This is a genomic window from Herbiconiux aconitum (genome assembly GCF_024979235.1).
Taxonomy (GTDB): Bacteria; Actinomycetota; Actinomycetes; order Actinomycetales; family Microbacteriaceae; genus Herbiconiux; species Herbiconiux aconitum.
Genome location: NZ_JANLCM010000001.1, coordinates 55,907 through 286,592, shown reverse-complemented (window position 1 = coordinate 286,592; position 230,686 = coordinate 55,907). Strand labels below are relative to the sequence as shown.

The 230,686-nt window shown below is 68.2% G+C and carries 194 protein-coding genes, 2 tRNA genes, 1 pseudogene and 2 riboswitches (2 of these 199 cut by a window edge); of the genes and pseudogenes, 112 read left to right on the top strand and 85 right to left on the bottom strand.

Going from position 1 to position 230,686, the window contains the following annotated elements:
• The 13 genes from N1027_RS01280 to N1027_RS01220 all read left to right on the top strand — a co-directional run.
• Positions 1-245: the 3' end of a glycosyltransferase gene (locus N1027_RS01280; RefSeq protein ID WP_259504255.1), read on the top strand. The gene continues 697 nt to the left of window position 1, outside the view; 245 of the gene's 942 nt are visible here — the last part of the coding sequence; its start codon lies beyond the left edge, outside the window; it ends in the stop codon at positions 243-245.
• Positions 246-409: 164 nt separating this feature from the next.
• On the top strand, positions 410-1,243 hold the full coding sequence (locus tag N1027_RS01275; protein ID WP_259504254.1) for a glycosyltransferase: 834 nt from the start codon (positions 410-412) through the stop codon (positions 1,241-1,243).
• On the top strand, positions 1,243-2,160 hold the full coding sequence (locus N1027_RS01270; RefSeq protein WP_259504252.1) for a glycosyltransferase family 2 protein: 918 nt from the start codon (positions 1,243-1,245) through the stop codon (positions 2,158-2,160). The genes N1027_RS01275 and N1027_RS01270 overlap by 1 nt, the downstream gene beginning before the upstream one ends.
• 3 nt (positions 2,161-2,163) lie before the next feature.
• A complete protein-coding gene (locus N1027_RS01265; RefSeq protein ID WP_259504249.1) occupies positions 2,164-3,582 on the top strand; it encodes a hypothetical protein in 1,419 nt (472 codons plus the stop codon).
• A 198-nt stretch (positions 3,583-3,780) separates the two neighbouring features.
• Positions 3,781-4,806, top strand: coding sequence for a polysaccharide pyruvyl transferase family protein (locus tag N1027_RS01260; protein ID WP_259504247.1), 1,026 nt, complete (start codon positions 3,781-3,783; stop codon positions 4,804-4,806).
• Positions 4,799-6,037, top strand: coding sequence for a Coenzyme F420 hydrogenase/dehydrogenase, beta subunit C-terminal domain (locus N1027_RS01255; protein WP_308199760.1), 1,239 nt, complete (start codon positions 4,799-4,801; stop codon positions 6,035-6,037). The genes N1027_RS01260 and N1027_RS01255 overlap by 8 nt, the downstream gene beginning before the upstream one ends.
• Positions 6,038-6,126: 89 nt before the next feature.
• A complete protein-coding gene (locus N1027_RS01250; RefSeq protein WP_259504245.1) occupies positions 6,127-7,323 on the top strand; it encodes an MATE family efflux transporter in 1,197 nt (398 codons plus the stop codon).
• A 2-nt stretch (positions 7,324-7,325) separates the two neighbouring features.
• Positions 7,326-7,994 carry a CatB-related O-acetyltransferase gene (locus tag N1027_RS19785; RefSeq protein WP_284438687.1) on the top strand — a complete coding sequence of 223 codons (669 nt, stop codon included), beginning with the start codon at positions 7,326-7,328 and terminating at the stop codon, positions 7,992-7,994.
• Positions 7,991-8,563, top strand: a complete 573-nt coding sequence (locus tag N1027_RS01240; protein WP_259504242.1) for a YdcF family protein — start codon at positions 7,991-7,993, stop codon at positions 8,561-8,563. The genes N1027_RS19785 and N1027_RS01240 overlap by 4 nt, the downstream gene beginning before the upstream one ends.
• A 13-nt stretch (positions 8,564-8,576) precedes the next feature.
• On the top strand, positions 8,577-9,893 hold the full coding sequence (locus tag N1027_RS01235) for a UDP-glucose dehydrogenase family protein (protein WP_259504240.1): 1,317 nt from the start codon (positions 8,577-8,579) through the stop codon (positions 9,891-9,893).
• 65 nt (positions 9,894-9,958) lie between these two features.
• Positions 9,959-11,434: a malate:quinone oxidoreductase gene (locus N1027_RS01230; protein ID WP_259504239.1), complete on the top strand. Its 1,476-nt coding sequence runs from the start codon at positions 9,959-9,961 to the stop codon at positions 11,432-11,434.
• Between the two features lie 316 nt (positions 11,435-11,750).
• Complete coding sequence (locus tag N1027_RS01225; RefSeq protein ID WP_259504231.1) at positions 11,751-13,595, top strand: DUF4012 domain-containing protein; 1,845 nt, start codon at positions 11,751-11,753, stop codon at positions 13,593-13,595.
• A 73-nt stretch (positions 13,596-13,668) separates the two neighbouring features.
• Positions 13,669-15,855, top strand: coding sequence for an acyltransferase family protein (locus N1027_RS01220; RefSeq protein ID WP_259504229.1), 2,187 nt, complete (start codon positions 13,669-13,671; stop codon positions 15,853-15,855).
• Positions 15,856-16,000: 145 nt separating this feature from the next.
• Here the strand turns inward: N1027_RS01220 and N1027_RS01215 are convergent, their stop codons facing one another.
• Positions 16,001-16,432, bottom strand: coding sequence for a VanZ family protein (locus tag N1027_RS01215; protein WP_259504227.1), 432 nt, complete (start codon positions 16,430-16,432; stop codon positions 16,001-16,003).
• A 795-nt stretch (positions 16,433-17,227) separates the two neighbouring features.
• Complete coding sequence (locus N1027_RS01210) at positions 17,228-17,374, bottom strand: YlcI/YnfO family protein (RefSeq protein ID WP_259504224.1); 147 nt, start codon at positions 17,372-17,374, stop codon at positions 17,228-17,230.
• A gap of 71 nt (positions 17,375-17,445) precedes the next feature.
• Here N1027_RS01210 and N1027_RS01205 point away from each other — a divergent pair, with 71 nt between their 5' ends.
• Positions 17,446-17,592: a hypothetical protein gene (locus N1027_RS01205; RefSeq protein WP_259504223.1), complete on the top strand. Its 147-nt coding sequence runs from the start codon at positions 17,446-17,448 to the stop codon at positions 17,590-17,592.
• A gap of 158 nt (positions 17,593-17,750) precedes the next feature.
• On the opposite strand, the gene N1027_RS01200 is transcribed toward N1027_RS01205, so the two are convergent.
• The 3 genes from N1027_RS01200 to N1027_RS20050 form a co-directional block, all read right to left on the bottom strand.
• Positions 17,751-18,392 (bottom strand): TetR family transcriptional regulator, encoded by a 642-nt coding sequence (locus tag N1027_RS01200; RefSeq protein ID WP_259504219.1) that lies wholly within the window; start codon positions 18,390-18,392, stop codon positions 17,751-17,753.
• 84 nt (positions 18,393-18,476) lie between these two features.
• Positions 18,477-19,232 (bottom strand): COG4705 family protein, encoded by a 756-nt coding sequence (locus N1027_RS01195; protein WP_259504216.1) that lies wholly within the window; start codon positions 19,230-19,232, stop codon positions 18,477-18,479.
• Positions 19,233-19,368: 136 nt separating this feature from the next.
• Positions 19,369-23,100 carry a cell wall-binding repeat-containing protein gene (locus N1027_RS20050; RefSeq protein ID WP_259504213.1) on the bottom strand — a complete coding sequence of 1,244 codons (3,732 nt, stop codon included), beginning with the start codon at positions 23,098-23,100 and terminating at the stop codon, positions 19,369-19,371.
• Positions 23,101-23,360: 260 nt separating this feature from the next.
• On the opposite strand from N1027_RS20050, the gene N1027_RS01185 reads away from it, so the two are divergent.
• Entirely contained in the window at positions 23,361-24,578 is a 1,218-nt protein-coding gene (locus N1027_RS01185) for a sensor histidine kinase (protein ID WP_259504212.1), read from the top strand.
• Positions 24,575-25,753, top strand: a complete 1,179-nt coding sequence (locus tag N1027_RS01180) for a hypothetical protein (protein ID WP_259504210.1) — start codon at positions 24,575-24,577, stop codon at positions 25,751-25,753. Before N1027_RS01185 ends, N1027_RS01180 begins: the two co-directional genes overlap by 4 nt.
• Here the strand turns inward: N1027_RS01180 and N1027_RS01175 are convergent.
• Positions 25,732-26,604: a TetR/AcrR family transcriptional regulator gene (locus N1027_RS01175; RefSeq protein ID WP_259504207.1), complete on the bottom strand. Its 873-nt coding sequence runs from the start codon at positions 26,602-26,604 to the stop codon at positions 25,732-25,734. The genes N1027_RS01180 and N1027_RS01175 overlap by 22 nt on opposite strands.
• 192 nt (positions 26,605-26,796) lie before the next feature.
• Here N1027_RS01175 and N1027_RS01170 point away from each other — a divergent pair, with 192 nt between their 5' ends.
• Together N1027_RS01170 and N1027_RS01165 are read left to right on the top strand one after the other, a co-directional pair.
• Positions 26,797-27,600 (top strand): hypothetical protein, encoded by an 804-nt coding sequence (locus tag N1027_RS01170; protein WP_259504201.1) that lies wholly within the window; start codon positions 26,797-26,799, stop codon positions 27,598-27,600.
• A complete protein-coding gene (locus N1027_RS01165; RefSeq protein ID WP_259504199.1) occupies positions 27,597-28,544 on the top strand; it encodes a ThiF family adenylyltransferase in 948 nt (315 codons plus the stop codon). Before N1027_RS01170 ends, N1027_RS01165 begins: the two co-directional genes overlap by 4 nt.
• An 18-nt stretch (positions 28,545-28,562) precedes the next feature.
• Here N1027_RS01165 and N1027_RS01160 read toward each other — a convergent pair whose 3' ends face one another.
• Complete coding sequence (locus N1027_RS01160) at positions 28,563-28,805, bottom strand: hypothetical protein (RefSeq protein ID WP_259504198.1); 243 nt, start codon at positions 28,803-28,805, stop codon at positions 28,563-28,565.
• Positions 28,806-29,090: 285 nt separating this feature from the next.
• Here N1027_RS01160 and N1027_RS01155 point away from each other — a divergent pair, with 285 nt between their 5' ends.
• Complete coding sequence (locus tag N1027_RS01155) at positions 29,091-29,477, top strand: VOC family protein (protein WP_259504197.1); 387 nt, start codon at positions 29,091-29,093, stop codon at positions 29,475-29,477.
• Positions 29,478-29,518: 41 nt separating this feature from the next.
• Here the strand turns inward: N1027_RS01155 and N1027_RS01150 are convergent, their stop codons facing one another.
• Complete coding sequence (locus N1027_RS01150; protein ID WP_259504195.1) at positions 29,519-30,358, bottom strand: class I SAM-dependent methyltransferase; 840 nt, start codon at positions 30,356-30,358, stop codon at positions 29,519-29,521.
• Between the two features lie 77 nt (positions 30,359-30,435).
• On the opposite strand from N1027_RS01150, the gene N1027_RS01145 reads away from it, so the two are divergent.
• The 4 genes from N1027_RS01145 (at position 30,436) to N1027_RS01130 (ending at position 33,248) form a co-directional block, all read left to right on the top strand.
• Positions 30,436-31,494 carry an Rv2578c family radical SAM protein gene (locus tag N1027_RS01145; RefSeq protein WP_259504192.1) on the top strand — a complete coding sequence of 353 codons (1,059 nt, stop codon included), beginning with the start codon at positions 30,436-30,438 and terminating at the stop codon, positions 31,492-31,494.
• 244 nt (positions 31,495-31,738) lie between these two features.
• On the top strand, positions 31,739-32,350 hold the full coding sequence (locus N1027_RS01140) for a thymidine kinase (RefSeq protein ID WP_259504184.1): 612 nt from the start codon (positions 31,739-31,741) through the stop codon (positions 32,348-32,350).
• A 67-nt stretch (positions 32,351-32,417) separates the two neighbouring features.
• The gene (locus tag N1027_RS01135) at positions 32,418-32,846 is read left to right on the top strand and encodes a hypothetical protein (RefSeq protein ID WP_259504182.1); all 429 of its coding nucleotides are present in this window, start codon (positions 32,418-32,420) and stop codon (positions 32,844-32,846) included.
• Between the two features lie 66 nt (positions 32,847-32,912).
• A complete protein-coding gene (locus N1027_RS01130; RefSeq protein WP_259504181.1) occupies positions 32,913-33,248 on the top strand; it encodes a hypothetical protein in 336 nt (111 codons plus the stop codon).
• Positions 33,249-33,314: 66 nt separating this feature from the next.
• On the opposite strand, the gene N1027_RS01125 is transcribed toward N1027_RS01130, so the two are convergent.
• From N1027_RS01125 to N1027_RS01115, 3 genes are all read right to left on the bottom strand, one after another.
• Positions 33,315-33,388 (bottom strand) — tRNA-Pro (locus N1027_RS01125).
• 80 nt (positions 33,389-33,468) lie between these two features.
• On the bottom strand, positions 33,469-34,401 hold the full coding sequence (locus N1027_RS01120; RefSeq protein ID WP_259504179.1) for a metallophosphoesterase: 933 nt from the start codon (positions 34,399-34,401) through the stop codon (positions 33,469-33,471).
• A gap of 1 nt (position 34,402) precedes the next feature.
• Positions 34,403-36,847: a transglycosylase domain-containing protein gene (locus tag N1027_RS01115; protein WP_259504177.1), complete on the bottom strand. Its 2,445-nt coding sequence runs from the start codon at positions 36,845-36,847 to the stop codon at positions 34,403-34,405.
• A gap of 109 nt (positions 36,848-36,956) precedes the next feature.
• On the opposite strand from N1027_RS01115, the gene sp36 reads away from it, so the two are divergent.
• Both sp36 and N1027_RS01105 read left to right on the top strand, forming a co-directional pair.
• The gene (gene sp36 / locus N1027_RS01110; protein ID WP_259504176.1) at positions 36,957-37,121 is read left to right on the top strand and encodes a Sp36 family protein; all 165 of its coding nucleotides are present in this window, start codon (positions 36,957-36,959) and stop codon (positions 37,119-37,121) included.
• Positions 37,122-37,126: 5 nt separating this feature from the next.
• Positions 37,127-37,597, top strand: coding sequence for a RidA family protein (locus N1027_RS01105; protein ID WP_259504175.1), 471 nt, complete (start codon positions 37,127-37,129; stop codon positions 37,595-37,597).
• 84 nt (positions 37,598-37,681) lie between these two features.
• Here the strand turns inward: N1027_RS01105 and acs are convergent, their stop codons facing one another.
• Positions 37,682-39,640, bottom strand: coding sequence for an acetate--CoA ligase (gene acs, locus N1027_RS01100; RefSeq protein ID WP_259504173.1), 1,959 nt, complete (start codon positions 39,638-39,640; stop codon positions 37,682-37,684).
• Positions 39,641-40,038: 398 nt separating this feature from the next.
• On the opposite strand from acs, the gene N1027_RS01095 reads away from it, so the two are divergent.
• The 5 genes from N1027_RS01095 (at position 40,039) to N1027_RS01075 (ending at position 43,335) form a co-directional block, all read left to right on the top strand.
• Positions 40,039-41,058: a TadA family conjugal transfer-associated ATPase gene (locus N1027_RS01095; RefSeq protein ID WP_259504170.1), complete on the top strand. Its 1,020-nt coding sequence runs from the start codon at positions 40,039-40,041 to the stop codon at positions 41,056-41,058.
• Between the two features lie 65 nt (positions 41,059-41,123).
• The gene (locus tag N1027_RS01090) at positions 41,124-42,092 is read left to right on the top strand and encodes a type II secretion system F family protein (protein ID WP_259504168.1); all 969 of its coding nucleotides are present in this window, start codon (positions 41,124-41,126) and stop codon (positions 42,090-42,092) included.
• 181 nt (positions 42,093-42,273) lie between these two features.
• Positions 42,274-42,522: a DUF4244 domain-containing protein gene (locus N1027_RS01085; RefSeq protein ID WP_259504166.1), complete on the top strand. Its 249-nt coding sequence runs from the start codon at positions 42,274-42,276 to the stop codon at positions 42,520-42,522.
• 25 nt (positions 42,523-42,547) lie between these two features.
• A complete protein-coding gene (locus N1027_RS01080) occupies positions 42,548-42,889 on the top strand; it encodes a TadE family type IV pilus minor pilin (RefSeq protein ID WP_259504163.1) in 342 nt (113 codons plus the stop codon).
• A gap of 104 nt (positions 42,890-42,993) precedes the next feature.
• Positions 42,994-43,335 carry an Rv3654c family TadE-like protein gene (locus N1027_RS01075; protein WP_259504161.1) on the top strand — a complete coding sequence of 114 codons (342 nt, stop codon included), beginning with the start codon at positions 42,994-42,996 and terminating at the stop codon, positions 43,333-43,335.
• A 73-nt stretch (positions 43,336-43,408) separates the two neighbouring features.
• Here the strand turns inward: N1027_RS01075 and N1027_RS01070 are convergent, their stop codons facing one another.
• Positions 43,409-43,642, bottom strand: coding sequence for a hypothetical protein (locus N1027_RS01070; RefSeq protein WP_259504154.1), 234 nt, complete (start codon positions 43,640-43,642; stop codon positions 43,409-43,411).
• A gap of 240 nt (positions 43,643-43,882) precedes the next feature.
• On the opposite strand from N1027_RS01070, the gene topA reads away from it, so the two are divergent.
• The 11 genes from topA (at position 43,883) to N1027_RS01020 (ending at position 56,137) form a co-directional block, all read left to right on the top strand.
• Entirely contained in the window at positions 43,883-46,702 is a 2,820-nt protein-coding gene (gene topA / locus N1027_RS01065; protein WP_259504152.1) for a type I DNA topoisomerase, read from the top strand.
• Positions 46,699-47,331: a dTMP kinase gene (gene tmk, locus N1027_RS01060; protein WP_259504150.1), complete on the top strand. Its 633-nt coding sequence runs from the start codon at positions 46,699-46,701 to the stop codon at positions 47,329-47,331. The genes topA and tmk overlap by 4 nt, the downstream gene beginning before the upstream one ends.
• 9 nt (positions 47,332-47,340) lie before the next feature.
• The gene (locus N1027_RS01055) at positions 47,341-48,537 is read left to right on the top strand and encodes a DNA polymerase III subunit delta' (protein ID WP_259504148.1); all 1,197 of its coding nucleotides are present in this window, start codon (positions 47,341-47,343) and stop codon (positions 48,535-48,537) included.
• A 50-nt stretch (positions 48,538-48,587) separates the two neighbouring features.
• Positions 48,588-50,126, top strand: a complete 1,539-nt coding sequence (locus tag N1027_RS01050) for an alpha/beta hydrolase (protein ID WP_259504146.1) — start codon at positions 48,588-48,590, stop codon at positions 50,124-50,126.
• A gap of 81 nt (positions 50,127-50,207) precedes the next feature.
• Positions 50,208-50,873: a TetR family transcriptional regulator gene (locus tag N1027_RS01045; protein WP_259504143.1), complete on the top strand. Its 666-nt coding sequence runs from the start codon at positions 50,208-50,210 to the stop codon at positions 50,871-50,873.
• Positions 50,874-50,947: 74 nt separating this feature from the next.
• Positions 50,948-51,023, top strand: a tRNA-Thr gene (locus N1027_RS01040).
• A gap of 73 nt (positions 51,024-51,096) precedes the next feature.
• Positions 51,097-51,897 carry a Gfo/Idh/MocA family protein gene (locus N1027_RS01035; RefSeq protein ID WP_308199759.1) on the top strand — a complete coding sequence of 267 codons (801 nt, stop codon included), beginning with the start codon at positions 51,097-51,099 and terminating at the stop codon, positions 51,895-51,897.
• Positions 51,894-52,079: a hypothetical protein gene (locus N1027_RS20045; protein WP_308199758.1), complete on the top strand. Its 186-nt coding sequence runs from the start codon at positions 51,894-51,896 to the stop codon at positions 52,077-52,079. The genes N1027_RS01035 and N1027_RS20045 overlap by 4 nt, the downstream gene beginning before the upstream one ends.
• Before the next feature lie 32 nt (positions 52,080-52,111).
• Positions 52,112-53,815, top strand: coding sequence for a D-alanyl-D-alanine carboxypeptidase/D-alanyl-D-alanine endopeptidase (gene dacB, locus N1027_RS01030; RefSeq protein ID WP_259504140.1), 1,704 nt, complete (start codon positions 52,112-52,114; stop codon positions 53,813-53,815).
• Between the two features lie 51 nt (positions 53,816-53,866).
• Complete coding sequence (locus tag N1027_RS01025) at positions 53,867-54,460, top strand: isochorismatase family protein (protein ID WP_259504138.1); 594 nt, start codon at positions 53,867-53,869, stop codon at positions 54,458-54,460.
• Between the two features lie 210 nt (positions 54,461-54,670).
• The gene (locus tag N1027_RS01020) at positions 54,671-56,137 is read left to right on the top strand and encodes an NAD-dependent succinate-semialdehyde dehydrogenase (RefSeq protein ID WP_259504135.1); all 1,467 of its coding nucleotides are present in this window, start codon (positions 54,671-54,673) and stop codon (positions 56,135-56,137) included.
• A 37-nt stretch (positions 56,138-56,174) separates the two neighbouring features.
• Here the strand turns inward: N1027_RS01020 and N1027_RS19775 are convergent, their stop codons facing one another.
• Complete coding sequence (locus tag N1027_RS19775) at positions 56,175-59,597, bottom strand: aminotransferase class III-fold pyridoxal phosphate-dependent enzyme (RefSeq protein ID WP_308199757.1); 3,423 nt, start codon at positions 59,595-59,597, stop codon at positions 56,175-56,177.
• A gap of 88 nt (positions 59,598-59,685) precedes the next feature.
• Here N1027_RS19775 and N1027_RS01005 point away from each other — a divergent pair, with 88 nt between their 5' ends.
• Genes N1027_RS01005 through N1027_RS00995 form a run of 3 tightly spaced genes read left to right on the top strand, consistent with a single transcriptional unit; the run spans position 59,686 to position 61,714 of the window.
• Positions 59,686-60,042: a GntR family transcriptional regulator gene (locus N1027_RS01005; protein ID WP_259504133.1), complete on the top strand. Its 357-nt coding sequence runs from the start codon at positions 59,686-59,688 to the stop codon at positions 60,040-60,042.
• A complete protein-coding gene (locus N1027_RS01000; RefSeq protein ID WP_259504122.1) occupies positions 60,039-60,929 on the top strand; it encodes an ABC transporter ATP-binding protein in 891 nt (296 codons plus the stop codon). The genes N1027_RS01005 and N1027_RS01000 overlap by 4 nt, the downstream gene beginning before the upstream one ends.
• Positions 60,926-61,714 (top strand): hypothetical protein, encoded by a 789-nt coding sequence (locus N1027_RS00995; RefSeq protein WP_259504120.1) that lies wholly within the window; start codon positions 60,926-60,928, stop codon positions 61,712-61,714. The genes N1027_RS01000 and N1027_RS00995 overlap by 4 nt, the downstream gene beginning before the upstream one ends.
• A gap of 18 nt (positions 61,715-61,732) precedes the next feature.
• Here N1027_RS00995 and N1027_RS00990 read toward each other — a convergent pair whose 3' ends face one another.
• The 3 genes from N1027_RS00990 to N1027_RS00980 form a co-directional block, all read right to left on the bottom strand.
• Entirely contained in the window at positions 61,733-63,613 is a 1,881-nt protein-coding gene (locus N1027_RS00990) for an ABC transporter ATP-binding protein (protein ID WP_259504118.1), read from the bottom strand.
• A gap of 44 nt (positions 63,614-63,657) precedes the next feature.
• A complete protein-coding gene (locus tag N1027_RS00985; protein ID WP_259504116.1) occupies positions 63,658-63,873 on the bottom strand; it encodes a hypothetical protein in 216 nt (71 codons plus the stop codon).
• 75 nt (positions 63,874-63,948) lie between these two features.
• The gene (locus tag N1027_RS00980) at positions 63,949-65,346 is read right to left on the bottom strand and encodes an MFS transporter (RefSeq protein ID WP_259504114.1); all 1,398 of its coding nucleotides are present in this window, start codon (positions 65,344-65,346) and stop codon (positions 63,949-63,951) included.
• A 91-nt stretch (positions 65,347-65,437) separates the two neighbouring features.
• Here N1027_RS00980 and N1027_RS00975 point away from each other — a divergent pair, with 91 nt between their 5' ends.
• Positions 65,438-66,250 carry a ribokinase gene (locus tag N1027_RS00975; protein WP_259504105.1) on the top strand — a complete coding sequence of 271 codons (813 nt, stop codon included), beginning with the start codon at positions 65,438-65,440 and terminating at the stop codon, positions 66,248-66,250.
• Between the two features lie 78 nt (positions 66,251-66,328).
• On the opposite strand, the gene ribH is transcribed toward N1027_RS00975, so the two are convergent.
• The 5 genes from ribH to N1027_RS00950 all read right to left on the bottom strand — a co-directional run bounded on the left by ribH (position 66,329) and on the right by N1027_RS00950 (position 70,896).
• Positions 66,329-66,808 (bottom strand): 6,7-dimethyl-8-ribityllumazine synthase, encoded by a 480-nt coding sequence (ribH, locus tag N1027_RS00970; RefSeq protein ID WP_259504103.1) that lies wholly within the window; start codon positions 66,806-66,808, stop codon positions 66,329-66,331.
• 26 nt (positions 66,809-66,834) lie between these two features.
• Entirely contained in the window at positions 66,835-68,208 is a 1,374-nt protein-coding gene (gene ribA / locus N1027_RS00965) for a GTP cyclohydrolase II (RefSeq protein WP_259504101.1), read from the bottom strand.
• Positions 68,205-68,822, bottom strand: coding sequence for a riboflavin synthase (locus tag N1027_RS00960; protein WP_259504098.1), 618 nt, complete (start codon positions 68,820-68,822; stop codon positions 68,205-68,207). The genes ribA and N1027_RS00960 overlap by 4 nt, the downstream gene beginning before the upstream one ends.
• A 4-nt stretch (positions 68,823-68,826) precedes the next feature.
• Positions 68,827-69,864, bottom strand: coding sequence for a bifunctional diaminohydroxyphosphoribosylaminopyrimidine deaminase/5-amino-6-(5-phosphoribosylamino)uracil reductase RibD (gene ribD, locus N1027_RS00955; protein WP_372499644.1), 1,038 nt, complete (start codon positions 69,862-69,864; stop codon positions 68,827-68,829).
• A 73-nt stretch (positions 69,865-69,937) separates the two neighbouring features.
• Positions 69,938-70,100, bottom strand: a riboswitch (FMN riboswitch).
• Between the two features lie 55 nt (positions 70,101-70,155).
• Positions 70,156-70,896 carry a polyprenol monophosphomannose synthase gene (locus N1027_RS00950; protein ID WP_259504093.1) on the bottom strand — a complete coding sequence of 247 codons (741 nt, stop codon included), beginning with the start codon at positions 70,894-70,896 and terminating at the stop codon, positions 70,156-70,158.
• Between the two features lie 172 nt (positions 70,897-71,068).
• Here N1027_RS00950 and N1027_RS00945 point away from each other — a divergent pair, with 172 nt between their 5' ends.
• From N1027_RS00945 to N1027_RS00935, 3 genes are all read left to right on the top strand, one after another.
• Positions 71,069-71,578 (top strand): GtrA family protein, encoded by a 510-nt coding sequence (locus N1027_RS00945; RefSeq protein WP_259504091.1) that lies wholly within the window; start codon positions 71,069-71,071, stop codon positions 71,576-71,578.
• A 57-nt stretch (positions 71,579-71,635) separates the two neighbouring features.
• A riboswitch (glycine riboswitch) is annotated at positions 71,636-71,734 on the top strand.
• Between the two features lie 152 nt (positions 71,735-71,886).
• Positions 71,887-73,350: an L-serine ammonia-lyase gene (locus N1027_RS00940; RefSeq protein WP_259504088.1), complete on the top strand. Its 1,464-nt coding sequence runs from the start codon at positions 71,887-71,889 to the stop codon at positions 73,348-73,350.
• A 43-nt stretch (positions 73,351-73,393) separates the two neighbouring features.
• The gene (locus tag N1027_RS00935) at positions 73,394-74,539 is read left to right on the top strand and encodes an FUSC family protein (protein ID WP_259504086.1); all 1,146 of its coding nucleotides are present in this window, start codon (positions 73,394-73,396) and stop codon (positions 74,537-74,539) included.
• A 128-nt stretch (positions 74,540-74,667) separates the two neighbouring features.
• Here the strand turns inward: N1027_RS00935 and trpS are convergent, their stop codons facing one another.
• From trpS to N1027_RS00890, 9 genes are all read right to left on the bottom strand, one after another.
• Entirely contained in the window at positions 74,668-75,684 is a 1,017-nt protein-coding gene (gene trpS, locus N1027_RS00930) for a tryptophan--tRNA ligase (RefSeq protein WP_259504083.1), read from the bottom strand.
• Positions 75,685-75,748: 64 nt separating this feature from the next.
• Positions 75,749-76,585, bottom strand: coding sequence for an exodeoxyribonuclease III (locus N1027_RS00925; RefSeq protein WP_259504079.1), 837 nt, complete (start codon positions 76,583-76,585; stop codon positions 75,749-75,751).
• A gap of 112 nt (positions 76,586-76,697) precedes the next feature.
• Positions 76,698-77,903 (bottom strand): YhjD/YihY/BrkB family envelope integrity protein, encoded by a 1,206-nt coding sequence (locus N1027_RS00920; protein ID WP_259504078.1) that lies wholly within the window; start codon positions 77,901-77,903, stop codon positions 76,698-76,700.
• A 299-nt stretch (positions 77,904-78,202) separates the two neighbouring features.
• Entirely contained in the window at positions 78,203-79,051 is an 849-nt protein-coding gene (locus N1027_RS00915; RefSeq protein ID WP_259504076.1) for a type IV toxin-antitoxin system AbiEi family antitoxin domain-containing protein, read from the bottom strand.
• A gap of 237 nt (positions 79,052-79,288) precedes the next feature.
• Entirely contained in the window at positions 79,289-80,059 is a 771-nt protein-coding gene (locus N1027_RS00910; RefSeq protein WP_259504074.1) for a succinate dehydrogenase iron-sulfur subunit, read from the bottom strand.
• Positions 80,059-81,876 carry a succinate dehydrogenase flavoprotein subunit gene (gene sdhA / locus N1027_RS00905; RefSeq protein WP_259504066.1) on the bottom strand — a complete coding sequence of 606 codons (1,818 nt, stop codon included), beginning with the start codon at positions 81,874-81,876 and terminating at the stop codon, positions 80,059-80,061. The genes N1027_RS00910 and sdhA overlap by 1 nt, the downstream gene beginning before the upstream one ends.
• 19 nt (positions 81,877-81,895) lie before the next feature.
• Positions 81,896-82,345, bottom strand: coding sequence for a succinate dehydrogenase hydrophobic membrane anchor subunit (locus tag N1027_RS00900; protein WP_259504064.1), 450 nt, complete (start codon positions 82,343-82,345; stop codon positions 81,896-81,898).
• Positions 82,345-82,734, bottom strand: a complete 390-nt coding sequence (gene sdhC, locus N1027_RS00895; protein ID WP_259507844.1) for a succinate dehydrogenase, cytochrome b556 subunit — start codon at positions 82,732-82,734, stop codon at positions 82,345-82,347. The genes N1027_RS00900 and sdhC overlap by 1 nt, the downstream gene beginning before the upstream one ends.
• A 222-nt stretch (positions 82,735-82,956) precedes the next feature.
• A complete protein-coding gene (locus tag N1027_RS00890) occupies positions 82,957-84,108 on the bottom strand; it encodes a glycosyltransferase family 4 protein (RefSeq protein WP_259504062.1) in 1,152 nt (383 codons plus the stop codon).
• A gap of 187 nt (positions 84,109-84,295) precedes the next feature.
• Here N1027_RS00890 and N1027_RS00885 point away from each other — a divergent pair, with 187 nt between their 5' ends.
• The 8 genes from N1027_RS00885 (at position 84,296) to N1027_RS00850 (ending at position 93,920) form a co-directional block, all read left to right on the top strand.
• Positions 84,296-85,417, top strand: coding sequence for a mannose-1-phosphate guanylyltransferase (locus tag N1027_RS00885; RefSeq protein ID WP_259504060.1), 1,122 nt, complete (start codon positions 84,296-84,298; stop codon positions 85,415-85,417).
• Positions 85,418-85,438: 21 nt separating this feature from the next.
• Positions 85,439-86,515, top strand: a complete 1,077-nt coding sequence (locus N1027_RS00880; protein WP_259504058.1) for a BMP family lipoprotein — start codon at positions 85,439-85,441, stop codon at positions 86,513-86,515.
• Between the two features lie 201 nt (positions 86,516-86,716).
• Positions 86,717-87,799: a BMP family lipoprotein gene (locus N1027_RS00875; protein WP_259507843.1), complete on the top strand. Its 1,083-nt coding sequence runs from the start codon at positions 86,717-86,719 to the stop codon at positions 87,797-87,799.
• 90 nt (positions 87,800-87,889) lie between these two features.
• Positions 87,890-89,419 carry an ABC transporter ATP-binding protein gene (locus tag N1027_RS00870; protein WP_259504056.1) on the top strand — a complete coding sequence of 510 codons (1,530 nt, stop codon included), beginning with the start codon at positions 87,890-87,892 and terminating at the stop codon, positions 89,417-89,419.
• Positions 89,416-90,753 (top strand): ABC transporter permease, encoded by a 1,338-nt coding sequence (locus N1027_RS00865; protein ID WP_259504054.1) that lies wholly within the window; start codon positions 89,416-89,418, stop codon positions 90,751-90,753. The genes N1027_RS00870 and N1027_RS00865 overlap by 4 nt, the downstream gene beginning before the upstream one ends.
• Positions 90,750-92,093, top strand: a complete 1,344-nt coding sequence (locus N1027_RS00860) for an ABC transporter permease (RefSeq protein WP_259504052.1) — start codon at positions 90,750-90,752, stop codon at positions 92,091-92,093. The genes N1027_RS00865 and N1027_RS00860 overlap by 4 nt, the downstream gene beginning before the upstream one ends.
• A gap of 10 nt (positions 92,094-92,103) precedes the next feature.
• The gene (locus N1027_RS00855) at positions 92,104-92,538 is read left to right on the top strand and encodes a cytidine deaminase (RefSeq protein WP_259504049.1); all 435 of its coding nucleotides are present in this window, start codon (positions 92,104-92,106) and stop codon (positions 92,536-92,538) included.
• An 89-nt stretch (positions 92,539-92,627) separates the two neighbouring features.
• Positions 92,628-93,920 carry a thymidine phosphorylase gene (locus N1027_RS00850; protein WP_259504047.1) on the top strand — a complete coding sequence of 431 codons (1,293 nt, stop codon included), beginning with the start codon at positions 92,628-92,630 and terminating at the stop codon, positions 93,918-93,920.
• 78 nt (positions 93,921-93,998) lie between these two features.
• On the opposite strand, the gene N1027_RS00845 is transcribed toward N1027_RS00850, so the two are convergent.
• A complete protein-coding gene (locus tag N1027_RS00845; protein ID WP_259504044.1) occupies positions 93,999-94,892 on the bottom strand; it encodes an endonuclease domain-containing protein in 894 nt (297 codons plus the stop codon).
• A 206-nt stretch (positions 94,893-95,098) separates the two neighbouring features.
• Between N1027_RS00845 and N1027_RS00840 the strand changes: the two genes are divergently transcribed.
• A complete protein-coding gene (locus tag N1027_RS00840; protein ID WP_259504043.1) occupies positions 95,099-95,617 on the top strand; it encodes a DinB family protein in 519 nt (172 codons plus the stop codon).
• Between the two features lie 266 nt (positions 95,618-95,883).
• Here the strand turns inward: N1027_RS00840 and uriH are convergent, their stop codons facing one another.
• Positions 95,884-96,822, bottom strand: a complete 939-nt coding sequence (gene uriH / locus N1027_RS00835) for a uridine-preferring nucleoside hydrolase UriH (protein ID WP_259504041.1) — start codon at positions 96,820-96,822, stop codon at positions 95,884-95,886.
• 43 nt (positions 96,823-96,865) lie between these two features.
• Entirely contained in the window at positions 96,866-97,915 is a 1,050-nt protein-coding gene (locus N1027_RS00830) for an Atu2307/SP_0267 family LLM class monooxygenase (protein WP_259504039.1), read from the bottom strand.
• Between the two features lie 79 nt (positions 97,916-97,994).
• Here N1027_RS00830 and N1027_RS00825 point away from each other — a divergent pair, with 79 nt between their 5' ends.
• The 4 genes from N1027_RS00825 (at position 97,995) to N1027_RS00810 (ending at position 101,198) form a co-directional block, all read left to right on the top strand.
• Positions 97,995-98,456 carry a MarR family winged helix-turn-helix transcriptional regulator gene (locus N1027_RS00825; RefSeq protein WP_259504038.1) on the top strand — a complete coding sequence of 154 codons (462 nt, stop codon included), beginning with the start codon at positions 97,995-97,997 and terminating at the stop codon, positions 98,454-98,456.
• Positions 98,453-99,139, top strand: coding sequence for an NADPH-dependent F420 reductase (locus N1027_RS00820; RefSeq protein ID WP_259504036.1), 687 nt, complete (start codon positions 98,453-98,455; stop codon positions 99,137-99,139). The genes N1027_RS00825 and N1027_RS00820 overlap by 4 nt, the downstream gene beginning before the upstream one ends.
• Before the next feature lie 62 nt (positions 99,140-99,201).
• Positions 99,202-100,413 carry an adenosylhomocysteinase gene (locus N1027_RS00815; RefSeq protein ID WP_259504035.1) on the top strand — a complete coding sequence of 404 codons (1,212 nt, stop codon included), beginning with the start codon at positions 99,202-99,204 and terminating at the stop codon, positions 100,411-100,413.
• A 5-nt stretch (positions 100,414-100,418) separates the two neighbouring features.
• Positions 100,419-101,198 (top strand): IclR family transcriptional regulator, encoded by a 780-nt coding sequence (locus tag N1027_RS00810; RefSeq protein WP_259504026.1) that lies wholly within the window; start codon positions 100,419-100,421, stop codon positions 101,196-101,198.
• Between the two features lie 33 nt (positions 101,199-101,231).
• On the opposite strand, the gene N1027_RS00805 is transcribed toward N1027_RS00810, so the two are convergent.
• Entirely contained in the window at positions 101,232-102,371 is a 1,140-nt protein-coding gene (locus tag N1027_RS00805) for a hypothetical protein (protein WP_259504019.1), read from the bottom strand.
• A 177-nt stretch (positions 102,372-102,548) separates the two neighbouring features.
• On the opposite strand from N1027_RS00805, the gene N1027_RS00800 reads away from it, so the two are divergent.
• Complete coding sequence (locus N1027_RS00800) at positions 102,549-103,670, top strand: adenosine deaminase (RefSeq protein ID WP_259504016.1); 1,122 nt, start codon at positions 102,549-102,551, stop codon at positions 103,668-103,670.
• A 79-nt stretch (positions 103,671-103,749) separates the two neighbouring features.
• Here N1027_RS00800 and N1027_RS00795 read toward each other — a convergent pair whose 3' ends face one another.
• The 3 genes from N1027_RS00795 to N1027_RS00785 all read right to left on the bottom strand — a co-directional run bounded on the left by N1027_RS00795 (position 103,750) and on the right by N1027_RS00785 (position 106,296).
• The gene (locus N1027_RS00795; RefSeq protein ID WP_259504013.1) at positions 103,750-104,160 is read right to left on the bottom strand and encodes a glyoxalase superfamily protein; all 411 of its coding nucleotides are present in this window, start codon (positions 104,158-104,160) and stop codon (positions 103,750-103,752) included.
• A gap of 56 nt (positions 104,161-104,216) precedes the next feature.
• Complete coding sequence (locus N1027_RS00790; protein ID WP_259504011.1) at positions 104,217-104,999, bottom strand: ABC transporter permease; 783 nt, start codon at positions 104,997-104,999, stop codon at positions 104,217-104,219.
• A gap of 115 nt (positions 105,000-105,114) precedes the next feature.
• Positions 105,115-106,296 (bottom strand): ABC transporter ATP-binding protein, encoded by a 1,182-nt coding sequence (locus N1027_RS00785; RefSeq protein WP_259504005.1) that lies wholly within the window; start codon positions 106,294-106,296, stop codon positions 105,115-105,117.
• Positions 106,297-106,356: 60 nt separating this feature from the next.
• Here N1027_RS00785 and N1027_RS00780 point away from each other — a divergent pair, with 60 nt between their 5' ends.
• From N1027_RS00780 to N1027_RS00770, 3 genes are read left to right on the top strand one after another with little or no spacing between them, the layout of a single operon-like run.
• Complete coding sequence (locus N1027_RS00780; protein ID WP_259504003.1) at positions 106,357-107,352, top strand: helix-turn-helix transcriptional regulator; 996 nt, start codon at positions 106,357-106,359, stop codon at positions 107,350-107,352.
• Between the two features lie 14 nt (positions 107,353-107,366).
• Complete coding sequence (locus N1027_RS00775; RefSeq protein ID WP_259504000.1) at positions 107,367-107,843, top strand: PTS sugar transporter subunit IIA; 477 nt, start codon at positions 107,367-107,369, stop codon at positions 107,841-107,843.
• Positions 107,844-107,847: 4 nt separating this feature from the next.
• The gene (locus tag N1027_RS00770) at positions 107,848-108,120 is read left to right on the top strand and encodes a PTS sugar transporter subunit IIB (protein ID WP_259503998.1); all 273 of its coding nucleotides are present in this window, start codon (positions 107,848-107,850) and stop codon (positions 108,118-108,120) included.
• 543 nt (positions 108,121-108,663) lie between these two features.
• Here the strand turns inward: N1027_RS00770 and N1027_RS00765 are convergent.
• Positions 108,664-109,452, bottom strand: a complete 789-nt coding sequence (locus N1027_RS00765; protein ID WP_259503996.1) for an IclR family transcriptional regulator — start codon at positions 109,450-109,452, stop codon at positions 108,664-108,666.
• Positions 109,453-109,632: 180 nt separating this feature from the next.
• On the opposite strand from N1027_RS00765, the gene hutH reads away from it, so the two are divergent.
• From hutH to hutI, 5 genes are read left to right on the top strand one after another with little or no spacing between them, the layout of a single operon-like run.
• Positions 109,633-111,189: a histidine ammonia-lyase gene (gene hutH, locus N1027_RS00760; RefSeq protein WP_259503994.1), complete on the top strand. Its 1,557-nt coding sequence runs from the start codon at positions 109,633-109,635 to the stop codon at positions 111,187-111,189.
• Positions 111,190-111,199: 10 nt separating this feature from the next.
• A complete protein-coding gene (gene hutU, locus N1027_RS00755; RefSeq protein WP_259503992.1) occupies positions 111,200-112,864 on the top strand; it encodes a urocanate hydratase in 1,665 nt (554 codons plus the stop codon).
• Positions 112,861-114,048 (top strand): allantoate amidohydrolase, encoded by a 1,188-nt coding sequence (locus tag N1027_RS00750; protein WP_259503989.1) that lies wholly within the window; start codon positions 112,861-112,863, stop codon positions 114,046-114,048. Before hutU ends, N1027_RS00750 begins: the two co-directional genes overlap by 4 nt.
• Positions 114,045-115,739: a formimidoylglutamate deiminase gene (locus N1027_RS00745; RefSeq protein ID WP_259503987.1), complete on the top strand. Its 1,695-nt coding sequence runs from the start codon at positions 114,045-114,047 to the stop codon at positions 115,737-115,739. Before N1027_RS00750 ends, N1027_RS00745 begins: the two co-directional genes overlap by 4 nt.
• Complete coding sequence (gene hutI / locus N1027_RS00740; RefSeq protein ID WP_259503984.1) at positions 115,736-116,899, top strand: imidazolonepropionase; 1,164 nt, start codon at positions 115,736-115,738, stop codon at positions 116,897-116,899. Before N1027_RS00745 ends, hutI begins: the two co-directional genes overlap by 4 nt.
• A gap of 449 nt (positions 116,900-117,348) precedes the next feature.
• Here hutI and poxB read toward each other — a convergent pair whose 3' ends face one another.
• The 3 genes from poxB to N1027_RS00725 form a co-directional block, all read right to left on the bottom strand.
• On the bottom strand, positions 117,349-119,082 hold the full coding sequence (gene poxB / locus N1027_RS00735; RefSeq protein ID WP_259503970.1) for a ubiquinone-dependent pyruvate dehydrogenase: 1,734 nt from the start codon (positions 119,080-119,082) through the stop codon (positions 117,349-117,351).
• Between the two features lie 76 nt (positions 119,083-119,158).
• The gene (locus N1027_RS00730; protein WP_372499642.1) at positions 119,159-120,907 is read right to left on the bottom strand and encodes a phospho-sugar mutase; all 1,749 of its coding nucleotides are present in this window, start codon (positions 120,905-120,907) and stop codon (positions 119,159-119,161) included.
• A 23-nt stretch (positions 120,908-120,930) separates the two neighbouring features.
• The gene (locus N1027_RS00725; RefSeq protein WP_259503968.1) at positions 120,931-121,764 is read right to left on the bottom strand and encodes a purine-nucleoside phosphorylase; all 834 of its coding nucleotides are present in this window, start codon (positions 121,762-121,764) and stop codon (positions 120,931-120,933) included.
• A gap of 100 nt (positions 121,765-121,864) precedes the next feature.
• Between N1027_RS00725 and N1027_RS00720 the strand changes: the two genes are divergently transcribed.
• Entirely contained in the window at positions 121,865-123,304 is a 1,440-nt protein-coding gene (locus N1027_RS00720; protein ID WP_259503966.1) for an NAD(P)H-quinone dehydrogenase, read from the top strand.
• A gap of 527 nt (positions 123,305-123,831) precedes the next feature.
• Here the strand turns inward: N1027_RS00720 and N1027_RS00715 are convergent.
• Complete coding sequence (locus N1027_RS00715; protein ID WP_259503961.1) at positions 123,832-125,625, bottom strand: acetyl/propionyl/methylcrotonyl-CoA carboxylase subunit alpha; 1,794 nt, start codon at positions 125,623-125,625, stop codon at positions 123,832-123,834.
• 275 nt (positions 125,626-125,900) lie between these two features.
• The gene (locus N1027_RS00710; RefSeq protein WP_259503957.1) at positions 125,901-126,575 is read right to left on the bottom strand and encodes a Maf family protein; all 675 of its coding nucleotides are present in this window, start codon (positions 126,573-126,575) and stop codon (positions 125,901-125,903) included.
• 32 nt (positions 126,576-126,607) lie between these two features.
• Here N1027_RS00710 and N1027_RS00705 point away from each other — a divergent pair, with 32 nt between their 5' ends.
• The 4 genes from N1027_RS00705 to N1027_RS00690 all read left to right on the top strand — a co-directional run bounded on the left by N1027_RS00705 (position 126,608) and on the right by N1027_RS00690 (position 131,219).
• Entirely contained in the window at positions 126,608-128,089 is a 1,482-nt protein-coding gene (locus tag N1027_RS00705; RefSeq protein ID WP_259503948.1) for a class I SAM-dependent RNA methyltransferase, read from the top strand.
• A gap of 67 nt (positions 128,090-128,156) precedes the next feature.
• Positions 128,157-128,861 (top strand): response regulator transcription factor, encoded by a 705-nt coding sequence (locus N1027_RS00700; RefSeq protein ID WP_259503947.1) that lies wholly within the window; start codon positions 128,157-128,159, stop codon positions 128,859-128,861.
• Between the two features lie 46 nt (positions 128,862-128,907).
• The gene (locus N1027_RS00695) at positions 128,908-130,158 is read left to right on the top strand and encodes a sensor histidine kinase (RefSeq protein ID WP_259503945.1); all 1,251 of its coding nucleotides are present in this window, start codon (positions 128,908-128,910) and stop codon (positions 130,156-130,158) included.
• Positions 130,155-131,219 carry a DUF8320 family protein gene (locus N1027_RS00690; protein ID WP_259503943.1) on the top strand — a complete coding sequence of 355 codons (1,065 nt, stop codon included), beginning with the start codon at positions 130,155-130,157 and terminating at the stop codon, positions 131,217-131,219. The genes N1027_RS00695 and N1027_RS00690 overlap by 4 nt, the downstream gene beginning before the upstream one ends.
• Before the next feature lie 221 nt (positions 131,220-131,440).
• Here the strand turns inward: N1027_RS00690 and N1027_RS00685 are convergent, their stop codons facing one another.
• A complete protein-coding gene (locus tag N1027_RS00685) occupies positions 131,441-131,686 on the bottom strand; it encodes an acyl-CoA carboxylase subunit epsilon (RefSeq protein WP_259503940.1) in 246 nt (81 codons plus the stop codon).
• 48 nt (positions 131,687-131,734) lie between these two features.
• Here N1027_RS00685 and N1027_RS00680 point away from each other — a divergent pair, with 48 nt between their 5' ends.
• Positions 131,735-134,245, top strand: coding sequence for a phosphatidylglycerol lysyltransferase domain-containing protein (locus tag N1027_RS00680; protein ID WP_259503939.1), 2,511 nt, complete (start codon positions 131,735-131,737; stop codon positions 134,243-134,245).
• A 53-nt stretch (positions 134,246-134,298) separates the two neighbouring features.
• A complete protein-coding gene (galE, locus tag N1027_RS00675; RefSeq protein WP_259503938.1) occupies positions 134,299-135,267 on the top strand; it encodes a UDP-glucose 4-epimerase GalE in 969 nt (322 codons plus the stop codon).
• Between the two features lie 113 nt (positions 135,268-135,380).
• Here galE and N1027_RS00670 read toward each other — a convergent pair whose 3' ends face one another.
• The gene (locus tag N1027_RS00670; RefSeq protein ID WP_259503935.1) at positions 135,381-137,102 is read right to left on the bottom strand and encodes a M1 family metallopeptidase; all 1,722 of its coding nucleotides are present in this window, start codon (positions 137,100-137,102) and stop codon (positions 135,381-135,383) included.
• Positions 137,103-137,291: 189 nt separating this feature from the next.
• Positions 137,292-138,893 (bottom strand): acyl-CoA carboxylase subunit beta, encoded by a 1,602-nt coding sequence (locus N1027_RS00665; RefSeq protein ID WP_259503932.1) that lies wholly within the window; start codon positions 138,891-138,893, stop codon positions 137,292-137,294.
• Positions 138,894-139,000: 107 nt separating this feature from the next.
• On the opposite strand from N1027_RS00665, the gene N1027_RS00660 reads away from it, so the two are divergent.
• The 5 genes from N1027_RS00660 (at position 139,001) to N1027_RS00640 (ending at position 144,277) form a co-directional block, all read left to right on the top strand.
• Positions 139,001-139,882, top strand: coding sequence for a biotin--[acetyl-CoA-carboxylase] ligase (locus N1027_RS00660; RefSeq protein ID WP_259503930.1), 882 nt, complete (start codon positions 139,001-139,003; stop codon positions 139,880-139,882).
• A gap of 11 nt (positions 139,883-139,893) precedes the next feature.
• Positions 139,894-140,625 carry a PH domain-containing protein gene (locus N1027_RS00655; protein WP_259503928.1) on the top strand — a complete coding sequence of 244 codons (732 nt, stop codon included), beginning with the start codon at positions 139,894-139,896 and terminating at the stop codon, positions 140,623-140,625.
• A gap of 627 nt (positions 140,626-141,252) precedes the next feature.
• Positions 141,253-142,389 (top strand): 5-(carboxyamino)imidazole ribonucleotide synthase, encoded by a 1,137-nt coding sequence (locus tag N1027_RS00650; RefSeq protein ID WP_259503917.1) that lies wholly within the window; start codon positions 141,253-141,255, stop codon positions 142,387-142,389.
• A 17-nt stretch (positions 142,390-142,406) separates the two neighbouring features.
• On the top strand, positions 142,407-142,907 hold the full coding sequence (gene purE / locus N1027_RS00645; RefSeq protein WP_259503916.1) for a 5-(carboxyamino)imidazole ribonucleotide mutase: 501 nt from the start codon (positions 142,407-142,409) through the stop codon (positions 142,905-142,907).
• Entirely contained in the window at positions 142,904-144,277 is a 1,374-nt protein-coding gene (locus N1027_RS00640) for an LCP family protein (protein ID WP_259503915.1), read from the top strand. The genes purE and N1027_RS00640 overlap by 4 nt, the downstream gene beginning before the upstream one ends.
• A gap of 477 nt (positions 144,278-144,754) precedes the next feature.
• On the opposite strand, the gene N1027_RS00635 is transcribed toward N1027_RS00640, so the two are convergent.
• The 3 genes from N1027_RS00635 to rfbB are packed head-to-tail and all read right to left on the bottom strand — an operon-like array spanning position 144,755 to position 147,752.
• Entirely contained in the window at positions 144,755-145,894 is a 1,140-nt protein-coding gene (locus N1027_RS00635) for a glycosyltransferase family 4 protein (protein WP_259503913.1), read from the bottom strand.
• A complete protein-coding gene (gene rfbD, locus N1027_RS00630; protein ID WP_259503911.1) occupies positions 145,894-146,751 on the bottom strand; it encodes a dTDP-4-dehydrorhamnose reductase in 858 nt (285 codons plus the stop codon). The genes N1027_RS00635 and rfbD overlap by 1 nt, the downstream gene beginning before the upstream one ends.
• Positions 146,752-146,765: 14 nt before the next feature.
• A complete protein-coding gene (gene rfbB, locus N1027_RS00625; RefSeq protein ID WP_259503909.1) occupies positions 146,766-147,752 on the bottom strand; it encodes a dTDP-glucose 4,6-dehydratase in 987 nt (328 codons plus the stop codon).
• A 233-nt stretch (positions 147,753-147,985) separates the two neighbouring features.
• Between rfbB and N1027_RS00620 the strand changes: the two genes are divergently transcribed.
• The 10 genes from N1027_RS00620 (at position 147,986) to N1027_RS20040 (ending at position 162,862) form a co-directional block, all read left to right on the top strand.
• A complete protein-coding gene (locus tag N1027_RS00620; protein ID WP_259503907.1) occupies positions 147,986-148,552 on the top strand; it encodes a GtrA family protein in 567 nt (188 codons plus the stop codon).
• On the top strand, positions 148,552-149,391 hold the full coding sequence (locus N1027_RS00615; RefSeq protein ID WP_259503906.1) for a glycosyltransferase family 2 protein: 840 nt from the start codon (positions 148,552-148,554) through the stop codon (positions 149,389-149,391). The genes N1027_RS00620 and N1027_RS00615 overlap by 1 nt, the downstream gene beginning before the upstream one ends.
• On the top strand, positions 149,388-151,214 hold the full coding sequence (locus N1027_RS00610; protein ID WP_259503903.1) for a hypothetical protein: 1,827 nt from the start codon (positions 149,388-149,390) through the stop codon (positions 151,212-151,214). The genes N1027_RS00615 and N1027_RS00610 overlap by 4 nt, the downstream gene beginning before the upstream one ends.
• 14 nt (positions 151,215-151,228) lie before the next feature.
• Entirely contained in the window at positions 151,229-152,338 is a 1,110-nt protein-coding gene (locus N1027_RS00605; protein WP_259503902.1) for a glycosyltransferase, read from the top strand.
• Positions 152,328-153,461, top strand: coding sequence for a dTDP-4-amino-4,6-dideoxygalactose transaminase (rffA, locus tag N1027_RS00600; protein ID WP_259503900.1), 1,134 nt, complete (start codon positions 152,328-152,330; stop codon positions 153,459-153,461). The genes N1027_RS00605 and rffA overlap by 11 nt, the downstream gene beginning before the upstream one ends.
• Positions 153,462-153,605: 144 nt before the next feature.
• Positions 153,606-154,676 (top strand): acyltransferase family protein, encoded by a 1,071-nt coding sequence (locus N1027_RS00595; RefSeq protein WP_259503899.1) that lies wholly within the window; start codon positions 153,606-153,608, stop codon positions 154,674-154,676.
• Positions 154,677-154,785: 109 nt separating this feature from the next.
• Complete coding sequence (locus tag N1027_RS00590; protein WP_259503898.1) at positions 154,786-158,919, top strand: glycosyltransferase; 4,134 nt, start codon at positions 154,786-154,788, stop codon at positions 158,917-158,919.
• Between the two features lie 9 nt (positions 158,920-158,928).
• A complete protein-coding gene (locus N1027_RS00585; protein WP_259503896.1) occupies positions 158,929-159,552 on the top strand; it encodes a dTDP-4-dehydrorhamnose 3,5-epimerase family protein in 624 nt (207 codons plus the stop codon).
• Complete coding sequence (gene rfbA / locus N1027_RS00580) at positions 159,552-160,427, top strand: glucose-1-phosphate thymidylyltransferase RfbA (RefSeq protein WP_259503894.1); 876 nt, start codon at positions 159,552-159,554, stop codon at positions 160,425-160,427. Before N1027_RS00585 ends, rfbA begins: the two co-directional genes overlap by 1 nt.
• Positions 160,428-160,477: 50 nt before the next feature.
• Positions 160,478-162,862 (top strand): cell wall-binding repeat-containing protein, encoded by a 2,385-nt coding sequence (locus N1027_RS20040; protein WP_259503892.1) that lies wholly within the window; start codon positions 160,478-160,480, stop codon positions 162,860-162,862.
• Positions 162,863-162,865: 3 nt separating this feature from the next.
• Here the strand turns inward: N1027_RS20040 and N1027_RS00570 are convergent, their stop codons facing one another.
• The 3 genes from N1027_RS00570 to N1027_RS20035 form a co-directional block, all read right to left on the bottom strand.
• The gene (locus N1027_RS00570) at positions 162,866-163,669 is read right to left on the bottom strand and encodes a glycosyltransferase family 2 protein (RefSeq protein ID WP_259503891.1); all 804 of its coding nucleotides are present in this window, start codon (positions 163,667-163,669) and stop codon (positions 162,866-162,868) included.
• 1 nt (position 163,670) lies between these two features.
• On the bottom strand, positions 163,671-164,597 hold the full coding sequence (locus tag N1027_RS00565) for an NAD-dependent epimerase/dehydratase family protein (RefSeq protein ID WP_259503890.1): 927 nt from the start codon (positions 164,595-164,597) through the stop codon (positions 163,671-163,673).
• Positions 164,598-164,679: 82 nt separating this feature from the next.
• Positions 164,680-165,999 (bottom strand): glycosyltransferase family protein, encoded by a 1,320-nt coding sequence (locus N1027_RS20035; protein ID WP_259503889.1) that lies wholly within the window; start codon positions 165,997-165,999, stop codon positions 164,680-164,682.
• A 106-nt stretch (positions 166,000-166,105) separates the two neighbouring features.
• Here N1027_RS20035 and N1027_RS00555 point away from each other — a divergent pair, with 106 nt between their 5' ends.
• On the top strand, positions 166,106-167,122 hold the full coding sequence (locus tag N1027_RS00555; RefSeq protein WP_259503883.1) for a glycosyltransferase family protein: 1,017 nt from the start codon (positions 166,106-166,108) through the stop codon (positions 167,120-167,122).
• Here N1027_RS00555 and N1027_RS00550 read toward each other — a convergent pair.
• From N1027_RS00550 to N1027_RS00525, 6 genes are all read right to left on the bottom strand, one after another.
• Positions 167,119-167,982, bottom strand: a complete 864-nt coding sequence (locus N1027_RS00550) for a glycosyltransferase family 2 protein (protein WP_259503880.1) — start codon at positions 167,980-167,982, stop codon at positions 167,119-167,121. The two genes, N1027_RS00555 and N1027_RS00550, sit on opposite strands and share 4 nt — an antisense overlap.
• Positions 167,979-169,148, bottom strand: coding sequence for a glycosyltransferase family 4 protein (locus N1027_RS00545; protein ID WP_259503878.1), 1,170 nt, complete (start codon positions 169,146-169,148; stop codon positions 167,979-167,981). The genes N1027_RS00550 and N1027_RS00545 overlap by 4 nt, the downstream gene beginning before the upstream one ends.
• Before the next feature lie 58 nt (positions 169,149-169,206).
• Positions 169,207-170,304, bottom strand: coding sequence for a glycosyltransferase (locus tag N1027_RS00540; protein ID WP_259503876.1), 1,098 nt, complete (start codon positions 170,302-170,304; stop codon positions 169,207-169,209).
• Between the two features lies 1 nt (position 170,305).
• Positions 170,306-171,511, bottom strand: coding sequence for an ABC transporter ATP-binding protein (locus N1027_RS00535; RefSeq protein WP_259503871.1), 1,206 nt, complete (start codon positions 171,509-171,511; stop codon positions 170,306-170,308).
• A gap of 3 nt (positions 171,512-171,514) precedes the next feature.
• Positions 171,515-172,426: an ABC transporter permease gene (locus N1027_RS00530; protein ID WP_259503869.1), complete on the bottom strand. Its 912-nt coding sequence runs from the start codon at positions 172,424-172,426 to the stop codon at positions 171,515-171,517.
• Between the two features lie 100 nt (positions 172,427-172,526).
• On the bottom strand, positions 172,527-175,094 hold the full coding sequence (locus tag N1027_RS00525; RefSeq protein ID WP_259503868.1) for a glycosyltransferase: 2,568 nt from the start codon (positions 175,092-175,094) through the stop codon (positions 172,527-172,529).
• Positions 175,095-175,157: 63 nt separating this feature from the next.
• Between N1027_RS00525 and N1027_RS00520 the strand changes: the two genes are divergently transcribed.
• From N1027_RS00520 to N1027_RS00495, 6 genes are all read left to right on the top strand, one after another.
• A complete protein-coding gene (locus N1027_RS00520) occupies positions 175,158-175,676 on the top strand; it encodes a hypothetical protein (protein WP_259503866.1) in 519 nt (172 codons plus the stop codon).
• 81 nt (positions 175,677-175,757) lie between these two features.
• Positions 175,758-176,066: a nucleotide exchange factor GrpE gene (locus N1027_RS00515; RefSeq protein WP_259503864.1), complete on the top strand. Its 309-nt coding sequence runs from the start codon at positions 175,758-175,760 to the stop codon at positions 176,064-176,066.
• Between the two features lie 5 nt (positions 176,067-176,071).
• Positions 176,072-176,881 (top strand): rhamnan synthesis F family protein, encoded by an 810-nt coding sequence (locus N1027_RS00510; protein ID WP_259503862.1) that lies wholly within the window; start codon positions 176,072-176,074, stop codon positions 176,879-176,881.
• A 5-nt stretch (positions 176,882-176,886) separates the two neighbouring features.
• Positions 176,887-178,929, top strand: a complete 2,043-nt coding sequence (locus tag N1027_RS00505) for a glycoside hydrolase family 99-like domain-containing protein (protein WP_259503861.1) — start codon at positions 176,887-176,889, stop codon at positions 178,927-178,929.
• A gap of 81 nt (positions 178,930-179,010) precedes the next feature.
• Positions 179,011-181,680 (top strand): hypothetical protein, encoded by a 2,670-nt coding sequence (locus tag N1027_RS00500; protein ID WP_259503860.1) that lies wholly within the window; start codon positions 179,011-179,013, stop codon positions 181,678-181,680.
• 41 nt (positions 181,681-181,721) lie between these two features.
• Positions 181,722-183,785: an acyltransferase family protein gene (locus N1027_RS00495; RefSeq protein WP_259503858.1), complete on the top strand. Its 2,064-nt coding sequence runs from the start codon at positions 181,722-181,724 to the stop codon at positions 183,783-183,785.
• A 1,587-nt stretch (positions 183,786-185,372) separates the two neighbouring features.
• On the opposite strand, the gene N1027_RS00490 is transcribed toward N1027_RS00495, so the two are convergent.
• The 6 genes from N1027_RS00490 to N1027_RS00465 all read right to left on the bottom strand — a co-directional run bounded on the left by N1027_RS00490 (position 185,373) and on the right by N1027_RS00465 (position 192,950).
• A complete protein-coding gene (locus tag N1027_RS00490) occupies positions 185,373-187,136 on the bottom strand; it encodes a hypothetical protein (RefSeq protein WP_259503855.1) in 1,764 nt (587 codons plus the stop codon).
• A 64-nt stretch (positions 187,137-187,200) separates the two neighbouring features.
• Entirely contained in the window at positions 187,201-188,577 is a 1,377-nt protein-coding gene (locus N1027_RS00485; protein WP_259503853.1) for a hypothetical protein, read from the bottom strand.
• On the bottom strand, positions 188,574-189,914 hold the full coding sequence (locus N1027_RS00480) for a hypothetical protein (protein WP_259503852.1): 1,341 nt from the start codon (positions 189,912-189,914) through the stop codon (positions 188,574-188,576). The genes N1027_RS00485 and N1027_RS00480 overlap by 4 nt, the downstream gene beginning before the upstream one ends.
• Before the next feature lie 13 nt (positions 189,915-189,927).
• On the bottom strand, positions 189,928-190,953 hold the full coding sequence (locus N1027_RS00475) for an NAD-dependent epimerase/dehydratase family protein (RefSeq protein WP_259503851.1): 1,026 nt from the start codon (positions 190,951-190,953) through the stop codon (positions 189,928-189,930).
• 42 nt (positions 190,954-190,995) lie between these two features.
• Positions 190,996-191,748, bottom strand: a complete 753-nt coding sequence (locus N1027_RS00470; RefSeq protein ID WP_259503848.1) for a glycosyltransferase family 2 protein — start codon at positions 191,746-191,748, stop codon at positions 190,996-190,998.
• Positions 191,745-192,950 (bottom strand): nucleotide sugar dehydrogenase, encoded by a 1,206-nt coding sequence (locus N1027_RS00465; RefSeq protein WP_259503839.1) that lies wholly within the window; start codon positions 192,948-192,950, stop codon positions 191,745-191,747. Before N1027_RS00465 ends, N1027_RS00470 begins: the two co-directional genes overlap by 4 nt.
• A 149-nt stretch (positions 192,951-193,099) precedes the next feature.
• Between N1027_RS00465 and N1027_RS00460 the strand changes: the two genes are divergently transcribed.
• Complete coding sequence (locus N1027_RS00460) at positions 193,100-193,681, top strand: GtrA family protein (protein WP_259503830.1); 582 nt, start codon at positions 193,100-193,102, stop codon at positions 193,679-193,681.
• A 64-nt stretch (positions 193,682-193,745) separates the two neighbouring features.
• On the opposite strand, the gene N1027_RS00455 is transcribed toward N1027_RS00460, so the two are convergent.
• From N1027_RS00455 to N1027_RS00430, 6 genes are read right to left on the bottom strand one after another with little or no spacing between them, the layout of a single operon-like run.
• Complete coding sequence (locus tag N1027_RS00455; RefSeq protein WP_259503822.1) at positions 193,746-195,188, bottom strand: ArnT family glycosyltransferase; 1,443 nt, start codon at positions 195,186-195,188, stop codon at positions 193,746-193,748.
• Between the two features lie 30 nt (positions 195,189-195,218).
• Positions 195,219-195,536, bottom strand: coding sequence for a hypothetical protein (locus N1027_RS00450; protein WP_259503820.1), 318 nt, complete (start codon positions 195,534-195,536; stop codon positions 195,219-195,221).
• Positions 195,530-197,161: a DUF2142 domain-containing protein gene (locus N1027_RS00445; protein WP_259503819.1), complete on the bottom strand. Its 1,632-nt coding sequence runs from the start codon at positions 197,159-197,161 to the stop codon at positions 195,530-195,532. The genes N1027_RS00450 and N1027_RS00445 overlap by 7 nt, the downstream gene beginning before the upstream one ends.
• Positions 197,158-197,541 (bottom strand): DUF2304 domain-containing protein, encoded by a 384-nt coding sequence (locus tag N1027_RS00440; protein WP_259503817.1) that lies wholly within the window; start codon positions 197,539-197,541, stop codon positions 197,158-197,160. Before N1027_RS00440 ends, N1027_RS00445 begins: the two co-directional genes overlap by 4 nt.
• Positions 197,538-198,281: a glycosyltransferase family 2 protein gene (locus N1027_RS00435; protein WP_259503815.1), complete on the bottom strand. Its 744-nt coding sequence runs from the start codon at positions 198,279-198,281 to the stop codon at positions 197,538-197,540. The genes N1027_RS00440 and N1027_RS00435 overlap by 4 nt, the downstream gene beginning before the upstream one ends.
• Before the next feature lie 39 nt (positions 198,282-198,320).
• Positions 198,321-199,316, bottom strand: a complete 996-nt coding sequence (locus N1027_RS00430; protein ID WP_259503813.1) for a glycosyltransferase — start codon at positions 199,314-199,316, stop codon at positions 198,321-198,323.
• A gap of 56 nt (positions 199,317-199,372) precedes the next feature.
• Here N1027_RS00430 and N1027_RS00425 point away from each other — a divergent pair, with 56 nt between their 5' ends.
• Positions 199,373-200,710: a polysaccharide biosynthesis protein gene (locus N1027_RS00425; protein WP_259503811.1), complete on the top strand. Its 1,338-nt coding sequence runs from the start codon at positions 199,373-199,375 to the stop codon at positions 200,708-200,710.
• On the top strand, positions 200,707-201,495 hold the full coding sequence (locus N1027_RS00420) for a glycosyltransferase (RefSeq protein ID WP_259503809.1): 789 nt from the start codon (positions 200,707-200,709) through the stop codon (positions 201,493-201,495). The genes N1027_RS00425 and N1027_RS00420 overlap by 4 nt, the downstream gene beginning before the upstream one ends.
• An 80-nt stretch (positions 201,496-201,575) precedes the next feature.
• Here the strand turns inward: N1027_RS00420 and N1027_RS00415 are convergent, their stop codons facing one another.
• The 4 genes from N1027_RS00415 to N1027_RS00400 form a co-directional block, all read right to left on the bottom strand.
• Positions 201,576-202,460: a glycosyltransferase family 2 protein gene (locus tag N1027_RS00415; RefSeq protein WP_259503807.1), complete on the bottom strand. Its 885-nt coding sequence runs from the start codon at positions 202,458-202,460 to the stop codon at positions 201,576-201,578.
• Positions 202,457-203,773 carry an O-antigen ligase family protein gene (locus N1027_RS00410; protein WP_259503799.1) on the bottom strand — a complete coding sequence of 439 codons (1,317 nt, stop codon included), beginning with the start codon at positions 203,771-203,773 and terminating at the stop codon, positions 202,457-202,459. Before N1027_RS00410 ends, N1027_RS00415 begins: the two co-directional genes overlap by 4 nt.
• On the bottom strand, positions 203,770-205,161 hold the full coding sequence (locus N1027_RS00405) for an O-antigen ligase family protein (protein ID WP_259503797.1): 1,392 nt from the start codon (positions 205,159-205,161) through the stop codon (positions 203,770-203,772). The genes N1027_RS00410 and N1027_RS00405 overlap by 4 nt, the downstream gene beginning before the upstream one ends.
• 65 nt (positions 205,162-205,226) lie before the next feature.
• A complete protein-coding gene (locus tag N1027_RS00400; protein ID WP_259503795.1) occupies positions 205,227-206,405 on the bottom strand; it encodes an acyl-CoA dehydrogenase family protein in 1,179 nt (392 codons plus the stop codon).
• A 174-nt stretch (positions 206,406-206,579) separates the two neighbouring features.
• Between N1027_RS00400 and manA the strand changes: the two genes are divergently transcribed.
• Positions 206,580-207,833: a mannose-6-phosphate isomerase, class I gene (manA, locus tag N1027_RS00395; RefSeq protein ID WP_259503792.1), complete on the top strand. Its 1,254-nt coding sequence runs from the start codon at positions 206,580-206,582 to the stop codon at positions 207,831-207,833.
• A 125-nt stretch (positions 207,834-207,958) separates the two neighbouring features.
• Here manA and N1027_RS00390 read toward each other — a convergent pair whose 3' ends face one another.
• Complete coding sequence (locus N1027_RS00390) at positions 207,959-208,915, bottom strand: GlxA family transcriptional regulator (protein WP_259503790.1); 957 nt, start codon at positions 208,913-208,915, stop codon at positions 207,959-207,961.
• Positions 208,916-209,102: 187 nt separating this feature from the next.
• Between N1027_RS00390 and N1027_RS00385 the strand changes: the two genes are divergently transcribed.
• The 3 genes from N1027_RS00385 to N1027_RS00375 all read left to right on the top strand — a co-directional run bounded on the left by N1027_RS00385 (position 209,103) and on the right by N1027_RS00375 (position 214,639).
• Complete coding sequence (locus N1027_RS00385) at positions 209,103-209,423, top strand: WhiB family transcriptional regulator (protein WP_259503784.1); 321 nt, start codon at positions 209,103-209,105, stop codon at positions 209,421-209,423.
• 262 nt (positions 209,424-209,685) lie between these two features.
• The gene (locus N1027_RS00380) at positions 209,686-213,216 is read left to right on the top strand and encodes a glycosyltransferase (RefSeq protein ID WP_259503783.1); all 3,531 of its coding nucleotides are present in this window, start codon (positions 209,686-209,688) and stop codon (positions 213,214-213,216) included.
• On the top strand, positions 213,206-214,639 hold the full coding sequence (locus N1027_RS00375) for a DUF5719 family protein (RefSeq protein WP_259503780.1): 1,434 nt from the start codon (positions 213,206-213,208) through the stop codon (positions 214,637-214,639). The genes N1027_RS00380 and N1027_RS00375 overlap by 11 nt, the downstream gene beginning before the upstream one ends.
• Before the next feature lie 24 nt (positions 214,640-214,663).
• Here N1027_RS00375 and N1027_RS00370 read toward each other — a convergent pair whose 3' ends face one another.
• Positions 214,664-215,104 carry a metallopeptidase family protein gene (locus N1027_RS00370; RefSeq protein ID WP_259503779.1) on the bottom strand — a complete coding sequence of 147 codons (441 nt, stop codon included), beginning with the start codon at positions 215,102-215,104 and terminating at the stop codon, positions 214,664-214,666.
• Between N1027_RS00370 and N1027_RS20030 the strand changes: the two are divergent.
• Positions 215,103-215,315 (top strand): annotated as a pseudogene (locus N1027_RS20030) (DUF3499 family protein); the annotation flags it as partial. The gene N1027_RS00370 and the pseudogene N1027_RS20030 sit on opposite strands and share 2 nt — an antisense overlap.
• Here N1027_RS20030 and N1027_RS00360 read toward each other — a convergent pair.
• Together N1027_RS00360 and N1027_RS00355 are read right to left on the bottom strand one after the other, a co-directional pair.
• Positions 215,259-216,326, bottom strand: coding sequence for a hypothetical protein (locus tag N1027_RS00360; RefSeq protein ID WP_259503778.1), 1,068 nt, complete (start codon positions 216,324-216,326; stop codon positions 215,259-215,261). The pseudogene N1027_RS20030 and the gene N1027_RS00360 overlap by 57 nt on opposite strands.
• Positions 216,323-216,949, bottom strand: coding sequence for a MerR family transcriptional regulator (locus tag N1027_RS00355; protein WP_259503776.1), 627 nt, complete (start codon positions 216,947-216,949; stop codon positions 216,323-216,325). Before N1027_RS00355 ends, N1027_RS00360 begins: the two co-directional genes overlap by 4 nt.
• A 98-nt stretch (positions 216,950-217,047) precedes the next feature.
• Here N1027_RS00355 and ahcY point away from each other — a divergent pair, with 98 nt between their 5' ends.
• The gene (gene ahcY, locus N1027_RS00350; RefSeq protein ID WP_259503775.1) at positions 217,048-218,532 is read left to right on the top strand and encodes an adenosylhomocysteinase; all 1,485 of its coding nucleotides are present in this window, start codon (positions 217,048-217,050) and stop codon (positions 218,530-218,532) included.
• Positions 218,533-218,563: 31 nt separating this feature from the next.
• Here the strand turns inward: ahcY and N1027_RS00345 are convergent, their stop codons facing one another.
• Entirely contained in the window at positions 218,564-219,439 is an 876-nt protein-coding gene (locus tag N1027_RS00345) for an RDD family protein (RefSeq protein ID WP_259503773.1), read from the bottom strand.
• Positions 219,440-219,456: 17 nt separating this feature from the next.
• Here N1027_RS00345 and N1027_RS00340 point away from each other — a divergent pair, with 17 nt between their 5' ends.
• Positions 219,457-220,452 (top strand): stage II sporulation protein M, encoded by a 996-nt coding sequence (locus N1027_RS00340; RefSeq protein ID WP_259503770.1) that lies wholly within the window; start codon positions 219,457-219,459, stop codon positions 220,450-220,452.
• Positions 220,453-220,672: 220 nt separating this feature from the next.
• Here N1027_RS00340 and N1027_RS00335 read toward each other — a convergent pair whose 3' ends face one another.
• The 5 genes from N1027_RS00335 to N1027_RS00315 form a co-directional block, all read right to left on the bottom strand.
• A complete protein-coding gene (locus N1027_RS00335) occupies positions 220,673-221,980 on the bottom strand; it encodes a DUF58 domain-containing protein (RefSeq protein WP_259503765.1) in 1,308 nt (435 codons plus the stop codon).
• Between the two features lie 283 nt (positions 221,981-222,263).
• Complete coding sequence (locus tag N1027_RS00330; protein WP_259503764.1) at positions 222,264-223,304, bottom strand: AAA family ATPase; 1,041 nt, start codon at positions 223,302-223,304, stop codon at positions 222,264-222,266.
• A gap of 79 nt (positions 223,305-223,383) precedes the next feature.
• Positions 223,384-224,610, bottom strand: a complete 1,227-nt coding sequence (locus N1027_RS00325; RefSeq protein WP_259503761.1) for a DUF4350 domain-containing protein — start codon at positions 224,608-224,610, stop codon at positions 223,384-223,386.
• A complete protein-coding gene (locus N1027_RS00320) occupies positions 224,607-225,287 on the bottom strand; it encodes a DUF4129 domain-containing protein (RefSeq protein ID WP_259503758.1) in 681 nt (226 codons plus the stop codon). The genes N1027_RS00325 and N1027_RS00320 overlap by 4 nt, the downstream gene beginning before the upstream one ends.
• Complete coding sequence (locus N1027_RS00315; protein WP_259503756.1) at positions 225,284-226,696, bottom strand: DUF7847 domain-containing protein; 1,413 nt, start codon at positions 226,694-226,696, stop codon at positions 225,284-225,286. Before N1027_RS00315 ends, N1027_RS00320 begins: the two co-directional genes overlap by 4 nt.
• Positions 226,697-226,897: 201 nt before the next feature.
• Between N1027_RS00315 and mtrA the strand changes: the two genes are divergently transcribed.
• The 3 genes in view from mtrA to N1027_RS00300 are tightly spaced (at most 13 nt apart) and all read left to right on the top strand, a layout consistent with a single transcriptional unit that may run on beyond the window.
• Entirely contained in the window at positions 226,898-227,575 is a 678-nt protein-coding gene (gene mtrA, locus N1027_RS00310; RefSeq protein ID WP_259503753.1) for an MtrAB system response regulator MtrA, read from the top strand.
• 13 nt (positions 227,576-227,588) lie between these two features.
• The gene (gene mtrB / locus N1027_RS00305) at positions 227,589-229,337 is read left to right on the top strand and encodes an MtrAB system histidine kinase MtrB (protein ID WP_259503744.1); all 1,749 of its coding nucleotides are present in this window, start codon (positions 227,589-227,591) and stop codon (positions 229,335-229,337) included.
• On the top strand, positions 229,330-230,686 hold the 5' portion of the coding sequence (locus tag N1027_RS00300) for an LpqB family beta-propeller domain-containing protein (RefSeq protein ID WP_259503742.1). 326 nt of this gene lie beyond the right edge of the window; only the first 1,357 of its 1,683 coding nucleotides appear in the window; the start codon lies at positions 229,330-229,332; its stop codon lies off the right edge, out of view. The genes mtrB and N1027_RS00300 overlap by 8 nt, the downstream gene beginning before the upstream one ends.

The window sequence follows — 230,686 nt, the reverse complement described above, 5'->3', positions numbered from 1 at the left end:
TCGTGACCGAAAGTGACCTGGTCATCTCTCATGCCGGAGTCGGCACACTGATGAAGCTCATGGATATGGGCGTTCCGACGTTGGCTGTTCCGCGTCGTGCGGAGCGGGGCGAGCACGTCGACAATCACCAGTTGCAGATCGTCGAAGAACTCCGCCGTCGTGAGTTGGTACCCACCGCAGAGGTAGCTGAGATCGATGCCGGAATGCTGGCTAAGGCGAGCGCGATCCGGGTTGTCCCTGCATGATCGGCCGAACGCCCCGCCGGGCACCGCTCATGCTGAGCTGGATTCGCCGGCATGGTCGTAGCGACGGCATCGCTCGCTTTCTGGGCGCAGAGCTCGTGTACGTTCACTCGACTGCGCCGTCGCTCCCACTGCGATATGTAATCCAGGCATTTCATACCATTCGAGTGCTCGTACGTCTGAGGCCTTCGGTTGTCGTGCTGATGCTTCCACCTGCTGTCGCGGTCTGGGTGGTCGCGCCCCTCGCGGTGATCTTGAAGTTCGCTCTGATCGGCGACCTGCACAGCGGTGTGTTCAATGATCGCCGGTGGGCCTGGGCTGCTCCGTCCACTCTCCGAATCCTGAAAAGGCGCGGCGGAGCGATCGTTACGAACGAGACGCTTGCCCGGATACCGCGGGCTGCGCAGGTGCGCACGCTCGTCATGCACGACTTGATCGACGCATCAGACTTTTCCAAAGCCACTGTTCCCACGGGACCACTGGACGCACTGGTGGGTGAGAAGTACCTACTAGTTCCCGTCACGTATGCCTCGGATGAGCCCATCGCCGAACTCCTGAGAGCGGCCCGCGGGTTGCCGGAGGTGAAGTTCGTACTCACCGGAAGAGCGCCCGAAGAGGTCCGCGCTGCTGCTCCGAAGAACGTCGTGTTCAGTGGGTTCGTGAGCGACGAAGTGTATTCTTGGCTGCTGGTCCAATCCGCCGCGGTGATGGCCTTGACCACTCGGGAGAGCACCATGCAGCGGGCGGGATATGAAGCCCTTGCGGCCGGCAAGCCTCTAGTCACGAGCAATACTGAAGCTCTGCGTGAATACTTCACTAAGGGCGCGGTCTTCGTGGAGCCGACCGTCGATTCACTGGCGTCCGGGATTCTGGACGCGCTGGGCCGCGGTGCCCTGCTAGCTTCGGAGATGAGCGACCTCGCGGTCGACCTCGAAGGGTCGGAACAGCAGTCGTTGATCGAGTTTCGTGGGTGGGTCGATACTTTGATGGGTTCGAACTGATGGCGGAGCCGAAGCGATCGACGAAGGTCGCCATCGTCTGTTACAACTCGAGTGAGCTGGTGGAAGCACTCCTGCAATCGTTGAAGAACGAACCCATCGAGAACATCGTCATCGTGGACAACGCTTCGACCCCGTCTCAGCGAAGCGAGCTTGAACGAGTTGTTGGTGAGCACGAAAACGTGAAAGTCGAGTTCGGTTCCCAGAACCTCGGGTTCGGTGGAGGAGTGAACAAGGCGTTGGCCCTGATCGATCCCGCGGATGACGACGTTGTCTGGGTTTTGAACCCCGACACGTTGGTGTCGCCCGGGTCTACATCGCTGATGGTCGAGGCGCTCTCGACTTTCGACATCGTCTCGCCCACGATCATGATGGGTACGGCCGATGAACCGAAAATCTGGTATCGAGGCGGCACGGTCTCATTGCCGACCGGCACCGTACGACATCTTGGGTTGGGGGCGACCTCAAACCGAACCGAGTCACCGTTCGCCACAGAGTTTGTCACCGGTGCGGCCCCGATGTTCACTGGATCCACATGGCGGAAGACGAGTGGATTTCGATCCGAACTCTTCCTCTATTGGGAAGACGTCGACTGGAGCCTCCGGGCCGGGGGGTTGGGATTGACGCTGGGCGTCGTACCGGCCGCCGTCATCTGGCATCTGGTCGGAGGGTCGGGGGACACGACCGGTGGCAAGAGCGCCACCTACTATTACTACATGCAGCGCAATCGGTTCCTTGTCGTGGCTGACCACGGGTCCCCAACGCTGTCGCTTCTCTTTGGCCGAGGAATGCTAGAAACAGCCCGACTATCTGCGCGGCCGTTGAAAGAAAGCAACGGCAGATTCGTCAAGTTCCGTGCTGGTCTCCGTGGGCTCATCGCCGGCGCACGACGCCGGCGACCTGTCCCATCTGGCGTGTGACGAATGGTTAGCTCACAGAGGTACCGAAGCAGCGGTGGTGCTGGCCTGTCGGCCGGCACCATTCTCCTGTCCGTCACGTCGCTTGGACTCGTCGGATTCTTCATTTGGCTGGCGGCGGGCGACAAGGACGTCGCGTGGGTCATATTCATGGGCTTGGTCGCAATCACGAGCTTCGCCTTCGTGCTGATGGACAAGCCCATCCACCTTGCTGTGCTGCTCTTCACGGCTTCTCTGTTGCAACGGGCTCTTGGCGCCATCTTCGAGAACCCTAATGCTCTCCTATTGGATGACCTCGTTCTGGTGTCCGTCGCACTCTGGGTGGTGAGCCAGTTCCTTCGGAGAAGAAACATCTCGTCACGCACGGTGGTGTTCATCCTCGTCTTTTTCCTGATCATGGCCGTTGCGTTCGTTCAAGCCACCAACACGTCGATCGCGATCTATCAGCTCCGGCAGATCCTCGTGCCGGTGATCCTTGTTCTCTTCGGCATGTGCCTGACGAAGGAACAGGTGCAGAAGCTCACTCCATTCGTGATTTTTCTCGGGGTCATAGGCGCCCTCTACGCGGCGTTCGAACTGTTGGGCGTCTATCCCGTTGACCCAGCTGGCTATTCCGGCTTCCAGTCGACGGGGCCGACCCTGTCGTACGGCCGCGATCTGCCGGGCTTCTACTACTACTACCTGCCGGACGGTGAAGCCCTCATCCGCACCGGCGGGTTGCTGCTGAATCCGCCTTCCTTCGGAATGTACTGTGGTGCGGCCTTCATGTGGGTCTGGCTCGATCCGGGACGCAGATCGATGGCCGCAAACCTCAGCCTCAGCGCCATCCTGCTGTTCGGTGCCATCTCGAGCTTCTCACGAGGTGGATTCGTCATCCTCGCCCTGGCGATACTGCAGCCCTTCCTGACCCGGAAATCTGGTCAACTTGCGTTCATCCTGGTGGCCGCCGTTATCGGTTTCGTTGCTCTACAGGAGTTCTCTGACGATGGCCAGAGCGGACGTCACGTCGACGGGGCGTTCTACGGTTTCCAGTACGCCTTGACGCATCCGATCGGCGGTGGGTTCGGTCGCGTCGGGAACGCGGTCGCCAGCCTGACCGGGGAGTCGACGGATGCCGGCGAAAGTCTGGCAGCCATCTTCTTGGCCGCCGCAGGATGGTTCGGCATCCTCGTTATCGCCTACCTGATTTATCGAGGAGTCAGAGCTGGGCGGACGATGAACGGCGCCGCGCTAACGGCGGCAGTGCTGGTTGCCCTCCTGTCCGAGACAGCGGGCGGACTCGACGCGACTGGAACGCTGTGGATTCTCGCAGGCACCGCGTTGGGCTACGGATCACGGGCGCAGCTACCGGTTGGGGGCGCGGATATTGACGAACCGGACTCCCGGAGTTCTACGCCTATAATCACGACGACCAGACGGCGCTGATGAGACTCCGCACACGAGTTTGCCCGAGGTGAATGAGTACCGGCAGGTGCCCGGATGGTATCGTGGCAGAGCTGTCAGAGGCACCGCTGCCTTGGCATTATTGTGCTGGCAAGTGGAGGGGTAAATTTGGCGCGCGTACTGGTCCTATGGGCCGATAATCATTCGGCGAATCTGGGCGTTCGAGTCTTGGCTCAAGGCATGGCCGAGCTCGCGCGAGCGGCGTGGGGACCCGAGACCGTGGTCGAGTTCCAGAACTTCGGAGCTGGCGACTCGGACATCTCATTCGGCACCCGCACCATTGCTCGTGACTTTGGCCGCCGTAGCGGGCCCATCAAGAGCAAGTTGCGTCAGTATGACGCGATTATCGACTCCGGTGCCGGCGACAGTTTCACCGACATCTACGGCGCGCGACGCCTTCTGACGATGCACTACGTGCACCGTTCAGCGAAGCAAGTCGGGGTGCCGCTCGTGTTCGGTCCGCAGACGATTGGTCCGTTCAACACCCGCTGGGGCCGCACTATCGCCAGACGGTCGCTTCGTGCATCCACCGGCGTGCTGGTGCGCGACAGCATCAGCGAGACCTACACCAAGCGGCTCGGGTTCGTACCGGCAGCGCACGCCACCGATGTGGTCTTCAATCTCGAGGTCCCAGAACGTCGCAAGCGTTTTGAGGTCCTGTTCAATGTTTCCGGTCTCCTCTGGAGCGAGAACTCCCATGTCGACTACGTTCGGTATCAAGCCGCGGTTCGGTCGCTCATCCAAGGTCTACGCGACTCCGGCCGCGAGGTCGCACTGCTTGCCCATGTCCTGGCAAATTCGACCCACGATGACGACACCTCAGTCGTCCGAGAGCTCGCCGCGGAGCTGAACATCCAAGCCTTGGTGCCGGAGGATCTGGACGACGTGCGTTCCATGGTCGCGGACGCTGACCTCGTAATCGGCTCGCGTATGCACGCCTGTTTGAATGCACTGTCTGTGGGAACGCCCGCCATCCCCTTGGCCTACTCTCGCAAGTTTGCCCCGTTGCTTGACGACATCGGATGGAATCACACCATCGACCTCCGTAAATCCGACACGGTCGCTGAAGAAGCCCTGGTGATCGCAGGGCAAGCGGCAGAAGGTCTTCTCGATGCCGATGTCTCATCGCTGCGCACTCGCACTAGCGAGAGGCTGCAGGATGCGGCAGACGCGCTCCGAGTGAGAGTCCCGTCCATAGATGGCTGAGCGCGTGCCGGCCTTGGATCGCTCGGTCGGGCGGGTTCTGGCGAACGACAACTGCTCCGGTTGTGGAGCCTGCGAATTGATTTCGGCACGCATCGGCATGGAACTGTCTCCGGACGGATACCAGAGGCCCCGACTTAGCACTGGGTCCGTGGTTGATCGAGCGTCCGATAGGCGAGAAGCGGCGCTCTTCGACCGAGTCTGCCCTGGCAAGCGGATAATGGCCCCCCGGGTGGAAGGGGCCGAGCACGAGATTTTCGGGCGCTATGTGAGCGTTTGGGAAGGTTACGCCAGAGACGACACAACTCGATTCATGGGTTCAAGTGGCGGCGTGATCACCGCGATGACCGAGTGGATGCTGAAGTCCGAGATTGTCAATCAGATCACGGGAAGTGCGGCAAAACCGACCAGACCGACCACAACGGTGCCCGTGACGATCATGACCCGGGCAGAAGCGTTAGAGTCAGCGGGATCTCGCTATGGACCGGTCGCGAACCTGGCGGGATGGAAAACCGGCGACCCAAGGGTCGGCCTCGTCGGGAAGCCGTGTGAGGTGTCGGCCGCCAGCCAGCTCCAGGATGCGCTGGGAATCGACGCATCCGATCGTCCAGTGCTCCTTTCCTTTTTCTGCGCGGGCACCCCCAGCCAATTCGCCACGGATGCACTCGTTCGTCAGCTGGGAGTCGACCCAGGCGCAGCGGTGTCCATGAAATATCGGGGCGGTGGCTGGCCGGGTACATTCGAGGTGTCCGACGGAGCAACGACCGGCTCCCTGTCGTATGACGAGTCCTGGGGAAAGCATCTCGGACGGCAACTGCAACAACGATGCAAGATCTGCGTGGACGGCACCGGAGCCCATGCCGACATCGCCGTGGGCGACTACTGGATGGCCGATGAGAACGGTTATCCGCTCTTCGAGGAAGGCGCAGGAAACTCGGTGGTGATCGCGCGCACCCAACGGGGACACGAACTGCTGCAACAAGCAGCGCTTGCCGGAGCGATCGCAATCATGCCGTTGGAGTTGGACCGGGTGAGGCCCGTGCAACCGCTGCAAGTCAAGCGCAAACTCACTCTGGTCGGCCGTTTGCTCGGCCGGCGACTGGCGGGGAAGGCCGTTCCAAAGTACGCCGGCTACGGCTTGCTTCGACTCGCTCTGCGCAACCCCGCCAACACGGCTCGAGCCGCATTAGGGACTTTCCGGCGGTCGTTGCGCCGATCCGCGGACAACCGATGAAGCGTGCCTTGAACCTCCTAGTGCGTGCCCTTCGAGCAGAGAGTCCCTCTCTGATCGCGCTGGGAAGAATCTCTGTCTCGTTTTTTGGCTTGATCACGGCCCCGATCGTGGCGAGAGCGATCGGGCCGGATGGGCGCGGCGAAACCGCTGCCGCGATAGGCGTCTTCTTTCTCGTGGGAATCGGGTTGGCTCTCGGCGTTCCGCTCGAGGTGCGGCGTCGGGTGTCCATCGGCACAATGCAGCCGGTCGTGCGAGCCTCGCGCAGGTTGATTGGTTTCATGTTCCTCCCCGCAACGGGAGTCTCCGCGATCTTGTACTTCACCTTGTTCGCAGGGTTCGAGCCACCAGTGCGCCTCGTCGCCGCGATCGGAGTCGTGTTGACTCCGCTGATGTCCAGTTGGCTCACCGACAACAGCGTGCTGCTGGCCAGTGGACGCTATCGCGCGCAGTTGTTGCTGCTGGTCGCTCAGCCCGCGACCTATCTGATCCTTGTCTTGGTGTTCTGGCTCTCGGGAATGGCGAGCACGATGACGGTGCTGATCGCCAACATCGCCGGCAACGCGATCACGTTCCTGATGGGGCAGATACTGGTAAGGGTCTCGATCTTCGGAGAGGCCGACAATTCCTGGCATCTCCTGAAATCTGGAGTCAGGTTCAGCGGCAGTGCCTTGGCGGAGGCGGCGACCAACCGATTGGATCAAGTTCTGGCGCTGCCGCTGCTTGGTGCGTACAACGCCGGTCTCTACTCAGTGGCGGTCACGATCGGTGGAATTCCGATCGCAGTCGGCCAGGCGCTGGGGGCAAGCTACTTTCGTCCAGCGGCTGTAGCCAAAGAGGAGCAACGGCGAGCAATCGTCGGAGAAGGCGCGCGCGCCGGAGCCGCGCTCGCAATTGTCACCTGTGCTGTACTCGCGGCAATCGTTCCATTCGGGGTGCCACTTCTTTTTGGCGCGGAGTTCGCTCCTGCGGTTCCGATCACACTCATCTATCTGATCGGTTCCGTGTTCATGGTGACGGCGTATGTCTACTCGATGCTGCTCGCGGCCCTCGGCCGAGGTGGCGCCATGAGCATCGCCCAGCTAGCCTCGCTCGCGGTGTCGACGATCCTATTGTTCGCGCTGGCACCCTCGCTTGCTGCTCCTGGAGCTGCTCTGGCGTCGACGGCCGGCTACATCACGCTAATCGTGTTCTTGGCGGTCGCGCTCAGGCTGACGTTGATCGAATATCTACCGAAGCCGCGCGACCTAGTCAACGGTCTTCGTTCGCTTCTGAAAGGCAAGGGATGAGAATGCCCGCTCTCGATTCGGCTAAGTTCCCATCGATGCGTCAGTCGGCAATCGGACGTTTCGTCGTCAAGTTCTACAGAAGACTACCGGCGCGACATCGGCTGCTGGCGATAGCGGTCAAGGCGGAAGGTGGTCAGACCACTTCGATTTCGCTCCGTGCTGTGTTGCGGCAGCACTACGGTGTCAGCGCTGGTCCACACAGCTACGGGTCGCTTCTCACCCCAGGGTTCGCCGATCGCGGGACGACGATCGGGCCATACGCGTCGATCGGACCGAATGTTCGCCGAATCGGCGCTGCACATCCGATGCAGGCGCCGAGCCTCCACCCATACTGGTACAACCCCAAGCTCGGCCTGGTGGCCGCCGACAACGATGTTTCGCGTACGCCCTGTGAGATAGGCGCAGACACCTGGATCGGCGCAAACGTGACGATATTGCCAGGATGTCGCCGGATCGGCGTAGGAGCCGTCGTGGGAGCAGGGTCCGTCGTCACCAAAGACGTGGATGATTTCCAGATTGTGGTCGGTAATCCTGCACGATCGATCGGCAGTCGCCTGACTGCCGACGTGCAGAAGGAGTTGATCGCGGGCAAGCCTTGGGAGCTTCCGCCTGCGAAGTACTGGGCGGAGATCTCGCGCCTCTCCGCCCGAAACGGTGAGAACGCTGGATGAAGAACTCGCGGCTCACTCCGAAGCAGCTCCGCCGGGTGATCGTGCAGGTGCTCGCGGGTGTCGTCGCGGCGGCGGCCGCTATCGCTCTGATCGGTCTTCCGTTCTACGTGTTTCCCACTGTCGATCAGCCGGAGCGGGCCGACGCCATCGTCGTGCTTGGGCCGCCGAAGGCAACCCGGATCGCTCTCGCGGAGAAGCTGGTCTCGGAAGGCTACGCCGAAACGATCCTGATCTCGGTGCCACCGACGAGCAGGTTCAGCGCGAGTTCATTGCCGGCCTGCACATATCCGCCGGCAGGCGCCGACGTCACCTGTTTCTTAGCCGATCCCTTCACGACACAGGGCGAGGCCCGGTTCGTGCGGGCTCAAGCCCAAGAGAACGGATGGAACAAGGTCTTGGTCATCACGTCGACGCCTCACGTCTACCGGGCACGGCTGATTTTCGACCGCTGCATCGACGGGGCGTTGTTCGTGGCTGATCCGCGGAATCTGTCACTGGGAGACTGGATCTACCAGTATCTGTACCAAACCGGCGCGATGCTCAAGGCGAGCGTAAACGACGAATGCTGAACAGAGGAGTGCAATGAAGATCTCGGTAATCGGATGCGGCTATCTCGGCGCGGTCCACGCAGCGTCGATGGCGGAACTCGGCCATGAAGTGATCGGAATTGACGTCGACCAGCGCAAGATCGAAGCCCTGGCGGCAGGTAGAGCACCGTTCTTCGAACCAGGTCTGCCGGAGATTCTGCTCTCTGCCAGCGCATCCGGCCGACTGACTTTCTCGACGGAAATGGCGAGTGCGGCGGATGCGCAGGTGCACTTCATCGCTGTCGGGACACCGCAGAGAGTCGGATCGTATAGCGCCGACATGACCTACGTTGACGCTGCCCTCGAGTCTCTTCTCCCGTTCCTCAAAGACGGAGATCTCGTCGTCGGCAAGTCGACGGTTCCGGTCGGAACGGCAGCCAGGCTCGCCGAGCGGGTGCAGGAAGTGGCGCCCGGCGCGAACCTCGCCTGGAACCCCGAGTTCTTGCGTGAAGGTTTCGCCGTGAAGGACACGATCTCTCCTGACCGCTTGGTCTACGGCGTTTCGCCTGAGCCGGAGGCTGCGGCCGCTTCGAAGGCGATTCTCGACGAGGTCTACTCGAAGGCGCTCAGCGAGGAAACCCCTCTCGTCGTGACCGATTACGCGACAGCCGAACTCGTCAAGGTCTCGGCCAATGCCTTCCTGGCCACGAAGATCTCCTTCATCAACGCGATCGCCGAGATCGCCGAGGTGACAGGTGCGAATGTGACCGAGCTCGCCGACGCGATCGGATTTGACGCCCGCATCGGCCGCCGGTTCCTGAACGCGGGCGTCGGGTTTGGTGGTGGCTGCCTCCCGAAGGACATCCGCGCCTTCGGCGCCCGTGCCGAAGAGCTCGGCCGCGGTGAATCGCTGGCCTTCCTCAAAGAGGTCGATGCGATCAACCTCCGTCGTCGTCAGCGCGTCGTGGACCTCGTACTCGAACTTCTTGATGGCCAGGCTTTCGAGAAGCGGGTCGCAGTTCTAGGGCTCGCGTTCAAACCTGACTCGGACGATATCCGCGACTCCCCGGCCCTTGACGTCGCCGTGCAACTCAACGGTCTCGGTGCGATCGTCAGCGCGACCGACCCTGAGGCGATCCCGAACGCCCACGCCAAGCATCCGCAGCTCCATTTCGTCGACGACGTAGCTGACGCGGTCAAAGATGCGGAGGTCGTCGTGCTGCTGACAGAGTGGAAGGAGTACCGTTCGCTCGTTCCGGCTGACATCGAGGGTCTGGTCGCGGGTAGGCGGATCATTGACGGACGCAACGTGCTGGACTCTACATCCTGGCGGGCCGCGGGGTGGGAGTATCGGGCGATGGGCCGTCCGTAAAGAACGGCGCTTATTGCCGAGCGGTGCGGTGCCGACCTTGTATACAAGCAGCGTAAAGTGATCCTGTGAGCAATAAAAGCGTCGACGTCGCCCTGATCGGCGGGGGCATCATGAGTGCCACCCTCGGAACCATGATCAAGCAGCTTCAGCCCGACTGGTCCATCGTGATCTTCGAGCAGCTGAGCGAAGTGGGCCAGGAGAGCTCCAACCCCTGGAACAATGCAGGCACCGGGCACGCAGCGCTCGCCGAGCTGAACTACATGCCCGAGGCGCCCGACGGCACGCTCGAGGCATCGCGGGCCGTGAACATCAACGAGCAGTTCCAGGTGAGCCGACAGTTCTGGTCGTCGCTCGTCGCGCAGGGCGTGCTCCCGCATCCTGGATCGTTCATCAACCCGACCCCCCACATGACGTTCGTGAGGGGCGAAGAGAACGTCGACTACCTTCGGCGGCGCTACGAGCTGCTCAAGACGGAGCCGCTGTTCGAGGGCATCGAGTTCAGCGACGACCCGAAGGTGATCTATCAGTGGGCTCCGCTTCTCGTGCTTCAGCGCGAGAAGGACGAGAAGATTGCAGCCACCCGCGTGAACGCGGGCACCGACGTCGACTTCGGGTCGCTCACCCACCAGCTGATCGACAACCTCGTGCAGAATGGCGCGGTGCTGCGCACCGAGACCGAGGTCAAGAAGCTCAAGAAGCAGAAAAACGGATCTTGGAACATCACGACCCGCGATCGGGTGGGCAACACACCGCACACGATCAACGCGAAGTTCGTCTTCGTGGGCGCGGGCGGGCATGCCCTTCCATTGCTGCAGAAGTCGGGCATTCCCGAGATCAAGGGCTTCGGTGGATTCCCGATCAGTGGTCAATTCTTCCGCACCGACAACCCGGCTGTCGTTGCACAGCACCAAGCCAAGGTTTACGGCAAGGCGTCGGTTGGTGCCCCGCCGATGTCGGTGCCCCACCTCGACACTCGTGTGGTCGACGGTCAATCGTCGCTGCTCTTTGGCCCATACGCCGGCTTTAGCCCGAAGTTCCTGAAGTCGAGTTCGTGGACCGACCTGCCGGCGTCCATCCGCTTCCACAACATCGGCCCGATGCTCGCTGTTGCCCGCGACAACTTCGACCTGATGAAGTACCTGATTGGCGAGCTGCTGGCGAGCAAGAAGAAGAAGTTGGCGGCGCTGCAGGAATTCATGCCAACGGCGAAGGCGGAGGATTGGTACCTCATCACGGCAGGCCAGCGGGTTCAGGTGATGAAAAAGGATGCCAAGCGCGGCGGTGTGCTGCAGTTCGGCACCGAAGTGGTCACGTCGGCCGACGGGTCGATCGCCGGGCTGCTCGGAGCTTCGCCCGGGGCATCTACAGCTGTACCGATCATGGTCGACCTGATTCAGAAGTGCTTCCCGACAGAATATCCGGTGTGGGAGAAGAAGCTGGCGAAGCTTATACCGTCGTTCGGCAAGGAGCTGAACCCGGATAAGAAGGCCAGCGAGAGGACGATCGCAGCAACCGCGAAGGTACTTGAACTCACACGGTGAAGCGCAGTTCTACCGCACCAACAGGTCCCCTCAACGCCTCTTCGCCACGTTTGTAGCGGAGAAGATGATCGGGGAGCCCATGAGCGGGCTGTCCTTTGGTTCGAACGGCGCGCTCCGGTACGGCGACAGCCGCCCTGCATAGCAATGTGACAAGCCGGCCTTATGGTGCAAGGCGGCCCTTGGCCTGATGACCCCGCAGCTGTACGCGTGTCGCCTTGTCGATAGGACGGCGTCACCTTCCACGCCCAACGCCGAGCTTCGAGGCTGCGCGAAGAAGCAAGATAGTTCCCAGGGAGGGGCTCGGTAGGATTGCGTGGTGACCGACGAGATGCCGAGCCGCCGATCCATTAAGGATGATTCCACGAGGGGGGAGAAGCCTCGACAGCGAGCGCGCAGGAGACGCTGGCCGTGGGTCGTTGGTGGCGTCGTCCTTCTGTTGCTCGCGATCGTCGCTGGCGCTGTCTGGGTCGGAACTAAGGCACTGACAGTCAAGGATGAACTCGAGGCCGCACAGCCACTTCTGTCAACGGTGAAACAGAAGGTCCTCGCCGGCGAAGCCTCGAGCGCGCAGGCTGATGCCAATGTCCTTTCGGAACACGCCGCGAAGGCACGCGAGGCTGCCTCCGGCCCAGTATGGTGGCTCGCTGAGCAAGTTCCGGGAGTCGGACCCAACCTGAGCGCCGTCCGCGTGGTTGCGGAGACCGTGTCGGATGTGGTCGATCAGGCAGTGGTTCCTGCTGTAGATCTGGGCGACACTCTCTCACCATCGGTATTCAGGCCGGTGGACGGCGCTGTCGATCTCGCCGCGATCGAGTCGGTGCTGCCCGTGCTCGAGCAATCGAGCATCGTCCTCACGAGCGCCAAGGAGAACGTTGGTGCCATTGACACGTCGACGCTCATCGGCCCGGTGAAGAACGCAGTCGACCAGATCGACAGCATGGTCGGCGAGATAGAGCCGGCGCTAGCCACAGCGAAATCGCTAGCTCCGGTGCTGCCGGGCCTCCTGGGAGCGGACGGGCCGAAGAATTACCTCCTTGTCTTTGAGAACTCCGCCGAGGTGCGGCCCCTCGGCGGAATCGCGGGCGCGCAGATCCTGGTCACCGCCGACCAGGGTAGGGTCACCATCGCGCAGCAGGCATCCGGCCGGGAGTTCGCGTTCGAATCCGAGCAATTCGCTGACAGTCACCTGCCCCGCGAGGCGCGCGATCTGTTCTTGGTTCCATTCGGTGTGCAGAGTCAGAACAACACCCTCACGCCGCGGGTCGACGTTGCAGCCGACCTGACCCGATCCATGTGGCAGAACCAGCGGGGAGTGACGGCAGACACGGTGGTCTTCGTCGACCCAATCGCGCTGTCGTACATACTGGATGCGACCGGTCCGATCACTCTTCCCGACGGATCATTGTTGAATTCTCAGAACTCCACCGACATCCTAATGAATGGCGTCTATCAGATGTATGCCGAGGATGCGGACGCTCAGGACGCTTACTTCGCTGCCGTGGCCGGAACCGCCTTCGGGGCGATCATGAACGGCAAGGTTGACATCCCGAAGTTCATCACTGCCGTACAGAAGGCTGGTGAGGAGCGGAGACTACTCGCCTCGAGCACCGATCAGATAGTCCAAGATCTCGTGGTCGACGCCGGTCTTCAGGGTCGCCTGCCGCAGGAGACCGAGACGTCCCATCAGATCGGCGTATACCTGAGCGACTTCCTGGGTTCGAAGATGGATTACTATCTCCGCACTGCGATCGCCGTCGGTCAGCAGCAATGTACCGACGGTACCCGCAAGGTCCGAGTGCAGGTGACGGCTACGAATATCCTCGATCCAGCCGCGGTCGAGGGGCTCTCCACCTTCATCACGGGGGCAGGGGGAAATGGATTCCGAATCCCTCTTGGCGACCTGCGAGTATTCACCTACGTGTATGCCCCCGAGGGTTCCACGATCGCGAGTATCACGGGCAGCACCAGTCAAGAAGATTCGACCACGGGCACGGATCAGTCGTACCCTGTCGCGCGCGGCGTCATCCAGGCTGCCCCTGGGCAATCGCAAACAGCAACCATTGACATCGACGTAAGCGCCCTTCCGGAGAAACAGGTCGAAACGCTCGTTGGCCCCATGCTGGCCAACCCCGACATGACCGATCTGCAGTTCACCTGTTAGGTCTCCACCTCGGAGGACCGTTAGCAAAGGCGAAACATTGGCGAGCTAGACTGTCGCCACACCTGGGGGGGACATGGCATCAGAACGCAATATTACGAGCCTGGAATCGCGGCGAAGCCGCTCTGGGCCGGCTGCGCCGACGGAAAAGTCTCCTGCAACACATAACATCCGGCGCGATGTGCAGGGGCTCAGGGCATTGGCAGTCGTCGCAGTGATTCTCAATCACATGCTCGGGTGGCCGGCAGGTGGTTTCGTCGGGGTCGATGTCTTCTTTGTGCTGAGCGGCTACTTGATTACCGGGTTGCTGCTTCGTGAACACGACCGGACGAAGACGATCTCCTTCGTAGGTTTCTACAAGCGCCGGGTTAAGCGGATCCTGCCTGCCGCGATACTCGTGTTAGTCGTCACGGTGACTGTGGCGTATTTCCTTACCCCGGGGAGCCGCTTCGTCCGGACGGCAACTGATTCGTTCTGGGCTTTGCTTTTCTCATCGAACTGGAACCTCGCACTTCAGGGAACCGACTATTTTCAGCAGGATCTTCAGCCCAGCCCGGTTCAGCATTACTGGTCTCTAGCGGTTGAAGAACAGTTCTACTTCGTGTGGCCCTGGGTGATGCTGGGGGTTCTCGCTGTCGGAATCAAGATCTTCGCGTGGAGTTCGGGACGACGAAGAGTTGCCGTCGGCACCACCATCGGAGTGCTCTCAGTCGCATCGTTCGTTTACGCCCTATATCTCTCGAAGGCAGACACCAATCTCGCGTACTTCAGCTCCTTCGATCGCGCATGGGAGCTCGGTGTCGGCGCCTTAGTAGCGGTATTCGGCGTGTACTTCACGTCTAAGAGCGTGACGCTGCGCACCGTGATGAGTTGGGTCGGATTCGCCCTGATAGTCGCAGCCTGCTTCGTCGTGGACCCCGCTCAGGGGTTTCCAGCGCCCGCGGCGGCGCTGCCAACACTCGCGACAGCGCTGGTGCTGCTGGCGGGCGAACAGGGGAATCAGCCATACCTTTGGCCCCTGACCAACAGAGCCAGTCGGTACGTAGGAGACATTTCGTACTCTCTCTACCTCTGGCACTTCCCGGTGCTGATCTTGTTGCTGGCGGTAATGCCGGGAGACAACATCTTCTACTACATCGTCGCCTCGGCGATCCTCGTCGCCGTCAGCGTTCTCTCGTACCATTTGGTCGAGGATCCCATCCGCAAATCCACTTGGCTGACTCCGGTCAAGCTGTCGACAAGGGAGCTTCGTCGCCGGAAGAAACGCCGGAGGAACTTCTGGCGGAGGACTACCCCGAGGATTGCCCTGTTCGGTGTCATGGGCGCCGTTGCAATTGCCTTGGTTTACGTCGCCTTCGTTCGCACCAACGACCTGCCGAACACGGCTGCTGCGGAGGTCGGTTTGAATGCGTCACAGGGTGTGGTCGCCGACGAAGGTGTCGGCGACGTCGATGACGCGACTCGATGCCGCGGCGCTGCAGCCATGGACCCCGCGTCAGACTGTTCGGATGTCGACTTGGGGTCAACTCTCACGCCGACAGCCGCGGATGCGCCCGACGATCAGATGAAGGTCGATGGCAAGTCGCTCTGCTGGATTCAAACGACTGGCGATCTGAAGCCATGTCCATATGGCATCCGGAATGCAGATTCGGTTAGGGTGGCGGTCGTCGGCGACAGCCATGCTCAGCATCTCCTACCCGCGGTCTTCGGTGGTGTCACTCAAGGAAATTGGGCGGTCGACGCCTTCACTGGTGATGGCTGTCTGCTCTCCACGAAGCTGACCGACAAGTGCGGCGAGATGATGCCGAAGATCCTTGATCGTGTATCGAGTGGCGAGTACGACATCGTTATCGCGCATTCAGCGCGAACGAAGGGCAACTTCCCGGAAGGTTTTGCGGAAGCCTTTCAGAGAGTTCTGGACTCTGGAACCAAACTTGTAGTCGTGCCCGATGTGCCGGCAGTGTCCGACGAGGCCATGCTTTGTTACCAGCGGGTCGGCTTCGATCCGAAGCAAAACGATTGCGGTACTCCCCTCGACGGGCAGCTCCCCGACCCCTTACTCACGGCGGCCGCCTCGGTCGAAGGTGTGAATCTGGTTGATCTCACCCAGTATTTTTGTCGCGACGGCTTCTGCCCATCTGTCGTGGGCAATGTGCCGGTTTATCGCGATGGCGGCGCCCACCTTACGCAGACCTATGCGAAATCCCTTGCGCCATACCTCGCCGAGGGAATCGATCGGAGTGTTCCTGCGCCCGTTGGGTAATCGGGGGGTTCGGGCGACCCCGCGAGGTGAGCCCCCCACCGACTCTCGGGCGCCGGTTCGCAAAACGGGCACCAGGATTTCCCGATGCGATTCTCGATGAGGACCCAAACGACGCCGTGTGATTCGCATGGCTGCACTGTCGTGATCATCTTGGTTCCTCTTCAACCCAGGAACGACGAAGCCAGGCGATCGCGATAACTGCAGCGATTGCGCCGATTGCTCCGCCCGCGGAATTTGCCAGCACGTCTCGGACGGTCGCATACCGGTACGGCAGGAATTGATACTGGTAGACCTCGATCGAGATCGAAAGGGCTAGGCAAGCCACAATTGTGACCCACCACCAGCGCGGACCGAACAGCAAAGCAATCAGGACGCCGAGTGGCACGAACATTGCGATGTTCGCTGCAAATTCGACGACGTTGTAACTGACGAACTCCGGCAGCCCATGTTGGTGCAAGACGCGAAGGGCACGGAACAACAGCCCGCCTGATCCTGAGTCGACGGGCGTTGGCCAAGCGACCACGACCAATACAGCTATTCCGTACACAATGATTAGCACGGTGGAGACTTGCCGCACTATCGGCGATCTGTACAGGGTGCCTCCCTCTGGCTGAGCTCGATCATATCGAGACCGCGCTTACCCATCTCATCGGCACAGAATGGAGGAATAGGATTTTCACGCGAGGGGCGGAGTATGGGGCGCGCGAAGCGGGCACATTTCAGCGTGTGGGCGAGCTTGATCGCAGCGACGTTGATGTTAGCGTCTTGCGTCCCCGCCACGGGTCCTCCGAAGGCGACAGACTCGTCTACCAGAAGTTACGGGTCAGAAGACAGCGCTACCGCGACACCCGCAGATCAGGACGCAGTGGCGCCTGCACCGGGCGATACTGCGCCATCGACACCGACGACTCCCGACGAATCGGCCTCAGCGTCGACGGTCGATGGGATCAATTGCGACGGATTGGCGGCCTGGTTTGAATCAGACGTGCCCTGGCACGCTGTCACGCCCCCTCCTAAAGTCCGAGCGGTATCCCGTGCGGTGCCGGTCACCTGCATAATTACTGCCACTCCTGGCGTCTCCTGGGTTGCGTTGATCAAGGGGGACACCCAAGCCATCTCTGCTGCGCTTGTCGATGCCGGGTTCGGATTTCTGGACAACGTCAGCTCCTTCGACACTCATGTGAAGGGCGGCTTGGAGGTTTCAGTGATGTTCGATGTATCGACTATCGAGGGCACCGACCCTTCCTTCGTCCAGCTGACTGGGCTGCGTGACCCTGATGAGTACTCGTTGTGGACGATCTCAGCGGGCGCGTCGCAGTAGGCGCTCATCGTGCTGCGAGGGCTGGTCCGCCGCTGGACATAAGGGCGGAAGTCAGTCCGCGTCGATGTAGCGGTGTAGTGCCTCGCGCACGACGTCGGTGAGAGTGCGGCCTTCGCTCTGCGCCTTCGCCAACGCGGCGTCGTAGAGGTCGACAGGGATGCGAAAGCCTTTGACTGGGGTTTTGGGCTGATTGGGCACCATCTAATATTGGCACGAATTAGTTGAGCAAAAGTCTGGTTAGGTGTTGCGTCACCCGATAGAATTGGGCCATGACAGCCACTGAATCAGAGCGGATCGTCGGAGCATCCGACGCCCTCGAAAAGCGAGCTCGTCTTATTGCCGCGGCACGAGGCGAGAACCTGGAATCCATACTCATCACCTACCTACGCGAGTACGTGCGGGGTGAGGCCGCATGAGGGCGCAGCCGACCGTGCGGTTCGTTGCTCGCCTCCGACGGTGCCGCAATTGCGGCATCCGGGTGCGGCGCGAAGACATGGTCTACAACGCTCGCGCCTGTTCTGAGGATTGCGCCGACGAGCTCTGGATACGCTCACGGCACGGGGTCGGGTAGCGGCTACTCCAGCACCGAGCGGGTCGCCGCGAGCGCGCCCTCGGCGTCGGTGGCACCCGCGCCGGCGAGCAGGGCGCGCCACAGCGCGCGCAGCGCCGCCTCGGTGTCGACCGGCTGCACACCGTGGTTCTCGGCCTCGAACAGCCCGAGGCCCGCGGTGAGAATCATCCCGCCCACCGAAGCCGCCGACGACGCGCCGCCGTCAGGCAGCTGCCCGAGCCGCACCGCGTCTTCGACGTCGGCCGTGCTCAGATCGCGCCAGCGGAACGGCGGCTCGGCGATGTCGACACCACTCGACCCGCGCTCGAGCAGCAGACGGATGGCAGCACGCCCCTGCGGGTCGGCACGCGCATCCAACGCCACCGTCAAGATGAAGCTCAGCAGCCGGGGCAACCCCGCCGGCACCGAGCGATCGACCGACGCACGGAACGCCGCCCAGCGCTCATAGTGCTGCGAGACGATCGCGCTCGCGATCTCCTGCTTCGACCGGAACTGGTGGTAGCCGAGCGCCGACTTCGGCTTGCCCATCGCCGCAGCGATGCTCGTGAACGTCGCACCCGCATAGCCGTGCGCCGCGAACTCGGTGGCCGCGGCTGCCATGATCTGCGCGCGGGTCTCCGCCTTCTGTTCCTGACGGATCGACACCACTCCAGCGTACCGCGACCCCCGGACGGGGGCCGTGCACAGAGAAGTGCGGGTGGCACCTGGGGCGCCACTGCCTGCCTGCTCTCAGCGCCACCGGTGACGGACAGGGCTGCGACTCAACGCGATAACACACAGAGTGATGGCAGCGGCGAGCACCAGACTGACGAGCCCCGTGCCGATCCCGACACCGCCGCGCTCTGGTGCCACTCCGAACCAGTCGGCGAAGGATGCTCCCACCGGCCGGGTCAGCACGTAAGCGATCCAAAACGCGACTACTCCGTTCAGGCGGAAGAAGCGATATCCGACGGCCGGCACCGCGATGGCTGCGGTGAACAGCACTCCAGATCCGAAGTAGCCGAGACCGAGCACGGTGGCAGTCAGGTCGCCGGCGGCCGTGCCGAGCGCGAAACTCGTGAGCACGGTGGCCCAGTAGAAGATCTCCCGGCGCGTACTGTCGATCCGATGGATCGACAGTGTTCGCTCCGTCAGGTACCAGGCGCTGAACACGACGGCTAGTGCGGCCGCGAACGCACCGGTCGAGATGGCGTACGGGATGTCGAACTGCACGTGCGCCACATCGGCGGACATCGTGCCGAACACACTGACCATCACCACGGTCAGCCAGTAGACCCACGGAACATACCGGCGGCTTTGGAACTGCAGGGCGAACACTGCCACCAGAGCCACGAACGCGACGGCGACCCCGACTACCGGGTCGATCGTGGTCACGATGAAATCGGATGTGGTCTCACCCATACCCGTCGTCAGGATCTTGGTCGCCCAGAACAACGCCGTGATCTCAGGAACCTTATTCGCGATGATGGCGACCGGTTGGCGCACACGTCCTCCTTCGTGATTCCACGGCGATGGGGCTGACAATATCGTTATGGTTTGAGAAGAACCGGCCAGGGTCAGAAAAGACAAAGTCCCGCCCCACCGCGCGAGCGATGGGGCGGGACAGTTCATGCGACTGGCGTCAAGCGGCCGCGCAAGCGGTGAGTGACTCCACCGCCGTCGACAGCGAGTTCTCGCCACCCAGCAGCGTCACACGGGTTGCCCCGAGCGAAGTGATCTGCGCCAGCGTCTCCGCGGGGATGCAGGTGCCGGGCACCGTGAACAGCGGGCCACCGACCTTCGGCGCCAGAGCAGACCCGGCGAGGGCGTCGGGGAAGTTCGCCCCGGTCGCCAGCAGCACGCGGTCGGCACTGGTGAAGAAGTGCGCGTTGATGGCCTGCGACGCGGCGTAGCGGTCGGCACCTCCGAGTCGCACCGTGGCGGTGATCGCCTCGGCGTCGGCCTGGATGCCGGGCGAGACCGAAGCCTCGCCACCGGCGATCGCGATCTCCTTCACCCCGAGGTCGGTCAGCAGCTTGGTCGTGGCGGCATCGAGACCAGAGGCCTCACCGTCGACCAGGATGACCGGACCCTGGGCACCGATCGCGGCACCCGCCGAGAGCGCATCCGGGAAGTTCCGTCCGGTGGCGAGCACAGCCGTGGTCGCACCCTTCGGGAAGGCCGCCGCAGCCACCGCGAGCGAGGCCGCGAACCGGTCGGCGCCACCGAGGCGGCTGACCGACGCAATCGCACCAAGCTGCTTCTCCACAGCCTTGCTCACGCTGGCCGTGCCACCGACGATCACGATCGACGTCGGCTTGAGCCGCTCGATCTCAGCCTTCACCCCAGCCGGCAGTGTGTCGGCCGTGGTGAGCAGCACCGGCGCATCGGCAACGGCCGCCGCGGGTGCCGCGGAGAGCGCATCCGGGAACACGGCGCCCGAGGCGACGTAGACCGTCTTCGCTCCGTCGGGGAACCCGTCCTTCGACGTGTTCACCGCGACCTCGTAGCGGTCGGCGCCACCGATGCGGTCGACGGCCGGTCCGACGGTCACCGGCGTGGCAGCCGTGAAGCGCGAACCGGCGCCCGTGGCAGTGAAGGTGCTGGTTCCGAACGGGGTGTCGGCCGGAACCGTCACCTCGAACGAGACCGTTCCGTCGGTGCTGACGACCGTTCCCACGGTGGCCGCTCCGAGCGTGAGGGAGACGGATTCGCCGGTGCGGAACCCGCTGCCCGTCACCGTCACCGTGTCGCCGCGGTTGAGCGACGCCGACGACGACGTGAGCGAGCCCGGAGTCGAGAGCGCGAGCGCCTCGGCACAGGCATCGCCCTGCGCACCGACCTCGGGAGCCGAGGGCAGTGAGGTTCCGTCGCGTGCAACCACGCCGTCGTCTTCACGAACGACGATCTTGCCGAACGAGTCACCGATCGTGGCGCCGCCCTGGGTGTCGGACGCGTTCGTGATGAACGACGCCGTCGCGCTGGTCGAGGTGGCCGAGTCGCCCTGCACGGGCACGGTCACCGTCTTGCAGACCTCACCCGGAGCGAACTCCACCTTCTGCATCGCCGACAGCACCTTGCCGCTCGACGACGACGGGATCGCGCTCACGAACACCGTCGCGGCCTCCTCGGCCGGCCGGGACAGAACGACCGGAACGTCGACCGAGCCGACTCCCGCTCCTTCTTCTACCGCGACATCCGGAATCGACACGACCGGACGGGTGGAGATGGTCGGCGTTCCGAGCGTCGGAGCGTTGAACAGGCTCAGGTCGGAGAGCAGCACGCCACCCGCGGCCCGGGGAGCGGTGAACCGCACCTGCTGGATGTCGGTGAGGTCGACGCCCGTGAAGGCGGAGACCGGCACCGCGATCTGCTGCAGCAGCACCTTGCGCAGCGGGTTCGTGGAACCCGGCAGCACGTTCAGTGCGTCACCGAACTGCGAAGCGGTGACGGATGCGCTTCCGCCCGATCCGTCGACGACGGTCACGGTGAGGTCGGTGCTGCCACCGATCGGCACCGAGTCATCCGGCGACACCCGGAACGACAGCGACTCGGAGCCCGAGAAGTCCGCCGCCGCAGCAGGCACCGGCACGCGGAGCTCGCCGGCAGCCGCGGAGGGCGAAGCCGGAGCGGTGTAGGTGAAGTGCAGCGACGGAGCCGAGGGCACCGAGGTGGCGCGGCCGTTGCCGTAGATGGCGCTGGTGAATCCGTAATCCGGAGCCTGCGCGAACTGCAGCGCGGTGACGCAGTACGGCTGGGTCGCCGGCACGTCGAGCGGGCTCATGCTCTCGCAGTTCTGGTAGGTGCCCGCCCCGACGGCCTGGATGGCGGTGTCGGGGGTGTCGAAGTTCGCGATGTCGACGCGGTCGGATGTGGGCAGTGTGGCCGAGACGCGCACGTCGGCACGACCGGCCGAGGCAGGCTCGGCGTCGGAGCCGTCGAACATCGGCATGAACTGCTGGTCGCCACCGAGGGTGAGACGGAAGAAGCCGGCCATGTAGGCGTTGCCGAAGGCGTACTGCTCATCAGCGGTGAGCCGGCTGGGAGCGGATGCGCCACAGGTCGGGTCGGTCTGGTTGCGATCCATGATCGACCAGTCGTCACTGGTGGCGACCGGGTACTTGTCCGGCGTCCACGCGGTGTTGAAGTAGTTGTGGTTGCCGCCCATTACGAGCACGGAGGAACGCAGCACGTCGTCGCCGTAGGCGTGACGCGAGTCGTCGATGTACTTCTGGCCCATCTGGTCTTCGACGTCGCCGTCGCAGTAGGGCAGAACCATCGCCGTGGGAACATCCGGAAGCGTCATGCGCGAGTAGTCGGTGGGAGCCATACCCAGAACGGCCTTGATGCCGAACGGCTCGCCCTGCTGGATGTTGAGCAGAGCGGCGCGCACGACGCCCTCGCCACCACGCGAGTGGCCCATGAGGCCCACGTTGTTCAGGTCGAGTCGGCCCTTCAGCGCTGCGGGGAGGCCGACGGACTGGCCGTCGTTCGCCTCCCGGAGGAGCGTCAGGTGGTCCATCACCAGTTGCGCGCGGGCTGCGGCACCGGTGTCATCGGCGAGCGAGCCGTCGAGGGCGTTGATCGCGTTGGCCGAGATCGACACTACGGCATAGCCCTGCGACGCGAGGATCTGCGCTGCGTCGTTGTAGCCGAGGTAGCTCTCGACATCGACCTGGCCTTCGTAACCGGTCGACTCGTCAGCCGGGTAGCAGGGCCAGGCGCGGGCGACCGCCCCCGACGGGATGGCGCCGGCGCACGAGGTGTGCCGACCGTGCAGGAACACCACGACCGGGCGCTCACCGGGGGCGCCGATCGGCATCCACACGGCGGCGCGGATCTCGCCCTTGCGGCCGAAGTCGCGGATGTCCTCCGCCTCATCGCCCAGGTTGTAGTCGTCGCGCTCGACCTCGTACTGCCCCGGGGTCGAGGGGTCTTCGGCGAGGGTGGGTGCATCCGGCTTCGCCAGCGGCACCTGGTCGGTCAGGGAGTGCAGCTCGGAGCTGTCGACCGGCGCCTCGATCGTGGGGTCGCCTGCGCCCGACCAGCCCTGGTCGACCTCGGTCGCGGTGGCGACCTCAGGGTCGGTGGTGGTGAGGGAGAGGGTGAGGCCGTCGAGCGACTGGGTCGCGATGCCGAGCTCGACGCCGTCGGCCCAGAGGGTGGGGGCGTCGCTCCGGATGTCGATCGGGGCCGCGAGGGTCTTCGTGACCTCGTAGCCGCCGGGAACCTCGACGACCGACCAGTCGTCGCCGGAAGCGACGGGGCCGGATGCGGTGGCCGTGGTGGTGGCACTGGTCGCACCGGCAGCGAAGGCCGGCGCGCTGAGAAAGACGGGAGTTGCTGCGACGAAGAGTGCTGTGGCGACGGCCACATTCCTCCACGCTCTTGCTGATCTGGACAAGATGCTCCTGGTTCGAGAGAAGGACGGTATCGCTCACGGGCGTTTCTCTCGCCGTGCGTCCATCGCACCGGCGGGAGAGCCTGAACCCGCCGGTGGGCCGAGCCCAAGATATAAGGGGAGATGCTCGCGATCGGCCGGGGAAACATGATCGCAACAGACTGTTTACCAGACGAGCGTCTGGGGAGTTTCGGACGCCGTGTCGTGCGAGACTCGGGGGAGATCGTTGGGGGGTGCCGATGACACTGGGGATGCCGCGCGAGGCGAGCGCACGCAGCGTCGTGCTCGCCATCTCGAGCGCGTCGCTGGCGCTCGGATCGAGCGCGCTCGCCATCGCTGCAGTACTGGTGGTGCTGCGCACCATCAACTCGCCGACCCACGAAGCCTGGCTCGCCTTGGTGTTCCTGGTGCCGATCGTGGTCGCCATGGCGGTGCGCCACCGCCGCGACGACCTCCGCGTCACGATCGCCTACCTCGCGGTCGCCGCGGTCAGCATCGGTTTCTACTCGTCGATCCTCATCAACGCGGCACCGGACGCGATCGTCGAATCCCCGTTTATCCTCTCCCTCCCGCAGATCGCGGTGGTCTACACGGTCGCGCCCCGCGTGCTCGGCCTGCAATCGCTCGTGCTGATCTGCACCGCCTACCTCCTCGGCCAGCTCGCGGTGTACGCGGCGGCGATGAACGCCGGCCACCTGCCGTCGTTCGACTACCTCACGGCCGCTTGCACCGCCGTCGTGGTCGTCATCTCGGCCGCCGATCTTCTGCTGCGGCACCGGACGGCGAGCGATCACCGCGCCGTAGCGCGCGCACGGCACGAGGCGGACGCCATGCACTACCAGCAGGAACTCGAATCGCAGGTCGTCGCCCTCTTCCACGACACCGTGCTGAGCGAGCTGACCGTGCTCTCGCACCAACCGCCCGGGCCACTCGGCGACGCGCAGCGCTCGGCGATCCAGCGCGACCTGGCGCTCATCGCCGAAGGCTCGTGGTGGCCCGACGACGCCTCCGCCCCCGGAGCTGCCACCTCGCGAGCGGGTGAACTGCCGGCCGGCCTGGCCGACGTCGTGGCGACGAGCCACGCCGAAGGCCTCGCCGTCGACGTCGACGGCGACATCGCCTCCCTGCATCGCTTCACCCCCGCGGTCGCAGCTGCCCTCGCCCTCGCTCTGCGCCAGACTCTCGTGAACGTTCGGCAGCACTCGGGCGTCGACCGCGCCGAGATCGTGGTCGACGGCGAAGCGGATGCGGTGGTCGTGATGATCGCCGACGCCGGCCGCGGCTTCGACCCGGCCGCGGTGCCGCCCGACCGCTTCGGGGTCTCGCAATCGATCCAGGGCCGCATCCGAGACGCCGGCGGGCAGACCCAGCTCTGGACCTCGCCCGGCAACGGCACCGCCTACATGTTCACGCTGCCGGTGGCACCCGAACACGCGTGGGAGCCGGGATGATCGGCTTCATCGCCTGGCGGGGGGTACCGCAGAGACTCGATCCGATCATCGCCCGGTCGATCTATCCCTTGGTCGGCGCCGCGGCGGTCGGGTCGCTCATCTACGCCATTCTCCGCACGCTCGCCGGAGCCGACGAGATCCGCGACCCCGTCTTCGCCGGTCTGGCGATCGTGTTCGTGGTGATCGCCGCCGTGCTCGTGGTCGTGGAAACCGAACCGGTGCGCACGCCGGTGCGCTTCGCGGGCCTCGTCGTCACCGTGCTGTCGGCGGTGCTCGCGAGCGTGTCGTCGAGCATCAGCACCTGGGGCACGTCGAACGTGATCTGGGACAACTGGGGTCCGCTCGTGACGGGCGTCGTCATCCTCGCGTTCGCGGAGTTCCGGCCGGGTCGCGACCTCGCCCTGGTCACGGCGCTGAGTGCGGTCGTCGTCGGCGCCACCGCAGCTCTCGAGACCCTGGCGATGCCGGCGATCGCCTCTCCGCTCACCTCGGCCGTGATCGCGAGCACGCCGGTGGTGCTGTTCGGGGTGGGCGCCTCGGTGTTCTCCTACCGGGTGAGCCTGCTGCTCTCGCGTGCGGCGGAATCCGCCGTGCGGGAGCAGACCGGACTGAGCCGCCGGGTGCGTATCCGGCTGCGTGAACTGCTGCGCGACTCGGGTCGGCAGGCGCTGTCGGTGGAGGTCGTGCCCTTTCTCGAGAGCGTGCTCGCCCGAGGCGAGGTGACCGAGGCCGACGTGGCAGAGGCGCGTCGCATCTCAGCCGTGCTGCGCTCCGTGATCATCACCGAAATGGGGCTGCCCTGGCTCCGGCGACTCGAGCGCGCGCATCCCGACGACCTTCGCGTCGACGACCCCGACGACCTGGCCGAGGGCTTCGCGATGGAGCAGAAGGTCGCGCTGCGGGCCGTGATCACGGCACTGATCGAGGTGCACACCACGTCGACGCGCTCGCCGGTGGAGGTGCGGCTGCGCGAGGTGGGCACGCATCGGAGCATCCTGTTGCGGGCGCCCTATGCGGGCGGCGAATCAGGCGTACGCATCCGTTTCGGCGCATCCATCACCGTCATGAACGCCGTGTTCGGTCGTTCCACCGTCACGGTCGACGACGGCGAGCTCCGGATGCTCTTCGCCTACGAACCGAGAAGCCCCGCGACTCAGTCGTCGAGGATCTCGTAATCGCGGCTGCGCGGCTGCACCACGGGCATCTCGTCGATGCCGGAGCTCAGTCGTGCGATCGCGGCCTCCGCGTCGTAGGCCGGGTCGGGCACGATGAACGCCATGATGATGGCGTGGTAGGAGATCGCGGCGAGCGACACCTCAGCCGGGCGGCCCTCGTTGTCGACGTTGTAGCGGCCCTCCACCAGGTCGGGGATGGTGGTGCGGGCGATGCCGAGGCCCTCGATGATGGCGGCGGCGGCCACCACGAGAGGGCGGTAGTCGTCGTTCAGGTCGGGGCGGAGGCGGTAGCCGACCGCGGGAACGATGTTGCGGTAGAACACCTCCATCTGGTCGAGGAAGGCGAGTTCGCTGTTGCGGAGCGCCTCGATGATGCGCTCACGCACGCGGGAGTCGGGGTAGGAGAGCGCGGTGGAGGAGAGCGCGACGTAGGTGCGCCACTGGATGGAGGACGTCACCGACTCGAAGTTCTGCTCGGCGGCGAGCCCGGTCACATCCACGAGGATGCGGCGGCGGCCCTCTTCGGTGCGCAGCTCGTCGGCGCGGAAGCCGAGGTACTCCCAGGTGGCCACGAGGGACTCCTCGTCGGCGCGACCGGGCGAGACCTGGTTCGCGACCTCGCTGAGGAGCTCTTCGAAGAACGCCTCCTTCGACTCCCAGATGCGGTAGACGGAGCTGCGGGGAACACCGGCCTCTTTGATCAGATCATCCATGAGCAGATGCTCGAAACCGACGGTGAGCCCGTTGGCCTGGACCAGGGACATCGCGGTGTCGAGAAGCTTCGCGCGCACCTCGTCTTTCGGCACGCGCGTGCGGCCCGCTCCGGACTTCGTCCAGCTGTTCTCAGACATGATTGCCCCTCTCAGCACCATTTTGAGACATAATGTCCCAAGTTGCAAACGACTTGCCGCGCTTCTATGCTCGGGACATCGGCAGCGTGCTTCGCGCGGACACGCCGGGCGGCCACCCACCCCCTGAAGACGGAGGATTCGAAGTGCTCCGGACGACGACTGTCGAGAAGGCGATATCGCGAAAGTTGAGCGGTGTCACGAATTGATCGCTCCGTAAGCAACGCGGCGGTCATTCCGGTCATCGCGGGTTCCCCCGCGTTCATCGTCGAGCCTGAGGCTCGACTGGCCACAGGCATCATCGGCGTCAACGGCGTCGCGCTCCCCGGTTTCGAAGACGTCTATCGGCAGCATTTCGAGTTCCGACGACGAGTCTACGTGGAACAGACGGGTCAGCTCGATCCATCCGACCTCTCCGCCGACGGAACCGACCGCGACGACGACGACGCCCGATCCATCACCTTCGCCGTTCTCGAGAACGCGCCTGAAGGGGTGCGAATCGTCGGAGTCGCCCGCACCATCATCAAAGGAGCCGACGGCGAGAACCGTCCGCTGCCGGTGGAAGACTTCTGCCCCGAGCTGTTCGCCGACGATCCGCTGGCCCTCGGATGCGTCGAGGTCTCCCGGGTGATCGCCCGGCACGAGCGGGTGGCGATGCAGGAGCTCATCCAATGGCATCTGTTCGCCCTGATGTCCGCCTACTTCTCTTCGCACCACGTGGGCCGCACCTTCGCCATCATCGAACCGTGGCTCGAACGCCACCTCGCGGGCGTGCTCGCCATCTCGCGCATCGGTGAGCCCCGCTACATCGAGCACTACCTCGACTACAACCTTCCGGTCGAGTTCGACCTCGCCGGCTCGGCAGCCCGCATCACCGAGCGCAACGCCACCATCCTCGGCACCCTCGCGGCGGCCGACGGCGCGCTGGAGTACTTCGGTCGCGTCTCGCGGGCCCAACGGGCGGCGGCCGTCGTCGACGCCGTGCCCGAAAGCGGATGAAGTCGCTCGACTCGCCCGAGTTCGCGCGGAACTACGGCTTCTGGAGCGAGGCGGAGCAGCAAGCCCTCCTCTCATCACGAGTCGCCATCGCCGGAGTCGGGGGAGTCGGCTTCCAGGTGGGCACCAAGCTCGCCCGGATGGGTGTGGCGAGCTTCAGCATCGCCGACCCCGAAGACTTCGAGCCGCAGAACGCCAACCGGGTGCCCGGCGCGACCACGGCGACCTACGGCCGGTCGAAGGCGGAGGTGTTCCGCGAGCAGGTGCGGGAGATCAACCCGGCCGCGGTGGTGCACGTCTACCGCGACGGCGTGACGATGGAGAACGTGGGGGAGTTCCTCGACGGCGCCGCGCTGGTGTTCGACGAGTCGGAGACCACGCATCCGGAGATCGGAACCACGATCGCCCGCCACGCGCGAAGCCTCGGAATTCCCGACGTGCTGGTGGTGAACGTCGGGTTCGCAGCTCAGGTCACGTCGTTCCACCCGAGCAGCCGCTGGACCTTCGAGCGCTTCATGGGTCTGCCCCAGAACGCGTCGCTCGAGGAGATCGCGGCGTCGAAGGTCGACTACTCGCGGTTCCTGCCGTACATCCCCGCCTACAGCGATCTGCGGGGCCTGGTGGCGATGACGACGGATGCGCCCGACGGCTCGGCCGTGTCGCTCCCGTCGATCGCGCCGGGCGTCGACCTCGCCAGCGCGATCGGCACGACGCAGGCGTTCCTGCACCTCACGGCGGGCGTCTCGAACCGCCGGCGGCAGCCGATCTGGGCGCCGCGGCTGGCCTACCTCGATGCCTACGCCTTCCGGGGCCGCATCGTGCGGGCGGGGCGGATGACGCACCTCAGGCACGTGGTGGTCGCCGCCGTGCGCGACCGCCTCGGTCGCAATCCGCAGGGCAGCTACACGCACGCCGACATCGCCCGGCGTGGACCGGGCGACACCTGACGCACGTGCTGCGCCGGTTCAGACCGCAACGCGCATGATCGGCCCGGTCGCATCGGCCGGGGTGTAGCGCTCGATCGCGTCTTCGGGGGTCTCGAAAGGCCCCGACCACGCGAACCGGTCATGTCGATGGGTGAGTTTCATGAACCATCCGTCTTTCAAGAGATAGACGGTGGCGAGCGGCGCACTGGTCTCCGGATTCTGGCCCGCGCGGCCGAGAGTGGCGATGGTGCCTGTCTTTCGAAGGATCACGATCTCGTTCACGTTTTCGAGAGTATCCGGCGCAGGTTAGCGGCGTGTTACGAGCAGAATACGAATCGTGCGCATTGTCGGCGACGACTGACGATCACGTCCCGCAAGCTTTGCGCAACCCTCGTTCGCCGATCGCTTCTACGGTGTAATGTGAGGCCAACGGGGACGTCGAGCGCGGGTCTGGTTCATGGCCGTAAGGGTAACGGCACTACATGGCAGGCTCGTTGATGTCTCCTTGCGGGATGAGAGTATCGGGTCCTCTCATCCCGCTAAATTTTTTCGTGCTTGAATCGGTGCGTGAAACTGAACCGGGTGCACCACATCGCCGTCATCGCCACCGACTACGAGCGATCGAAGGCCTTCTACCTCGACGTGCTCGGCTGCACCCTGCTGAGCGAGGTCTACCGCTCCGAACGGGATTCCTGGATGGGTGATCTGGCGCTGAACGGCGAGTACCTGATCGAGTTGTTCTCCTTTCCCTCCCCGCCGCCGCGGCCCACCGGGCCCGAAGCGACGGGGCTCCGGCACCTGGCGTTCGAGGTCGATTCGGTGGCCGAAGCGCGTGAGGAGCTCCTTCGCAAGGGCGTGCCGTGCGAAGAGCTCCGCACCGATCCGCACACCGGCAAGGCGATGATGTTCTTCACCGACCCCGACGGGCAGCCGCTCGAGCTCTACGAGGCGTAGGGGGCACTCGGGGCACCCCCGCCGCCCGGTCGCCGCTCGTGTCAGGGCAGGGCGCAGCGGTGCAGGGTCGAGGCGCCGAGGATGAACACGTCACGCCGAAAGTCGATGCCGTCGGGGTTCGACCGGTTGAGCAGCCACTCCAGGGTGTCGACGTCTTCGTCGACCAGATACCGTCGCGTCGGGCCGGTCAGCAACCGGAGGAGGGTGCTGCGGATGTGCGCCCGGGCGTCGTCGGCGACCGGCGCCGGGATGTCCCAGACGAAGCTCGTCGTCTCCTCCACCACGAGGCCCGCCTTCTCGAGCACCACGTTCCAGCCGAAGCGGGAGGCGACCGGATGATCGAGCTCGGCCCGCATGCCGGCGTAACGGATGGCCTGCGCCGTGACCAGGCGGTACATCAGCCCCGGTGTGCCCCGGCCGAGTTCGAACGGGAGGTAGTGCGGCGCCAGCCCGCCCTCGCCGACGATCAACCGGCCGCCGGGTGCCAGCCGGGCAGCGAGTCGGCGGATGGCGTCGATCTGGTCGGGCAGGTGCCGCACCATCTGACGGGTGACGACGAGATCGAAGGGACCGGACTGGCTGTCCGGGTCGAGGACGTTGCCGTGCTCGATCAGCACGCGGTCGCCGAGTGCGAGCGTGGTGACCAGCGAACGCGCGGCGTCGAGCGATTCGTCGTCGTGATCGGCCGCCACGATGTGTGCGGTCGGGGCGACATCGGCCAGGTAGGGGAGGAATCCGCCGGGCCCGCAACCGATATCGAGGATGGTGGAATGCGGCTCCGGCGCGATCCACTCGGCCATCGCGGAGTACTGGGCGGCCGACAGGCGGTCGGCAGCCTGGATCTGCGCCACCCAACCGCTGTCGTTCCGCACGATGACCACCGCCTCTCTAGACGTGTGACTACATTGTCGCTCTAACTCGACTTGACCAATATTCGAATCTATGTTCGAATCTTCTCATGCGCTGGAACGGACAAACCCTCGACACCGAAGCGCCGTCGACCCTCCCCGGGCTGGCGCGGCTCAACAATCTGGTGCGTTCGGTGCAGACGCCGGAGTTCGCCGGCATCACTTTCCACGAAGTGCTCGCCAAAAGCGCGCTCAACCACGTCTCCGGAGCGAGCAAGGTCATGCCCTTCGCCTGGACCATCAATCCCTATCGCGGCTGCTCGCACGCCTGCGTCTACTGCTTCGCCCGCCCCACCCACAGCTACCTCGAGCTCGACGCCGGCAACGACTTCGACCAGCAGATCATCGTGAAGGTGAACGTGGGCGAGGTGCTCGCCCGGGAGGTGGCGCGCAAATCGTGGGAGCATCCGTCGGTCGCGCTCGGCACCAACACCGATCCCTACCAGCGCGCCGAGGGGCGGTACGCCTTGATGCCCTCCATCATCGAGGCGCTCGCGGGGTCGGGCACGCCGTTCTCCATCCTCACCAAGGGTTCGCTGCTGCGGCGCGACCTCCCGCTCATCGCCTCGGCCGCCGAGGTGGTGCCGGTGAGCATCGCGATGTCGATCGCGGTCTACGACGACGCGTTGCAGCAGTCGATCGAACCGGGCACCCCGAGCACCAAGGCGCGGCTGGCTACCGTCACCGCGGTGCGGGAGAAGGGCCTCGAGTGCCAGGTCTTCCTGATGCCGATCCTGCCGCTGCTCACCGATTCGGTGGAGCACCTCGACCGGGCGCTCGGCCAGGTGGCCGAGTCCGGGGCGTCGAGCATCGTCTACTCGGCGCTGCATCTGAAGCCCGGGGTGAAGGAGTGGTTCATGGCGTGGCTCAGCCGTGAGCATCCGGAGCTCGTGTCGGCCTACGCCCGCATCTACGCCAAAGGAACGTATGCGCCGAAGGAGTATCGCGAGTGGCTGTCGGCCCGGATGCGGCCGCTGGTGCGCAAACACGGACTCGATCGCGGCCGGCCCTCGGGCGTCACCGGGGGAGTTGCGCCGCCCGGGCGGCTCGATCGGCCGCCAGGGCCGAGCTTCGGGCCGGTGGGCGACAGCCAGCCGATGCTGTTCTGACTGCGGAGCGGTGTCGGCAGGGAAATCGGCAGAGAAGAAGGGGTGACCGGCCGCGGGATGGGGAACCTAGCGGCCGGTCAGTCGACCGATCGCGAGGATGGGGAATCTGCGATCGATCTGCAATTCGGGTGAACTGATGAATCAATGGTGCGTTGTGAACGCGTGGCGCGGAGGCGAAACGGGGCCAATTCACCCTCCAGGTCACCCTCGGCCAGGTCACGGAGAAGGGGCATAGGGTATTCGGGTGGCAAAACTGTATTTCCGGTTCGGGGCGATGAACAGCGGCAAGAGCACGGCGATGCTGCAAGCTGCCTACAACTACGAGGAGCGGGGCCAGCAGGTGCTGATCGCGAAGCCCTCGATCGACACCAAGGGCGACATGCAGATCATCTCGCGCCTGGGTGTCACGCGCGACGCCGACTTCCTCATCGCGCCCGACACCGATGTGCGCGTCGAGTTCGCTGCTCGGCGCGACGAGATCGTGGCCGAGACCGGCGTCGACGTGAGCTGCCTGCTGATCGACGAGGCGCAGTTCCTCACCCCGCTGCAGGTCGACGATGCGCTGCGCATCGCGATCATGGACGGTGTGCCGGTGCTGGCCTACGGCATCCGGAGCGATTTCCAGACGGCAGGCTTCCCGGGCAGCATCCGTCTGCTCGAAGTCGCTCACAGCCTCGAAGAGCTGAAGACCATCTGCCGCTGCGGACGTAAGGCGATCTTCAACGCCCGCAAGATCGGTGATCGCTACGTCTTCGACGGCGCGCAGGTCGCGATCGACGGCGAAGACGTGACCTACGAGTCGCTCTGCGGAGCCTGCTATCTCGAGGAGTCCCACGGCGTGCTCGGGCGCATCTGAGCCGATCCGGGCGGTGGCGATGCTACGTTTTAGCCGTCGGATTCGAACACCACCGCAGGGGGCAATGATGCATCACCAGACGACTCGAGTTCTCGCCGCGTTCGCCATCGTGGGCGCCGCTGCCGTCGGGCTCTCGGCCTGTTCCTCCACGAACGGCAACGAACCCGCCGCGACTCCCTCCAGCACCTCCGAGTCGAGTTCGATGCTGCCCCCGGTGATCGTCGAAATCGCCGATGCCGAGGGCACCACGGTCGAGGTGCCCCTCGACAACGTGGTCGACTTGGTCACGGGCGACAACGAGAGCGTGAGCGCCTGGACGGCAAAGATCTCCGACGAGTCGGTGATCGAATTCGTGCCCGGCAAAGACGACGGAAGCGCGCAGTTCAACCCCGGCCTCACGCCGCTGGCCGAGGGCACCTCGGATGTCGTGCTGTCGAACTCCGAGACCGATTCCACCGTCTCGTTCACCGTGACCGTGACGGCAGCGGCCATGTAGTCATCGCTTCGCTCCGGCCTGCCGGCCGGGGTTGCTGCTGCGGATGACCAGGAGCATGGTGGAGAGATGAAGAGTGTCTCCTACGCAGGCCTGACCTTCTCGACGGCGGACGACATCGCCGATGCGCTGCTGCGGCTGGCGGCGGCACTCGGCCAGAACGAACGCGCGGAGACCGTGGAGATCCCGGTCGTCGACGACGACGGGCGTGCTACGTCGGTGCAGCTCGTGATCGGCCCCGCCAGCCAGTTCATCAGTCGTCCGGTCGATTCGCCCTACGCCGACCCGCACGACGACGTACTGCTCGACGCGCTGCGGCGGCGCATCCGGTCGCTCGACATGCCGAGGGCGGCGGCGGTGTCGCAGAGCGAGTTCGATCGCTTCGACATCGACGACCCGGATTGATCGAAAGTCGACAGACGTGAAACGCAGAACCGGCCGGAGACGATGTCTCCGGCCGGTTCGTGTTCGTCGGGGTAGCGGGATTCGAACCCACGACCTCCTCGTCCCGAACGAGGCGCGCTACCAAGCTGCGCCACACCCCGAGGTGTGTGCTTCAGCGCGTCTCCGCGGCTGAGGCCTTAACAAGGATAGCCGATATTCGAGCGCGCCGAGACCGCTCGGCTCAGGCCCGGGAGGTGAGCGTCAGCAGGGTCGCTTCGGGAGGGCACGCGAAGCGGAACGGCGCGTAGATCGACGTGCCGAGGCCCGCCGACACGTTGAGGTAGGCGGAGTGGAAGCCGTGCCGCCAGAGGCTCAGGCCCTTGACCTGCTTGCGCGGGATGTCGCAGTTGGTCACGATCGCGCCGTAGCCCGGCACGCACACCTGACCGCCGTGCGTGTGGCCCGCGAAGATGACCTCCGCGCCATGGGTCACGAACGAGTTCAGCACGTATTGGTAGGGCGCGTGGGCGACACCGATCATGAGCCGCGGGCCGCGGTCGTCTTCCTCGCGAAGCTCGTCGAGGGCTCCTGGGATGCGCTCCAGCTTGTCGTAGTGGCGGTGCGGGTCATCCACCCCGAAGAAATCGATGATGGTTCCGTTCACCTCGGTGGTGGCGGCGCGGTTGTTGAGGTTCTTCCAGCCGAGTGAATCGAAGTACGCCATGAGTCGTTTGGTGTCGAGGCGCTCGACCGTTCCGCTGTGCTTCGACGGGCCCATGAAGTAGCGCAACGGATTCTTGAACGACGGCCCGTAGTAGTCGTTCGAGCCGTTCACGTAGACGCCGGGCACGCCGTTGAAGACGTCGAGGGCCGCCTGCACGCCCGCCAAACCGTCGCGGTGCCCGAGGTTGTCTCCGGTGTCGACGATGAGGTGGGGATCGAGGCGCGCGAGGTCGCGGATCCACTCCTGCTTGTCGGTCTGCCAGGGCGCCATGTGCAGATCGGAGAGGTGGAGCACGCGGATGTCGGATGCGCCGGGCGGCAACACCGGCACGGTCACCGTGCGCAGGGTGTACTGCTTGCGCTCGATGAACGTGCCGTAAGCGACCGCGGCGGCACCGGCCACCGCGACGATTCCGAGGGAGGTCGCGGTGGCCCGGGTGGCAGCCGTCACGCTAGCCGGCCTTCGTGGTGACCCTGAGCTTGTCGGATCCGAATCGGATCGGATTCCCCGCCCCCGGGTTCGTTGCCGTCACCTTGGCATTGCCCCCCGACGGGCCCTCGAAGGCGATCTGACCTGCCTCGATGCCGGCCCCCGTGATGGCCTTCTTGGCGTCGTCAGGGCTCATCCCGACCACGTTCGGCACGGTGCGCAGCTGGCCGTTCGAGGTGAAGACGGTGATCGTCGACCCCTTCGAGGCGGTGCCCGCGGGCGAACTGCTGTCGACGGTTCCGGCCGTCTGCGTCGAGTCGATCACGCCGCCGTCCTGGTAGTCGAAGCCGGCCGTGGTCAGAGCCGCCTTTGCCGCGTCGACCGACATGCCGGCGACGTTCGGAATCTGCACCTGCACGCCGTTGACCAGGGTGCGATCGGCCACGGGGAACGCGTCTCCGCCATACTTGCCGTCGGCATCCGTCATGTACTGCTTCCAGACGTCGTGACGCACGTTTCCGCCGCTCTCGCCGGCGATCGAGGTGTTCCTGATCGAGACGGTGCCCACGACGTTGCCGATCCAGACGGCCGTGGCGAGCTTGGTGCTCGCACCCACGAACCACGTGTCCTTCTCGGAGTCGGTGGTTCCGGTCTTGCCGAGGTGCGGGATGCCGTCGTTCGGGTTCGACTGGGAGCCGGTGCCGCCGTTGACGACGCCCTGCAAGGCGACGGCCATGGCCGCTGCGATGTTCGGGTCGACGGCCTGGCTGCAGGTCGACTGGGGAACGGGCAGCTCGTTGCCGGTGGAGTCGAGGATCTTGCTGATCGCGATCGGCGAGCAGTACAAGCCCTGGTGCGCCACGGCGGCGAACGCCGCTGCCATGGTGAGCGGGGCGATCTCGTTCGTGCCGAGCACGTCGGCGGGGTTCTCGCCAAGGGGATCGCCGTCGGCCCGGTGCACACCGAAGGCTTCGGCGGTCTTACGGATCTCGCACTGGTCGAGCTTCTGCGCCATGCGCAGGAACGCGAGGTTCACCGAGTCGCGGGTGGCCTGCATCACGGTGACGTTGCCGGGGTTCGACCCGCCGTCGTTCTTCACCGAGTAGGTGCCGCCGTTGCCGCCGGTGCAGCTGTCTTTGAACTGGGAGAGGTTCAGTGTGCCGGCGTTTCCGTTGAGCACATCACCGAGCGAATGGCCGGTCTTCAACCACTCGGCGAGGGTGAAGATCTTGTAGGTCGAGCCCACCTGGAAACCGGTCGACCCGCCGTAGGCGTAGTCGGTGCTGTAGTTGATCGCGCTTGCACCCAGGTTCGTGGCGGTGACTTCGGGGTCGTCGCTGAAGTCCTTGTTCTGCACCATCGACAGGATGCGGCCGGTGCCGGGCTCCACCGTGACGAGCGAGCCGCCGAGGTCGAAGTCGTAGGTATAGGGAACGTAGGTGTCCATGGCGCTCTTCGCCGCGTTCTGCAGATCCAAGTCGAGCGTCGTGTAGATCTGGTAGCCGCCCGTTTTGAAGTTCGTCCACCGCGTGTCTTCGTCGGCGCCGAAGGCGGGGTCGTTCTTCACGACGTGGGTGACGTAGTCGCAGAAGAAGCCGGCACCAATCGGGTTCGCTGTCTGGCAGCCTGTGGAGGGCTGAACGATGTTCGCCGTCACCGGAGTCGCGATGGCCTCGTCGTACTGGGCCTGGGTGATCTTGTGCTCTTTGAGCATCGAGGGCAGCACGTCTTTGTCGCGACGGGCCTGGTTGTCGGGAATGTTCTCCGGCTCGTCGATGCGCAGGCCGTTGGGCTCGTTCACCGTGGCGATGAGGCTCGCGGCCTGGGCGACGGTGAGGTCGGAGGCGTTGACGCCGAAGTAGTACTGCGCGGCCGACTGGATGCCGTAGACCCGGCCGCCGAACGGAGCGATGTTGAGGTAGCCGAGCAGGATGTCGTCTTTCGAGAACTCCTTCTCGAGGCCGATCGCGAGCTTCATCTCTTTCAGCTTGCGGTCGACCGAGGTGCGCGTGGCCTCTTTGTAGGCGGCGTCGCGTTCGGCTTCATCCTGAATGGACTCGGCCTTCTGCACCAGGATGTTGCGCACGTACTGCATCGAGATGGTCGACGCGCCGCTGGCGGAGGTCTCGAGGGCGTTGCCCGCGGCAGCACGCAGGGTCGACGCGATGTCGACGCCGCCGTGGCTGTAGAAACGGGGGTCTTCGGTGGCGATGACCGCATCCTTCACGAAGGGGGAGATCTGGTCCCAGCCCACTTCTTCGCGGTTCTGCTCGAACACCGAGGCGAGCAGCACCGGGGTGCCGTCGCTCTGGGTGGCGTAGATGTTCGTCTTCTCGGCAAGCGCATCCGGCTTGATGTAGCTCGGGAGGTTCTCGAACATACCGATGGAGTTGTTCGCGGCAATGCCGGTGACAGCGAGCGCGGGCGTGACCATGGCAGTGACGAGGATGCCCGCAATTGCGCTCATACCTACTATGCCGAGAATGGCCCCGACCACACCGCTAGCCGTGGCTTTCGGGGCAGACATAAGATCAAGGGTAAGCGACAAACCTGCAATTAGCCGTGAAAGGGGCCCCGTGCCTACCTGGGAATACGTGACGACACCGCTGATGATCCACAACACCGCGGCGATCTTGAACACCTGGGGGTCGGACGGGTGGGAGCTCGTTCAGATCGTCACCGGCCCGGAAGGCGGGCTCGTGGCCTACCTGAAACGGCCGATCGCGGCGGCGGGGGAGTGACCCGGATGTCGCAGATCACCGACCGCCTCGCCGAGCTGGGAATCACCCTTCCGACCGTGTCGGTGCCGGCCGGTGCCTACGTCCCGGCCGTCATCTCGGGCAATCTGGTCTTCACCGCAGGGCAGTTGCCCTTCGTCGACGGAGCGCTCTCGCAGACCGGAAAGGTGGGCGAGGGCGACTCGCTCGTCTCGCCCGCTGCGGCGAAGGAGTTCGCTCAGACCGCGGCGCTCAACGCGCTGGCCGCGGTGGAGAGTGTGCTCGGTTCGCTCGATCGCGTGACGCGAGTCGTGAAGGTCACGGGCTTCGTCGCATCCGATCCGTCGTTCACCGGGCAGCCGGGCGTCATCAACGGCGCATCCGAGTTCCTCGGGGCGGTGTTCGGCGACCGCGGTGTGCACGCGCGCTCGGCCGTCGGCGTCGCGGTGCTGCCGCTCGACTCCCCGGTCGAGGTCGAGCTCATCGTCGAGTTCGCGTAGCCTCCACCCCGCGACTCGCCACAATCCGCCCTCTTCAGCGTGAATGAGGGCGGATTTTGGCGAATCGCGACGAGGTCAGCGGGGTCAACGCAGCGTTTCGCTGATGAGGGTCATGACGTTCGCGTCGGCGAGCGTGGTCGTGTCACCGATCTCGCGGCCCTCGGCGACGTCGCGCAGGAGGCGGCGCATGATCTTGCCCGAGCGGGTCTTCGGCAGCTCGGAGACGATGAAGATCTGACGAGGCCGGGCGATCGCGCCGATCTGCTGCGTCACGTGCGCCCGCAGCACGGCGGCCGCATCGTCTTTGCCCGCGGCATCCGCTTGGCTGGCGCGGGTGATGACGAACGCGACGACGGCCTGTCCGGTGGTCTCGTCGCTCGCGCCGACCACGGCGGCTTCGGCGACCATCGGATGCGCCACCAGGCTCGATTCGATCTCCGCCGTCGACAGGCGGTGCCCGGAGACGTTCATCACGTCGTCGACGCGGCCCATCAACCAGATGTCGCCGTCTTTGTCGTAGCGGGCGCCGTCGCCGGCGAAGTACCGGTCGCCGAACTTCTCCCAGTAGGTCTCCTTGAAGCGCTCCGGGTCGCCCCAGATGCCGCGGAGCATCGCCGGCCAGGGCTCGGTGACCACGAGCAGGCCGCCCTCGTCTTTGCCCACGGGCGTGCCGTCATCCGTCACGATGTCGATCGAGATGCCGGGCAGCGGCACCTGGGCCGACCCCGGCTTCAGGGTGGTGACCCCGGGCAGGGCGGAGACCATGATGGCGCCCGTCTCGGTCTGCCACCAGGTGTCGACCACAGGCGTCTCGCCACCGCCGATGACGTCGCGATACCAGATCCAGGCCTCGGGGTTGATCGGCTCACCGACTGAACCGAGCACGCGCAGGCTCGAGAGGTCGAACTCCTGCGGAATCTGGCGCCCGAGCTTCATGAAGGTGCGGATCGCGGTAGGCGCCGTGTAGAGGGTCGTGACCCCGTACTTCTGAATGAGCTCCCACCAGCGACCCGGATGCGGGGTGTCGGGCGTGCCCTCGTAGAGCACCTGCGTGGTGCCGTTCGCAAGCGGGCCGTAGACGGTGTAGCTGTGGCCGGTGACCCAGCCGACGTCGGCCGTGCACCAGTAGACGTCGGTCTCGGGCTTGAGGTCGAAGACCTGCCGGTGTGAGAACGCCACCTGGGTGAGGTAGCCGCCGCTGGTGTGCAGGATGCCCTTCGGCTTTCCCGTGGTGCCGCTCGTGTAGAGGATGAACAGCGGGTTCTCGGCGGGGAACGGCTTGGCGGTGTGTTCGGAGTCGACCTGGGCGATCTCGTCGTGCCACCAGAGGTCGCGGCCGTGGGTCCACTCGACGTCGTTGCCGCCGCGCTTGACCACCAGCACGTTCGTGACGGAGCTTGCTTTGTCGGTCAGAGTCAGTGCCGCGTCGACCGCGGCCTTCAGCGGGAAGACCTTGCCCTTGCGGTAGCCGCCATCGGCCGTGATGACGAGCTTGGCTTCGGCGTCGTCGATGCGGGCGCGCAGGCTCTCGGCGCTGAATCCGCCGAACACGACGGAATGGATGGCACCGAGCCGGGCGACGGCGAGCATCGCGATGAGGGCTTCGGGAACCACAGGCAGGTAGATGGCGACCCGGTCGCCGGCTCCGATGCCGAGGGCAGCGAGGAGGTTCGCGGCCTTCTTGACCTCGGCAGTTAGCTCGGCATAGGTGATGGTGCGCTGGTCGCCGGGCTCGCCCTCCCAGTGCAGCGCGACGCGGTCGCCGTTGCCTGCGAGCACGTGCCGGTCGAGGCAGTTGTAGGCGACGTTCAGCTCGCCGTCGCCGAACCATTTCGCGAAGGGCGGGTTCGTCCAGTCGAGCGTCTGGGTGAAGGGCTTGTGCCAGTGCAGCAGCTCTTTCGCCTGCTTGGCCCAGAACCCCTCGCGATCGGCCGCGGCCTCCTCATAGAGCCGCCGGGTCTCGGCGGACCCGGCGGCGAAGACCTCGCTCGGCGGGAACCTGCGCGACTCGTGCAAGAGGTTGTCGATGTTGTTCATGGTCATGCTTCCGCTGCTCCTTTGCGCCGAACCTTCTCCGACGATACTGCACCCCGTCGGCGGGCGAGGACTCCGTGACGCCGCACGGTCGGACAGCGTTTTTCGACGCCTGCGCGGGTGTCGGCGAGGCGTCGAGAACGTCGCTGAGAATTCGCTGGAGTGGTTTGCGTGCATGTTTCCAACGAGTAAACTCGGAGCTACCAAACCTCGTGTTTGGATGCAGCGCAATAGAGATTCCCCCCAATCCAGCGTTGCTGCGGCGGCACCCTTCCCCCCATTGGGTGCCGCCCCTTTATCTTTAACGGCCGCTTCACCAGTTCTCCACAATCGGATGCGCGAGCCGGGTTCTCCACCGATCCACCGCCCCCGGTCTACCGGGCTTCTGAGACTCGTAGATTCTCGGCATGACCCGCCCTCCCGACTCGGCCTTCGGCCCGCTCGCCCCCTATCTCGACGACCCATCCGTCACCGACCTGTTCGTCAACGGTCATCGAGAACTGTGGGTCGATCGTGGCTCGGGCGCCTGCCTCGAGACCGAATGGTCGTGCCCCGGTGAAGATCGGCTGCGCGAGTTCGCGGTGCGCCTCGTCGCGCGCGGCGGGCGGCACATCGACGAGTCGACGCCGTGCGTCGACGTGCGGGTGGAAGGCCGACGGGTGCACGTCGTGCTGCCACCGATCTCGACGGGCGGAACGCTCATCTCGGTGCGGGTCCCGCAGCGCGGGCATCCTCGAATCGGCGAGCTCGACCAACGGGGACTGTTCGGGGCGGGTTCGCTCGGCGCGTCTCGTCGCGCGCTGATCGAGTCGGCCGTGCGCGACCGCACCAACGTTCTGATCTCCGGCGCCGGAGGCAGCGGCAAGACGACCTTCCTCTCCGCATTCCTCGCAGCGGCCGATCCGGGCGACCGCCTCGTCGTCATCGAAGACGTGACCGAGCTGCGTATCGACCATCCGCACGTCGTCGCGCTCGAAGCGCGGCAGCCGAACCTCGAGGGCGCAGGCGCCGTCGGGCTCGCCGAACTGGTGCGCCAAGCGCTCCGGATGCGTCCCGATCGGCTCGTGCTCGGCGAGTGCCGTGGGGCTGAGATCCGTGAACTGCTCTCGGCGCTGAACACCGGGCACGACGGGGGAGCGGGCACGCTGCACGCCAACGCGATCGCCGACGTGCCGGCTCGCCTCGAAGCGCTCGGTGCGCTGGCCGGGCTCAACGCCGAGGCGGTGGCGCGTCAGGCGGTGAGTGCGATCGGGCTCGTGTGCCATCTGCGGCGATCGAAGCAGCGGCGCGAGATCGAGGAGTTCGGGCGGCTGGCGCTCGACGAGCGCGACCGGCTGGTGGTCGTGCCGGTGGTTGTGCCAGTGCCGGTGCCGGAGATCGACGCGGGTGTGACCAGCGAGTCCGCGCTCGAGGGCGCATCGTGTTGACCACGTCATCGAACCGCCACCCGCATCGGAGGAGTCGAGCGGGGTCGACCACGCCGCCGCGCGCCGTGCCGCAGACGGTTGCGCGCGGGCGGAGTCGCCGGCCGGCCGCCGAGCACCTCGGAGCCGTGGTGGAGCGGCTGGCTGTCTTGATCGGAGCCGGCGTCTCCCCCGCGACGGCGTGGAGCTACGCGGCCGAGGGCGCCGATGATCGGGTGCTCCTGTCGATCGCTCGCCGGATCGAGCGCGGAGCGGGTGTCGCTGAAGCCGTCGCGATGGCCGCCCGAGGTCGCGTGCCGTCGAGCCGATCGCGTGCGAACACGGCGAGTCTCGACGGCGATCCCTGGAGCGTGCTCGCGGCCGCCTGGTTCGTGGCGAGCGAAGCGGGTGCTCCGCTCGCCCGATGCCTGAACGACATCGCCGATTCGTTGCGTGCTGTCGGCAAGGTCGAACGTGAGACATCGGCTGCGCTGGCGGGGCCGGCGGCGACGACCAGGCTCGTCGCTGTGCTGCCGATCATCTCGCTCGCGTCGGGATGGCTGCTCGGGCTCGACACCGGGTCGGCCTTGCTCGGGTCCCCGCCCGGACTCGCCTGCCTCGCGTCGGGTCTCATCCTGATGGCGACGGGGCGCTTCTGGAGCGGTGCCCTGCTCCGCCGTGCACGACGGATCGAGTCGGCCCCCGGACTGTCGCTCGACCTCGTTGCGGTGGCCGTCGCCGGTGGTGGTTCCCTGCCTCAGGCACGACAACTCGTCGGCGAGACGATGTCGCGGTTCGGGCTCGACGCCGACTCCGATTCGGCAGCCGTCGAGTCGGTGCTCGCCCTCGCAGCGCGTTCCGGGGCGCCACCCGGCGAGTTGCTGCGCAACGAGGCCGCGCGGGTGCGGCGTGACGCCGTCAGCCAAGCCACGGAGCGAGCTGCTCGTCTCGGCACCTGGCTGATGCTCCCACTCGGCGTGTGCGTACTCCCGGCCTTCATGCTCCTCGCGGTCGCGCCCGTGCTGATCGGTGTGCTCTCCAGCACCGACCTCGCGTGATCGGCGATCGCACATGAGGAGGCCACCGACACTCCGCATGAGCCCCATGGACGCTCACACCTGCACTCGCATCGACCATCCGCGTGGGCTCCCATCGACGCTCAATGTGCACCCCATCGTCATCCCGCGTGCGCTCCCATCGACGCTTCTCATCACCCCCCCCGTAGAAAGGAACACCACCATGTCCATCCCGCTCACCACTGCTGCCTTCGTGCACAGCCCGACGTCCCACCACCCCAGCGCGCCGGAGCTGCTCCGGCGAGCAGCACGCGCCCTCCGCGAGGAGTCGGGCGCTGCGACGGCGGAGTACGCGATCGCGACGCTCGCCGCCGTCGGGTTCGCCGGGCTGCTCGTCGTCGTTCTGCGAGGCGACGACATCAAGGGCATGCTGACCGACATCATCCATCGTGCGCTCTCCATCTCGGTCTGACCGGTGGCGATCCGAGTCGGGCTCGGTGACGGCGGAATTCGCGATGATCCTGCCGGCCGTCGCCGTGGTGCTCGCGCTCGCCGTGGGCGTGGTGCAACTCGGCGCCGTGCGGGTGGCGTTGACGGATGCGGCGGCGGACGCCGCGCGCATCCTCGGTCGCGGCGATTCCGAGAGCCTGGCCGCATCCCGAGTGGCTCGCGCACAGCCGGGAGCGCAGATGAGCGTCGAACACCTCGGCTCGGTGGTCTGCGTGACCGCGCGAGCCGAGGTGTCGCCGGGGCTCCTCGGCGCGCTCTTCTCCTTCGATGGGCGCGGATGCGCGCTCGACGACACCACGATGCCCGCCCCGGAGCCGGCAGGCCGATGACTCGACATCCACCCCGAACGAGCGATGCGGGCGGGCTCCTCCGCCACGCCCATGCGACCAGAGCACCGGTCCATTCGTCCGCCGCGACGGGCGATGTGGTTGGCGTGGCGGGGGAGAGCGGAAGCGGAGGGATCACGGGCCTCGCCGTGATCGGGGTGCTCTGCGCCTTGCTCGTCGCGATCGCGCCGATCGGCGGTGCGCTCTCTGCGCGGCAGCACCTTCAGGGCGCCGCCGACGCGGCGGCGCTCGCCGCAGCCGACACCGCATCCGGCCGCGTCGCCGGCTCGCCGTGCGACGCGGCCTCGGGGCTCGCCGGAGCTCTCGGAGTGTCCCTCTCGGACTGCGGAGTCGACCCGAGTGGTCGTGCGACCGTGCGGGTCTCTGCCACCGTGCTCGGCGTCTCGATCGACGCCTCCGCTCGTGCCGGGCCACCCGAACTCCGCTGACGATTCAGCTCATCCGGTGAGCAGCCAGCTCCGCTGACACGTCAGCTCATCCGCTGACCGGTCGGCTCCGGCCTCAGCTGACGATGGCCTCGACGTAGCGGTAGTCGACCGCGCTGGGGCGCTCGGACTCGCCGAACTCCAGGCCCGACGAGCGCCGGTAGAGGTACTTCTTCGCGCTCGACGCGGCCGGGATGGTGAGGCGCGCGTGTGGTTCACCGGCATCCGTGAAGTCGGTGCGGATGGTCTTTCCTTCGAGCGGTCCGTCGGTGAACTTCGCTGTGTAGCTGTCGTTCTCGGTTGCTGCCATGGTGCCCAGCCCCTCTCCATTGAAGTGGTCATCACCATTGTCCCTCCTTACGCTGCAGGCGCAATGGGAGCTGATTTCTTCGTGGGCGAACGGCCTGATTAGGTTCCCCCAGGCAGGGTATGTGTATGGTGTGCCTGACGGATCAGTCGTAACCGTCATCGGCCGCGAAGGTGCACGGAGTCGCTCCGGACTCATTCCGGATGTTCGTCGGCCGCCTTGTGACATATATAAGGAGAACAGTTGTCCAGCCCGAGAAAGCTCGTCATCGTCGAGTCGCCGACGAAGGTGAAGTCGATCGCCCAATACCTGGGCGAAGGCTTCGACGTGATGGCTTCGGTCGGACACATCCGCGACCTCGTCGAGCCCAAGAATCTGCCCGCCGAACTCAAGAAGGGCTCCCTCGGCAAGTTCTCCGTCGACGTCGAAAACAAGTTCGAGCCCTATTACGTGGTGTCGGATGCGAAGAAGAAGACGGTCGCAGAACTGAAGAAAGCCCTCGCCGGCGCCGACGAGCTCTACCTCGCAACGGATGAAGACCGCGAAGGCGAAGCGATCGCGTGGCACCTGCTCCAGGTGCTGAAGCCGAAGGTGCCCGTTCACCGGATGGTCTTCCACGAGATCACCCGCGAAGCGATCGAAGCGGCACGCGACAACACCCGTCAGATCGACGACGCTCTGGTCGACGCTCAGGAGACCCGACGCATCCTCGACCGGCTCTACGGCTACGAGGTGTCGCCGGTGCTGTGGCGCAAGGTCGGGCCGGGCCTTTCGGCCGGTCGCGTGCAGTCGGCCGCCACCCGCCTCGTGGTCGACCGTGAGCGCGAGCGACTCGCCTTCACGAGCGCCAACTACTGGGACCTCACGGTCGTGCTCGCTCCCGAGGATGCCGCGAAGAACCCGGAGGGCTCGGTCGCCGACTCCTTCGAGGCCCGACTCGTTCGCCTCAATGGCGAACGAGTGGCGAGCGGCCGCGACTACGACGAGCAGGGAAAGCTCAAGAGCAAGGCGGTGGCTCTCGGCGAGAGCGCGGCGAACGCGCTGAAGCAGGCCCTCGAAGCCGATGGTGTCGACATCCGGGTCACGAACCTCGAGTCGAAGCCCTACACCCGCCGCCCGGCGGCGCCGTTCACGACGTCGACCCTGCAGCAGGAGGCTTCGCGCAAGCTCCGCTTCTCGGCACGGCAGACCATGAGTGTCGCGCAGTCGCTCTACGAGAACGGCTACATCACCTATATGCGAACCGACTCGCCCTCGCTCTCGCAGCAGGCGATCACCGCGGCGCGCAACCAGGCCACGAAGCTCTACGGAGCCGACACCATCCCCGACAAGCCGCGTCTCTACAGTGGCAAGGGCAAGAACGCTCAAGAGGCTCACGAGGCGATCCGTCCGTCGGGAGAGGTCTTCAAGACGCCGTCAGAGGTGTCGTCAGCGCTCCGCGGAAACGACTTCAAGCTCTACGACCTGATCTGGAAGCGCACGGTGGCCTCACAGATGGCCGACGCGCGCGGTTCGACGGCATCGGTCACGATCGCGGCCGGTCCGGTCACCGTCGAGGAGCTGGGTGGCGCGACCACGGCCGAGCTCTCGGCATCCGGAACCGTCATCACCTTCCGCGGCTTCATGCACGCCTATGAAGAAGGCCGTGATGAGGAGCGAAACGCCTCGAACGAGCAGGCCGAGGCGAAGCTGCCCACGCTGAAAGAGGGCCAGGCCCTCGACGCGGTCGACATCGAGGCCGCCGGCCACGACACCACGCCGCCTCCGCGCTACACCGAGGCCAGCCTGGTGAAGGCGCTCGACGAGCTCGGCATCGGCCGGCCGTCGACCTACGCGTCGATTATCTCCACCATCATCGATCGCGGCTACGTCACCCCCCGCGGTCAGGCGCTGGTGCCGAGCTGGACCGCGTTCTCCGTGGTGCGCCTGCTCGAGGACTTCTTCGCCGACCTGGTCGACTACGACTTCACCGCGGCCCTCGAAGCCGACCTCGACAAGATCGCCGACGGCGAAGAAGACCGGGTCGACTGGCTGAACGGCTTCTACTTCGGCAGCGAAGGCCACCCGGGTCTCCGCAACGTCATCGACAACCTCGGCGACATCGACGCCAAGGCCGTGAACTCGGTGGCGATCACCGATGACATCACTCTGCGCATCGGCAAGTACGGTCCGTACCTCGAGGTGCTCGACCCTTCGGGTGACCTGGAGGCGCCGCCGCGCCGCGTCAACCTGCCGCAGGAGCTCGCACCCGACGAGCTCACCCCGGAGAAGGCGCGCGAACTCGTCGACGCTCCGGTCGTCACCGACCGCATCATCGGCGTGAATCCCGACAACGGCAAGGAGATCGTGGCGAAGGACGGCCGTTTCGGTCCGTACGTCACCGAGCTCGAACCCGTCGTTGCCGAGGCCCCGGCCACGGAAGCCGGTGCGACGCCGACTGACACCGAAGCCTCACCCGCGACCGGTGCTACCGCAGCGAAGAAGGCCCCGGCCAAGAAGCCGGCAGCGAAGAAGGCCGCCGCCGCGGTCAAGCCGCGCACGGCATCTCTCTTCAAGTCGATGGACCTCGCCACGATCGACCTCGACACGGCCCTGCGCCTGCTCAACCTGCCGCGTACAGTCGGCGACGACCCCGAGTCGGGTGAGCCGATCACCGCCCAGGGCGGAAAGTTCGGCCCCTACCTGAAGAAGGGCACCGACACCCGGTCGCTCGAGAGCGAAGACCTGATCTTCGAGATCGACCTGCCGGGCGCACTCGAGCTGTTCGCACAGCCCAAGTACGGCGCTCGTCGTGCATCATCCGCGCTGAAGGAGTTCGACGCCGACCCCGAGAGCGGCAAGCCGATCCGGGTGAAGGACGGTCGCTTCGGCCCCTATGTCACCGACGGTGTCACGAACGCGACCATCCCGCGCGGCGAGACGGTCGACGAGGTCGACTTCGAGCGGGCCGTGCAGCTGTTGGCCGACAAGCGTGCGAAGGGCCCGGCGAAGCCGAAGGCCGGCGCCGCGAAGAAGCCCGCGGCACGCAAGGCGCCCGCACGGAAGGCCGCTCCGAAGAAGTGAACGGCGTGTTCATCACGCTCGAGGGCGGGGACGGCTCCGGAAAGACGACGCAGGCCGAGATTCTGGAGAACTGGCTCACCGAGCGCGGGCGCACGGTCGTGCGCACGCGTGAACCGGGCGGCACCGACTTCGGCACCGAGGTGCGGGAGATCGTGCTGCACAGTCGTGGCCACATCGCGCCGCGCGCCGAAGCCCTGCTCTACGCCGCCGATCGCGCCCAGCACATCGCCGCCAAGGTGCGCCCGGCCCTCGAACGCGGCGAGGTGGTGGTGCAAGACCGCTACCTCGACTCCTCGGTCGCCTACCAGGGCGCCGGGCGGGTGCTGGATGCCGCGGAGATTCGCGACTTGTCGCTCTGGGCCACCGAGGGGCTGCTGCCCGACGTCACGATCCTGCTCGATCTCGACGAGGATGTCGCGCGTGCCCGCCTCGACGGAGCGAACAAGCGTTTCGACCGCCTCGAGGCCGAGAAGAGCGACTTCCACCGTCGGGTGCGCGAGGCCTTCCTCGCTCTGGCGTCTGCAGAACCCGAGCGGTTCCTGGTGGTCGATGCGGCGCTGCCGCCCGAGGAGATCGCGGCCGTCATCCGGCAACGGGTCGAAGAGCTCCTTGTCAGACGCTCCCAGTAGATTGAAGCCATGACCGTCTGGGACGACCTCACGGGCCAAGGGGCCGCCATCGAGGTGTTCCGCGCCGCCGCGGAGAGCTCCGCCGTGCCCGTCGGAACGGCCACCGCGGCGCCCGATTCGATGACCCACTCCTGGCTCATCACCGGCCCTCCCGGGTCGGGTCGCTCGAACCTCGCCTACGCCTTCGCGTCGGCCCTGCTCTGCCGCGAGGGCGGGTGCGGCGTGTGTGCCGACTGTCGTCAGGTGGCCGCCCGCACGCATCCGGATCTCGCGATCCTCGCCACCGACCGCGTCGTCATCACGATCGACGAGGTGCGCAAGCTCGTCTCCTCGTCGCAGTTCTCGCCGTCGGTCGCCCGCTACCGCGTGGTCGTGATCGAAGACGCCGACCGGATGGCCGAACGCACCTCGAATGTGCTGCTGAAAGCCCTCGAGGAGCCGCCGGAGCGAACGGTGTGGATTCTCTGCGCGCCGAGCGAGGCCGACCTGCTTCCCACCATCCGTTCGCGGGTGCGCTCCGTGCGCCTGCGGGTGCCGAGCACCGACGACGTGGCGGCCCTGCTCGTGAAGCGCGACGGGGTCGACGCCGAGACGGCGGAGCGCGCCGCACGCGAGTCGCAGAGCCACATCGGCATGGCCCACCGCCTCGCCACCAACGACGAGGCGCGCGCCCGGCGCGCGGAGACCATCGAACTCGCCCTCTCCGTCGCCACGGTCGGCGACGCCGTGCGCGGTGCTGCGAAGCTGCTCGAGATCGCCGGGGCCGACGCCCAGGCCATCACCGAGGAGCGCGATGCGGAGGAGCGGGCCGCGGCCCTGCGCTCACTCGGCATCGAGCCCGGCCAGGCCATCCCGCCCGGCCTCCGCTCGCAGATCAAGTCGCTCGAAGACGACCAGAAGCGGCGGGCGACGCGCAGTCTCCGCGACGGGATCGACCGCATCCTCACCGACCTGCTCTCGCTCTACCGCGACATCGTGCTGCTGCAGCTGGGTGCCCGCGTCGAGCTGGTGAACGAGGCGATCTCGGCCGAGGTGCGGCGCACGGCGGAGAATAACGATTCGCCATCGACCCTCGCTGCCATGGACGCGATCTCAGACGCGCGGCGGAGGATTGCCGCTAACGTGGCCCCGGCCCTCGCGCTCGAAGCCATGCTGATCACGCTCGCCGAGGCGGGCCGCTCCGCATCACGAAAGGTTGCCCGGTGATCCGACAAACACGGAGTCGACGAACCCCCGCGAGACGCGCGCTGACCGCATTGACGATCGTCACGGCAGCGATGCTGGCGCTCTCCGGATGCGCGACGTGGTTCACCGGCCCGCAGAACGGTTTCCCGGCCGCGGGCTCCAGCTCCGCGCCGTCGACCTCGTCTCCGACGGGCGAAGACGTGCCGGCCGCGTTGCAGAAGTTCTACGGGCAGGTGCTCGACTGGCAGTCCTGTGACAACGGGTTCCTCTGTGCCACCGCAACCGCTCCGCTCGACTGGTCGAACCCCGGTGGAGACACCGTCTCGCTCGCGATGATCAAGAAGCCCGCATCGGGAGGCACGAAGCTCGGCAGCCTGTTCGTGAACCCGGGCGGCCCGGGTGGCTCGGCCTTCGACCTGGTAGAGCAGTCGGCCGACTTCGCAGCGCATCCGTCGTTGCAGGCGAGCTACGACCTGATCGGCTACGACCCCCGCGGCACCGGCCACTCGGATGCGGTGCACTGCCTCACCGACAAAGAACGTGACGCCTACCTCTACGACATCATTCCAGGCGAGCGCGGCTCGCAGGAGTGGATCGACGCCTACACGGCAGCCGCCAAAGACTTCGCCGACAAGTGCGCCGAGAACACCGGCCCGCTGCTCGAGTTCATCGACACCGACAGCACCACCCGCGACCTCGACATGTTGCGCGCGGTCGTCGGCGACCCGAAGCTCAACTACCTCGGTTACTCCTACGGCACCTTCCTCGGCGCCGAGTATGCCGAGAACTTCCCCGACAAGGTGGGCCGGATGGTGCTCGACGGGGCAGAAGACCCGGCCTCGAGCGGGTTCGACATCACGATCTCGCAGGCCGCCGGCTTCGAGAACGCTCTGAAGTCCTACCTGCAGAGCTGCGTCGACGGCTCGGACTGCTGGTTCGACGGCACCGCCGATCAAGCGCTCACCAAGGTGCAGCAGCTGCTGGCGCAGGTGGAGCAGAGCCCGCTGCGGGCCAGCGACGGACGCGAGCTCGGCGCCTCCAACCTGCTGACGGCGATCTTCTACCCGCTCTACAACCAAGACAACTGGACCTACCTCGACCAACTGTTCACCTCGGTCGAAAACGGCGACGCCGACTTCGCCTTCCAACTAGCGGATGCCTACAACAGCCGCAACCCCGACGGCAGCTACGCCGACAACCTGATCGAGTCGTTCAACGCCATCTCCTGCGCCGACTACCCGGCGGTGACCGACCCGGCCGTCGTTGCCGAGCAGAACGCCGAGCTGCTGAAGGCCTCGCCGACCGTCGGACCGTACTGGACCTACGGCGACATCACCTGCTCGCAGTGGCCCTACCCGAGCCGCCGCGTTCCGGCGCCGGTGACGGCCGCGGGCTCCGGCCCCATCCTCGTCGTCGGCACCACCGGCGACCCGGCCACGCCCTACAAGTGGGCGCAGGCACTCGCCGGTCAACTCGAGAACGGGCACCTGGTGACTTTCCAGGGCGAGGGTCACACCGCCTACAACTCCTCGAACTGCGTGGCCGACGTGGTCGATGCGTACTTCCTGTCCGGCACGGTGCCCTCGAGCGATCCGAATTGTTCGAACTGAGTGGGCGACGACCGGCACCCGGTGCAAGGGCGAACTGCGTGAAAATGCATCGACCGGTCGGGAGTCTGAGATCATGGGTGTATGACCGCCCGTAGTCAGCCGCCTGCCGAGGAGCTCGGCCTGCGCGAACGCAAGAGGCGGGCGACGCGCCGCAACATCCAGGTCGCGGTGCTCCGCCTGACCGCCGAGAACGGTCTCGACCAGGTGACGATCGAAGACATCAGTCGAGACGCTGGTGTCTCCCCACGCACCTTCTTCAACTACTTCCCCTCGAAGGAGGCTTCGCTCGCGGGCGACGCCCCGTTCTCGTTCACCGATGACATCGCGGATGCGTTCGAGAACGCGGGTCCGGATGGCGATCCGCTCGAAGACCTGATGGCCATCATGGCCGCACAGGCCGAGGAAGACGGCGGCGTCGACCCCGAGCTGCACGAGCTCCGGCGCAGCCTGATGACCCAGTACCCGCGCATCTTCGCGCTGAAGATCGACCGCATGCGGGAGTTCGAAGCGGAGGTCGGCGCATCCGTCGTGCGTCGGCTGGAAGCGGATGCGGCCAAGCGTGGAGACGAGTTCGACCCGGTCGAGGTCACCGAGCGCGCGCGCCTGATCGGGCTGCTGTCGCTCACGCTGGCGCGGTCGGCCTGGGTGACCTGGGCCGAGCATCCCGACACCACGTCACTGCCCGAGCTGGTGATGAGCGCCTACCGGCGTCTGCGCGAGGTGGCCGGAGTGCCCGAGCGCGTCTGAGTCCAGGGTGTCCGCGGGGGCCCCGTGGATCGGCTATGCTTTGTTGCTGTGCCGAGCGCGAGTCGCGAGGCCAGGCCGCCTTAGCTCAGTCGGCAGAGCGATTCACTCGTAATGAATAGGTCCCGGGTTCGATTCCCGGAGGCGGCCCCACTCCGACCACACATGAAGCCCGGAATTCCGGGCTTCTGTCGTCTCTGAACGCACAGCACGAGTGGAGCCAACGATGTCGCAACTCATCCGCTGGGGAATTCTCGGAACGGGCGGCATCGCCGACAGCTTCGTGACAGACCTCCTCGCCGTAGGGCTCACCATCACCGCGGTGGGCTCACGCACCCAAGAATCGGCGGATGCCTTCGCCACGAAGTTCGGCATCGCGACCGCGCACGGGAGCTACGAGGCCCTCGTCGCCGATCCGGCGGTCGACGTGGTCTACGTCGCGACGCCTCATCCCTTCCACGCCGCGAACTCGCTGCTGGCGATCGCCGCCGGCAAGCACGTGCTCGTCGAGAAGGCGTTCACGCTGAACGGCGCCGAGGCCGAGCGGATCGCTGTTGCCGCCGAACAGGCCGGTGTCGTGGTGATGGAGGCGATGTGGACGCGGTTCCTGCCCCACATGGTGCGCATCCGCGAGATCATCGCCGCCGGAACGCTCGGTGACGTGCGCACGGTCATCGCCGACCACGGGCAGAAACTGCCCGCCGATCCGAGGCACCGCATCAACGATCCCGCCCTCGGCGGCGGCGGCCTGCTCGACCTCGCGATCTACCCGATCTCGTTCGCGGTCGACATCCTCGGTCTCCCCACTCGGGTGCTAGCCAGCGCCACCATGACCGCCACCGGCGTCGACCGCCAGACCGCTCTGATCTTCGAGCACGAGGGCGGGCGCCAATCGATCTCGCAGAGCGCTCTCGACGCGTCGGGCCCCGTGCGCGGCGCCGTCATCGGCACGGATGCGTGGATCGACATCGACCGCTGGTGGTACGGCCCGACCACGTTCACCGTTACCACTCGCAGCACGACGTGATCGAACGGTTCGACCATCCGGTCGTCTCGCGGGGTATGCAGTACGAGGCGCTCGAACTCGAGCGAGTCATCACGGCGGGCGAAAGAGAGAGCCCGCTGATGCCTCTCGCTCAGTCGGTGGCCATCATGCGGGTGCTCGACGAGGTGCGCGAGCAGATCGGGCTGCGCTACCCCGGCGAGTGACTCATCTGCGTGCGACGCGTACCATGGCTGAGGTGTCGGATTCAGGGGTGCCACAATCGCGGCGTGAACTTCGCGAGGCGGAAGCCGAAGCGGAGGCGCGTGCGGGTGCGAGTGCAGTCGACCCCACGGCGACGGCTCCCGTCTCCGCTGCAGCGGCAACGGCCGCATTCGTTCCGCCCCCCGCACCCGCGACGGGTCCGCTCAGCGGGGCCGGAGCCGAGGGCGGGGCCGGAGCCGTAGGGCCGCCGACGCCGACGCCCCCGACACCCGGCGCTGCGAGTTCGGCCGCATCCGCCGCATCCGCCGCACCTGGATTCCGTGCTCTCGTGAGCCGGCATCCGCGCCTCTGGATCGGAGCGGCCGCCGCTGTCGCCCTGATCCTTCTCGGCGGCGGTGCCTTCGCAGCGGGTGCCGCGATCGGCTCGACCGGAGCAGATGCCGCGCCGGTCGCCGTCGTCGCCACCACCTCCACCCCGGCAGCGACGCCCACTCCGACTCCGACGCCGACCCCCGATCCACGCGCCCAGCCCGCGGCGGTGGCCGGTCCGGCCCTGCTCCGCACCTGCTCGGTGGCTGAACTCGCCACCGACGCCCGGCTCGGCACCTTTCTCGGCGCCGTGCGCAACGCCGCGACCGGGGAGGTGCTCTTCGACCGCGGCGCGAACACCTACGCCCGCACCGCGAGCGTCATGAAGGTGCTCAGCAGTTCGGCCGCGCTCGCCGTGCTCGGCCCCGACCACCGGGTGCCCACCACCGTCGTGAAAGGCACCGAGCCCGGCCAGGTGGTGCTCGTGGGAGGCGGCGACATCACGCTGGCGAGCGGATCGTCGAACATCTACCCCGGGGCCGCGAGCATGCTCGACCTGGCCGCACAGGTGAACGCGGCCTGGGCCGCCGATCCGGCGACGGCGGGCACGCAGATCACCTCGATCGTGATGGATGCGAGTGTCTTCTCCGGCGATCGCTGGCAGCCCTCGTGGAACCGCAAGGAGCAGGTCGACGGCTATTCCTCCGAGGTCACCGGCCTGCAGGTCGACGGCGATCGCGCCGATCCCTCGGCCAACGTCTCGGGCCGGAGCGACAACGCCGTGCTGCGCGCCGGCCAGGCCTTTGCTCTCGCATTGGACGCTCCGAACGCCTCGCTCGCCGAAGGTCTCGCGCCGGCGGGTGCCCCGCAGCTCGGTCAGGTGCTGTCGGCACCGGTGTCGACGATGATCCCGGATGCGCTGCAACGCTCCGACAACACCGAGGCCGAGATGCTCGCGCGGCTGGTCGCGGTGAAGCTCGGCGTGGGCAACGACTTCGCCGCGCTGCAGACCGCCATCCCGCAGGCCCTCGCCACCTACGGCCTCGACACCAGCGGGCTCACCATCGTCGACGGATCGGGACTCAGTGACGACAACGGGGTGTCGCCGAACTTCCTGACGCAGCTGTTCGTCAAGATCAACGCCCGCGAGGGAAATCTCGGCGTCATCTACGACGGGCTCCCCGTCGCCGGGCAGAGCGGCACGCTCGCCGGGCGTTTCGGCAGCTCGCCGGCCGCCGGCAACGTCATCGCGAAGACCGGCTGGATCGACACCGGCTACACCCTGTCGGGCATCGTCAACGCCGCCGACGGCACCGTGCTGACCTTCGCCTTCTTCGCGCTCGACGACGTCGGCGACAGCGCGAAGAGCGCTCTCGACGCGCTCACCACCGGCGTCTATCAGTGCGGAAACGGCCTTTCCAACAACTGAGCGACGTAAAATCGAATCATCTCACTTCACCCGACGAAGACGGAGAAGACGATGTCGAGAGCACTGTTCATCATCGATGTGCAGAACGATTTCATCGAAGGCGGGGCACTGGGGGTCGACGGTGGAACCGCGGTGGCGAACGGCATCTCGGCGCTGCTGGCGGCGCATCCGGATGCCTACGACCTCGTGATCGCATCGCGCGACTGGCACGACGCCGACAACGACAACGGCGGCCACTTCGCCACCGACGGCGAACCCGATTTCGAGTCGACCTGGCCCGTGCACTGCGTGGCCGGCACCCGGGGCGCCGACTACCACGACCAGCTGACCACCGATGCGATCGACTTCCATGTGCGGAAGGGGCAGGGTCAACCCGCCTATTCGATCTACGAAGGCACGACCGAGGAGGGCGGCACCGTGAACGAGCTGCTCGACGCGAACGGTGTCACCGAGGTCGACGTCGCGGGGCTCGCCACCGACTACTGCGTGCGTGCGTCGGCGCTCGACGCGATCGAGCACGGCCGGCACGTGCGCGTGCTCACCGACCTGGTGGCCGGGGTGTCACCGGATGCCTCGCGAGCGGCCATCGCCGAGCTCGCGCACGCGGGCGCCGACCTGATCACCTCCGACCTCGTGGAACGCTGAAGCCTGGCGCCCGCCGCCCGACGAGGGCTGCCTGGCGCGCGCCGGCCGCCCGAAGCCCACCGCCGACCTGCCGCGCCGTGGGTTGACCTTCACGGCTCGGCATGATGCCACTCTGGCAAGCTGCACCCATCCGAGTGCCAGATCGCCGACCCTGAACTGTACACTCACAGCGTACGGTCGACACCACGCGACCACTTCGAAAGGACCGACATGACCGCAGCATCCGAGGCCGACCTCCTCGCATCCGTGCCCGACCGCCTCTTCATCGGCGGCAAGTGGGTTGCGTCATCGAGCGGGAAGACCATCGACGTGCACGATCCGGCCACCGGTGCAGTGCTGAAGTCGATCGCCGATGCGACGCCGGAAGACGGCATCCGCGCTCTCGATGCCGCCGTCGAGGTGGCTGACGAGTGGGCTGCCACAGCTCCCCGGGCGCGCGGCGAGATCCTGCGCGGCGCCTTCGACCTGCTGCAGGAACGCAAGGATGCGGTCGCCCTGCTCATGACCCTGGAGATGGGCAAGCCGCTGGCCGAAGCCGCAGGCGAGGTGGCCTACGGCGGCGAGTTCCTGCGTTGGTTCAGCGAGGAGGCGGTGCGGATCGCCGGCCGCTATGGCCGCAACCCCGAAGGCACGGGGCAGATGGTGGTGTCGCAGCGGCCCGTGGGTCCCTCGTTCCTCATCACCCCGTGGAACTTCCCGCTCGCCATGGCCACGCGCAAGATCGCTCCGGCCTTGGCTGCGGGCTGCACGGTCGTGGTGAAACCCGCGACCCTCACCCCGCTCACCACCCTCTACATCGCGCGCCTTCTCGAAGAGGCCGGGCTCCCGGGCGGGGTCGTCAACGTGATCACGACGTCGACGTCGAACGCGGTCTCCGCTCCGATCATCGCCGACCCGCGGTTGCGCAAGCTCAGCTTCACCGGGTCGACGCCGGTGGGCCGCGCGCTCATGAAGCAGGCGTCGGAGAACGTGCTGCGCACCTCGATGGAGCTCGGTGGCAACGCCCCGTTCGTGGTGTTCGACGACGCCGACCTCGACAAGGCGGTCGACGGCGCGATGCTGGCGAAATTCCGCAACATCGGCCAGGCCTGCACCGCGGCGAACCGCTTCATCGTGCACCGCTCGGTCTCGGCCGAGTTCTCGCGGCGGGTGGCGGAGAAGGTGGCCGCGTTCCGCATCGGGCGCGGCACCGAAGAGGGCGTGGGGATCGGCCCGCTGATCAACGACGACGCGGTCGACAAGGCCGACGAGCTGGTTCAGGATGCGCTCACCCGCGGCGCCACGCTGGTGGCCGGTGGTCACCGCATCGAGGGCGCAGGTAGCTTCTACGAGCCGACCGTGGTCACGAACGTGCCGGCCGACAGCGACATCCTGCGCGAGGAGATCTTCGGGCCGGTGGTGAGCGTCGTCGAGTTCGACGACGAAGACGAAGCCGTGCGGCTCGCGAACGACACCGAGTACGGCTTGGTGAGCTACGTGTTCACCGAGAGCCTGGCACGTGGACAGCGGATGATCGAGAAGCTCGACACCGGCATGATGGGCCTGAACGTGGGCGTCATCTCGAATGCGGCGGCACCGTTCGGTGGCGTGAAGCAGTCGGGGCTCGGCCGCGAGGGTGGGCTCGAGGGCATCCACGAGTACCTCTCGACCAAGTACACCCTCATCCCGAACTCGTGACCCTCTGACCTGCCCTCCTCGCGGCTCGCGAGGAGGGCTACCAGCCGTGCGTGAGCACCGCGTCCAGGGTGTCGACGAAATAGTCGGCACCGGCGCGCGACAGGGTGAGCGGGGGCTTGATCTTGAGCACGCACTGGCGGTCGGAGGTGGGCTGCACGATCACGCCGAGTTCGCGCATCCGGTCGCAGATCATCGCCGTCTCGCGGGGTGCGGGCTCTTTCGTCGTGCGGTCGCGCACGAGTTCGACGCCGAGGTAGAGTCCGAGGCCGTGCACCGCGCCGATGAGTTCGTGCTTCTCGGCCAAGCCCTCGAGCTGCGCCTTGAGGTGCGCGCCGACGACGCGCGCGTTCTCCTGCAGCCGATCGTCGGCGAGGATGTCGAGCACCGTCAGGCCCACCACTGAGCTCACCGGACTGCCACCGGCGGAGGAGAAGAAGTAGCCCTGTGAGCGATAGTGGTCGGCGATCTCGCGCGTCGTGATGACTGCGCCGAGCGGATGCCCGTTACCCATCGCCTTGGCGACTGTGACGATGTCGGGCACCACGCCCTGCTGCTCGAAGCCCCAGAAGAACTCGCCGAGCCGGCCGTAGCCGACCTGCACCTCGTCGGCGATGCAGAGGCCGGCGGCGCGACGGACGGCGGGGTAGACGGCCTGCAGATAGCCGTCGGGGAGCGGCATCCCGCCGGCGTTGCCGTAAAAGGGCTCGGCGATGAAGGTGGCGGGCGGTGCGCCCTCGGCCCGCATGCGCTCGATGGCCGCCACGGCATCGGCGGCGTAACGGTGCGCGTCGGCGCCCCGGTAGCGCCCACGGTAGGCGTTCGGCGCATCGAGGGTGTGCACCCAGGCTGGTCGTGTCTCGAGCGCCTGGGGGTTGTCGGCGACGGATGTCGACACCGCGTCGGCCGCATCCGACCAGCCGTGATAGGCCTCCCGCACGGCCAGCACGTCGCGCCGACCCGACCAGGCCCAGGAGAGGCGCAGCGCCAGGTCGACCGCTTCGGTGCCGCTGTTGACGAGAAAGACGGTGTCGAGCGGATCGGGCAGCAGGGCCGCCAGCCGCTCGGAGAACTCGACGATCGAGGCGTAGTTGAACCGCGAGTTCGTGTTCAGCAGGTTCAGCTGGCGAGCGACGGCGTCGGCGATGCGGGGATGGGCGTGGCCGACCGCCGCGACGTTGTTCACCATGTCGAGGTAAGGGCGCGCATCGGTGTCGAAGAGGTGGTGGCGCCAGCCGCGCTCGATCACGGGCGGATCGGCGAAGTAGTGCTCTTGCACGGCGGCGAGGTGGCGCTCGCGCCGCTCAAGGAGTGCGGCGGCGTCGCCGGTTCGGGACTCGAGGGTGAGGACCGTGGACTTCTCCAAAGGAGACGCCGACCGCGGCTCCATACGCCGAGGTGGCGACGACGATTGGAGAACTCCGGCGCTTTCGGCGTCCGGGCCCGCGATCAGGGGTGTGGGGTCGAGCGCGAACGGCAGCCAGCCGGGCAGGAGCTCGGCGGTCGTGAACCACGGAACCTCATCGGAGTGGATGTCGCCGGTCAGCAGCCGGATGCCGAGCGGAGTGTCGGCACTGGTCGCCCCGAGCACGTCCCCGGCCCGAACGACGACCTCCCCGCTCGGCACCGCACCCGCGGGGTCGGTCGCGCGGGTGGTGGAGGCCGCGGGGTCGGTCGCGCGGGTGGTGGGGGCCGCGGGGTCGGTCACGCGGGTGGTGGGGGCCGCGGGGTCGGTCGCGCGGGTGGCGGGGGGCGCGAATCCGGGCTCGACTGGGTCGTCGGACCGGGCCACGCCCGTCAGTTCGAGGGTGAGGCCTTCCGGGGTGGTGAGCCGAACGGCCCCGCCGGTGGTCGCGGCAGGGTGAACGGTGCCGGGCCACGGCGCATGCACGGTCTGGCCGGGCCCGGAGAGAGTCACCTCGATGCCTAGTGCCGCGCAGGGATGCGGTGCGCGCGATTCGCGGAAGGAGCGGGTCAGGCGGCGCTCGCCGAAGCGTGTCACGGCGGCGGCGGTGGAGGGGGTGGCGTCGCGCGGGCCGGCGCTGGTGGTGGCGTCGCGCGGGCCGGCGGCGGCGGTGGTGGTCGCGAGGTCGCGCGGGGTGGCAGCTACGGCGGGGGTGGCGGGGTCGCGGCGGGCGGTCGCCGTCGCGTCGCGCGGGCCGGCAGCGGTCGCGGAGGGACGCAGGGCGGCGGCCGCGACGAGGCTCTCGGCATCCGGGTGGGCGAACAGCCCTCCGGCCAGCGCCGGGCTCGTCGACGAGAGGTCGACCACCCGCACGGACGCATCCGCGAGACCCGGCAGCAGCGGGTGCGACACCACCGGCAGGGCGCGCAGCGCCGCGGGAGCGAAGCCCGCCGCCTGCCGCACCAGCTCCGTCATCACCGCGGCCGGCACGCTCGTCGCCACCTCGAAGATGCGATGCTCGTGGGCGGCATTCGCGCGGGTGTAATCGTTCGAGGGGTCGGTGGCCGCGGCATGGTGCGCGCTCACGACCAAGGTGGCCGCCCGCGCGACCACCAGCGGCCACAGCGCATCCGCCTCCGCCGAAGACAGGGGTCGCAGCGCGTGGAACGCCCGCACCGCCGGCAAGATCGACACCGCCGACGCCCCGTGATGATGCAGCACCGACGAACAGGTCACCGCGAGCTCGGCCACGGTCCAGGTCGACATGACGTCGCCGAAGTCGATGATGCCGCACGGCTCCAGCCGCCCGCCCTCAGCCGGCAGCCGCGCCACGACGTTGTCGTCGGTGATGTCGCCGTGCACCACCTGCTGTGGCAGCGACGTGTCGAGGGCCGACAGTGCGCGCAGCGACGCATCCGTCGCCCGCCGCACCCGCCGAGCAAGATCGCCCGAGCCCGAGCCCGAGCCCGAGCCCGAGCCCGAGCCCGGCCCCGACCCCACCGCCGGCAGCAGCTCGTCGACCACTCGGCCGGCGTTCCGCAGGTCCCATTCGAGCACGCGCCGGGTGCCCGGATGCTCGAACCCGGCCAGGGCGAGCACCGATCGCGCCGCGAAGGTGCCCAACTGCGCCACGACGGAGGGCGCCAGATAGCGCGAACCCGAGAGCGGTGTGCCCGCGACGAAGTCGAGCATCCGCACCAGCAACGGCGAGCCGCCGGCGCCGATCGGTACCGCGCTCACGAAGGACCCGTCGAGCGCCCGGTGCGTTCGAGGAGCGGCGATGTCGGCCGCCGAAAAGGCGAACCGCTCCGCCGCCAGCGATTGCGCGGTCAGCTCGGCGACCGTGGTCGACGGATGCGCGAACTTCAGCAGCAGTTGCCGACCGTCCGTCGCCTCCAGCAAGAAATTCGCGTCGTGCTGGCTCCCCAGCGCTGCGACCAGCCCGGAGACACCGAAGACAGCCGCCGCCACGTGGGAAGCGGAGGCCGCATCCACCGCCGGCGCAGGGGTGACGGCCTCGGCGAAGCTACGGGGGCGGGGAGGCTCGGGAGCGGTCACGCACCAATCTTGGCACCGGCCCTTGACACGGCGCAGCAAGCCTGGTTGGTTAGTTACATGAGTAACGAACCGACGAACGGCCGCAGCAATGGATGAGTCGCGGCCGATCTTCGTTCAGATCGCGGAGCAGATCGAGAACGACATCATCGCCGGCATCCTGCCCGAAGAGGGGCAGGTGCCGTCGACGAACGAGTTCGCGGCGTTCCACCGCATCAACCCGGCGACCGCCGGAAAAGGCGTGAACCTGCTCGTCGATGACGGGGTTCTGTACAAGAAGAGGGGAATCGGCATGTTCGTCGCAACCGGGGCACGCGACCGACTGGTCGCCAAGCGCCGCGACCAATTCCAGAACGAATACGTTCGACCGCTCGTCACCGAAGCCGGCAAGCTCGGCATCTCGGAGTCGCAGCTGGTCGAGATGATCAGACAGGAGGGCACCGAATGACCGCGGTGATCGAGGTCTCGGGCCTCACCAAGCGATTCAAGAACGTCACGGCCGTCGATGACGTGAGCTTCTCCGTCGAGGAGAACACCATCTCCGGCCTCCTCGGCCGCAACGGCGCCGGCAAGACCACTCTGATGCAGCTACTCACGGGTCAGGATTTCGCGACCCGCGGCAGCATCCGGGTGTTCGGTGAGACCCCGGTGGAGAACAAGCACGTTCTGCAGCGTGTCTGCTTCATCAAGGAGAGCCAGAAGTACCCGGAGGAGTTCACGGCGAAGCACGTCTTCCGCAGTGCTCCGTGGTTCTTCCCGAACTGGGACGGGGTGTTCGCCGAGCAGCTGATCGACGACTTCCGCGTGCCGTTGACGCGGCGCATCAAGAAGATCTCGCGCGGCCAGCTCTCGTCGATCGGCGTCATCGTGGGCCTCGCCTCGCGCGCCCCGCTCACCTTCTTCGACGAGCCCTACCTGGGCCTGGATGCGGTGGCGCGGCAGATCTTCTACGATCGCCTGCTCTCCGACTACGCCGAGCATCCGCGCACCGTCGTGCTCTCCACCCACCTGATCGACGAGGTGTCGAACCTGCTCGAGCACGTCTTCGTGATCGACGACGGGCGCCTCATCATCGATCAGGATGCCGACAGCCTGCGCGGCTCGGCCACCACGGTGGTGGGCACGCGCGCCGCCGTCGACGCCTTCGTCGCCCATCGCGAGGTGCTCCACACCGATCACCTCGGCGGACTCTCGTCCGTCACCGTCGGCCGGCTCAGCCAGAGCGAACGCGTCGAAGCCGTCGAAGCCGGCCTCGAGCTCTCGCCCGTGTCGCTGCAGCAACTGGTCGTGCAGAAGACCAACGTCCCTCACAAGGAATTCGAGCAGAGCGCATGACCACTTCCACTCTCACTCCCGAACCCGCGATCGCACCCACCCTGGGCGCAGGACGCGTGATCTCCGTGATGAGGCTGCACCTCGTCAACCGGTTCAGCGTCTTCGCCATCCCGTGGATGATCCTCGGCTTCATCTTTCTGATCAACCTGATCATCTGGTGGATCATCGCCACCGCCACCCGCGGCGACCCCGAGTCCACCCAGAACGCCCAGGACGGGTTGCAGTACAGCGGCGCGACGTTCTACATCTTCGTCTACATGATGGTGCTGGGCATCCAGGCGATCACCCTGACCTTCCCGTTCGGCCTCGGTCTCAGTGTCACGCGCCGCGAGTTCTGGCTGGGCTCCGCCCTCGCCTTCGTGGTGCTCTCGGCGCTCTACAGCGCGGGTATGACCGTGCTCGCGGTGATCGAGGAGGCCACGAACGGGTGGGGCCTCGGCGGCCGGATGTTCACCGCGTTCTACTTCGGCCCTCCCGACCAGTCGTGGTGGTTCCGCTTCCTGATCTACTTCGCGATCTTCTTGTTCTTCTTCTTCGTCGGCTCCGGGATCGCCACCATCTACCTTCGCTGGCGGGTGAACGGGATGCTGGTGTTCTTCGCCGCCCTCGCCCTCGTGATCGTGGGGCTGCTGGCCCTCGTCGTCTTCACCGACAGCTGGCCGGCGGTGGGCGCGTGGTTCGTCGAGAACGGGGCGGTGGGCGTGATCTTCTGGAGCCTCGTGCCGACCGCTCTCGCGGCCCTCACCGGCTTCGTGCTGCTGCGCCGGGCCACCCCGAAGAACTGACCCGGCGGCCCGCCCCGCTCAGACCAGCAGCTGGTGCTTCGCCAATTCGCGGTAGAGGGGGGTGGATGCGACGAGCTCGGAGTGCGTGCCCACCCCCACCACCCGGCCGTGGTCGACCACGACGATCTGATCGGAGTCGACCACGGTCGACAGGCGGTGCGCGATCACGATCAGCGAGCGGTCTTCAGCCACGGCGTCGATCGCCTCACGGAGCATCTGCTCGTTCAGCCCGTCGAGCGACGAGGTCGACTCGTCGAGCAGCAGCACCGGGGGAGCGGCGAGCAGCGCTCGCGCGATGGCGAGGCGCTGGCGCTCCCCGCCGGAGAGCATGACGCCGTCTTCACCCACGGCCGCGTCGAGGCCGTCGGCTGAACGCGAGAGCACCTCGTCGAGGTTCACCGCGTGCAGCACCTCCACGCACTCCTCGTCGGTGGCCTCGGGAGAGCCGAGCAGCAGGTTCTGGCGGATGCTGCCGGCCAGCACCGGGGCATCCTGTTCCACGTAACCGATCTGCGAGCGGAGCTCCACGCGGTCGAGCTGACGCACGTCGACGCCACCGAACCGCACAGTGCCGGAGGTCGGGTCGTAGAAGCGCTCGATCAGCGCGAGGATGGTCGACTTCCCGGCGCCGGAGGGACCGACGATCGCGGTGCGCTTGCCGCGGCCGGCGGCGAAGCTGATGCCGTGCAGCACGCCGGTCTCCACCTCTTCGGCCTCCGGGTTCTGCGTCGAGGAATCGCCGGCGGCGACCGACTCGTCATAGCTGAAGTGCACGTCGACGAACTCGATCGCCGGGGCATCCGGTGACGCCGAGCCTGGGGCTGCAAGAGCCGCGACCTTCCGGTCGTCCTGACCCTCGATCGGCAGTTCGACGATCTCCTGGATGCGCCCGAGCGCCCCGAGCGCCTGGTTCACCGAGTTGATGGCGCCGAAGGCCTGGCCGAGCGGCATGATCATCATGAACAGGAACAGGATGAACGACACCAGGCTCGCGATGGTGATGGCTCCGGATGCGACGCGGTACCCGCCGACGCCGAGCACCACGAGGAACGACACCTGCAACGCGATGCCGGCGATCGGCACGACGAGAGCCGAGATCTTCGCGACTTTCACGCCCTGCACCCACGCCCCCTGGGCATCCTTGTCGACCGCTGCGATCTCGCGTTCGGTGGCGTTCGAGGCGCGCACGGTGCGGATGGCGCTGATCGAGCGCTCGACCGCCGCCGCCAGGTCGCCCACCTTCTCCTGCTGCTTGCGGCTCGCGGTGCGCACCCGCCCGGAGATCGAGACGACCGTGACCACGGAGACGGCGATCACGAGCACCGTGAGGCCGAGGAGCACCGGGTCGATGATGAACATCGCGACCAGGGCGCCGAAGAACACCAGGGAGCCGCCGACGGCATCCACCAGGCCCTGGGTGATGACCGCGTAGAGCAGCGTCGTGTCGGAGCCGACGCGTGACACCAGGTCCCCCGTGCGCCGGGTGTCGAACTGGCTGATCGGGAGGCGGAGCATCCGGTGCACCAGCTGCCGGCGGGCCGAGAGCACCACGCTGGTGCCGGTGCGCTGCAGGAGGTAGTGCTGGAACCCGCTGATCAGGCCCGAGATGATGACGAGGGCGATGAGTGCCCACACCAGCATGTCGAGCGGGTCGCCCGCTTGCACGACGGTGATCACCTGGCTCACGAGCAGCGGCTGGGCGAGGCTCGCAGCGGCGCCCAGGATGCTCAGCACCACGACGATCGAGAGCACCTTCTTGTGCTCGAAGAGGAACGGCAGCAGCTGGCGGAATTTCGCCCGCGGGCCCTCCTCGGGCTTGCGGCCGCGACCGAAGGGGCTCCGGGAGCGCGGGGCCGGGCGGTCGTCTTCCTTCTCGGGGGTGGACGTGGTGGTCGACATGGTCTTCTTTCTGTGCGGAGAACGGATGCGTGGGGCAGGCGGGGTCAGTGCCGGCCGTACTTCTTGTGCACGGCCTGGCGCGAGACGCCCAGTGCGAGGGCGATCAACTGCCAGGAGGCGTTCGCGTTGCGGGCGCGTCGAACGGCCACGGCCTCGATGCGATCGAGTTCGAGACGAAGCTTCGCCACGGCCCGCAGCGAGACGATCGGGTCGTTACTGCCCGCATCCGCCGCCAGTGTGTGCACATCGGTGACATCCATGTGTCAACCCTAGTTGACGGATTCGGGTTGTCAACTTCGGTTGACAGCTCGCTCTCAGCCGAGGGCGAACACGCCTCAGCTGAGGGTGTTGTCGAAGTCGATGTCGCGGGTCTCCTTGCTGATGAAGAGCGCACCGAGCGTGATCAGCGCCATCAGGGAGAGGTAGTTGCCCACCAGGGCGGGGCTGCCGTCAGCGGCCTGCCAGAGCGCCACCGCGATGAACGGGGCGACCGCCGCGCCGAGGATCGAGGCCACGTTGTAGCTGATGGCCGACCCCGTGTACCGCACGTTCGCCGGGAAGAGTTCGGGCAGTTCGGAACCCATGGGGCCGAAGGTGAGCCCCATCAGGGTGAAGCCGATGATGAGGAGCGCCATGACGCCCACGAACCCTCCCGCGAACAGCGGCACGAAGAAGAGTCCGAAGGCGGCGATGCCGATCGTCGTCCAGATGAGCGTCATGCGGCGTCCGAAGCGCTCGGCGAGCGGGCCGGCGACGAGGGTGAAGATTCCGAAGAACACGCAGCCGATCACGAGCATGATCAAGAAGTCGTTGCGACCGTAGCCGAGCCCCGGCACGAAGGTGGACGGGTCGAACGGCTTGCCCGCCGCATCCGCTGCCGCCTGGGCTGCCTCGACGGAGGAGGCCGTGGTGCCGAAGGTGAGCGTGAAGGTGGTCATCAGATAGAACAGCACGTAGGTCGCCAGCATGATGAAGGTGCCCAGGATGAGGGGGCGCCAGCTGGTCTTGAACACCCGCGCGACCGGCAGCTTCGCCACCGCACCCGCGTCGACGACCTTGGTGAACGCCGGGGTCTCGACGAGCTTGAACCGCACGTAGAGTCCGATGATCACGAGCACGGCGCTGGCCAGGAACGGCACCCGCCAGCCCCAGGCGAGGAACGACTCCGAGTCGAGCGTGGTGCTGAGCACCAAGAAGACCACGTTGGCGATGATGAAGCCGATCGGGGCGCCCAGCTGGGGGAAGGTGCCGTAGACGGCACGCCGGCCCTTCGGCGCGTTCTCGGTGGCGAGGAGGGCCGCGCCCGACCACTCGCCGCCGAGGCCGAGGCCCTGGCAGAACCGGAAGATCACGAGCAGGGCCGGGGCGAGGATCTGCCAGCCCGGGGTGAGACCGGTGGGCAGTGCGCCGATGAGCACCGTGGCGATACCCATCGTGAGCAGCGACGCCACCAGGGTGCGCTTGCGCCCGATCCGGTCGCCGAAGTGGCCGAACAGGATCGAGCCGATCGGCCGGGCCACGAACGCGACGCCGAACACGGCGAACGACTGCAGCAGCGAGATCGTGGGGTCGGCGTTGGCGAAGAACAACGTCGGGAACACCAGCACCGCTGCGGTCGCATAGACGTAGAAGTCGTAGAACTCGATCGAGGTGCCGATCAGACTCGCCAGGATCACCCGGCCCCTCGTGTTCGCGGGGGCGGCCGGTGGGGCGTCGAGCACGGTGGAGGTCATCAAGGCGCTTTCGGTCGGCGGGATTCCCGCGGAAATCGCCAGTTTACGCTGGCCTAGGATGTCGGAGGTACGTCTTTCGAGGGAGTTGCGCGTGGGCAGGGTCGTCGTTCTGGGTTCGTTGAACATCGATTCGACGGTGGAGGTCGAGCGGCATCCGCAGCCCGGCGAGACGCTCCTCGGTGGCGACCTCGTGAAGTACTTCGGCGGCAAGGGTGCCAACCAGGCCGTCGCGGCGGCGCGGGCCGGAGCCCGGGTCGCGTTCGTGGGCCGGGTCGGCGACGATGCCGACGGTGACGCCTATCTCAACCGGCTGACCGGCTACGGCATCGACACCTCGCACCTCTCCCGCACGACCGGGGTCTCGACCGGGCACGCCGCGATCGCGGTCGCCGCCGACGGCGAGAACACGATCATCGTCTCGCCCGGCGCGAACGCGCGGGTGACCGTGGGCGACCTGGCCTCGTTGAACGAGCTCGGGCCGGGCGACGTGCTGCTCGGCTCGCTCGAGATCGACACGGATGTCGTGGCCGAGGCCGCTCGCATCGCCGCCGCCCGCGGGGCCCGCGTCATCCTGAACCTGGCGCCGTATGCCGGGTTGCCCGGTGACGTGCTCGACCTCGCCGACCCCATCGTGGTGAACGAGCACGAGAACGAACTGCTCGCCGCCGACGGCTACCAGCCGCGTTCGGTGCTCGTGACCCTGGGCGCGAAGGGCTCGCGCTGGGGGTCGCACGAGGTTCCGGCCGGTGCGGTCTCGGTCGTGGTCGACACCACCGGCGCCGGCGACTGCTTCTGCGGCACCCTGGCCGCGGGCCTCGCGGCCGGGCTCAGTGAGCCGGATGCGATGCAGGCGGCCTCGCTGGCCGCCGCGGCCTCCGTGGGCTCGGTGGGCGCGCAGCCCTAGCCCGGACTTCTCCAAACGAAACGGCGACCGCCCCGCTCTGGGGCTTCGGTCGCCGTTTCGTTTGGAGAACTCCAGCGGTTAGGCGCCGCGAATCGCCCGAAGGGTGAGCGCGGTGGCGATGGCGGCCTCGGCCGCCTCGGCGCCCTTGTCCTCCTTCGAACCGGGGAGCCCGGCGCGATCGAGGCCCTGCTGCTCGTCTTCCAGCGTGAGCACGCCGAAGCCCACGGGCTTGCCGGTGAGGATGCTCACCTGGGTGAGACCGCTCGTCGCGGCATCCGACACGTATTCGAAGTGAGGTGTGCCGCCGCGGATGATGACGCCGAGCGCCACCACCGCGTCGGCGCCCGCCTCGAGGGCCGCCTTCGACACCACGGGCAGCTCAAAACTGCCCGCGACCCGCACCTCGGTGACGGTCACGTTCGCGGCTGCGAGGGCGCGGCGTGCCCCCTCGAGCAGGCCGTTCGTGATCTCCTCGTGCCAGGTGCCGGCGACGACGGTGATGTTCAGTCCCGTTCCGTCGAGGTCGTGGTCGAGACTCGGGGCTCCCGCTCCGCTCATGGTGTTTCCTTTCAGCGTTGTTCGGATCAGCGCACGGCCGAGGGCAGATCGTGCCCCATGCGGTCGCGTTTGGTGTCGAGGTATTTCTGGTTGAAGGTCGAGGCTCCGACGACGAGCGGGATGCGCTCGGCCACGTCGATGCCGTGGGCTTCGAGCTGCCGCACCTTCTCGGGGTTGTTCGTGAGCAGGTGGATGCTCGTGGTGCCCAGGTCGTTCAGGATCGCGACCGCCGCACCGTAGTCACGCGCGTCGGCGGGGAGGCCGAGGGCGACGTTGGCGTCGAGGGTGTCCAGGCCGTCTTCCTGCAGGCGGTAGGCGCGCAGCTTGTTCACCAGGCCGATGCCGCGGCCTTCGTGCCCGCGGAGGTACACCACCACGCCGCCGTGCTCGGCGATCAGGTCGAGCGAGGCGTCGAGCTGCGGGCCGCACTCGCACTTGAGTGAACCGAAGGCCTCGCCGGTCAAGCACTCGGAGTGCACGCGCACGAGGGCTCCCCGGGCGGTGGGATCTCCTGAGACGATCGCCACGTGGTCGGCGCCGGTGTCGAGGTCGCGGTAGGCGCGCATCCGCAGCAGCCCGTGGGTGGTGGGCACGTTGGTCTCGACCTCGAAGTGCACCCGTTCCGCGAGAGCGGAGGGGGAGGTGGGGGCCGAGGCATCGGGGGAGGTGCGGGTGGCGGTATCGGCGGAGGCGGGGGTGACCGTATCGGTGGCGGTGCCCGTTGTCGCGGCGGCGGCCGACGCCGCAGGGACCGCCGCATCCGACTCGTCGGTCGCGTCGGCCTCCACCCCGTCCAGCCCGTCGAGCCACTCGATCAGCATCTCGATCGTGGTCACCGGCAGGCCTTCGCGCTCGCCGGTGGCGTACAGCTCGTCCATCTTCATGGCCGAGCCGTCTTCGGCGATCATCTCGCCGATCACGCCAACCGGAGCGAGCCCGGCGGCACGCATCAGCTCCACCGCGGCCTCGGTGTGGCCGGCGCGCTCGCGCACACCGCCGTCGACGGCCCGCACCGGGAGCACGTGGCCCGGGCGGATGAAGCTGGTCGGCGTCGAATCCGGGTCGGCCAGGAGGTTGAGGGTGCGCGCGCGGTCGTGCGCGCTGATACCGGTGGTGATGCCGGATGCCGCGTCGACGGTGATCGTGTAGGCGGTGCGTCGGGTGTCCTCGTTGTTGACCACCATCGGCGGAAGTGCGAGGCGGTCGGCGAGTTCGCCGGGCAACGGTGCGCAGAGGTAGCCGGAGGTGTTGCGCACCATCCAGGCGATCCATTCGGGGGTGGCCAGTGCCGCCGACATGATGGCGTCGCCTTCGTTCTCGCGGTCGGCCGCGTCGGACACGATCACGGGCTTGCCGGCGCGCAGGGCGTCGAGCACGTCGGAGATGGGGGAGAGCGTCATGAGTTGCTCCTTTCGAATGACACCAGGCGTTGCACGTGGCGGGCCAGGATGTCGGTCTCGAGATTCACCCGGTCGCCCACGGAGAGGGCGCCGAGCGTGGTGGCGGACAACGTCTCGGGAATGAGCGAGACCTCGAACCAGTGCGAGCCATCCGCTTCGTCGCCGATGTTCGAGACGGTCAGCGAGACTCCGGAGACCGAGATCGAACCCTTGTCGACGACGAGGGGGGCGAGGGATGCGTCGATCGAGAAGCGCAGAACGCTCCAGGCTTCGCCGGGTGCCACGCTGAGCACCTCGCCGGTGCCGTCGACGTGGCCTTGCACGATGTGGCCGCCGAGCCGGTCGCCCACCTGGGCGGCGCGCTCGAGGTTCACCCGGTCGCCGACAGACAGGCCGCCGATGGTCGACATCGCGAGGGTCTGGGCCATCACGTCGGCGGTGAAGCTGTCGGCGGTCTGGTCGATGACCGTGAGGCAGACACCCGAGACCGAGATCGAGTCGCCGTGCCCGGCGTCGCTCACGGCGAGTGGGCCGCGCACCGTGATGACGGCGGCGTCGGAGGTGCGCTCGAGGGCGAGCACCTCGCCGAGTTCTTCGATGATTCCCGTGAACACCGGGCTACTCCTTCGTGGACGACGAGTCGTCCGGTCGTGCGACGATCCTGATGTCGTCGCCCAGTCGTGTGACATCCGTGACGGCGAGCGTGAGCTGCTCGCCGATGGTTCCGACTCCGAGGTCGGTGAGTGCGGTGCGTGGTCCGCCGAGGAGGGTCGGCGCGAGGTAGACCAGCACCTCGTCGGCGAGGCCGGCGGCGAGGAAGGCGCTGGCGAGGGTCGGCCCGCCCTCCACGAAGACGGAGCGCACCTCGCCCGCATAGAGCTCGTCGAGCACCGCGGCCAGGTCGTGCGTGGCGAAGCGGCGGAGGGCTTCCGGATGCGCGTGCACCCGTGCCGACGAAGGCACCGGTCGGCGGCCGATCACCACGGGGGCCGGCTGGTGGGGGAGGAGGTCATCGCCGTCGCGCGCCGTGAGAGCCGGGTCGTCGGCGAGCACGGTGCCGGTTCCCACCGCGACGGCGTCGGCATCCGCGCGCCGGCGATGGACGTCGGCGCGTGCGGCGGGGCCGGTGATCCACTGGCTCGTTCCGTCGGCTGCCGCAGCCCGGCCGTCGAGGCTCGACGCCCACTTGACGGTCACGAAGGGTCGGTGCTGGCGCACGGCCGTGAGCCAGGGCCGGATGGCCTCCTCGACCGACTCGGCGCCGAGGCCTTGCTCGACCTCGAGGCCGGCGTCACGCATCCGTTCGGCGCCGCCGCTGGACCGCTCGCCCGGGTCGGCGACCGCGTACACGACGCGGGCAACACCGGCTTCGATCAGCGCGACGCTGCACGGCCCGGTGCGACCGAGATGGTTGCAGGGCTCGAGAGTCACGACCGCGGTGGCGCCGCGCGCGAGTTCGGGATCGGCCAGTGCCGAGAGAGCGGCGACCTCCGCGTGAGCGGTTCCCGCGCCGCGGTGCCAGCCTTCGGCGAGCACCTCACCCTCCGAGGAGAGCAGCACGCAGCCGACTTGCGGGTTCACCCCGTGCCGGGGGCCGCGGAGCGCGAGGGCGAGGGCGCGGTTCATCGCGTCGTTCTCGGTCATGCTCGCGTTCATCCGGTCCTCGTCTGCTGACGCGGCTCCGGGGATGCGCTCGAAAGTGCCAACGGCTCCGCCATCGCGAAAACCGTCCGTGCATCCTCCCATCCGGACTTGGACAGGCCTTGCGGCACTGCCATTACCGTCGGTTCTGGAATTCCACCAGATCAACCGTCACCCGACTGCGAACAGCAAGGCTTCGGCTCGCGGACTATGACCGCCGGTTCAGAATCTCACTGACCCCGGAGCACGTTTCTTGTATCTAGTTATACCCCAACGCTTTGGGGTGAGAAGTATTCCCCGCCCTTGTCAGGGCGTGCTTCGGGCGGCGGGAAGGCTGAGCGGTTCGGGTGCGCGCCCGATCCTGCTCGCCAGCCCCCACGACGTGACCTTGGCCAGTGCTTCGACCACGATGCCGGTCGACATCTTCGACACGCCCTCTTCACGCTCGACGAACGTGATGGGGAATTCGCCGATGGTGCCGCCCGAGCGCTCGAACATCCACGCCAGCTCGATCTGGAAGCAGTAGCCCTGCGAGTTGACCGTGCTGAAGTCGATCGCCCGCAACGAGTCGGCGCGAAAACCGCGGTAGCCGCTGGTGAGGTCGTGCAGCTTCGACTGCAGCAGGATGCGGGCGTAGGCGGTGCCCGAGCGGGAGATGAGCTTGCGGTAGGCGGGCCAGTTCTTGATGACACCGCCCGGGATCCAGCGGGTTCCGATAGCCATGTCGGCGCCGTTGCGGAGCAGTGCGGTGAGGCGCGGCAGCTCTTCGGGCTGATGCGACCCGTCGGCATCCATCTCCACCACGAAGTCGTAGTCGCGCTGCAGCGCCCAGCGGAAGCCGGCGGCGTACGCGGCGCCCAGACCGTTCTTCTCGGTGCGGTGCATCACGTGGATGCGGGCGTCGTCGGCGGCCAAGTCGTCGGCCAGCTGACCGGTGCCGTCGGGCGAGTTGTCATCGACGATCAGCACCTCGGTGCCGGCCTCTGCGGCGAGAACCCGCTGCGTGACGCCGGCGATCGAGCCGATCTCGTCATAAGTCGGTATCACCACGACAGTTTTCGCCATAGTTTCCTCAATCGGTCAGGTGCTGCCAAGTCTGACGGCGCTCGAAAGCGTATCGATGCTTCCTGTTCATTTTCCCCAGTTACGCTCAGCATTCTCTTGGAAGATACGAAAAGTTCTTATCTCTGGTTTCGTACGTCAGAAACGGTATTCCTTCATGACCAGTGCCCCCGCAACGAGGTCGCGCTTTCGTCTGCTCGCTGTCGAATTCATCCGATTCGGCCTGGTCGGCGGGCTCGGCTTCATCGTGGATGTCGGGGTCTTCAACCTCCTGCGCACGACGGTCATGGACCCGGCGCACATGCACGAGGGGCCGGTGATCGCGAAGCTGATCTCGACCGGCCTGGCCATCCTCGTGAACTGGCTGGGCAACCGGTACTGGACGTTCAAAGAACGCCGCCGCGCCGACATGCTGCGCGAGAGCATCGAGTTCTTCGCCGTGAGCATCATGGGCATGGGCATCGGTCTGGCCTGCCTCTGGTTCTCGCACTACGTGTTGCACTACACCTCGCTCCTGGCCGACAACATCTCGGGCAATGTCATCGGGCTCGTGCTCGGCGCGATCTTCCGCTTCGTGCTCTACCGGGTGTGGGTGTTCGGCGAGCACCGGGTGCGCGTTCCGGATGCGCGGGTCGAGACCGCAGGAAAGACGACCTCGATCTCCTGAGGCCCGTCTGATAGGTTCTGGTTCAGTCAACTGGCAGTATGCAATTGAACAAGCCTTCGAACAGCAGCGGGAGAGTCCGTCCGAGAGCCATCGGTCGGCGCCGTAGGAGCAATTCCTCTCCGGGAAACTCTCAGGCCCATGCACCGCTGCAGTTGGGCGACTCTGGAGAGCGAATCACCGCGGCGCACCCGTTGCGTGTGGTTCCACCGATGGGGCAAGCGGCGATTACCGCGAAATCTCTCAGGTCAGGTACAGAGCGGAGAGGGACACCGTCGGCGCAACAGCGCGCCGCGGGCGAATGGAGTCCCATGACACTCAGCATCTTCGACCTCTTCTCGGTGGGCATCGGCCCGTCCAGTTCGCACACGGTCGGCCCCATGCGCGCCGCGGCCTCGTTCACGAGCTCCCTCGTCGAGGGAGGCGTGCTCGACCGCGTCGAGGGGGTGCGGGTCGACCTGTTCGGTTCGCTGGCGGCAACGGGTGTGGGGCACGGAACGCCGTCGGCCGTGTTGCTCGGTCTCGAGGGACTGCGGCCCGAGACCGTGACACCCGCGCAGATGGACGAAGGACGAGCGCGGATCGCAACGACGTCGACGACTCTGCTCGGTGGGCGCCGGCCGATCCCGTTGTGCGAAGCCGACGTCGTGATGCGACCGCTCACCGTGCTGCCTCAGCACACCAACGCGGTGCGGCTGACGGCCTTCGGCGGTGACGGTGCGGTGCTGGTCGAGGAGACGTACTACTCGGTGGGCGGGGGGTTCGTGGAGCGGGAGCAGGATGGGGGCGCTGGCGGCGCTGGGGGCGCCCTTGGTGTTGCCCCCACCGCAGTACCCTTTCCGTTCCGAACGGCGGGCGAGCTGCTCGGGCACTGCCGCGCGAGCGGACTCAGCTTCGCCGGCGTCATGCTGGCCAACGAGGTGGCACTGGCCGGAGGTGGCGATGCCGCGGCGGGCGACACGGCAGCCGACGATGCGGCAGCCGGGGTGCGGGCCCGGTTGCTGGCCATCCGCGACGTGATGGACGAGTGCGTCGAGACGAGCCTCGGGCGCACCGGCGTGCTCCCGGGCGGGCTCGCGGTGCGGCGCCGGGCGCCGGAGTGGCGGGAGCGCCTGCGGGTGGAAGACCCTCACGGAGCACCCGAGTTCTGGCAGGAGTGGGTGAACCTGGTGGCGCTCGCGGTGAACGAGGAGAACGCATCCGGGGGTCGTGTGGTGACCGCTCCCACGAACGGCGCCGCCGGAATCGTGCCGGCCGTGCTGCACTACGCGCGCACCTATCTGCCGCACCACCTACCGCCGGGGGCGACCGTGCCGGTGCCCGTGACCTCCGACGACGACGTGTGCGTGCGTTTCCTCCTGGCTGCGGCTGCCGTCGGGGTGCTCTACAAGGAGCAGGCCTCGATCTCGGGCGCCGAAGTGGGCTGTCAGGGCGAGGTGGGGTCGGCGTCGTCGATGGCGGCCGCGGGGCTCGCCGAGGTGATGGGCGGCACGCCCGAGCAGGTCGAGAACGCGGCCGAGATCGCGATGGAGCACAACCTCGGGCTCACCTGCGATCCGATCGGCGGGCTGGTGCAGATCCCGTGCATCGAGCGCAACGCCATTGCGGCGTCGAAGGCCATCAATGCGGCGAAGATGGCGCTGTGGGGCGACGGCAGCCATCACGTGAGTCTCGACCAGGTGATCGCCACCATGCGCGAGACCGGCCGCGACATGAGCGACAAGTACAAGGAGACCGCGTTGGGGGGTCTGGCGGTCAACGTCGTGGAGTGCTGACAGGCATCCGGATGCCCGCTGCGGCGCGCACTACTGTGGAAGCGTGAGCTCGGGCGGAACGACCGACGGCGCCAGCTCGCCCCCTCCTCGGCAGCAGACCGGGACCGGGCGCTGGCGGTCGATGGCGCGGGCCACGATGGTGCCGGTGCGCACCTTCCAGGCCAGTGCGCGCACGCCGCTGCTGCAGGTGTTGAAGACCGCGGCCGCCGCCGTCATCGCCTGGGTCGCCTGCTCCTTCATCGCGAGCGACGAACCGCCGATCTTCGGCGCGATCGCCGCCATCCTGGTGGTGCAGCCGAGTGTCAACCAGTCGTTCAGCCGTGCGGTCGAGCGGTCGATCGGCGTCATCGTCGGGGTGGTCGTCGCCTATCTCGTTGCGCTCGTCTTCGGAGCGCCGAGCTGGCTCATCCTGGCCGCCATCGTCATCTCGTTGCTGGTGGGCTGGGCGCTGCGCTTTCCGCCCTCGTCGACCGTGCAGATTCCGATCAGCGCGATGCTCGTGCTCTCGGTGGGCGCGCAGACGCCCGGCTACGCGGTGGAGCGCATCGTCGAGACCGTGATCGGGGCGATCATCGGGGTGTTCGTCAACTGGCTGATCGTGCCGCCGCTGGCCGTGCAGCCGGCGCATGACGCCGTCGCGACCCTCGGCCGCGAGGTCGCGGCCATCATGGACGGGCTCGCCTCGGTGCTCAGCAAGCCGACCGACGAGAAGTTCCGCACTCTGCTGCTGGTGGAGGCCCGGCTGCTCCGGCCGATGCAGACCAAGGCGCTCGCAACGCTCGAGACCGCCGAGGACAGCCTGCGGTTCAACCCCCGGCGATCCGCTCATCGCGACGTGCTGAAAACGGATGCCGCGCTGATGACCATGCTCGGAACGGTCGTCACCCGCGTGCTCGGCATGACCCGCGCCGTGAACGACCACTTCGACGACGAGCTTCGTTCCGAACCGATGACGGCGTCGATCGCCGAAGAGCTGCGTCGAGCCGCCCACGACCTGCGTCTCGTGATGGAGAACGTGGCGCCGTCCTCGCGTGACGTCGAGCGGCTGAGCGACCCGGAGCCGGCGCTCACCGCGCCGATCCAGACCCTCTCGCCCGATCCGTCGCACTGGATACTGATCGGCTCGCTCCTCGAAGACCTGCGGCGCGTGCGCGAGGAGATATTGGGCGCGGTCGACGACCTGCACTGACGTCGCCCCCACCCCCTCGCACTCCTCGCGACTCGCCAAAATCCGCCCTGAATCGACGCTGGAAAGGGCGGAATTTGGCGAGTCGCGAGGAGGAGAGCGAGTCGCGAGGAGGGAGGAGAGGGCGGGGGTCAGCGCCGGCGGGGGAGGAGACCCACCCGGTCGTAGACCGTGGCGAGGGTGGCCTCGGCCACCTCGTTGGCACGATCCGCGTTCACCGAGAGGATGCGATCGAGCTCGCCCGGGTCGTCGAGCAGCTCGAGCGTGCGCTGCCGGATCGGTGCGACCGTCTCGACCACCACCTCGGCCAGAGCCTTCTTGAGGGTGCCGTAGCCGCCGCCCGCGAACTCCTCCACGACGTCGTCGACCGTGCGGTCGGTGAGGATCGCGAAGACGGTGAGCAGATTCGCCAGCCCCGGTTTGAGCTCGCGATCGAAGCGCACCTCGCCGTCGGCATCCGTCACCGCCCGCATGATCTTCTTCTCGGTGATCTTCGGCTCGTCGAGCAGCCAGATCAGCCCCGAGGTCGACTCCGACGACTTCGACATCTTCGCCGTGGGGTTCTGCAGATCGAAGATCTTCGCGGTGTCTTTCAGGATGTAGGGCTTCGGCACCGTGAACGTGTCGCCGAAGCGCGCGTTGAAGCGGTTCGCGAGGTCTCGGGTGAGTTCGATGTGCTGCCGTTGGTCTTCGCCTACCGGCACGTCGACGGCCTGATAGAGCAGGATGTCGCCGGCCTGCAGCACCGGGTAGGTGAACAGACCGACGGATGCCGCCTCCTGCCCCTGCTTCGAGGCCTTGTCTTTGAACTGGGTCATCCGCGCCGCCTCACCGAATCCGGTGATGGTGTTGAGCACCCAGGCGAGCTCGGCGTGTGCCGGAACGTGCGACTGCACGAAGAGCGTCGACCGGGTGGGGTCGATGCCGGCCGCGATGTATTGCGCGGTGGTGCGGCGGGTGTTCTCGCGCAGGGCGATCGGGTCTTGCGGCACCGTGATGGCGTGCAGATCGGCGAGGAAGAAGAATGCGTCGTGCGTCTCCTGCAGCGCCTTCCAGCTGAGCAGGGCGCCGATGTAGTTGCCGAGGTGCAGCGAATCGGCCGAGGGCTGCATACCCGAGAGAAGGCGGGGCTTGGAAGAGTCGGTCATTGGGGCGTTTCTCACTGTTCTGGTACGAACGCTGCGCCGCAGTAGCGGCGGTGCAGCAACAAAACTACAGGTCGTAGTCGACGACGACGGGAGCGTGGTCGCTCCAGCGTGCGTCGTGGGTGGCCGCTCGGTCGACGGCGTAGTTCGTGACCGTGGCGGCGAGATCGGGCGTGGCCAGTTGGTAGTCGATGCGCCAGCCGGTGTCGGTGTCGAAGGCGCGCCCGCGCTGCGACCACCAGGTGTAGGGGCCCTCGACCTCGCCCGACCATCGACGGCCGACGTCGACCCAGCCGAGACCGGCGCCCTTGTTGTACTCCGGGTCGCCTTCGGCGCCCAGGAACTTGTCGAAGTAGTCGCGTTCGCCGGGCAGGAAGCCGGCGCGCTTCACGTTGCCCTTCCAGTTCTTGATGTCGAGGGTGCGGTGGCCGACGTTGAGGTCGCCCACCACCAGCGCGAGCGGGTTGTGTTCGCGCAGCATCGGAAGGTGGGCGAGCATCGCGTCGAGGAACTTGTACTTCTCGTCTTGCTTCGGGGTGTCGGCGACGCCGGAGTGCACGTAGGTGGAGACCACCGTGACGAGCTTGCCGTTCCATTCGTAGTCGGCCTCGAGCCAGCGCCCTGCGCTGTCGAAGTCGTCGGGCCCGAAGGTGACCCGATGGATGTTCGCCTTGTCGCGGCTCGCGAGCGCCACACCGGCGCGACCCTTCGCCGTCGCCGGGTCGTGCAGGATGTTCCAGTCGGGCCCGAGGAGGTTCTCGAGGTCACTGGTCTCGGCCCGCACCTCCTGCATCGCAAGGATGTCGACCCCCCTGGTGCTCAGCCACTCGCCCATGCCGTTGCGGAATGCAGCGCGCACGCCGTTCACGTTGACTGAGGCGATTCGGAGGGGCTTCTGGGGCATGGTTCTACTGTAGCGGCGGGCGCTGACACCGCCTTCCGGGGGCGGCCCGGTGCATCCGTTCGCCCATGTGACGCCGGGCGCGGGCCCCGGGCGTGACCTCCTTGCTCCCGGCTCAGAGCTTCTTCGAGAGCTTCAGCGCCTCGGCCCGGTCGAGCTTCTCGAGCCGCTCGAGCTTCTTGCGCACACGCCGGCGGGCGAGCCCGTGCGTGGTGGTGAGTTCGTTCCGCAGGCGCTCGCGCTCGGCCGAGACCAGGGTGTCGCGCGCATCCGCCACCCGCTGCTGACGCTCGACCTCCATCTGTTCCGGGCTCAGCGCGCGGGGATCGATGCCCGCGTCATCCATGCCCACCGCGATCCAGGTGGCCGACACGAGGATGACGCGGCAGACCAGGTTGAGGAAGATCATGATTCCGATGATCACGGCGAACGACGCGAGGAGCGGGTTCGAGGTGGCGCCGCCGAGGAGCAGACTGCCGAGGATCTTCAGCACGCCGAGGGCGGCGCCTCCGATGACGGCACCCACCACGAGACGGCGCAACGGGATCTTCACTCCCGACAGCACACGGAAGGCCACTCCGAGCACGAGACTGTCGAACGCGAACACGACGAGCACGCCCACGAGCCAAGCCACGAAGAGGGCGACCGGCGACTCCGAATCGATGCCCACGAGGTTGAATACGATCGTGAGCCCCTGATTGCTCAACAGACTCACCGCCGACGAGAGGACGATCGCGATGCCGAACCCGAGGGCGAGCCCGAAATCCTTGAGCTTGAGGATCACCGGGTTCGTGGTGGGTGGGTCGAGTTTAAAGATGCGCCGGATGGAATCGCGGGTCGACGCGAGCCAGCCGATCGCGGTCAGCACCAGTCCGACGAGGGCGATGGCGCCGGTCCAGCCGAGGATACGTGCCTGCGAGAGCATGTCGGGATCGATGGCGCCGTCTTCGCCGATGAGGCCGGGAATCGAGTTGCTCAGTTGCTGCACCACGGCATCCATCAGCGCTTGGTTCGAGGCCAGCACGATGCCGAAGATCGAGAACCCCACCCAGATGCCGGCGAAGACGGCGAAGACCGCCTGGAACGACATGCCCGACGCCATGATCTCGCCGCCGCTCGAACTGAAGCGGATGAACACCCGCACCAGACGCAGGGCCATCACCCACGCGATGAGCTTCTGGATGCCCGACTTGGGCTTTGCGGGCCCCTCGGCCTTCTTCTCGACGTCGATGGCCGGTTTGCCGGCGGCGTTGCTCCTGGTCGTCGCCCGATCGTCATCGACGGCCGTGCTTCCCGTCGTGGTGCCCCGCTCGTCGCTCATGTCCCGAGCCTAGAACGGACCCCGCTCTCCCGCTCCCCTCTCGTCCGCCCCTCCCACCCCTTCCTCGTCGGCCCCCTCCCACCCGCACCCCCGCACTCCCTCCCCCCGGACACCCCTCCCACCCGCACTCCCTCCCACCCGACCCCCGCACTCCCTCCCACCCGAAACCCCTCCCACCCGCACCCCACCTCTGGTCCCATCCGAAACGACGGAGAAAGTGGCACCGTGACGGAAACGACGGAGCCTCGGACCGACGAACGCTTTCACCTCCGTCGTTTCGTCGCGCGAGCGCGCGCCACTCAGAGCGCAGCGAGCGCGGCGCGGATGGCGGCGAGGCAGGTCGGCCAGGCATACAGCACCTGGGTGTAGCTGAACCGGAGCACGCGGTAGCCGCGATACGCGAGTTCGGTGTCGCGACGGCGGTCCGACTCGAAGGTGGACTCGGTGTCGTGGAATTCCTTGCCGTCGACCTCGATGATGAGGCGGCCGGCGATCAGAAGATCGACGCGATGGACACCGATCTTCACCTGCAGGTCCGCCTCGATGCCGACCTCGAGCAACCGGACGCGGGTGACGGATTCCGTTCCCGATTCGGCACGCGGGTCGACACGCCGAAGGGCGCGCGCCAGCCGGGGCGCGGTCTCGAACTCGGCCGCGAGCTGAGCGGTGGTACACAACCGCCGGCGCACCGCGGAATCCAGCACAGCGACCACGTGGGCGTGCTCGAGTGATGCCGGTAGGTGTCGGACGGCACGCGGCAGCGCGACGATGCCGGGTGGGCTGGGGTCGCGAAAAGACGTCGCGCTCTTCCAATGCACGACCACATCGGATCGCGACACGAACGGTGCTCCGGTGTCGGGATCGCGGAGCGCCCGAGCATGCGCGTCGACGGCGACGTGCAGTCGCTCGTCGCCCGGCGGACACCAGGCCCCCCACTCGTTGAGCGCCGAATGCGCGGTCAGGCTGCCCCCGAGCCGCACGGCACGGACCAGCTGGCTGCGAGCATCCGGTCGCGCGTACACGCCCTGCCGAACGCGCACGAGAGAGCCGTCACGACGGAGCGAACGGAGGCGCTGCTCCGCGATGCCGAGCCGCTGCAGCGACCGGGGGGTTGAGAACTCGGGCAGGTAGAGGGCAGCGGACGGCATGCAGCGACTCTGCCCTGCCATCCACGGGAGGCGGGTGGTCCGGCAGAATCTGGGGACAAATCAGCCAGAGCAGCGAATTGTGGAGGAGCAATCCGTCGCCCAGCCCCGTGTCGAAACGACGGAGAATACCGGCGCCTAACGGAAACGACGGAGCCCCAGCCCGGAAAGGGGCCGAGACTCCGTCGTTTCGGAGCGGAGCGGAGCGGGCGTGGGTGCGAGCGGGCGGGCGGCGCGACCCTACGGCTTGCCGCGCATGATGGCCTGCTTGACCTCGGCGATCGCCTGGGTCACCTGGATGCCGCGGGGGCAGGCATCCGTGCAGTTGAAGGTGGTGCGGCAACGCCACACGCCCTCTTTGTCGTTCAGGATGTCGAGCCGCGTCTGGGCCGCCTCGTCGCGCGAGTCGAAGATGAAGCGGTGCGCGTTCACGATGGCGGCGGGGCCGAAGTACTGCCCGTCTGTCCAGAAAACAGGGCATGACGAGGTGCACGCGGCGCAGAGGATGCACTTCGTGGTGTCGTCGAAGCGAGCGCGGTCGGCGACCGACTGGATGCGCTCCTTGTCCTTCGGGGGAGCAGAGGACGACTGCAGGAACGGCTGCACCTCGCGGAAGGACTCGAAGAACGGGTCCATGTCGACGATCAGGTCTTTCTCGAGCGGAAGGCCCTTGATGGCCTCGACGTAGATCGGCTTCGTGATGTCGAGGTCTTTGATGAGCGTCTTGCAGGCCAGGCGGTTGCGGCCGTTGATGCGCATCGCATCCGACCCGCAGATGCCGTGCGCACAGGAGCGGCGGAACGTGAGCGACCCGTCCTGCTCCCACTTGATCTTGTGCAGGGCGTCGAGGATGCGGTCGGTGGCGAACATCTGCACGTCGAAGTCCTGCCAGCGCGGCTCGTCATCCACATCCGGGTCGAAGCGACGGATGATGAGCGTGACGGTGAACGCCTCGATCGGCGCTTCCGGAGCCGGTCCGCCCGCGGGGGCGTCGTCAAGAACCAGAGACATCAGTACTTCCTCTCCATCGGCTGGTAGCGCGTGATCACGACGGGCTTCCAGTCGAGCCGGATGTGGTCGGCGGCGTCACTCGAGTGCGGGTCTCCGGAGAGATACGCCATCGTGTGCTTCATGTAGTTCTCGTCGTCGCGCTTCGGGTAGTCGTCGCGCATGTGGCCGCCGCGGCTCTCCTGGCGGTTGCGGGCCGAGAAGACCACGACTTCGGCCAGGTCGAGCAGGAAGCCGAGTTCGATGGCTTCGAGCAGGTCGGTGTTGAACCGCTTGCCCTTGTCTTGCACCTGGATGTTGCGGTAGCGCTCGCGCAACCGGTGGATGGTCGCGGTGACCTCGGCCAGCGACTCGTCGGTGCGGAACACCTGGGCGTTCTTGTCCATCTCGTCTTGCAGCTCCTTGCGGATGGCCGCGATGCGCTCGGTGCCGGTGCCGGTTCCGTTGCGGAGGGATGCGACCAGCGACACGATCGCGGCGGCGGGCTCGGGAGGCAGTGGCGTGAAGTCGACCGTCTGCACGTACTCCGCGGCGTTGTTGCCGCTCCGCTTGCCGAACACGTTGATGTCGAGCAGCGAGTTGGTGCCGAGACGGTTCGATCCGTGCACCGAGACGCAGGCGCACTCGCCGGCGGCGTAAAGGCCGGGAACGACGGTGTCGTTGTCGCTGAGCACCTCGGCCTTGATGTTGGTCGGGATGCCGCCCATCGCGTAATGGGCCGTGGGCATCACCGGAACCGGCTCGACCACCGGGTCGACACCGAGGTAGGTGCGCGCGAACTCCGTGATGTCGGGCAGCTTCGTCTCGAGCACTTCGGCGCCGAGGTGCGTGCAGTCGAGCAGCACGTAGTCTTTGTGCGGCCCCGCGCCGCGCCCCTCGGCCACCTCTTGAACCATGCAGCGCGCCACGATGTCGCGGGGCGCCAGGTCTTTGATGGTGGGGGCGTAGCGCTCCATGAAGCGTTCGCCCGAGGCGTTGCGGAGGATCGCTCCTTCGCCTCGCGCTCCCTCGGTGAGCAGGATGCCGAGCCCCGCCAATCCGGTGGGGTGGAACTGGAAGAACTCCATGTCTTCGAGCGGCAGGCCCTTGCGCCAGATGATGCCGACGCCGTCGCCCGTGAGGGTGTGCGCGTTCGACGTGGTCTTGTAGATCTTGCCGAAACCGCCGGTGGCGAAGATGACGGCCTTCGCCTGGAAGACGTGGATCTCGCCGGTCGACAGCTCGTAAGCCACGACCCCCGAAGGCTTGTCGACGCCATCCACAGACGTCATCACCAGGTCGAGCACGTAGTACTCGTTGAAGAAGTTGATGCCGAGGCGCACGCAGTTCTGGAACAGCGTCTGCAGAATCATGTGCCCGGTGCGGTCGGCCGCGTAGCAGGCCCGGCGAACCGGGGCTTTTCCGTGGTCGCGGGTGTGGCCACCGAAGCGGCGCTGGTCGATCTTGCCCTCGGGCGTGCGGTTGAACGGCAGGCCCATGTTCTCGAGGTCGATGACCGCGTCGATGGCCTCCTTCGCGAGGATCTCGGCGGCATCCTGGTCGACCAGGTAATCGCCGCCCTTCACGGTGTCGAAGGTGTGCCACTCCCAGTTGTCTTCTTCGACGTTCGCGAGCGCCGCGGCCATGCCGCCCTGCGCCGCACCCGTGTGGGAACGCGTGGGGTAGAGCTTCGAGATGACGGCCGTCTTCGCTTTCGGGCCCGCCTCGATGGCCGCACGCATGCCGGCACCACCGGCGCCCACGATCACGATGTCGAACTGGTGGTAATGCACGCCGTCGATCACGGCGCCGTCTTCGTACTGGGTCACAGGCTCACTCATGCTGATTGGCTGGCTCTAACTAGTTGACGGGGCAGAACGACGGCAGGAGATCTGCCGGGGAGCCTGCGGGGCACGGGTCGAAGGTGAAGATCACGAGCGTTCCGAGCACGATTTCGGCCACGACGGCGACCAGGATGCCGGCGAGCAGGATCTTGCGGGTGAGGGCACGCGTGGCGTAGTCGTTCACGATGGTGCGCATGCCGTTGCCGCCGTGGATGAGCGCGAGCCACAGCATCACGCAGTCCCACACCTGCCAGAACGGGTCGGACCACTTGCCGCCCACGAAGGCGAAGTCGATGGCCTTGATGCCGTCGCCGAGCCACAGGTTCACGAAGAGGTGACCGAAGATGAGGATGAGGAGCACCACGCCCGAGGCGCGCATGTAGATCCAGCCCCACTTCTCCCAGTTCACACCACGCGAGCGGCGGACGGTGTGCGGGGCGCGGGGGGAATCGATCGTCGTCGCCATCAGTGACCGACCTCGCTGAACACGTTGATGAGGTGGCGGGGTGCGAAGCCGAGCATCGTCACGGCCCAGAGGCCGATGACGATCCAGAACATCACGCGCTGGTACTTCGCGCCCTTCGACCACAGGTCGATCAGGATGATTCGGATGCCGTTGAAGGCATGGAACACGATCGCGGCCACGAGCGCCGTCTCACCGAGACCCATGATGGGGTTCTTGTAGGTGTCGATCACCGCGTTGTAGGCACCCGGAGCGACCCGCACCATCGCCGTGTCGAGCACGTGCACGAGTAGGAAGAAGAAAATGGCGACGCCCGTGATGCGGTGCAGCACCCACGACCACATGCCTTCGCGGCCGCGATACAAGGTGCCAGCCGGCCGCCGTGGTGTCATCGTTCCCGCCGAGTTTTCAGGCACGAACAACCCTCCTTGGCTTCAGTTGGATTCGCGATCGCCCACACGTCGAACGGTGCGCACTCGATCCACGACCGTAAGCAGTCTACGCTCAGAGGTCGCCGGATGCTTGTTAGGCAGGCCTTATTTGTATACAGGCCCGCGCTCCCACGCATCCCGCGTAAACACACGCCGAGACGGCTCCTGAATACCCCGTGGTATTCAGGCGTGTGAGCCAGCCGGAGTGCGCTTGCGCGTCTTTGCCGGACTGGTCACCGAGGCGTAGTGCGCCATCAGCTCGTCGCACAGAGCCTCCCACGACTTGCCGATCACCGCCCGTCGTCCGGCTTCGCCCATCCGCATCCGGAGCGCCGGATCCTCGACCAGCGAACGGATGCCCGTGCGGAGGTCGCCGGGGTCGCCGGGGTCGAAGAGGTAGCCGTTCTCCCCGTGCCGCACCAGGTCGATCGGCCCGCCCGCCGCCGGGGCGACCACCGGTAGGCCGGTGGCGTGCGCCTCCTGCAGGGTCTGGCCGAACGTCTCCTCCGTGCCGGTGTGCACGAAGACGTCGAAGCTCGCGTAGGCGTCGGCCAGCTGCTGCCCGGAGAGCCGGCCGAGGAACGTCGCCGGCATGCCTCGGAGCAGGCCCCGGATGTGGTCGTCGCTCGGCCCGTCGCCCACGATCGCGAGATGCAGGTTCGGCAGTCCGCGCAGGGAAGCGAGGCGCTCGAGACCCTTCTCGGGAGCGACCCGGCCGACGTAGCCGACGACGGTGTCGCCGCCCGGGCCGGCCAGCAGCGCGTTGAGCGCGCGAGCGGCGGGGCGGGCCCGGTTGTTCGGGTGGTAGCGCGTGAGGTCGACGCCTCGGCCCCAGAGTGCGATCCGCTCCACGCCCGCATTCTCGAGGTCGGTGCGGGAGGCGAGCGAGGGCGCGAGGGTGAGGTCGGCGCCGTCGTGGATCCAGCGCACGAAGCGCCAGGCCAGTTTCGACGCCGAACCGAGGCGGTTGCGCTTGGCATAGCCCGCGACATCCGTTTGGAAGATGGCGACGGTGGGGATGCCGAAGCGGTTGGCGGCGGCGATGCCCTGCGCCCCGAGCAGGAACGGCGAGGCCGCATGCAGCACGTCGGGCGCGAACTTCGAGATCAGGCGTGCCACCTGGGCGTTCGGGATGCCCATCGGGAACTGCCGATAGGCGACCGACGGCACCTGGTGCACCGGGAATCCGCGGTAGTGAGCGGGCGAACCCGCTGCCGGGGCGATCACGATCGCCTCGTGGCCGTGATCGGCCAGATAGTCCAGCACCTTGCAGACGCTGTTCGTGACTCCGTTGACGGTGGGAAGGAAACTTTCGCTGATGATCGCAACTCGCATCTGTGCCTCCAGGGGGCGACGCCGTGCGGCCTCATCCGGCCACGTTCTGACGGTAAGAAGGCGAGATGGACCGAGGGTGACATCGAGGTGGCGCTGTGGTGAGCGTCTGGCTTCCATCGGAAGTGGCGCGGGCAGGGCTCCCGGGCCCGACATCCGGGCGTCATCGGCCGTGGGTAGGCTGTGCCTCATGAATTCCACTCCCTCCGCGCTCGACCGGTTGTACAGCGTCATCCCGGCGGGCGGGATCGGATCGCGGCTCTGGCCGCTCTCCCGCGCCGACGCGCCGAAGTTCCTGCACGACCTGAGCGGCTCGGGCCAGAGTCTGCTGCGCGACACCTGGGACAGACTGGCTCCGCTCTCCGGTGAGCAGCGGATCATGGTGGTCACCGGCCGCGCCCACCGCGCCGCCGTCGAGGAGCAGCTGCCGAAGCTCGAAGATGAGAACGTGGTGCTCGAGAGCGAGCCGCGCGATTCGACCGCCGCCATCGTGCTGGCCGCCGCCATCCTGGAGCAGCGGGAGCCGGGCGTGATCATCGGTTCCTTCGCCGCCGACCACGTCATCGCGAACCCGGAGCGCTTCCGCGCCGCCGTCGTGCAGGCGGTCGCCGTCGCCGACGCCGGCTACATCGCGACCATCGGCATCACACCGACGGATGCGGCGGTGGGCTTCGGCTACATCCGCACCGACGAAGAGCTCGAGATCGAGGGCGCTCCGCAGGCCCTGCGAGTCGGCAACTTCGTCGAGAAGCCCGACCTCGCCACGGCCCGCCGCTACCTGTCGTCGGGCAAGTACCTCTGGAACGCGGGCATGTTCATCTCGCGCGCCGACCGGCTGCTCGAGCAGCTCGGCGCCTCGGAGCCGGAGCTGCTCGCCGGCATCATGGAACTCGCCGAGGCCTGGGACACCCCGCGCCGCGGCATGGTGGTCGACCGTGTTTGGCCGACGCTGAAGAAGATCGCCATCGACTACTCGATCGCCGAGCCGGCCGCGGCCGCGGGAACCCTCGCGGTCATCCCGGGCGACTTCGACTGGGACGACGTGGGAGACTTCGCGTCGATCGCGAAGCTGCACAGCGCCGGCCGAGGCAGCGAGCTCGCCATCCTGGGCAAGAACGCGCGCGTGTTGGCCGATTCCTCGAGCGGCATCGTGGTGTCGCAGTCGAAGCGGGTGATCAGCCTCATCGGGGTGCACGACATCGTGGTGGTGGACACGCCGGATGCGCTGCTCGTCACCACCAGCGAGCATGCGCAGCGAGTGAAGTCGGTCGTGGATGCGTTGCGTGCTGGCGGGTCAGGAGACGTGCTGTAGCGGGCTGCCTAGACTTTGGGCATGAGTAGAAACGGAATCGTCTCCCTCGCCTCCGGCATCGTGGCCGCAAGCCTCCTCGTGGCCTTGGCCGGATGCGCACCGGCACCGACGTCGGGAACCGACGCGGCCACCGATGCGGCAGGGGACTACTGCGCACGGATGGTGACCAACTCCGGCGGGCTCGACGACCGGTCGTTCAACCAGTCGAGCTGGGAGGGGATGCAGGCTGCGCAGAAGCAGTTCGGCATCGACGCCCAGGTGCTCGTGTCGACCTCCGAGACCGACCTTGCGCCCAACGTCACCCAAGCGGTGGACAGCGGATGCGGATTCGTACTGACGGTCGGGTTCGAGCTCGCCGACGCGACCCTCGCGGCGGCCGGCGAGAACCCGGACATCCACTTCGCGATCGTCGACGAGACGGTCGACGCCCCGAACGTGAAGCCGATCCTGTTCGACACGGCGCAGGCGTCCTACCTCGCGGGCTATCTCGCCGCCGGCGTCTCGAAGACCGGCAAGGTGGCCACCTTCGGCGGCGGCAACCAGCCTCCGGTCACGTTGTTCATGGACGGATTCGTCGACGGCGTCGCGAAGTACAACGAGGTGCACGGCACCCAGGTGCAGGTGCTCGGCTGGGACAAAGCGACTCAGGACGGCGTGTTCACGGGCGACTTCGAAGACATCAACAAGGGCAAGACGGTGACGCAGGGCTTCATCGACCAGGGCGCCGACGTGATCCTGCCAGTCGCGGGCCAGGTCGGCGAGGGTGCGGCGAACGCCGCATCGGAAGCCTCCGGTGTGTCGATCATCTGGGTCGACAACGACGGATTCGAGACCCTGCCCGCGGAATACCAGCCGATCGTGCTCACCAGCGTCATGAAGAACACCGGTGACGCGGTGGTGGAGATCATCGGTGACGACATCGACGGCTCCTTCTCTCCCGAGCCCTTCGTGGGCACGCTGGAGAACGGCGGGGTGGCGCTCGCGCCGTTCCACGATCTGGCGTCCGCCGTGCCGAGCGCCCTCTCGGCCGAGATCGATTCCCTGAAGGCCGAGATCGTGGCGGGCACCATCACGGTCGATTCGCCGTCGACCCCTTGAGTGGCGCCGACGCGTCCTGATACGCCGGTGGCGTGTTTCACGCGGATGGGGTGGACATTTCGGGCAGATTACGCCGTGATCGCGGCTTTGTAACGCTTGCGACGCGAAGTCGAATCCTTTCTGTCGCGGAACGTAACTTTCGGTAACGTGTCTCTCACACAGCACCTGCGCGCCTTGCAGGGCAGCAACTTGGAGGACATCTTGAGCATCAATCTGCGCCGCGCCAGCCTGGCCGGCTTCGCCACCCTCGGGGTGGCCGCTCTTCTCGCCGGGTGTGCGTCCGCGCCGTCCGACACCGCATCGACCAGCGGCAGCGACGCGGCGAGCGACTTCGTTCCCTGCATGGTCTCCGACTCGGGTGGATTCGACGACAAGTCGTTCAACCAGGCCGGCTTCGAAGGCCTCACCGAAGCGGCCGACAAGCTCGGCGTCAAGCCCGTCACCGTCGAGTCCTCAGCCGACACCGACTTCGCCCCGAACATCGACCAGCTCGTCAGCGGCGGCTGCAACCTGATCATCTCGGTCGGCTTCCTGCTCGCCGACGCCACGAAGGCGGCCGCTGAGGCCAACACCGACGTGAACTTCTCGATCATCGATGACTCGTCGATCGACCTGCCGAACGTCAAGCCGATCGTCTTCGACACCGCTCAGGCCGCGTTCCTCGCCGGCTACACGGCAGCGAGCTTCAGCAAGTCGGGCACCGTCGGAACCTTCGGTGGCATGCAGATCCCGTCGGTCACCATCTTCATGGACGGCTTCGTCGACGGCGTGAACTACTACAACGAGCAGAAGGGCACGAGCGTCAAGCCCATCGGCTGGGACGTCGCGGCGCAGACCGGTTCGTTCACGGGTGGCTTCGCCGCCGGTGTCGAGGCCAAGACCGCGGCCCAGGGCCTCATCGACCAGGGTGCAGACGTGATCCTTCCCGTCGGTGGCCCGATCTTCCTCTCCGCTGGTGAGGCGATCCGCGACTCGGGCAAGGAGATCGCGCTGATCGGCGTCGACTCCGACAACTTCGAGACCGCTCCCGACCTGAAGGACCTCTTCCTCACCTCGGTGCTGAAGGGCGTCAAGGCGGGCGTCGTCGACGTGGTCGACACCTCCGCGGCCGGCGAGTTCGACGCCGAGCCCTTCATCGGAACGCTCGAGAACGACGGTGTGGGCATCGCCCCGTTCCATGACTTCGAGAGCAAGGTCTCACCTGACCTGCAGGGTGAGCTCGATACCATCAAGGCCGGAATCATCGACGGCTCGATCCAGGTCGAGTCGCCCTCGACGCCGTAACCCGAACAACGACGGTCGGGGGGACCAGCCTTTTGCTGGTCCCCCCGACCTTTTAACGGACACATCTCCGCAGGTAGGTAGATTGACTCTATGAAGCTCGAACTCCGGGGTATCACGAAGCGATTCGGTTCCCTCACCGCGAACGATCACATCGACCTCACCGTCGAGCCGGGCGAGATCCACTGTCTCCTCGGAGAGAACGGCGCCGGCAAATCCACACTGATGAACGTGCTCTACGGCCTGTACCAGGCCGATGAGGGCGAGATCGTGCTCGACGACGTCGTCCAGCACTTCGCCGGCCCGGGCGACGCCATGAACGCCGGCATCGGCATGGTGCACCAACACTTCATGCTCATCCCCGTCTTCACCGTCGCCGAGAACGTGATGCTCGGGCACGAGCAGACCGGCTTCGCCGGCTTCCTCGATCTCTCGGCCGCCCGCCGCCGGGTGCGCGAGATCAGCGACCAGTTCGGCTTCGACGTCGATCCGGATGCGCTGGTCGACGACCTGCCCGTCGGCGTGCAGCAGCGGGTCGAGATCATCAAGGCCCTGTCGCGCGACGCGAAGGTGCTCGTGTTCGACGAGCCGACCGCGGTGCTGACGCCGCAGGAGACCGACGAGCTGATGGCCATCATGCGCCAGCTGAAGGAGTCAGGCACGTCGATCGTGTTCATCACGCACAAGCTGCGCGAGGTGCGCGAGGTGGCCGACCGGATCACGGTCATCCGTCTCGGCAAGGTCGTGGGCGAGGCGTCGCCCACGGCGACCAACGCCGAGCTGGCGTCGCTGATGGTGGGTCGTGCGGTGGAACTGACCGTGCACAAAGACCCGGCGAAGCCGGGGGCTGCGGCGCTCGTGGTCGAGAACCTCTCGGTGATCGACGCACGCGGCCAGGTCGTGGTGAACGAGGTGTCGTTCGACGTGAAGGCGGGGGAGATCCTCGCCATCGCGGGCGTGCAGGGCAACGGCCAGACCGAGCTCACCGAAGCGCTGATGGGCCTGCAGGAGCGGGTGACCGGGCAGGTGACCCTCGACGGCAAGTCGTTGAGCGGGCTGTCGGTGCGGAGGGTTCTCGACTCGGGTGTCGGCTTCGTTCCCGAAGACCGCAAAGAAGACGGCTTGGTGGGCGAATTCACGATCGCCGAGAACCTCATGCTCGACCGCTCCAACGGGGTGCCGTTCGTCAAGGGCGGCGGCCTGCAGCTGGGCTACCTCAACACCTTTGCCGAAGAGAAGTCGAAGGAGTTCGACGTGCGTTCCCAGGGCATCGGCACCGAGGTCGGCCGGCTCTCCGGCGGAAACCAGCAGAAAGTCGTTCTGGCGCGGGAACTCTCCCGCGGGTTGCGGCTGTTCGTGGCGGCGCAGCCGACGCGCGGCATCGACGTCGGATCGATCGAGTTCGTGCACAAGCGCATCGTCGCCACCCGTGACGAGGGCATCCCCGTGGTCGTGGTCTCGACCGAGCTCGACGAAGTCGTCGCGCTCGCCGATCGGATCGCGGTGATGTATCGCGGCGGGATCGTCGGGATCGTTCCCGGAGACACCCCCCGCGACATCCTGGGCCTCATGATGGCGGGGGAGATCCCCGCCGGTATCGATCCGGAAGGAGCGGCCGCGTGAGCGACTCGCCTGAGAACAAGCCCGTGACGCCCCCCGAGGCTCCCTCACCGGCGGCGGGCACGGCGGCGACGGGTACGGCGGCGACCACGGCGACGCCCACCGCGGTCGAGCCGCCCTCGCGGTGGCGCGCCACCTTCAACGAGATCATCGGCGGCAGCGTCATGATCTCGATCCTGGCCGTGGTGCTCGCGATCGTGGCCGGCGGCATCCTGATCGCCGTCACCGACGAAAACGTGCAGAAGGCCGCCGGCTACTTCTTCGCCCGGCCCGGCGATACCTTCGCCGAGATCTGGAAGGCGGTCTCCGGCGCCTACGTCGCGCTGTTCCAGGGCTCGATCTACAACTTCAAGCGCCCCGACTTCCTCGACCAGATCAAACCGCTCACCGAGACGTTGACCTTCGCGACCCCGCTGATCGCGGCTGGTCTCGGTGTCGGCCTGGCGTTCCGCGTCGGCATGTTCAACATCGGTGGCCGCGGGCAGATGCTGATCGCAGCGGCCTGCGCCGGCTGGGTGGGGTTCACCCTGCACCTCCCCTTCGGCATCCACCTGATCGTCGCCATCCTCGCCGGTGTGATCGGCGGTGGCATCTGGGGCGGTATCGCAGGTCTCCTCAAGGCTCGCACCGGTGCGCACGAGGTGATCGTCACGATCATGCTGAACTACGTCGCGTTCTACCTCGTCTCCTACCTGCTCCGCACGCCCGTGCTGCAGGCACCGGGATCGAACAACCCGAAGTCGCCGCCGATCGATCCGACCGCGGTGCTGCCCGACATCCTGGGTCCGAAGTTCAATCTGCATCTGGGCTTCATCCTGGTGATCGCGGTGACCGTGTTCGTGTGGTGGCTGCTGAACCGCTCGGCTCTGGGCTTCAAGTTCCGCGCAGTCGGCATCAACCCGAACGCGGCCCGGGTGGCCGGCATCGACGTGAAGAACATGTACGTCTACGCGATGCTCATCTCCGGCGGGCTCGTCGGTCTGGCCGGCGTGTTCCAGGTGCTCGGTACGGTGACGACGGGCTTCTCGTCGGGTATCGATGCGGGCATCGGATTCGACGCCATCACCGTCGCCCTGCTCGGGCGTTCGAAGCCGTGGGGCATCTTCATCGCGGGAATCCTGTTCGGAGCCTTCAAAGCCGGCGGATTCGCGATGCAGGCGTCGCAGGGCATCCCGATCGACATCGTGGTCGTCGTGCAGTCGCTGATCGTGCTGTTCATCGCAGCGCCTCCGCTCATCCGCACGGTGTTCCGCCTGCCCGATCCATCGAAACCGAAGAAGCCGAAACCGCCGAAAGCGGTGCCGACTGCGACCCGTGAGGCGGTGGCGGCGAAATGAGCGACCGACTTCCTGAGCACGTGACCACCAACACTCTGGCCGCGTCGACGGGGGCGATCCCGCCCCCCGAGCACAACCGCCCCGACTCCTCGCCCGACCTGGTCAAGGTGCTCGTGAAGAGTTGGAAGGCGCCGATCGCGTTCGGCATCTTCGCCCTCGGCGCGATCATCCTGTTCGTCGTGTTCGGGCGCGACGGCGTCTCGACCTTCAAGCTCTCCACCGACGTCGACGTCATCCAGTTGCCCGCCGTCGTGCTGCCCACCCGCACCACCGGCATCGTCATCTCGATCGTGCTCGTGCTGATCGCGGGCCTCAGCGTCTGGCTGGTCGCCACCGGCCGCAAGGTACGGATCTGGTTGATGGCCGTGTTCGCGGTGCTGTTCCTGGTCGCGTTCCTGACCTGGGCATCGGCGGGGCAGACCATCCCGGTGCCCGGCCTCCTGGTCGGCGCCGTCTCGCTCAGTGTTCCCCTCATCTTCGGTGCGCTCGGTGGCGTCATCTCCGAACGCGTCGGTGTCGTGAACGTCGCGATCGAGGGTCAGCTGCTCGGCGGCGCCTTCGCGTCGGCCGTGATCGCCTCCGTCACCAACAACGTGTTCGCCGGCCTGATCGGGGCGGTCATCGCCGGTGCGCTGGTGTCGTTCGTGCTGGCCGCGTTCTCGATCAAGTACCTCGTCGACCAGGTCATCGTGGGTGTCGTGCTGAACGTTCTGGTCGTCGGGCTCACGTCGTTCCTCTACTCGCAGGTGCTGACCGCCAACCCCGACCTGCTGAACTCGCCGCCGCGCTTCGACACCTTCCCGATCCCGCTGCTGTCGGAGATCCCGATCATCGGGCCGACGCTGTTCCGGCAGACCATCATCGTGTACCTCATGTACATCGCGGTGGCCGTGGTGTTCTTCGGGCTTTTCAAGACGCGCTGGGGCCTGCGCGTGCGGGCTGTGGGCGAGCATCCGCAAGCCGCCGACACCGTGGGCATCAAGGTCAACCCGACCCGGTTCTGGAACGTGCTGCTCGCGGGCGCCATCACCGGCCTCGGCGGGGCGTACTTCACCCTCGGCTCGGTCGGATCGTTCAACAAGGAGATGACGGCAGGCGCAGGTTACATCGCTCTCGCCGCGGTGATCTTCGGGCGCTGGGACCCCATCCGGGCCACCCTCGCGGCACTGCTCTTCGGGTTCGCAACCAACCTGCAATACGTGCTCGGTGTGATCGGGTCTCCCGTGCCATCCGAGTTCCTGCTGATGCTGCCCTACTTGATCACCATCTTCGCGGTCGCCGGACTGGTCGGGCGGGTGCGCGGCCCTGCCGCGGCTGGTAGACCCTATGTGAGTTCGTGAGGTGGGTTCGATGAGTGCTGCTGTTTCTTCGACGCCGGTCGACTGGGAGTCGTTGCGCGCGACCGCTCTCGAGGCCATGGAGAGGGCCTACGTGCCCTACTCCAAGTTCCCCGTGGGCGCGGCCGCCATCGTCGACGACGGGCGGGTGATCGCCGGCTGCAACGTGGAGAACGCCTCGTACGGACTGACGTTGTGCGCCGAATGCGCCCTCGTGTCGGCCCTCCACATGAGCGGGGGCGGGCGGCTCGTGGCGTTCACCTGCGTCGACGGGCACGGAAACACCCTGATGCCCTGCGGGCGGTGTCGGCAGCTGCTGTTCGAGCACTCAGCCGAGGGCATGCTGCTCGAGACGGTCTCGGGCATCAAGACGATCGACGAAGTGATCCCGGATGCGTTCGGGCCCCGCACCCTCATCGAGTACCGCGAGGAGTCCCTCGCGGAGTAGCAATCCTCGCGATTAGCCAGAATCCGCCCTCCCGGCGCAACTTTCGGGGCGATTTTTGGCGAGTCGCGGATGCAGTTAGGAGCACCACCATGGCCACCGAAGCCTTCGACGTCGTCGACCTCATCCGCACCAAGCGGGATCACGGCACCCTGACGACCGCCGAGATCGACTGGCTGATCGACGCCTACACCCGCGGGTTCGTGGGCGACGAGCAGATGGCGGCACTCGCGATGGCGATCCTGCTGAACGGGATGTCGCGCGACGAGATCCGCGATCTGACGCTGGCGATGATCGCGTCGGGGGAGCGGATGAGCTTCGCCGGGCTCGGCAAGCCGACCGTCGACAAGCACTCCACCGGCGGGGTGGGCGACGAGATCACGTTGCCGCTGATGCCGCTCGTCGCGTCGTTCGGCGTGGCGGTGCCGCAGCTCTCCGGGCGCGGACTCGGGCACACCGGTGGCACGCTCGACAAGCTGGAGTCGATTCCCGGATGGCGGGCCTCCCTCACCAACGAGGAGATGTTCTCGCAGCTGCGTGACGTGGGTGGCGTCATCTGCGCGGCCGGGTCAGGCCTCGCACCGGCCGACAAGAAGCTCTACGCGCTGCGCGACATCACCGGGACGGTCGAGGCGATCCCGCTCATCGCCTCCTCGATCATGTCGAAGAAGATCGCCGAAGGCACCGACTCGCTCGTGCTCGACGTGAAATTCGGCTCGGGCGCGTTCATGCAGGACATCGCCAAGTCGCGGGAGCTGGCGCGCACCATGGTCGATCTAGGCAACGACGCCGGCGTCGCCACCACCGCCCTGCTCACCAACATGAACGTGCCGCTCGGGCTCGCGATCGGCAATGCCAACGAGGTGCGCGAGTCGGTGGAGGTGCTGGCCGGGGGCGGGCCCGCGGATGTCGTGGAACTGACGCTCGCGCTGGCATCCGAGATGCTGCGGCTGGCCGGGCAACCGGATGCCGACGTCGAGGCGGCGCTGCGCGACGGGCGCGCGATGGACACCTGGAACCGGGTCATCCGGGCGCAGGGCGGCGACCCGACGGCGCCGCTGCCGGTGCCGCGGGAGACGCACGTCGTCGTCGCACCTTCCTCCGGCGTTCTGCTCCGGCAGGAGGCGCTGCCGTTCGGCATCGCGGCGTGGCGGCTCGGCGCGGGTCGGGCGCGGGCATCCGATGCTGTGCAGCACGCCGCGGGTGTGGATCTGCACGCGAAGCCGGGCGACACGGTTGTGGCCGGGCAGCCCCTGTTCACCCTGTCGGCCGACGAGCCCGAGCGGTTCGCGCGCGCTCTCGAGGCGCTCGAGGGCGCCTACGAGATCGGCGCGCCGGCGGCCTGGACGCCGCCCGCCCCCCTCGTGGCCGAGCGCATCTCGTAGCCCACTCCGTCGAATCGCCAAATTCTGACGGAATGGCTGTCGAGGTAGCGGCGCGTCTTGGCGACTCGGTGGATCGGTTCACGCGACGAGCGAGCGCAGCTCGCGCAAAAGTGCTGCAGGGGCGACGAGGTCGGCCTGCGTCACGCGGATCACCGTCCACCCGAGCGCGTGCAGGCGCCTCATCCGGATGATGTCTTTTCGCCATTGCGCTTTGTCGGTGCGGTGATGGTCGCCCTCGTATTCGATCGCGATTCGGCGCTCAGGATAGGCGAGATCCACCCGTGCGACGAAATGGCCGTGTGCGGTGAAGACTTCGACCTGAGTCCGTGGAGGGGGAAAGCCGGCCTCGATGAGGAGTACGCGCAGCAGCGACTCCCGCGGTGACTCGGCGCGGTCGTCGAGCAACTCGAGAGCGCGGCGCAGGGCACGGATGCCTCGACGAGACGTTCGGGTGCCGACCGCTTGCGCTAACTGTGCTCGGCTGGCGAGCGGCAATTCATGGTGGATGATGTGGTCGCCGGTAGCGACCAGTTCCGACGCAGTCAGCTCGCCGGCCAGATCGAGCCACGTGCGCACGACCGAGGTGACCGGGATTCCACCGACATCGGTGAGCTCGTCTGCACCCAGCGGGCATTCGTGCCCGATCACACCGCGCATCCGGATCGCCCGATGCGGAGGCGGGACGAGGGCGTGGATGCGCTCGCTCCGCACTCGCGACGGCACCGGCAGTCGGTGGAGCGCGGCCGCGCTCGCATGACTGATCGCTGCCCCCGGAGGAAGGCGCGCGACGAGCGCGCGGCAGCGAGCGACGAAGTCGAGGGGAGATGTGTCGGCGGCCACTCGGATGCCCGGGAACGGCGTGCGCAGGTCACCCGCCCGGAGGCGTCGCTCGCCGACACCGTTGGCGCGCGCCTCCGCCACGCTGAACGGCCGAGCGGGGAACGCTTGCGGGCGGGGTGATCGCGGACTCATGCGCACACCATGCCGCATTGCGGGCATCGTTACGCCGCGTTCTCCACAGGTGCTTCGTCGAGTCGCCAAAATCGGACGGAATGGCAGACCGCGTAACGGCGTGTTTTGGAGATTCGACGGAGGGCCGACGGCGGGTGGCAGGAAGTGGGGGTGGGGTGGCGGGAAAGGGGTGGAGGGGGCGGGGATGAGAACGTAGAGTCGGACGCATGGCGATTGTTCCCGACACCAAGAACTGGACCTGGGTGCTCGAACGCGAATGCCCCGAGTGTGGCTTCGACTCGAGCGCCACGCAGGCGAGCGACGTTCCTGGGCTGCTGCGCGTCAACGCCTCGGCGTGGCCCGCGGTGCTCGAACGCGACGACGTCGCCGTGCGGCCCGACGAAGCGACCTGGTCCGACCTCGAGTACGCCGCGCACGTGCGCGACGTCTTCCGCATCTTTTTGGTGCGCCTCGAACTGATGCTCGACGAAGACGATCCCGAGTTCGCGAACTGGGATCAAGACGTCACCGCCATCGAAGAACGCTACAACGAGCAAGATCCGGCGGTCGTGGCCGTCGAACTCGCCGAAGCAGCCGAAGCGCTCGCGCTGGCCTTCGAGTCGGTTCCGGATGACGCGTGGGAGCGCAAAGGCTTCCGTGGCGACGGATCGGCCTTCACCGTCGACACCCTCGCCCGGTACATGGTGCACGACCCTGTGCACCACCTCGACGACGTGAAAGGCTAGACGGCCGTCGCGGCGCATCCGATCCGTGCGCCGTGGTCCGAATGCGTGCAGTCATTCGGGCCACGGCGGGGGGATCGGGTGGGGTTGATGGGGTACCGCTTCGCCGCTTCCCTCGATGCGCGGCCTGCGGTCGCGCGTCGCTTCTTGCTCGCGCCGCCGCTTCTGCGGCGCGAGGCGACGTGTTCGCGTGCGGTCGCTGACGCGGCCGCGCGCTCACCCTGGGTCGTCGAGTAGGGCCTGGTGCGTTCGATATCGTCTGAGGTCTTTCAGCCCGGGATGCGTTCCAGGGCGTCCACGATCAGGTCCCAGAACTTGTCGTGGTCGAGGTCTACGGCCACCTGCGTGGTGCAGTCGGCGGGGGCGGGCGCGCGGAAGTCGGCCACAGTCATCCCGAGCGTGTGGGTTCCGGCGAGCTCGACCGCCAGAGGTGCGCGCCGCACCGTGATGACCGAAGGGTCGATCACCCGCGCCACCGCGCAGGGGTCGTGCACCGGCGGGTGCGCGAAGCCCTGCGCCTCGAGGTAGCTGTCGCCGAAGAACTCGAGCAGCTCCACCACGAACTGCGCCGGCGCGGTGCCGATCGATCGGATGCGCTCGAGAACCGTCGGCGTCGCGATGGCCTGATGGGTGAGGTCGAGACCGACCATGGTGAGCGGCCACGGCTCCGAGAACACGATGTGCGCGGCTTCGGGATCGATGATGATGTTGAACTCGCTCGTGGCACTCCAGTTGCCGCCGTGGTAGCCGCCGCCCATCAGCACGACCTCCTTGACGCGCGGCACGATCCGAGGTTCCTTACGGGCGGCGAGGGCGATGTTGGTGAGGCCGCCCGTGGGCACGAGGGTGACGGTGCCCGGCTCCTCGGCCATGATCGTGTCGATGATGAGATCGACCGCGTGCCGGGGGTCGAGCGCGAGCGTCGGCGGCGGCAACTCCGGGCCGTCGAGCCCTGACTCACCGTGGATGTCGGGAGCGACCTCGATGGCCCGCACCAGCGGCCTGGCGCATCCGGCCGCGAACGGCACGCCCGTGATGCCCGCGACGCGCGCCACCGAGAGCGCGTTGCGGGTGACCTTCTCGAGCGTCTGGTTGCCCACCACCGTGGTGACGGCGAGCAGCTCGATCGACGGATTGCCGTGCGCCAGCAGCAGCGCGATGGCGTCATCGTGACCGGGGTCGCAGTCCAGGATGATCTTCTGCGGCACGGTTGCTCCTCGCCGGGTCGGGGTGGTGAAAGAACGAGTCTATTCAGACCCCGAGCAGCTCCCGCACGCGCGGCGCGACCTCGGTGCCGTAGAGCCGGAGGTTCTCGGCCAGCACCGCGTGCGGCATCGGACCCATCCCGTATTTCAGGTCGAACCGGTTGGCACCGAGCAGCGCCATGGTCTTCGCGATCTTCTGCGCGACGGTCTCCGGCGAGCCGATGTACAGCGATCCACGATCGACTTCGCGCTCGAAGTACTCGCGCGTGATCGGAGGGAAGCCGCGCGACCGCCGCACGTCGAGCAGGAAGCTCTCGTAGAAGGGCCAGAACTCCTCGCGCGCCTCGTCGTCGCTCGCGGCGACGTGCCCGGGGGAGTGCACCCCGATCGGCAGCGGAGGCCCGCCGAACTCGGCGCCCGCACGCCGGTAGAGCTCGGAGAGGTTGGTGAAGCGCGCCGGGTTGCCTCCGATGATCGCGAGCATCAGCGAGAAGCCGTGCCGCGCGGCACGCACGACGGAGTTCGGGCTGCCGCCGACGCCCACCCAGGTGGGCAGAGCTCCGGATGCGGTGCGCGGGTACACCGGCAATCCCGGCAGCGCAGGCCGCATCGTTCCCGACCAGGTCACCGGTTGCTCGGCACGCACCGCGGCGAAGAGGTCGAGCTTCTCCTCGAAGAGCTGCTCGTAGTCGGCGAGGTCGAAGCCGAAGAGCGGGAACGACTCGGTGCTCGACCCGCGACCGAGGATCACCTCCGCGCGGCCGTTCGAGACGGCATCCAGGGTCGCGTAGCGCTGGAACACCCGCACCGGGTCGTCGGAACTCAGCACGGTGACCGCTGAACCGAGTCGGATGCGCGTGGTGCGGGCCGCGATCGCTGCAAGCACCACGTCGGGTGCACTGAGCGGCATCTCGGCGATGTGGTGCTCGCCGAGCGCGAAGTGGTCGATGCCGGAGCGGTCGGCGATCACCCCCTCCTCGACGAGTGCTCGCATGTTCTCGGCGTCGCTGAACGGAACGCCGTCGGCATCCGTCGTGATGTCGCCGAACGAGTCGACGCCGAAGGTGATGGGGTGGTCGTCCAGGCGCGTGATCATCTGTTCTCCCTCGGTGGCCATATGGTTGACACATCAATCATAAGTGGTATAGTTGACATGTCAACAACAGGAGGCAGTGATGAATTCCTACCGGCTCAGCGCAGACGAACTCGCGACCTGGCGGTCTTTCATCGAGGTCGCCTCCGATCTCTCCACCGTGTTCGGCGCGCAATTGCAGAAAGAAGCCGATCTCTCGCCGGGCGACTACGCCGTGCTGCTGGCGCTCTCCGAGGCCGACGAGCACCACCTGCGTTCCTCGGAGCTCGCGGCCACCATCGCCTGGGAGCGGAGCCGCCTCTCGCACCACCTCGCCCGCATGGAGAAGCGCGATCTGCTGCGTCGTGACGAGTGTCTGACCGACAATCGGGGAGCCGAGATCGTGCTCACCGAGGCCGGCGCCGAAGCGTTCCGGCGCGCATCCGTCCCCCACCTCAAGGCGATCAAGACGACGTTCGTCGACGCCCTCACCCCCGCTCAACTGCACGATCTGGCCGGCATCACCGCCGCCCTGCGCGACCACTTGGAGAACACCCGCTCATGACCGAATCGATCGTTCCCACCCCCACCCCCACCCCTACTCCCACCCCACTGCGCGTCGCCGTGCTCGGCACGGGCCACATCGGTCCCGCCATAGCGCGGGCGGCCCGGGATGCGGGCTACGACGTCACCGTCTCGGCGTCGGGTTCGCCGGAGCGCATCTCCCTCATCGCGCAGGTGGTGATGCCGGGAGTCGAGCCCGTCTGGGCAGCCGAGGGCATCGGGCGGGCCGACGTGGTCGTGCTCGCCATCCCGCTGCACCGTTTTCTCGCGATCGACGCCGAGGCGCTGCGGGGCAAGATCGTGATCGACGCGATGAACTACTGGGCGCCCACCGACGGAACGTTGGCAGCCTTCACCGACAGCGCTCTCGGAACCAGCGAGATCGTGCAGCGCCACCTCGCCGGCGCTTCCGTGGTGAAGACCCTCAATCACACGGGCTACCACGACCTCGAAGAAGACCGCCGACCGGCGGGCGACCCGGAGCGGCGCGCTCAGGGCGTCGCCGGCGACGACCCGCAGGCAGTGGCGCTGGTCTCGCGGATGGTGGACGCGATGGGGTACGACCCGCTCGTCATCGACGGCCTCGCGGGCGGACGCATCCTGCAGCCCGGCGGCCCGGCATTCGGTGCGCGGCTGACGCTCGCGGAGCTGGAAGACGCGGTGGAGGTCGACGTCGCGGCCTGAGCTCGCGCCCGGAAGGTGCTTGCATATATGAAAACAACATTCATCTGTGCAATACTCGCGGTATGAGCACCGCAGAGCAGCAGAGCACGCAGCCGTCGTCGACCGATCTCGCAGAGAAGGGCGCCGCCCGCGTGGAGTGGATCCGCTCCCGGATGCCGCTGCTCGCCGCCATGCGCGAGGAGTTCGCCGAGCGGCAACCCTTCGCCGGCCGCCGCATCGGCATGTCGCTGCACATCGAGCCCAAGACGGCGGTGCTGCTCGAGACCCTCCAGGCCGGCGGCGCCGAGATTGTCAGCACCGGCAACCACGGCTCGACCCAAGACGACGTGGTCGCGTTCCTGCTCGGGCAGGGCATGACGGTGTTCGGCTCGCGCGACGACACCCTCGAGCAGCACCACCTCAACCTCGCGGGTGTGCTCGACGCCGCTCCCGACATGCTGCTCGACAACGGGGGAGACCTCGCGGCGGGCATCGTGGCGCGGGGCGCGACCGCGAGCATCCTGGGCGGCACGGAGGAGACGACCTCGGGCGGCGACCGGTTGCGCAGCGAGCTGGCCGGGGTCATCCCGTTCCCCGTCATCGTCATCAACGACAGCCTGCTCAAGGCCATCGGCGAGAACAAGCACGCCGTGGGGCAGTCCGTGGTGGAGAGCTTCATGCGCATCACGAACCTGATGGTTCCGGGCCGTCGGTTCGTGGTGGTGGGGTACGGCTGGTGCGGCCGCGGCGTCGCGCACTACCTTCGTGCGCTCGGCGGCAAGGTCGCCGTGGTCGAAGTCGACGAGCTGAAAGCCTTCGAGGCGGCACTCGACGGGTTCCGGGTGTCGACCGCCGTCGACGTCGCGCCCTGGGGCGACGTGTTCATCACCGCCACCGGCCACGCCGACGTGCTGACGATGGACGCGATCGAGCGGATGCACGACGGTGCCGTTCTCGCGAACTGCGGCCACTTCCCGTGGGAGATCGACGTCGCAGGGCTCCGGGCCGCCGCCGTGGCCTCCCGCGAGATCGACGACGCGATCGAGCGACTGGACTTCGCCGACGGGCGGCACGTCATCCTGCTCGCCGGCGGCCGCATGTTCAACCTCGCCGGCCGCGAGCCGAAAGGCAACTCGCTCGAGTCGATGGACCTCGGGTTTCTCCTGCAGACCCTCTCGCTCGAACGCGTCGCCACCGCGGCGGCATCACTTGCACCAGGCGCCCAGCCGGTTCCCGACGACATCGACCGCACCATCGCACGACGGATGCTCGCGACGATGCACGCGGCGGAGTGACGCGGATGTCTGCCGCCGGCCCCGATGCCCACTCCGGCTCCGAGGTCGTCGACGCCCCTCAGGATGCCGCCACCAAGTCGGCCCCCGACTACGCCGTGCCCGCCCTGGAGAAGGCTCTCGACATCCTCGAACTGCTCGCCGAGCAGCGCGGCGGTCTCGGGCAGCTCGAGATCGCGCGCGCGACGGATCGTTCGGCCAGTCAGATCTTTCGGGTGCTCACGACCCTCGAGCGCCGCGGCTACCTGCATCGCGACCGCCAGTCGGGGCTCTACACGCTGACCCTGCGCCTGTTCGACCTCGCGCACCGCCAGGACCCGCTGCGCTCGCTCGACGCCGCGGCGCTCGCGCCCATGCGCCGGCTCGCCGAGGGCACGCGGCAGTCGTGCAACCTCAGCGTGATCGATGCCGGACGCGTTCGCGTGGTCGCCCAGGTGGAGAGCCCGGGCGATTTCGGGTTCCGGGTGCGTGTCGGTGCCCTCTTCCCGCTCGAGAGCACGGCCACGGGCGCCGTGATCGCCGCCTACATGCCATCGGATGCCGCGGTGCCGGGCTCCGAGGGAGACGCGGCTGCGAGCATCCGCCGTGACGGATTCCTCGTGCGGGCCGACCCGCTGCAACCCTCGATCACGGATGTCGTGTTTCCCATCCTGGGCCGCGACGGGCGGGCGCTCGCGGCGCTCACCGTGCCCTACGTGGCGACGAGCTTGAGCGAACTGCCGAGCGACCGCGTGCGCGACGCCGCCGCGGCGACCGCCGCCGAGATCAGCGCCAACCTCGGGCTCTGAGGGTCGCAGGTTCAGCGCGGCTGGCTTCCGTGCTCAGCGGCACTGCCCCGCAACGGCGATCTGCTCGTCGCTCGGCCGGCCGTAGGCTTCGATGCCCGAGCCCGCCGTGTCGAATCCGAGACTGATCGACCAGGCCGTGGCCCACATCTCCTGGTCTTCGTGGAAGGTCGGACCGCTGAACAGCGGCCAGCAGACGTCGCGGTAGGCCTGGGTGTGCCCCACCTCGTGCGCCACCAGGGCGCGCGCGTTCTCGTCGTCGCCCCAGTACTCCTCCACGCCGTAGTTCAAGGTGATGATCGCCCAGCCGCCGTCGCTCGTCCAGGTCTGGGCGGTGCCGGAGTACCAGCCCTCGCCCTTGCCGTTGACCTCGGGTGCCCACACGAAGTCGAGGGTGGTGCCGCTGCTCAGCGAGCGCGCGTAGTCCTCGATCTCGCGGCGCACGGCCAGCGCCGGGTCGGCGAGTTCTGCGGCCTCGCTCGCCTGCGAGGCGGCCAGCGCATTCTCGGCCGCGACGAACGACGAGAGGAACGCGCCGTCGCGCGACGGGCTCTGACTCTGGTCGGTGGCCTGTTCGATAAGGCGGGTCAGTGCGACCTGTGACTCCTTGGTGGCCAGGGTGTTCGCGGCGATGTCGTTCGTGCCGCGGGTGGCCACTGCGCCGAAGTAGCTGGCCTCGGCGTCGTCGACGGCGTCTTGCGCGTCGTCGGCCGCCTGGGCTGCGGCGATCAGCGCATCCCGGTCGCCCGCGGCATCCCGGGCGAGAGCGCTGAGAGTGTCCGCATCGGCGAAGAGTTCCCAAGGCGGGCGGAAGCCGGCTTCGGCCGAGTCGACGGATGCTTCTCCGTCCGGCTCCACGGGAGGCGCGTCGTCCAGTGCGTCGAGGGCTTCGAAGGACTGCCGCAGCGCCGTCGCCTCCGGGGCCGCGTCGGCACCGAACTCGGCCGTGGCGACGACCGAACCCACGCGTGCGGTCACGTCGACGCCGTTGCGCATCCGGGCGTCGTAGGCGGTCTGCGCGGCCGTCTCCTCTTCGGTCGCCGTCGCGAACACGGCCGTCCAGAGTTCGAGGCGCTGGTCGGCGAGCACGCTCACACCCCAATAGCCGCCCGCGACGAGGCCCAGCGCGGCGAGCACGACGCCCGTCACGACGATCGGCCGGCGATTCCTGCGCATCCGTCATCCCTTCCGCCGCGGATCCCCCGGCGGCCAGGACATCGTATCCGCCTGGGCCCGCTGTGGGGGCCCACCGTCTGGTGCCCCTGCGTCCCGTGCGGGCCCGCGACTCCGCGCCCGCGTCTCTCCGCCCGCGTCCCCGCCCCGGAGCCGGGTCGCAGACCCTAGGCTGGTGCCATGACTGCAGCGCCTGAGGAATACCTCGTCCCCGGAACCGGAATCAGCTTCAATTCGCTTCCCAAAGTGTCCCTCCACGACCACCTCGATGGCGGGCTGCGGCCGGCCACCATCATCGAGCTGGCCGACGCGCTCTCGCTCGAGCTCCCCGCCACCGACGAGTTCGAACTCGGCGAATGGTTCGAAGACAGCGCCGACTCCGGGTCGCTTCCCACCTACCTCGCCACGTTCGACGTCACCATCGCGGTCATGCAGACCCGCGAAGGCCTCACGCGGGTGGCCCGCGAATTCGTGAACGACCTCACCGCCGACGGCGTGATCTACGGCGAGGTGCGCTGGGCGCCCGAGCAGCACCTCACCAAAGGCCTCACCCTCGACGAGGTGGTGGAGGCCGTGCAGGAGGGCATCGAACTCGGAACGGACGACGCCCGGAACGACGGTCACAGCATCCGCGTGGGCCAGCTGGTCACGGCCATGCGGCACGCGGATCGGGGTCTCGAGATCGCCGAACTCGCCGTGCGGCACCGCGACCGCGGCGTCGTGGGCTTCGACATCGCGGGCGCCGAACTCGGCTTCCCGCCGGCCCGCCAGCTCGAGGCGTTCGACTACCTCGCGCAGAACTTCTTCCCGGTCACTGTGCACGCCGGCGAGGCCGACGGTCTCGACAGCATCCGCGGCGCCCTGTTCCACGGCCGCGCGCTGCGGCTCGGGCACGGCGTGCGCATCGCCGAAGACATCGAGGTGGAGCGCCAGGACGACGAGAACACCTACGTCACCCTGGGCCTCCTGTCGCAGTGGGTGAAAGACCGCGAGATCGCCCTCGAGCTCTCGCCGTCGTCGAACCTGCAGACCGGCGCCATCGCGGCCTGGGGCGAGGAGCTCGCCGACCATCCCTTCGACCTGCTCTACCAGCTCGGTTTCCAGGTGACGGTGAACACCGACAACCGCCTCATGAGCAACACCACCATCAGCCGCGAGCTCGCCCTGCTGACGGATGCGTTCGGTTACGACCTCGCCGACATCGAGGTCTTCCAGCTGAACGCGGCCGCCGCGACCTTCCTGCCCCTCGAAGACCGCGAAGACCTCGCCGACGCCATCTCGGAGGGCTTCGACGAGGCCTGATCGCGCTTCCGCTCGCCCACTCGTCCCTAATCGGGCCAAAACCCACGGGTTGGCCCGATTCGGGACGAGTCGCGGGCGATCAGGTCGCGGAGTAGCTGCCCGCCTGCTTTTTCGCGAGCTCAGCGTAGTCGGGGAGCTGTTGCAGGGCCCAGGTGTTGCCGTCGGGGTCGCTGAAGTAGACGAAGCGGCCCCAGTCCTGCTCGTCGACCTCACTGGCGGGCACGTTGTTCGCCAGCAGGTGCTCGCGCGCGGCGTCGGCATCGGCGACGACGATCTGCACGCCCTTCTGCGAACCGGGCGCCATCTCGGTGATGCCTTTGCCGAGCACGATCGAGCAGGCGGAGCCGGGCGGGGTGAGCTGCACGAAACGCAGCTCGTCGGTGACCGTGTGGTCATGGTCGGCGATGAAGCCGACCTGGTCGACGTAAAAGGCCTTCGCGCGGTCGACGTCGCTCACGGGAACGGCGACGAGTTCGATCTTCCAGTCCATGATGTGGTCCTTTCGTGGTGGTGAGGATACTGCGGAGTCGGTGGCGGAGGCCAGGGTCAGCGCGATTTCTTCATCGAGCGGATGCCCACGGCCAGGCCGACCGCGGCCAGCACGATCGCCGCCACGAAGCCCCAGAGCACCGCGGGCGAGGAGAGGTCGCCGGCGAACAACGCGCGCTCGGCGGTCACGACGTAGCTGAGCGGATTGAAGGCGGCCGCCACCTGCATCCAGGCCGGCCCACCCTCGAGCGGCAGCAGCATGCCCGAGAGGATCATCAGCGGAAAGATCGTGGCCTGCTGCACGCCCCAGAACATCCAGTCGCGGTTGCGGCTCGCGAGGGCCAGCGCGTAGCTGAGCGAGCCGAAGCCGAGGCCGAACACGGCGAGCAGCACGAGACCGATCACCATGCCCGCCGGGTTCACACTGAACCCGAACGGGATCGTGACGAGCGCGATCACGCCGGCCTGCACGATGATCGGCACCATCTCCTTCAGGGCGCGGCCGATCAGCAGCGACGAGCGCGCGATCGGGGCCACGAGAGTGCGCTCGTGCGAGCCGGTCTGCATCTCGAACAGCAGGTTCGCGCCGGTCGTTCCGGTGCCGAACAAGGCGATCATCACGAGGATGCCCGGCACGAACCACTGCAGTGTCTCGCTCGCAGGCTGCCCGGAGCTCGCGACCAGCAGCGGCCCGAAGAGGCCGAGGAAGACGAGTGGCTGCAGCAGGCTGAAGATCAGCGAGAACGGATCGCGCACCACCGGCCGCAGCTCGCGCACGAGCACGTTCGCGGTGTCGCGCACCGGTGAGGTGGCCCGGGTGGTGGTGGCTATCGAGGTCATGAGCAGGCCTTTCGTTCGTGGGTGGGCATCGAGTGGGCACGATTTGTCGTTCGAGCGGTGGCTGGGAGACGATTCGTGCCCACTCGATGAGGCGGATGCGTGCGCTGGTGGGGGGTCATGCGGAGACCTGGGCAGGGGCAGTGGTGGTTGCGGTGGCCTCGGTGCCCCCGGCGGGGTCGGCCTTCGAGGCGGCGGAGGCGGTGGTCTCGCCCTCGTCGCGGAGGCTGCGGCCGGTGAGGGCGAGGAACACGTCGTCGAGGGTGGGCTGGCGGAGGGCTGCGGAGGTGACCGCGATTCCGGATGCGTCGAGCTCGCGCAGGAGCACCGGGAGCACCCGGTCGCCGTGGTCGACGACGAGCTCGAGGCGCAGTGGTGCGCCGGGCCCGGCAGCGGTGCTGCCTGATGCCGTCGTGGCGGAGCCCGCGCTGCCGCGAGCGGGGACGACCTCGCCAGCGTGCCCGTCGAGCAGCCGGGCGGCGACCTGCCGGGCGCGAGTCAGCGCATCCGTGGTGCCGCGCGCATCCGGAGCGCCGCCCTCGAAGCCGAGCGTGATCACGTCGCCCGCGAGTGTCGTCTTGAGCGAGGCGGCGGTGTCGTCGGCGATGACGCGGCCGTGGTCCATCACGAGCACGCGTTCGGCGAACTGGTCGGCTTCGTCGAGGTAGTGGGTGGTGACGAAGATCGTTGTGCCGTGCTGTTCGCGGAGCTCCAGGATGTGCCGCCAGAGGTTGGCGCGGCTCTGCGGGTCGAGTCCGGTGGACGGCTCGTCCAGAAAGAGCAGCGAAGGGGAGTGCACGAGTCCGAGCGCGATGTCGAGCCGCCGCTTCTGCCCGCCGGAGAGCCCCATCACGGTGCGCTTGGCGAGAGGCGCCAGGTCGAGCGACTCGAGGAGCTCGTCGGTGCGGCGGGCGGCGTCGCTGCGCGACATCCCGTAGAAGGCCCCTTGGCTCAGCATCTCGTCGCGCACTCGCTGGTTGTTGCCGGCGCTGGTGCCCTGGCCGATGTAGCCGATCGTGCGGCGCACGGCGGCCGGATCGCGGGCGATGTCGTGACCGGCCACCACGGCCGTGCCGCTGGTGGGAGGCAGGAGGGTGGTGAGCATCCGGAGACTCGTCGACTTGCCGGCGCCGTTCGGGCCGAGGAAGGCGACGAGTTCGCCCCGGGTGACGTCGAGGTCGAGGTCGGTGACGGCGTCGACTTGAGCGCGTTTGACGGTGAACTGCTTGGTCAAGCCGCGGGCGGTGATGATCGCGTCGCGGGAGCGAGCGGAGCCAGAGGAGTGAGGTGATGAGGTCATGCGATCACCCTAGAAACCATTCAGGTCAGTTTCTGTCCTGATTGCGAGAGAATGTAGAACATGGCCGAAACGACCTCGCGCATCCTCACTCTGCTGAACCTGCTGCAGACCCACCGGCAGTGGGGCGGCGGCGATCTCGCCGAGCGCCTCGGCGTCACCGAGCGCACCCTCCGGCGCGACATCGAGCGCTTGCGCGAGCTCGGCTACCGCGTCGAAGCCACCCGGGGCGCCGCCGGAGGCTACCGGCTCGAGGCCGGCTCGCAACTGCCGCCCTTGCTGCTCACCGACGATGAGGCCGTGACCATGGCCATCGGATTGCGCGTCGCCGCGACCCAGGGGCTGGCCGACGGCGAGCAGACGACGCTCAGTGCCCTCGCCAAGTTCGAGCAGGTTCTGTCGGCCGCGCTCCGTCAGCGCGTCAATGCGGTCGCCGGATTCGTGCAGCCGCAGTCTCCGCGTTTCTCCGACGCACCGGTCTCGCAAGAGCTGCTCGGCCAGCTCGCGCTCGCCTGCCGTGATCGCGAGCGCATCCGGTTCCACTACGTGGCCGCGGGCGGGGTCGACAGCGATCGCGTGGTCGAGCCGCACACCCTGGTGGCCGCCGCGCGCCGCTGGTTCTTCGTGTGCTGGGATCTGCAGCGCGACGACTGGCGCACCTTCCGCGTCGACCGGATGAGCAGCTTCTTCGGCACGCGCGTGCACTTCGACCAGCGCGACCTTCCGGCCGAAGACGCCGCCGCTTTCGTGGCGAGCGCGTTGACGGCGCTCCGCCGCCGCGTCTCCGCCGACGCGCATCTGAGGATGCCGCTCCGCGTGATGCGCGAGCAGTTCGGCCCGTGGTCGACCGACGCCGAGGCCATCGACGAGGAGTGGACCCGCTGGCCGATCTCCGGCGACAGCCTCGAGACGATGCTGTCCTCACTGGCGTGGATTCCGGTGGGTGTCGAATACACGCTGCACGGCCCGCCCGAGTTCCTCGCCTTCGCCGCGGAGGCCGCGGAGCGGATGCGCAGGGCGGTTCCAGCGAACTCCCCGTTTGACCGTCTGGCCGACTGACATAATCCTCAGAGATGTCGTTCCCGCTGCCCTCGCTCGACCACCTACCCGATCCGGCCATCGCACTGAAGGCGACGGCGACGGACTGGCGATCGGCCGTGCGTGTCGCGGCTGACGCCCTCGAAGCGGCGGGGTACGCCGACGCGTCCTACGGCGACCGGATGATCACTCTGGTCGAGGAGTACGGGCCCTACATCGTCATCGCCCCGGGCCTCGCGATGGCGCACGCCCGCCCGGGTGCGGATGTCCATGCGCCTGGCCTCGCGCTCGTCACGCTCGCCGAGCCGGTGAATTTCGGTCACGCGCACAACGACCCGGTGTCGGTGGTGATCGGGTTGGCCGCCACCGAGGCCGACCAGCACGTCGCATCCGTCGCCGCTCTGGCGAACGTGTTCAACGACGAGACGATCGTGCCCGCGCTCGCCGCAGCCGGCTCGTGCGACGAGATCCGACGTCTGCTCGGCGCGGCCGCCGGCGCTGACCTATCCTGAAGCCATGAAGATCGTCGCCATCTGTGGCGCGGGCATCGGCACCTCCGAGATCCTGCGCGTCAATGCCGTGCGCGCACTCGAGCGGCTCGACATCGACGCCGAGGTCAGTGCCACGGATGTCGCGAGCGTGGGTTCGGCGGCCGCCGACGCCCAGGTCATCCTGACCTCACCCGAGCTGGTGGGGGCGATCGGGCGCACCAACGCCGACATCGTGGTGATCGAGAACTACTTCGACCTCGACGAGATCACGGCGAAGCTCGAGGTCGCGGTCGGCTGAGGCGTCGTCACGAGCCTCGGGGCGGGTGGCTGAGGGGTCGTCACGGGCCTCGGCGCGGGTGGCGCTGACGCGATTCGGAGCTGTCGCGATTTTGCGCGGGCTCGATTCAGTGCTGTCGCGATTTTGCGCTTCGTGCCGTTTCGGGAGGAGCAGCGTGGCACGAGGCTCTGTACGGGCTGTCGTCTGCTCATCCTCCTCCCGAAGCGGCGAACGGAGCGCCGAAACGGGGCGGATACGGCGAACGGAGCGCCGAACGGGGCGCGGGGCGGATACGGGGCGCGGGGGTGGCGCGGCGCGAAGGCGCAGAACCGGGGCGCGGAGGGCGGAGGTGGGGCGCGGTTGTGGCGCGGCAGGCGCAACGGGGCGCGAAGGGCGGAAACGGGGCGCGGCTGTGCCGCGGCAGGCGTAACGGGACGCGGAGGGCGTAACGGGGCGTGGAGGGCGGAAACGGGGCGCGGCTGTGGCGAGGCAGGCGCAACCGGCGCGGAGGGCAGAAGCGGCGCCGAGCGCCGGAAACGGCGGCGACGGGCGAAACGAACCGACTCAGAGCGTGCCGCGGATGCGGCGGGAGAGCTCCGCGGCGTAGCGGCGCACGTCGTCGGCGAGGGCCGGCCAGGCCTCCGGAGCGACCTCGGCCCGCGCGAAGGTGACCGCGATGCCCGCGGCGGGCCAGCCCGAGTGGTCGCGCACCGCGACCGCGACTGAGGCGAGCTCGGCCGTGACGTCGCCGTCTTCGGCGGCGTAACCCTGCCGGCGCACCGATTCGAGCAGGCGTTTCAGCTCGCCGTACGACTTCACGGCGCCGAGGTCGTGCTCGGCGTCGCCGGTGCTGCGGGCGGCGAAGGCCGCGCGATCGGGGAAGAGCGCCCGCAACTGATTGGGCGGCAGCGTCGCGAGCAGCGCCCGCCCGCTCGCGGTGAGGTGGCTCGGCAGCCGCACGCCGACATCCGTCACCAGTGCGGGGCGACCGGGCGCGCGCTCCTCCACCAGGTAGAGCACGTCGCGCCCCTGCAGCACGGTGAGGTGCCCGCTCTGGCCCAGCTCGTCGACGAGGGCGGCGAGAATAGGGCGGGCGAGCCGGGTGAGGGGCTCCTGCCGCAAGAAGCCCGAGCTGAGTTCGAAGGCGGCGACACCGATGCCGTAGCGCCGCGACTCCGGGAAGTGCAGCACAAAACCCTCCTGCTGCAGCACCCCGAGAAGGCGGTAGACGGTGGAGCGGGGGAGTTCGAGGGCGGCGGCGATGGCGCTCGCAGGAACCGGGCCGCGCTGCCGGCCCAGGTGCTGCAGGATGCGCAGCGTGCTGCGCGCGGCGGGCACGTCGCTGGTGGCCAAGGGTGGGTATTCCTCTCCGGTGGTGGTGGTGGCGGCGGGTGGTGATGGCACGTGGGCGGCGGCGCGCGCACCATGGCGACGGGGGCGGGACGCGAGCGGCGCATCCGTTTGTCTCGTATGCGAGACACCAGCCAGCCTAAACCGCGTGACCCCGGATGCCGCGACCCCGACGATGGAGACATGAACAACGCAGCACCTGTGCGAGTCGGTATCGGACCTCTGAGCGTCTCCGAGGTGGTCGCGGTGGCGCGCCGCGGAGCACCCATCGAGCTCGATCCTGACGCCCTCGCCGCAGTGGCCGAGAGCCGCGACCGCATCGACCGGCTGGCCGGCGATGAGCGCCCGCACTACGGAATCTCCACCGGATTCGGCGCCCTCGCCACCACCTACATCGCCGCCTCCCGCCGCACGACGCTGCAGCAGAGCCTGGTGCGCTCGCACGCGGCCGGATCGGGCGCCGAGGTGGAGCGCGAAGTCGTGCGCGCCCTGATGCTGCTGCGCCTGTCGACCCTGCTCACCGGGCGTACCGGCATCCGGCCCGCCACGGCCGAGGCCTACGCCGGCCTGCTGAACGCGGGCATCACGCCGATCGCGCGGGAGTACGGCTCGCTCGGCTGCTCCGGCGATCTCGCGCCGCTCTCGCACTGCGCCCTGGCGCTGATGGGAGAGGGGGAGGTGCGCGACGCGAACGATGAGCCGATGCCTGCGGCCGAGGCGCTCGCCGCCGCCGGCCTCGCGCCGGTCGTGCTCGCCGAGAAGGAGGGGCTCGCCCTCATCAACGGCACCGACGGGATGCTCGGCCAGCTCTGCCTGGCCATCGACGACCTCGAGGGGCTGATGCGGAGCGCCGATGTCAGTGCCGCACTCGCGGTCGACGGACTGATGGGAACCGACACCGCCTACGCCGCCGACCTCCAGGCGTTGCGCCCGCAGCTCGGGCAGGCCGATTCGGCGGCGAACCTGCGGGCGTTGCTCGAGGGCTCCGAGATCATGGCGAGCCACCGCGGCCCCGAAGACACCCGGGTGCAGGACGCCTACTCGCTGCGCTGCGCCCCTCAGGTGCACGGGGGTGCCCGCGACACCATCGCGCACGCGCGGCTGGTGGCCGAGCGCGAGCTCGCCTCCGCCGTCGACAACCCCGTCGTCACCCTCGACGGCCGGGTGATGTCGAACGGCAACTTCCACGGCGCACCCGTGGCCTACGTGCTCGACTTCCTCGCCATCGTGGTGGCGGATGTCGCGAGCATGAGCGAGCGGCGGATCGACCGGATGCTCGACCCGAACCGAAACCACGGACTCCCGGCCTTCCTCGCGCACGACGCCGGGGTCGATTCGGGTCTCATGATCGCTCAGTACACGGCCGCGGGGATCGTCTCCGATCTGAAGAGGCTGGCCGTGCCGGCATCCGTCGACTCCATTCCGTCGTCGGCCATGCAAGAAGACCACGTGTCGATGGGCTGGCATGCCGCCCGCAAGCTGCGCAGTGCGGTCGACGGGCTGACCCGGGTTCTCGCGATCGAAGTGCTCACCGCCACTCGCGCCATCGACCTGCGCGCACCGCTCGAGACCGCGCCGGCGCTCCGCCGGGTCGTCGCGACCGTGCGCACGAGCGTCGAGGGACCCGGCCCCGACCGCTACCTCTCGCCCGAGATCGAGGCCGTGGTCGAGCTGGTGCGTGGCGGCGCCGTGCTCGACGCGGCCGCCTCGGCACTTGAACCCGCGACCCGGTTGATCTGAAAGGCAGGCGATGTCCACTCACGAAGCCCGACCCGTGCGAGCCCCGCGTGGCAGCACGCTCACCGCGAAGAGCTGGCAGACCGAGGGCCCCTTGCGGATGCTCATGAACAACCTCGACCCCGAGGTGGCCGAGCGCCCCGACGATCTCGTGGTCTACGGCGGCACCGGGCGGGCGGCCCGCAGTTGGGAGGCCTACGACGCGATCGTGCACGCGCTCACCGGTCTCGAGAGCGACGAGACGCTGCTGGTGCAGTCGGGCAAGCCTGTGGGCATCTTCCGCACCCACGAGTGGGCGCCGCGGGTGCTCATCGCGAACTCGAACCTGGTGGGCGACTGGGCGACCTGGCCGGAGTTCCGGCGGCTGGAGAGCCTCGGACTCACGATGTACGGGCAGATGACGGCCGGGTCGTGGATCTACATCGGCACCCAGGGCATCCTGCAGGGCACCTACGAGACCTTCGCGGCCGTGGCCGAGAAGCGCTTCGGCGGCACGCTGGCCGGCACGCTCACCCTGACCGCCGGCGCGGGCGGCATGGGCGGCGCGCAGCCCCTCGCGGTCACGATGAACGGGGGTGTGGTGCTGATCGTCGATGTCGACCGTGCGCGCCTGGAGCGGCGGGTGCAGCACGGCTACCTCGACGAGATCGCCGACGACCTGGAGGCCGCCGTGACCCGGGTGCACGCGGCGGCCAGGAAGGGCATCCCGCTCTCGGTCGGGTTGGTCGGCAACGCGGCGACGGTCTTCTCCGAGCTGCAGAGCCGCCGCGTGCCCATCGACGTGGTGACCGACCAGACCTCGGCGCACGATCCGCTCAGCTATCTGCCCGAAGGGGTCTCCGTCGACGAGTGGGCGGCGTACGCGGCGCGGGCGCCGGAGGAGTTCACCACCCGGGCCCGCGCCTCGATGGCGAAGCAGGTGGCGGCGATGGTGGCGTTCCAGGATGCCGGGGCCGAGGTGTTCGACTACGGCAACTCGATCCGGGCCGAGGCCCAGCTCGGCGGATTCTCGCGAGCGTTCGATTTCCCGGGGTTCGTGCCGGCGTACATCCGGCCGCTCTTCGCGGAGGGCAAGGGGCCGTTCCGCTGGGCCGCGCTCTCGGGCGACCCAGCCGACATCGCGGCGACCGACCGGGCGGTGCTCTCGCTTTTCCCCGACGATGAGAAGCTGCGCCGCTGGATCACCGCGGCCGGCGAGAAGGTGCACTTCGAGGGGCTGCCGGCGCGCATCTGCTGGCTCGGGTTCCGTGAGCGGCACCTCGCGGGGCTGAAGTTCAACGAGATGGTGGCGTCGGGGGAGCTCTCCGCGCCCGTGGTGATCGGGCGCGACCACCTCGACTCGGGGTCGGTGGCCTCGCCCTATCGCGAGACCGAGGCGATGGCCGACGGATCGGATGCGATCGCCGACTGGCCGCTGCTGAACGCCCTGCTGAACACGGCCTCCGGGGCCACCTGGGTGTCGATCCACCACGGAGGAGGAGTCGGCATCGGGCGGTCGATCCACGCCGGGCAAGTGGTGGTGGCCGATGGAACGGCGCTCGCCGCCGAGAAGATCGAGCGGGTGCTCACGAACGACCCGGGCAGCGGTGTGATGCGGCACGTCGACGCGGGGTATCCGCGGGCGGAAGAAGTGGCGCGGGAGCGCGGGCTGCGCGTGCCGATGTGGGAGTCACCGTGAGCGAGACTGCGCACGGCGTGCTGACCGGGCTCGACGCGATCGCGGGCGTCGGCGCGGATGCTGCGCGCGGCGGTTTCAGCCGGCACCTGTGGAACGGTGCCGACCTCGAGCTGCGGGAGTGGTTCACAGAGCGGGCTCGGGCGGTGGGGCTCGACGTCGAGGCCGACCGCAACGGCAACCTCTGGGCCTGGTGGGGTGCGCCCGGGTCAGGGGCCGTGGTCACCGGCAGCCACCTCGACTCGGTTCCGGGGGGAGGCGCCTATGACGGGCCGTTGGGCGTGGTGAGCGCTCTGGACGCGGTGGGCCGACTGCGCGCATCCGGGTTCCGGCCGTCGAAGCCGTTCGCGGTGGTGGTGTTCGCCGAAGAGGAGGGCTCGCGTTTCGGTGTCGCGTGTCTCGGATCGCGGCTGATGACGGGGGTGCTCGACCCAGCGCGGGCTCGGAGCTTGCGCGATGCTGACGGCATCACCCTGGCCGAGGCGGGTGCTTCGGCGGGGTTCGACGTCGCTCACCTCGGCGCCGATCCGGCCGCCGTCGAACGGATCGGCCTGTTCATCGAACTGCACGTCGAGCAGGGCCGCGGGCTGATCGATCTGGGTGCGCCGGTGGCGCTCGCCTCGTCGGTTCTGGCGCACGGACGGTGGCGGTTGGAGTTCCGGGGCGAGGGCAATCATGCCGGAACCACGCTGATGAGCGACCGGCGCGACCCGATGATCGCGGCGGCGCGGGCGGTCGAGGCCGTGCGGGAGGCGGCGATCGCGGTGCCGGGTGCGCGCGCGACGGTGGGGCGCATCGAGGCGGTGCCGGGCGGCACCAACGTGATCGCCTCGACGGTGCGGGTCTGGCTGGATGCCCGAGCCCACAGCGACGAGGAGACCCGGATGCTCGTGGCCGAGATCGAGCGGCGGGCCGGTGCGTCGTCGTTCGTGGAGGAGTCGTGGTCGGGCCGCGTCGAGTTCGACGGCGAACTGCGTCAGCGGCTGCAGGGCGTCGCCGGGCCCGTGCCCGTGCTGGCCACCGGCGCGGGGCACGACGCGGGCGTGCTCGCGGGTGTGGTGCCCACCGCGATGCTCTTCGTGCGCAACCCCACGGGCGTCTCGCACGCGCCGGAGGAGTTCGCCGAACTCGCCGATTGCCTCGCCGGAACGGATGCGCTCGAGACGGTGCTGCGGGGGCTGTTGTGAGCGTGAGCGTCTGGTGCGAGACCGTGGTCGGCGAGAGCGGCGTCGAGAACGACGTGCGCTTCGAGACCGATGGCGCGGGACGCATCGTCCGGCGCGCCTCGGAGCAGCCGGCGCGGCCTGGCGACCTGCGGCTCGGCACGGTGGTGGCCGGGGCGGGAAACGCGCATTCCCACGCCTTCCATCGTGTGCTGCGTGGGCGCACCCACGACGACGGCGGCGACTTCTGGCGCTGGCGCGACTCGATGTACGCGGTGGCCGGCTCTCTCGAACCCGAGAGCTACTTCGCGCTGGCGCGGGCCGTGTTCGCCGAGATGCTCACGGCGGGCTACACCGCAGTCGGCGAATTCCATTACCTGCACCACCGCCTTGACGGCAGCCCTTACCCGCACGAGTTCGAACGGGCGTTGGCTGCTGCGGCGGCCGCTACGGGCATCCGTCTCACCCTCCTCGACACGGCGTATCTGCAAGCCGCACCAGGCAGGCCCCTCGAGCCGGCGCAGCGTCGCTTCGGCGACCGGGATGCCGCGGCCTACCTGTCGCGCTGGTACGCGTTGCGGGAACTCGTGCCCTCACTCGGCGCCGCCGTGCATTCGGTGCGGGCGGTGCCCCCGACGGCGATCGCAGACATCGTGGCGGGCCTGCCGCCGGAGGTGCCCCTGCACGTGCACCTCTCCGAGCAGCCGCGCGAGAACACGGAGGTGCGCGCGGCCTACGGGGTGAGCCCCACGCGGTTGCTCGCCGACCTCGGTGCGCTCAGCGCGCGCACCTCGGTGGTGCACGCGACCCACCTCGACGACGCCGACATCGCCCTGATCGGAGCGGCCGGTGCGGGGGTCGTGATGTGTCCCACCACCGAGGCCGACCTCGGCGACGGCATCGGGCCCGCGCGGGCTTTGCGCGATGCGGGCGCGGTGCTGGCGGTGGGTTCGGATCAGCACGCGGTGATCGACCCCTTCCTCGAATTGCGCGCTCTCGAGATGCACGAGCGATTGGCCTCCGGTCGCCGCGGTGTCTTCACGCCGGCCGAGCTGCTGGCCGCGTCGGCGTCGGGTTCCTATCGCGCGCTCGGATGGGGGGAGCCCCGTCGGGATTCGACCTCATTGCACGTCGGTGATCTCCTCGACCTCGTCGAACTCGCGGTCGACACCGTGCGCACCGTCGGGGCCCGGCCCGGGCAGCTGCCCCTCGTGGCGACGGCGGCCGACGTGCGGCGGGTGCTCGTCGGGGGGCGCGTGGTCGCCGACTCGGGGATGCTGGCCGGTGGCGCGCATCCGGCCGACCTGCTCCGTGACGCCCTGGCCCAGCTCGACCGCGGGCATCCGGCCTCCGTCCGCGCCGATGCTCCCGCTCGCGCCGAGGTTCCGGGTCGCGCCGATGCTCCCGCTCGCGCCGAGGTTCCGGGTCGCGCCGAGGTTCCGGGTCGCGCCGAGGTTCCGGGTCGCCCCGAGGTTCCGGCTGGCGGCGAGGTTCCGGCTGGCGGCGATGCTCCGGCTGGCGGCGAGGTTCCGGATGGCGGCGATGCTCCGGCTGGCGGCGATGCTCCGGCTCGCATCGACGCGTCCGGCACCGTCGCGTCCGCGGGCACCGAACTCTCTGCCCGCACCGAGGAACCCGGCGGCGCCCCCGAACCCACCGGCGCGTCCGCTCGCCCCAACACGCCGGGCGTCACCGAACCAGGAGGCACCGCATGACCGCACATCTGCTCACCGGCATCAGCGAGCTCACCACCAACGACGACGAGCTCGGTCGTCTCCACGACGCCGCCCTCGTCGTCGACGACGGCGTCATCGCCTGGGTCGGCCCGGCCGCGGGCGCGCCGGATGCCGACACCCGCACCGACCTCGGCGGTCGCGCCGTGCTCCCGGGCTGGGTTGACACGCACACGCATCCGGTGTTCGCGGGCGAGCGCAGCGCGGAGTTCGAGGCGCGCATGGCGGGCGCCCGCTACGAGGCCGGCGGCATCGCCTCGACCGTGGCCGCGACCCGGACGGCGACACCCGCCGAGCTCCGAGCGACGGCCAAGCGACTGCGGCGGGAAGCCGAGCGGCAGGGCACCACCTTCCTCGAGGCGAAGACGGGATACGGACTCGACGTCGAGTCCGAGCGCGGGTCGGCGATCGCCGCGGCCGAGGTCGCCGACGTCGTCACCTTCCTCGGCGCACACCTCGTTCCACCCGGCGTCGACCGCCGCGACTACCTCGATCTCGTCACCGGTCCGATGCTCGAGGCCGTCGCGCCATTGGCCCAGTACATCGACGTCTTCTGCGAGGAGGGCGCGTTCGACGTCGAGGAATCGCGCGAGGTGCTGCTCGCTGGCCGCCGCGCCGGACTGAGCCTCCGCGTGCACGGCAACCAGCTCGGGCACTCGGGCGGTGTGCGGCTCGCGGTCGAGCTCGGTGCCGCGAGCGTCGACCACTGCAACCATCTCGACGCCTCCGACATCGCGGCCCTCGCCGACTCGTCGACGATCGCGACCTTCCTCCCGGCCTGCGACCTCTCCACCCGCGAACCGTTCGGACCCGCTCGAGCGCTCCTCGACGCCGGCGGCCGGATCGCGCTCGCCACCAACTGCAATCCCGGCACCTCGTACACCACCTCGATGGGGTTCTGCGTGGCAACCGCCGTGCTGCAGATGCACCTCACGGTCGAGGAAGCGGTCTTCGCGGCGACGCGGGGCGCCGCGCACGGGGTCGGCCGCGACGATCTCGGGGTCGTGCGTGTGGGCGCGCGGGCCGACTTGCAGGCCTTGGATGCGCCGTCCGTCGTGCACCTGGCCTACCGCCCCGGCGTGCCCCTCACGTCTGCCGTCTGGCGCGCCGGCACCCTCGTCGTCGGCACCCCCCGCCCCTGACCCTCGGCGCGTCCGCTCCGCTGGCGCGCCCGCCTCATGGTGCGTCCGTCCCGCGGGTGCGTCCGTCCCGCGGGCGCATCCGCTCCGCTGGCGCACCCGCCTCATGGTGCGTCCGTCCCGCGGGTGCGTCCGTCTCGCGGGTGCGTCCGTCCCGCCGATGCACCCGTCGCACCGGCGCATCCGCCCCGCCGATGCATCCGCCCCGCCGGCGCACTGGCCGCGCGGTGCATCCGCCCCACCCGTTCCGACGGAGGGTGTGCGGAACGTCGGTCTCAGACTCCGTCGTTTTCGTCGAACGGCGCGATTCTCCGTCGTTCCGGAGCGGCTCGGTGCCGCCAAGCGCCAGGCGCCAGGCTCCAGGCTCCAGGCTCCAGGCTCCAGCCTCCAGGCTCCAAGCGCCAGGCCCCAAGCGCCAACCCCCAAGCGCCAGACGCCGCGCGCCCCGCCGTTCAGTCGAACAGGCGCCGGAACACGTTCGTGTCGGCCAAATCGACGAGCTCGTCGCCGCGGCCCGACAGGATGGTGCGCATCGCGTAGAGCGTGAACCCCTTCACCTGGCCGGCCGTGATGGTCGGCGGGATGGACAGTTCCTGCCGCGCGGTCACCACGTCGACCAGGGCCGGCCCGTCATGCGCGAACGCGGTGCGCAGCGCCACAGCGAGGTCATCGGGCTTCTCCACCCGCTGCCCGTGGATGCCCATCGCGTTCGCGACATCCGCGAAGTTCGGGTTGTCGAGCCCGGTGCCGTAGTTCACGAACCCCGCCGCCTTCATCTCCACCTCCACGAAGTTGAGCGAGGAGTTGTTGAACACCACGATCTTCACCGGCAGCTTGTTCTGCCGCACGGTGAGCAGCTCGCCGAGCAGCATGCCGAGCCCGCCATCGCCCGAGAGCGCGATCACCTGGCGCCCCGGAAACGCGGTCTGCGCCCCGATCGCGTGCGGCAGGGCGTTCGCCATCGTGCCGTGACTGAACGAGCCGATCAGCCTCCGCGATCCGTTCATCTCGAGATAGCGCGCCGCCCACACCACGGGCGATCCGACATCCGGGATGAAGACGGCGTCGGTCGACGCCAGCTCGCTCACCAGCCGCGTCAAGTACTGCGGATGAATCGGCTCACGATTGCGGTCGTTGTCGGCCAGGCCGTCGAGTTCCTTGCGCGACTTGGCATAGTGCGAGAGCGCCGAGTCGAGGTGCCGCGAGCTCGTCTTCTGCGGCAGCAGTGGCAGCAGCGCGTCGATCGTGTCGCCGACATCGCCCACCAGTCCGAGGTCGACGGGCGTCCGTCGCCCGAGCTGCTCACCGCGGATGTCGACCTGCACGATCTGGGCCTTCGACGGGTAGAACTGCTGATAGGGAAAGTCGGTGCCGAGCATCAGCAGGGCATCGCAGCTCTCCATCGCGCGGTATCCGGATGCGAAGCCGAGCAGCCCTGTCATGCCCACGTCGTAGGGGTTGTCGTACTCCAGGAACTCCTTGCCGCGCAACGCGTGCACGATGGGGGCGTTGAGCCGGCCGGCGAGCTCGACCACCTTCGCATGCGCGCCCTCGGTGCCGGCCCCTCCCAGGATCGTCACCTTCTTCGCCGAATTCAGGATGTCGGCCGCTGCTGCGAGCGACGTGTCGTCGGGCCGCACGACGCTCCTCGACGCCACGATCGGCGCCGACTTCGCGCGGCCGGCACTCGCGGTGAGGAAGATCTCGCCCGGCACCACCACGACCGCCACGCCCCGTCGCTCGATCGCGGTGCGCATCGCGATCTCGAGCACCCTCGGCAGCTGCTCGGGCACGCTCACCATCTCGACGTAGACGCTGCACTCCCGGAACAGCTCCTGCGGATGGGTCTCCTGGAAGTAGCCGCTGCCGATCTCGGCGGCCGGGATGTGCGCGGCGATCGCGAGCACCGGCACCCGGCTGCGGTTGGCGTCGAACAGCCCGTTGATGAGGTGCAGGTTACCCGGTCCGCAGCTCCCGGCGCAGACCGCGAGGTCGCCGGTGAGCGCCGCATCGGCGGCCGCCGCGAACGCTGCCGCCTCCTCGTGCCGCACGTGCTCCCAGGCGATTGCGTCGTTGCGGCGGATCGCATCCGTGAACCCGTTGAGCGAGTCGCCCGGCAAACCGTAGACCCGCTGCACCCCCGCATCCGCGATGATCTCGACGATGGTGTCGGCGACTGTCGGCATGGCTGCCCCGTTTCTGCGCTCTGGTTTCAGACGCTCTTCACGCTACTCGCGGTGGGCCCGGGCGGGGCAGTGCATCTCAGGAGATGCGGTCGCGCATCCCGCCTTCCAGTTTCTGCAACACCTCGATCACGGCGTCGTGCCGCTCACCGAGTCCGCCGCGCGTGCTCCAGGCGTCGAGGTAGATCTTGAGCTTCGGCTCGGTGCCGCTCGGCCGCACCATCACGCGGGCGCCGGGGAGCACGATGCGCAGCACGTCGCTGGCCGGAACGGATCCGTCGGCCCGGTCGAGGTCGTCGATCCGCTCGACCCGGATGCCGCCGATCTCGCTGGGCGGCGAACTCCGCAACCGGGACATCACGCGGTCGATCTCGGTGAGATCGGTGACCCGCAGCGAGATCTGGGCCGAGCCGTAATGCCCGAAACGCTCGCTGAACTCATCGAGCCGGTCGGCGATGGTGCGACCGGATGCCGCGAGCTCGCGTGCGAGCGAGAGAAAAGCGATCGCGGCCGAGATGCCGTCCTTGTCGCGCACGGTCTCCGGGTTCACCAGATAGCCGAGGGCTTCCTCGTAGCCGAAGACGAGCCCGGGTGCGCGGGAGACCCATTTGAACCCGGTGAGTGTCTCCACCCAGCCGAGCCCATAGGCCTCCGCCACCACACCGAGAGCGGGGGAGGAAACGATCGAGCAGGCGAGGGTCGCGTCGCCCGCTCCGCCAGCACGCGCGGCAGCGGCCTCGGCGGCCTGCCAACCGAGCAGCTGCCCCACTTCGTTGCCGGTGAGCCTCCGGTAACCCTCGGCCTCGCGCTCGTCGGGGATGGCGATGGCCAGCCGGTCGGCGTCGGGATCGTTCGCCACGATCAGGTCGGCGCCCGCCCGACGAGCGGCCGCGTACGACAGATCGAGTGCGCCGGGTTCTTCGGGGTTCGGGAACGAGACGGTCGGAAAGCCGGGGTCGGGGTCGATCTGTGCCGACACCAGCTCGGGCCGCGCGAAGCCCGCGGCGTCGAGCACGCGTGCGAGGGTCTCCCAGCCCACACCGTGCAGGGCCGTGTAGACCACGCGCAGGTCGACCGGGGAGGCGGGCGCTGGAGCGGCGAATGCGGCCGTGGCCGCCACATACCGTTCCACGACACTCTCGTCGGCGACCTCGTAGTCCTGCGACCGCGGCACCTCGGGCAGTGGGATCGTCTCGGCCACGCGCAGGATGTGCGCCGCGATCTCCGCATCCGCCGGCGGAACGATCTGCGACCCCTCGTCGGCGTCGCCGAGGTACACCTTGTAGCCGTTGTCGCGCGGAGGGTTGTGCGAGGCGGTCACCATCACGCCGGCGCTCACGCCGAGGTCGCGCACCGCGAACGCCACGAGCGGTGTCGGCAACAGGCGCGGGAGCAGCACCGCGCGCACGCCCGCACCGGCCATGATCTCGGCCGTGTCGGTGGCGAAGACGCGGGAGTTCTTGCGGCCGTCGTAGCCGATCACGATCGAGGGGCGGGTTCCCGGATGCGCACGCTCCACGAGGAAGGCCGCGAGGCCGGCGGCCGCCTGCCCCACGAGCACCCGATTCATGCGGTTCGGCCCGGCGGCCAGTTCTCCGCGGAGGCCGGCGGTGCCGAACGCGAGCCGCTCGCCGAATCGCGAGCGCAGCTCGGCCACGGCAGCGGGGTCACTCGACCCGACCGATTCGAGCAGTGAGGCGAGCTCGGCACGGGTCTCCGCATCCGGATCCTGCGCCATCCAGGCCACGGCCGCCTCGGCGAGACGCTCGACATCGTTGGGCAGATCGTCGCTTCCGCCGTCTGACTGGTTCAACGAGGACTCGTCCATCGGGTCACCGTCCGGGGCCGCCGTCACAGCGCCGCCACGACGCGGGCGAGCAGGTCGCCGATCACGCCCTCGGCGTTCTTGCCGGCCTCGATCACCTCGGCATGGCTGAGCGGAGTCGTCTGGATGCCGGCCGCGAGGTTCGTGATCAGCGAGAAGCCGATGATCTCCATGCCGGCTTGACGGGCGGCGATCGCCTCGAGCGCGGTCGACATGCCCACGATGTGGCCGCCGATGGTCTTGGCCATCTGCACCTCGGCCGGGGTCTCGTAGTGCGGACCGCGGAACTGCACGTACACGCCCTCGTCGAGCGACGGGTCGACGCCGCGTGCCACGTCGCGGAGGCGGCGCGAATAGAGGTCGGTCAAGTCGATGAAGGTGGCGCCCTCGAGCGGGGAGTCGGCCGTGAGGTTGATGTGGTCGCTGATCAGCACCGGGGTTCCCGGGGTCCAGGTCTCCTTGATGCCGCCCGCGCCGTTCGTCAGCACCATGACCGACGCGCCCGTCGCGGCGGCGGTGCGCACGCTGTGCACCACCCGGCGCACGCCGTGGCCCTCGTAGTAGTGGGTGCGCGCCCCGATCACGAGCGCGTGCTTGCCGTTCGGGAGGCGGATGGAGCGCAGCGACCCGACGTGACCCGGAACGGCGGATGCACCGAAGCCCACCACATCCGTCGCGGGGATGGTGGCGACGGTCTCGCCGAGGAGATCGGCGGCCTTGCCCCAGCCGCTGCCGAGGGTGAGGGCGACGTCGTGGCGTTCGACGCCGGTGAGCTCCGCGATCTGTTGAGCGGCCTCACGGGCCACCTCGAAGGGATCGGTTTCGGGCAGATCGAGAGGATTGTGTGCAGGTGTCGCCATCCACCCACTCTATTCAATCGAACAGCCTTCGCGCCGAGTCGGCCTGGCGTTCACTCCCGGTTGGTTTGGCGGGGATGCGCGCCTACGGGAGAATGACGTCATGGGCAATGAGTTCGAGCGCAAGCAGAGGATCGCCGTCGTCGGTGGAGGCCCTGGCGGATACGACGCCGCGATCGCCGGAGCACAGCTCGGGGGCGACGTGACGTTGGTGGAGCAGGTCGGCGTGGGCGGCTCCGCCGTACTCACCGACGTGGTGCCGTCGAAGACGCTCATCGCGGTGGCCGAAGCCACCAACGCCATCGGCGAAGCAGCCGATCTGGGCGTGCAGTTCTTCAGCCGCAGCGAGACCTCCGGGCGCCCCGTGCGACCCGAGGTCGCGGTGAACCTCTCTGCCGTGAACAAGCGGCTGCTCGGTCTCGCGCGGCAGCAGTCCGAAGACATGCGGGCGAGCCTCATTCGCGCCGGCGTCAAGATCGTGCACGGCCACGGGCGGCTCGACGGGCCGGACTCGGTGATCGTGTCCACCTCATCTGGCCCCGACGGCACCGACTTCGACCAGATCGACGCCGACACCATCGTCGTCTCCGTGGGAGCCAGTCCGCGCATCCTGCCCTCCGCCGTTCCCGACGGTGAGCGCATCTTCACCTGGACGCAGCTCTACAGCCTGAGCGCGGTTCCCGAGCACCTCATCGTGGTGGGATCGGGCGTAACGGGCGCCGAGTTCGCCTCCGCCTACACCGCCCTCGGCTCCAAGGTGACGCTAATCTCCTCACGCGACCAGGTGCTGCCGGGCGAAGACGCCGACGCGGCCGCCGTGATCGAGAACGTCTTCAAGCGCAACGGCATGACCGTGCTCTCGAAGTCGCGCGCCGATTCGGTCGAGCGCACCGCCGACGGCGTCGTGGCGACGCTCTCCGACGGGACGAAGGTCGAGGGCACGCACTGCCTCATGGCGGTCGGCTCCGTTCCGAACACCAAGGGCATCGGACTCGAAGAGGCGGGGGTGCAGCTGGCCGACTCGGGGCACATCCGGGTGAACCGGGTGGCCCGCACGAGCGCGCCGAACATCTACGCGGCGGGCGACTGCACGACCTTCCTGCCCCTGGCATCCGTCGCGTCGATGCAGGGTCGCACGGCGATGTTCCACGCGATGGGCGACGCCGTGAACCCCACCGAGCTCCGCAACGTGGCCTCGAACATCTTCACGCAGCCGCAGATCGCGACCGTGGGGTGGACCCAGCGACAGATCGAAGAGGGCATCGCCCAGGGCGACATCTACAAGCTGCCGCTCTCGTCGAACCCGCGAGCCAAGATGATGGGCATCAAGGACGGCTTCGTGAAACTGTTCGCCCGCACCGGCTCGGGCACGGTCATCGGAGGTGTCGTGGTGGCGCCGAACGCGTCGGAGCTCATCTTCCCGATCGCCCTGGCCGTCGAGCACCGCCTCACGGTCGACCAGGTCTCCCGCGCGTTCACGGTGTACCCGTCGCTGTCGGGGTCGATCTCCGATGCTGCTCGGGCGATGCACATCGTGTTGTAATCCTGCCTCGGGCTGTGTTAGTTGCCTCGGGCGCCGTGCTTCGCGCGGCGTCCTCGGGCGGCGCCGGTCCCTGCCCGGCGCCGCGCGACATGTTCGCGTGCGGTCGCTTCGCGGCCGCGCGCTCACCCTGGGTCGTTGAGTAGGGCCTGTTGCGTGCCGTGCCGTGCGCGCGTGTGCGAAACGACGGAGTTTCGGGCCCCACACCGGAAACTACGGAGCGTCTGCCCGTAGTTCCGCGCCGCCTCCGTCGTTTCGTTCTCGTTCTCGTTTCCCAAGTTGTGGGGCACGAGAGCGCAGGCCGCGGGCCGCTCCCGGATAACCCAGGGTGAGGCCGAGGCCGCGTCAGCGACCTCAGCCGAACATGTCGCCTCGCGCCGCAGAAGCGGCGGCGCGAGAAATGAGCGCCGAGCTACCCGGCAGGGCAGCTCAGCGCGGGCAGTGGCGAGGCGGTACAGAAGCGGCGGCGCGAGCAAGAAGGGCCCGCCCAGCCGAAGGCCGGGCGAGCCCGAAAAACAGCGACGCGGTACCTACGCCGAAATGTCCAGCAGCACGTGCCCCGACGACACCGTCGAACCGACGATCGCCGAGATGTTTCCGATCGTGCCGTCTTTGTGCGCGGTGATCGGCTGTTCCATCTTCATCGCTTCGAGAACCAGCACGAGGTCGCCCTTGACGACCCGGTCGCCGGCCTCGACCGCGATCTTCACGACCGTGGCCTGCATGGGCGCCTTCACGGAGTCGCCGGTCGCGGTGCTGAGACCCGCAGCGGATGCACCTCGGCGCTTGGGCGGGGCACCGATGGTGCGTGACCCGGATGCGCCGAGCCCGGCCACCCGTGCACCGGCGGCCACGAGCCGCGAGGGCAGAGCCACCTCCACGCGCTTGCCGTCGACCTCGACGATCACGGTGCGGCGCTCGGCAGCCGGCGCGGAGTCCTCGAGCGACCCGCTCCACGGCTCGGCCGGGTTCTCGTAATCGGTTTCGATCCAGCGGGTGTAGATGCCGAACGGCTCGCCGTCGGCTGGGGCGAACGCGGGGTTTCGCACCACGTCGCGGTGGAACGGCAGCACGGTCGGCAACCCCGCCACCTCGAACTCGTCGAGAGCACGGCGGGCCCGGTCCAGCGCTTCCTCCCGGGTGGCGCCAGTGACGATGAGCTTGGCGAGCAGCGAGTCGAAGGCTCCGGAGATGACATCGCCCGCCTGCACACCCGAGTCGACCCGCACGCCGGGGCCGCCGGCGGGCTTGAAGACGTGGATCGGTCCGGGGGAGGGCAGGAACGACCGGCCCGGGTCTTCGCCGTTGATACGGAACTCGAAGGAGTGGCCGTGCGGCACCGGGTCGCCGTAGTCGAGCGTGCCGCCCTCGGCCAGCCGGAACTGCTCACGCACCAGGTCGATGCCGGTGACCTCTTCGGAGACCGGATGCTCCACCTGCAGCCGCGTGTTCACCTCGAGGAACGAGATGGTGCCGTCTTTGCCCACGAGGAACTCGCAGGTGCCTGCGCCGAGGTAGCCGACCTCTCGGAGGATCGCCTTCGACGCCGAGTAGAGCAGGTCGTTCTGCTCCTTCGACAGATAGGGGGCGGGGGCTTCTTCGACGAGCTTCTGGTGCCGGCGCTGCAACGAGCAGTCGCGGGTCGACACGACGACCACGTTGCCGTAGGCGTCGGCGAGGCACTGGGTCTCGACGTGGCGCGGCTGGTCGAGGTACTTCTCGACGAAGCACTCGCCGCGACCGAACGCCGCGATCGCCTCGCGGGTGGCCGAGTCGAACATCTCAGGCACCTCTTCGATGGTGCGCGCGACCTTGAGGCCGCGGCCTCCACCGCCGAACGCCGCCTTGATGGCGACCGGCAGGCCGTATTCGGCCACGAACGCGAGAACCTCCTCTGCGCCGGACACGGGGTCGATGGTGCCGGGCGCCAGCGGCGCGCCGACCTTCTCGGCCACATGGCGGGCGGAGACCTTGTCGCCGAGCTTCTCGATGGCCTCGGGGGAGGGGCCGATCCAGGTGAGCCCCGCGTCGATCACGGCGCGGGCGAAGTCGGCGTTCTCGGCCAGGAAGCCGTAGCCCGGGTGCACGGCGTCGGCGCCGGAGCGCCGCGCGATCGAGAGGATCTTGTCGATCACCAGGTAGGTGTCGGCGCTCGTCGACCCGTCGAGGGCGTAGGACTCGTCGGCCAGCTGGGCGTGCAGCGCATCCCGGTCCTGGTCGGCGTAGACCGCCACCGACGCGATGCCGCTGTCACGAGCGGCCCGGATGACTCGAACGGCGATTTCGCCTCGATTGGCGATGAGGACCTTGGTGATACGCGGCATGATCACCCAGCCTATTGCCGCACCCCATCGCTGATTTGGCATATGCGCACAAAAATGCGAGCCAAACTACTCGCAGTGTCTACAAGGGTGCCGGAAGGAGCGGGGAGGGTGTGAGCGGCTACCGCTTCGCCCGTTCCCGCGATGCGCCGCCCTGCGGGAGGCGCGTCGCTCGTTGCTCGCGCCGCCGCTACTGCGGCGCGAGGCGACATGTTCGCGTGAGGTCGCTTACGCGGCCTCGCGCTCACTCTGGGGTGTTGAGTGGGGCCTGTTGCGTTTCAACCATGTGCGGAGGGTGTGGGGGTTTTCGAGACGTTCCAGAGCGAGGTCCAGTCGACTCCGAAGTCGCGGAGGAGGTCGCGGACGACGGGGAGCGACATCCCGATCACGGCCGACGGCGGGCCCGTGATGGTGCGGATGAACGGGGCCGCGAGGCCGTCGATGGTGAACGCACCGGCCACGAGCAGCGGCTCGCCTGAGGCGACGTAGGCGTCGATCTCGGCGTCGGTGATGTCGTCGGCGAAGGTGAGCTCGGCGTGATCGGTGCGCCCGGCTGCCGCCTGGCGCGCACCTCCTCGATGATCGATCAGCCAGTGTCCCGAGTGGAGCACGCCCGTGCGCCCGCGCTGAGCCAACCACCGCTCCCGAGCCACCGACGGCTGGTGCGGCTTGCCGTAGGCCACGCCGTCGAGTTCGAACGCCGAGTCTCCGCCGAGGATGAACCCGTCGATCGGCGAACCGTCCGGCAGCACGCCTGGCGCGGCCACCGCCTCGGCCTTCGCTTCGGCGAGCAGCTGCACCATCGCATCCGTCGTCAGGGGCCCACGGGCGGCGACCGCGCGCTCGACCGCGGCGTCTTCGTCGACCTCGGAGGGCACGACGACGGGTTCGATGCCGATCTGGCGCAACAACGCGAGCCGGGCCGGGGAGGTGGAGGCGAGGTACAGACGCACGGAGTCCGCCTTTGCTGTGAAATGCTCGGAGGATGGAAGACCAGAACGAGCTCGTCGAGCTGAACATCGACAATGTAGCCCACGGCGGGGTCATGGTGGCCCGACTCGACGGCCGCGTGGTGTTCGTCTCCGACGCGATCCCCGGCGAGCGGGTGCTCGCGCGCATCGCCGACGACAGCAAGGCGTCGTTCTGGCGGGCCGACACCGTCGAGGTGCTGACCCCGTCGCCCGACCGCCGCCCTCACGTCTGGGCGGCTGCCTCGCTCGAGCGTGCGCCCGAGCTCCGGGCCGGCGGCGCCGAGTTCGGCCACATCGCCCTCGAACGGCAGCGTTCGCTGAAGAGCGAGGTGCTGACGGATGCGCTGCGCCGCTTCGGCGGAACCGACCGCGTCGTCGAGGTGGAGCCGATCGGCGCGGATGCCGCCGTCGACAAGGCCGAGCGCGTGCCCGGCTCTCACTGGCGCACGCGGGTGCGCCTGCACGTCGGGCCCGGCGGGCGGATCGGACCGTACGCCGCGCGCTCGCACACCGTCATCGAGGTCGACGACCTGCCGCTCGCGACGGAGGCCATCGAGGCCGAGGCCCGAGAGATCGCGAGTGCCTTGAGCCTCGGCTCCGGGGGTGCGGCCGCGGTGGAGTTCGTGGAGACCGCCGATGGCGAGCTGCGGGTCTCGCTCGTCTCCGACGACCGCTCGAAGACCGGCGGTCGCGACGGTGGCCGCGGCACCCGCCGCGGAGCGGCGGGTCGTGGTGCCGCTGGCCGGGATCGTCGTGGCGGTCGTACGAAAGGTGCGCAAGCGGGAGAGGCCGGCGGAGCCCGTGCTGGGGCGTCGTCGACGTGGGCCGACGACGGCGTCGATGGCAGCGCATCCGCACCCCGCACCGGTGTCGGTCAAGCAGCCGACGCTCCTGCCACCATCGTCGAGCGTGTCGGTGACCGCGAGTTCCGGCTCGCCGAGAACGGCTTCTGGCAGGTGCACCGCGACGCGGCCCGCACCCTCTCCCGCGCCGTGCAGGAGCAGACCCGGGCCGACCTCTTCGATCCGCGGGCGGCGAACCATGACCTCTACGGCGGCGTCGGCCTCCTGGCCGCCGCGATCGGCGACCGCTTCGGCCCGGCCACCCGCATCACGAGCGTCGAGAGTGACGCGACGGCGACCGACCACGCCTCCGAGAACCTCGCCGAGTGGATCGGCGCCCGAGCCGTGACCGGCCGCGTCGACCGCTACCTCGCCGACCTCGAACGCCTCGCCTCTGCCGACGACCGGCGACGGCTCGAAGCCGCGACCATGGTGATCGACCCGCCGCGCTCGGGCGCCGGCAAGGAGGTCGTGGGGTCGTTGGTGCGGCTCGGCGTCGCCCAGGTGGTCTACGTGGCCTGCGATCCGGTGGCCTTCGCCCGTGACGTCGCCCTGTTCCGCGAGGGAGGCTACGAGCTCGACACCGTGCGCGCCTACGATCTCTTCCCGCACACGCACCACGTCGAGACGATCGGCGTGCTCGTCAAGGCCTGACGGGCATCCGTGCGCACCGGAAAGCCGTCGCCGTAGACTGAGGGCCATTCTTCGCGAGGGGCGGACGGTGCACGACGACAGCGACGGGGCGACAACGGATGTGACAGGCAGGCACTCGAGTGCCGTGCAGGTCGCGATCGTCGACGACCACGAATCGGTGCGACTCGGCATCCGGACCGCGTGCATCGAGGCGGGATACGAGGTGGTCGCCGCCTGCGCCTCGGTGAGCGAGCTCTGGGTCGCGCTCGCGGGTCGCAGCTGCGACGTGATCGTGCTGGATCTGAGTCTCGGCGACGACTTCACGGTCACCGAGAACGTGCAGCACGCCCGGTCGATGGGCGCGGCGGTGCTCGTGCACAGCATCGCCGACCGGGTCGGCCTGGTGCGCGAGGCGCTCGCCGCCGGTGCGGCCGGGGTCATCCCGAAATCCGCGGCCACCAGCGCGGTGATGGCGGCAATCGCGGCGGTCGCCCGGGGCGACGTGCTCAACAACCTCGAATGGGCGAGCGCCATCGACGCCGACCGCGAGTTCGGCAAGGCGCAGTTGGCCCAGCGCGAACGCGACGTACTGCACCTCTACGCCTCGGGTCTGCCGCTCTCGCAGGTGGCGCTGAAGCTCAACATCAAGGTGTCGACGGCAAAGGAATACCTCGACCGCATCCGCGCCAAGTACGTGGAGGTGGGCCGGCCTGCACGCTCGAAGGTGGAGCTGCTGCGCCGGGCGGTGGAGGACGGCATCCTCGCCATCGACGAACACGGGCATGTCGAATAGCCCGAGTCCTTCGGCGCAGGGAATGCGCGGCGAGGAGGGGAGAGGCGTGGCGCCCGACTCGCGGCCGCCGCTCAGCCGGGCGCAGATCGATTCCACTCTGGCGCGCCTCGTGGGCCTGTTCGGGTTCGTCTTCGCGCTTCTGTCCATCCCCGTGCTGAACGACTCGGCCTCCACCCTCTGGCCCGGGTGGGCGTGGGCGGTCACGCTCGCTGTGTTCGGATCGATCGGCGTGGCCTTCGTCTGCTCGCTCATCATGCGCGGAGTGCGCGTCAGCATGGGGGTGCTGGCCTGCGTCTTCGTGGTGATGCTCGTGCTCTGGCCGTTGGCGGTTCGATCGCCCGCCGCCGCCGTCGGCACCGACCCGTGGCTCTGGTACATCGTGATCGTCGCCATCGCCGCGGCCGGCATCTCGTTCTCGACGTTCTGGGCGTCCGCCTACACGGTGGCGGTGCCCTGTATCTACGCGGTGCTGCGCGTGCTGCCCTCCGGGGGTGGGGTGTCGTGGGGGCTCGCGCTGCTCGACGCGGTCTACATCTTGCTGCTCGGCACCTTCGTGGTGATCGTCATCACCGCCCTGCGCAGCACCGCCAGCCAGGTCGACGAGGCGCAGCGCACCGCCGTGCGCCGATACGCGGATGCGGCCAAGCGCCACGCCGCCGAACAGGAGCGCATCCGGGTCGACACCGTCATCCACGACCGGGTGCTCTCGAGTCTTCTGGCCGCGTCGCGCAGTCGCACCGCCGACGACCGGGAGCTGGCCGTGCAGATGGCCCGCCGGGCGCTCGTGGCCCTGCAGAGCGCTGACGCAGAATCCGAGGGCTCCGCCGACCTTCCGCTGTCGGTGCTCGTCGACCGCTCCCGCTCCCTCGCCGAAACCCTCACCGCCGAGATCGCCTTCTCGGCCGATGGCGACCTCGACGGGGTGGTGCCGGCACGGGTGATCGAGGGTCTCTACTCCGCGACGGTGCAGGCCATCGTGAACAGCATCCAGCACGCCGGCGACGACGCCGACCGCACCATCTCGGTGCACGGTCGTGTCGCGGCCGACCTCAACGGGGCGGCGGTCGACACCGCCACGATGGACGGCGACCTCCCTGCCGTCACCGTGGTCGTGGCCGACACCGGGGCCGGATTCGACGTCGACGCGGTGCCGCCCGACCGCCTCGGCGTTCGCATCTCCATCCGCGAGCGAGTGGATGCCGTCGGGGGCGCCACCGAGATCCGCTCCCTTCCCGGGGCGGGGACCACGATCGTCATCACCTGGCCGGCTCCCAACGACGGCGAGGCCTCGTCATGATCACGATGCCGCGCATCCTGCTGGTGGGGCTCGCCGCGATCTTCTCGGCCTACCACGTCGTGCTCGGGCTCTACTCCCTCGCGGTGCCGCCGTCGCCGTGGCCCTCGGTCGTGGCCATGGCGCTCTACGGTGCGGCGACCGCGCTGAGCCTCGCCCCCTCGGCATCGATCCGGATGCCTCTCGCGATGGCCGCGGGCAACCTCGGTGTGAGTACGGTCGGCCTCATCCTCGTGCTCACCCAGCTCGATCCGCGGGTGGACAACGGATACGCCACCTGGATCATCGGCGCGGTCGGCACCTTGATGACCATCACGGTGGTGCGGCAACGACCCTGGTTCGCCTGGGGCGGCATCGCGATCATGATCCTGACCGTGCTGCTGTGGTCGCGCGACATCCTGGAACTGCCGGCGCTCGGCGTCATCGGTGGCCCGATCTGGGTGGGGGTCGCGCACGCCACGACGGTCGCGATCGTGCGGGCTTCGCGTGACGCCCGCCTGTTCGAGCGAGCCGAGCAACGTGCCGCGGAGTGGCACGCGCAGGAGGAAGCCGAATTCTTCGAGCGCCGGGTGCGGCTCGGTCAGATGAATCGGCTGGTGGAGCCGATGTTGCGGCGCATCGTGACGAGCAACGGGCGGCTGAGCGACGAGGACCGGCAGGAGTGTCTGCATCTGGAAGCGGCGATGCGGGACGAGATCCGGGGCCGACGGCTGCTCGACGACGCGGTGCGGCGGGAGGCGCTCGCGGCGCGACGCCGGGGCGTCGAGGTCACCCTGCTGGATGACGGCGGCATCGACGACCTCGACCGGCTGGAGCATGCCCGGGTCACCGCGGTGATCGCGAAGGAGATCGGCGAGAGCACGGCCGATCGGGTCGTGGTGCGCACGGCACACCACGACGAGGAGGTGGCGGTCACGATCGTGGGGCTGCGCGCGGCGGGGCCCGGGGAGGGCACCGACCCGGCCGACGAGGCGCAACTCGACCTCTGGATGGAGGTGCCGCGACTCGGCGACCCGGCGGCTGCAGCGGATCCCCCCAGATCGAAAGAACCGGGGGCCGAATGAATTCGGCCCCCGGAAGGCTTTCGAGTCAGGACGACAACCCGAATATCGCCCTGACTCGCCCCCGGAATGCAAGCCCGCTTACCCTAGTCGGCCTGCCTCCGGCGGTGTAACTCAAAGAGAGACACCAAGCACTACCCATGCTGGCGGTCGGCGGCGCGGCGCGCAGTAGGTCTTTCGGAGGACATTTGCCTGAAGGCATTCAGCAAGTGCCCAGAATTCGATCAGCGAGGGATGCCGCTGAACGACCGCCAGGCGGAGGGCCCAGGATGCACGGGGCTGCGCATCGAACGCTGACTGCGCTGCCAGGCGGATGGCCCGATCTGCACGTCGTCGTGCAACTCGGCCAGCTCGTCCGCGACGGCGGACTCGACCACCGCGGTCACGGCGGCCAGCTCTTCGTGGCTGATGCCGGTCGTCAGCACCTGGAGCGCCGGCTGCTCGGCGGAAGTCGAATCCTCGTCGTTCACACCGACGAGGCTACATTAGAACCCTGACTTCAGAGGGGAATCGTCGGCATGAGGAACACCATCACGTTCGCGAGGCGATACCTCGCCACCATTCCCCTCAGCATCGGCTTCGCCGTGCTCATCCTGGTGACCGCGCTCATCACCGGCACCTTCTTCGGGGCGGCCTCCGAGGTCACGCAGAACACCTGGGCGGCCGGCGTCACCACGGTCATCGACATGGGCAATTGGTGGACGGTGTTCACCGCCCTCTTCATCCCCTGGGACCCGTTCCAGCTCGTGGGCGACATCCTCGCCGCCCTGATCCTGCTCGGAGTCGCCGAACGCCTGCTCGGCCGCCGCCGCCTCGTGCCGGTGTTCCTCGTCACCGGCCTGCTCGGAGTGGGACTCGGAGTGCTCGTGCAGTGGATCGGATCGCTGGCCGGGGAGTGGTGGGCCGACGGCACGAGCTTCGACCTCACCGTCGATCCGCTCACGCCCATCGTGGGCTCCCTGCTGGCCGCCAGTTCGTTCATGGGCCCGCTCTGGCGGCGCCGGGTGCGGCTGGTCACGTTCGGCTTCCTCATCATGTTCGCCCTCTACGACGGCGACACCTCGACCGTCTACCGGCTCATCGCGGCCGTCGCCGGTCTCGTCATCGGACACTTCTTGAGTGCGCGGCGTCGTCGTGGCGTGGTGTTCCTCCGCAGCTCCTTCGGTGAGGTGCGGGTCTTGATCGCGGCCGTCGTGCTGATCACCGCGGTGGGCCCGCTGGTGAGCCTGATCAACCCCGACGGCACCGGCGCCTTCGGGCTCGCCGGAAGCCTCTACGGCGACATCTTCCCGACCGCCGCCGACATCAAGACCTTCTGCGCCACAGCTACCACGGGGGTCTGCGACGACTTCAGCCGGCTCGGCGCGCTCGGTGGCGTGGGGCCGGTGGTGCAGACCTTCGTGCCGTTGGCGCTCCTGCTGGTCTCGGCCTGGGGGCTGCGCCGTGGGCGCCGTTTCGCGCTCTGGCTCGGCATCGTCACGAACCTCGCGATGATCGCGCTCGCGCTGGTGTTCCTCGGCCTCGTCGCCTCGCTCACGTCGATCGTCGACGACACCACGCCGCTCGAGCCGATCGACGTCGGCGAGTACGTCGTGTGGGGCGGGTCGACGGTCGCCGTGCCGGCCGCCGTGGTCGTGCTGCTCGTCGTGACGCGCAAGCGGTTCGCGTTGCGGGCGCCGCGGGAAGCCTTCATCCGTTTCCTCGTCATCGTGGTCGGGGCGTTCCTCGCGCTGTCGCTCGTGAACGTGGTCGTCGGGATGTTCACCCTCGACAGCTTCACGCCCCCCGGCACGACCGTGGTGGAGCTGGTGCTCGACCTGCCCCGGAGGTTCCTGCCGGTGACGCTCGTGGGCATCACCGGCGACGTGCTCATTCCGGCGGGCGGAGTGACGCTCTTCCTCTTCCAGTGGATCGGGCCGGTGTTCTGGCTGGTGTTCACCATCGCCTCGATCCAACTGCTCACGGCGAGCGAGCACACGGTCTCGGTGGGCGATCACCAGCGCATCCGGGCCCTGCTCCGCCGGGGTGGCGGCGGCACCCTCGGGTGGATGACCACGTGGCCCGGCAACGTCTACTGGTTCAACGAGACCAAGGATGCGGCGGTCGCCTATCGGGTGATCAACGGGGTCGCCATCACGATGTCCGACCCGGTCTGCCGCGATGGCGCCGAGAAGCAGACGATCGAGGCGTTCGTGGCCTACTGCGACGCGCACAGTTGGGTGCCCGTGTTCTACAGCGTGCACGAGCAGTACATCCCGGTTTTCGAGGGCATGGGGTGGCAATTCATGTCGGTGGGCGAAGAGACGCTGATGCATCCGCAGTCGCTCGAGATGACGGGCAAGTCGTGGCAGAACGTGCGCTCGTCGCTCAACAAGGGCGTGCGCGAGGGGATGACGACCGTCTGGACCACGTACGACGAGCTCTCCCGCCCCATGGTCGCGCAGATCAACGCGATCTCGGAGGCGTGGGTGTCGGAGAAGGAGCTGCCCGAGATGGGGTTCACGCTCGGCGCGCTGGAGGAGATCAAAGACCCGGATGTCGCGATCATGCTGGCCCTCGATTCCGAGGGTCGCATCGCGGCGGTCACCAGTTGGCTGCCGATGTATCGCGACGGCGTCGCCGTGGGGTACACCCTCGACTTCATGCGCCGCGCCGACGGGTCGATGCCCGGGGTGATGGAGTACCTCATCGCGTCGTCGGCGTTGCACATGAAAGAACTCGGCGTCGAGGTGCTCAGCCTGTCGGGCGCGCCGCTGGCGCAGCCGCCTGTGCCGAAGGGCGAGGAGCCGCCTGCGCCGACGGTGATGACCGAGCTCTCCGACTTCCTCGCACGCACCCTCGAACCCGCCTACGGCTTCTCGTCGCTGTTCAAGTTCAAGGCCAAGTTCAACCCCACCTACTCCACCATCTACATGGCCTATCCCGACCCGCTCGCGCTGCCGACGATCGGCGGCGCGATCGGCCGCGCCTACCTGCCCTCGATGTCGCCGAAGGAGGCCATGTCGTTGGTGCGCACGCTCGTGCGCTGACGGTCACCGGCCGCGGGTAGGGTTTTCTCTTGGGCATCGATCGAGAGGAACCCATGACCTGGCTAGTCACCGGCGGAGCAGGCTACATCGGATCGCACGTCGTCGCGGCACTGCGCGCGGCAGACATGAGTTGCGTCGTGCTCGACGACCTCTCGAGCGGCCACGCCGAGTTCGTGCCGGCCGACGTTCCCTTCGTGCGCGGCAGCATCCTCGACGCCGCGTTGGTGCGCAGCACCCTCGCCGAGCACGAGGTGACCGGGGTCATCCACATCGCCGGCTTCAAGTACGCGGGCGTCTCGGTGCAGCGCCCTCTGCACACCTACGAGCAGAACGTGACCGGCATGGCGGTGCTCTTGAAGGAGATGCAGGACGCCGGCATCGACCGCGCCGTCTTCTCCTCCAGCGCCGCGGTCTACGGCACCCCGCCCACCGACATCGTGACCGAGGACACCCCGAAGAACCCGGAGAGCCCCTACGGCGAGTCGAAGCTGATCGGCGAATGGCTGCTGCGCGACCAGGGTGTCGCCGCGGGCCTCCGCCACACCTCGCTGCGGTACTTCAACGTCGTCGGATCGGGCAGCATCAACCTCTACGACACCAGCCCGCACAACCTCTTCCCGCTGGTGTTCGACGCCCTGCTGGCCGGTCGAACCCCCAAGATCAACGGCACCGATTACCCCACCCCCGACGGCACCTGCGTGCGCGACTACATCCATGTCGCCGACCTCGCGCTCGCCCACGTCGAAGCGGCGCGCAAGCTCGACGACGGTGCGTTGCTCCTCCCGGCCTACAACCTCGGTTCGGGCGACGGTGTCTCGGTGCGCGAGATCATGACGGCGGTCGCGGATGCCACCGGCATCGCCTTCGAGCCGGAGTCGGCTCCGCGCCGCCCCGGTGACCCGGCGCGAATCGTCGCCTCCGGCGAACTGGCCGCTCGCGACCTCGGCTGGGCAATGCGCCACACTCTTGACCAGATGGTTACCTCGGCCTGGCAGGCGCGAGAGGCCGCAGCTGCGGCTTGACGTGACTCTGCCGTGAACGGCGAACGAGGGGTGGGTATTCGCACTCCCGCCTAGGGGTTGAGCGGAGCTCAAAGGCGGCGGGAGCACGAATACCCACCCCTCGTTCGCCTCCTTTACGGGGCGACCGGGGGCTTGCCTGTGGAGTAGATCCAGGTGTCGAAGAGGGCCGTGAGGTCTTGGCCTGAGACCTGCTCGGCGTAGGCGATGAACTGGTCGGTGCTGACGTTGCCGCCGGCGTTCTCAGCGGCCCAGCCCTGGATGATTGCGAAGAACGCGTCGTCGCCGACGGCGTTGCGGAGGGCTTGTAAGGTCATCGCACCTCGGTCGTAGGTGGCGTCGGCGAAGATGTTCGCCGAACCGGGATCGGCGACCTCGACAGTCCAGAACTCGTCGTCGGCCTGGATGCCGTCATAGATTGCTTGAGCCTGCACCGCCGGGGTGTCTCCGCCGTCGTGCTCGGCCCAGAGCCACTCGGCGTAGGTGGCGAAGCCCTCGTTGAGCCAGATGTCGCTCCAGCGGTGCATGGCGAGGCTGTCGCCATACCACTGGTGGGCCAGCTCGTGAACGACGACGCTCGGGTCGTCGAGGCTGCTGAAGGCCCAGGCTCCGTAAATCGGGCGGGTCTGGTTCTCGAGGGCGAACTGGAGGTCGGGCTGGTCGGCGGCGATACCGCCGGCCTCGGTGAAGGGGTAGGGGCCGAAGACGCTGGAGAGGAAGTCGATGACCTCGGGCTCGTCAGCGAAAATCGACGCCGCTGCTTCGCCGGCGCTGGGGCCGGTGGGGTCGTCGTCGTCGGCGGGGATGTCGTAGAGATCCTCGTCGATCGCGTTCCAGTAGTCGATGCCGTCCTGACTGAAGGAGGTGAGCTCGTAGTCGCCGATGGAGGCGGTGGCGAGGTAGGGGGCCATCGGCTGGTCGGAGCGCCAGGTCCATTCCGTGTTCGCACCGACCGGGGTCTGCGAGACCAGGTGGCCGTTGCCGACCACGGTGAATTCGCTCGGCGCCGACATCGTGACCGTGAGAGTGGCCTTGTCGGCCGGGTGATCGCTGGCCGGGAACCAGGTCGCCGCGACTCGCGGCTGCCCGACGATCAGGGCGCCGCCGTCTGCCTGGTGGAAGACGCCGGAGATGCCGTAGGCGTCGTCGATGGTGGTCGGCACGCCGCCGTATTCCACGACCGTGGTGAACGGCAGGCCGCTCGGGATGCCGGCGGGCGGCGTCACGGTGACCTCGGTGCGCGGCGGAGTCGCCTCGCCGTCGCCGCTGCCGGGCACCAGGGGCTGACCGGTGACGATGCTGATCGGGGTGCTCGCCGACGTCCAGGTGGCGGGCGCGCCGTCGACCGCGACCGACGAGACGGCGAGCCCGTCGAGGTCGAGGTTGAAGGCCGAGAGGTTCTGCGTGGCGGTGGCTGTGATCGTAGCGGTGCCAGTGATCGACCCCGTCGTGGGGTCGTAGGCGAGGTCGAGGTCGTAATCGCCCACGTCGTACCCGCCGTTGCCGTCGAGCGGGAAGTAGGGGTCGCCGATGCCCACGGCGCCGGCCGTGAACTCGGTGGCGGGCGGGGTGACCGGGGGCACGACGGGAACGCCGCCTCCTGCCGGGGCCTCGGCCACGCATCCGGAGCCCGCGTTCGCGAACGACGGAGCAGGAGTTCCGGTCACCACGAGACCGGCCACGATCACCGGCACCACCCCTAGCAGGGCGGCGCGGCGTTTGCCTTTGCGAGTCAGCACAGCGGCGGTTCCCACCCCGATGCCGAGCAAAGCGATGGCGGCGGCCGGCAGCAGCAGCCCCGTTTCCATTCCGGTGGCGGCGAGCTCGCAGGTCGGCACAGTGGTCTCCTTGGGCTTGGGGCGGTGGGGAGACTCTATCGGCGCATCCGCCCGTGCCGCTACGCCTACGACCTGCGTCTCGCCAACAGCGCGAATGAGGGGGTGGATGTTCGTGCTCCCGCCGCCTTTGAGCTCCGCTCAACCCTTAGGCGGGAGTGCGAACATCCACCCCCTCATTCCCCGCCCAGATCAGAGCGGAATGTTCCCGTGCTTCTTCGGAGGCAGCGAAGCGCGCTTGGTCTTCAGCGCACGGAGGGCCTTCGTGACAGCGACCCGGGTGGCTGCCGGCTCGATCACGCCGTCGAGCTCGCCACGCTCCGCCGCCAAGAACGGCGACGCCACGTTGTACGTGTACTCGTTCGCGAGCTTGGTGCGCACGGCCGCGACATCCTCGCCCGCCTCCTCGGCGCGCTTGATCTCGCCGCGGTACAGGATGTTCACCGCGCCTTGCCCGCCCATCACCGCGATCTCTGCGGTGGGCCAGGCGAGGTTCATGTCGGCGCCCAGCTGCTTCGACCCCATCACGATGTACGCCCCGCCGTAGGCCTTGCGCAGGATGACGGTCACGAGCGGCACGGTGGCCTCGGCGTAGGCGTAGAGCAGCTTGGCGCCGCGGCGGATGACGCCCGTCCACTCCTGGTCGGTGCCGGGCAGGTAGCCGGGCACGTCGACGAGGGTGAGGATCGGGATCGAGAACGCGTCGCAGAACCGCACGAAGCGGGCGGCCTTCTCACCGGCCTCGATGTTGAGGGTGCCGGCCATGGCGTTCGGCTGGTTGGCCACGATGCCGATCGAGCGGCCCTCGATGCGCGCGAAGCCCACCACGATGTTGGGTGCGTAGAGGGGCTGTGTCTCGAGGAACTCGCCGTCGTCGACGAGGTGTTCGATCACGGTGTGCACGTCGTAGGGCTGGTTCGGGCTGTCGGGCACGATGGTGTTCAGCTTGCGGTCGGCATCCGTGATCTCGAGCTCGGCAACCGAGTCGTAGACCGGCAGCTCGGCGAGGTTGTTGTCGGGCAGATAGCTGAGCAGGGCGCGGGCGTAGTCGAGGGCGTCGTCTTCATCCGACGCCAGGAAGTGCGAGACGCCCGAGATCTTGTTGTGGGTGAGCGCGCCGCCGAGCTCCTCCATGCCGACGTCTTCGCCGGTGACGGTCTTGATGACATCCGGGCCCGTGACGAACATCTGCGAGGTCTTGTCGACCATGATCACGAAGTCGGTGAGCGCGGGGGAGTACACCGCGCCGCCGGCCGCCGGGCCCATGATGATGGAGATCTGCGGGATGACGCCGGATGCTGCCGTGTTGCGGCGGAAGATCTCGCCGTACTTGCCGAGCGCCACGACGCCTTCCTGAATGCGGGCGCCACCGGAGTCGAGCATGCCGATGATGGGCACGCCGGTCTTCAGCGCGAGGTCCATCACCTTGATGATCTTCTCGCCGGCGACCTCGCCGAGCGAGCCGCCGAAGATGGTGAAGTCCTGCGCGTAGACCGCCACCTGCCGGCCGTGGATGGTGCCGGTGCCGGTGACCACGGCATCGCCGTAGGGGCGCGACTTCTCCATGCCGAAGGCGTGGGTGCGGTGGCGCACGAACTCGTCGATCTCGACGAAGGAGCCGTGGTCGAGCAGCTGCTCGATGCGCTCGCGAGCGGTCTTCTTGCCGCGCTTGTGCTGCTTCTCGATGGCGGCTTCGCCCGATGCCGTCACGGCCTCGTGATAGCGGTTCTTGAGGTCGGCCAGCTTGCCCGCCGTCGTGTACAAGTCGGGCTGGGGGGTCAGATCTTCGGTCACGCCGTTCACTCTACCGGCCAGCCCTCAGCGCTTCCCGTTGACGAAACCCTACAAATGCGGTCGGTGAGCTTGTGGGCCGCTGAGCCGCCGTCCGGTAGCTTGGCCGCATGGAAAAGCCTGCGTCGCCGCCCGCCCTGCCGCTGTCCCGTGCCGTCGCACCCCGGCTGGAGTGGATGGCGCAGGTGGGCTCCACGAACGATGTGCTCGTGCAGGCGGCCACCGGTCCGTCGGCCTCGGAGTGGCCGGATCTCGCCGTGGTCGCCACCGACAACCAGGTGTCGGGCCGCGGGCGCCTCGGCCGCGTCTGGACCGCGCCTCCCGGCCGCGCACTCGCGATCTCGGTGCTGCTGCGGCCGCGCGGCGCATCCGGAGACCTCGTGCCGGTCGACCGCTACGGGATGCTGCCGCTGCTCGCGGGGGTGGCGATGGCCCGCGTGGTGACGGGCCTGGTGCAGACCGCGCGCATCCACACCGCCCACAGGCTCGCCCGCGAGACCGTGAGCCTGAAGTGGCCGAACGACGTGCTGATCGGCGAGAAGAAGGTGTCGGGCATTCTCGGCGAGCTGCTGTCGACCGGGCAGGGTCTCGTGATCGGCGCGGGCGTGAACCTCACGCTCACCGCCTCGGAGCTGCCGACGCCGACGTCGACGTCGTTGCTGGTGGCCGGGGTGGAGCATCCGTCGCCCGATGCCGTGATGGCCGGCTACCTGCGCGACTTCGGCATGCTCTACGAGCGCTGGCTGGAGCACGACGGCGACCCGGTGGCGAGCGGCCTGCTCGATGACGTGACGCGGATCACCGGAACGATCGGCCGCGCGGTGCGCGTCGAGCTTCCCGGCGGGGTGTTCCGTACGGGGGTCGCCCGGGGCGTCGACGAGACGGGACGACTCATCGTCGACGACTCCGAAGGCGGTTCGCCGCTCGTGGTCTCGGCAGGCGATGTGACGCATCTCCGGCACGACGACGGGCTAAACGGCGAAACGCGGTAAGAATGGGGCGTATGGCCAGGCGCACCGACGAGACGGACTCCTTCACCTCCGTCGTGCGCGGGCCGGGCCCCGTGCTTTCCGCAACCCAGCCCGGGTCGTCGCGATCGCCGCAGGGCGCTCGGCGCGGCGACAAGCCGGGGCACGGTGACGGCACCTACCCGCCGGGAGCGACGCCGTCGCGCAACGACCCGGCCGCGACCGAGCGATTCGGCTGGGGTGCGGCGAACGTCGACCCCGGCTACACCACCTCGGTCGAGCCGCTGCGTCCGACGGCGCCCGAGGTCGTGCTGCTGCGCACCCGTCCGCACGCCCGCCGTCTCACCCTCTCGGTTCTGGTGCTCTTCGCCACCGTCACCGCCTTCGGCTACTTCGGCGGCCGCTTCCCCGAGGAGTGGCAGAACTGGACCGCTCTAGCCGTCGCCTGCGCCCTCGTCTTCTTCGTCACTCTCCTGCCTTTCCTGGCGTGGCTCGGCCACCGCTACACCGTCACCACGCGTCGCATCATCGCGCGACGCGGCATCCTGGTTCGTCAGCGACAGGATGTCTACCTCGCGCGGGTGACGGATGTGCGCCTCCGCCGCACCCCGCTCCAGGCCGCATTCGCGTCGGGCGATGTGCGGGTGGTGGCGGGGCCGGATCTCACCCTTGTGCTCCGCGACGTGCCGTCGGCGCGGCTCGTGGCCGACCTGTTGGGTGATCTCACGGAGCACCCCACCCCGCCGTCGCATCTGCCGTTGCAGTAGGGTACCGGCCCGCCGCCCTTCGGGCTCGCCCGGCCTTCGGCTGGGCGGGCCCTTATTGCTCGCGCCGCCGCTGCTGCGGCGCGAGGCGACATGTTCGCGTGAGGTCGCTTCGCGGCCTCGCGCTCACCCTGGGCTGGCTGAGCGCGGCCCGCGGCCTTCGGTCTCGTTGCCTTCGGCCTTCGTCCGCCGGCCCCATGCCTCCGTGCTGAGGCGTGCGTCCTCCGGCGTCATTCTTCCGTCCTCTGGCCCCCGCACCCGGCGTCCTTCTTCCGTCCTCTGGCCCCCCCGCGCCCGCACCCGGCGTCCGGCCTCCGTACCCCGGCCTCCCGCCTGTCCTCCGGTTCGGGAGGAGGGGACTCGCACGAGGGTCGTATACGAGAGTCTTTGCGCGCTGCTCCTCCCGAAACGACACAGGAGGCCCGACGGCCGCATCTGAGAGGCCGCATCGCGTTTGGCGGCCCGACTATTGGCCGCGCCAAACCGAACGCAACAGGCCCTACTCGACGACCCAGGGTGAGCGCGCGGCCGCGAAGCTACCGCACGCGAACATGTCGCGCGGCGCCGGGCAGGGACCGGCGACGCCCGGCGAGGCCGCGCGAAGCACGGCCCCGCCGGTAAACTAGAACAGTGACTTTCGTAGTGGGCGTTGTGGGCGGCGGACAGTTGGCGCGGATGATGGTTCCGCCTGCGGTGGAGCTCGGCATCGAGATCCGGGTGCTTGCCGAGACCGAGGGGATGTCGGCCTCTCTCGCGGCGACCGCCGTGGGCGACTACACCGACCTCGAGACGGTGCGGGCCTTCGCGCGCGGCGTGGACGTGCTCACCTTCGACCACGAGCACGTGCCGCAGTCGGTGCTCCGTGCCCTCGTCGACGACGGCGTGCAGGTGCACCCGGGCCCAGATGCCCTCCAGTACGCGCAGGACAAACTGCGGATGCGCGAACGACTCGGCGAGCTCGGCATCCCGATGCCCGACTGGGCTCGCGTCGAGAACGCCGAGCAGCTCGACGCCTTCATCGCCGAACACGGCGGCCAGGCCGTTGTGAAGACGGCACGCGGAGGCTACGACGGCAAAGGCGTGCGGGTGGTCTCGGCGGCCGCGCAGGTGGAGGAGTGGTTCCTCGCCCTCGATGAAGACGGCCGCGGGGGAGCGTTGCTCGCCGAGGAGCTGGTCGACTTCCGCCGGGAACTCTCCCAGCTCGTCGCCCGTCGTCCGAGCGGCGACATCACGCTGTGGCCCGTCGTCGAGTCGATCCAGAGAGACGGTGTCTGCGCCGAGGTCATAGCCCCTGCTCCCGGTTCGGCCGGCAAGGTGGCCGAGATGGCCGCCCAGATCGGCACCACGATCGCCGCGGAGCTCGGCGTCACAGGAGTGCTCGCGGTCGAGCTGTTCGAGACGACGGATGAACGCATCCTGGTGAACGAGTTAGCCATGCGTCCGCACAACACCGGTCACTGGACCATCGACGGCTCCACCACCAGCCAGTTCGAGCAGCACCTCCGCGCGGTGCTCGACCTTCCGTTCGGCGCGACCGGCTACCGCGACCCGTGGTCGGTGATGGTGAACATCCTGGGCGGCCCCACCGAGAAGACGCTCGACGAGGCGACGACCCTGGCGATGGCCGACCAGCCTGCCGCGAAGATCCACCTCTACGGCAAAGCGCCCCGCCCGGGCCGCAAGATCGGTCACGTCACGGCGAGCGGCGAGGAGCTCGACGAGGTTGCGTTCCAGGCGCGTGCCGCTGCGGCCTTCTTCCAGGACTGACATTTACAGTTAGGGTCATGCCCGAACAGAATCCCGTCGTGGGCGTCGTCATGGGGTCGGATTCCGATTTCACCGTCATGAGCGACGCCGTGCAGGTGCTCGCCGACTTCGGCGTGCCCTACGAGGTACAGGTCGTCTCGGCGCACCGCACTCCCGAGAAGATGATCGCCTACGGCAAGACCGCCCGTGAGCGCGGCCTCAAGGTGATCATCGCCGGGGCCGGCGGGGCGGCGCACCTGCCGGGCATGCTGGCATCCGTCACCACGCTTCCCGTCGTGGGGGTTCCGGTGCCGCTCTCGCGACTCGATGGCCTCGACTCTCTGCTCTCCATCGTGCAGATGCCTGCCGGCATCCCGGTCGCAACCGTCTCGATCGGCGGCGCGAAGAACGCCGCGCTCATCGCTGTCAGCATCCTGTCGACTTCGGATGATGGGCTTGCTGAGAAGCTGACCACCTACCGCACCGAGCTCAGCGAGCTCGTCGAACGCAAGAACTCGGACCTGCAAGCCCGCCTATGACCGCATCCACCGCGAATTCCACCGCCAGCCCGATCCGCTACCCGGACGTCTCCTCTTCGAGGGCGATGACCGTGCGGGGCTGGTGGCTCGTGGTGCTCAATTTCCTGATCCCCGGTTCGGCGCAGGTGCTCGCCGGCAGCCGCAAGCTCGGCCGCTTCGGCCTCTACTTCACCTTCGCGATGTGGGTCATGGCGATCATCGGCATCGTCATCTACCTCATCTGGCCGCAGGTCATCTTCTCGATCGCCACCAACCCGATCCCACTCGGCGCCGTGCAAGTGGTGCTCGTGGCCTACGCGGTGCTCTGGGTCATCCTGACGCTCGACACGCTGCGACTCGTGCGCCTGGTGCGTGTCGGCACGCGAGCCCGGCCGGCGCTCGCGCTGTTCTCCGTGGTGCTCCTCGCCGTGGTCTCCGGCGGCGCGGCAGCGGGTGCTTACTACGCCAACGTCGCTCAGAGCGGTCTGAACGCGGTGTTCCAGGCCCAGGCCGCGGCCGAGCCGCCGGTCGACGGGCGATACAACATCCTCCTTCTCGGCGGTGACGCCGGCCCTGACCGCGACGGGATGCGGCCCGACAGTATGACCGTGGTGTCGATCGAGGCCGACACCGGCCGGGCGACCATGATCGGCGTACCCCGCAACCTGGAGCAGGTGCCGCTCGTGGCCGACTCGCCCCTGATCGGCACCGACTACGCGCCCGACGGCAGCTACGACTGCGGCAGTGACTGCCAGATCAGCTTCCTCTACCCGCGTGTCATGGCCTTCGACCCCGACATGTATCCGAACGCCGTGGCCGAGGGATCGAACTCCGGCGTCGAAGCCACGAAGGATGCGATCGAGGGTGCGCTCGGCATCACCATCCAGTACTACGTGATGATCGACATGCAGGGCTTCTCCGACCTCATCGACGCGCTCGGCGGTGTCGACATCAACGTCACTGAGGCGCTGCCCATGGGCGGCGATGAAGACGGCAACGAGATCGAGGGCTGGATCTGGCCCGGCGAGCAGCACATGAACGGCTACACGGCCCTCTGGTACGCCCGCTCGCGACACACCACGAGCGACTACGACCGGATGCAGCGCCAAGGCGAACTGCAGACGGCAATCCTGCAGCAGTTCCAGCCGGTGAACGTGCTGACGAAGTTCCAGGGCATCGTGCAGGCGGGCACCCAGGTCGTGCAGACCGACATCCCGCAGTCGACCCTGTCGTACTTCATCGACTTGGCCTTGAAGACCAAGGATCTCCCGATCGACCGCATCGACCTGACGCCGCCGCTCATCGACCCGGAGGACCCGGACTGGGACACCGTGCGTTCGACGGTGGCGAGCGCCCTGGTGCTCTCGACGGCGACCGATACAGCGGGCTGAGTCTCGCCCACGACGTTTGCGGGGCGGACATGGGGGTACCGCCTCGCCGCTTCCCGCGATGCGCGGCCTGCGGTCGCGCGTCGCTTATTGCTCGCGCCGCCGCTGCTGCGGCGCGAGGCGACATGTTCGCGTGCGGTCGCTCACGCGGCCGCGCGCTCACCCTGGGGCGTCGAGCGCGGCCCGCGGCTTGCAGTCTCGTTCCCCAAACCGTTGGGTGACGAGAACGAATCGACGGAGGCATCGCGCAACTACGGGCGGAGGCTCCGTAGTTTCCGCTCTAGGGATCGAAGCTCCGTCGTTTCGCACACATCCGCACGGGGCGGCACGCAACGGGCCGTACTCGACGGCCCAGGGTGAGCGAGCGGCCGAGGGGTGCGACCGCAGGCCGCGCCTCTCGACCGCACGCGAACATGTCGCGCGGCGCCGGGCAGGGACCGGCGACGCCCGGGCCGCCCGAGCGAAGCCCGGGCCGCACGGCTACAAATCAGCGTGCAGCTGCCAGACCTTGTCGGCCGAGTCGCGCCACGAGAACGCACGCGCGCGGTCGAGGCCCGAGATCGAGAGGCGGTTGCGGAGGGCGGCATCCGTCGTGACCGTGTGGATCGCATCCGCCAGCTGGCCCGGGAATTCGGAGGGCTTGGTGCGCTCGACCACGAACGTCGAGCCGGCCGCCACCTCGAGCAGCGCCGGCACGTCGGCGTGGATGACGGGGGTGCCGAAGTTGAACGCCTCGACGACCGGGAGCCCGAAGCCTTCGGCCTGGCTCGGGTAGACGAAGACGGTGGCGCGCTCCAGGGCGAGCGCGAGATCGCTGTCGCTCAAGAAGCCGAGCACGTGGATGCGCGACGCGTCGACTCCGGCAGCTGCGGCGACCGTGGCCACGTCGACATCGCCCCAGCCCTCGGGCCCGGCGATCACGAGCGGCAGATCGGCGATGGAGGGCTCGGCGAGCGCCTGGATCAGCGACGCCAGCCCCTTGCGCGGCTCAAGGGTGCCGACGGCGAGCACGTACCGCGAGGGCAGCCCGAGCGCCTCGGCGCGCGAATCGGGGTCGGACGGCAGCCGCAGCTCCTCGCTCACGGCACCGCCGATCACGCGGATGCGGTCGCCGAAGTTGAAGTACTGCGAGAGCTCCTGCGCCACGGAGTGCGTAGGCACCACGATCGCGTCAGCGAACTTCGCAGCACGCTTCGCCATGGCCTTGTGCCAGGTGACGCCGCGCGGGGTGAGGGTCTCCGGATGCGTCCACGGAACGACGTCGTGGATGGTCACGGCGGTCTGCGTACCGAGCTCTTCACGCCGGTCGTGTCGGCGCAGGGGTGCGAGCATGCTGGTGGCGTGCACCATCCCGCCCCCGGAGGAACCGATGATGCCGTGCTGCCAGGCAGCTGACAATTCACGCCGCGGCAGGGATGCCCGGTGCAGCCCCGCGAGCCCGGGAAGTCGGTCGCGCACCGAATCCACGGTCTCGGTCGGCACGGCCGACACGATGCCCTCGACGTCGCAGTTGCGCGGCGCGGTGGCGATCAGCTGCCTGGTCAGTTCGAGCGTGTAACGACCGATACCGCCCGGTACGGGAGCGACCAGCTGGTCGATGATCACCCGTAGCGTGGCCATTACTCTCCAAAAACTCCCGAGGTCGCCGCGGCATGGAGCGCAGCTCGCCAGTCTCGCATGGGCTCTAATCCTGCTCGGGACCACGCGTCGTGCCCGAGTACGGAGTACGCGGGACGCGGGGCAGGACGAACAAACTGCGAACTGTCTGTCGGCTTGACTTTAGCAGGGTCGAGTCCGGCTTCCTGAAAGGTTGCCTGGGCGAAATCGAACCAGGAGCCCTGGCCTGAATTGGTGCCGTGGTAGACGCCGGCCGGTGCCTCCGAGTCGGCGAGCAGCACCAGCTGGCGGGCGAGATCCGCCGTCCAGGTGGGCTGGCCGACCTGATCCTCCACCACCGAGACGCTCTCGCGCTCCGGGTCGCGACCCAGGCGGAGCATGGTGGCGGGGAAGTTCGCGCCGTGCTGCCCGTAGAGCCAGGCCGTGCGCACGACATAGCCGCCCGCCGGGTTGAGGCCGAGCACGGCCTCCTCGCCGCCGGCCTTGGTGCGGCCGTAGGCGTTCAGCGGGTCGCGCGGCTCGTCTTCGGGGTAGGGCGAGGTGGCCGAACCCTGGAAGACGTAGTCGGTGGAGATCTGGATGAGCTTCGCCCCGGTCGCGGCGGTGGCCTCGGCGAGCGTCGCGGGGCCGACCGCGTTCACCAGTCGGGCGGTCTCCTCGTCGGTCTCGGCCGCATCCACCGCGGTGTAGGCGGCGCAGTTGAAGACCACGTCGATACCGGCGACAGCGGATGCGACGGCTGCGGCATCCGTGATGTCGAGTTCTGAACGGCTCAGGGCGACCACATCGCGACCCGAGAGGGCCGAGACGAGGTCGTGGCCGAGCATGCCGGCAGCGCCGGTGATGAGATAACGCGTCATGAGGCGGTGCCCGCTCAGACCAGCGCGGCGCGGGCCTTGAGGGGCTCCCACCAGGGGCGGTTGTCGCGGTACCACTGCACCACGTCGGCGAGGCCCTGCTCGAAGGGCACGAGGGGCTCGTAGCCGAGCTCGTTCTGGATCTTCGAGATGTCGACCGAGTAGCGGAGGTCGTGGCCGAGGCGGTCGGCGACGCGGTCGACGTACGACCAGTCCTTGCCGGTCGCATCCAGCAGCAACTGAGTGAGCTCCTTGTTGGTGAGCTCGGTGCCGCCGCCGATGTTGTAGATCTCGCCGGCGCGGCCGTTCGCCAGCACCATGGCGATGCCACGCGTGTGGTCGTCGACGTGCAGCCAGTCGCGGATGTTGTTGCCCTCGCCGTAGAGCGGCACGTGCTTGTCGTCGATCAGGTTCGTGACGAACAGCGGGATGACCTTCTCGGGGAAGTGGTAGGGCCCGTAGTTGTTCGAGCAGCGCGTGATCGACACGTTCATGCCGTGGGTGCGGTGGTAGCTGCGGGCGAGCAGGTCGCTGCCGGCCTTCGACGCCGAGTAGGGCGAGTTCGGCTCGAGCGGGCGGTCTTCGGCCCACGAGCCTTCGGCGATGGAGCCGTAGACCTCGTCGGTGGAGACGTGCACGAAGCGCGGCAGCTTGTTGCGGAGCGCTGCGTCGAGCAACTGCTGGGTGCCGAGCACGTTGGTCTCGACGAAGATCGAGGCGTCGCGAACGGAGCGGTCGACGTGCGACTCGGCGGCGAAGTGCACCACCGCATCCAGGCCCGGAAACAGGTCGTCGAGCAGCTGGCCGTTACGGATGTCGCCGTTCACGAAGGTGAGGCGCGGGGAGTCTTTCACCGGAAGCAGGTTGTCGAGGTTGCCGGAGTAGGTCAGCGCGTCGAGCACCACGACCTCGGCGCCCTCGAGCCCTGGGTAGGCGTCTTCAAGGGTGCGTCGAACGAAGTTCGAGCCGATGAATCCGGCTCCGCCGGTCACAAGAATCTTCATGGTGTGGGGGGTCTCCTCGCATCAGTGTCGCCCACGATTCTAACCGGAGGGCCCTGGGTGCCCTCCCCGTCCCCCCTCCCGAACCGCCGCCGCGATCGAGTGGGCACGTTTCGTCGCACGAACTCGCGCTGTGCGACAAATTGTGCCCATCTCGATGGAGGCCGAGCGGGGGATCGGTGCGGGGACGGGTGTCGTGGGGTCGGCTCGGAGGTGCGGGGCCCTAGAGTGACAGCGTGAAAGAGGAGGGCGCGGAAGGCGCCGAACGCCCCGGCCTCATCCTTCGCCTCATCAAGGATCAGCGCGTCGCCTTCCTCCTCGTCGGCGCCACCAACACCGGCGTCGGGTTCCTCTTCTTCATCGCCTTCGACCTCACCGTCGGCGCCTGGCTCGACAGTGCCGTCAACGAGACGATCGGCTCGCTGGGTACCCTGTTCTGCGCCCACGTGCTCGGGGTGCTGTTCGCGTTCGTGATGTACCGCCGCTTCGTGTTCCGCGTGAAAGGGCACGTCTGGCGCGACCTGGCGCGATTCGAGAGCGTGTATCTGGTGGCCATCGCCATCAACGCCGTCATCCTGCCGATCCTGGTGAACCTCGGTTGGAACCGCATCCTCGCGCAGTTCTCGATCCTCGTCATCACGACTCTCATCAGTTGGTTCGGGCACAAGGGGTTCTCCTTCCGCCGCGAGGCCGAAGCGGCCACTGAGGTCGAGTCCGCAGAGCACGCCGAGCAGGCAGAGCACGCAGCGCCCGCAGCACCAGCAGCGCCCGCGAAACCGGATGAGACGGAGACGAACCGCTGATGCCCCGCCTCTCCGTCGTCATCCCCGCTTTCAACAACGCCGACTTCATCGCCGACGCCGTGCGCTCGGTTCTCGAGCAGGACCACCCCGATTTCGAACTCGTGATCGCCGACCACTCCTCCACCGACGCGACCCGGAAGGTGCTCGAACGGTTCGAGCGGGACCCGCGCGTCACCCAGCTCGACACCCCCGCGGGCGGGGGCGCCGAGGCCAACTGGCGCCGCGTCTCCGACGCGGCCTCCGGCGAGTACCTCAAGCTTCTCCCGGGCGACGACCTGCTCTACCCGGGCGCGCTCCGTGCACACAGCGACGCCCTCGACGCGCATCCGGGGGTGGTGCTCGTGTCGAGCCCCCGCGACATCCTCGACGCCCACGGCCGCGTCACCATCAAGAAGCGGGGTCTGCAGGGCGTGGCCCGTCGAGTGCAGCCTGGGGTCGAGGTGATCCGCCAGACCGTGCGTCGAGGCACGAACGTCTTCGGAGAACCCGGATGCGTCACGATGCGCCGCGAGACCCTCGAGCAGGCCGGTGGCTGGGATGCCCGGTTCCCCTACCTCATCGACCAGACTAGCTACTCGAAGGTGCTGCTGCGCGGCGACTACCTGCCCATCGACCAGGCGTTCGCCGGGTTCCGGGTGAACCAGGGCCAGTGGAGCGTCGCGCTGGTGAACGAGCAGGCCGCCCAGGCCAAGGCCTACCACGCGTGGTGCCGGGCGCAGGCGCCCGAGACGATCAGCGCATCCGATGTCTGGCTCGGCAACCGCCGGGCCGAGTTCATGGCGCTCGCCCGGCGTGCCTACTACACCCTCAACCGACCCAGGATGTCTGCCACCGCATGAACCGAATCGACGCCCTCGCTGCACGGCTCGCCACCTGGCGCTGGCTTCCGTATGCCGTGGCCGCCCTGCTCTCCTTGGTCGCCGTGTGGTTCGGGCTCGACCTCTGGAACCTCGACTGGAAGGTGCCGCTCTACTACAGCGGCGACGCCCTCGCGGTGGGATCGCACTTCAAGACGATCATCGAGTACGGCTGGTTCACCCACCAGCCCGACCTCGGGGCGCCGTACGGGCAGTTCTACAACGACTACCCACAGGCCGACAACCTGCACTTCCTCGTCGCGAGCGTGCTGCGGGTGTTCACGCACGACTTCGGTGCGCTGATGAACATCTACTTCGTGATCGGCTTCCCGCTCGCGGCCGTCACGGCGGTGTGGTTCCTGCGCCTGGTGGGCGTGAGTCGCACCCTCTCCGTGGCGCTCGGCGTACTGTTCTCGATCGCGCCGTACCACTTCATCAAGGGCGAGGGCCACCTCTTCCTGGCCGCATATTTCGTGGTGCCCCTGGCGCTCGGAATCCTGTACCTGGTGGCCACCGGGCAGCCGTTGTGGTCGCGGCGCATCCTGAGCGGGCGCAACCTGGCGACCGTGGGCATCCTGGTGCTCCTCGGCACCGCGTCGAGCTACTACTCGGTGTTCGTGGCGCTGGTGCTCGCCGTGGTGGGCCTCGCGAAGCTCTGGCAGACGCACGCGTGGCGCCGGTTCTGGGGAGCGGCGGCGGCCGGCGGGGTGATCGCGCTGACCATGGTGATCAACCTCCTGCCCGACCTGATCTACCGCCTCGCCAACGGCGCCAACGAGGCCGTGCTGGTGCGCAGCCCTCCGGAGGCCGAGCTCTACTCCTTCAAGATCGCGTCGCTGCTGCTGCCCGTGCCCGGCCATCGCTTCGGCCCGTTCGCCACGCTCCGGCAGCTCTACGACACCTATTACCCGCTTCCCTCCGAGGCGCCCGCGCTGGGTCTCATCGGGGCCGCCGGATTCGTGGCGCTCATCGTGTTCGCCGTCTACTTCCTGCTCTCGGCCGGCAAGACCCGTTGGCGGGCGCCGAAGCAGTATGTGCGCACGCTCGCCATCCTGGCCGGCATGACCCTCGTCGCCTTCTTGTTCGGCACGGTCGGTGGCCTCTCGACGCTGCTGTCGTTCGTCGACTTCCCGATCCGCTCCTGGAACCGCATCGCCATCCTGATCGCCATGCTCGCCCTTGCCGCAGTGGGCCTCATCCTCGACCGCTTCGTGCGCTGGGTGCTGCGCAAGACCCGATCCCGGCGAGCGGATGCGCCCACCGGCCACCCCGCCACACCGCCTTCCGCCCGTCGCTGGATCGTGGCGGTACCCCTCGCCGTAGTGCTGATGCTCCTCGCGGTGTGGGACCAGATCCCCCCGATCGACCCCGCCGCCCGCGCGGCCACCGTGGCGAGCTACGACTCCGACGATTCGTTCGTGCAGCAGGTCGAGCAGACGGTGGCGCCCGGATGCCTGATCTACCAGCTGCCGTACATCCCGTTCCCCGAGTCCCCGCCGGTGAACGGTGTCACCGACTCCGACGAGCTGCGACCGTTCCTGCACTCCGACGACCTGCGCTGGTCGGCGGGCGGCATCAAAGGCCGGGCGCCGATCGACGACGTCGGCGCCTACGCCTCCTTGGCCGTGCCTGCGATGCTCATGGCCCTGAATGGGATCGACGCCTGCGGCATCGTGGTCGACCGCGCGGCGTACACCGATCACGGCGACGACATCGTGGCGCAACTCGAACGGGCGACCGGCACCGGCGCATCCGCGTTCGACTCGGCCGACGGCCGCTTCACCTTCATCGGCACCGCACCGTGATAGCTTCTGGTTCCGTGGAGAGTACCGGCCTTGACGAGACCACGGAGTACACCATCTCCGTCGTCGTACCCGTCTACCAGGGGGAGCGCACTCTCGCCGCGGTGGTGGCGGAGCTCGAGCCCTACACCCGGGGTGCCCGCACGCCCGACGGTGTCTCGTACCGCATCTCCGAGGTCATCCTCGTGCACGACAACGGGCCCGACCACTCCGACACCGTGATGCGGGCGCTGGAGATCCAGTATCCCTTCGTGCGCATCCTGTGGCTGAGCCGCAACTTCGGGCAGCACGCGGCCACCATCGCGGGAATGGCCACGTCGAAGGGCCGCTGGATCCTCACCATGGACGAGGACGGCCAGCACGACCCCGCGTCGATCGGCGCCTTCCTCGACACGGCCGTGCGCGAACGCGCCGGCGTGGTCTACGCCCGCTTCACGAACGAGCGGCCGCACGGACTGTTCCGTGCTGCGGCCTCGAAGTCGTCGAAGCGGATGATGCGCACCGCCTTCAACCTGCCCGACGCCAGCCAGTTCCAGAGCTACCGCCTGGTGCGCGGCGACATGGGCCGCAAACTGGCGTCGTTCGCGGCGACGGGGGTCTACCTCGACGTCGCGCTGTCGTGGGTGACGAACCGCGTGGCCACGAGCCCCACGGTGCTGCGCACCGCCGACGGCCGGGTCTCCGGCTACTCGCTGCCCGCACTCTTCGCCTACTTCTGGCGCATGGTGCTCACGAGCGGCACCACGGGCCTCCGCGCCGTGAGCGTGCTGGGCGGAATCATCGCGTTGATCGGGTTGATCATCGCGATCTACGTGGTGGTGTCCCTCGCGGCGGGCAACCCGGCCGGCACCGACGGCTGGGCCTCGCTCATCGTGGTGGTGCTGCTGTGCTCAGGTGCCATTCTCGTGGCTCTCGGCGTCATCGCCGAATACATCGGCGTCTCGCTCAACGTGGCCATGGGCCGCCCGCTCTACCTGGTCGTCGACAACCCGGAGACGATCATGCCCGAGGAGGAGTCGGCCGACCCCGAGCACGTGCTCACCTCCGAGATCCCACCCCTCCCAGCCGTTCGGCCCGAACCGACCGTCGCACCTCACGGAACGGAACCCACGCCCGGTGCTCGATGAGATCGTGTTCAGCCGCCCCTACCGCTCGGCCGACGAGCTGGCCAACCTCGAGGCGGTGCTGCGCTCCGACCACTCGCACGGCGACGGCGCGTTCACGGCCTCCGCGACCGCGCGGCTGACCGATCTGACCAGTGCGCCGAACGCCCTGCTCACGACCTCGTGCACGCACGCCCTCGACATGGCGTCGATCCTGCTCGACCTCGGCCCGGGCGACGAGGTCGTGCTGCCGAGCTTCACCTTTCCCTCAGCCGCGACCGCCGTGGTGCTCCGCGGCGCCACCCCGGTGTTCGTCGACATCGACGAGTCGACCGGCAACATCGACCCCGCGCAGGTCGCCGAAGCGATCACCTCGCGCACCCGAGCGGTGACTGTGATGCACTACGGGGGCGTGCCGGTCGATCTCGATTCGATCCTCAAGATCACGACGGATGCCGGCATCCCGCTCGTCGAAGACAACGCGCACGGCCTGGGCGGCCGCGACGGCTTCCGGATGCTCGGCACGGCAGGCGTGCTCGCCACGCAGAGCTTCCACGACACCAAGAACGTGCACTGCGGCGAGGGCGGGGCGCTGCTGATCAACGACGAGGCGTTGCTCGAGCGGGCCGAGATCGTGCGCGAGAAGGGCACCAACCGGGCCCGGTTCCTGCGCGGCGCGGTGGACAAGTACACCTGGCAGGACGTGGGGTCGAGCTACCTGCTGAGCGAGCTGAACGCCGCCGTGCTCGACTCTCAGCTGGCGTCGTTCGAGACCATCCAGACCGCCCGGCACCGGGTCTGGGACGCCTATGCCGACGGCCTGGCCGAGTGGGCCGACGACCTCGACCTGCGCCTGATGTCCGACGATCCGACGCTGCAGCACACTGCACACCTGTTCTACGTCGTGATGCCCGACCACGACGGGCAGACGGAGCTCATCTCTCACCTGCGGGGGCTCGGCATCCGTGCCGCCTTCCACTACGTGCCGCTGGATTCGAGCCCGGCCGGTCAACGCTTCGGGCGCACGTTGCGCCCACTCGAGCGCAGCGCCGCGTTCTCGTCGCGGCTCGTGCGCCTTCCGCTCTGGGCCGGGATGACGGATGCGCAGGTGGAGCGGGTGGTCGCCGGTGTGCGATCCTTCCGCTGACCCGGCATCCGGTCCCCAAGACAGGTGCTTGATGTTCGACAACGATTTTCCGGTATGCTCCTCTTTACCCTACGACTGTTGATGTAAACGCGCGTCTCCCCCGTGCGCCCCCGGCGGTCCTTACGACCTCGGAGCAGCACTCGGATGACGGCGAATCCTCAGCTCGGCCGACGGCCGGTGAACGCCTTCACGGCAATCAGCATCATCGGCGCGTTGCTCGTCGTGATGCGCCATTCCGGGCCGATCTTCGGCGCCGATGCCGAGACATCCTGGTTCCTGACCCTTCCGCCTCTCGGCATCTACCTGCTGCTGGCCGTGAGCGGATTCCTCCTTGTCCCCAGTTGGGAGCGTCGTCCGAACCTCGGCGTGTACGCCGGCGCGCGCGTCGTGCGCATCGTGCCGTCGCTTGCGATCGTCGTGCTGGCGACGACGTTCGTTCTGGGGCCGCTGGTCACCACGGTGAGCGGCGAGGAATACTTCGCCTCCCCGGAGACCTTTGCCTATCTCGGCAACATCGTGCTCAATCCGCATTACTTCCTGCCCGGCGTGTTCGTCGACAACCCCTACCCGCTGGCGGTGAACGGCTCGTTGTGGTCGCTGCCCGCCCAATTCGCTGCCTATCTGTTCGTGCCCGTGGTCGGCACGATCCCGTTCCGACGGCTCAGGGGAGCGACCTGGATCGTGCTGGGCGTGTGCGCCGCGGCGGCGTGCCAGATCCCCGAGCTCTCCTCGGTGTCGGTTTGGGGCAGTTCGCCGCCGGACGTGCTCCGCGTGTGGCCGGCCTTCTTCTTCGCGGCCGCCATCCGTGTGCTCATCGGGTCGCCGCGCCCGGTGTGGGGAATCGCGGCAGTGTGCGCGTTCATCGTCGTGCAGCTGTGGTTCCCGGCCCAATTGCTCCTGGCCGACTGGGCTCTCATTCCGGTGGCAGTGGCGTCGATCGGTTCGGTGGCGATCCCGGTGCTGTCGGCGGCCGGTCGATGGGGAAATCCCAGCTACGGCACGTTCTTGACCGGCTTCCCGATCCAGCAGACTCTCGTCTCGACAGTCGGAACGGACCACGCGGGCGTCCTCCTCGTCGGGTCGATGGTGCTCGCACTCGGCTTCGGCCTCCTTTTAGCGCGCACCGTCGAACGACCGCTCTCGGATGCCTTCCGGCGGTGGACCGCGGTGCGGCCCGACCCGGGGCGTGGGCGCCTCGAACCTGTCGCCGCATGAGACGAACGGTCCCAAACAGTTTCGGGGATTTCGCTTATGCTGATCCGGCCCAACATGGTGGAGTCCCTGTGTCCCCTTGTTCGACAAGCCCACAACGAGGGAATCTGCCATGAACTCCGATCTCACTCCGGCGCGCCGCCGCGCGCATGATCACGACCCGTTCGGGGTGCGCGTACTCGGTCGCACCGACGTCGACCACGCCGACGGCGCGGAGGCCGCCGTGCTCGAGATCGTGCGCGCCGCTCACGACATCTCCTCCGACAGCACCGAGATGCTCGCAGCCGCCACCGGCTGGGCCACCCGCCATCACGTCGATCCCGCCCGGGCCAACGTCGTGCGAGCGCTGGAGATCCCGGCCGATGCGCGTGTGCTCGAGATCGGCGCCGGCTGCGGCGCGATCACCCGCTACCTGGGAGAGACGGCCGCGCTCGTCGATGCTCTCGAATCGGTGCCCGCTCGCGCGGCGATCGCTCGCGAACGCACCCGCGACCTGCCGAACGTCGAGGTCTTCAGCGGCGAGCTCTCCGACGTTCCGGGTGAACCCGCGTATGACGTGGTCGTGGTCGTGGGTGTGCTGGAGCACGTCGGGAGGGGCGCCGTTGATCGTGCACCCTACGTCGAGTTCCTCCAGCAGGCGGCCTCCCGGCTGGCTCCGGGCGGCCGCCTCGTCGTGGCGATCGACAACAAATTCGGCGTCAAATACCTCGCCGGCGCCCCCGAAGGCCACACCGGCCGCTTGTTCGACGGCCTCGAAGACTATCCGCACGGCACCGACGCGCGCACGTTCAGCCGAATCGAGCTGGAGAGTCTGCTGGCCGAAGCAGGCCTGATCGCACGCACGTTAGGGGTGTTCCCCGACTACACGACCACGCGGGCCGTGCTCGATTTCGACGGCGTGCCGGATGCGGCGACCGAACTGCTCTACCGCATCCCGTCGTTCCCGAGTCCCGACGCGGCTACCCGCCGGGTCGCGCTGGTCGACGAGGGTCTGCTCTGGCGAGGACTGGTCGAGGCGGGCGTCGCTCGCGAATTCGCGAACTCGTTCGTCGTCATCGCGTCGTGGAGCGCCGCTCCGGCTGTCGCCGCTCCGGTCGCCACGACCGGGGGCGATGCCCTGTGGCACGAGGGCACGATCGCCCGGTTCTTCTCCCGAGAGCGCACTCGTGCCTCCTCCGCCCGCACGGCCGTGCGCCGCGCCGGCGACGCCGTGCTGTTCTCGCGCAGCTTCGCTGCGGAGCCGTCGCCGCTCATCTCGACCGAGATGGCCGAGTCGGCCTTCGTCGCCGGGAGGGCCTTCGACGAGGTGTTCGCGGCCGCCGACGCCGACGGGCGCCGGGAGCTGCTCGGGCGATGGAAGCAGCTCGTCGAGAGTTCGGTCGACGGCGGCGGTGTGCCGATCGACGCCATTCCGCAGAACGTGCGGATCGACGCCTCCGGCAGTCTGCGGTTGATCGACATCGAGTTCCGTTCTCCGCACATCGAGGTCGGGTTCGTGATCGAACGCGGCATCCTGTGGCTCGGCACGCAGCTCGCCTCCTCGACCGTGCCGGAGACGTGGCCGCAGTACGGGCGCATCCGCGAGCTGGTCGTCGGCCTCGGAGCCCTCGTCGATCTCGACCCGTCCGGAGCCTGGCTGTCCGGAACGGTCGCCGCCGAAGCGCGCTTCCAAGCCACCGTGACGACCCGGTTCAGCGGTGCGGAGGCCGAGCAGCTCTGGCAGCACGAACTGCATCGCGTGCTCGATCAGGATCTGATCGCCGGACCGCTCGGCCGGAGACTGAACGACCTCCTCAACGGATCGCAGCTCCGGGTCGACGAGCTCGTCGCCGAACTCGCCGCGGAACGCGCCGCCGCGGAGGAGTCGATCCTCCGGCTCGAATCCGAACGGGTGACGACGGCACACCGGATGACCGAGCTTGACATCCGTGTACACGAGCTCGACATCCGCGCACAAGAGCTCGACATCCGTGCACAAGACAGGGAGTACGTGCTCCGCACGACCCAGGACGAACTCGCCACGACCCTGAGCGAGAGCTCGCGCGCGCTCCACCAGAGTCAGGACGAGACCTTCGCCGCACGGAGCGAACTGCACGCGATCCAGTCCTCGCGGGCCTTCCGGGCGCTCGCCTACTCACGGCGACGCCTCGACCGGTTCGCCCCGTGGGGAACACACCGACGCGGGATCTACGAGCGCAGCCTCCGCGCCGCTGCCGTAGCAGCCCGCACCCTGCGTCGTTCGCCGCAGCCGGTGCCGGTGGTGCCCCGCTTCACCATGCCCACCGCCGAGTCTCCCCTCGTGAGCATCGTGATCCCCATCCACGGGAAGTGGGGCTTCACCGAGCGCTGTCTGCACTCGCTGATCCGCTGCCACGCCGGCGAGTCGTTCGAGGTGATCGTCGTCGACGACGCCTCGCCCGACGACTCGCTCGAGCGACTGGAAGAATTCGCCGGCGTGCGAGTGGTGGTTCTCGCCGAGAATGCCGGATTCACGCGGGCCGCCAACGCCGGAATCGCGGCGGCACGCGGCCGGCATGTGGTGATGCTGAACAACGACGCCGAAGTCACGCACGGGTGGCTCGATGCGCTGCTCGATGCGGCGTCGCTTCCGAATGCCGGCATCGTCGGTGCGAAGCTCGTCTACCCCGACGGCCGGTTGCAGGAGGCGGGCGGAATCGTGTTCCGCGACGCCAGCGGCTGGAACTACGGCCGCTACGGCGATCCGGAGGCCCCCGAATACAACTACCGGCGCGAGGTCGACTACTGCTCCGGTGCCGCCATCCTGATCACCCGTGCCCTCCTCGACGTCGTGCCGGGCTTCGACGAGCGCTACGCGCCTGCGTACTACGAAGACACCGATCTCGCATTCGAGGCGCGGCGGCACGGACTGACCGTCGTCTACGAACCGCGCTCTGTGGTAGTGCATCACGAGGGCATCTCGCACGGCACCGATGAGGGCTCGGGCATCAAGAAGTACCAGGCGATCAACCGCGAGAAGTTCGTCGAGAAGTGGCAGACCGAACTCGCCAGCCAACACGAGAACGACCCCGCGGTCGCCACCCGGGCATCGATGCGGAGATCGGGCCGGCAGACCGTGTTCATCGTCGACCACATGGTTCCCCGCTGGCGTGAGGATTCCGGGTCGCTCCGGATGCACCGCATCCTGAGCACCCTGATCGAGCTCGGCTACGACGTGGTCTTCCTGCCCGACAACCGCGATCGCGCGGAGCCCTACACCGCCGAGCTGCAGAGTCTCGGCGTGCTGGTGTGGTACGGCTGGAGCGACATCTGGGCGCATCTGGAGGCCATCAAGGACATCGTGTCCCTCGTAGTGCTCTCCCGGGCCACCGTGGCCTCCACATACATCCGTCACGTGCGCGAGGTGCTTCCCGACGTTCCGCTGGCGTTCGACACCGTCGACCTGCACTTCCTCCGCGAGCAGCGGCGTCTCGATCTGGCGGTGGGTGGCAACGCCAAGTCGGTGCATGCCATGCGCGAGCTCGAGCTCGCGATCGTGCGGGCGTCGGACATGACGCTCGTCGTCTCCGACTTCGAGCGTCGGGTGCTGCAGGAGATCGAGCCGCACAAGCCGGTGTACGTCTTGTCGAACTCGCACGACAGCGTGCCCAGCGCCGAGGCCCTGCCCCGCACCGAGATCACCTTCGTCGGCAGCTTCCAGCACAACCCGAACGCGGATGCCATCCGGTGGTTCATTCGCGAGGTGTTCCCGCTCGTGCGGGAGCAGGTTCCGTCGGCGCACCTGTCGGTCGTCGGACGGTTCCCGCCGAGCGACCTCCTCGACGCACCGCATCCCGGCGTCGAGTTCCTCGGCTGGGTCGAGGACGTGTCGCCGATCCACGACCGCAGCCTGGTGTCGATCGCCCCTCTCCGCTACGGCGCCGGCGTCAAGGGCAAGGTCGGCGACGCCTGGGCTCATGGTGTGCCGGTCGTGATGACCGCACTCGCCGCCGAGGGCATGCAGGTCGACGACGGACGCACCGGACTCGTCGCCGACTCCGCCGAGGATTTCGCCGCCGCTGTTGTGCGGCTGCACCGCGACCGCGAGCTGTGGAAGCGGATCGCGGAGGAGTCGCGGGCGCACGTGGACCAGGTGTTCGGCCGGGCACGCCTGGTCGAGGCGCTCTCCGAGATCCTCGCATTCTCGATCGACGATCAGGAACCAGCCGGCCCCGGCGGGGCGGGCGGAGACCGGACCGTGCAGTCCGTGGACCAGCGCGTTCGTTAGACTCGGTGCGTGCAGATTCGCGAACTGAGCATTCCAGACAGCTATGAGATCACCCCGAAGCAGTTCGGCGACGACCGGGGTGTATTCCTCGAGTGGTATCGCTTCGACAAGCTCGCCGAAGAGATCGGTCACTCGATCGATCTCGCGCAGGCGAACACCTCGGTCTCGAAGAAGGGCGTGGTGCGCGGCATCCACTTCGCCGACATCCCGCCGAGCCAGGCGAAGTACGTCACCGCGACGCACGGCGCCGTTCTCGACTACGTGATCGACATCCGCGTGGGGTCACCGACCTTCGGCCAGTGGGACTCGGTGCTGCTCGACGACGTCGACCGCCGCGGCATCTATCTGGCTGAGGGCCTCGGCCATGCCTTCGTCGCGCTGACCGACGACGCCACTGTGAGCTACCTCGTCACCTCCACCTTCGCGGCGGATCGGGAGCACGGCATCAACCCGCTCGACCCGGAGGTCGCCCTGGAATTCCCCGAGGCCGCCGGCAACCTGCTGCTCTCGCCGAAGGACACCGACGCTCCGAGCCTCGCCGAGGCGGCCGCCTCCGGCCTCCTGCCGAGCTGGGACGAGGCTCGCGCTTTCTACGCCTCGCTCAACGAGAAGGCTCAGGGGGAAAAGCACTGATGCGCGGTATCATCCTGGCCGGTGGCTCCGGCACGCGCCTCTGGCCGATCACCAAGGGCATCTCCAAGCAGCTGATGCCCATCTACGACAAGCCGATGGTCTACTACCCCTTGTCGACCTTGATGATGGCCGACATCAACGAGGTGCTCATCATCACGACGCCGGAGTACAACGAGCAGTTCCGCGCACTGCTCGGCGACGGCAGCGAGCTCGGCATGCGGATCGAGTACGCCGTGCAGCCCTCGCCCGACGGCCTGGCGCAGGCCTTCATCATCGGCGAGGAGTTCATCGGCGACGAGAGTGTCGCGCTGGTGCTCGGCGACAACATCTTCCACGGTGTGGGTCTCGGCTCCTCGCTCCGCACCAACGGCGAGATCGAGGGCGCGCGCATCTTCGCGTACCACGTGGCCGAGCCCCGCGCCTACGGCGTGGTCGAGTTCGATGACGACTTCACCGCGGTGTCGATCGAGGAGAAGCCGGAGGTTCCCAAGTCGAACTACGCGGTTCCCGGCCTCTACTTCTACGACAACTCGGTGGTGGAGATCGCGAAGTCGATCGAGCCGAGCGCGCGTGGCGAGCTCGAGATCTCGACCGTCAACGAGCGCTACCTCGAGCGCGGCGACCTGCACGTGCAGGTGCTCGATCGAGGCACCGCCTGGCTCGACACCGGAACCTTCGAGTCGATGATGCAGGCCTCCGAATACGTGCGGGTGATCGAAGACCGCCAGGGCTTCAAGATCGGCTGCATCGAGGAGATCGCCTGGCGCGCCGGCTGGATCGACACCGAGCAGCTCGCGAAACTCGCGAAGCCGCTGGTGAAGAGCGGGTACGGCGCGTACCTCGAGACGCTGATCGCTGCCACCGACCCGGCCTGAGTCGCGAGTCGTAGCGGAGGCGCGCACGGAACTGCACCTACCGTGAGAGAGTGCCAGCCACCTTTCTCCGTCGTCGTCGCCGCCTGAGCCTGCATGCAGGGTTGATCGTCGTGAGCGCGGCGCTGATCGCGAGTTCCACCCTGAGTGGGGCGGCGGTCGCGGCCCCGCGGGATGACACGCCGCCGGTCGAGGAGATCGACGCCGGTCAGCTGCCCACGATGTCGAGTTACTCGGGCGAACAGTTCATAGGCGAGGCGGAGGAGCTCCCGGCCGAACTGGTCGACGCCGTGGAGCGCGATCTGGGGGAGACGCCGGAGGACTACCTGGCCCGCTCGCAGGCCGCAGTTGATGCCGCCGCCGTCGTCGAAGCCCTGACGGCGAACGGGATGGACGTGCTGGGCTCCCGACTCGACGGCACGCAGCTTGTCGTCAACGTCGGCAGCGACGAAGACGCGTCGCTGATCCAATCGCTCGGCGCCGTGGCGGAACGCGGCGAACCCGAGGTGCCCGACTACTCGACGGCGACCCTCGATCCTCTCGCCGACCTGATCGGCGGCCAAGGCTTCCAGTTCCTCGCCCAGGGCACCACCTACGTGTGCACCGCCGGGTTCACGGGGCGCTACAAGCCGTATCCGCTCGAGCAGTTCATCACCTCGGGGCACTGCATCGAGTCCGATCACGCCTCCGGCACCTACTACTACGAGTCGAAGCAGGCCGGCGCCGGCTCCTCGCCGTCGCGCGGCGGGATCATCGGTGCGCCGATCGCCGATCAATACAAATACGGCGGCGGCTCCGACGTCGGGGCGGTCGCGGTTTCGTCGTCGTGGAGCTCGAAGCCGCTGGTCTCCACCTGGGGCGGGGGTACCGGCGCGCTCACGCAGGGCACCCCGGTGACCGTGCGCGACCTCACCTCCGGCGTGGTCGGGTCGCCGCTCTGCAAATCAGGCCGCACCACCGGCTGGACCTGCGGCACGATCCTCGTGGTCAACGAATCGTTCCCGCTCTACAACCACGAGGGCACCCCGCAATACGTGAATCTCACGCTGACGGATGTCTGCATGCTGCCCGGTGACAGCGGCTCAGCTGCGCTGATCGGCAACGCGGCGTTCGGCCTCGGCTCGGCCGGTGACTTTTCGGGCACCTGCTCTTCTCAGCCGAACGCCATCAGCGCATTCTTCCCGCTGCTCACCACCGACGGAACGCCGAGCATCACGAAGACGCTGCCGAATTGGGAGCTCGGCGTGGCCCTGGAGTCGCCGAGCTACGTGCGGCCCTCTTTCGTGGGCGACGCCATAAGCGGCACGCTCGCCTTCGCGGGCCCGCGGCACCGGGTGATCGTCACCATCGACGGCACCGCGTACAGCGCAACGCCCAACGCGGCCGGAAAATGGTCGGTGCCGATCCCGACGGCTGCCCGCACGGGCAAGCACACCTTCACCGTGCAATCGAAGTGGGGCGACGTCACGTTCTCGCCGACCGCGACCGACAGCTACGAGCTGCTGCCCACCCGGCCCGCCGTCGAACGGATCAGCGGCGCGAACCGGTACGACGTCGCAGTGACCGTGTCGCAGCGCGCCTACCCGGCCGCCGCATCCGTCGTCTACGTGGCGAACGGTGGCAACTACCCGGATGCGCTGAGCGCCGCACCGGCCGCGGTCAAGCAGGGCGGCCCGCTGTTGCTGACGCCCACCGACCAGTTGCTCCCGGCCGTCTCCGCGGAGATCTCGCGGCTCAAGCCAGCGAAGATCGTCGTGGTAGGCGGGGCGAATTCGATCTCCGAACCCGTGGTCGCGGCGCTGCGGGCGCTCGTGCCCGATGTCGCCCGCATCGAGGGCGCCGACCGCTACGAGGTCTCGCGCGCCGTCGCGCTCGCGGCGTTCGGCACCGGCGCGGGCGGGGCGCCCGCCACCGTGGCGAGCGGCTACCTGGCGACTGGCACGAACTTCCCCGACGCGCTCTCCGCCAGCTCGGCTGCGGGGTCGAAGAAGGTGCCCGTGGTCTTGGCCTACGGGCCCGGGTCGGCCGCCGACGCCGCTACGCTCGACCTGTTCCGCACCCTCGGCACCACGAAGATCACCATCGCCGGCGGCCCGAACTCGGTGTCGGCCGGGGTGCAGTCCTCGCTCGGCACCGTCGCATCCGTCACCCGGCTGGCCGGCGCCGATCGCTTCGCGGCCTCGCTGACCATCAACCGAGCCACCTACAACACGAGCGGCACGATCTACCTCGCCACCGGCTTCAACTTTCCGGATGCGCTGGCCGGCGGTGTGCTGGCCGGCAAGTCGAGCGCCCCGCTCTACGTGGTGCCCACCGATTGTGTGCCGCGCGGCGTGATCGCCGACATCGCGTCACTGAAGGCCACAAAGGTGGTGCTTCTCGGCGGCCCGAACTCGCTGAACGACTCGGTCGCCGCCCTCTCTGCTTGCGGCTGGTGAGGGTCAGGGGCGCTTGGCGGCGAGGTAGCGAAAGAATTCGCGTTTGAGGTCGCCGAGCGCCCAGTGCTGGTTGGTGTCGGCCAACACGAACTCGATCTCCACCGGGAGCTTCGCCAGCGTGTAGCCCCGCGACTTCGCGAACCAGGTGAACCAGAGGTCGTCGAGCAGCCAATAGCGCTGCGGCAGCTCGGTGAAGAAGGCGTCGTCGAGAAAGAGCTCCGAGCCGCAGATCATGCCGCCCGGGCCCAGATGGTCGACCGGGCCGCCGACCACGGCGGGCTCGCGGTGGAAGTAGTCGTCGGATTGCACGGTGAACGCCCACCACCCGTGCGCGACGCGCGGCTCATGCACGGCGAGGGCCGTGGCCACGAAACTCGACTCGATGTTCTCGTCGTCGTCGATGACGACGATCGGCCGCTCGCTCGCCTTCGCGAGGGCCCGTGCCCAGTAGAAGCGCGCGATCGACCCGAGGTTGTAGGGTGTCTTCACGATCCGCACCTCGCGGAGTGCTCCGCCTGCCGATGGCTGGAAGCCGCGCAGCGTTTCGATGTAGTAGTCGTGGTCGAGCCTGTTGTTGTTCCAGAGGTAGAGGGTCACCGACGGTGTTCCCTCCTGGGCATCGAGCAGGCGCAGCATGTCGGCGAGCCGCTCCCGGCGGTTCCAGAGGCACATCAGCACGGCCACGGTGGCGCCTTCGCCCGGCCGGTACACGAAGTCGGTCGAGCGGAATCGACCGTTCAGGAGCCGTCGCCGGATGACCGCTTTCGCGGTGGATTCGACGACCGCAGGCAGCCTCGGGCGGGCCATTTCAGCGCGACCGCATCCACGCGATCGTCGTTGCGAGTCCTTCTGCGAGCGACACGGGCCTCAGCTCGGGGAACAGCTGCGCGAGCAGGGCCCCCTCGGCCTGGGAGTGCAGAACGTCGCCGACCCGCGCGGGCGTGAACTCGACATCGACCGTCTGCCCGAGCGCGCCCTCGATCATGGTGATGAGTTCGAGCAGGCTCGTGCGCACACCGAATCCCAGGTCGACCGGGCTGTCGAACGACACCCTGCGGAGCACCGCGTCTGCGATGGTCTCGCAGACCGAATCGACGAAGGTGAAGTCCCGTGACTGCTCGCCCGTGCCATGCACGAGCAGCGTTCGGCCGGCGACCGCCGCCTCGAGAAACGCCGGCACGACCGCCGGGTAGGAGGAAGCGGCGTGCTGCAACGGCCCGAACACGTTGAAGAAGCGGAAGGCCAGCACGGGCAGACCATAGACGCGCTGCCAGGTGAGCGCATACGACTCCGCCGCGAGCTTGGTCACGGCATAGGGGCTCTCGGTGCGCGGCAGCATGCTCTCCCGGGTGGGAAGCCGGGGGTCGCCGCCATAGACCGACGACGACGAGGCAAGCACCACGTGCACCCCGCCCCCGTGTCTCGCAGCCTCGAGCACGTTGAGCGTTCCGGTGACGTTCACCTCGTGCACGTGAAGGGGATTCTGTACCGACTCCTGCACCGAGGCGATCGCGGCGAGGTGCACGACGGCGTCGGCCCCGGCCACGACCTCGTCGAGCGCGACCCGGTCGAGTACCGTGCCCTCGATGACGGTGACGGGCAGGCCCGAGAGCCTCGCCCGGTCGCTGCCGGAGAAGTCGTCGAAGACGATGATCTCGTTATCGCCCGAACGTGACAGCACACGGCTCAGGTTGGTGCCGATGAAACCGGCGCCCCCGGTGATGACGATGCGCACGGTCACCAGCTTTCGGATTCGGGAAGGGTCCGCGCGCAGCGATCCGTCAGTCGTTCATGAATTTCACTCATAGTATGTCAGGTCACCGAGACCAGTCGCTGAGAATCGTCCGCACGCGGGCGGGTGCGCGGTTCGCCGCGTCGAGAGTCTTCCGCACCGCGACTTCTGCACGCATAATCCGGCGGTCCCGGAAGGCTTCGAGCTCGACCGCCGCGGTATGTGCGAGAGCCGTCTGCTCGTCGAGGCGCACGGATGCCGCAACGAGTTCTTCTTCGAGCTGCTCGACGCGTTTTACAGCACTTTCGAGTTCGATCTGCCGCTGATCGGAGATTGTCGAGGAGAAGATCTGCTGGGCGCGCTCCGCGGCCATCCAACGGAACAGTTCGGGCCTCGGGCCGCGTGCGGCCGCGAACGCGACCGCCGCGCGGATGAGCGGATCGGTCTCGGCGGCGCGCACCTCGAAGGTGTGTCGTGCCGTCACGACGTCTTGCAGGCCGTCGAGGAGCGCCTGGTACTGCTCGGGGTCGCTGGTGAGTCTGCGCACCTGCTCGATCAGGTCGGCGGCACTGTCGTAGCTCGGCACCGACTCGAGGCCGAGCTCCGCCAGCCCGTCGCGCACGTTCGTGATCGGCAAGGCGCCGGCCGAGATGGATTCGAACAACCGGCTGTTCTGATTGCCGTAGATCTTTGCCTGATCGATCAGATCGTCGATCACGATCCGGCTGCGCCGGTAGGCGTCGGGCAGGCCGAAGTAGCTGACTGCCCCCGCGTGCACCGCGTGCGGGATGGACTGGTCGGGATGGCGTGCCCCGAACATCGTCACGTCGACGCGGGCGGCCAACTCTCCCAGCACGGAGTCGATCTGCCGGGCGTTGCCCCAGCTGTTGACACTGGTCGCGACCGTCATCTCGACCGGATCGTCACCCGAGGCGAACAGCTCGGCGTCGGCGGCGATCGGCACCACATCGACCGGTCGGCCGTAGGCGGCGGCAAGTCTTTCGGCAGCGGCGGAGGAGGATGCCCACACGGCGTCGAACTGCCCCAGATAGGGGAGTTCGGCCCACGCGTCGGTCCAGTTGCGCGCCCACGCGATCCGCGCCGTGCTCTCAGGCATCAGCCCGGGCACGAAGTGCTCCAACATCGAGACCACGACGTCGACGTCGTCGTCCATGTCGTTGCCCCACTGCGACATCGGCCAGAGCCCGACGCCCCAGCCCAGCCGGGACAGGTACTTGGCCAGGCCCAGCGCCACGTAGACGTCACCCTTGCCTTCGCTCAGCCGATCCGTCGACACGCTGAACAGGATGCGCCCGTTCGGTCCGCGGGAATGAAGGCCCGCGACGATCTCCTCGTAGAGAGCACGTTGCGTCTCGTCGACAGCAGGTCGGCGTTCGATCTCCACCGGAGAGCGCTCCTTTCGACGCACCTCGGGACGGGCACGAACACCCAGCTTATCCGTCACACGGGTAGGATTTCCTGATGCCCACCGTCGTCGTCCCCCGAGCCCGATGAGCGGGCTCCCGCGGAGGGCGGCGGCGCTCGCCCTCCGGCGCCTGCGACGACGCTGGTCGTTGGCCACCGGGCGCCCCCGTCTGCAGTGGGCCATCAAGATCTCGGCCCCCGAGGGGTCGACGGGCGATGTCTGGGGCGACGTGTACTTCGCGCACGATCTCGCGGTCTCGCTTCGGGCGCTCGGACAGCGCGTGCGCATCGATCGGCTGGGGCAGCACGGGCGCACCGGGGGCCGGTTCTCCGACGACGTCGTGATTCACCTGGTCGGTCTCCATGATCCGGTGCCCCAGGATGGCGCCGTCAACCTGATCTGGGTGATCAGCCACCCTGAACTGGTGACCGACCAGGTTCTCGGCCGTCGCTGGAACGGCCGGTACGCGGCGAGCCTGAGCTGGGCTGCAGAGCATTCGGCTCCGGACCGTGCCGTTGCGGGACTGCTGCAGGCGACCGACCCGCATCGATTCGCGCCCGACGGCCCACGCGACGCCGATCTCGAAGCCGACGTGCTCTTCGTGGGCAAGACCCGCGAGGTCTATCGGCCGATCGTGCGCGACGCGATCGAGGCCGGTGCCGATCTCCAGATCTACGGCGACGGCTGGGAAGCGTTCATCGACCCCCGCTACGTGCGCGCCGACTTCCTCGCGAACGAACGCGTGCCGGCCGCCTATCGTTCCGCCCGGATCGTGTTGAACGACCATTGGGCCGATATGGCCGACGAGGGCTTCGTGTCCAATCGCCTGTTCGACGCCGTTGCCGTCGGTGCCCGCGTCGTCTCCGACGACGTCAGCGGCCTGCCGGAGGAGTTCGGCTCCTCGGTGCAGGTCTACCGCTCGCCCGACGAGCTGCACGCGCTACTCGACCCGGCCGCGACGGTCTGGCCCGACGCTGCAGCCCGGCGTCGTGCGGCCGGGGCCGTCGCTCAGGCGCACTCGTTCGACGCCCGTGCCCGTCGGCTGTTGCGGGACGTGCTCGTCGCCCGGGCCTCCCGGCACCGCGCACGGCGTGACACTTAGCGGCGTTTGGCGATCCAGGCGCGAAGCGTGAGCCCGGCCGAGAGCGCCCAGCGCACCGGTGCGAGCAGTGGACCGGTGTACTTGCGATTGAGGAACCTCTTCGCGCTCTCGTGATGGGCGTCGAGCATCCGGGCCGACTCCGTCGTGGTCGAGTGCGCACCGGTGTGCAGCACCTCGGCCGAGGGCTCGTAGACGTTGCGCCAGCCGGCTTTGCCGAAGCGGTAGCCGAGGTCGACGTCTTCGAAGTACATGAAGTAGTCGGTGTCGAAGCCGTCGAGAGCTCGAAAGGCGCTGCGTCGCACCAGAAGACAGGCACCCGAGAGCCAGCCTGCATCCCGCCGCACGACCTGCTCACCGGTCTGGTTGCGATAACGCCTGGTCCACGGGTTGGTGGGCCAGATCGTGCCGAACACCGCGTGGCCCACGCCGCTCCGGAGTGAAGGCACCGACCGCGCCGACGGGTAGGTGGAGCCGTCGACGGCGCGGATGCGCGGCCCGACCGCTGCGATGTCGTCCTCAGCCTCGATCGCGGCTTGCATCCGATCGAGGCTCTCTGCGCCGAGCACCACGTCGGGGTTGCTGATCAGCACGAACTCGACCGTCTCGGGCAACGTTCCGACGACCGTGTTGATGGCGTGGCCGTAGCCGAGGTTGCCGGTCATCGGCCGATAGACGCCACCGTATTCCGCGATCACTCGCTCGAGCTCGCCGCGCGCCGGTGACTCCGGTTTGTTGTCGGCGATGTACACGGTCACCGGACCGGTCGAGGCCGCCGCGACCGACCCCAGGAACGCGGGCATCACTGCGAGGGAGTCGTAGCTGACGGTCACGATGACCGTGCGTGAGGGGATGTCCGTCATGCGAGCGCCGTCCCCGCAGCACGGTAAGCCTCGAGATGCGCGTTCGCGCAGGCCTCCCACGTGAACTCGCCCGCCCGTGACTCGGCCCGCTCGCCGAGGTCGGCCCGCTGTGCCCGATCGGCGATCAACGCACCGAGGGCCGACGCGAGGTGCTCCGCGTCCGGCTCTGTGTAGGCGACGCAGTCTCCGCCCACTTCGGGGATCGACAAGCGCCGAGTGGTCAGCACCGCGGCGCCGCAGGCCATCGCCTCCAGCACCGGCAGTCCGAAGCCCTCGCCGAGGCTCGGGTAGGCCACCACGGTGGCGCCGCCGAGGAAGGCCGGCAGGTCGCGCACGGGCAGGTATCCCGCCTCGATCACGCCGTCGCCCGGAGTGGCGGAATCGAGGAGGGCGATCGCGTCGTCGTCCCAGCCGCGGGCGCCGGAGATCACGAGCGGCGGCACCGGCACGACGGCATCGCCCGGTGTCGACGCGGCCGCTCGCGCCGTGAGGGCGCGGTGGGCCCGGATGAGCCCGCCGACGTTCTTGCGAGGCTCGATGGTGCCGAGGAAGGCGATCCAGCCGAGCTCAGGGCGGAGCCCGTGCCGGGCAGCGAACCGCGCGGTCTCCGACGCCTCGACGGGGTGGAACAGCGAGCGGTCGACTCCGAGGTAGGCCACGACGATCTCAGCCCGCCGCACCCGGGTGTGCCGGCGCATCTCCTCGGCAGTGGCGCGGCTCGGCGTCACCAGGGCGTCGGCATGGGCGGCAGCCCGCCGCATCCAGAATCGGAAGAACACGCCCTTCAGCCTCGAATGCACCCCGGCGTCGGAGAAGAAGGTGGCGTCGTGCACGGTCACGATGCGCTTCGCCCGCGTGACCAGCGGATGCGTGTAGTGCGGCGAGTGAATCGCCGTCGCCCCGAGCCGGCGGGCAAGGCGTGGCAAGCCCCGTTGCTCCCAGGCGAAGCGCAGTACACGATTGCCCACGTACGCCGGGCTCGCGTGGTACTCGTGCCCGGGAGCGGTGGTACGCAGCCGCTCGACGTCGACGGGTTTGGCCACCACGTGCACCGAGATGCCGAGTTCGTCGAAGCCGCCCAGCACTCCCTGGATGTATCGAGCGACACCGCCCCAGGCCGGGGGGAGCGAGGTGGCGTCGAACAGCAGCGGTATCCGAGAGGTCATCGGGTAGCTTTCCGTGGGGTGGTCCGACAAACATTCAGCATAGCGACGGGTCGCTCGGTCATCCCGCGACCAGGAGGCGAGCCACTTCGGCACGCGAAACGCTCGCCGAGCGGTCGACCCGACGGCGCTCGGCCAGGGCAGCGGGAAGTCCCTTGAGCGCTGCCGAGAGCGAGCGGAGGCGTCTTCTGGCGACGTGGCGGGCAGCAGATCGCGATGCGGGGGTGCGTGCGGTGGCGGCCGAGATCACGGCCCGCGCCGTCCCTGCACCGGTGCGGGCCAGCGCGCGGGCGACGACAGCGGAGGGCGCGGTCATGGCGCTCACGAGCACGCGGTTGCGCTCGTTGTAGAAGCGGAAGAGGTCGCTGCCGGTGCCGCTCGAGGCCGCGTGGGCGTGCTCCACCTCGGCGCCCGAGGCGTAACGCACGGTCCAGCCGGCTCGGCGCAGCCGCCAGGAGAGTTCGGTGTCCTCGTAGTACATGAAGAGGCTCTCGTCGAACAGGCCCACCTCTTCGAGAGCGGTGGCACGCAAGAGGGCTGCCCCACCCGAGAAGCCGAACACCTCGCCCGAAGGCCGTGCCGTGGCATCCGCGGGTCGTAGCCAGTCACGGTCTCGCCCGTTACCGGAGAGGGTCATCTCATTTCCGGTGCTGTTGACCAGAGGCGAGCCGGCGGGGTCGGCCCGCCAGAGCGAGCCGTCGTGCCCGCGGAGCAGTGCGCCGGCGCCGGCGCCGGCCCGGGCGCTCGTGTCGACCCGCGAGAAGCGTCCGGCGAGGAGAATGCGCCCGGTCACGGCGCCGACGCGCGGAGCGGAATCCATCTCGTCGATCAGCGCAGCTACGAAACCCGGTCGCACGACGGCGTCATTGTTCAGCAGGAGGTAGAAGTCCGCCGTGGCCGAGCGGATGGCCGCGTTCACACCTGACCCGAAGCCTCCGTTGGTGGGGGTCTCGACCACCCGGTGCTGCGGATGCCGCGAGCGGAGCAGCTCGGCCGACCCGTCGCCCGAGGCGTTGTCGACGATCACCACGCGCAGCTCGATACCGAGATCGTCGCCGGAAGCGGACCGCCCCACCTGCTCTTCGAGCGAGGTGACGGCAGCCGAGGTCAGCTCGGGCTGACGCCAGTTGACGACGATCGCGCTGACGGTGCGGGGCACGTCAGGCTCCGAGGTCGCGCATCTCTGGTTCGGCGTGCAGGACTCCGACGGCCAGAGGGTAGTACGGCACCTCGAACGTGGCGTTCTGCACCGCGTCGTGCAAGTGGCGCTTCTCCTTGTCCATCAGCGACGTGTTGATGAAGTAGCGACCCGTGCCGAACTGGGCGTTCTTGATGACGAACTCGATGGTGCGCGGCGAGGTGAGGCGGGGCAGATGCACGTTTTCGAACCGTGGCGACGCGGTGCCGTAAACGGCCGTTCCCATCGTGCTGTCGATCTGCACGGCGGCGATCCAGTCGTCGATCCCGGTCGGGTGCTCGAAGGTGGCGCGGATGATGATGTCGTCGCCGGGGTGGATGTCGTCGCCGACCTCGCGTCCTCGGGCGAACACGACCGTCTCGACGACGCGTCCCTCCTGCACCGGCTCGTGCGCCTTCTCCGCCTTCGCCGTCACTTCGTCGACCCGGCGCTCCTCGAGGATGTCGCGGAAGTCGCGCACCGCCTCGTGGGGCACTCCGTCGAACATGACCTGGCCCTTCGAGAGCAGCACCGCGCGGTCGCACAGCTCGGTGACCTGCCCGAGCGAGTGAGTGACGAGCACGATCGTGCGGCCCTCCGCCTGGAAGGAACGGATCTTGTCGAGGCACTTGCGCTGGAAGGCCTCGTCGCCCACGGCGAGCACCTCGTCGACGAGCAGCAGATCGGGGTCGACGTGCACCGCCACCGCGAAGGCGAGCCGCACGTACATGCCCGAGGAGTAGAACTTCACCTGGGTGTCGATGAAGTCTTTGATGCCCGAGAACTCCACGATGTCGTCGAAGTAGAGGTCGGTCTGGCGGCGCGAGAGGCCGAGGATCGAGGCGTTGAGGTAGACGTTCTCGCGGCCCGTGAGGTCTTGGTGGAATCCGGCGCCGAGTTCGAGCAGGGCGGCGAGGCGCCCGCGGCGCTGCACCGATCCGGAGGTGGGCTGGATGATGCCGCCGATGGTCTTCAGCAGCGTCGACTTACCCGACCCGTTGGGCCCGATCAGCCCGATTGTCGACCCGGATTCGATCTCCAGCGAGACGTTCTTCAGCGCCCAGAAATCTTCTTTGAACTGCTTCGAGCGGCCGGCGTTGACCAGGCGCTCCTTGAGGCTCTTCTCCTTGCGGATGATGAAGCGCTTCGAGACGTCGTTGATTTCGACGACGGGGACGTGACTGGCCACGGATCACAGCTCCTGTGCGAAGTCGCCCTGAAGGCGGCTGAAGATTCGTTGCGCCCCGAGCAGGGCGATGATTCCGATAGCGAGCGCGATGAGCATCCGCACGGCGAGATGCGGCAGCGGCACGCCGTTGGAGGCCTCCGACCAGAAGGCTTCCTGGAACCCGAGCACGGCGAGCGTGATCGGGGAGTTGACGTAGATCTCGAGCAGCCAGCCGGGCAGCACCGCTGCCGCCTGCTGCCAGGAGTAGAGGATGGGCGAAGCCCACATGAGCAGCAGCAGCACCACCTCTACGAGGTACTGGATGTCGCGCAGGTACACGTTCAGCGCAGCGAGCAGGATGCCCACGGCGGTGCCCCAGACCAGCACGAGCACGAGCGCGCCCAGCCCGAACAGCAGCTGCGGACCAAAGGTGAGCGTGCCCACAGCGATCGAGGCGATCAAGAGGATCACCAGCTGCACGGCGAAGTTGAACAGGGCGGAGCCCACCGCCGCGAGCGGGAAGATCTCCCGTGGCAGATACACCTTCTTCACGAGCCCGGCGTTCGCGATGATCGAACCCGTGCCGGAGCCGACGATCTCGCTGAACAGCGTGTAGACGGTCAGTCCGGCGAAGATGTAGATGGCGAAGTTCTCGATGCCGCGGGCGGCTCCGAGGAACTGGCCGATCACCAGGTAGTAGATGAACAGCTGCGTGAGCGGCTTCGCGAGACTCCACAGGAATCCACCCGCGCTGTCTTTGTAGCGCGACTTCAGCTCGCGTTTGGTGAGCAGCCCGAGCAGCTGCCGGTGCGCCCAGATCTCACGGAACGACGCGATGGTTCCGGTGACACCGGTTCCGCTCGCTCCGGCGTGCTGCCACGGTTCGCTGAGAAGGCGGGTCGACCTCTCGGCCGGGGACTCCAGGGAGTCAGCCATGATCACGGCCTCCAAGCCACTTGGTCGGGCAGCGGAAATCTGCCGGGATAGACAATACATGACGGTTCCGGCCGGGCCTCCCAGGCTCGGCCAGGGTCGCTCAGCCTTTCGTGGCGCGAGCGTGCTGCAGGCGGGAGCGGATCTTGCCGCCGAGCGACGAGAGGCCGCCGCTCGTGAGGTAGTGCCGGGCGAGGGCGATGTCGCGGCGCACGCCGTGCCGGCGGGTCGAGATGGCCTGGAACTTCTCCTCGGCCGTCACCGGCCGGCCGCGGCGGCCGGCGCCGGCGACATCGAGCGGCGACGACAGCGAACCCAGCACCCGGTCGGCGGCCGGATGCGGGTCGCGGCAGAACTCCACCAGCGGCCGGAGCGTCTCCTCCCAGGTGAAGCGCTCTCGCACCCGGGCGACCGCCTGCTGTGCGGCCTCTCGTTCGGGCGCGTCGTAGAGCATCCGTTCGAGCGCGTCGGCCAGAGCGTCGACGTCGCGTTCGGGCACCGAGACGCCGAGGCCTTCCTTCTCCACCAGGTCGCCGAAGCTGTCGCCTTCGGTCGTGACGATCGGCAGGCCCGCCCAGAGGTAATCGAGGATGCGCGTGCGGAACGAGAAGGTGGTCTCGATGTGGTCGAAGTGGGTGCTCACGCCGACGTCGGCTTCGAGCAAGTAGTTCTGGCGGTCGTCGAGGTCGACCCATGACTCGTTGAAGAACACGTTCGTGTCGGTGAGGCCGAGGTCGGCGGCGAGCTGCCGGGTTTTCTGCACCACCGCCATCTCGGGCACATCCGGGTTCGGATGCGCGGTGCCCATGAAGAACAGCCGCACGTCGGGGCGCCGCTCGGCGAGCTGCCCGACGGCGCGCACGAGGGTGAGCGTGTCGAACCAGTTGTAGATGCCGCCGCCCCAGATGATGACCTTGTCGCTCTTGCCGATGCCGGGCACCACGCCGCGGATGGCGTCGCGGGTGTGTCTCGGGGGAGTGGAGTCGAGGCCGAAGGGCGCGATGGAGATGAGTTCGTCGAGCGAGTCGTCGGCGGCGTAGTTCGCCGGGTTGATGCGGCCTAGAGCGGCGAGCTGACCGAGCCAGAACAGCCGCTGGCGCTCGGAGGCGCAGAGGAAGAAGTCGGCGCGCGCCAACTGGGCGTTCAGCACCTCGGTGGCCGAGCGCACGATGTTCGTCCAGCGTTCGGTGCCGAACTCGCGGCCCTGTTCGAGCTGCTCGAGGTGCATCGGGTCGTAGATGTCGGCCACCACGATCTTCTGCGACTTCTGCAGGGTGGTGAAGTGGTGCAGCGCGTAACCCTGGAAGAAGATGACGTCGGCCCACTCCTCGTGAACGCGCATCTGCCGCTCGTTCTGGAGCTGCACGTGCTCCACCTCGAAACGATCCGAACGCCGGTTCGCGGCGTTCCAGGTGACCAGGCGCACGTCGTGCTCTGCGCTCAGGGCCTCGCTGATCTTCCAGGCGCGGAGGCCGGGCCCGGCCATCTTCTCGCCGAGCGAGTCGCCCGTGATCACGAGGATGTGCCGTCGGTCGGTCGACGACTCGATGTCGAAGGCATCCACCACCGCGCGGAAGCCGGCGAGGTAGGAGGAGCCGCCGAGCAACGGGTGGATCATGTTGCCGAAGAGGCGGAACAGCTCGGCATCCGTGCGCCGCCGTCGTGACTGGATGTCGTCGCGGGTGACGCTCAGCGACTCCAGGTCTTCGACGAACTGGTCGAGCGCGAAGAGGCCGGCCAGCGACTCCTTCGCGATCGGCGTGGTCTCGTCGAACTCGCCGTCGGCCGCTTGATCGAAGCGGCGGATGTCGAACAGCTGCGAGTCGAGGTCGCTCTTCGCGACCGCGCGGCGGGCCAGCAAGGCCATGGCGCCCGGCAGGAACCGGGCGAGGTTCTCGGGCGAGAGGTTCTTGTAGAGGGTGGCGAGAGCGTTGCGCTCGAGCAGGTAGCTCTCGCGGTAGGGCCCGAAGCTGCGCATCGAGGCGTGGTGACGGTGGTAGACCACGGATGCCGGTGCGAACCGCACCCGGTAGCCGAGGAGGTTGAGGCGCCAGCCGAGATCGACGTCTTCGTAGAACATGAAGTAGCGCTCGTCGAATCCGCCTACCTCGGCGAATACGGAGGCCCGCACGAACAGGGCCGATCCGGTGCCGTAAAGGATGTCGCGCGGGGCCGAGAACCGCTCGTCGTCGGGCTCGTTCTCGTGGTCTTTGTAGCCCATGCCGAACCAGCTGAGGCTGCCGCCGACGAAGTCGACCACCTTGCCGTCCCAGTCGAGCACCTTGCTGCCGACAGCGGCGATGGCGGGGCTCGTATCGAACTCCGCGACGGCACCGCGGATCCACGACGGGTCGGGCTTCGCGTCGCTGTTCAGGAAGGCGACGAACTCGCCCCGGGCGAGCGACGCGCCGAGGTTGCTGCCGCCCGCGAAGCCGAGGTTCTCGGGCGACTCGACCACCCGCACACGGCCGTCGCCGCGGAAGGCCTCGGTGAGCCGGGCCAGGCTGTCGTCGCCCGATCCGTTCTCCACCACCACGACGTCGAGGTTCGCAGCGGGCCAGTCGACCTCGCCCAGCTGACGGACGCATTCGATCGTGTCGTCGGCGCCACGGAAGTTGACGATCACCACCGAGACGACACCGGACTCTGCCTTCGGAGCGGGAATCTTCATCCGATCAGCCTATCGTCGGTGGGTCAGCGGGCATCCGGAGACATCCTCCCTAGGATCGGACCCATGGCTCGTACGTCCTTCTTCCGCGTGTCCGTCAGCAGTGCGATCGCCCTGGCGGCGGTGCTCGGGATGTCGGGCTGCATCGGCGCCGCCGGCTCGCCGACCCCCACCGCCACGGTGCCGAGCCCCACGCCGACGGTGCAGCCCACCATCACTCCGACGCCGACCAACACCGGCGTGGTGCCGAACCCGACACCGACTCCCACGCCGACCACCCCGGCCGTGAAGACGGTGTCGGTGCAGATCCTCAACTCCTCCTTCGACCCGTCGACCGGCGCCATCGCGGTGGCGGGCATGGTGACCGACCTGGTGAGCTCGACCGGCACCTGCACTGCGACCGCCAGCCAAGACGGGCAGTCGGTCTCGGCCGAAGCAGCCGGAATGGCGGATGCCGCGGTCACCTATTGCTCCGGACTTTCCCTCGCCCTGCCGGCCGGTTCGACCGGCAGCTGGACGGTGGAGCTCGTCTTCACCGACGAAGGCCACTCGGGCTCGGCCCAGATCCCGGTCGACGTCAGCTGAGCGCTCGCTAGGCCCCCTCGCAGGCGGCGCGGGCCGAACCTGGCTACCATTGACACGTTTCCCCTGTCGAAAGCAGCAGCCATGAGCTCACGTCTCTCACCAACAGGCAACGGCGCCACAGATCCTTCTGCGCCCTCCGGCGACCCTTCGGCCCCGGCCCTGTCGGCGAACGAGCTGCGCGAAATGCGCCTCGAGATCGCTGCGCTGCGCTCGCAGCTGGCCCGGCGCAACGCCGAGGTCGAGGAATACCGCAAGCGGCTGGTGGCAAGTCGCAACCAGTGCGAGCGTTACAGCTCCCAGCTGAAGGCGCTGCGCGGATCGACGTCCTGGTCGATCACCCGACCGCTCCGGATGCGTCGGCGCAAGTCCCTCAACAACGGCTGGACCTGATGCGCGTGTCTCCGAGCATCTTGGAGAAGGTGCTGCCGCGGGCCGTCATCGAAAGCACTCGCACGACGCTGCCGGCGACCGATCGGGTCGCCGTGGTCGCCAGTTACGGTCCGACCGCGCAGGTCTCCCTCTCGCTGTCCTGGATGGTTGCGCGCCTCGAAGAGGTGGGATACGCGGTCGTCGTAGTGCGCGCCTCCGACGACACCCGGCCGCTCGACTGGTCGCGGGGGCCGGCGAACGAGGCCATCGTGATCCGCAAGCCGAACGTCGGCTACGACTTCGGATCGTGGGCCACGGGCCTGGAGATGTTCCCGGAGATCCGGTCGAAGCCCTACGTCATCATCACCAACGACTCCCTGGTCGGGCCGTTCTCGAGCCTCGCACCGATGGTGGAGGACTTCGAGGGCTCCTACTTCGACGTCTGGGGCGGAACATGGACGGCGCAGTACATGCCGCACCTGCAGAGCTTCCTCCTCGGCTTCCGTGACGGAGTGCTGAACGATCCCACTCTGAAGCACTTCTGGCAGAACCTGCCGGAGCAGTCGTCGAAGTTCGACATCATCGACAAATACGAGCTCGGGCTCAACCGGCTCCTGCACGGCGAGGGTTTCGTGACCGGTGCCTGGTTCGATTACGACCTGGTGGTGCACTACACGCAGAACCCCACCATCCTGGGCTGGCGCGGCTTGCTCGACCTCGGTTTTCCCTTCGTGAAGCGGGAACTCGTGACCAACCCCAGTATTGTTGCTGATGGTTCCGAGGTCCCCACCGTCGTTCAGGAGAAGTTCGGGATCAACCCGACGGACTGGCTCTGAGGGCAATGAGAAAGATCACCATCGGTGGCGTGAAGCGCCGAACGGGCCGCGTGCTCGAGCGCGCGGGCAACAAGCTCGCGACCCCGCCGGCGCGTGTCGTGGCCGACGACTTCCCGGCCAGCTTCGGCGTCTGGGCGGCGAATCGCACCAATCGGCTGAAGGCCCTCTACCCGGGGGAGTGGAAGAAGCAGTTCACGGCGAAGCCCACCACCTCGCGCATCGCGGTGGTCGTGCACGTCTACTACGTCGACCTGCTGCCGCAGATCGTCGAATCGCTCGCAGCATTGCCCGTGCAGTTCGACCTCATCGTCACCAACTCCTCCGGCGAGCCCCTCGAGATCGACATGAACACGATGCCCAACCTCGACCGCCTGCAGGTGTTCGATATCGCGAACCACGGCCGAGACATCCTGCCCCTCGTCTCGGTGGTGAACGCCGGTCTGCTCGACGACTACGAACTCGTGTTCAAGGTGCACACCAAGAAGAGCGCGTGGCGCGAAGGGCATACCGAGCTGAGCGGCTCGGGCGAACAGTGGCGGGAGAGCTTCTTCAGCGAGCTCGTCGGCTCGGTCGAGAACGTGACCCGGGTGCTCGACGAGTTCGCCTCCGATCCGTCGCTCGGCATCCTCACCTCGGCGGGCAACGTGCTCGGGCCGGAGTTCTGGGGTGGCGACCTCGACATCGTGGGTGCGCTGCTGCGACGCATCCAGCTCGACCTCGACGAAGACGGCCTGCGCTTCGCCGCCGGCTCGATCTACTGGGTGCGCGGATTCGTGCTGCAGGGCCTCCGCGCGTTCGAGCTGTCGGCCTCCGACTTCGACGAGGAGTGGGGCCAGGTCGACGCGACCACCGCGCACGCGATCGAGCGGGTGCTGGGCATCGTCGCCGGGGAAGCCGGCTACGACGTGCGCGACACGACGTCGCTGACTGCTGAGGCCGCGGTCGCCGGCGCTCACGAGCGCTATCGGCCCGACGTCGAGACGACGCCGCGGGCCCGGGTGATCCCGTTCTACCTGCCGCAGTACCACACCTTCCCCGAGAACGACGAGTGGTGGGAGAAGGGCTTCACCGAGTGGTCGAACGTCGCCGCCGGCACTCCGCTGTATCCCGGGCACATCCAGCCGCTGCTGCCGAGCGAACTGGGGTTCTACGACCTCCGTACCCCGGGAGTGCGCGACGCGCAGTACGACCTCGCCGCCTCGATGGGCATCGAGGGCTTCATGTACTACTACTACTGGTTCGCGGGCAAGAAGCTCATGGACATGCCGATCGAAGACCTCGCGGCGGGTTCGGCCGACCAGAAGTTCTGCATCATGTGGGCGAACGAGAACTGGACGAGGCGCTGGGACGGCAGTGAGAAGAACATCCTGATCGCCCAGGACTACGAGCGGGTCTCGGCGAAGCAGTTCATCCACGACGTGCTGCACCTGATCACCGATCCGCGGTACATCCGGATCGATGACAAGCCGGTGATCGCGGTCTACCGCATCACGCAGATCCCCGACCACGTCGAGGTGATCGCTCATTGGCGCGAGGTCGCGGCGGAGGCCGGGCTCCCCGGCCTCACGGTGCTGACGGTCGACGTGGGCACCTCGATGCAGGGCGTCGAGGGCGAGCTGGCCGCGCACGGCCTCGACGCCTACCTCGAGTTCGCCCCGCACAACATGTTCTGGGGCGCTCTTCCGCGCGAGAACCGCGGTCTCGACGAGCGGTTCAAGGGCAACCTGCTGAGCTACAACGCCATGGCAGAGCATGCCGAGCACCGTCTGAACACCGAGCCGCCGGCGCACCGCTACCCGGGCGTGATGGTGAACTTCGACAACACGGCCCGCCGGCAGTGGCAGCCCGACATGTGGTACGGGTCGAACCCGTATACGTTCCGACGCTGGCTGAACACCACCGTCTCCTCGGTCATGGAGCGCGACCGCGACGAGCGGGTGGTGTTCGTGAACGCCTGGAACGAATGGGCGGAGGGCGCCATCCTCGAGCCCTCGCAGCGCTACGGCCGCACCTATCTCCTCGCGGTGAAAGACGTGCTCTACCGCTAGTCGCCGCCGACACGCCACGACACAGCGAGTCCCCAGCGTTCGTGCCCCTCCTCTTACTATGGACGGGTGAGGGGATACACGATGACGCGCAGCTCCACCCGACGAGGTGTTCTCGCCGCCCTGTTGAGCGCCGTGCTCGCCGTGAGTGGTTTGACGGTGTTCGCCGCGCCTGCGGCGGCTGCCCCGGCCGCTGCTCCGCTCGCCGCTCCAGCTGCCGCCCCCGCAGCGACCTCACCGCAGGCTGCGGCTGTTCCCGCGGCCACCGCCTCCGACTTCGACCCCGGCAACATCATCAGCGACGCCAACTTCTTCAACGGCAACGCGATGTCGGCCGGGGCCGTGCAGAACTTCCTCAACGCCCAGGTGCCGAGCTGTCGCGCCGGTTACACCTGCCTGAAGGACTACAGGCAGTCGACCTGGACCAGGCCCGGCGACGCGATGTGCAACAGCTACTCCGGCGGCGCCAACGAATCGGCCGCCACGATCATCGCCAAGGTGGGGCAGGCCTGCAACGTGAGCCAGGCCGTGCTGGTGGTGCTGCTGCAGAAGGAGCAGTCGCTCATCACCGACTCCTGGCCGAGTGCCAGCCAGTACACCTCGGCCACCGGCTTCGCGTGCCCCGACACCGCCCCGTGCGACGCCGAGTACTCAGGGTTCTACAACCAGGTCTACAAGGCCGCCTGGCAGTACAAGCGCTACTCGAACCCGCCCGGCACCTCGGCGTTCTTCAACTGGTTCCCGGTTGGCAAGTACTCCGCCGTGCGCTATCACCCGAATGCCGCCTGTGGCTCCTCGCCGGTGCTGATCAAGAACCAGGCGACGGCGGGTCTGTACTACTACACGCCCTACCAGCCCAACGCTGTGGCCATGTCGAACGTCTACGGCGCCCAGACCGACGGCTGCTCCTCCTACGGCAACCGCAACTTCTGGCGGCTGTACTCCGACTGGTTCGGCGACCCGCGCGGCGCGAACAACCCGCACGGCGCCTTCGACACGGCGGTGCCCGTGGCCGGCGGTGTGCAGGTCACCGGATGGGCGGTCGAGCCGACCTCGACGAACCCGGTGGGCATCACCGTGACGGTCGACGGCCAGGCCACCTCGATGGTCGCCGACGTGCGCCTCGATTGGATTCCTGCGCTCTACCCGAACATCGGTGTCAATCACGGGTTCAGCGGCATCGTCAACGCCCTCCCGGGCAGCCGCACGGTGTGCGTCTCGAAAGCCAGCGGAACCGACCTCGGCTGCAAGACCGTCGTCGTGCCCGCGAAGACCGCGGCCGGCTACCTCGACACCGCTGAAGGTGTCGTCGGTGGCGTGCACATCGCCGGCTGGTCGCTCAACAAGGCCAGCGCCGCCAAGACGTACATCTGGGTCGACATCGACGGCAAGGGTCAGCTCTTCCCGGTCGACCTCAAGCTCAACTGGACCCCGGGGCTCTACCCCAACACGGGCAACACGCACGGTTACGACCGGGTGGTGCCGGCGAGTCCCGGCGCCCACAAGGTCTGCGTCTACGGCTACGACTCCGTGCTGCTGGGCTGTAAGACCGCCTATGTTCCGGCGAACGAGACCGGAACGGTGGAGAGTGCCACCGGTGTCCTCGGCGGCATCAAGGTCAGCGGCTGGTCGCTCGACAAGCGCACCACCGCCTCCACCTACGTGTGGGTGAACGTCGACGGCTCGGGCAGCGCCCTCTACGCCGGAGCCAACTCCGAAGCGGCGGCGGCGGCTTGGCCCTCTGCAGGCAAGAAGCACGGCTTCTCCGGCACCTTCGCGGCGAAACCCGGCCCCCATACGGTCTGTGTCACCGGCACGGTCGAGAACACTTCCTACGGCTGCCGCACCGTGACGGTGCCGAACAACGAGGTCGGCTCCTTCGACACCGCCACCGGAGTGCTGGGCGGCATCAACGTGGCGGGCTGGTCGCTCGACCAGACCAAATCCGAATCGACCTACGTGTGGGTGACGGTGGACGGCGCCGGCAGCCCCCTCTACGCGGGCGCCAAGCTGAACTGGATCGAAGCACAGTATCCGGGCAAGGGCCCCAACCACGGATTCACGGGCTTCCTCAAAGCCTCGGCCGGCAAGCACACCGTCTGCGTGTGGGGAACGAAGGAAAATGTCTCCTACGGCTGCAAGAGCGTCACCGTGCCCTCCAGCGGTGCGGCTTCGTGGGACACGCTGACCGCATCCGAGCGCACGATCTCGGTCACCGGATGGGCGGTCGACCGACTGTCGAAAGACGTCAAGTTCGTCTGGGTGAACGTGGACGGCTCGGGTCAGCCCTACCCGGCCTCGAAGTCGCTCGACTGGATCGACCCCTACTTCCCGGGTGTCGGCAAGCAGCACGGGTTCAGCCTCAACATCCCGGCCACTGGGGGCAAGCACACCGTCTGCATCGTCGCGACCTTCGACAATCAGGATCTCGGTTGCCGTGAGGTAGTCGTGCCTTCCAACGGCGCGGCGAGCATCGACTCGGTCACCGGCGTGAAGGGCGGCGTGCGCCTCACCGGTTGGGCGGTCGATCGCACGTCGACTGCGACCCAGTACATCTGGGTCGACATCGACGGAAAGTCCGGGCCGATAGCGGCGACCGGGCGGCTGGACTGGATCGAGTCGCTCTTTCCCGGCGTCGGCCCGAACCACGGCGTCGATTCCGTGGTTCCGGCGTCCTCCGGCAGCCACCGGGTCTGCACTTGGCTGACCTACGACAACCGCAGTCTGGGGTGCACCACCGTCGTCGTGCCCTGACCACGAGCTCTCAGCCTCCAGCGGCTACGATCGAACCCATTGTGGTGAAATCAGGGGGCGTTCGGCGCGCGGGTTTCCGTGGCGACATCCAGGCGCTACGGGCCTTCGCTGTGCTCGCGGTGCTGCTCTACCACCTCTGGCCCACCCGGCTCACCGGTGGCTTCGTGGGCGTCGACGTCTTCTTCGTGATCAGCGGCTTCCTGATCACCGGTGCGCTGGTTCGGGAGGCCGGCTCCACCGGGGAGATCGGGCTGGCGCGGTTCTGGGCGCGCCGCGCTCGGCGGCTACTGCCGGCCGCACTGACCGTGCTCCTGGCCGTGACCGTCGCGACCCTGCTCTGGGTGCCCCAGAACCTCTGGCAGCAGTTCTTCGGCGAGGTCGTGGCGTCGACCCTCTACGTCGAAAACTGGCTCCTGGCAGCGAACTCCGTCGACTACCTGGCGGCCAACAACATCGCCTCCCCGGTACAGCACTTCTGGACCCTCTCGGTGGAGGAGCAGTTCTACATCGCCGTCCCCCTGCTGATGATCGCCCTCCTCGCTGTGGGGCGACGGATGCGCGGAAGACGCTCCGCCCGTCGTCTCTTGCTCGGCGGTCTGCTGGCCATCACCCTGGCGAGTTTCGCCTACTCGCTCTACCTCACCGCGGTCAGCGCCCCCACCGCCTACTTCGTCACCACGACCCGTGCCTGGGAGTTCGGCGCGGGCGCCCTGCTGGTGTTCCTTCCGGCGGCGCGAGCCGGGATCGCCGCCCGGGCCGCCTTCTTCGGAGGCTCCGCGATGCTCGTGGCCACCGTGGTGCTGCTGACCGCCGCTGTGCCCTTCCCCGGGGCCGTGGCAGCCATCCCGGTGGTCGCGACCGTTCTCGTGCTCTGGGGCGGGGCTGCGAACGGGGCGCGCACCAGAGCCCTCACGGATTTCGCGCCGGTGCAGTTCGTCGGCGGCGCCTCCTACTCGATGTACCTCTGGCACTGGCCCTTGATCGTGTTGCTGCCGTTCGTGACCGCCGAGGCGCTCACGACGGTGCAGAAGTTCGGCATCATCGCCGCGACGGTGCTGCTCGCCTGGCTGTCGACCCGCTTCATCGAGAATCCGGTGCGGTTCTCCACCCGCCTGCTCGGCGGCGGCAGGACGTCGCGGACGGTGTTCGCGTGGGCCGCGGCCGGCATGGCGGTCGTCGTCGTCGCATCCGGTGCGGGCCTCGGTTATGCCGGAGTGCAGGCTGCGCGGGCGCAGGAGGCTGCCCTCCCGGTGGTCGAGCGCTATGCCGACTGCCTCGGTGCGATGAGCGAGCTGAACGACTGCACCGGGGTGGTGCCGGCCGACGTGCTCGTTCCCGACCCCGCGCAGGCGGCTGGCGACGACGTCAACTCCACCGAGTGCTGGTCGGGCCTCACCGACTCCGCGTTCAACATCTGCGGGTTCGGGCCCGAAGACGCACCAGTGCGGATCGCGGCGATCGGAGACTCCCACAACAACAGGCTCCTCACCACCTACCAGGCGATCGCCGCCGAGACGGGGTGGCGCATCGACGTCGCCGGCCACAACGGTTGCTACTGGACGACGGCGGTGCAGCAGAAGCCGAGCAACGACATGGTCGAGGCCTGCGAGAACTGGAAGGTCGGACTCACCGACTATCTCGCGGGACACCCGCCCTATGACGCCATAGTGGTCACCAACGCGCGCAACGGTCTGCCGCCCATCGTCGAGCCGGGTGAGGATGTCGGCGATGCCACGGTCGCAGGACTCGTCGCCGCCTGGGCCCCGGAGATTGCGCGAGGCACCCGGATCATCGCGCTGCGTGACAACCCCACGATGCGCTCCGACATCGTGAGTTGTGTCACCAGCTACCGGACGGAAGCCGACGCGCACTGCGCTTCGCCGGCAACCGAGGCGCTCGGTGCTCGGGACCCGCTGATGGAGGCCGCCGCGACCTCGGGCACGCAGGTGATCGACCTGAGCGATCTCTATTGCCCCGGAGGCATCTGCGAACCGGTCATCGGAAACGTCGTCGTCTACGCCGACGAGGGACACCTGACGGTGACCTTCGCCCGCACCTTGCAGTCGGCCTTGCAGTCCCGACTCCAGGCCGCCCTGACGGGATGACCGCGACCGGGGCTGCTGAGCCGTTACAGTTGCTCTGATGGTCGAGATACTCGTCGCCGGGGTGCTGATGTTCGCACTGATCGCGCTCGTGGCAGGGGTGTCCGCTGAACTCACCCGGCCGCTCTGGCGTCGGGTTCCGCCACTCGGCATCTGCTGCGCCGTCATCGGAGTGGCGTCGGTGGCCTGGCTGCAGTTCTTGGTCTCCTGGGCGAATCCGGTGGCGGGCCGCTACTTCGCCTTCGCCTGGGTGATCACCTTCGTGCTGCTCGCCGGGACACTGCGGATCTGGCGAACGGTGCGCGAGAACCCGGCGATCATCCTCCTCGCCTTCGGCTTCCTCCTCGCCTACCTCGGGCTGACCTATCTCTGGGTCGACGGGGCGGCCCCCTACGACATCACGGCCTTGCGCTTCAGCTTCGGCGATCAGCCCTACCCCGTCGACAACGCGCTCTCCTGGTTGATGGCGGCGCGCATCCAGGGCGGCGAGAACACCCACGGGCTCATGCTGGACTGGAACGGGGGAGACCGGCCGCCCTTGCAGGCGGGGCCCATCATCGCCGTCGAGGCGGTCTTCTCGTCGCTCGGCTTCTCGCAGACCGTGCTGTCGTTCGCCGTCGGAGTGGCGTTGCAACTGCTCTGGGTGCCGGCGCTCTGGGCGCTGCTGCGGATGATGTCGGTCGACCGGCGCGTGACGGCGATGGCGGTCGTCTTCAGCGGAGCCACGGCCACGATGCTGATCAACACCGTCTACACCTGGCCGAAGCTGCTGTCGGCGGCGCTCGTCATCGCGTCGCTCACCATTCTGATCGCCCTGCTGAGGCGTCTGGTGCCGCTGGCCTGGGGTCTTCCTCTGGCAGCGCTGTCCTTCACACTCGCGATGCTCTGCCACGGCGCCGCCGCCCTCCTGCTGCCCGCGATCGGTGTGCTCGGAGTGCTGGCTCTCGTGCGCAACAGCCACCGGGTGCGAGCCGTGCTCGTATCGGCGGCGGTGGTGGCGGTCGTGTATCTGCCGTGGACCGCCTATCAGCGCTTCGTCGATCCGCCCGGTGACCGCTTGCTGAAGTGGCACCTGGCGGGAGTCGTGCAGGTCGATGACCGGTCGTTCCCGCGCGCGCTCGTCGATTCCTACGGGTCGCTCAGCCTGCCGGAATGGGTGGCGAACAAACTGACGAACCTGGCGACGATCTTCGATCCGAACGTCTTCGCCGGACTCGGCGGCGCCGACCAGGCGGACATCGGCGCCCACCGCTTCCACGAGTACTACAACACCACCGGCGCGCTCAGCATCACCGCGCTCCTACTCGTCGGTATCGCGATCTCGGTGCTCGTGCAACGCATCCGGAGGCGTCCGGTGCGCAACGCCTCCTTGCTGAAGCTCATGCTCCTGATGGTGCCGTGCATCCTGCTCTGGGCGCTGGTCTTCTTCCAGCCCGGTGGCACCGTCGTGCACCAGGGGTCACACGTCTGGATCCTGGTGTTCTTCGGATGCTCGTTCGCGTGGATCGCCCAGCGATGGAGGTGGGCCGGGATCGCGTTGATCGTCGCCCAGGCAGCGGTCACGTTGTGGTTCTACGTGCCGTTCTACCATCACACCGACGTGCGGCCGGCGGGTGTCGTGATCCTCGTGGCCGGCATCGCCGCGCTGATCGTCGCGCTCCGGGCCGCGCGACGATCGAGCCAAGCGGCGGAGATCAGCGGCACGACCACGAGGAACACGAGACCCGCCGCCATGACCAGGAAGCCCGAGGTCGAGAACCGCGCGTCGTGATTGATGTTGCGGAAGTAGACGATCACGAGTGACAGGGCTTGCGCGGCGAGGAGCGCGACTCCGAGCCGGGGGGTGCGTTCGAGCATCCAGGCGAACGGCACGGTGGTGAAGATCAGCAGCCAAGCGTGTGAGCCGTGCGGCACGATCGCCGAGAACGGCGTGAAGAGCACGAACGCCCAGATCGCGACGCTCAGCATCATGCCGGCGACCAGCAGTAGACGCTGCAACTCGGCGGCCGGAAGGCTGCGCAGGCGCCCGGTGAGACTCAGCACCATGATGACCAGGAGCACGAGTCCGATCAAGCTCGTGGCCACCATGGTGCTGGTGTAGTCCTCTACGCGCAGGAACGTCACCAGGTCGAAGCGTGCGTCGCTCAGTCGCTCGAACTGGTCGGAACCGAACACGGTGGAGAGGTTCTCGAGCCGGTTGGCGATGAACTGCGTTCCCGAGAGCGCCGAGTACTGGTCGAGGAAAGTCTGCACGAAGGGGCGCGGATCGATCGCCGTCACGCCCGCCAGGTGCCATTTCAGCAGGCGGTCGCCGGGAGGGTCGATGAAGCGCTGATAGATGATCCAGGGCACGTAGGCGACGAGGCCGATTCCCACGCCGATGGCGACGGCCTTCACGGTTGCCCGGAGGGGGCGCCGCCACAGGGCGTAGACACCGACCACGACGAGCGCCGGAATGGCGAAGGCTGCCGCGCCGTGCGCGAGCACGGCGAAAACGGCCGCGATGATCGCCGAGGCGAAGAGCAGCCCGAATCGGTTCGGTGAGCGTTTGGCGGCGAGGAGGAAGGCGAGGGCGCAGAGCACCAGGGCGGCCGACATCACCTTGGGCCAGGTGAAGACGGTGTTCACCATGATCGAGGGGACGAACAAGGCGAAGGCCACCCCGCCGATCGCGACCCAGCGGCGGAACGAGAGCTGGCGCAGAAGCGCATAGCCGACCGGGATCCAGATCAGCTGGGCGAGCAGGTCGAGGGCGAAGGTGACCGCGGTGGGGGGAGCCGCTGTGAACGGATGCCCGGTGAGCACCTGTGCCAGACCGCTCAGGGGCCGGAAGAGCAATTCGAAGCCGGACTGCAGGGGCGGCCGGTCGCCGCCGTTCCAATCGCCGAGCATGAGATGGGTGGGCTCTCCGGCCGCGATCTTCTGGGCGAAGAGGCTGGGGATGGTGTTGTCGACCGGCATTACGAAGTTGAAGAAGCGCGATTGGATGAGGTCGTAGACCCCGTTACCCGGGCCCCAGAGGTAGGTGAAACCGAGGTAGAACACGATGGCGCCGACGACGAGTGAGGCCACCGGGAGCGCATCCCGCCAGCGCCGCCAGAGGCCGCCGTGGGCGGCCACGACGATCGAGGCTGCGAGCACGAGGGTGGCGAATCCGAAGCCGATCCAGGAATTCAGCCAGAAGGCGATGAAGGCGAGCCAGGAGACGACAGCCACGCTCACGGTCGCGAACAGCGGCGCCAGCAGAGGGCTGCCACGCCACAGCGGTTCGCTCACGGTCATCCCGGCGACGAACACCACCGTGACAGGGATTGCGAAGGCCAAGACGGAGAGGAGAACGACCCAGATCGACATTAGATGATCACTCTAGGGCACACGATGGACGGAAAGCTGCGACGCCGCCCGGAGCGGGCGCCGCTCATCGGGTGAGCACGATCTCGCACGGCACCACCAGGTATTGAGCCGCCGGGGCGATGGCGATCTTCACCGGTTCGTCAGGGGGCTCGTTCTGGCAGGCGGCGATTCCCAGCTCGATCCCGGTGGAGGTCTGCAGGTTGTCGGCCTTGTAGCCGGGCGTGCGGTAATCGTGGATGCCGGGAGCGATGAGCAGGGCGGCGACCACGACCGCGACGACGCCGACGAGAACACGTCGCCGACCGCGCGTGCGGGTCAGCAGCGGACTGAGCCACAGGTCGACCACAGCGACCGTCGCCGTCACGAAGAGTAGCCCCGACAGCACCCAGTACCGGCCGGCCCAGTACACGTCGGTGCCGGAGCCGGGTGGCGCGGATGCCGAGTAGGCCCAGGTGATGGAGGCCACCACCACGAAATACACGATCGACGACCCGAGCGCAGCCACCCCGAGCCCGGCCCGGCCCCAGCGAGCCACCAGGCCGGCTATCAGGAGAGCGAGGGCGACGCCGGCCAGTACCGCCGTCACCAGCCCACCGATGACGAAGACGAGCCAACCGCCCCACATCGGGCCGGCCAAGGTGGTGAGCACCACCCGGATGAGATAGAGATATCCGAGCCCGCCCGGGTCGACGATGGGAACGTCGTCGCGCTCGGTGCTCAGCACCACGGCGAGCTGGATGACAGCGGAGGCGACGAAGGCGATCGTGACGGCGTTCTCCCGGAGGCTGCGGAGTGCGAACAGCCGAGCGACGAGGAACGGTGCGAACACCAGCGTGAGCGGGTCGCTGAGCACGGCCGCGACGGTCAAACAGCAGGCGAACACGACGCGGGCCACTCCACCGCCTCGCGAGCAGACCGCCCAGAACAACCCGAAGGTGAGGAACCAGTGCGAGTTCGCCGTGTTCGTGGCCACTTCGTGAGAACCGAGCGGCAGAAGGAGCACCAGCAGCCAGAGCAGCACGCGGAACCCGATCCAGAGCCGGCCCCGTGTGAACACGAACGCCGAGAGCGCCACGATCGACCACACGGCTGCGCCACAGAGATTCATGGCGAGACCGAGATGACGAAGGGGCACGAACCCGGAGACGAACTGCGCCGAGATGCGGGGGATCAGGTGCATGTACCCGGCGTACGGATCGAACAGGTTCTGCAGGAAGGGATGGGCGAAGGCGTCGGTGAGGAAGATCCCGCCGTCTTCGGCCCAGAGCAGGTTCCGGGCATCGGCGGGCAGGCGGAGCAGCGTCAGGCCGGTGCCGGCCACGACCATGGCGGCCACCAGCGCGACCGTGCGCCAGCCGATGCCCGACCGGACGACCGGCCCGAACAGCCAGCCGGCGAGGCGGAGCCGGCCGGTCGTGGGCGGCGCGAGGCTGTCGTTCACGATGTCGCTGCCTTCGGGACCACGGTGTTCTTCACGGCCAGATCCAGAGCTGCATGATCGAATTCCCCGACGCTCAGATACCCGGCGTCCACCAGACCGCGGAGCTGCCGCACCGTCAGCGTAGGCGCGTACAGCGGTTCCACGAGCGCGTCGTCATCCACGGTAACGGTCGGATCCTCGATGAGGGACACCGTCGCATAGATCACGTCTCGAGTCGGTAGCTCGATGCCCGCCATCTGCGCGGAGTGCGATCGGATGCCGAGAGCTCCCCAGAGAGCCGCCGCCGCCCCTGCCACGAGCACCACGGCGAGTACAGCGCGCCGGCCCGCCCAGAGCGCCGTGAGCGCCACTCCGGCCAGCGGTAACGTCGTCGCAACCACCACGTAGAGATAGCGGCCTGAGGTCGCGAGTTCGGGTGAGATGTTCAGGCGCGAGAACCCTGTGAGAAGGGCGAAGACGATCCCAGCCAGCGCCAGCGCCAGGGCAAGAGGTGCCTGACGCCATTGCCGCCGCACGGTGACCAGGGCGAAGAGCAACAGGGCCAGTGAGATCACCAGGCCGGCGAACGGCACCGGGCCGAGCCCCTGGAACGCCCCGACGATCATCCGGCCGGCGTACGACGGCACGTCGAGCAGCAGCTGCCCGATCGAGTGGGGCTGCCACTGCGTGGGCATCGAGTAAGCGGGATTCGCCTTCGCAAACAGGTACCAGACCAGATACACCAGTGTGGGTATTCCGACGACGATCAGCGCGCGCGGCACACCGACCCGACGGAGGGCGAGCAGGGCTAGCGCCACCAGAAAGGGCACCGCCGTGCCGGCGAACATCAGGCCGAGCACCAGCACGGCGGCCACGAGCGGTGCGCGGCGGCGGAAGTTCTGACGGCTCAGCCCGTCGGCGATCAGCGCGGCCGTCGTGCCGCAGAGCACCCCGCCGACGAAGCCGAACTGGAAGGCCCAGAGGATGTTGTCCGCGCCCGCCCCGTAGAGCACGAAGACGAACGCCAGAGCGGTCGCGATCCACGGCAGGACGCCGACGGCTTTCATCGCTCGCCAGAGAACGTGGGCGAGACCGACGTGCACCAGGATGGCGAGGATCAGGTAGGGCCAATAGCTCTGCATGCCCACCGTGTGCAGGAGCGCCTGGGTCGCGAGGATCGGGATCGTGCTCCAGTGACCCACGTGAGGCGCCAGGAGGTCGACGCCGTCGGCGTTCAGGAAGTCCCACTCGTCGTAGTAGAACCACTGGTCTCGGCCGTAATAGCAGATCCAGGCGAAAGCGAGGAGAAGAGTGGCGTAGTGAGCGCGCGACGCGGTGAACCAGCATCGCACGCTCACGCGACGCGCCGCGTCAGATGGTGCCGTCGGCGACGGCATTCGTGATCCACGGGATGACCTCGTCGAGCATGTCGTCGAGGGTCGTCGTCGCCTCGAAGCCGAGCAGCTCCTTCGCCTTGGTCACATCGGGAACACGCTTCGCGACGTCGTACTCGAAACCGGGGTCGCTCGTGTAGTTGAACGGCACATCCGGGCCCTTGATCTTGCGCCAGATGGTCTCGGCCAGCTCGAGCACCGAGTGGCCCTCGGCGGTGGAGACGTTGAAGTCGTTGTTCAGAGCCGCCGGGTGGTCGAGCGATAGCACGATGCCGCGGGCGAGGTCGCCGCCGTAGGTGTAGTGACGCACCTGCTCGCCCGAGCCGAGGATGTGCAGCGGGTCCTGACCCTTCAGCACCTTCTGCACCAGGTCGGGAACCACGTGGCTCATGGCGAGCTTCACGTTGCCCGAGTCGATCTCCACGTCGCCGAGCGCACGGCTCTCGCCGATGCCCACGCAGTTGAAGGGGCGCAGGATCGTGTAGGGCAGCTTGTACTGGTCCCAGGCCGCACGCGCGAAATACTCCACGGCGAGCTTCTGGAACCCGTAGGAGGACAACGGCGGCGGAACCTCGCGCTCGTCGCCTTCCTTGGAGGGCCAGCGGTCGGTCGACTCGAACACCATCGAGCTGGACATGTAGGTCACCTTCTCGAGGCGGCCCTTCTTGTGCGCGGCGATGGCGGCGTCGACGCTCGAGGCGATGATGCGCTCGTTCTGCGCCAGCAGGTCGTAGGCGTAGGTGTGGAAGTAGGAGATGCCGCCGATGAGGGCGGCTCCGGCGATGAAGTGGTCGCAGTCCTCGAGCAGGCGCGTCATCAGCTCGACGTCCTGCACGTCACCGACGACGAGCTCGTAGTTCGGGTTGTCGTCGTAGGACTTCTTGACCGGGCCGTACTTGGAGTAGTTGTCGACTCCGACGACCTGGTAGCCCTTGGCGAGCAGTTCTTCGACGATGTAGCCGCCGATGAATCCGGCGGAGCCGGTGACGAGGACCTTCTTCATGTATGCAGTTCCTTAGATGGGAGGGGTCTTTGTGGGGGTGGTTTACGGGTTGGTGATCTTGTTCGCCAGAGCGTGCAGCTCGTCGAGGGAGAGTTTGCGGCCGAACGCGAAACGGTACCAGCGCAGGTACTTCGGAATCCATTTGGCCAGCTTGAAGTTCGACTCGCCGAAGGCGCGGTCGAGCCAGATGGTGGGGATCTCAGCGACCGGCTGGCGCAGGCGGCGGGCTTTTGCCGTGAGCTCGAGTCCGATCTCGAAGCCGTCTTTCGAGTTGATGCCCACCTGGCGCACGAAATCCGCGTTGTAGGCCTTGAAGGAGTTCGTGGCGTCGCGGGTTCCCGCGTTGGTGAACAGCTGCAGCGTGATGCCGGCAGTGCGGGACAGGAAGCTCTTGAATCGCGGGCCGCCGACCTGTTGGCCGCCGGGCATGTAGCGCGAGGCGGCCGCTACGACGACACCGCGCTCGACCAGACGCACGAGGTCGTCGATCTGGCGGGGGTCGTCGCATCCGTCGGCCATCGTCACGACCACCGTCTCGCTGGTGGCGTGGTCGATGCCGTAACGGATCGCGTAGGCGGGCCCGCGGCCGTAGCTGTTGATGAGGATCTTCAGGCGCGGCTCGTCGGCGGCGTAGCGCTCGACCACGGGCACCGTGGTGTCGCTGGCCTGATCGACCACCACGAGCACCTCGGCGTCGAGGTGCACGGCTTCGAAGATGCGGTCGAGGCCGGGGACGATGTCCTCCCCCTCGTTGTAGGCGGGGATGACGATCGAGGCGCGGAGGCCCTCGGTCAAATCACGACCCCCTGGCCCAGCATGTTCCACACGTCGGCGACGGGCTTGTCGGTCACCAGATCGCGGTATTCGCTGTGCGGCGTCGCGATGATGAGGATGTCGGCCTTCTCGAGCACCGCGTCGAGCGGCAGAAGGGTGTCGTCGGTCTCTTCGCTGACGTAGGGGTCGGTGCCGAGCACGGCCTTGGCGCGGAACTTCAGCACCCGGCGGAGCTTGTACGACAGGCTCGAGCGGATGTCGTCCGATCCCGCCTTGAACGACATGCCCAGGATGCCCACGGTGAGGTTCTCGAGATCGAAGCGCTTCTCGAGCTGGGTCACGATGTAGAGCGGCAGCCCCTCGTTCACGAGCATGGCGGAGTGGCCGAGCGAGAACTTGTTGTCGCTGAACGCAGCGAGCTGCATGGTGTCCTTGAACAGGCACGGCCCGGCGGCGAAGCCAGGACCCGGCAGATCTTTGGCCCGCGGGTAGTCGTGGGTGAGGCCCTTGCGGATCTTCTCGAAGTCGAGACCGCGGTCGTTGGCCATCATGTAGAACTGGTTGGCCGCGGCGAACTTGATGTAGCGCCACGTGTTCGTGAACAGCTTCGCGAGCTCGGCCTCTTCGGGCTCGAGGTCGACGATCTGGTCGGTGAGCGTGCGGAACAGGGCGGATGCGCGTGCGCGGCCCGTCTCGGTGCGGCTCGACACGATCTGCGGGAGCGTGAAGAGCTCCTCCATCGCCTTGTGCTCGGCGATGCGCTCGGGGCAGAATGCCACCTCGGTGGCGAGGCCGGCGGTGCGTAGCTGGCGCTCGACCAGGGCGGTGACACCCGGGTAGACGGTCGAACGCAGGATGAGCAGCTGGTCGTCGCTGAAGTAGGGCAGGCAGGTCTCGAGCGCCTTGGGGATGGCGTTCGGGTCGGGGTTCAGGTGTTCGTCGACCGGGGTGCCGATCACGACGATCACGTTCTCGGCGGTCGCGACCACGGCGGGGTCGGTCGACGCCGTGAAGCGGCCGTTGGCGAGCACCTTCTGCAGCACGGGTTCGGCACCCGGCTCGCTGAACGGCATCTTCCCCTCGTTGATACCGGAGACCGCGCGCTCGCTGACGTCGTAGACCACGACGTTCGAGCCTCGATCTGCGAGTGCGATGGCGAGGGGAAGACCGACGTGGCCCCCTCCGCCGATGACGACAACGTCCCTGTCAAAATTCGTGGACAAACGCCTGGCCTTTTGTGTCTGCGGGTGAAATTTACGCCGCAACCGCCGTGTCTACAACAGTTGAGCAATGGCAAGGATACATGGCCGGTTATCATTTTGAAGGCCCGGCACGCAAGCCGGGACACCACGAGCGAAGAACGGCACGGTACGTGAAGAAGATCTGGGACTACCTCTGGGAGCGGTTGGTGCGCTACGCACTGAAGTTCGGAGTGGTCGGACTCGCGGGCTACGCCATCGACGTCGGGGTCTTCAACATGCTGCGCCTCGGCACGTTCGGCGACGACGCCTGGTACGCCGGGCCCATCGGGGCGAAGGTCATCTCGGTCACGCTCTCGACGATCGCCACCTGGTTCGGCAACCGCTACTGGACCTTCCGGGAACACCGGCGCAAGAACTTCGTGCTCGAGCTGTTCGAGTTCAGCGTGATCGCGGTGCTCGGCCTCGGCATCTCGCTGGGCTGCCTGTATATCTCGCACTACCTCATGGGCTACAACAACCTGGTGGCCGACAACATCTCGGGCAATGTGATCGGTCTCGTGCTGGCGACCGCGTTCCGTTTCCTGCTCTACCGCTACTGGGTGTTCGCTCCGCACCGCGCCGACGGCTTCACGGCCATGCAGAACGCGCGGCTCGAGGCTGACGCCGCTGCGGCTATGGCAGCCGGTGGCGCAGCTCCCGGTGAGGCCGCAGACGCAGCGGCGCTGCACCCCGTCGACCCCGTCACGCCGTAGACGTTCCGCGACGGCGACGTGCAGCCCGAGCGCACCATCTGACGCGCCGGCCCCGCGGGCGAGCTCAGTCCAGCACGTAGAGGGTGACGTCGTCGAGCGTCTCGACCGTGACGTCGCCGGCGTGCTCGTCGAGAAACGCGGTGACCGTCGGATCGGGCGGAAAACGCACCGAATCCTTGGTCACCACGGCCACCACGTCGGGGTCGGCTGCATCCGTCGTCTGCCGGTCGTCGAGGTAGGGGAGATACTCCCAGTCGGCCATTCCGCTGACGAGGATGTCGCCGTCGTCGAGACCGAGCTCCTCGAGCGCCGGCTCCACGAGGGCGAGCCCCGCCGCGCGCTCGTTCCAGATCATCACCGAGCTGTAGGCGCCGGAGACCACCGCGAGCAGGAGGAGGGCGACCGCGAGCACGCGCGTGGCGATCGTGGCCCCCGCTCGGCGTTTGGGCGACAGGAGCCCCGCGATGCCGATGCCGGCCAGGGCGCAGAACAGCCACACCCAGGAGTAGTAGTAGTGCGGCAGCGCCACCTTCGAGACGACAAGGTAGAAGATCCACAGCAACAGCACGCCTACGCCCAGGTAGACCACCAGTTCGACCCGACGAGCCCAGAGCGATGCCAGCGCGCCGGCGGCCAGCACGATCACGGCTGCCACGCCCATCCCGTCGACCGTGAACAGCAGATTCGCCCACCAGGGCGGGAACAGTTCGGGAACGCCGGCCACCAGCACCAGGTGGCCCTGGGCGTCGTGCGTCGCCTGGAACTCGGCCATGTAGGTCAAGGCGCTCCGGATGCCCATCGGCAGGTAGAGCAGCACGAACACCACCGCGAACACCGCGCCGAACAGCACGCCCCCGAGCACGGTGTTCCGGATGCGCCGGCGCATCGCCACCCCGCGGTCGAGCAGCGGGAGCAGGAGGATGGCGGGCACCAGCACGATCGACGAGATCTTCGAGGTGACCGACAGCGCCATCAGCGCCGCGGAGACGATGAGCCAGACCCAGGACCGCTTGCGGAACCACAGCCAGGCGGCGGCGAATGCGGCGATGGCGAAGAACACCATCACCGGTTCGAGCAGGGCGAAGCGATCGATCCGCACCCCGCTCACCACGCCGCGGGGAAGCACCAGCCACAGCCCCGACACGGTGAGCGCGCCGACCCAGCCGATCTCGCGGCGCATCCAGAAGTAGAGGATCAGCGCACCGGCCACGACGCACAGCCCGATGGCGATACGGCCCGACAGCGCGCCTTGGCCGAACAGCAGTTGAGCGAAGCCGATGAGGTATTTCGCGGTGGGAGGATGCTCGCGGTTCAGCGAGACGTCGCCGTGCACGTAGGCCCAGCCGGCGTCGAGGTAGATCGGTTCGTCGGCGTTGAAGTTGGCGGCGCCGAGGTTCCAGAACGTGAGGTAGAGGCCCCAGAGAAAGACGACGCCGAACGACACCCACTGCACGATCGCCGATCGCCGGGGGAGCCGCATTCGGGCGGCGGCGATCTCAGAAGTCACGACGGAGAGTCTAGAGCGACCCGCCTGTGCTCAGGACTGACCGCCAACGGGAGGCTCGCCCACGAACTCGTGGGCCTCGCGGGCGAGTTCGGGCCAGAGCTGCAGGTCGCTCACCCGCACCCAGTCGCGCAACGGATGCCCGCCGCCTTCGAACACCTCGGCCACCCCGCGGGTCTTCAGATCGGTCGAGCGCGCTTCGGGCAGCTCGACCACGAGGTCGTCGCCGTCGCGGAATGCGAAGAGCTTGCCGTGCACGAGCAGCCCGTCGGGCGTGATCGCCACGCCGTCTTCGTCTCGGAGGGTGATCGTGAGGAGTTCGTAGGCCTGATTCGCGAGTTCGTTCACCATGGGTACGCCTTCTGTTCGGGGGAGCTGAGCGGTTGAGGGGCAGCGGACGGAACGGGTTGCGGCGGAACGGGGGCCGGTCGCCGGTCACGCCCGGAGACCACCACGTAGGCGGCGAAGCCGGCGGCCGCAAGAGCGAACAGCCCGATGAGGGGGAAGGCGCCGAGCGGCGGCACCCAGGCGCCGGGTTCCAGCATGGCCGGCCAGTCGGTCTGATAGCCCGACGCCATCCGGCGCATCGTGGTGGCGAAGGCGTAGGCCGTCGTGTAGGTCCAGCCCGCGGCCACGAGGATCGCGACGATCAGGAGCGGCACCGTGCTGCGCCGCCAGCGCAGGAACCGGTCGGAGGCGGCGATGCACGCGGCCATGCCGAGCAGGAGCGTCATCAGCAGGATCAGGGTGTAACGCCCCTGCCAGATGAAGCCGCCCTTCGTGACGTAGGCGGCCTGCACGAGCGGCGGGAGGAAGAAGAAGGCGAGCCCCATCGCGATGACGAACACCAGTTTGCGGCCGCGCACGAAGATCACGACGCCGAGCACCAGCACCGCGAACATCGCGTAGGCCACGTAGTAGACCACCGGATGCAGGGTGGTGTCGAGCCAGCCCAGGATGCCGACCATCTGGCGGAGCTGGCCGTAGAAGTCTCCGATCAGGCCGAAGAAGCCCTCGACAGGGCTGAGGCCGACGCCGCTGTTGGTGGGCACCACCTCGGGCCCGGTGTTCGGGCCGGTGCCGAGGGAGTTGCTCGAGAGGGTCCACCAGCCGCTGACGAGCGCCGTGATGGCGATCAGCAGGATGCTCACGATCACCCCTGGTCGCTTCAGCAGCGCCCCGAGTTGTCGGCCCGTGAGCAGAAGGAGGGGGAGCACGAGCAGCACGGCCACCCAGAGCGGCGAGATCCCTCGGGTGTTCGACACCAGCGCGGCCGAGATCACCACCAGCGCGAGACGGCCTCCGAGAAGACGTTCGTTCGGATGCAGCACGATCGAGAGCATGCCGGCGAAGAGTGCGAGACCGGCCGTGAACTCGAGCGCGTTCGGATTGACCGTGCCCATCAAGTAGGTCACGATCGGGGTGATGCCGATCAGTACCCCGATGGTGGGCACGCGGCGCGACCGCCAGGAGCCGATCACCCAGAAGCACACGGCGAGAAAGAAGGAGGTGAGAACGGCGCTCACGATGCGCATCGCGTAGATGCCCGAGATGTCGGGCAGGGCGAGCGACGGCCAGCCCACCAGCCAGTAATAGAGCGGGTTGTAGAGGCTCGCCGCCGAGTAGGTCTCGACGACCTCGGCCGGGTTCCCGACGAGCGGCGGCGCGCACGACGCGGGGGTGTCGGCGAAGAACGCGAAGCAGCCCTGGGAGTACTCGAAGGCGAACGCCTCGGGAACGTGCAGCACGCCGCCCCGTTCGATCATGGTCGTCGGCAGCAGCTCACCGCGCACGACCGATGCCGCCTTCACGACGTGAGCCGGCTCATCCGGAGACCCGCCGATCGGCGTCGCGAGCGCCCAGAGCGACCCGAGGATCGCGAGCAGCAGCCACGGCAGCAGGAGTGAACTCCACACGGTGCGCCGGCGAGCGACGGGTGCCTCGGCGGGAGCTGCGACGGGAGGAGCGAGGGTCATTGGTTCCTTCGGGACTCGAGCGCGTCGGAGAGGGCCTTCTCGAGCTGCTTGATGCGCAGGTCTTGCAAGGCCACCGACTCGGCCAGCGTGCGGGTCTCGCTCTCGAGCTCGGTCAGTTCGCCGGAGTGCTGGATCGACACCAGGAACAGCACCGCGATGCTGAGGAAGAAGACGAGGTTGGTGGGCACGGTCACGCCGACGAGTCCGGCGGCCCACCCCAGCACGTCGGGGAAGACCCCGATGATGAGCGCGATGATGCCGGCGCCCAGCCACCAGATGGCGTGCCGTTCGCGCAGGTGGTGCCGGCGCAGCGACTCGATCACCACCACCAGCACGATCACCGCGGCGACGATGCCGAGGATGTAACTCGCAACGCTCATGCGGGGGAGACCGGTTCGGTGAATGCCACCACGACGGGCGGACGGATGAGCGCGACGAACAGGGCCATCCCCGCCCGACCCAGATAGACCGCCGCCTTGTAGGGGTTGTGCGAGGGAACTCCGCCCGCGCGCGGACGCATGGCCACCGGAACCTGGGTGACGCGGAGCTTCGAGCGCGAGGCGATCACGAGCGACTCCACGGTGTCGCCGAGATATTCGGACGGGTAGTGCTGGGCGAACAGCGCGACGGCGCGCGGCCCGCTCGCCCGGAAGCCCGACGTGGTGTCGGTGAGTCGGGTCTTCGTGAGGCCGCTCAGGATGCCGGAGAGCGCCTGCATCGCCCAGCGTCGCGGCCCGCGCACGGCGTAGTCGCCCACTCCGGCGAAGCGGGCGCCGAGCACGAGGTCGTAGTGGTCGAGCTGGGCCACCAGCTCCGCGATGCCGGCCGGGTCGTGTTGACCGTCGGAATCGACCTGCACCACGTTGTCGAAGCCCTTGGAGAGGGCGTACTTGAAGCCCGCGCGCATCGCCCCGCCCACGCCGAGGTTGATCGGGAGCTGCAGCACGGTGGCGCCCGCTGCTGCGGCTTCGCGAGCCGTCGCATCCAGCGAGCCGTCGTCGACCACGAGGCAGGAGACCCCGGGCGCGACGCTCAGCACTTCGCGCACCACGGCGCCCACGGCCTCCTCTTCGTTGTACGCAGGCATGACGATCAGCGTGCGTTCGAGGGCGGTCGGCATGCCCCCATCATAGCCACCGGCCCTTGGCCGACCTGGGTGTCAGCGCCCGGCGATCCGGGCTTCGAGCGCGGCGGGAATGCGGCCCGTGCGGCCGGCCCAGCCGTCGCGGAGACCCGCCGTCATCGCCAGCAGGCGCCCTCTGCGGCCGGGAGCGACGACGAGCACGATCGCGCAGTGCCGCAGGTCGCCGAGCGTCTCGCGAACCGACCAGGCCCGGTGGCGACGGCCGTGCATCCGGTTCAGCAGCACCCGGTTGCGCAGCAGGTAGTAGTAGCGGAAGGGCTTGCTCACCACGAAGGAGAGGGGCTGCCCGCCGAGTAACAGGGGCCGGCCGAGAACGGTGAGGGTGTGGCGCTCGCCGAGGCTGTGGCCGAGGGCGGCGCCGGTGGCGAGCACGACGACGAGGCCCGCTTCGGCGGTGCGCACGGCGTAGTCGGTGTCGACACCGTCGATGAACAGCGGCTCGGCGAAAGGGCCGACGCGGTCGAGTGTGGCGACCGGAATGAAAAGGCCCGACTGGATGGGCGTGCCGCCCAGCACGAAGCCGCGGTCGTAGCCGCTGACGGGGGAGGGGAGCCCTTCCACCCGGGCGGGCGCTACGAGGCCGACGCGGAGTCCGGCGCCTGCGGCGTCGCGGTAGGTGCTGAGGAGCGTGGCGACGAAACCGTCGTCGACGGTGGAATCCTGGTCGAAGGTGACCACGGCGGCGAGGTGGCGGGAGTCGGCGCTGGGGTGGCCGGAGTCGGCGCCGAGGTGGCCGGAATCGGCGCCGGGCTCCGCCGACTCCAGCGGCTGCGGCGACCGGGCGGCGGTGATGCCCGTGTTCAACGCGGCCGCGATGCCGCGGTTGGCGGAGTGCCGCACCACCTCGGCGCCAGCGGTGAGGGCCGCCTCGAGCACGGCGTCGGCATCCGGCCCGCTGCCGTCGTCGACCACCACGACCCGGGAGGTCTGCGCGGTCAGACTCCGCACCAGCTCCACGAGCCCCGGCCCCGGCCGGAAGGCGGTCACGACGGCGGCGACTTGGTCGGTCACGGGCACCTCTCCACCCCTCGGAGCTTCCTCGGGAGCGACTACTATGCTTGCACTCCATGACCGATTCGAGCTCGGAGACACAGCCGGGCCACGAGACCGGGGCGCGAGTGCCCACGATCGGCCGGCGCTCCTTCATCGGCGTCGGTGCCGCGTCGCTGATCTCGGCGGCGGTCGGGTTCGCGGTCATCCTGATCGTGCCGAATGTGCTCGACAAGCCCCAGGCCACCCTCTTCCTGACCTTCTGGTCGTTCCTGTTCGCCTGGTTCGGCATCCTGGGCGGCCTCTCCTCGGAGACCACCCGCGCGGTGCACGTGAGCGATCGCAGCTCGGTGCCGGCGGGTGAACGCCGCGAGCCCCGGATGGTGCCGGTCGGCCTCGCGGTGGGCGTCGCGATCGGCGTTCTGCTCTGGGCCACGAGCTTCTGGTGGGCGCCCGTGCTGCTGCACGAATACGCGTACCTCGCCCTGCCGCTCAGCTGCGCGGTGGCGCTCTACTCCGGGCACGCCACGATCGTCGGCATCCTCGGCGGGAGGTTGCAGTGGCCCACCTACGTGCGACTCGTCATCGGCGACTCGCTGCTGCGCATCCTGCTCGTCGTGGTGGTCGCCATCGTGGCGGCGAGCGTCGCGGGATTCGCGGTGGCCGCGAGCGTCTCGACGGTCGCCTGGCTGATCGGATTGCTCTTCTCGCCGACCCTGCGTTCCGCCGCCCGGGCGCGCGCCGATGCACCGCTCGGCAGCTTCCTCAAGCGGGTCGGGCATGCGTCACTCGCGTCCGGATCGAGCGCCGTGCTGGTGGTCGGGTTCCCGGTCATCCTGAGCCTCACCTCGAGCCCGGAGGCGTATCTCCTGGCAACGCCCCTCCTGGCGGCCATCACCCTCACCCGCGCGCCCTTGCTCATCCCGCTCAACGCCTACCAGGGCGTAGCCATCGCGCACTTCGTGAACAACCGCTCGGCCGGCTTCCGCACCCTGGTGCCGATCGTGCGGCTGCTCGCGCTCATCACGGTGCTGGGTGCGGTGCTCGGCGGGTTGCTCGGTCCGTGGTTGCTCACCGTGTTCTACGGACCGGACTACGTCGTGGGCCCCTGGGCCATCGCCGGGCTCGTGGTGGGCGCCGGGATGCTCGCCCTCATCACCCTCACCGGTGCCCTCTGTCTGGCCGTCGACAAGCACCGCTCCTTCTCCTTCGGCTGGATCGCGGCCACGGTGCTCGCCATCGTGATCCTGTTGCTGCCCCTCGGACTCGACATCGAGGTGCGCGCCGTGCTGAGCCTCGTGATCGGGCCGATCGCCGGCCTCGTCGTGCACTTCCTGGCCTTGCGACCCGCTCGGGGAATATCGTCGGAGGAGAACGACAGCACGCCGCCGGCGACCGCGGGAGGACTGGCATGAGCGACACGAGCACGGGCATCCGGGCCAGCGTCTGCATGGCCACCTATCGCGGCTCCGCCTACGTCGCCGAGCAGATCGAGTCGATCGTGGCCCAACTCGGTCCCGACGACGAACTCGTGATCGTCGACGACTGCTCGCCCGACGACACGGTCGCGGTGATCGTGGCGACGATCGACCGCCTCGGGGAGTCGCGCGTCTTCCTCACGCGCACCAACGAGAACGTCGGGTACGTGCGGGCGTTCGAGGCTGCCATCCGCCGGGCACGCGGCCGCTACGTCTTCCTCTCCGATCAGGACGACGTGTGGACGCCGGGGCGGCACGAAGCGATGATCGCCGGGCTCGGCCACTCGCTCGTGGTGGCCGGCAACCACTCCATCCTCGGGCGCGCCGGAGCGCGGCTCTGGTACCCGCCGCTGCGCTCGCAGCAGTCGCGCAACCACCTCGCGAACCTCTTCGCGATCATGATCGGCTACCGCCCCTACTTCGGCTGCGCGATGGGATTCCGGCGGGAGGCGATCGAGGGCGGCATCCTGCCGATCCCGACCTACGTCAGGGAGTCGCACGACGTGTGGATCGCGATCACGGGCAACGTGCGGCGGAGCATCCGTCACCTCGACCAGGTGGTTGTGGAGCGGCGGCTGCACGACACGAACCAGACGCCGCTCGGCATCCGGGCCCCCCTGGTCATCCTGCGGGCGCGCTGGATGTTCGTGCGCCTCATCGCGGAGGCCTACCGTCGCACGGTGGCGGCGCGCGCCGCCATCCGAGCCGCCCGCCGCGCCTGAAGCGCCGGACTTCTCCAAACGAGACGGCCACCGGGCATCCAGGGCTCCGCGGTCAACGCCACGCTTGGAGAACTCCCGGGTCAGCGGGCGAAGGCGTGGTGCAGGAGGGCTCGGCGGCCTGCCGGATCGTGCGCGCGCAGGGCAGCGGGCAGCTCGCTCAGGGCGTTCAGCCGCGAGGTGAGGTGGTGGCGTGCGGCGCGGGCGGCCTTCGGCCAGCCGAGGGCGCGCATCCGGGTCGCCGTCTCGTCGAAGAGGCGGCGTTCCTCGGCGAACTTCGCGCCGTCGGGGCCGGTCAGGGCGGAGACGCTCCCGGCGTGCCGGCGGTAGGAGAACACGACCTCGTCGTCGAGCAGCATCGAGCCGCCGTGCATGATGATCTCGAGCATCAGATCGAGATCCTGCACCACCTCGAAGCCCGGCCGGAAGCCGAAACGGCGGAGGTCGTCGGCGCGCCAGGCGATCGACGGAAAGTACGCCCAGTTGCCCCGCAGGAGGCTTGCCGCGAGCTTCTCGCCACCGTAGCTGCGTGGCCCGTGGCCGCCGAAGCGCAGCAGGCCCTTCACGCGGTCGGCGAGCGGATGGTGCACGGCGCCCTCGGAGTCGATCACCTCGACGCCGGGCTGCACGATCGAGGCATCCGGATGCGTGAGCACCAGGTCGCGCACCCGCCCGACGTACTCCGGGTGCATCCGGTCGTCGCAACCCATCAGCACTGCCCGATCGTTCTCGATCAGCCGCACGCACTCGCGGAAGTTTCCGCCGACACCCAGGTTCGTCGCGTTACGCCGGTAGTGCACGCGCGGATCGTCGATGGCGGCCGCCCACTCGCCCGGCGCTGGATCGGGATAGACGTCATCGACGATGACAAGCCGCCAGTCGGGATCGCGCTGGGCGAGCACGCTCTGCACCGCCTCGCGGAAATGATCGAATCGGCCGTAGAACGGCATCATGATGTCGAGCGTCATGCGGTGCCCACCACCGGCGGCGGTTCGTCGGCGCGCCTCAACCGGCCGCGCCAGCTCAGATCGCGGGCGGCCTTGACCGAGCAGATCACGAGCAGCAGCCAGCCGTACTCCACCAGCACGAAACTCTCGGCCATCGAAGTGGCGATCAGCACGACGAGCACCAGTGCTGTCCAGAGGAAGACGATGCTCTTCTTCGACGCGGCGAGCACCCAGGCGCGCCCGAAGGTGAGTCCGACGAACCCCACGAAGATCACGAAGCCGATCAGCCCGGTCTGGAAGTAGACGTCGACGAACGCGTTGAGGGCCGAGGTGTGCGATCGGTTGCCGATGATGTCGAGGGCGAAGAACGGCGACACGTTCGGCCGCCAGAACCCGGCCCAGCCCCAGCCTTCGAGCGGGTTCAACTCGATCAGCCGCCAGAGCTCGCGCCAGATCTCGAGCCGGTAGGTGAACTCGCGCCGGGTCGAGAGCACTTCGAGGATGCGGCCGCGCAGGAGGAAAGCGAGCAGCAGCGCGAACAGCGACAGAGCGAGCAGGATGAAGTGCCAGCCGCGCCGGGTCTCGGGCGCTGCGCGGCGCAGGCCGAGCAGGATCAGCGTGGCGAGGCCGGTCACGATCGTGACCCCGAAAGTCACCGGCGATCCAGCGAGCACCACGGCGACGCCCGCGATCGCGAGGCTGTAGATGCCGGTGCCTCGGCGGATCGACCGGGTGGCGAATTCGATCGCGAAGGTGACGACCGCGATCAGGGCGACGAAGCCGAGGGCGTTGCGGGTGCCGAGTACGCCCTGGATCGGGCCGCCGAGCGGGAGCGCTCCGGTGATGCCGAGGAATCGGATCGGCACGTCGAGCAGCACGCCGGAAACGATCTCGAGCACGAGCGACACGCTCAGCACCACCCGCAGCACGTCGCCGACCGCGCGCACGATCTGGATGAGGTCGCGCACGACCGCGATGTAGACCCCGAGGAAGGCGTAGCCGAAGAGGTAGGCCAGACCGTTGAACGTCGACGGCAGGTATTTGCTCCAGACCAGGGTGATCAAGCACCAGGCCAAGAAGATGAGGAGCGAGATCGGCAGCAGTCCGTGCCAGTCGAGCTCGTGCCAGCGGCCGGCGAACGACAACCCGGCGAGCACGACGAGGAGGGAGACGATTCCGATCAGTCCCGGCCAGCCGAGGGTCGAGCGGATGAGGAACGACAGGAAACCGGTGGCCAGGATGGCCAGGGTGAGCGCCTTGACGAAGCGGGTGTCGCCGAAGAACTCGACGACCCGTGCCGCCTTCGTGCTGCGGTGATTCGGCAGAGCCGTCATCGGCGGGAGGCCGCCGTCCGGGCCGCGCGGGCCGTTCGGGCCGAGCGCGACGGGAGCGCGTTCGCGCGTGCCGATCCGTTGGCGAGGTCGATCGAGACGGCGCTGTGGTCGAGTTTGGACTTCACCGCGAACACGACCAGCAGAGCCCACCCGCCCTCGACGAGCATTCGGCTCTCCACGAAGCTCTGGGCGATCATGGCCGTCAGCAGCAGGGCCGGGGCGAGCGTCAACGGAACCCGCGCGATCGGCAGACCCAGGGAGTCGAGGGGGCGGTCGACGGCGAACCACCAGCTGCGGTACCAGGTGGCCAGCACCAGGCCGATGAAGAGCACTAGGCCCACGAATCCGAGCTGGAACCACACGTCGAGCCAGGCGTCGTGCGCTTGCAGATAGGTGACGCCGTTGCGCACCGCGAGGCCGTTGAACGGTTCGACCCAGGGCGCCCAGTAACTCACCCAGCCCCAGCCGAAGGCGGGGCGCTGGGCGGCGAGGCCCGCGACGGCGTTCCAGATGTCCAACCGCCCGGTGAGATCGTCGGACTTGCCGAAGACCGCGAGGATCTGCTGCCAGAACGCGTTGACGGCGACGATCGCCAGCGACGTGACGACCGCGACCCCGGCGAGCACCCACATCCGTCGGCCCGGCCCCACCCGACGGGCGAGGAGGAGCACGCCGAACATGGCTGCCGTGATGAGGAGAGCACCGATGGCGGTGGCCGAACGGGTGAGGGCGAGCACGGCGACCGCCACGACGAGCCACAGGATGGCGCTGCCCCGCCGGCGGAGCTTCTGCGCCAGTTGCACGCCCACCGTGATCAGGGCGAGCAGGGCCACGAAGGCGAGGATGTTGCGGTTGCCCACGATGCCCTGGATCGGGCCGCCCGAGAACAGCAGATCTTGCGACCAGTAGAACGCCTTCGGCACGGTGGCATCGCCGTAATCGGTCCAGAACGGCAGCACCGGCGCGCGCACGAAGAGCGCGACGATCAATTCGAACAGCACCGAGAGGCCGAGGATCCAGGTGAAGGCGCTCGAGAGGGCGGCGATCAGTTGCGGCCAGCTGAGAGCCGTGCAGAGAAAGAGTGCGGCGAGGGTGGTGGCGGCCTGCGCCAGGATGCCGAGCACGGTGGCGCCGGGATAGAACGACCAGGCGACCGACACCACGGCGAGCAGCCCGAACAGCACCAGGGTGCGGGGGAGTCGCCAGATGGCGAGCTTCGACCACAGGCGTCGACGGGTCATCACGACCGCGACCACCACGGTGATCGCGCCCACCAGCCCGAGGTAACCACCCCAGCCGAGGAGATTGCGCCAGAAATCGCCCGCGAACAGCGTGAAGAGGATGAGCAGGGACAGCGACCGGGCGGCGGCGTCGGTCGGATAGCGCATGGGGTCGATCCTACCTAGGGGTGAACGGGGCGTCCCGGATGCGGCGGGGCGCATCCGGGATCACATCACACGAAAGCGGCGAGCCCCGTGATGCTGCGTCCGACGATCAGGGTGTTCATCTCCCGCGTGCCTTCGTAGGAGTACAGCGCCTCGGCGTCGGCGAAGTGGCGGGCGACGTCGTATTCCAGCACGATGCCGTTGCCGCCGAGCGCCTCGCGGCACCAGGCGACGGTCTCGCGCATCCGGGCCGTCGTGTAGGCCTTGGCGAGGGCCGAGTGCTCGTCGCGCTGCGTGCCCTCGTCGAGCATCTGCGACACGCGCACCACCATGCCGAGGCTCGCCGTGATGTTGCCGATGCTCTTCACCAGCAGGTCTTGGATCAGCTGGTGGCTCGCGATCGGCTTGCCGAACTGCACGCGCTCCTTCGTGTAGTGCAACGCCGCCTCGTAGGCGCCCACCGAGTTGCCCACGGAGGCCCAGGCCACCTCGGCGCGGGTGAGCCGCAGCACCTTCGCGGTGTCGCGGAAGGAGTTCGCATTCTGCAGCCTCAGGCTCTCCGGCACGCGCACGTCTTCGAGGGTGATGTCGGCGTTCTGCACGATACGCAGGCTCTGCTTGCCCTCGATCTTCGTGGCGGTGTAGCCAGGGGTGTCGGTGGGCACGATGAAGCCCTTGACCTGTCCATCGGCGGCATCCTTCGCCCAGATCACCGTGATGTCGCCGAAAGTGGCGTTGCCGATCCAGCGCTTCGAGCCGTTCAGAACCCACTCGTCGCCGTCGCGTGTGGCGATCGTGCGGAGGCCCTGGGCCGAGTCGGAGCCGGACTGCGGTTCGGTGAGGCCGAACGCACCCACCACCTCGCCGCGGGCCATCTTCGGCAACCACTCGGCGCGCTGCTCGGGCGATCCGGTGACGCTGATCGCGCCCATCGCGAGCCCGTTCTGCACGCCCACCAAGGTGGCGACGGATGCGTCGACGCGGGCGAGCTCCAGCGCCACGAAGCCGCGGAAGACGGCCGAGTTCTCGAACGGCTTCGTCTCCTCCCAGGCGAAGCTGTAGACGCCGCGGTCGGCCAGGCCCTTCACGATCTCGTGCGGGAAGGTCGCCTTCTCCCAGTGCTCGTTGACGATCGGCTTGACCTCCGCGGCGAGGTAGTCGCGCAGCTGCGCCAACGCCTCGCGCTCCTGGTCGGTGAGGAGGTTCTCGTAGCCGTAGAAGTCGCTGGCGAGGGGCTCGAAAGTCATGGATGCTCCGTTGCGTGTGTTCGGGGATGCGGCGAGCAGAGCCTAGCCGGGGGTGTCTTCTGCGGCAGCGCTGCTTGGTAGTTTTGTCTAACCGGCCGAAGTCGCGAGACTCGACGCTTGTAGGTCGGTGATAATCGGCGCCGGAGCCCCGGCCGCGAGAATGAGACCAGGTCAATGTTCGTATCGATCGTCAACACGCCCCGCGACTACGCCTGGGGTTCCACCACCGCCATCCCGGAGCTGCTCGGCACGCCCGAGACCGGCGAACCGCAGGCCGAGCTCTGGCTCGGCGCGCACCCGGGAAGCCCGAGCCGCGTGCTCGATCCTGTGCTCACCGGCGGCGCGGGCGACCTCGCCGCCTGGATCGCCGCCGACCCGGCGGCGGCCCTCGGCAAGGGTGAGACGCTGCCGTTCCTGCTGAAGATCCTGGCGGCTGCGCATCCGCTCTCGTTGCAGGCGCATCCGACGCTCGAGCGCGCCCGGGAGGGCTACGAGCGCGAGAACGCGGCCGGTGTGCCGCTCGAAGCCTCGAACCGCAACTACAAGGATGCGCTGCACAAACCCGAGATCATCGTGGCGCTCAGCCCCACCTTCGACGCCCTGTGCGGATTCCGGCCGCTCGCCGAGGTGCGGGAGATCGTCGATCTGCTCGTGATGATCGACGGATCGCAGACCGCGCCGCGCTGGGAGCTCTACGGCCCGATGGTGCACCTGCTCGAAGACTCGCTGACCGAGCACGAGACCGACGCCGAGGTGCTGAAGTCGGTGGTGGAGTGGCTCCTCGGTGGCGGCCCCGAGGTCGAGGCGCTGATCGGCCACCTGGTGCGCACCACCGAGAAGGCGCTGCACCCGGCGCATGCGCACCTCACCGACCCCTACACGCCGTCGCTCGAGACCGTGGTGCAGCTGAACGAGGAATATCCGGGCGACCCGGGCATCGTCATCTCCATCCTGCTCAACCGGGTCCGGCTCACGGCCGGGCAGGCGCTCTACCTGCCTGCCGGCAACGTGCACGCCTACCTCCGTGGCGTCGGCGTCGAGCTGATGGCCGCGTCGGACAACGTGCTGCGCGGCGGCTTGACGCCCAAGCACGTCGACGTGCCGGAGCTGCTCCAGGTGCTCGACTTCGACTCGCTGCCGGTGCCGTTCCTTTCGCCCACGTCGCCCGTGCCCGGGTTGCAGCTCTTCCAGCCCGATGTGAACGACTTCGTGCTCGCACGGATCGACGTGGGAGACGCGGTCTCCTCCGTCGCCTACCCGCCGCGCGGTGCTGCGATCGCGATCTGCATCGACGGTTCGGTGACGCTCTCGGGGGGCACCGGCTCGATCACGCTCGGGCGAGGCGACTCGGTTTTCGTGACCCCGCAGGAGGGCGAGCTCACCGCCACGGGCGCCGGCACGGTGTTCTTGGCGGCTCCGGGCGTCTGACGCCACACCCCGCGCCACCCACCCCGCGCGGAACGACGGAGGTCGTCGCGAACGACGGGCTCCGGCTCCGTCGTTTGGGGCATCCCGCCTGTGCGTCCGTCGTTTCGGAGGCGGGATCGGGGCGCTCAGGCCAGGGCGCGCACGGAGAAGGCTCGGCGGTAGGCCGCGGGAGTGGTGTTGAGCGTCTTCGCGAAGTGGTGGCGCATCACCGCGGCGGTGCCGAATCCGCTCTCGGCGGCCACGCCGTCCAGGCTGAGGCCGCTCTCCTCGAGCAGCATCTGCGCGCGGAGCAGCCGCTGACGGTTGAGCCAGGCGCCCGGCGTCGCCCCGAGATCGGCCTTGAAGCGCCGCGCGAAGGTGCGCGGCGACATCAGCGCGCGGTGGGCCAGCTCGTCGATGGTGAGCTCCTGGTCGAGGTTCTCGAGCATCCACTGCGTGACCTCGGCGAAGGAGTCGCTCTGGCTGACCGGGATGGGTGTGGCGATGTATTGCGACTGCCCCCCGGCCCGCTGCGGCGGCACCACCATCCGGCGCGCCACCACGTTGGCAGCGGATGCGCCGAGCTCCGAGCGGATGAGATGGAGGCAGGCGTCGATGCCCGCGGCGGTTCCGGCGCTCGTGATGATGCGCCCGTCTTCCACGAACAACACGTCGGCGTCGACGTCGATGTCGGGGAAGTCGCGGGCGAGCCGTTCGGCGTGCATCCAGTGCGTCGTCGCCGACCGGCCGGAGAGCACCCCGGACTTCGCCAGCGTGAAGGCGCCGCTGCAGACGCTGAGAATCCAGGCTCCCCGGGCCACGGCATCCTGGATGACCGCGGCGATCGCCGGGTGCACCTCGCTCTCGATGTCGTGAGCAGGAACGCAGATGAGATCGGCGTCAGCCGCGGCCTCCAGTCCGTTCGGGATGACCATGTCGAAGCCCATGCTGGTGCGCACCGCGCCGGGCTCGGCCGTCACGATGCTGAAGTCGAACACCGGCCCGCCGTGTTCGCGGCGATCGATGCCGAAGGCTTCGCACACCACTCCGAATTCGAAGGGGGCGACCCCGGGGATGGCGAGCAGCACGACCTTTTTCAGCATGATGGCAGGATATCGACGATCGCACAGAAAAGTCCAGGTGAACGGGTGGCGCGATCGCCGTGTCGCAACCCTCGACGGCCGGTTGAGGGTTTACGATCCGCGACTTGACTCGAGCGAACTACACCGGTGTAATTAGGTAACGGGGTTTTCGGCAGGTCGCAGACTGGTTCAGAGGGTGGAGCGTGATATGGCAATGTCAGACTATCGCTCGGGCGTTCCGGATGACTGGTTCGTCGACCCGGTCAATCTGGGCGTGCCGGGAGTACGGCAGCCCGAGGTCGAAGAGAATCCTCTCGCCTGGCAGGCGGATTCGCTCTGTGCGCAGACCGATCCCGAGGCGTTCTTCCCTGAGAAGGGCGGATCGACTCGCGATGCCAAGCGCATCTGCACCACGTGCGAGGTGAAGGCCCAGTGCCTCGAGTACGCACTGGCCAACGATGAGCGCTTCGGCATCTGGGGCGGGCTGAGCGAACGCGAGCGTCGCAAGCTCCGCAAGAAAGCCGTCTAGACCCATTTGCATGCCGCCGCTACTGCGGCGTGCCTTGCGGTTAGTTCGAGTGCGCCGAACGCTGTGGCCGCTCTCAGCGCAGAATGTGCCGCGCAGGTCGCCGCATTCTGCCGACATCGGCGGGTTTGTGGCGCCTTGTGCACGATCGCCGTCGCCGGGCTTTGTGGCGGGGGAAAGCATCGTTCACACGCGATTCATAAGAACCTCGGCACGCCGGGGCGGTCGCCCGTGAATGGGCGGGGTGGCCTTTAGAGTCAATGCGATGCACGCCCGAGTCACTGCCGTCCTCGTCGCCTCGAACGGAGCCGACCATCTTCCGCGAACCCTCGAAGCAATCGCGGCACAGACGAGAGCCCCGGATGCGCTGGTCGTCGTCGACTGCGCCTCGACCGACAACACGGCGGCTCTGCTGGCCGCGGCGCTGCCCACCCGCTTCATCTCGGCATCCACTCGGCTGAGCTTCGGCACCGCCGTCGCGCACGCCCTCGGCGTGGCGCCGCCACCGAGTTCTGAGAACGAATGGCTGTGGCTGCTCGCGCACGACTCGGCCCCCGACCCCGAAGCGCTGGCCGCTCTGCTCGCCGCCGTCGAGGTGAACCCCTCGGTCGCCGCCGCCGGCCCCAAGCAGACCGAGTGGGACGACACCGACTACATCGCCGAGTTCGGCGAGACCGTCACCCAGTTCGGCGCCAGCGTGCCGCTGGTCGAGACCGAACTCGACCAGGCCCAGCACGACCGGATGAGCGACGTGCTGGCCATGGGCGCCGCCGGCCTCCTGGTGCGCCACGTCGTCTGGAACGAGGTGGGCGGCTTCGACCCGGCCCTGCCGACCGCCGACAACGCGCTCGACTTCTCGATCCGCGTGCGTCTTGCCGGTCACCGGGTGCTCGCCGTTCCCGCCGCGCGACTCGCGACCGACGGCGACGGATTCTCCGGGCCCGGTCGCTCCATCCGGGGTGGCGCCCGCCGCAAGCGGCAGACCGCTCGTCGCGCGGCCCAGCTGCACCGGCGCCTGGTCTACGCGCCGCCTTTCGCCGTGGTCTTCCACTGGCTCTCGCTCGTGCCGCTCGCCATCGTGCGGTCGATCTTCCAACTCATCCGCAAGCAGCCCGGCGCCATCGGCGGAGAATTCGCGGCCGCGTTCAAGACGGCGTTCGGCTCGAAGATCGGCGAATCCCGGAGCAGGCTGAAGGCGTCGAAGAAGGTCGGCTGGAAGGCGATCGCGCCGTTGCGGATGCCGGGAGACGAGATCCGGCGGCGTCGGTCGCTGCAGCGCGAGATCGCCCTGACCTACCTGCGCGGCTCTCGTGACCGCATCCAGTTCATCTCCAGCGGCGGTGTGGCGACGGTGGTCGTCGTCGCGCTGATCGGCTTCGTGCTGTTCCTGCCGGTGTTCGGCGCAGCGGCGATGACCGGCGGCGGTGCGCTGCCGCTCGAGACCACCGTCGGCGGCCTCTGGGCGCAGATCGGCACCGGATTCCGCGACATCGGCCTCGGCTTCGTGGGCGCGGCCGATCCATTCGCCGCCGTGCTCGCCGTGCTCGGCTCGATCACGTTCTGGTCGCCGAGCTTCGCCATCGTCTGCCTCTACCTCTTCGCTCTGCCATTGGCAGCTCTCGCGGCCTGGTTCTGCGCGGCACACCTCACCGAGCGGCCGCTCCTGCGCACCATCGCCGCCGTGCTCTGGGTGCTCGCCCCGCCGTTCCTCGGTGCGCTCGACTCCGGCATGATCGGGCCGGTGCTCGCCCACCTCCTGCTGCCGTGGCTCGTGCTCGCGGGACTCGCGGCGCCGAAGTCGTGGTCGGCGTCAGCCATGGCGTCGATCCTGTTCGCCGCCGTGCTGGCCGTGGCGCCGTCGCTCTGGCCAGCCCTCCTCCTCATCTGGCTGGTGGGCACCATCGCAAGCCGTCGCAATGTGGCGCGGCTGATCGGCATCCCGATTCCCGCCCTGGTGCTGTTCGGGCCGCTGCTGTGGAACCAGTTCCAGCGCGGCACCCCCCTTGCTGTGCTCGCCGACCCCGGGCTGCCGAACTGGCGTGCCCCGGTTCCGGTGCTCGATCTGCTCCTCGGCCTCCCGCAGACCGGACTCGGCGGCTGGCAGTCGGTGGCCGGCTCCGTCGGCATCGACTCGGGCGTGGTGCTGCTCGTCGTCGGTCTGCTCGTCGTGCCGCTCGGGCTGCTCGCCCTGGCGTCGCTCTTTCTTCCGGGCTCGTACCGCGCCGTGTTCGCCGTGGCGACGGGCATCCTGGGCTTCATCACGGCCGTGGCCGCCAGCCAGCTCGCCCTGGCCACGAGCGGATCGCAAGCGATCACGATCTGGCCCGGCTCCGGCCTCAGCCTCTACTGGATGGGCCTGGTCGGCGCCGCACTGATGGGTCTCGCAGCGCTCCCACGCTTCGCCGGGCTGCCGGCGGTCGTCGCCTCGGCGGCCATCGGTGTCATCGCGCTGCCCATGGCGCTCGGCGTGCTGCTCGGCACCGCCCAGGTCGCGCCGGGCAACGGCCGGTCACTGCCGGCGTATGTGACGGCCGAGGCATCGAGCACGCCGCGCGTCGGCACTCTTCTCCTGCAGCCTCAGGCCGACGGCGGGCTCGGTGCCGGAGTCGTGCACGGCGCCGGAGCCACCCTCGACCAGCAGTCGACCCTGGCGTCGACCTCCGCCTTCGCAGGCGTGACGGATGCCGACCGCACCGGGCTCGCCACGCTCAGCGGTAACGCGGCATCCGTGGGGGCCGCCGACATCGCCGGAACACTGACGGATCTCGGCGTCGCCTTCGTGCTGCTCGAGCCCGCTCCAGCCGCCCAGGCCGGCGCGGAGGCGGATGCCATCTCGGCTCGCACCTCCACGTCACTGAACAGCAACCCGCAGCTGACCTTCATCGGCAAGACCTCGGTCGGCGAGCTGTGGCAGGTGGCCGGTCAGGAGGCGCCGGCGAGCCTGCCCGCACCGAATCCGACCAACACCGGCACGCCGCTCCGGGTGCTGGTGCTCGTGATCCAAGGCTTCGTGTTCGCGGTGGCGCTACTGCTCGCTCTGCCCGCCGGTCGACTCCAGGTGCAGGGCAACCGCGCCGTGAGCACGACGGCGCACGTCGCTGCCGCCGACTCGGTGGAGGAAGAACTGGCCGAGGAGAAAGACGACGAGTTCGACGACGACGTCGCGGTGGGCGAGGAGCCCGAGGTGCTCGAAGTCGTCGAAGAGCGCGACCTGCCCGCCGAGGAGGTCGTCGCCGTGGCGGCGGTGGACGCGGAAGGCACGGTCGAGCCGGTCGAGTCCGACTCGGGCGACGTGGTCGTCGCGGATGTCGCGAACGAAGCGGCTGTCGAGGACGTGTCGGGCGAGGTGGTGGTCGCGGATGTCTCCGACGACATGGTCATCGCGGATGTCTCGGACGACGTGGTCGTCGCGGATGTCGCGAACGAAGACGTCGTGGTCGAGCGCGTGGTCGTGGAGGACGTCGTCGTCGAGGGCGTCGGTGGCCAGTCGTCGTCGGGCGACGAGGATGTCGCGCCGATGGTCGAGACCGAGGCGGTCGCCGAGGACGTGCCCCCCGCCGAGACCATGGCCGAGACGGAGGCCGAGACCGTGGCCGTGACCGAGACCGGGACGACGTCTGACGGGCTCGAACCCCCCGGCGTCGATCCGCTGATCGAGACTGCCGTTCCCGGCGACCCGGTCGCTCCCGTCGGCATCACGCCCGAGGTCGACGACTACGACCCCAACGACGAGACTGTGATCAGCGTCCGCGACGCGATCGACCGTGACCAGAAGGACCGCATCGATGGCCGCTAAGCGCAGAATCCTCGCGACCGGTGCCCGGGTCGTCACGGGCGTGGTGGTCGCCGCAGTCGCGGTCGTCGTGGCAGGAACCGCCCTGGCGGTGCCGCTGCCGTCGGTCACGGCGACGCCCGCATCCTTCACCGTCGATCCGGCGCCTGCCGAGTCGGTGCGCGCCTGTACCGGTCCTCTGGTGCGGCTCTCCGACGACACCGGTCAGGATGCGACCGCCATCTCCGGCGTCGGCTCCGCGACCGTCATCGCCTCCTCGACCCAAGGCGCCGAGGCGCTCGACCGCAGCGCACTCGCCTCGCCCGACGACATCGTCTCGGGTGATGGCACCGCGCCCGCGCGCATCGCGCTGCCGGCCACCGCCGCGAGCGGTTCGCTGTTCGCGGCCGTGCAGTCGCAGACCGTCGCGAGTGGAGATCTGGTCGGCTTCGCCTCGACCGCGTGCGGTGAGGCCAACGCCGACAGCTGGCTCGTCGCCGGTGCGACCACGGTGGGTCGCACGAGCTTCGTCCTCCTGTCGAACCCGGGTGACGTCGCCGCGGTCGTCGACCTCACGATCTACGGCGACGCCGGCGTCGTCGAATCGCCCGGGGCGAAGAACCTCGACGTGCCGGCCCGTTCGACGCGCATCCTCTCGCTGGCCGGCCTCGCACCGGATCTCTCCGCCCCCGTCGTCCACGTGCAGTCGAGTGTCGGCGCGGTCTACGCGGCCGTGCAGCAGAGCGTCGTGCGCGGCCTCGAGCCCGGCGGTGTCGAGATGGCCGGGCCCACCGCCCCTCCGGCGAACACGCAGACCGTCACCGGTGTGCAGGTCGCAGGCACATCGACGATCGCCGAGCGACTCGGCGACCCCGACGCCACCGACCTGCAGAGCGTGCTGCGGATGTTCGTGCCGGGCGCCGACCCCGCTTCGGTCACGGTTCGCATCTCCGAAGAGAAGACCGGCGGCGCCCAGACCGAATACCAGGTGGGGCTCACTCCGCAGGTGGTGACCGAGTTTCCGCTCCAGGACATCCCCGACGGCATCTACACGATCGAGGTCGAGAGCGACCAGCCCCTCGTGGTCGGCGCCCGCACGGCCACGATCGCGAAAGGCGCCATCGACTTCGCCTGGTATCAGGCCGTGCAGCAGCTCGGCCCCTCCTTCTTCGTGGCGACCGCCGAAGGCCCGAACCCGCGCCTGCACGTCGTGAACACCACCGACGCCGACGTGGCGCTCACGCTCACCACGACCGCGGGAGTCGTGGACGACGTCGCGATCGTCCCCGGCGCGCGTTACATTCCCCTTGTTTCGGGGGAGTCGTACACGATCACCAGTTCGGCGCCCGTCTCGGCGGCGGTCACCTACTTCGGGCCCGGGTTCTCGTCGTCGTTCTCGATCGTGCCGCCGAGTCCGGCGGCCGGTCCGGTCGTCGTCTACCCCTGAGCGCGGTCGACCCGCTACAGAGTTCTAGAGGTGCCGGAAGCGGTCGGGCGCCAAGTCCCAGGGATCTTTGCCGAGCAACTCGGCGACCGCCCGAAAAACGCACGACTCGATCGCGAGCCGACGGTGCACCTCGTCGTCGCGGTGCAGGCGCGACATCCGTTCGATCGGAAGACGGAACATGATCACCCGGTTCTTCGTCACCGACCAGCGGTCGACGTGATCCGGTGACCCGAAGGCGCCGAAGGGCATCGTCGCCACCTCGAAGCTCACGTTGGCCAGCTCATTCGGCCACACGCTCCGCAGGTATTCGGCTGTGGAGGCCACCGTCATGTCGAACAGGTCGATGCGGGAGCGGAGGAACGGGAGATGCGGCCCGGCCACCGAGGAACGCAGGTCGCGACCGTGCCGGTTGCGGGTGCGGGCCCGGATCGTCGCTGAACGCGGAGTCCTGCGTGAACGAGCCATGCCCCAAGTCTACGGCTGCGGCGCGACACGGGGTGAGCGTGAGCGGGTGCCGACCCGGTGCGCGGTTAGGCTGGAATGGATGACGAACAGGGAATGCTCGCGGCCCTCGTGCCGCGGTGAGGCCGCCACGACGCTCACCTACGACTACGCCGATTCACTGATCGTCGTCGGTCCGCTGAGCCCGCTGCCCGAGCCCCACAGCTATGACCTCTGCGGCCGGCACACCGATCGCCTCTCCGCCCCGCAGGGCTGGCAGGTCATGCGTCACGCCTACGTCGACTAGGCCGTCGGTCGCCGGGGCGGCCTGACCGCGCCGTGCTCCATCGACCAGGATCGCCGCAACGGCGGCGAGTGACCCGCCCAGGATCAGCCATCCGCCGGCCAGGAACACTCCGGTCGGCCGCACGATCGACTCGCCCGACAGAGCCTGCACGGTCACCAACACGAGCGTCGCCGCGTAGGCCGCGGTCGCCACGACGACCAGCCGCACTCGCACACGGTCGTCGGCGAGCATCCGCCACCGCCCGCCGAGCCAGCCGACGAGGATCGCGAACAGCGGCAACAGTTGCAGCGCGTGCATTCCGACGAAGTGCGGGAGGCGCAGATCGCCGGCCACGGTGCTCCAGCCGAGGAGAGGCAGTCCCGGTCCACCATCCGCGAGACCGACGGTGTGGGCGCCCGCAATGCCCTGGAAGTCGTTCAGTTGCGAGGTGGTCGGCGAGGTCATCAGGTAGGCCAGACCGATGCCGACCAGCGCGAGCACCGCACCGGCCCGCACGGCGACGGTGAGCGAGCGCGTGGGCAGTCGGAGGAAGCAGACGAACACCGTGGTGACGAAGGTGCAGACGTAGAGCACCGTGATCGACACCGCCATCACGCCCCACACGGCGATCGCGAACGGCGTGGAGACGTTGAAGTGACTCGTAACACCGGCGGCGGCGGCGCCCACGATGGCGGCCTGCTCGACCACGAGGGCCACGGCGATCACGGTGCCGGTGATGTGTGCGGCGCGCCGCCAGCGGGGGAGGTGGGCGATCAACCAGGCCCAGGTGACGCTGTAGACGAGGATCGACAGCGAGAACTTGAGCGGTTTCAGCCAGGCGTCGACGCCGGTGACCTCCCGCTGGTCGACGAGGAGTCCGACGAGGCAGACCAGCGCGCTGAGCGCCATGAGCGCGGCGACGGTCATCAATGGCCGGTGCCAGGCGAAGACGGATCTCATGACAGATACCTTTCCGAGGTGATGTGGGCCTGAGCCATCCGCCGGAGGCCGAGCGACAAGGTGTCGCCGAGAACGGTGCCGATCACCATGAGCTCGGTGCGGTCGACGGGGTCGGCGATCCGGCCGACGGCGGTGAGGTCGGCTTCGGCCACGCGCTGGGCGGCGGCCGCGTAGGCGTCGAGGTAATCGTCGGGGAGCGGATGCCCCGCTTTCGCGAAAGCGTCGACGGCCTGGGCGACGATCCGGCGACCGACGTTGTCGCCGCAGTGTCTCCAGCCGGCGCGCTCGACCACCCCGTCCACCCGCGCGACACTCTCGCCCGACGGCTCCGAGATATCCGGAACCACGTCGCGGGACAGCGCGTTCTGCGCGATCTCGAAGGTCTCGGCGAGGGGCAGACCCGGAGTGTCGAGCGCGTCGAGCACGGCGGCGACCGAGCTGATCGAGAGCTTGCCGACCTCGAGCATGGCCCGGATGAGTCGCAGGCGGTGCACGTGCTCCTCGCCGTAGTCGGTGCGGTTGCCGCCGACGCGCTCGCCGGCCGGCAGGAGTCCGGCGCGCACGTAGAACTTGATGGTGGCGGCCGGGGTGCCGGATTGTTCGACGAGCTGGGTGATCTGCATGGAGTGATAGTATCACTACCGGTAGCGACACTACCAGTGGTTCTGGCAACTGCGTCACCGATCAGCGATCACCGGGCGCCGTCTGCGAGAATGGGGCAATGAGCATTGCTTCCGCTACCGCCGTCTCCCTGCCCTACCGAGTCGCGAACCTCGGTCTCGCCGAGGCCGGTCGGCACCAGATCCGCCTCGCCGAGAACGAGATGCCGGGCCTCATGGCCTTGCGCTCGGAGTTCGGCGAGTCCAAGCCGCTGGCCGGCGCCCGCATCATGGGTTCCTTGCACATGACGGTGCAAACCGCCGTGCTGATCGAGACCCTCGTGGCCCTCGGCGCGCAGGTGCGCTGGGTGAGCTGCAACATCTTCTCGACGCAAGACGAGGCGGCCGCCGCTGTGGTCGTCGGCCCGCTCGGCACCGTCGAGGCTCCGGCCGGAGTGCCGGTTTTCGCCTGGAAGGGCGAGACGCTCGAAGAATACTGGTGGTGCACCGAGCGTGCGTTCGACTGGTCGACGGAAGCAGCGGCATCCGCTGGGTCGTTCATCGGGCCGAACATGATCCTCGACGACGGCGGCGACGCAACTCTGCTGGTGCACAAGGGCGTCGAGTTCGAGGCGGCCGGGCGAGTTCCGGATACGACGGCCGACGACAGCGAGGAATTCGCCATCGTACTCGGTGTGCTGCGCGACTCGCTGGAGAATGACGTGAGCCGGTGGACGCGCATCGCCGCCGAGATCAAGGGTGTCTCCGAGGAGACCACGACCGGTGTGCACCGCCTCTACGAGCTGGCCGCGGCCGGCGAACTGCTCTTCCCGGCCATCAACGTCAACGACTCGGTCACGAAGTCGAAGTTCGACAACAAGTACGGCATCCGCCACTCGCTGCCCGACGGCCTGAACCGCGCGACCGATGTGCTCATCGGCGGCAAGGTGGCACTCGTGGTGGGTTACGGCGACGTCGGCAAGGGCGCAGCCGAGGCTCTTCGCGGTCAGGGCGCCCGAGTGATCGTGGCCGAGATCGACCCGATCTGCGCGCTGCAGGCGGCGATGGACGGCTTCCAGGTGGCGCGAATCGACTCCGTGGTCGACGAGGTCGACATCTTCGTGACCGGCACGGGCAACGTGAACGTGATCCGCGTCGATGACATCGTTCGCATGAAGCATCTTGCGATCGTGGCGAACGTCGGGCACTTCGACAACGAGATCGACATGGCCGGGCTGGCTCGCGTCGAAGGCGTGGTGAAGGTGGAGATCAAGCCGCAGGTGCACGAGTGGCGCCTGCCCACCGGCCGCAGTGTGCTCGTGCTCTCCGAGGGGCGGCTGATGAACCTCGGCAACGCCACGGGGCATCCCTCGTTCGTGATGAGCAACTCCTTCACCAACCAGGTGCTCGCACAGATCGAGCTCTACGCCACCCCGGAGAAGTACCCGATCGGCGTCTACGTGCTGCCGAAGCACCTCGACGAGAAGGTCGCACGTCTGCACCTCGACGCCCTCGGTGTCGAGCTCACGACGCTGCGCCCTGAGCAGGCGTCATACATCGGTGTTCCGGTCGACGGCCCCTATAAGGTCGACCACTACCGCTACTGACCTACCGGACTTCCGGTCGATGCAGCGGGGCCTACCGGTCGGGGAACCCGTTCGGGAGGCCCTGGAGGATGGGGTCGACCCGGGAGAGGCGCTCGCGCTCCAGCATGAGCGCCGTGTACTCGCGGTCGCGACGGATGGCCGACACGCCGAGCAGGAAGGCGTGCGGGTGCACGTTCGGCAACGGTGAGACGTAGGGCGCGGCTTCGCGCGCCAGTTCCTGAGCCAGGCGGTCACGGGTCTGCGGCGTCATCCGGTCGGCCTGGGTGAGGAACTGAACGATCCGGCGCGACAATCGGTCGGGAAGCTTCGCGACGTCGGCCGTCTGCGCCCAGCCCGCCAGTTCGGGCGGCACCCCGACGACGAACGGGATCGGCCGTGGCACCCGCTCGTGCTGACTGTAGGTGCCCGCGAGCAGGTCGCCGAGACGCTTCGAGCGGGCGTTCAGCATCGAGACCACGAAGGCCAGGATTCCGAGGGTCATGAAGATCTCGACGAACCCCAGCAGGCCCCGGATGACGGAGTGCCGGAGCGAGATCGCACCGCCGTCGTCGCGCACGATCCGGGCGCCGATGGCGAGCCGGCCGAGTGATCGTCCGCGTGACGCCACCTCGACCACGATCGGCGCCACCACCAGGAAGGTGACGACGAGGGTGAGGGAGAGTGCCTGGCCGAGGGCGGGGTCGATCCCCGAATCGGAGGACAGGATCGTCACGTAGACGTAGAGGGCTGCGATCAGCGGAATGACGTAGGCGAGGAAGTCGATGGCCCCGCTCGCGCTCCGCAACAGGAAGCTCGCCGGCCGAACGTCGAGCGCCACGGCTTCGCCCGTGAGCAGCTCGTCGGCCGACGGGGCGGCGACGGCGGCGCTCGTTCGTGAGCTCGAATCCACCCCGAACGGCTGCGTCATGAATATCATCTAATCAGATGGATCTCGACGCCTACTCCGCCGCCCATCGTGACGAATGGGATCGTCTCGATGAACTCGGCCGACGGCGCCACTACACGGGCCGCGAAGCCGATGAACTGATCGAGCGGTACCAGTCCGGTTCGACGCAGCTCTCGGCCATCAAGACCGTCGCCGGCTCCACCTCTCAGGGCGACCGGCTCTCGGTCTCGTTGTCGCGGGCGCGGCTGCGGTTCACGGGTGCGGGCACGAACATCCTGCGCCAGCTTCCGGTCTTCTTCGCCATCCACCTTCCGGCGGCGCTCTACCGCATCCGCTGGCTGACGCTCGCGGTAGCGGTGGCGACGTTCGTCATCGCCGGTCTCTACGCCCTCTGGATCACGCAGAACCCCGCCGTACTCGCCGCCCTCGGCTCGAACGAGGATCTGAAGAAGCTGGTCGACGAGGATTTCGTCGACTACTACTCCGAGAACCCGGCCGCGTCGTTCACGGGCCAGGTCTGGACCAACAACGCCTGGATCGCGGCGCAGTGCATCGCTTTCGGTATCCTCGGCGTGTTCGTGCCGGCGGTGATCTTCCAGAACGCGCAGAACCTCGGCATCACCGGGGCGGTCATGTTCGAGTACCAGCGCGGCGACATCTTCTTCCTCTACATCCTCCCGCACGGCCTGCTCGAGCTCACGGCCATCTTCGTGGCGGCCGCGGCGGGTCTGCGCATCTTCTGGGCCTGGGTGGCGCCGGGGCCGAAGACCCGCGGTCAGTCGCTCGCCGAGAACGGCCGCTCCTTGTTCACGGTGGCGATCGGCCTGGTCTTCGTGCTGCTGGTCTCGGGGATCATCGAGGGCTTCGTGACCCCGGCCCCCTGGCCCTGGTTCGTGAAGATCGGCATCGGTGCGCTGGCCCTGGCGGCGTTCCTCTTCTACATGCTGTTCGTGGGCGGTCGCGCGGCGCGGGCAGGCCACACGGGCGACCTAGAGGAGTTCGAGGCCGGTGCCACCCAACTGGTGGCCGGTTAAAAAGCCGCCAGCCTTGCCAAGGGAAAGGAAGCCCGAGCCGAAGGCAACGGGCCTTACTCGACGACCCAGGGTGAGCGCGAGGCCGCGTCAGCGACCTCACGCGAACATGTCGCCTCGCGCCGCAGTAGCGGCGGCGCGAGCAATAAGCGACGCGCGACCGCAGGCCGCGCATCGCGGGAACGGGCGAAGCGGTACCCCCGGTGAGAGGTGGTTCGGAACCCTAAAGGCGTCCCGCCGCCTTCAAAGCTATGTACCGGTCCGCCAGCGCCGGCGGCAGGTCGGCCGGCGCGCCCGTCACCACATCCGCCCCGAACCGCTTCAACACCGTCGTGACCCGCGCCACGTCGAGCAGCGCCCGCTCGGCCGCTGCAGCGCGGTAGACCTCGAGACGGTCACCGCGCTCGCGAACGCCGGCCGCGACATCCGGATCGGTCACCGAGGTCACGACCACCATGTGGTTGCGGGTGAGCTGCGGCACGATGGCCATCAGCTCGCGCGAGATGCCGGGCGCGTCGATCGCGGTGGCGAGCACCACGAGCGAACGCTGGGTGGTGACCTGGCGCACGAGTCCGGGCACCGCTGTCCAGTCCATCTCGATCAGGTCGGGTTCGATCGGCGCCATCACGTCGACCATGCGCGAAAGCAGCTCCGGTCCGGATGCGCCGTGCACCCGCCCGCGCAGCCGCCGGTCGTAGAGGATCAGGTCGACCCGGTCGCCGGCCCGCGTCGCGAGGGCGGCGAGCAGCAGGGCGCTCTCGAAGGCGGTGTCGATGCGCGGCTCGTCGTCGATGCGCGCGGCCTGCGTGCGGCCGGTGTCGATCACGATCACGACCCGTCGATCGCGTTCGGGTCGCCAGGTGCGCACCATCACGTCGCTGTGTCGGGCGGTGGCGCGCCAGTCGATCGAGCGCACGTCGTCTCCGCGCACGTATTCGCGCAGGCTGTCGAACTCGGTGCCCTGGCCGCGGATCATCACGCTCGCGCGCCCGTCCAGCTCCCGTAGCCGAGCCAGTCGCGACGGGAGGTGCTTGCGGGCGTTGAACGGGGGGAGCACCCGGATGCGCCCCTCGGCGAGCAGGGTCGCCTGCCGGGCTGCGAGTCCGAGCGGTCCGAAGGAGCGGATGGTGACCCGCTCGGTGCGCCGCTCGCCGCGCCGGAAGGGCGTGAGCCCGATGGTGACGGCTCGCCGCTCGCCCCGCGGAATCGCGACGCGGGACCGCGCGGTGGCCGGCCCCGCCGATGGCTGCCACGCGTCGCGCACGACGCCCCGCAGCATCCGCGACCCCGTATTGGTGAGGTAGAGCGTGCTGGTCACCGTCTCGCCGAGTCGCACCCGAGCCGGCAGCGCCCGCTCCACCGCGACCCGCCGAGGTGACCCGGCCACCACGAGGTCGACCACGACCAGCAGAACCACGAACCCGATCCACCCCAGAAGCGCGAGGTAGGCTGCGTCGTAAATGACGCTGATCAGCACAACAGGAACCACCCCAAGCGCGAGCACGGCAACGAGCCGCCCGGACAGACTCACGGCAGCACCCCGCGAGCCGATTCGGGCCGGACTTCTCCAAACGAGAGCCCAAGCGCGGCCGCAGAGCCCCACGGTGCGCGTCTCGCTTGGACTTCTCCGCCGAGCAACGCCCAGAACGGCAACGAAGTCTCGGGCCCTTCTCGACGACCCAGGGTGAGCGCGCGGCCGCGCCAGCGACCGCACGCGAACATGTCGCGTCGCGCCGGGCAGGGACCGGCGCGACCGCCTGAGGCCCCTCGCCGCAGGCGAGAGGTCTCTGGCGCAGCTAACACAGCTACGCCCATTAGATCGGCACCCTCACCTGAGTCAGGATCGACCGCAGAATCGCATCCACCGACACCCCTTCCAGCTCCGCCTCAGGCCGCAGCTGGATGCGGTGCCGCAGCACCGGCAGCACCATCGCCTGCACGTGGTCGGGCGTCACGCCGGGGTAGCCGTTCAGCCATGCCCAGGCCTTCGACGCCGCCAGCAGCGCCGTGCTGCCGCGGGGGCTCACGCCGAGCTTCACCGAGGGGCTCTGTCGTGTGGCCCGGGCGAGATCGACGATGTACGCGAGCACATCAGGAGTCGTCTGCACGCCGGTGACCGCGTTCTGGGCCAGGGTGAGCATCCGTGCGTCGAGCACGGGGGTGACGCCGGCAGCGACCAGGTCGCGGGGGTTGAAGCCGTTCGCGTGGCGGGTGAGCACGGCCACCTCGGTCTCGCGTTCGGGCAGGTCGAGCACGAGTTTCACCAGGAAGCGGTCGAGTTGCGCCTCGGGAAGCGTGTAGGTGCCCTCGTATTCGATCGGGTTCTGCGTGGCCGCCACGAGGAAGGGGTCGGGGAGCTTGCGGGTCACGCCGTCGGCACTGACCTGGCGCTCCTCCATCGCTTCCAACAGCGCCGACTGGGTCTTCGGCGGGGTGCGGTTGATCTCGTCGGCGAGCAGGATGTTCGTGAAGACCGGCCCTTGACGGAACGAGAACTCCCCGGCCTTCGCGTCGTAGATCAGCGAACCGGTGACGTCGCCCGGCATCAGGTCGGGTGTGAACTGCACCCGTTTGGTGTCGAGGTTGAGCGCCTGGCTGAGGCTGCGCACCAGCAGTGTCTTGGCGACGCCGGGCACGCCCTCGAGCAACACGTGGCCACGCGCGAGCAGCGCGATGATGAGGCCGGTGACCGCCCCGTCCTGACCCACCACCGCCTTGCCCACCTCGGCGCGCACGCGTGCGAGCGCCTGCCGCAGCTCGTCGGCGGTCGGCGTCGCAGCGGCGGCAGCGTCGGCGTGGGCGGCGGTGGTGGCGGCGGGGGCGGGGGAGCCTGCGGACTGCGGCTGGTCGGTCATCCGGTGTTCCTCTTCTGTTCGGAGCGGCGGAGCCGCGGGGCTTTCGATCGGATCGATGGGTGGCGGGGGAGGCGTGCGGTCAGCGGAGGTTCGTCGCCCGATGAACGTCCTGCTCGAGCACGAGCAGCCGGTCGGAGAGAGCGAGCAGCTCGCCCTCCGAGCGGGGCACGGCTCCGACCAGGGTGTCGTGCACCTCGTCGACGTTGCGACCCGTGACCGAAGCGACCGCGCGACTCACCTCGACGACGGATGCGTGTCGCGGCAGGGCGAGCAGCACGGTGAGTCGGGAAATGGTGCCGATCCGAAGGGCATCGAGCGCCCGGGCGTACGACCCCTGCTTGGCGTACAGGCGGGCACGCCCCTCCATGGTCTCGCTCGCCCGCACCGTGACGGGCAGGTTCTCGACCACGACCGCGCCGAACCGCCGTCCGCGCCAGATGCCGGCCGCGACGGTGACGAGCACGAGCAGCAGGATGACTGGGGTCACCCAGCCCGGCGTGAGCTCGCCGATCGTGGGCGGTGCCGCGTCGGCGGGGAGGTCGTCGGGGCCCGGCACGTACCAGACGAGGGTGCGGTGCTCGCCGAGGAGGCCGAGCACGAGCGCGGCGTTGCCCGCCTCGGCGACGCGCTCGTTGGTGAGCGCATCACCCGCGCCGAGCACGGTGACGGTGCCACGGGCGTCGGCTCGCAACTGTTGCACCAGTGCGTAGGCATCGTCGTAGGACCGGAAGCAGGTGGCGAAACCACCAGCGCTGGCGCCCACCGCCCGGTAGGTCCACCCGGGCTGCGAGATGCTTCCGGCGCGCTGGGCGGCCGGGATGGCGCATCCGGAGCCCGCCGCCACCGAGTCGGCCTGCTCGGCCGCGCCCGCGTTCGCGATTCCGGGAGCCAGAGCGGCCAGTTCGTCGGTGCCGGGTTCGACGAGCACCAGGTCGGTGCCCAGCGCTGCGAGGGCGTCGAGCCCTTCGACATCGAGAAAGCCGTAGGGGTCGGTGAACAGCACGGTGGAGTCGTCGCCGGCCGCCGCTTGCGCTTCGGCCAGGCTCGCGGCCGCCACCACGTCGACGCCCTGCCCGCGCAGCACCTCGGCGACGGCGCGGCTGCCCGACGGGCCGGCGTTGCCGATGGAGAAGCGCTCGACATCCGGAACCCCGGATGCGGTGAGCAGCACGGTGGCGATGGCGGCGAGCAGCGCGATGATCGGCACCACGATCCAGAACAAGCGGCGCCGGAAGGTCGAGCGCAGCCGTGGAGTCTCGACGGGCGCGTCGCCCACGACGGCCGGAGTCGGGCTTGCGGCCGTCACCGAACGACCACGCTCTCGATGCGTTCGAGCGCGGTGGGCCGGTCGGCCTGCATCCTTCGGTCGAGGCTCGTGACGCGGTCGAAGCCCTCGCGGCTGCCCCGTTCGTCGAGGTAGCGCACGCCGTCGAAGAGCCGGGCGCAGGCCCCGAGTTCGTCGCTGTGGGAGGGGAACGAGGCGCCGGCCCGCAGGGCGAAGTCGTGGGCGGTGGTGCCGGGCGAGGTGGTCACGATGGTGCGCTCGGCGAGCTGCCGGGCGAGGGCTCGGAAGGCCTCCTGGATGGCGGTGCTGAAGTCGCCCTGGTCGGCGGCCCGGGCGGCGGAGGCGCGCAATTCGACGGCGGAGCGCGTGTCGTCGGCGCCGAACAGCGCCCCCGTCTTCACCTGGCTGCGCCGGTTGAGTCGGGGCCGCCCGAACACCAGGAACGCCACCACGAGCAGCACCACCACGGCGATCACGATGGCGAGCGGCACGAGTCCGCCGAAGCCGGAGCCGTCGGGCACCCGGAGCGAACCCAACCACTCGCCGAAGGCCTGGGAGAGTTGATCGAACCAGGTCGGTCGCGCGGCTTCGTAGGGTGGCTTGCTGAGTTCGTCGAGCATCCACTGGCGCGCCTGGTGGGCGTCGGGATCGACGGGGATGTCGGTCACGAGCGCGGCCGGCGCGGCGATCACGATCATCCGCGACGCTGCGGCAGGTACGGGTCGGGCCAGGAGTCGTCGCCGATCTGGCGCGACTCCACGAATCGGGCGAGCTCGATGTCGAGGCCCTCGGTGCGCATCCGCAGATCGATGTAGATCACGGCCACCGTCGCCGCCTGCACCACGCTGGTCACGGCTGACAGCACGATGCTGAACGCCAGGAACACGAGGTAGAGGGCGGCCGCGCCGACGATGCCCGAGCCGGTGTTGTTGGGGTCGATCAGGCTGAGCGCGATGGGCATCAAGAACTGGAACGGCACGGAGAGCAGTTGCGAGGCAGTGGAGAGGATGACATAGACGAGCGCGATCACGCCGAAGGTGCGCCAGAAGTTGCCGGTGGTGAGCTTCCACGACCGGCGCATCGAGGCGAAGACTCCGATGCGCTCGAGCACGATGATGCAGGGCACCATCGAGAGCTTCGTGCCGAGCCAGACAGCGAGCACGACACTGCCGAGGCCGAGGAAGAGCCCCGCGAGAACGGCGAAGACCACACCGGTGTCGCCGAGTGACGCGACGGCGACGATCGCCAGCACGATGAGCCCGAGCACGACGACGATCGCGGCGGCGAGCAGCGCGTACCAGCCGGTGAGTGGCAGGATGCGCCGGAACGCCGCCTTCCAGAGCTCGCCGAGACGACGTTTCTCACCGAGCGTGCCGCGCGCGACCTCCACCACCAGCACGGCCTGCAGCAGGGCGGATGCGAACAGCGTGAGAGCGACCGGAACGAGGAGGGAGAGGAGCACGATGGCGGTGCTCCCGGCGCCGACCGCGGCTTGATCGGCGGAGTTGGCCGACACGCTGCGTGAGATCGCCCAGAAGACGGCGCCGCCGACGAAGAGCACGGTGACGAGGATGATCGCGAGCTGCACGATCAACCCGCTGCCGAACGTGGCTTTGGGGTTGCGGCGCAGCACCTGGAACGGCGCGCCCATCAGGGTGCCGAAGCCGAGCGGCCGCAGCGGGATCAGGCCCGGCTTGGGCGGCGGGGCCCACTGGGCGGGGCCGGGTTGCGCGTAGCCCTGACCCTGCGCCCAGTACGGCACGGATGCGCCGGGCTGCGGGTATCCGGGTGGTGCGGGCGGTGGGGCGTATTGCCCGTACTGCGGGGGAGGCGGCGGGGCGTACTGCCCGTACTGCGGGGGAGGCGGCGGGGCGTACTGCCCGTACTGCGGGGAAGGTGGGGCGTATTGCCCGTACTGCGGCGGGGGCGGCGCCTGCGGCGGATACTGCCCGTATTGCGGCTGCGGCTGCGCGTACTGCTGCGGCGGTGGCGGCGCGTACTGCGCTGCAGGCGCAGGCGCAGGTGCGGGTGCAGTCTCAGGCGCGGGAGGCGGCGGTGCACTCGATCCGTCGGCGCTCGGGGGCGCCCAGCTGTCGTTCTCGCTCATCGGTGCCCTTCAACCCTCGACGCTGGTGTCCGACCCACCCGTTTACCGGTCCATGCTTCCATACTCGCTCAGAGTTTTCTCGGCATCTGTCGAGAAGGTCTTCTGCGAGCTCGACTACTCTTGTCCCAATCACAGCCTGAATCGGCGGATGCGCGCAATGGTGCACGTGACCCGAACCGACGGAAGCGGAAGAAACAGCACATGGACCCTCGCATTCTCGTTGTCGACGACGACTCCGCCCTTGCCGAGATGATCGGGATCGTCCTCCGATCCGACGGCTTCGATCCGGTGTTCTGCGCCGATGGCTCCGAGGCGCTCGCGGCCTTCCGCGAGACCAAGCCCGATCTGGTGCTGCTCGACCTGATGCTCCCCGGTCTCGACGGCATCGAGGTCTGCGGCCTCATCCGGGCCGAGTCGGGCACGCCCATCATCATGCTCACCGCTCGCACCGACACTTCCGACGTGGTCAAGGGTCTCGAATCCGGTGCCGACGACTACGTCGTGAAGCCCTTCAACCCGAAGGAGCTGGTGGCGCGCATCCGCACCCGCCTGCGCCCGACGCCCGAGAACACTCCCGAGGTGCTGCAGATCGGCGATCTGCGGCTGGATGTCGCGGGGCACGAGGTGAAGCGCGGCGAGGAGCGCATCAACCTGACCCCTCTCGAGTTCGACCTCCTGCTGGCCCTCGCCACGAAGCCGCAGCAGGTGTTCACCCGAGAGATGCTGCTCGAGCAGGTCTGGGGCTACCACTACAAGGCCGATACACGCCTGGTGAACGTGCACGTGCAGCGCCTCCGCGCCAAGGTCGAGGAAGACCCCGACAACCCGAAGATCGTGATGACCGTGCGCGGCGTGGGCTACCGCGCCGGCACCCCGTGACACCCCGCGTCCGATGAGCGACTCGCCCGCCATCCGCAAGAGCCGGCTGGGCCCGACGGTGCTCCGCAGCTGGCAGAACTGGCGCGCCTGGCCGCGCGAGGTGGCGCGCGTCTGGCGGCGGTCGTTGCAGTTCCGCACGATCGTGATCACGGTGGCCCTGTCGGCGATCGCGGTGGTCGCCACCGGAACGTACATGTCGATCTCCATTGGCAACGACCTGTTCCAGTCGCGCCTGAACCAGGTGCTGGTCGAGTCGAAGAACGCGGCGACCGCGGCGCAGACCATCTTCGATTCCTCGGATGCGTCGGGCGAGGCATCCACCATCTCCCTGCTCAGTTCGGCGAAGTCGGCGATCATCGCCTCGTCGTCGAGTCGCCTGATCGCGCTCTACGCGACGCCGGGCGAAACCACGAATTCCACCACGGTGCTCTCGTTCGCGAGCCCCGAACTGGCCGACGGCGTGATCAGCGACCAGCTGCAGGCCGACGTCGCCGACGATCCGGACGACGTGCAGCAGTACTGGCAATCGGTGCCGCTCGTGAACGAGGCCGGTGGAACCGACCCGGGCATCATCGTGGGCTCCCCCCTCACCATCCCGGGCGCCGGCAACTTCGAGCTCTACATCGGCTACAACCTGGCCGAGGCCGAGCAGACCCTGGTCTTCGTGCAGCAGACGCTCTGGCTCGGCGGGCTCGCGCTCGTCATCCTGATCGGCCTGGTGGCGTGGTTGATCGTGCGCATCGTCGTGCAACCGATTCGGATGGCGGCCGAGACCAGCGAGAAGCTCGCGGCCGGCCACCTCGAGGTGCGCATCCCGGAGCGCGGCGAAGACGTCATCTCCACCTTGGCGCGCTCGTTCAACGGCATGGCCGACAGCATGCAGTCGCAGATCACCCAGCTCGCCGAACTCTCGCAGGTGCAGCAGCGCTTCGTCTCGGATGTGTCGCACGAGTTGCGCACGCCGCTGACCACCATCCGGTTGGCCGGTGACGTGCTCTACGACCAACGCGAATCCTTCCCGCCGGCCACCGGGCGCACCGCCGAGCTCCTGCACACCCAGACCGAGCGCTTCGAGGTGCTCTTGAGCGACCTTCTCGAGATCAGCCGCTTCGACGCCGGATCGGCGCATCTCGACACCGAGCCGACGAACCTGGTGCGACTGGCCGAAGACGCGATCGACCAGATGGAGTCGCTCGCCGAGAAGGCCGGGTCGCAGTTGCGCCTGGTGGCACCGGGCGGCTATTTCGAAGCCGAGGTCGACGGGCGGCGCATCCGTCGCATCGTGCGGAACCTTCTCGGCAACGCGATCGAGCACGGCGACGGCAAGCCCATCGTGGTGAGTGTCGACAGCGATGAGCACGCCGTTGCCCTCTCCGTGCGCGACTACGGGAGCGGGATGAGCGAGGCCGACGCCGAGCGCGTCTTCGATCGCTTCTGGCGGGCCGACCCCTCGCGCAAGCGCACCATCGGAGGAACCGGGCTGGGGCTCGCGATCTCGCTCGAAGACGCCACCCTGCACGGCGGGGTGCTCGAGGTGTGGTCGCGCCCGGGCGCGGGAAGCTGCTTCCGCCTGACACTGCCGCGCGTGCAGTCGCGGCCGGCCGGGGAGTCGCCGTTGCCGCTCGAGCCGCACGACGCCTACGGTGAGGCTCCGGCGGTGGCGGAGCTGCGGCCGCCGACACCGCCGGCATCGCCGACGTCGCCGACACCGCCGGCTCCGCCGAGCGACGACCGGGTGCAGACAGGAGCCGACCATGCGTAGACGACTCGGCACCACCCTGCTCGCGCTGCTCGGAGTGCTCCTGTTCGCGGGGCTCGCCGCCTGCAGCGGCATTCCGCGATCCGGAGCGGTGAAACCCGGCGACGCCCTCGGCACCGACGACGACATCGACGTCATCTTCCTCGCGGCCGACCCCGTGAAGGGCGCCTCTCAGCAGGACATCCTGAACGGCTTCATCCTGGCCGCGAAGAGCCCGCAAGACGACTATCAGATCGCCCGGCGCTACCTCACGAAGGCGGCAGCCGACTCCTGGAAGCCGAACGAGAGCGCGATCGTCGACACCGGTCCGCGACCCACGACGGCACTCAGCGACACCCAGCTGGAGATGAACGTCACCCCCGAGGCGAGGGTGGATTCCAACGGCGCGTACACCGAAAGCACCTCGAGCGCTCCGCTGCCGCTCGACTTCAGTTTCACGCAGGTCGACGGCGAATGGCGCATCAACTCGCTCGAAGACGGCATCGTGATCGAAGACCTCTTCTTCGACCAGGTCTTCAGTTCGCACGCCCTCTATTTCTACGATCCGACGTTCACCTACCTGGTGCCCGACCTCCGCTGGTTCCCCTCATCGGTCGCCGTGGGCACGCGCGTCGTGAAAGCCCTGCTGGCCGGCCCGTCGACCTGGCTCGGCGACGGCGCGGTGGTGACCGCGTTCCCCGACGGCACGACTACCACGGCGGTGGTCACGACGGGCGGGCAGACGCAGGTCGAGCTGTCGAACAACATCCTGCAATCGGATGCGAACGACCTCGAGCGGATGCAGTACCAACTGCGCACCAGTCTGAGCGACCTGGCCTCGGCCTCCAACGTCACCATCTCGGTCGATCAGAACATCGTGCCCATCCCCGGATCGAACATCGCGGCCCCTGACTCCGATCCGCGGGTCAACGCTCAGCCGTTGGTGCTGCGCGACGGCGCTTTCGGGTACGTGGCCGGTTCATCCGTCGCCGCCATTCCCGGAATCAGCGAAGGAGTGGAGGGCCTTCAGCCCCTCTCGGCCGCCTATTCCGCGACGGCGGACACCGCGGCGGTGAAGGCCTCCAACGGCCAGGTCTTCGCGGTGCGTGCCGGTGATGCGCCCGCGGTGCTCGACCAGCGCAGCGGCCTGATCGACCCCGCCGTCGACCCCTTCGGCTACGTCTGGGCGGTCCCGTCCGGCGCGCCGACCTCCGTGACCGTGTACGGGCCCGACGATTCGGGGGTGACGATCCCCACCAACTGGGACGGGGCATCCGCCATCACCTCGCTCGAGATCTCACGCGACGGCACCCGCGCGCTCGCGTTCCTCTCGGTCAACGGACTGCCGAAGTTGGTGGTGGCCGCCGTCATCC

Bases quoted from the DNA above. Each gene is read 5' to 3' on its own strand.
- N1027_RS01105 (WP_259504175.1), top strand. From the start codon at position 37,127: ATGTCGCAGATCACCGACCGCCTCGCCGAGCTGGGAATCACCCTTCCG.
- N1027_RS00780 (WP_259504003.1), top strand. From the start codon at position 106,357: ATGGCCGAAACGACCTCGCGCATCCTCACTCTGCTGAACCTGCTGCAG.
- N1027_RS00820 (WP_259504036.1), top strand. From the start codon at position 98,453: ATGACCGAATCGATCGTTCCCACCCCCACCCCCACCCCTACTCCCACC.
- N1027_RS00320 (WP_259503758.1), bottom strand. From the start codon at position 225,287: ATGATCGTGATCGCCGCGCCGGCCGCGCTCGTGACCGACATCCCCGTC.
- N1027_RS01260 (WP_259504247.1), top strand. From the start codon at position 3,781: ATGGCCGAGCTCGCGCGAGCGGCGTGGGGACCCGAGACCGTGGTCGAG.
- N1027_RS00690 (WP_259503943.1), top strand. From the start codon at position 130,155: ATGATCACGATGCCGCGCATCCTGCTGGTGGGGCTCGCCGCGATCTTC.
- N1027_RS00890 (WP_259504062.1), bottom strand. From the start codon at position 84,108: ATGCGAGTTGCGATCATCAGCGAAAGTTTCCTTCCCACCGTCAACGGA.
- mtrA (WP_259503753.1), top strand. From the start codon at position 226,898: ATGGACCCTCGCATTCTCGTTGTCGACGACGACTCCGCCCTTGCCGAG.
- N1027_RS00705 (WP_259503948.1), top strand. From the start codon at position 126,608: ATGGAAGACCAGAACGAGCTCGTCGAGCTGAACATCGACAATGTAGCC.
- N1027_RS00610 (WP_259503903.1), top strand. From the start codon at position 149,388: ATGAACCGAATCGACGCCCTCGCTGCACGGCTCGCCACCTGGCGCTGG.
- hutH (WP_259503994.1), top strand. From the start codon at position 109,633: ATGAACAACGCAGCACCTGTGCGAGTCGGTATCGGACCTCTGAGCGTC.
- N1027_RS00520 (WP_259503866.1), top strand. From the start codon at position 175,158: ATGGCTCGTACGTCCTTCTTCCGCGTGTCCGTCAGCAGTGCGATCGCC.
- N1027_RS00590 (WP_259503898.1), top strand. From the start codon at position 154,786: ATGAACTCCGATCTCACTCCGGCGCGCCGCCGCGCGCATGATCACGAC.
- N1027_RS00440 (WP_259503817.1), bottom strand. From the start codon at position 197,541: ATGAGCGTTGCGAGTTACATCCTCGGCATCGTCGCCGCGGTGATCGTG.
- N1027_RS01220 (WP_259504229.1), top strand. From the start codon at position 13,669: ATGGCATCAGAACGCAATATTACGAGCCTGGAATCGCGGCGAAGCCGC.
- N1027_RS00450 (WP_259503820.1), bottom strand. From the start codon at position 195,536: ATGGTGAACGAACTCGCGAATCAGGCCTACGAACTCCTCACGATCACC.
- N1027_RS01025 (WP_259504138.1), top strand. From the start codon at position 53,867: ATGTCGAGAGCACTGTTCATCATCGATGTGCAGAACGATTTCATCGAA.
- N1027_RS01255 (WP_308199760.1), top strand. From the start codon at position 4,799: ATGGCTGAGCGCGTGCCGGCCTTGGATCGCTCGGTCGGGCGGGTTCTG.
- galE (WP_259503938.1), top strand. From the start codon at position 134,299: ATGACCTGGCTAGTCACCGGCGGAGCAGGCTACATCGGATCGCACGTC.
- N1027_RS00635 (WP_259503913.1), bottom strand. From the start codon at position 145,894: ATGGCCACGCTACGGGTGATCATCGACCAGCTGGTCGCTCCCGTACCG.
- N1027_RS01095 (WP_259504170.1), top strand. From the start codon at position 40,039: ATGACCCGCCCTCCCGACTCGGCCTTCGGCCCGCTCGCCCCCTATCTC.
- N1027_RS00505 (WP_259503861.1), top strand. From the start codon at position 176,887: ATGAGAAAGATCACCATCGGTGGCGTGAAGCGCCGAACGGGCCGCGTG.
- N1027_RS00680 (WP_259503939.1), top strand. From the start codon at position 131,735: ATGAGGAACACCATCACGTTCGCGAGGCGATACCTCGCCACCATTCCC.
- N1027_RS00900 (WP_259504064.1), bottom strand. From the start codon at position 82,345: ATGGCGACGACGATCGATTCCCCCCGCGCCCCGCACACCGTCCGCCGC.
- N1027_RS00475 (WP_259503851.1), bottom strand. From the start codon at position 190,953: ATGAAGAAGGTCCTCGTCACCGGCTCCGCCGGATTCATCGGCGGCTAC.
- ahcY (WP_259503775.1), top strand. From the start codon at position 217,048: ATGAGCATTGCTTCCGCTACCGCCGTCTCCCTGCCCTACCGAGTCGCG.
- N1027_RS00340 (WP_259503770.1), top strand. From the start codon at position 219,457: ATGGATCTCGACGCCTACTCCGCCGCCCATCGTGACGAATGGGATCGT.
- N1027_RS01235 (WP_259504240.1), top strand. From the start codon at position 8,577: ATGAAGATCTCGGTAATCGGATGCGGCTATCTCGGCGCGGTCCACGCA.
- N1027_RS00815 (WP_259504035.1), top strand. From the start codon at position 99,202: ATGAGCACCGCAGAGCAGCAGAGCACGCAGCCGTCGTCGACCGATCTC.
- N1027_RS00390 (WP_259503790.1), bottom strand. From the start codon at position 208,915: ATGCTGAAAAAGGTCGTGCTGCTCGCCATCCCCGGGGTCGCCCCCTTC.
- N1027_RS00870 (WP_259504056.1), top strand. From the start codon at position 87,890: ATGAAGCTCGAACTCCGGGGTATCACGAAGCGATTCGGTTCCCTCACC.
- manA (WP_259503792.1), top strand. From the start codon at position 206,580: ATGTTCGTATCGATCGTCAACACGCCCCGCGACTACGCCTGGGGTTCC.
- N1027_RS00550 (WP_259503880.1), bottom strand. From the start codon at position 167,982: ATGACGGACATCCCCTCACGCACGGTCATCGTGACCGTCAGCTACGAC.
- N1027_RS00445 (WP_259503819.1), bottom strand. From the start codon at position 197,161: ATGACCCTCGCTCCTCCCGTCGCAGCTCCCGCCGAGGCACCCGTCGCT.
- N1027_RS00380 (WP_259503783.1), top strand. From the start codon at position 209,686: ATGCACGCCCGAGTCACTGCCGTCCTCGTCGCCTCGAACGGAGCCGAC.
- N1027_RS00805 (WP_259504019.1), bottom strand. From the start codon at position 102,371: ATGCGCAGGAATCGCCGGCCGATCGTCGTGACGGGCGTCGTGCTCGCC.
- N1027_RS00640 (WP_259503915.1), top strand. From the start codon at position 142,904: ATGACCGCATCCACCGCGAATTCCACCGCCAGCCCGATCCGCTACCCG.
- N1027_RS00400 (WP_259503795.1), bottom strand. From the start codon at position 206,405: ATGACTTTCGAGCCCCTCGCCAGCGACTTCTACGGCTACGAGAACCTC.
- mtrB (WP_259503744.1), top strand. From the start codon at position 227,589: ATGAGCGACTCGCCCGCCATCCGCAAGAGCCGGCTGGGCCCGACGGTG.
- N1027_RS00980 (WP_259504114.1), bottom strand. From the start codon at position 65,346: ATGACCTCCACCGTGCTCGACGCCCCACCGGCCGCCCCCGCGAACACG.
- N1027_RS01115 (WP_259504177.1), bottom strand. From the start codon at position 36,847: ATGAGCGCAATTGCGGGCATCCTCGTCACTGCCATGGTCACGCCCGCG.
- N1027_RS00850 (WP_259504047.1), top strand. From the start codon at position 92,628: ATGGCCACCGAAGCCTTCGACGTCGTCGACCTCATCCGCACCAAGCGG.
- trpS (WP_259504083.1), bottom strand. From the start codon at position 75,684: ATGACCGACTCTTCCAAGCCCCGCCTTCTCTCGGGTATGCAGCCCTCG.
- acs (WP_259504173.1), bottom strand. From the start codon at position 39,640: ATGACCATGAACAACATCGACAACCTCTTGCACGAGTCGCGCAGGTTC.
- N1027_RS00360 (WP_259503778.1), bottom strand. From the start codon at position 216,326: ATGAGATCCGTCTTCGCCTGGCACCGGCCATTGATGACCGTCGCCGCG.
- N1027_RS01165 (WP_259504199.1), top strand. From the start codon at position 27,597: ATGAAGTCGCTCGACTCGCCCGAGTTCGCGCGGAACTACGGCTTCTGG.
- N1027_RS00990 (WP_259504118.1), bottom strand. From the start codon at position 63,613: ATGTCGACCACCACGTCCACCCCCGAGAAGGAAGACGACCGCCCGGCC.
- N1027_RS00720 (WP_259503966.1), top strand. From the start codon at position 121,865: ATGGGCAATGAGTTCGAGCGCAAGCAGAGGATCGCCGTCGTCGGTGGA.
- N1027_RS00785 (WP_259504005.1), bottom strand. From the start codon at position 106,296: ATGACCTCATCACCTCACTCCTCTGGCTCCGCTCGCTCCCGCGACGCG.
- N1027_RS00490 (WP_259503855.1), bottom strand. From the start codon at position 187,136: ATGTCGATCTGGGTCGTTCTCCTCTCCGTCTTGGCCTTCGCAATCCCT.
- N1027_RS00795 (WP_259504013.1), bottom strand. From the start codon at position 104,160: ATGGACTGGAAGATCGAACTCGTCGCCGTTCCCGTGAGCGACGTCGAC.
- N1027_RS01205 (WP_259504223.1), top strand. From the start codon at position 17,446: ATGACAGCCACTGAATCAGAGCGGATCGTCGGAGCATCCGACGCCCTC.
- N1027_RS00570 (WP_259503891.1), bottom strand. From the start codon at position 163,669: ATGGCCCGCCCGAGGCTGCCTGCGGTCGTCGAATCCACCGCGAAAGCG.
- N1027_RS00555 (WP_259503883.1), top strand. From the start codon at position 166,106: ATGAGCGGGCTCCCGCGGAGGGCGGCGGCGCTCGCCCTCCGGCGCCTG.
- rfbB (WP_259503909.1), bottom strand. From the start codon at position 147,752: ATGAAGATTCTTGTGACCGGCGGAGCCGGATTCATCGGCTCGAACTTC.
- N1027_RS00995 (WP_259504120.1), top strand. From the start codon at position 60,926: ATGACCACTTCCACTCTCACTCCCGAACCCGCGATCGCACCCACCCTG.
- N1027_RS01135 (WP_259504182.1), top strand. From the start codon at position 32,418: ATGCATCACCAGACGACTCGAGTTCTCGCCGCGTTCGCCATCGTGGGC.
- N1027_RS00910 (WP_259504074.1), bottom strand. From the start codon at position 80,059: ATGTCTCTGGTTCTTGACGACGCCCCCGCGGGCGGACCGGCTCCGGAA.
- N1027_RS01240 (WP_259504242.1), top strand. From the start codon at position 7,991: ATGAAGAACTCGCGGCTCACTCCGAAGCAGCTCCGCCGGGTGATCGTG.
- N1027_RS01180 (WP_259504210.1), top strand. From the start codon at position 24,575: ATGATCGGCTTCATCGCCTGGCGGGGGGTACCGCAGAGACTCGATCCG.
- N1027_RS00315 (WP_259503756.1), bottom strand. From the start codon at position 226,696: ATGAGCGAGAACGACAGCTGGGCGCCCCCGAGCGCCGACGGATCGAGT.
- N1027_RS01020 (WP_259504135.1), top strand. From the start codon at position 54,671: ATGACCGCAGCATCCGAGGCCGACCTCCTCGCATCCGTGCCCGACCGC.
- N1027_RS00655 (WP_259503928.1), top strand. From the start codon at position 139,894: ATGGCCAGGCGCACCGACGAGACGGACTCCTTCACCTCCGTCGTGCGC.
- N1027_RS00920 (WP_259504078.1), bottom strand. From the start codon at position 77,903: ATGAGCGACGAGCGGGGCACCACGACGGGAAGCACGGCCGTCGATGAC.
- N1027_RS00425 (WP_259503811.1), top strand. From the start codon at position 199,373: ATGACCGATTCGAGCTCGGAGACACAGCCGGGCCACGAGACCGGGGCG.
- N1027_RS00385 (WP_259503784.1), top strand. From the start codon at position 209,103: ATGGCAATGTCAGACTATCGCTCGGGCGTTCCGGATGACTGGTTCGTC.
- N1027_RS01175 (WP_259504207.1), bottom strand. From the start codon at position 26,604: ATGTCTGAGAACAGCTGGACGAAGTCCGGAGCGGGCCGCACGCGCGTG.
- N1027_RS00375 (WP_259503780.1), top strand. From the start codon at position 213,206: ATGGCCGCTAAGCGCAGAATCCTCGCGACCGGTGCCCGGGTCGTCACG.
- N1027_RS00545 (WP_259503878.1), bottom strand. From the start codon at position 169,148: ATGACCTCTCGGATACCGCTGCTGTTCGACGCCACCTCGCTCCCCCCG.
- N1027_RS00985 (WP_259504116.1), bottom strand. From the start codon at position 63,873: ATGGATGTCACCGATGTGCACACACTGGCGGCGGATGCGGGCAGTAAC.
- N1027_RS00810 (WP_259504026.1), top strand. From the start codon at position 100,419: ATGTCTGCCGCCGGCCCCGATGCCCACTCCGGCTCCGAGGTCGTCGAC.
- N1027_RS00615 (WP_259503906.1), top strand. From the start codon at position 148,552: ATGCCCCGCCTCTCCGTCGTCATCCCCGCTTTCAACAACGCCGACTTC.
- N1027_RS00830 (WP_259504039.1), bottom strand. From the start codon at position 97,915: ATGATCACGCGCCTGGACGACCACCCCATCACCTTCGGCGTCGACTCG.
- N1027_RS00345 (WP_259503773.1), bottom strand. From the start codon at position 219,439: ATGACGCAGCCGTTCGGGGTGGATTCGAGCTCACGAACGAGCGCCGCC.
- N1027_RS00515 (WP_259503864.1), top strand. From the start codon at position 175,758: ATGAGCTCACGTCTCTCACCAACAGGCAACGGCGCCACAGATCCTTCT.
- N1027_RS00825 (WP_259504038.1), top strand. From the start codon at position 97,995: ATGAATTCCTACCGGCTCAGCGCAGACGAACTCGCGACCTGGCGGTCT.
- N1027_RS00435 (WP_259503815.1), bottom strand. From the start codon at position 198,281: ATGCCGACCGCCCTCGAACGCACGCTGATCGTCATGCCTGCGTACAAC.
- N1027_RS00940 (WP_259504088.1), top strand. From the start codon at position 71,887: ATGACACTCAGCATCTTCGACCTCTTCTCGGTGGGCATCGGCCCGTCC.
- N1027_RS01085 (WP_259504166.1), top strand. From the start codon at position 42,274: ATGTCCATCCCGCTCACCACTGCTGCCTTCGTGCACAGCCCGACGTCC.
- purE (WP_259503916.1), top strand. From the start codon at position 142,407: ATGCCCGAACAGAATCCCGTCGTGGGCGTCGTCATGGGGTCGGATTCC.
- N1027_RS00370 (WP_259503779.1), bottom strand. From the start codon at position 215,104: ATGGCTCGTTCACGCAGGACTCCGCGTTCAGCGACGATCCGGGCCCGC.
- N1027_RS00855 (WP_259504049.1), top strand. From the start codon at position 92,104: ATGAGTGCTGCTGTTTCTTCGACGCCGGTCGACTGGGAGTCGTTGCGC.
- N1027_RS01055 (WP_259504148.1), top strand. From the start codon at position 47,341: ATGACCGTCTGGGACGACCTCACGGGCCAAGGGGCCGCCATCGAGGTG.
- N1027_RS00915 (WP_259504076.1), bottom strand. From the start codon at position 79,051: ATGCCGTCCGCTGCCCTCTACCTGCCCGAGTTCTCAACCCCCCGGTCG.
- N1027_RS19785 (WP_284438687.1), top strand. From the start codon at position 7,326: ATGCCCGCTCTCGATTCGGCTAAGTTCCCATCGATGCGTCAGTCGGCA.
- N1027_RS00730 (WP_372499642.1), bottom strand. From the start codon at position 120,907: ATGGACGAGTCCTCGTTGAACCAGTCAGACGGCGGAAGCGACGATCTG.
- N1027_RS01005 (WP_259504133.1), top strand. From the start codon at position 59,686: ATGGATGAGTCGCGGCCGATCTTCGTTCAGATCGCGGAGCAGATCGAG.
- hutI (WP_259503984.1), top strand. From the start codon at position 115,736: ATGACCGCACATCTGCTCACCGGCATCAGCGAGCTCACCACCAACGAC.
- N1027_RS01130 (WP_259504181.1), top strand. From the start codon at position 32,913: ATGAAGAGTGTCTCCTACGCAGGCCTGACCTTCTCGACGGCGGACGAC.
- N1027_RS00775 (WP_259504000.1), top strand. From the start codon at position 107,367: ATGTCGTTCCCGCTGCCCTCGCTCGACCACCTACCCGATCCGGCCATC.
- N1027_RS00525 (WP_259503868.1), bottom strand. From the start codon at position 175,094: ATGAAGATTCCCGCTCCGAAGGCAGAGTCCGGTGTCGTCTCGGTGGTG.
- ribA (WP_259504101.1), bottom strand. From the start codon at position 68,208: ATGACGCTCTCCCCCATCTCCGACGTGCTCGACGCCCTGCGCGCCGGC.
- ribD (WP_372499644.1), bottom strand. From the start codon at position 69,864: ATGAACGCGAGCATGACCGAGAACGACGCGATGAACCGCGCCCTCGCC.
- N1027_RS00405 (WP_259503797.1), bottom strand. From the start codon at position 205,161: ATGCGCTATCCGACCGACGCCGCCGCCCGGTCGCTGTCCCTGCTCATC.
- N1027_RS00770 (WP_259503998.1), top strand. From the start codon at position 107,848: ATGAAGATCGTCGCCATCTGTGGCGCGGGCATCGGCACCTCCGAGATC.
- N1027_RS00530 (WP_259503869.1), bottom strand. From the start codon at position 172,426: ATGGCTGACTCCCTGGAGTCCCCGGCCGAGAGGTCGACCCGCCTTCTC.
- N1027_RS00800 (WP_259504016.1), top strand. From the start codon at position 102,549: ATGACTGCAGCGCCTGAGGAATACCTCGTCCCCGGAACCGGAATCAGC.
- N1027_RS00355 (WP_259503776.1), bottom strand. From the start codon at position 216,949: ATGCAGATCACCCAGCTCGTCGAACAATCCGGCACCCCGGCCGCCACC.
- poxB (WP_259503970.1), bottom strand. From the start codon at position 119,082: ATGCCGACAGTCGCCGACACCATCGTCGAGATCATCGCGGATGCGGGG.
- N1027_RS00715 (WP_259503961.1), bottom strand. From the start codon at position 125,625: ATGCCGCGTATCACCAAGGTCCTCATCGCCAATCGAGGCGAAATCGCC.
- hutU (WP_259503992.1), top strand. From the start codon at position 111,200: ATGTCCACTCACGAAGCCCGACCCGTGCGAGCCCCGCGTGGCAGCACG.
- N1027_RS00945 (WP_259504091.1), top strand. From the start codon at position 71,069: ATGACCAGTGCCCCCGCAACGAGGTCGCGCTTTCGTCTGCTCGCTGTC.
- N1027_RS01270 (WP_259504252.1), top strand. From the start codon at position 1,243: ATGGCGGAGCCGAAGCGATCGACGAAGGTCGCCATCGTCTGTTACAAC.
- N1027_RS01035 (WP_308199759.1), top strand. From the start codon at position 51,097: ATGTCGCAACTCATCCGCTGGGGAATTCTCGGAACGGGCGGCATCGCC.
- N1027_RS00925 (WP_259504079.1), bottom strand. From the start codon at position 76,585: ATGCCCCAGAAGCCCCTCCGAATCGCCTCAGTCAACGTGAACGGCGTG.
- N1027_RS00420 (WP_259503809.1), top strand. From the start codon at position 200,707: ATGAGCGACACGAGCACGGGCATCCGGGCCAGCGTCTGCATGGCCACC.
- N1027_RS00885 (WP_259504060.1), top strand. From the start codon at position 84,296: ATGAATTCCACTCCCTCCGCGCTCGACCGGTTGTACAGCGTCATCCCG.
- N1027_RS00725 (WP_259503968.1), bottom strand. From the start codon at position 121,764: ATGGCGACACCTGCACACAATCCTCTCGATCTGCCCGAAACCGATCCC.
- sdhC (WP_259507844.1), bottom strand. From the start codon at position 82,734: ATGACACCACGGCGGCCGGCTGGCACCTTGTATCGCGGCCGCGAAGGC.
- N1027_RS00880 (WP_259504058.1), top strand. From the start codon at position 85,439: ATGAGTAGAAACGGAATCGTCTCCCTCGCCTCCGGCATCGTGGCCGCA.
- N1027_RS00790 (WP_259504011.1), bottom strand. From the start codon at position 104,999: ATGACCTCGATAGCCACCACCACCCGGGCCACCTCACCGGTGCGCGAC.
- ribH (WP_259504103.1), bottom strand. From the start codon at position 66,808: ATGAGCGGAGCGGGAGCCCCGAGTCTCGACCACGACCTCGACGGAACG.
- N1027_RS01070 (WP_259504154.1), bottom strand. From the start codon at position 43,642: ATGGCAGCAACCGAGAACGACAGCTACACAGCGAAGTTCACCGACGGA.
- N1027_RS00860 (WP_259504052.1), top strand. From the start codon at position 90,750: ATGAGCGACCGACTTCCTGAGCACGTGACCACCAACACTCTGGCCGCG.
- rfbA (WP_259503894.1), top strand. From the start codon at position 159,552: ATGCGCGGTATCATCCTGGCCGGTGGCTCCGGCACGCGCCTCTGGCCG.
- N1027_RS01045 (WP_259504143.1), top strand. From the start codon at position 50,208: ATGACCGCCCGTAGTCAGCCGCCTGCCGAGGAGCTCGGCCTGCGCGAA.
- rfbD (WP_259503911.1), bottom strand. From the start codon at position 146,751: ATGACGCGTTATCTCATCACCGGCGCTGCCGGCATGCTCGGCCACGAC.
- N1027_RS00660 (WP_259503930.1), top strand. From the start codon at position 139,001: ATGGAAAAGCCTGCGTCGCCGCCCGCCCTGCCGCTGTCCCGTGCCGTC.
- N1027_RS00330 (WP_259503764.1), bottom strand. From the start codon at position 223,304: ATGACCGACCAGCCGCAGTCCGCAGGCTCCCCCGCCCCCGCCGCCACC.
- N1027_RS01145 (WP_259504192.1), top strand. From the start codon at position 30,436: ATGCGCTGGAACGGACAAACCCTCGACACCGAAGCGCCGTCGACCCTC.
- N1027_RS01000 (WP_259504122.1), top strand. From the start codon at position 60,039: ATGACCGCGGTGATCGAGGTCTCGGGCCTCACCAAGCGATTCAAGAAC.
- N1027_RS00845 (WP_259504044.1), bottom strand. From the start codon at position 94,892: ATGAGTCCGCGATCACCCCGCCCGCAAGCGTTCCCCGCTCGGCCGTTC.
- N1027_RS00415 (WP_259503807.1), bottom strand. From the start codon at position 202,460: ATGACGCTCGACATCATGATGCCGTTCTACGGCCGATTCGATCATTTC.
- N1027_RS01265 (WP_259504249.1), top strand. From the start codon at position 2,164: ATGGTTAGCTCACAGAGGTACCGAAGCAGCGGTGGTGCTGGCCTGTCG.
- N1027_RS00410 (WP_259503799.1), bottom strand. From the start codon at position 203,773: ATGACGGCTCTGCCGAATCACCGCAGCACGAAGGCGGCACGGGTCGTC.
- N1027_RS00500 (WP_259503860.1), top strand. From the start codon at position 179,011: ATGACGCGCAGCTCCACCCGACGAGGTGTTCTCGCCGCCCTGTTGAGC.
- N1027_RS00595 (WP_259503899.1), top strand. From the start codon at position 153,606: ATGACGGCGAATCCTCAGCTCGGCCGACGGCCGGTGAACGCCTTCACG.
- N1027_RS00840 (WP_259504043.1), top strand. From the start codon at position 95,099: ATGGCGATTGTTCCCGACACCAAGAACTGGACCTGGGTGCTCGAACGC.
- sdhA (WP_259504066.1), bottom strand. From the start codon at position 81,876: ATGAGTGAGCCTGTGACCCAGTACGAAGACGGCGCCGTGATCGACGGC.